The sequence below is a fragment of the Sphingomonas sp. CFBP 13714 genome (genome assembly GCF_014842205.1).
GTDB lineage: Bacteria > Pseudomonadota > Alphaproteobacteria > Sphingomonadales > Sphingomonadaceae > Sphingomonas > Sphingomonas aerolata.
Genome location: NZ_JACYVG010000003.1, coordinates 1 through 230686 on the forward strand (window position 1 = coordinate 1; position 230686 = coordinate 230686).

Sequence of the window (230686 nt, forward strand, 5' to 3'; positions counted from 1 at the left end):
CGTCGCGCTCGCGGCCACCGTCATCTTCTGGCTATGACCAATGAGTCCTGACCCTAGGATGCTGTTCCGGTACGCGCATCTTAGGCCTGCTGACTTAGCAAAGAAGCTTACCGGACGCTCTTGGGAAGCCGAGATCGGTTAGTGGCGGTGTGAGGATCGCGATTGTGAGGAGCAATTCCTCTCCCTTGATCCTTTCCGGCTAACCTAAAAAGAATAGTCCACCCGTAGATATCAGTCTTTCGACACAGACCATATTTATAGCGCAATTAACTAAACCTTTTTTGAAGAAGCAATAAACACATTTGTTACCTCATCTCTAAATATAGACTATAGAAAAATAAATATACCGCGCGATTTATTATTGACGTCGACAGCGATCCGCGCCATCTGGCGCTGCATCGCCAACGGGAAAGTTCGAAAGTACATATTCCCCTATATAGAGATACAGAGAATGTTTACTTTACGGATACCGATTTAGCCATTTCCAAATAGCTTCATCAGGTAAGTGAAAATGCATATCTTCAACGAAGAACATGGTACTTTTTACAATAAGGCTTATCGTCTAACTCTAGGAAGGTTGGAAATGTATGGGTCATTGCTATCCAACCCTATCCGGTTCTCAATTTCCTCTTTGATTCTTGCTTTGGATAGCGGATTGAGACGGACCCTTCCTTCTTCCTATTATCTTAGCTCTCTTCCTCCCGGCACTGGAAAAACAGAGGCTATCTCTTCCTTCATTACGGTATGGAGGAATGAAGGGTTTAAGCCTGATAGTAGTATTATTCTTTGTTTCCAGAGCAAGGAAGAGATACGGTCCATGATTGGTAGGTTGGACCTCGATGATTCAGACTACGCATGTTACACGACCGATGACGACCTCAACGTCATCGGTCGTGGTAAGGAGGATGCCCGCAGCGCTCGCATCCTATTCACCACTCAACAGATGATAATCAGCCGAACTAAGACGCATAAGTTTTGTTCGGTCCAAGACCTATTTTATATGGACGGCCCTCGCCCCCTTCGTATTTGGGATGAGAGCATGACCCTCGCCAAGTCTGTTACCGTGCGCTGGACCGGGATTGTAAGCCTATACGAAGGGGTTCAGTATTCGCATAAGGTACTTGGCGGTATTCTTAGCGGCCTGATCGAACAAGGGGAGGCAACGGACGAAAGTGTCGTTCGGGTTCCCAAGGGCATTAAGGACGCCGCTAAAGAGCTTGTGAATGCAGCCCGCCTTGACCCTCACCTTCTTACCCATGATCGGCGGCGGACACTTGAAGGGCTGATTGCGCTAGAAGGACGCTCGGCTTGGAGGGTTGCCGGTGATTATGGGGAGCGGGCGCTGGTTGGAGCTACCAAGCCGCTACCGGATGACTTTGCTCCCGCGATCATAACAGACGCCTCTGGCGCGGTACGTGGCACCTACGAAGCTATGGAGCGGGGCATTGGCGGGCTAGTTCGCCTGCCCTACTTCTCGAACGATTACAGCAAGGTTCGTATTCACCTATGGACACGGGCGGCTGGTAGGAAGGCGTTGGGAACCCCTGCAAGCCGTGATAGGATATTTAGAGCGATAGCCAAGCTGATCGCGACCAAGCCGGAAGAGGAGTGGCTTGTAATCGGCCCAAAGACTGTAGGGTCGCTAAGTACCGAAGCGGAGCTAGCTTCGTACTTTTCGAAAGGATCGTCCGTCTCTTTTCTGAATTGGGGCCGTCACCACGGAACTAACCGGTACCGCAACGTTAAGAACGTCATAGTCGTAGGCACATTTACCTACCCAAAGGAGGAATATACCGCGTTGGAAATCGCCGCTTCGGGCGTACCTCTCGAAGACATCGATGGCTTCCACTGGAATGAAATGCGAGAAACCGAGATAGCCCATAACATGCTGCAAGGAATGCTAAGAGGTAATGCCAGGAATAGCGACCATGGCGTAGCGCATGATTGTGACATCTACCTGATAGCGCCGGCGTCGCTTGACATGGAAAGGGTACTTTCGACTGTCTTTCCTAATGCCGCTTTCGATGAATGGGGCGAGGTCAGAAGGGACGGACTTACCGGGCAGGCGGGCAGACTACTCGATACCTTGAAAGCCCATTTCGCCGACCCTCTAGTGTCTAAGCTGCCAAAGCAGGCGGCACGGATCGATGCTGGAATCGGCAACACGAAACAGGGCCTCGCCAACGTGCTCGCGCGCAGTGAAGTGTAGCGCGCTTTGGAAGAGGCAGGCATAGTTGCCAAGACACGTCATTTCGAGCGTCGCTTGTGACGGCATCGCGAAGCAAGGGTGCGCAGCGAATAGCTCCTTAGGAGGGGCAGCCGGGCACCAACAGGCAGCGATAGGGGCGGGCGATAGGGCGAACTACCTTCCCCGCCCCTTGCCTCTGTACGGGGGTTAATCCGGGTGTGAGTTTACGGTTATTTTTTGTGCTCGGCTGATTAGCGAGAGGTAACAGCGATCTGTCGCCGCTCTAGGACTTCGCACTAGCGAATGCCTCCCTCCCGTCATGCCACCTCGAAGATAAGAAGGTCATGACGGTGCGACACTCCTCATTATCTCCACTCGCCTTAGCTAGCTTGTTTTCGCCGATTTAGCAGCAGATATGAGGATATCAGCACGATCCTCGTTCCAGCCGAACTCCCCTAATTCGTTAATCGATACAAAATCGACCGCTTCGCTTAGTAATGCGAAGAATATGAGGAAGTCTTTAGGAAGGTTCCAATTAGATTTCATTCTTTCGATGATCTTTTCAAATAATTTACTATGGTCTTTTGTGATTATAGCTTCAATTCCTGCAATATCACGCAACCCTAAGCGCCTTGATATTTCGTATATTTCAGGGAATGTATTATTTTCCTCCTCAATATTTTTAGAAGTAAGTCCGAATCTACTGGCAGACTCGATTAGCGGGCGCATTACTGATGCGTCGGATGTTAGCTCCTGTATAGATTCTAACGAGATGGGAATGTTTTTATTACCCTCTGCAAATGCTGCTGCCGCTGCATCGGATAATCTCCCCTTAGCATCCCTGATTCCTACAAACTCTTCGTCAGCAAGTTCAAATAAACCAGCAATCCTAAACAACCTACGCCGTAGCTTGGAGGGAATAGCTGTTTCCTGTTTATATTGAAGCGCGTGAGATACCGCAGACCAGGCGTGCTGTATTACAGTCCTGACCTGTATCTCTGCCTGAAATTTGCTGGCAAACTTCCATTCTGCGAGTTCCGACCGCCCGTTACTCAGCTTCACAACAAAATGTAATGATAAATAACCAAATCGGTCTGCCTCAAATGCTTCGGGCTGATGCGAAACCACCTCTTCAATAACGTTAAACTCGCTTGATATCATCTTAGCGACCTTTGGGACGTCGTCGGCGTAGTACACGATGATGCGAGCGCCGCAAAGATCGGGCAGGTTACTTATAGGATCATCATAAGACTTGCCGGCCCGTGTAATCTTCTCTCGGAAGCTAACGGCATCCTTCGCACGCGCTTCAACCACTTGATATTTCAGCTCATGAGCATCAAGCAAAGAAAGCAGCAAATTGCGCAATTTAGTGGAATATGATTCGTAAAGCGGCCTTTCGGCAATATACTTATCGACCTGATTATCAATAAAGTTAGAGTCTTTGATTATCTTCATTAACATTGCCTCTTCTACGTCGGCTTACGTTGGATATACTAGGACATGATGAGTTTAGGGCGGTTAGCATCGCTTACCATGTAAATGATTCTGGCGTTCATTGCTACTTGTCAGGACGCACCTGAAAGAACACGCAAATAGCCGGCGGATCGTTGTCGCGGTCTATTGCATATACAGACTGATCTAATCCTGTCGTAGGGCTTAGCGAGATTCGACCTCCAAGGCACGGTAGACGCTCGCACGACCGATCCCAAGGCGCTTGGCGATATCGCTAGGGCCGATCCCCTCACTACGTAGCGACTTAACCGCCATTACGTCCACAGAAGGCTTACGGCCTTTGTAGACTCCGTTGGCTTTGGCTTTCGCGATGCCCTCTAGCTGGCGCTCCTTACGGATCGCCGTTTCAAACTGTGCGAAGACGCCGAGCATTTGGAGGAAGGCCAGCCCGGCAGGTGTCGCGGTATCGATAGGCTGCTCGGTCGCACGGAGGAAAGCGCCCTTGGCCTTCAAAGTCGCGACGATCTTCTCCAAGTCTGCCACCGACCTTGCAAGGCGATCGATGCGAGTCACCATGAGGGTATCACCAGCACGGATGAAGGACAGCAGGGTGTCGAGTTCATGCCGCCCTTCGGTTGTCGTACCGCTCTTCTTCTCTGATCGGATCAACGTGCAACCGGCGGCGCGAAGGGCATCCTCCTGTACAGAGCAGTCCTGATCGTCGCTGCTAACGCGGGCGTATCCGATGATCGTCGTCACAGGTGATTGTCCCAATAGCTTCTAAGAGATTCTTTTTTAGATGTCTCACGGATTGAGAGTCAACCCTATTGGTACGAGTCCTTTGTACCGCGCGCTTGTCTCGCAGGAGTTTACCCTAGAGAGGCAGGGCGAAATCTGATCGCTAACGCTTAGCTCGATTCTGTAATTTATCTTCGAACCGCCTCTATGAGGTTGCCGCCACACCCATTTGACCGAGCGCGGTTGCCCCCGAACACAGAAAGTGCGAGTCTCCGACAGGCAAGAATTATTTGTCTGAAACGGGCGAATTTCAATGATCGATCTTTTTCTTCAAGACCACGACGATCCTAGCGATGAGAATTTGGAAGACTTGCATATCGGTGCACGGTCCCTCGCTTCTGCCGTCGTCTACAACACCGATTGGACTGTCGAGACGTTAACACGGCAGGTGGAAAAAGGCGCTATTGATCTTACCCCCAATTTTCAGCGACGCGACGCGTGGAACAAGACAAAAAAGAGCTTGTTGATCGAGAGTATATTACTGAACTTCCCCGTTCCGCCATTGACCCTTGCAGAGGTCGGAGACTCCAAAAGGTTTATTGTCGTCGATGGCAAGCAAAGATTAACGACATTATGTCAGTTTTTTGGTCTTATGCCTTCATCGCCGAATAATGAATTTCGGCTGTCCGGCCTTGCGGAACTCGATGAAATAAACGGACTAAATCGGCGCGATATTGAAGAAAATCGTCCAGCCATGTTTAGAGCACTTGAAAACTATACAGTCCGTACGAACGTTATTCGTGGGTGGAAAAAAGATGACGTTCTTTACAGTATATTTCTACGACTAAATTCTGGCAGTGTTAAGCTCTCCCCACAAGAGCTTCGCCAAGCTTTGAACCCCGGCCCATTTACGGAGTGGCTATCAATCTACACTGCGGATAGCGCCGCTCTTCGCTCGATATTCTCCAATACAGAGCCCGACTTTCGAATGCGGGACGTTGAATTGATGATACGATATTTGGCGATGCAGTTCTTTCTTCCGAATTATAGGGGCGACCTAAAGCAGTTTTTGGACGGGACTGCTCGCGTAATAAACGTGTCATGGAGCGCCTATGAGGATCGTATCAGTCACCAAGCAGCTTTGTTTGAAAAAGCTTACGATGCAGTCATTAGCGTATTTGGCTCTGATCATGCAATGCGCAAGTGGAACGGTCAGAAATGGGAGGGACGACTTAATCGAGCAGTGTTCGATATAATGATGTTCTATCTAGACTCTGACGACAAAATTGCGCGTTTCGTCGAATCTGGCGAAAAACTTGTTCAAGAATTTAAATCGCTTTGTGATGGACATAGCGGCTTCCGCGAGTCAATCGAAAGCACGACAAAATCCGTTGAAGCAGTTGGTAATCGATTAGGATTGTGGGGACATACCCTCGCAGAATTTGGTGTAGTATCTGAATATGTAACGTTGACCGATAACGGTTTGACTTTTCGGGATGCATAGCCAGAACTACTATCAGCTTTGCCGTCAGGTCGCACGAAGAAGGCGAGATCTTCTTCGTCACCAATATGGACGCAACCTTATTTATCCGGCATCAGGGCAGGCGTGGATTCCGACTAATCGGGACGCCGCTTTATGCGAGTCTTTCATCGTGCTATTCGTCGCCGAACTAGAAACCTATTTAGAGTATGTGGTGAACGCTGCACTAGACGCCTATCAAGACCGATTTATTGCGTCTGGTTTAGCCGAATGTGGCGCTGCAAAGGAATATTGTAGTAAGATTATTGAGCGTCGCAAGCAGTGGTCTAAAAACAACAACGCGAACTGGGCAAGAATAGAAGACTTTTTTATTTTTGTGGGCTTGCGCAAATCACTATTCCCCGATGGCCTGTGGGACGACATTGACGTAATTGTCACTCATAGGGGAGATATTGCTCATAATAGTGGTGGCGTTCGAATCATGACGGACCCAAGGATTACTATAGGCAAGATCGAAAAATGCTTCGCCAAGCTCAAACTTTTTGATAGGGATTACTTGGTCTGGATATGTGCTTGGGCAGCGGATATCGAGAGGCTCAAATGGCTTAACGTGGGTTTTAAGCCCGGCCTTGGTAGCATTTCAACGAAATAGGGCGGAAGTCGGCCTACTATAAATTAAAAAGTCAGCAGACATAGCCATTATGCCGCGCCCCTCCTTCACTTAGGAGGCCAGACGGCCGGTAGCTTAGCCGTCATCATTTCGTCTAGGCCGATAACAGGCCGTCCGACGGCATCTGCGTGTATGGCTAGATCAGCTAGCTATTCTCCGTATATGCCTACAGAACGCCTTTTAGGCGGTTTTCGCCCGCGTTTAGGTGCAGGTGCCGGGCGGCAGGTTAGAGAGCCACATAGGCTCGCCGCACTTCCCTCCAATGATCCAGCATTTCCGCATCTCTGCCCTGAATATGGGTGGCTATCGCGAGATCGATCTGGCGCAAAGTATCCTTGCCATGCTTAGCGCGCATTGATTTCGCGATGCTTGAGTAGTCGTCGGTCATTATGGTAACGTGGGGGTTTAGACCTTCAAATGGAAGGGGTCGTGATTGTCGTATTGAACCCAGTCGACCAATGGCTGCGACCAATTCGTCTAACCGGATTGTCGGTCGATTGAAAGGTCAGCGGCCCAACCCCTCTCTGCTCTACCGGGAAGGTCGCCGTCTCACGCGTACCGGTGTGTTGACCACCGTCGATGTACTATTGGGCCATGCCCGCGATGGCTTTGGAGGGGTAACGCGTGCCGTTCCATTCGAGCCAGTATCGCTGGGCAGGAGCAAAATTGTATTGAAACAGGAAGGCGTCCGCACCTAACGTTTCGTATGCTTCGAGAGCCGCTACGACCGCCCGCTTAGCAATGTCTGCTAATGCCATAAGCCGATACCGCCTGTCTTGGTCGCTATTTTAACGACAATAATCCAACACACCTAGCACCTTGCTAGACATACGGTGAGCGAGTACGCATGGTCACGGATCGAGTAAGAGGCTGATTAATCAGAAGAACTCTCTAGCGTATTGGGTTTGGCTGCAATCGCACTGCAGAGGTCAGGGGTTCGATTCCCCTCGGCTCCACCAGCGCGTAAGCTGTTGAAAAGACAGCAAACTGTTGAACAGCAAAGACTTTTTACAAGCGTCTAGTACAACCGTGCTACGAACAAAGCCGATGTGTTCCTACCTGCATCGTGCCACCAACGGGGGCTATCACTTCCGCATGGCGATCCCTGCTGACTTGCGCCCGTTCATGGCTGGCAAGCGGGAGATAAAGCATTCGCTCAAGCTAAAGGACCGGGCAGCCGCTAAGGCCCGCATCCCGGACATGACGCAGGCGGCTAACGCCCTGCTAGATCAGGCGAAGCTTGATAGAGATACAACGGGGAAACTCGCCCCCTCCCCTGCTAAGCCCAAGCCTGCTGCTCAGATAGAACGGGACCGGCGACGGTGGGAGGCTGAGCAAGCGCAAGCCGACTATGCAGCCGATACGAACTTTGCCGCTGATATGGAAATTAAGCGCCTAGAGCCGATTATGGACGCGCTTACTGAGGATATCGAGATTGATGGTTCCCCGGCTGACTTAGCTAGGGCTGGCCGTCTCTTGGTGCTCCATGAAAGGGAGGAGGCCGATAGCTTGGTCGCCGCTCTCCATGCCCGGTATGGCAATGGACAAAATGCCCGCGTCGGAAAGCCAAAATCAAGCCGTTGAATGCGAGCCTGTTACCGGGTCCGGCCTGTATCTCGACAAGGATATCCTAGATCGCTGGGCTACGGAACGCGGCGACGTATTGAAAGGCAAGGACATTCATAGCGCCGTCGCTGAGTGGTTCTATGCCCGCATTGGCCGCAAGCCGGTCGAGCTAGTGACACGGCAGGACGTGCTGGCCTTCAAAGACAAGCTGCTCCTAGAGGGTCAATCGGTCGCCAATACGAATACGAAGCTATCTCGCCTGCGGACCTTGCTAGGGTCAGGACTCGTTGATCACAGCCAGAAGATGACGGTGGCAGCGAGGGCAACCGCAGAGAAGAAGGCTGTTGGGCAACGGTCGTAGCGGGTTGCCACGCGGCGCCAATCCTTGAGGCGGCCGAACATGATCTCGATGCGGCTGCGGCGCCGATAGCGCCGCTTGTCGTATCTGACCGGCTCGTTGCGCGATCGTCGACCTGGGATGCAAGGTTGGATGCCCTTGGCCTGCAAGGCGTCTCCGAACCAGTCGGCGTCGTAGCCGCGGTCGCCAAGTAGCCACTGCGCCTTGGGCAAATCGTCCAGCAACGCTGCGGCACCAGTGTAATCGCTGACCTACCCTGCGGTCATGACGAAGCTCAAGGGGCGCCCGTTCGCGTCAGCAACGGCATGGAGCTTGGTGTTCATGCCGCCCTTGGTGCGACCGATCAGGCGACCGAGATCTCCTTTTTTACCCGCAGGCTGGACGCCGTGCGGTGCGCCTTCAGGTAGGTGGCGTCTATCATGACCGTTGTCGGGTCGGCGCCAATCGCAGCCAGCCCCTCCATCATCCGCGCGAACCCGCCTACTTCACCCCAGCGTTTCCATCGGTTGTAGAGCGTCTTGTGCGGGCCGTAGGCGCTCGGCGCGTCTCGCCAGCGCAGCCCGTTCCGGTTGACGAATACGATGCCGCTCAACACCCGTCGGTCATCGACGCGCGGCTTGCCGTGGCTTCTCGGAAAGAACGGTCGCAGCCGTTCTATCTGCTCTTCCGTCAACCAAAACAGGTCGCTCATGCCAGTCTCCTTACGGAACCTGAATCGGATCGCGGCCATCTCATCAATGGGTCCTGACCCTAAGCGGTGTACTCAGCGCGCGTTGCGAATGTCTTGGTGCAGGGCTAGCCTCCCTTCGGGGAGCATCGACACATGGAGTTCAAAATCCGGATCGGCCGGCGTTTCGTAACGAAGCGTTGTCGTCTGTCCGATACCAGTTCGCCGATGCACAAGCAGAGCCCCCAACATTGCCACGGCTTATGTTCGCGATCTTCCTGACGCCCGCTTACGCGCCGTTCGCGATCGCGTTCGTCATAATGGTCGGGATCGGGCTGATCGAGGCGATCGGCCTTGGGCTCGGCCATCTCGATCTCGACGCGGACGTTTATGCCGAAACCGATAGCGGCGTGCTTGATTGGCTCGGCCTCGGTCACGAACTGCCGATCATGATCTGGCTGACCTCATTACTCGGCTGCTTCACGCTCACCGGGATAGCCATTCAGCAGGGCGCGACCGCGTTGACCGGCGGCCCACTAAACTGGGGTCTCGCCTCGGGTGGTGCGCTGGTCGCTGGCAGCCTGCTCAACACTCTGGCCGCCAAAGGGCTTGCCCGGATCATGCCCGGCTTCGAAACCAGCGTGATCTCCACTGACGACTTTCTCCGCCGCCGCGGCACCATCCTCGAAGGCACCGCCCGCCGGGGATCGCCGGCCCGCGCAAAAATCGTCGATCAGCATGGTCAGGCGCATTTCATCATGGTCGAGCCGCACGACGACGCCGACGTGATCGCCACCGGCGAGACCGCCCTGATCGTCCGCCGCGACGGCAAACTCTTCTACGCGCTGCCCGACGCCAACGCGCTCCTGCAGTCGATCTGACCACAATCATAACCGGGGAGGGTTTCATGCCCGCACAGCTTCTGAACGTCCTTATCTACGCCGGTATCGTGCTGTTCGCGCTTGTCGTGATCGGCATCATTCTGACCCGGCTCTACCGGCGCGCAACCAAGGACGTTGCGCTGATCCGCACCGGTTTCGGCGGCGAAAAAGTCGTGCTCAACGGCGGCATCATGGTGATCCCGGTGCTTCATGAGTTAATGCAGGTCCGCCTGACGACGGTGAAGCTGGAGGTCTCGCGCCTCAACAAGGACGCGCTGATCACGCTCGACAAGCTGCGCGTCGATGTCGTCGGGCTGTTCCACATCAAGGTGAAGCCCGACGCGGAATCGATCGCCGCCGCGGCGCAGACGCTTGGCGATTCGGTCAACAGTCCCGACGCGGTGAAGTCGCTGCTCGACGGCAAGCTCGTGTCCGCGCTGCGCTCGGTCGCGGCGACGATGACGATGGAGCACCTCCACGCCAACCGCGCCGACTTCATCCAGAAGGTGCAGGAGGCGCTGATGACCGACCTGGACATGAACGGGTTCCAGCTCGAGTCCGTTAGCATCACGCACTTCGACCAGACCGCGTTCGAGCATTTCAACGAGAACAACGCGTTCGATGCCGAGGGGCTGACCGTGCTCACGCGGACGATCGAGGAGCGCAAGAAGATCCGCAACGACATCGTCGCGACCAACCGCGTCGAGATCGAGCAGCGGAACCTCGACGCGAACAACCAGTCGCTCGAGATCGCGCAGGCCGCCGAACAGGCGCGCCTGACACAGGAGCAAACGCTGTCCGCGCGCCGTGCGGAACAAGCCACCGCAATTGCCACCGCCGAGGCCGAGCAGACCCGCCTCGCCGAGATCGCCCGCATCACCGCGGGCCAGGCGCAGACCGTAGCGCAGACCGAAGCCGACAAGGTGATCCAGACCGCCACGATTGCCCGTGACGGCGCGATCCAGACCGCAACGATCGAGCGCGACAGGACGATCGAGATCGCACGTATCACAACTGCAGTGCAGACCGCACAGAAGTCCGAGGAGGAGTCGACCGCCACTGCCGCGGCCAACGAAGCCCGTGCGCTCGCCGTCCGAGCCGAGGAAAGCGTCGCTACTGCCAAGGCGACCGAGATCGCCAACCGGAACAAGAATGTAGCGGTGATCGCCGCCACCCAGCGCGCGCAGGAAGAGGCCGTTGGCATCACCGTCGCTGCGACCGCCGAGAAGGAAGCCGCGGAAGCTCGTGCGAGCGCCCTGCGTACTGAAGCAACCGCCGAAGCAGATGCAGAGAAGGCACGCGCGGAAGGCCGCGAGGCGGCCTTCAAGGTCGACGCGGCAGGTCAGGCTTCGCTGAACGAGGCGACCAACCTGCTGAGTGACTCGCAGACCGCACTGCTGATCCGCCGCGCGATGCTCGAAGCGTTGCCCGCGATCATCACTGCGGCGAGCAAGCCGATGGAGAACATCGACAAGATCAGCATCCTGGATGCCCGGGGCCTGCACGGTGAAACTGGCAACGATGGCGCGTCCGGGGGCGGCCAGGGCAATCTTGCCGATGCCGCGGTCGCGGCGGCGATGCGTTACCGCGTCGGCGGGCCGCTGATCGATGGCCTGATGGCGGAACTCGGCATGACTGGCAGTTCGTTGAACGGCATGCTCGCCGGGAGCAGCGCGGAAGCGGCGCCTGCCCGAGCCTCTTCCAACGATGCCCACAAGCATTCCGCTTCACTTAATGGTGGGACGAGCAACCCGCCGGCCTGATCGGAGGCACTCGAAGGCCCAGCCCTTGAAATTCGATCTGCGCTTCGAAGAAGACGGGGCGCAGATCTTCGCCAGAAACGCCCTGAGTGTAAGGACCGGGTCCGCCCCTGCCCTGCGCCCCATGCGCGCGATCGACGGCCCATTGGCAACATTGCCGCATCGGCCTCGGGCTCTACCGCGGGTGCCGTTCAAGACGTGCTGTTCGACCCCAGTCCGCGACGACAACGCTGAACCCAACCGTATCGGACGGATCGTGCGATTCGTCGCGTGAGATGCTGCGATCGGCGCAGGCATGCGGCGATGGTCTGGACCATTGGCGCAACCTGCGGCATCGCGGTCGTGCCAGGGGGCTGGAGCGTAAACGTGTTCAAGACAATGTGGAAAATGCCGGCAAAACTGCTCCGACGCGCGGTTACCGAAAGCCCTGTCGACGGCGAGGACGCGGTGCCGGTCGCAGATGAGCAGCTCGCAACGGGCTCGCTGGAAGACATGATAAAAGCCGCGGACGAACTGTCCGCCGAAGATGCCGACTCATTGATCATCGAATGCGTCGGTCGCGACCGGCCCATCACTTGGGCGGAAATTCAGGGACTGCGCCATGCGACGACCTTCCCGGTCGACGCATAGCTGTCAGACGACCCCTTTTAGCGACGAAACTTGCCGAGCAGTCGTTCGAGCAGGCTTGGCTGCATCGCGATCAGCTGCTGCTGGCGAAACCGGTCACGATCGGCCGCGGCACGCCGGTAAAGGGCGTCGAGCCTGTCCGCACCATAGCGGTCCGACAGGCGTGGCGGAGACTGATCGACGCGGTGAAACGAGGGCTGGTCGCGCTCGGGTCGGTGGGACATAACAGGCATTGATCGGGTTCCGGTGACAGGATGGCAGTCAAAATACACACGCTTTTTACCACCTTTTCAACACGCTTGGTCGTGAGCGGTTCCCGAAAGCGTGCTGAATCGAGGCGTTTTGGCGAAAACCGGCGGAACTTTCCAGCCTTCCACAAGACCCGTTTCCCGGGTCGAGACTCCGGCATTCGGGACCATCGGCAACGTCTGCTGTACAAGCACGACGCTGGTCGGGTAGGCGCCGACCATGGGTGAAATCGACAGACTCGTTCCTTCCGGCGTCATCGAACAATGGGTATTCCATCTGCGGCGGCAGCGGGCCCGTGCGGCGGATACCATCTGGTTGATCGATCAGGGTTTCACGCTTCACGATGGCAAGTGCGGCACACCGACGCACGACGCGACGGCACGCTGGCGCGCCGAGCAGGAAACCGTCATCGCGGAGGTCAGCGATCTTCTCAAACTCTATGACGAGATCAATTTGGGTCGCGACGTCCCGGCGGATGCCGATAGCGACCAAGGCCGTGCCGACAGGCGTTGAGCGCCGTCACGGACCTGACCGGCTAGGCAGTTACATAGGAGCGCAGCGATGCGGCAGTCCACGACCCAGATCACGATCGATACCCGCCGGCAGGGGCTGGTCGACATTACCGCCCCGATCCGGCGCTGGGTCGATGCGCAGGCGATGCAGTCCGGGTTATTGACGGTGTTTTGTCGCCATACCTCCGCATCGCTGCTCATCCAGGAAAACGCCGCGCCCGAGGTCCGAACGGATATCGAGGCTTATTTCGAGCGCATCGCACCGGAATCAAGTTCGTATCTGCACGACGACGAAGGGCCCGACGACATGCCGGCGCATCTGCGCGCCGCTCTCACACAGGTACAATTGTCGATCCCAGTGATCGACGCCACGCTCGCGCTCGGCACGTGGCAGGGAATCTACTTGTTCGAGCATCGCCGTCGTCCCCATGGTCGCTCGCTGGCGCTTCATCTGATCGGGGAATGATCCTACGTCGCGGACGACGGCATATGACGGCGCCGAGGTGGTTTATTCAATCACCGTCATAGACCCGTGGACCAATCCCGTTCATCAACCGTTCCACCACTGAAGGCTAATGTGAGGCGTTTCGCCGCATTCGCCGCGAACGGAGACGACAATCATGTTCATCATGCCTGGTCGCAAGGTCCTGCTGGCAGCTCTCGCCACGAGCACGTTGCTGGTCGCGGGTTGTGCGACCGAAACCACCTACCGCCCGGCCACTGGCCAGGGGTTCAACCGTACCGGCTATAGCGATCGCCGGATCGAGGATAACCGCTTCCTCGTCAGCTTTGCGGGAAACAGCGTCACGTCGCGCGACACCGTCGAACGCTACCTCTTCTTCCGCGCGGCGGAACTCACGCTCCAGCAGGGATATGATTATTTCCTGATGGCGGATCGCGATACCAATCTTCAGTCGCGCACCTATTCGACTCCCGGAATCGGCGGTGGGTTCGGTTATGGCGGCTTTGGTGGCTATTGGGGCCCGTCGTGGCGCTATCGCGGCCGCGGCTTCGGCTGGCGGAGCTGGGATCCCTATATCGGTGGTGGCTTTGGCGGCGGCGGTTTCGGCGGCCCATGGGGCAACGATTTCGACGTCCGCACGATCGACCGCTACGAAGCGACGGCCGAGATCGTGATGCGCAAGGGGCCGATCCCGCGCGACAACATCCGTGCGTTCAATGCCAAGCAGGTCGTCGACAATATCGGGCCGAGCGTCATCCTGCCAAAGTAAGCAGCGTCGCGGCCGCACTGCCGCAACCAAGCTTACAAGCAAAAGCCGGACCGTCCATGTGGGACGGCCCGGCTTTTTATTGCCTGCTATGCTGCCAACCGGGCGCGGCCGATAAACGGCCGGCCCGTGACAGCAGCGGTCAGACCGCGCCGTGGCACTGCTTGTATTTGCGCCCCGACCCGCACGGGCATGGCGCATTGCGGCTGACCACGCCTTCCCAATTCGCCGGATCCTCGCCGATATCCGCAGCCTGGGGCTGCGGGATCTGCATCGGCGGGAGCTGCGACGTGATGTGCCCCGACATGCCCCTCGCCTGGTCGAGGCTGTCATTCTCGCCGGTGAACGGGTCGAAATGCGTCGTGATGAAATCGGGTAGCTCGGGCAGGCCGACCGGCGCCTGGATCTGGAACTGCGCGTGCGCGATCGTCTTCGTCACGTCCTCGCGGATCGTCTCGAGCATCCGCTGGAATAGCGAGAATGCCTCCTGCTTATACTCGTTGATCGGCGTCTTCTGCGCATAGGCGCGCAGATGGACGACTTGGCGCAGCGCGTCGAGCGTCGCCAGATGCTCCTTCCAGTGATGGTCGAGATTCTGCAGCAGGATCGACTTCTCGACCGACGTCCACGTCTCAGTGTCAAGGTCTGCGGATTTCGTCGCGATCGCCTCGTCCGCCATTGCACGGACGCGTTCCTCGACGATCTCGGGATCGATCGCCTCTTCGAGCAGCCACGCCTCGATCTGCGGCTCGAGGTTGAGCACCTCGGTCAGCCGCGTCTTCATCCCCGCAATGTCCCACTGTTCCGGATAGGAATTGGGCGGGCACGCTTCACCGACGATGACGTTGACCGTCTCCGCACGCATGTCCGTCACCACGTCGCCGACGGTGTCGGCATCCATGATGTCCGCGCGCTGCTCGTAAATGACCTTGCGCTGCTCGTTCATCACGTCGTCATATTCGACGACCTGCTTGCGAATGTCGTAGTTGCGCGCCTCGACCTTCTTCTGCGCGGTCTCGATCGCCTTCGACAGCCACTTGCTCCCGATCGCCTCGCCGTCCTCGATATTGTTGCGCATCATCTTGGCGAACAGCGTGTCCGGCCCGAAGATCCGCAGCAGATCGTCGTCGAGGCTCAGATAGAAGCGCGACAGGCCGGGATCACCCTGACGACCAGAGCGCCCACGCAGCTGGTTGTCGATGCGCCGGCTCTCGTGGCGCTCGGTACCGAGCACGAACAGGCCGCCCGCGGCGAGCACTGCCTGCTTCTCGGCCTCGATCTCAGTCTCGATCCGCGCCGCCTCGGCGGCATATTCGGGCGTGCCCTCGACCAGATCGGGATGCTCATCGAGCATGCGGAATTCGAGGTTGCCGCCGAGTTTGATGTCGGTACCGCGGCCCGCCATGTTGGTCGCGATCGTCACGGCGGACTTGCGCCCGGCCTGCGCGACAATGTGCGCCTCCATCTCGTGGAAGCGCGCGTTCAGCACCTTGTGCTCGACCGCCTCGCCGACGAGGAACTCGCTGAGCAGCTCGGATTTTTCGATCGATACCGTGCCGACGAGCACCGGCTGGCCGAGATCGGCGTGATGCTTGATCTTCTTGGCGATCGCCGCGAACTTGTCCTTGGTGTCCTTGTAGAACTCATCTTCCTCGTCGACGCGCTTGACCGTGACGTTGGTCGGGATGCTGACGACGTTGATCTTGTAGATGTCGTAGAACTCGGCCGCTTCGGTCGCAGCCGTACCGGTCATGCCGCCGATCTTGGGGTACATGCGGAAATAGTTCTGGAACGTGATCGAGGCCATCGTCTGGTTCTCAGGCTCGATCTGGACGCCTTCCTTGGCCTCGACCGCCTGGTGCAGGCCGTCGGACCAGCGCCGGCCGTCCATCATGCGACCGGTGAACTCGTCGATGATGATGACCTTGCCGTCCTTGACGATGTAGTCGATGTCCGACTTGAACATCACGATCGCGCGCAGCGCCTGGTTGAGGTGGTGGACGACCTGCGTGTTCTCGAAATCGTATAGGTTGGCGCCTTCGAGCAGCCCCGCAGCCTCGAGCATCCGCTCGACCTTCTCGGTGCCGTCCTCGGTGAGGATGATCGTCTTCTGCTTTTCGTCCTTGTCATAGTCACCGGGGACGAGCTGCTTCACGACCGCATCGACTTGGATATACAGCTCGGACTTGTCGTCGGTCGGCCCCGAGATGATCAGCGGCGTACGCGCTTCGTCGATCAGGACCGAATCGACCTCGTCGACCACCGCGAAGTTGAAGCGGCGCTGCACCATCGAACTGCGCTCATACTTCATGTTGTCGCGCAGATAGTCGAAGCCGAACTCGTTGTTCGTTCCGTAGGTGATGTCGGCGGCATAGGCGGCGCGACGCTCCTCGTCCGACAGGTTCGGCACGATCACGCCGATCGTCATGCCGAGGAAAGTATAGACCTGCCCCATCCACTCCGCGTCGCGCGCGGCGAGATAGTCGTTGACCGTGACGACGTGGACGCCGTCACCCGGCAGCGCGTTCAAATAGGTCGCGAGCGTCGCGACGAGCGTCTTGCCCTCGCCGGTACGCATCTCGGCGATCTCGCCGCGGTGAAGGACGATGCCGCCGACCATCTGCACGTCGTAATGCCGCTGGCCAAGCACGCGCTTGGCCGCCTCGCGCACCGTGGCAAATGCCTCTGGAAGCAAGTCGTCGAGCTTCTCGCCGTTAGCGAGTCGGGCACGGAACTTCGCGGTCTGCCCGGACAATTCCTCGTCCGACATCGCGACGAGCGAAGGCTCGAACGAGGCGATCTTCGCGAGGATCGGGTTGAGCGACTTGACGTAGCGGTCGTTGGACGACCCGAACAGCGATTTGGCAAAGCCACCGAACATGGGCTGATTTCCTGATTATAGGGCGCGACGGCACGCGGAGGCACGCACGCGCAAAGAGGAGAAGTGGCCCGCAGGCCGAGAGATCAGGCGCGCGGCGCTATTCGCGCCGACGGTCTACCCAGATAGGGGCCGTGATGATCGCGACGACGGGCAGCGTCGCCGAGGTGGCAACGTCGTCGAGCGAGGCGAGCGCGGCGACCGGTCGTACCGCGACCTTTGCCACCGCCACCGCCGCGGTCTGCGCGCAAATGCTGCCCTGCGCCACTGCCTGTGCGGACTGCCCACGCACACCCGGCACCGCGCCGGTCAGCGCGGACAGGAGGGCAGAAAGGAGAAGCAGCAGGTTCATGCGAGACCGGCTGTATGCGAGCTTGCGCGTAAAATCTACCATTCGTCGGACGGAAGCACCCGGCGAACGCGCGGACGCTCGATCCGTAAGGGGACGGCGTCGTGCGTAGGAACGACGACCCTGACGGACGCTCGTCGACCGTCGACACGCGCAGATGTCATGCGATAGCCCCCAACCGCACGGGACACCGGTCGACGGGCGGCTGTCGGACGCAACCCGCGATCTTGCGGGCCGGACCGCAGCGACTATGAAGGCCGGATGCAGATCTCGCCGCTCGCCTTACCCTTCCCCGCCGCCCCTTTGATCGACGGGGTCGTGCCGCATGTCGCGCGTGCCGGCTACAAGCCCTGGGACCGGTGCGACCTGACGTTCGTGACGCTCGATCCGGGGACGGTCGTTGCGGGCGTCCTTACGCAAAGCAAATGTCCGTCGCCCGAGGTCGAGTGGTGTCGTGCGGCGCTGACGCTTGGGCAGGCGCGCGCGCTCGTCGTCAATGCGGGCAATTCGAACGCCTTCACTGGTGCGCGTGGCCGTGCAGCGGTCGAGGCGATCGCCGCACGCACGGCAGCGCATCTTGGCTGTCAGCCTTCGGACGTGTTCGTCGCCTCGACTGGCGTGATCGGTGTGCCGTTGCCGATCGACAAGGCCGAAGCAGGACTCGACGCCGCGTTCGCCGCCGCACCGTGCGGCTGGGAGGACGCCGCCGCGACGATCATGACCACCGATACATTTACCAAGGGCGCGGTGACGACCGCGGTGATCGGCGATCGGACCGTCACTTTGATCGGCATCATCAAGGGTTCGGGGATGATCGCGCCGGACATGGCGACGATGCTCGGCTTCATCTTCACGGATGCCGCGGTCGAGCCCGCGTTTCTCCAGGCCGCACTGTCCAAGGCCAATGCGCCGAGCTTCTCGTGCATCACCGTCGACAGCGACACCTCGACCAGCGACACGGTCCTCGCATTCGCGACGGGCAAGGCGGGCAACGCCCCGCTCGGCGACGACGACAGCATCGGCGCCGACGCGTTCCGCGCGGCGCTGGCCGATCTGTGCCATCAGCTCGCCCTGCTCGTTGTCCGCGACGGCGAAGGCGCGCAGAAGCTGATCGAGATCCAGGTGACCGGTGCGGACAGCGACCGCAGCGCCCACCGCATCGCAATGAGCATCGCCAACTCGCCTTTGGTCAAGACGGCGGTCGCCGGCGAGGACGCCAATTGGGGTCGTGTCGTGATGGCCGTCGGCAAGGCGGGAGAGCCTGCCGACCGCGACACATTGTCGATCCGGTTCGGCAATACGCAAGTGGCTGAGGGCGGGCTCGCGCTCAGCGGCTATGACGAGGTGCCCGTTGCGGATCATCTGAAGGGGCAGGACATCGAGATCGGCGTCGATCTAGCGCTGGGCGACGGTGCGGCCACGGTGTGGACCTGCGACCTGACGCACGGCTATATCTCGATCAACGCCGACTATCGAAGCTGAGCTCACCTCTAGCCGCCACCTCCAAAAAAGGCTGAGGTGGCGGTAGCGGCGCGTACCGTCTTAGGCGAGTTCGCCCTCGAGCCACGCCTTGAGCTGACCCTTGGGAGCCGCACCGACCTTTGTCGCTGCCGGGGCGCCGCCCTTGAACAGGATCATCGTCGGGATTCCGCGCACGCCATACTGACCCGGCGCATCGGGGTTCTCATCGATGTTGAGCTTGGCGATCGTCACCTTCTCGCCCAGTTCCTCGGACAGCTCCTCGAGGCTCGGCCCGATCATCTTGCACGGCCCGCACCATTCGGCCCAGAAATCGACGAGCACGGGGCCGTCGGCGTTCAGCACGTCGGCATTGAAGCTCGCATCGGTGATCTGCTTGGTCGCCACTGAAATATCTCCTTCGTTATACCGTAATCTAGGGTTCGGCTGCACGCGTCTCAACCGTCGACAGCCTAGCTTTGCTCCGTCATCGCATAGCGCGGCTTGTGCCTGTCGAGCATATCGGCCGATATCTCGATCAATCGGGGTGCCGCGGTGTACAGCAACGCCGCCTCGATCGTCCGCCCCGGAAAGATCACACGCAACGCCGCCGCATAAGCCGCCATCTGCTTGAGATGATAGTCCGGCACCTCGTCGAGCCCGCGCGGCGCACGCCGCCCGGTCTTGAAGTCGATCACCCGGATGGTCTCCGCGCCGATCAGCAGCCGGTCGACCGTTCCAGACACCACGATGCCGTCCGCCAGCGTGGCCGCGATCGGCGCTTCGGCAAGCGAGTCGATACCGAACAGGTCTGCGAAGCGCGGATCCTCGATCACGCCGATCGCGCTTGCTGCGATTTCCGCTCGCGCGGCGGGATCGAGAACGCCACCGGCCTGGCCGAGCCAGCGATCCGCCGCCGCCGCCCGCGAACCGCCGTCGACAGCGGGAAGGCGCTCGAGCAGCTTGTGGATCAACGCGCCGCGTTCGGCCGCAAGCCGCATCTCAGGAGTCGGCGGCGGGTCGGACACCGCATCCTCGCCGAGCGCGGACGGTGACAACGGGCGCGACGGTCGTGATTCCTTCGGTGCCGCGTGCCGGGCCCAGTTGGGTATCGTCTGGGACGGCACGGCCACGTCGTTAGCAGCGGGCTTGACCGGTACCGGAGACTCCGTCCCGTCGCCGACGAAGACCCGCTCGCCCTCCGCGTCCGGCACGCCCAACGCCGTCAGTGCACGATCCGCAGCGCCATACCAGCTCGTCACCGGCGCAACGCCCTGCGCCCGCGTACCGAGCGCGCCCGCGATGACCAGACGTTCCTCGGCGCGGGTCGCCGCGACATAGAACAGCCGCCAATGCTCCTCCAGTTCGCGCCGCTCGGCTGCCGTCACCACCGCATCGAGGGGGCCACCCCGCTCGCTGCTGCGCGGACGGAACACCGGCAACGGGGCGACCATCTTCTCGGGAGTCCATTTCAGGATCGATCGCGGTGCGGCGGCGGGATCGGCGGTCGCATCGGCGAGGATCACCAGCGGTGCCTGCAGGCCCTTGGCGCCGTGCGCGGTCATCACGCGCACTAAGTCGAGCGGTGCCGACGGATCGCGGACGATGTCGACATCGCCGCGATCGAACCAGTCGAGAAAGCGCTGCAGCGACGGTGTCGTATTGCTCTCGAACGTCAGTGCAGCATTGAGCAGTTCCTCGATCGGATCGCGCGCTTCGGTCCCCAGCCGCAGGATCAGCTTGCGCCGTCCGTCGAGCGGCCCGGACAGGAGCTCCTCCAGAAACTGATATGGCGTTGCGATGTCCGCACGAGCGAGCATCGCGAGCAGCGGCGCAAGGCGCTCGGCGGACTGCGTCCGCTGAAGATGTCGCCACAACGGGCCGGCCTCACGTGGCGCCGCCGCCATCAGCTCGTCCTGCGTCCAGCCGATCAGCGGCGAGACGAGCAGCGATGCCAGGCTCAGATCGTCTTCCGGCTGCAACACGAAGCGGATCGTCGCGAGAAGATCCTGGACGGCGAGCGGTGCGTTCAAGCGCAGCCGGTCGACACCCGCGACGGGCACGCCCTCGGCATAAAGCCGCGCGACGATCAGCGACGCGAGATCGCCGCGCCGCTTCACGAGGATCATCACATCCTCGGGGCGGAGCCGTCGCCCCTTGCTCTCGAGCATCAGCCCATCGGGCGCGAGCCAGCGTCGGACCGCCTTGGCGATATCGCCCGCGAGCTTGCGGACCGCATCGTCGACCCAGCCCTCCTCGTCGTCCTCGCTCCCCCCTGCGATGACCGTTGGCCACAGCGTCACGCTGCCCGGGCCCTTGACCTCGCTCGCATGGACCTCGAGCTCGCCGATCGCGCCAAGCCCCGGCTCGCCCGCCGCGGCGACCGCGGCATCGACGAACGTGAGGATCGGCCGGGTCGATCGGAAGGAGTGGGTCAGCGACAGCCGCTCGAGCGGCAGGCCCCGCTCCGCCTCCGGCCATTCGTCGTCGCCCGCAACCTCGAGCGCACGCCGCCCGAAATGCAGCTCTGCGGCGGCGAAGTTGAACGGGTCGGTCCCCTGAAAGCCGAAGATCGCCTGCTTCCAGTCGCCGACCGTGAACAGCGTGCGCGTCGACGGGGCATAGATACCGCGCCCGACGAAGAATTCGTCGGCCAGCGCCCGCACGATCCGCCACTGGTCGGCATTGGTGTCCTGCGCCTCGTCGATCAGGACATGCTCGGTCGCCTGATCGAGCTTGTAGCGAACCCATTCGCCAATGCCGGGCTGGTCGAGCAACGCCACGGTCGTCGCGATCAGATCGTCGAAATCGACCCCGCCGACGCGTCGTTTCGCGAGTGCATAGGCACGCGCATAATCGCGCCCGACCTCCAGCCCATCCGCGAGAAGATCGGCATAAGCCACGCGCTGGATCATCGATGCAATATCTGCACAGGCCGCGCCGACATCCTGTGCCAGGATCTCATAGTCAGGTTCGAGGTCGATCAGCTTCTTCTGCGCCTTGCGCGGCTCCCCCTTGGCCGTCAGCACGACGCCTGCGAGGTCGGGAAGCATAGCCGCACGGTCCGGCGACGCGAGCCACGCCTCAACCGTGGCCGCCTGCTTCAGGCCGGTCGCGGTTCCCCACGCCCGGTTGGCCGCGCCGATCCGCGTGATGGCATCGATATCCAGCGCCTCGCACCAGTCCGCGACCGCCTCGTCGATATCGCCGGCGGGCAGCTCGAGCGTCCGGCGCAACCAGGGCCGGATACCGGACGGCAACGCCTCGAGCGCGGGCAGCGCGCGGGCGCAGGCCATCAGGAACCCCTCGGCACCGCCCTCCCCCATCCGCAGGGACAAGCGGCCGACGATCTCGACGGGACGCTCCCGCCCCTCACGCTCGGCGTCCGCGAGCATCCCCGCCAGCGCCTCGCGTGCAAGCCCGGCTTCCTCGCGCGACTCCAGAGGGCGAAAACCCGGCGTCAGCCCGGCTTCGACCGGAAACGCCGCCAGCAGGCCCTGACAGAAACCGTGGATCGTCTGGATCCGCAACCCGCCCCCCGGCGCGTCGAGCACCTTGGCGAACAGCGTCCGCGCACGATCCTGCAACGCTTGGTCGGGCACCTCCCCCAGGGCGATCAGGTCGGCACCCAGCGCGGGGCCGGGCATCCGCACCCAGGCGGCGAGCCGCCCGTTGATCCGCTGCGCCATTTCGGCCGCACCCGCCTTAGTGAAGGTCAGGCACAAGATCGCACCCGGATCGACGCCGCGCAGCAACAGGCGAAAAACACGCGCCGCGAGAACCTGGGTCTTGCCGGTTCCCGCCGATGCGGACAGCCAGACATGGGCGCGGGGGTCACTAGCTGCGGCCTGTGCGCCCTTGAGCCGGGGTAAGGTGCGGAGCTCGCCGCTATTCACGGCCATACCATTCATCCCGGCGCATCAGCTGGTCATATTCGGCATAAGGCGCATATTCCGGTACCAGCTTGGCGGTGAAGGCGGCGCTGCCGGTCAGCCAGTTTCCCGCGACCTCGGTGAAGTTGTGCGCCGCCGTCGCGGTGAATTCCGCGGTCGGGATCTTGTCGCGCTTGCCCTCGGGATCAACCGGACTCTCGACATAGCCAAACGCATCGCGCTTCTTGCCAAGCGACCAATATTCGAACGCACCCGTCTTGCCCGCGACATCGGCAAAGCCGCCGCGCTCGGCGATCAGGCCGAGCAGCCCCAGCTGCAGACTATAGCCGGCGCGCACCGCGGTCGCCGAGGGCGGCTTGCCGGTCTTGTAGTCGATGATCGCCAGCTCGCCGCCGGGCAGCCGGTCGACACGGTCGTACCGTCCGCGCAGCGTCACCCCCGCAATCGCGATCTCGCCCTTGCCTTCCGCACTGGCGACGACCCGGCCATCGACGGCCTGCGCCGCGATCGTGCCCGCGATCCAGTCGATCGCCTCGAGCAGCCGCGGCTGCCAGAGCGCGCGCATCATCGGGTGCGTCCGCTCGTCGCGCAGCATCGCCTCGGCCCGCGGCCGCAATGCATCGATCGCGCAGGCGTCGTGCTTCCACCATTGCTCGAGAATGTCGTGAACCGCGGTGCCACGCCACGCCGCGCTCGGATCCGCATCGACCGGGTCGAGCGGCATCAGGCCGAGCACCCTGCGGGCATAGAAGGCGTAGGGGTCGGCCTTCAGCCGGTCGACCTCGGTCACCGAAATCAGCCTTGGCCGCAGCGCAGCGATCGGCGACGGTGCCGGACGGTCGGAGGGCCGGTGCGCCCGCGGATCGTCGAGATCGCGTGTCCACGCCTCGAGCGCCTCGGCGCGTTCGAACCTATCCCCCGCAAGCGCCTGCAGTCGCAGCCAGAGCCGCGACGCCAATGCTGGCGACTTGGCGTCGCGGCGCGCGCGCGTGACGATCGCCCGCGGCGCGCCAAGCGCCTGGGCGAAATCATGCGCTGACGTCCCCACCTGCCGCTCCAGGCCCGGCAGCCCGAGTTCGGCGCGGATCCGCGGCGCAAGCCACGGATCCGGCGCGGGACGCCCCGGCCACATGCCTTCGTTCAGTCCGCCCAGGACCATCAGGTCGGCGGTCTGCAATCGCGCCTCGAGCAGACCATAGATCGCCAGACGCGGATGCGCGCCCTGCAATGGCCGCACCGCAACCTCGTCGAGCAAGGTCCGCAAGAGCTGCGCAAGTTCGCTTGGGTCGACAAGCGGCGGGCCGGCATCAGCCTCGATTTCGAGATCGGCAAGGCATTGCGCCGCGGCCCGCCCCGCGGGGCCGGCCCAGAGTTCATCGCCGCACAGCGCCGCGGCCGTCTCGCGAACGGTCGCCAGCAACGGGCCGAGCGGCTGGGCGCCGCGTTCGAATACCGTGGCGATCGGCGTCAGCAGCGCTTGCGCCTCCGGCCACCAGCGCTTCGCCGTTCCGGCGCGCAGATGCACATCGACAGCATCGAGCCCCGCGGCGGGCCGCGGTCCGCGCAACGCGCGATCGAGCGCACGAACGCCGTCGAGCCACCCCAGCCGGGTATCGCCACTGCGGACCAGCGGGTGCTTCAGCAACGCAAGCAAGGCGAGCGGTGCGAAACGCTGTGCCGCAGCCTCGACCAGCGCGAGAATGAGGGTCCCGGGCGGGAGGATCGACAAGGGCCGGCCCGCGCTGTCGTCGATCAGGATCTGCCAGCGTCCAAGATGCGCCGCGACACGCCGCGCCAGTGCGCGATCGGGCGTGACGAGCGCCGCTGTCCGTCCCGGCTCCTCCAGTACGCCGCGCAGGGCCAGTGCGATCGCCTGCGCCTCCTCGGCGGGGGTTGCCAGTTCGGCGACCGTCACCCCCTTCAGGCGGCGGTCCTCCGCGCCCAGCCGGGTCCACTTTCCCGTGAAGTCGGCGGGGGCCAGTGCATTGGCGATAGCGCGGCTTCGGGTCGTGTCGGCGTCATGGCCACCGCCCTCGCGCCAGGTCGTGACCTCGGCGCGCCCGACGCCCATGCGTTCGAGCAGGAGCTTCAGATGAAATTGCGGATGCGTTTCGATCGACCGCCGCGTCAGCCCGGTATCCGGGTTCCGCGGGTGGGGTCCCAGCGCATCCCATTCCTCGTCGGGCAGGTGCAGATCGAGATCCGCGAACACCACCATGCCGCCGGGCAGGTCCGCGACGCAGCGCAGCGCGCGCGCGACCGACGGCGCGGAGTCGGTAACGCCTGCGGCGCATACCAGCCCGGCCGGCGGCGCCGCGCGCCATCGCGTCACCAATCTGTCAAGCAGCGCGGCGCGCCGGGTCGCCGCGTCGATCCGCCCCAGGCGGGCCAGCTCGCCCGGCCATCGCTGCAGCACGACGTCGAACGTCGACAATGCGCGCTGCCAGTGTTCGGTCAGTTCGGGACCGAGTTCGATCTCGTGCAGGCGCGTCGGCGCAACCTCCTCGACGAGCAGCTGGTCGAGCGTCTTGGCGAGTTCGCCGGCAAGTCGGACCGCCTCGGCCGCATCGATCGGATGCCCCCCACGCCGGCGTTCTTCCGACACCAGCCGCGCAAGGATCATCCGCCGCTGATAGGGCGGCACCGCTGGCAGCGGCGGATCGGCATCGTCCGCCGGATCGAGCGCGGCGCCGACCGCTTCGCCCAGCCCCGTGTCGCCCAGCGCGATCATCCGCGGCAGAACCAGCCCCCCGCCGCTCGCCCGCACGAACGCATCGGTCACGGCCCGGATCGCGCGGTTGTTGGGCAACAGGATCAGCGCGCGGGCGAGCGCCAGCGGATCCTGCCCTGCCCGCCGGAGCAACCCCGCGACCAGCGCATCGGCAAAGGCGCGATGGGCGGGGATGGTGTAGAGGGTCGGCCCCGTCCGTTCAGCCACCGGCCAGGATCGCCTCGGTCTTCGGAATCGCGCCAGGGGTGCCAACGTCAAACCACAGGCCCTGATGGACCTGGCCAAATGCCCGACCCGCAGCGATCGCACGGTCCCAGAACAGGTTCGTCGAAAACGGTCCCTCGGGCCAATCCGCGATGACGCGCGGGTGGAGAATCTGGATGCCCGTAAAGGCAAAGGGTGCGACCCGCCCCGGCTTGCGTCGTCCGGTGATCCGCCCGTCCGCCGCGAGATGGAAGTCGCCCGGACCGCCGTGATTGTGGGCGCGGGCGAGCGGCACCATCAGCAGCAGCGCATCCATCGTCGCATCGTCCCAGCGCGACGCGAGCAGGCGGATCGCGTCGACCGGTCCGTCGATCCAGAGATTGTCGCTGTTGACCACCAGAACCGGCGCATCGCCGAGCAGGGTACGTGCCTGAACCAGCCCGCCGCCCGTCTCCATCAACCGGCGACGCTCGTCCGAAATCACGACCTCGATATCGGGGTAACGATCGGTGACATGCGCCTGCAGCGTATCCGCCAGATAGTGGACATTGACCACCGCGCGGGCGATCCCGGCACGCTGCAGCCGATCGAAGACATGGTCGATCAGCGCCTTGCCGGCTACTTCGACCAGCGGCTTGGGGCGCGTCGCGGTCAACGGCCGCATCCGCTTGCCGAGCCCGGCCGCCATCACCATCGCCGTCTCGGGCACCGTCCCGCGCGGGATCGGACGGATCATGCGCTGGCCGCTCATGCCGCCAACGCCAGCGGGTCGCCGCGCAATGCGGCCGGCACATTGGCATCGAACCAGGCCGCGACCGGCGCCATCACCGGCTGGGCCAGGTCACGCTCGAGATAGGTCCAGACCCGGGGACACAAGGTCGGGTAGCGCGGCTTGCCGTCGCGCTTCCACAGCCGCGTGAAGATGCCGAGGATCTTGGCGTTCCGCTGCGCGCCGAGCACGTGATAGGCGTTTAGGAAATCGTCACCGACACCCGTCGCTTCGCGGTAGCGCGCGAGCATCGCTGCCTCGACCACCGGATCGACGTCGCGCCGTGCGTCCTGCAACAGCGACACGAGGTCATAGGCCGGGTGCCCGGCGAGCGCGTCCTGGAAATCGAGCAGGCCGAGCGCTCCGTCCGGTGCGAGCAGCATCAGGTTCTCGGCATGATAATCGCGCAGGACGGTGACGGGGTCGGTCGCGATACCGTGATCGAATACGGCGTCCCATGCCGCATGCCAGCCCGCCCGGTCCGGGACGATCCCGATTGCCGGGCAATACCAGTCGACGAACAGCGCGGCCTCGCGCGCTAGGACGCCACGGTCATAGGGTGCGAAGGGTCCGGCCGGGTGCGCGTGAAGACGTCCGAGCAGGTCGATCGCGGGCGCGTAGAGCGCCATGCCCTCGTCGGACGATGCGTCGATCGCCTCGCGCAACCGATCATCGCCAAAATCCTCGATCAGCACGAGTCCCTGCGTCAGGTCGCTCGCGAGGATCGCGGGTGCCCGGAACGTCCGCTCGACCAGCCACTGTGCGACCGCGATGAACGGGCGCGGGTCTTCATGTGGCGGCGGCGCGTCCATCAGGATCGCGTGGTGCGGCCCTGCGACAACGCGGAAATAGCGACGGAACGAGGCATCCCCCGCAACCGGCAGGAGCGTCGCCCCCGCCCAGCCATGAGCGTCGAGAAATGCGGCGGCGCCCGCCGGGGGTGTCATATCGGCCATCGCCGCGTCCAACCCTCCGGCACTCTGGCTGTCAAGCCGCGCGTGCCGTCCGGTTCGATCGTGAGGTCGAGCCGAAGCGCGTCCGGCCAATAGTCTGGCCCCGCCCGCTCCGGCCATTCGACGATCAGAACGGAATCATACCGCGCGTCGTCAAGCGCAAGCTCGACGATCTCGTCCGGATCGTCGATCCGGTACAGATCGACATGGAGCACGGGCAGACGCACCTCGGGGGGTGCATAGGGCTGGACGATCGCGAAACTCGGCGATGGCGCTTCGCCGACCAGACCGAGCGCCGCCAGCAGCCCGCGTGCCAGGCTCGTCTTACCCGCGCCGAGCGTCCCCGTCAGCGCAATCACGTCACCCGCCTTGACGTGCGCTGCCAGTTTCGCGCCGAACGCCTCGGTCGCGGCGGGATCCTCTAGCCGCAGCACCGTCATGCGATCGAACCCGGCCAGCGTGCGTGTCTCTTCAAGGCGATGATCATCTCCGCGGCAGTTCGACCGTGATCAGCGTGCCGTTTCCGGGTTCGGATACGAGATCGATCGTGCCGTTATGCGCCTCGACGAACTGCTTGGCGAGCGGCAGCCCGAGCCCGAGCGCACGATCCCCGATCGTCTTGGATTCGGCGAACCGGTCGAACGCATGCGCGACACCTTCCGCGCTCATCCCCGCGCCGTCATCCGACACGACGATCCGCGCATGCGTCGCATTGCCGTCGGCGTGCAGAAGGATTCGTCCCCCCTCGGGCGTACCGGCCACCGCGTGACGCAGCAGATGCTCGACGATCTCGCGCAATCGCTTGGGATCGCCGCAGATACGCCCGGTCGAGCGCCCGATCTCGATCGCAAAGTCGAGCTTGCGGCGCCGCGCGGTAGCCTGGATCGAGCCTGCCGCAGCTCGGGCGACCACCGCCAGCTCGACATCGGTTCGCACCATCTCGGTGCTCTCGCTCTCAGTCCGGGTTAGATCGAGCACGTCGTCGACGAGCAGCCCGAGCCGCTCGACCGATTCGAGAATAGCCTCGAGATACCCCCCGGCCTGTTCGCTCATCGGCCCGGCATAGCCACCGTGCAGCATCTCGGCGAAACCACTGATCGACGTCAGCGGCGTCTTAAGTTCATAGCTCATGTTCGCGACGAACGCCGTCTTCACCTTGTCCGCCGCCTCGAGCGCGTTCGCTCGTTCGCGCAGGGCCTGCTCCGCACGCCGGCTGTCGCTAATGTCGAGCATCGTGAACAATGCGTTGCCGTCGGGCAGCGGGACGCCCGCAAATTCGAAATGCCGGCCGTCGGCAAAGGCGACGCGGCCCCCGCGCTGCTGCCGTCCGGCGGTCGCCGATCGCACGAGATCGGGGATCAGCGCCGACCGGTTGGGCGTCATCAACTTGCCCGCCGCCGCATCCGCAAAGACGTCGACACGCGGATGGCCGGCAAGGAATTCCTCCTCGAGGCCCCAGAGCACCCTGAACCGGTTGTTCCACAATTGCAGCCGCCCATCTGCAGCGAACACGCCAAGTGCCTCGAACAGATTGTCGAAGGTGGCGGTACGGACGCGAAGCAGCGTGTCGCGCGCGCTGGCGAGCTGGACATGCTCGGTGCGATCCTCGAAGATCAGCAACAACCCGCCATCGGGCAAGGGCTGGGCGACGACGCGCAAATGCGTACCGCCGCGCAGGTGCCAGATCTCCTCGCTCGCGCCGCCGTTCGGCATGGTCCCGGTCTGCATGAACCATGCGCGACGCTCGGCCTTCCATGCCGGAAAGTCGCGGACCTCGGGGAGCCGGTCCGCTTCGCGCATCCGTTCGAGCACGCGGTCGAATTCGGGACGGTCGGCGAGCCACTCCGCCCGCATCGCGAACATCCGCCGGAACGGCTGGTTGCAGAAGACCAGGCCGCGGTCGCCACCGAACTGCGCGACTCCCGCCGACAGCCGGTCGAGCATCGCCCGCTGCGCCTCGGCAAAGCGCTTGGCACCAGAGCGCGCCTGCTCGAGATCCTCGATGTCGATTGCAAAGCCCGCCACCCCGCCGGTCGGCAGCGGCACGTCATAGATCTGAAGCGAACGGCGGGCACCATCGATCGTCGCGGGCAGGACCTGCTGGTGCGGCCGCCCCTGCTCGCGCGCAGCGGCGGCACCCGCCAGCGGCCCGCCGCGCCCCGATCCCTCGACAAGTTCGAGGCCGCGCGCGACCACGTCCTGCGCATCCTGGCCCTCGACCGCCGCGACATAGGCGGAATTGACCATCGACAGCCTGAGATCGCGCGCCCGGTACCACATCGGCAGCGGCGCGGCTTCGATCAGCCCGGTCAGCGCGTCATAGGCGGCACCAAGCCGCGCCGTCTCGGTGCCGAGGCGCTTGATCTCGGACTCGCTGTCCGTTGCATCGAACGCCCAGATCAGGATGCTGCCGGTTGCCCCCATCGCGCCGGGTGCGCGCGCGCCGCGTAACGTGATGGCCCGCGTCGAACCGACGGGGCGGACGGCACGGACGAAGGGCCGGCCCGAACGCTGTGCGGCGGTCACATCGGCGGTCAGCGCGGCAGCATCCTCGGGTGAGAGCCCGGATTCCTCACCCGCCAGATCCATCAGATAGCGTGGCGCCGGAATACCCAGCCAGTCCGCCATGCGCTGCGGCATCTCCACTCGTCCATCCGAGCGGACGACCGTCGCGACGGCCGGCGACCCATCGAGCAACGCGCGCATCGTCGCATTCTCGGCGAGGGTCGTCGCGACACCGGCGCGCGCGCGCAATCCCAGGAACAGCAGCAGGCCGCCGAGCCCGAGCAGCAGCAGCGTCGCAACGCCGGCCAGAACGGTCGCCCATGTTCCGGGGACCGTCATGTCCCGGAGACACTCTTTGCAACGAGATCGGGAAACACGGTAACCGCCATGGCTCCGTCTACGCCAACAGCGCCCTCCGGGGGAAGACGGCGATCGGGAAATTGCATGCGGCTGATCGGGCGCCTCGCCTGCGCGCTTGGCGGCTCCGGCACGTCAGCCCGAGGCGCTGGAATCCCAATCCCTCCAGACTGTTGCAAGGATGAAACACATTGTAAAAAAACGATCCTATTCGTCTCAATCGAGTGGATCGGGCCGCGCCGCGCGGCCTAACGGCGGCGCATCGACGAAGGTCAGCGGCTTTGCCCCTTCGTCGGAATGTTTCAGTCGAGAGTATTAAATGACCCCAGTCTATCGTCGCAGTCTGCTCGCCACGAGCCTCCTCGTTGCGGTTTCCACGCTCCCCGCTGCCGCACAAACCGCGCCGGCGACGCCTGCGGCCACGCCCGAGGCAGCCGCTCAGGCAGAGGCTTTGGAGCCGGCAACCCCGACCCAGACCGCGACGGATCAGAACCCGCAGGGTGCTACAGAAGCGCCGGCAGGCGAGATCGTCGTGACCGGCTCGCGCATCGCATCGCCGTCGGCCACCGCCGCCTCGCCGCTCCAGAGCGTCGGCATCGCGCAGATCCAGCAGGCCGGCGCGATCAACGTACAGGACGTCCTGCTCCAGAATCCGGCATTCGGTACGCCGGGCGTCAGCCGCACCAATTCGAGCTTTGCGACGCAGGGCGCGGGCGTAGCGACGGTCAATCTGCGCAACCTTGGCGAGGACCGCACGCTGGTCCTCGTCAACGGCCGCCGCTTCGTCTCGGGCCTTCCGGGCAGCAGCGCGGTCGATCTCAACGTGATTCCGACGCAGTTCCTCGAGCGCGTTGACGTCCTGACCGGCGGCGCGTCGGCCGTCTACGGGTCCGACGCGGTCGCGGGTGTCGTCAACATGATCTACAAGACGAAGTTCGACGGCATCCAGCTCGACGGCCAGGTCGGCATGTCGCAATATGGCGATGGCTTCGACCGCCAGGTCAACGCGCTGGTCGGCAAGAACTTTGCCGATGGCCGCGGCAACATCATGCTGTTCGGTGGTTATTCGAAGCAGGGCACCGTGCTGAAGCGCGACCGCTACACCGAAGCGGGCTCGAGCGCGGTCGATTCGACCAGCCGCGGCGCCTATGTGACGGATAACGACGCTGATCTGTTCACCCCAGAGCGGCCATATCTCTCGGGCTTCGCACCGCAGGGTCGTTACTATGCCGGCGACAGCACCTTCACCTATGGGCAGGACGGCGCGCTGCGCAATTGCGCGTCGGCCAATGGCACCGCTGGCTGCGTCAACGCCGATGGCACTGTCGCAGGCCCGGACGGTTTCAACCGGTCCGACTTCCGCTACCTCGCGGTACCGGTCGAGCGCTACGTTGCCGCCGGCCGCGCGAACTTCGAAGTATCGCCCGCACTCAACCTGTTCGTCGAGGGCAACTATGCCAAGACCAAGGTGAGCACGGTCATCGAGGCGTTCCCGCTTGACTCGACCTTCAGCAACCCGCGCAATTCGGGCCAGATCCCGATTGAGACAATTGTCGGGGGTGTCCTTTACCGTAATCCGTTTGTCCCCGACGCTATCTACAATAGCGCGATTGACACCCCGATTGGTAACACGGGTCAGGGTGACGGTTTGAAGGACATCTATTTCGACCGCCGCCTCGCCGATTTCGGCCCGCGCACGAGCCGTGTCAGCCGCGACCTGTTCCGCATCGCGGGCGGGGCCAATGGCAAGTTCCTCGACGACCGCTTCAACTATGAAGTATACGGCGTTTACGGCCAGACCAAGGAAGACCAGGTCGGGACCGGCCAGTTCAACACCGCGAACTTCTTCCAGGCGCTCAATTCCTATCGCGATCCGGCGACCGGCCAGATCGTCTGCGCCGACCCCGCTGCGCGCGCGGCCGGTTGCGTCCCCGCCAACATCTATGGCGCGGGCGCGCTCGCACCGGCGGCCGGCTATCTCGCCGTGCCGACCACGCTCAGCACGAAGGTCACGCAGACGGTTGCCGGCGGTAACGTATCGGGCAAGCTCTTCTCGCTGTTCGGCGCCGACCCAATCGGCTTCAGCGTCGGCACCGAATATCGTCGCGAGAGCAGCCGCAACGATTTCGATCTGCTCACCCAGCAGGGCCTGAACGGCAACAACGCCCTGCCATCGACGGCAGGACGCTTCCATCTCTGGGAAGGGTTCGGCGAAGTCGTCGCGCCGATCATCCAGGACAAGCCGTTCTTCCAGTCGCTGAGCGTCCGCGGCGCGATCCGCGTCTCCGACTATTCGACCGTCGGCACCACCTACAGCTACAATTTCGGCGGCGAATGGGCACCGGTCGAGGATATCCGCTTCCGCGTGATGCAGGCGCGGTCGGTGCGTGCGCCGAACATCAACGAGCTGTTCCAGGCTCCGCAGCAGAATTTCCCAAGCGTCAACGATCCCTGCATCGGCGTGACCGCGGCGACGGCCGGAACGCTCGGCACGACCTGCCGTGCCGCGTCCGGCGTGCTCGCCAACATCGCGGCGAACGGCGGCGCGTTCGCCGCGAACCAGGCCGATATCCAGGGCGTCACCAGCTTCGAGGCGGGCAATCGCAACCTCCAAGAAGAGAAGGGCGATTCCTTCACCGCGGGCGTGGTGATCAACCCGCGTTCGGTCCGAGCGCTGCGCAACCTCGTCGTCACGGTCGATTACTTCAACATCCGGATCAAGGATGCGATCGTCCAGACGCCGCTGCAATACATCGTCAACCAGTGCTACCAGCAGGGCAATTCGGATTATTGCAGCCAGATCACGCGCCGTGCGGCCGCGCTCGGGCCGAACAGCGCCGGGTCGCTCGACCAGCTGACGACCAGCTTCCTCAACAGCGGTGGCGTCAAGACCCAGGGCATCGATACGGTCATCACCTATCGCCAGGATCTGGCCGATATCGGTCTTGCGGGCATGCTGGGCCTGCGAGGCTCATACACGCATCTGATCTCGGGCTACACGGTGCCCCTGCCCGATGCGGATCGTGACTATTTCGCGGGTGAGATCGGTGCGTCGCGCGACCGGTTTACGACGAACCTGTCCTATGACATCGATGGTGTCGGCTTTACGACGACGGGCACCTGGATGAGCCAGGCAAGCCTTGACGACCAGTTGACCGGCGCCCGCCCGGGTACCAATCCGCTGTACCGCGTCCGTCCGCAATTCTACCTGGACTCGCAGATCCGCTTCCAGACGAACGACGGCTTCGAATTCTACATCGGCGGGTCGAACCTGCTCAATAACAAGCCGCCCTATCTCGCCGATATCGGCGCGTCGGCCGGCCAGGATACCGATGCGGGCACTTATGATCCGCTCGGCCGCCGCTATTATGCAGGTGTCCGGATCAACTTCTGATCCCCGGACACATCGTACCTCAGGAGGGGAGCCGGCAACGGCTCCCCTTTTTTGTCCGAGCGACATGGACAAAAAAGGGCGCGGGCAGCGGGAGGATATCCGGATGCCCGCGCCCTTCACGCCTTGAGGATGGCGATCACGCCGCCATGAACATTTCCGGCGGCAGCGCCATCAGCGACTCCGCGCCACCCTCGATCTTGCGACGCAGCGCGCCCGCATCGGGCAGGATCCGCTCGGCATAGAAGCGCGCGGTGATCAGCTTCGCGTCGAGGAACGCCGCCTCGCCCTCACCGGCCGCCTTCAGCTTGGTGGCGGCGACCGCCATCCGTAGCCACATAGCGCCGACCGCGACGATCCCCATCAGATGCATGTAACTGACCGCACCCGCGCCGACATTCTCGGGGTTCTTCATGCCGTTCGCCATGAACCACATCGTCGCCGCCTGAAGCTGGCCGTTCGCCTTTTCGAGCGCTTCGGCAAAGCCCGCGGTAGCTGCATCGCCCTTCGCGGCAGCGACGTCGTCCGCGACCAGCTTGAAGAACGCTTGGATCCCGCGGCCACCATTCTGCGCGAGCTTGCGGCCGACCAGATCCATCGCCTGCACGCCATTGGTGCCCTCGTAGATCATCGCGATCCGCGCATCGCGGACATATTGCTCCATGCCCCATTCGGCGATGTAGCCATGACCGCCATAGACCTGCTGCGCGTTGGTCGCGATCTCATAGCCCTTGTCGGTGCCATAGCCCTTGATGACCGGGGTCAGCAGGCTGATCACGTCGCCCGCCAGCTGACGCTCTTCCTCGGTCGTGGCGTTATGCTCGAGATCGCCCTGCAGCGCGGTCCACAGGATCAGCGCGCGCAACCCCTCGGTCATCGCCTTGCCTTCCATCAGCATGCGTCGAACGTCGGGATGGACGAACAGCGAGTCGGCCTTCTCCTGCGGCTCCTTCGGCCCGGTCAGCGCGCGGCCCTGGCGACGGTCCTGCGCATATTGCACCGCATTCTGGTACGCGACCTCGGCCACACCCAGCCCCTGAAGGCCGACGCCCAGACGCGCCGCGTTCATCATGATGAACATCGCGGCGAGGCCCTTCATCTCCTCGCCGACGAGCCAGCCGGTCGCCGAGTCATAGTTCATCACGCAGGTCGAGTTGGCGTGGATCCCCATCTTGTGCTCGATCGACCCGCAGGTGACGCCGTTGCGATCGCCGAGCGAACCGTCTTGGTTGACGAGGACCTTCGGCACCACGAACAGCGAGATACCCTTCGAGCTGTCCGGCGCGCCCGGCGTCTTGGCGAGGACAAGGTGGATGATATTCTCGGTCAGGTCATGCTCACCGCTCGAGATAAAGATCTTCGTGCCGGTGATCGCATAGGACCCGTCCGGCTGCGGCTCGGCCTTGGTGCGGATCAGGCCCAGATCGGTGCCGCACTGCGGCTCGGTCAGGTTCATCGTCCCGCCCCATTCGCCCGACACCATCTTCGGCACGTACATCGCCTTCTGCGCGTCCGATCCCTTGGCGACCAGCGCGGCGATCGCGCCATGCGTCAGACCGGGATACATCGCGAACGCCATGTTCGACGAGATCATGTATTCCTGGAAAGCGGTCGAGACGACGTGCGGCATCCCCTGCCCGCCATATTCGGGCTGGTTGCCAAGCGTCGCCCAGCCGCTCTCGACATATTGCTTGTACGCCTCCTTGAAGCCGTCGGGCGTCGTGACCGATCCGTCCTCGTGGCGGGTGCAGCCCTGCTGATCACCCGACAGGTTGAGCGGGAACAGCACTTCGGCGACGAACTTGCCGCCCTCTTCCAGCACCGCATCGACAACGTCGGGGGATGCCGCATCGAAGCCCGGCAGGTTGCTGTAGCGGTCGAGACCGACGACCTGTTCGAGGACGAAGCGCGTGTCGCGGACGGGGGGCGTGTATTGGGGCATGGTCTATCCTTGCTGGTCGTTGGCGCGGCCGACTTCGAGAAGGGCCACGAAATTGGTAAGCTCATCGATGGCGGCGTCGATATCCCGCTTCTGCGCGGTCAGGAGCGCGATCCGCGACTGGCTGCGCTCGATCACGACCTGACGCTGCGCACGACGCCCGTCGCCGACGTCGTAAAGGTCGATCATCTCGCGGATCTCACCGAGGCTGAAGCCGACACGCTTGCCGCGCAGGATCCATGCGAGCCGTGCGCGGTCACGGTGCGAGTAGATACGCTGCGTGCCGCGGCGCTCGGGCGCGATCAGCCCTTCGTCTTCGTAGAAGCGAAGCGCGCGCGCGGTCACGTCAAACTCGCTCGACAGATCCGATATCGTGAAATGGTCGCGATCATGCCGCGGTTCGATCACCGCATAGGATTCGGGAGATGCCCGTTCTGCCGGGGATGCTCTGGTCGCCATGCCGGAACATTTAGCTCTCGTTTACGTCAACGTCAATCTCGGCATAGAAATTTGCCCGCCTTCGAGCGCAGCGTGGCCGCCTCGGACCGCGACTCGCTCAACCGATCGACCGTCACCGCGGCAAGCGAGGCACGTCCCGCACACAGCGCTTCGCACGCTTCGGGCATGTCGGCGGGGAACGTGATGCGATCCCCGTCGAACCGCGCATCGAATGCGCATTTGCCGAACGTCATCTGCAGCCGCTCGCCGGAGCGCTCGACTGTCCCCGATGCGGCGCAGCTCTGAGCTTCGCCGTAATCGACGCTGACGCCGATCCGGCTGACCCGCTCGGTCCCGATGATGCAGATCCGGTCGGTATCGCGCGCCCAGGAGCCCTGAAGCGCGGCACCGGGATCACCAACGATACCCGCGCTCCGCGCCGCCGACTCGAGCCGCGAACCGGGCGTGCTTTCGGTATTGGTGATGCTGGTCGACGCACCGTCGCATCCCGCCAGCAGCGACAGCAGGAGCATGAGCCCGCCACGCCTGTGGCTCATTCGGCGGTCACCAGGCCATCACCCTCTATACGCCGGTAAAAACAGGTACGTTCGCCGGTGTGGCAGGTCGGACCCGCAGCATCGGCGATCACCCATATCGCGTCCTGGTCGCAGTCGATCCGGAGTTCGGCGACGCGCAGCACATTGCCCGACGTCTCCCCCTTGCGCCACAAGGCCTGCCGGCTCCGCGACCAGAAATGCGCTTCTCCGGTCGCCTGGGTCTGCGCCAGCGCGTCGGCATTCATGTGCGCCACCATCAAGACATCGCCCGACACGCGGTCGGTGACGACCGCCGTCAGCAGGCCGGAGGAATCGAATTTCGGATCGAGCGTCAGGCCCGTGTCGCGGCTGTGTGTCATGCCCGGGGACATACCAGAAAGCGGGCGCGAAGCGACGCGAGAGATCAAACCCATTGCGCAATGTTATTACAAGGAGGCGACAAACGTGTGAACCGCGACTATAGGGCATGCTCCGCACGACGTGAGACCCGGCATGCTGACCACAAACCCTTATGATGACGACAAACTCCGTGAAGAATGCGGGGTGTTTGGCGTCTCGGCCACCGACGGCGCGGCGGCGCTCGTCGCCCTGGGCCTCCATGCGCTGCAGCATCGCGGCCAGGAAGCCGCCGGCATAACGACGTTCGATGGGGCGCATTTCCATACACACCGCGCGATGGGGCATGTCGCCGGGAACTTCGATCGCGACGACGTGATTCGCGCACTGCCGGGCACGGTCGCCTGCGGTCATGTCCGCTATTCGACGACGGGCGAGACCGCGCTCCGCAACGTCCAGCCGCTGTACGCCGAGTTGTCGACGGGCGGTTTCGCGATCGCGCATAACGGCAATATCTCAAACGCGATGCGGCTGCGTCGCGAGCTCGTCCGTCGCGGCTCGATCTTCCAGTCGACCAGCGATACCGAGACGATCATCCATCTCGTCGCGACCTCGAACTATCGCACCCTTCTCGATCGCTTCATCGATGCGCTAAAGCAGGTCGAGGGTGCCTATTCGCTCATCGTGATGACGCCCGAGGGGATGATCGCCTGCCGCGATCCGCTTGGCATCCGGCCGCTGGTCATGGGCAAGCTTGGCGACGCGGTGATCTTTGCGTCCGAGACGGTCGCGCTCGACGTCGTTGGCGCAACCTTCGTCCGAGCGGTCGAGCCGGGCGAACTCGTGATCGTCCAAGGGTCCGAAATCCGCTCGATCCGCCCGTTCGCGCCGATGGCGGCGCGGCCGTGCATCTTCGAATGGGTCTATTTCTCGCGCCCCGATTCGATCGTTGATGATCATTCGGTCTATTCGGTGCGGAAAGCGATCGGGGCTCAGCTCGCGATCGAATCGCCGGTCGATGCCGATCTCGTCATCCCGGTCCCCGATTCGGGCACACCCGCGGCGATCGGCTATGCCCAGCAGTCGGGGATTCCGTTCGAGCTCGGGATCATCCGCTCGCATTATGTCGGTCGCACCTTCATCTCGCCGGGCGACAAGGTCCGCCATCTCGGTGTGAAGCTGAAGCACAATGCCAACCGTGCACTGATCAAGGGCAAGCGCGTCATCCTCGTCGACGATTCGATCGTCCGCGGCACGACCTCGCTCAAGATCGTCCAGATGATGCGCGAGGCGGGCGCGGCCGAAGTCCATATGCGCATCGCCAGCCCGCCGACCCGCCACTCCTGCTTCTACGGAGTCGACACGCCGGAACGCGCCAAGCTGCTCGCAGCCAAGCTCGATCTGGGCGGCATGACGGGCTTCATCCACGCCGACAGCCTCAACTTCATCTCGATCGACGGGCTGTACAAGGCGCTCGGTGAGGCGAAGCGCGCGGATATCCGACCGAAATATTGCGATGCCTGCTTCACCGGCGATTACCCGACCACGCTGACCGATCACGACGAAGGTGCCGAGGTTGATCAGTTCGCGATGCTCGCCGAACGCGTCATCTGAGAGGCCTGGAGCTAGAATGACCGACAAGCCTCTCGAAGGCCGGCTTGCGCTGGTCACCGGTGCAAGCCGCGGCATCGGCGCCGCCACCGCGATCGCGCTCGCTGCAAAGGGCGCGCATGTGGTTCTGACCGCGCGCACGCCGGGCGGCCTCGAAGAGGTCGAGACGGCGATCCACGACGCCGGCGGGTCCGCGACGATTGCGCCGCTTGACCTCGCCGAGAGCGAAGCGATCGGCCGGCTCGCAAGTGCGATCGGGGATCGCTGGGATGCGCTCGACATCCTCGTGCTGAATGCGGGCATGCTGGGATCGCTGTCGTCGGTCCCGGCGATCGATCCGAAGGAAATGGCGCAGGTCCTCACGCTCAACGTCAGCGCGCAGGCGGCGATGATCGCCGCGTTCGATCCGATGCTGAAGAGGGCGAAGTCGGCGCGCGTGATCGGCGTCACGTCGAGCGTCGGCCGCAAGCCGCGCGCTTATTGGGGGCTCTACGGTGCCTCGAAGGCGGCGTTCGAGACGCTGCTCGGCGCTTACGGGGACGAGATGGCCGAGATCAGCGGCATCCGCACCGCGATCGTCGATCCCGGCGCGACCCGCACGAAGATGCGCGCACGCGCCTATCCGGGCGAGGATCCGAACTCGGTCAAGGATCCGCAGGTCGTCGCCGACCGCATCGTCGCGCTGGCTGTCGACGGGTTCGCACCCGGGCATTTCGAGCGCGTCGCCTAAATCCCGCCCCTTGCGGGGCGGACTATCAGCGTCGCTTCACCAGCGTCACCTGTGCGACGTCGATACCGCCACCGCGGAACCCGCCCTCGCAATACATCAGGTAATAGCGCCATAGCGCGATGAACTTCGCGTCGAGCCGTGCCGGCAGGCGGCCCTGCGCGACGGCGGCGTCGAACGCGACCCGCCAACGCCGGCATGTCTCGGCATAGTGCAGCCCGAAGCTGCGTTGATCCTCCCACGTCAACCCGCGCGCCTCCGCCAGAGCGCGGAACCGCGGCTCGGACAGCAGCATGCCGCCGGGAAACACGTAGCGCTGGATGAAATCGACGCTCGTCGAATAGGCATCGAAGATCGCATCGTCGATCGTGATATATTGAAGCGCTGCACGGCCGCCGGGTTTCAGCGCTCTTGCGACCGCGTCGAGATAGGCCGGCCAATAGGCCTCACCCACCGCCTCGACCATTTCGATACTGGCCACCGCGTCATAGGTGCCGACGACGTCGCGGTAATCGGTCAGCGAGACGGTCACCCCGGTCAGCCCTGCCTCGGCCATCCGCGCGTCGACCTGTCGCTTCTGCTCGGTCGACAGAGTGAGGCCGTGCACGTCGACACCGGACTGCGCGGCGAGGGTCGCGAAGGACCCCCAGCCGCAGCCGATCTCGAGGATCCGGTCACCGGGCTGCGTACCCGTCCTGTCGAGGATGGCCTGGAGCTTCGTCGTCTGGGCGCGCTCGAGCGGTTCGGCCTCGCTGATCGGCTCGGCAAACAACGCGCTCGAATAGGTCAGGCTGGGATCGAGCCACGTCTCGTAGAAATCGTTGCCCAGATCATAGTGCGCGGCGATGTTGCGCCGGGATCCCGTGCGGTGGTTGCGCCGCATCCAGTGCCACGTGCGCGCCGAGAGTCGCGCAATCCCGCCCGATCGCGCCGTTCGGCCCAGGGAGATACGGTTGCGCATGAACAGATCGAACAGCGGAACCGGATCTGGGCTCGACCAGTCGCCCACAGTCCAGCCTTCATACCAGCCGACCGATCCGGCCGTCGCCAGCCGCACCAGTGCGCGCCAGCGATGGACGGTGACGACAGGCATCGGGCCGGGTGCACGTCCTCCCAGCAAACGGCGGGTGCCGTCGGGCAAGCTCGCCTCGATACCGCCGCTTTCGAGCCCCGCATCGATCCGGTCGAGCAGGCGGTGGAATATCGGCGCTGTCAGGCGTGCTGCACTGGTTGCGCGCCCTGTAGCGGCGTCGTCAAAGGCATGGGCGGCGGTCATCGCGGCGCTCCATGCAACAGCGCCGTCACCTAGGAAAGAGGCGCGTGCCAAAAGGCGTCAGCGCGCGTGCCGCCCGGCCTCCAGCGCGCGCTCGCGTGCCTCGCGGTGACCGATGATCTTGGCGGGATAGTCGCGCGGCCGGCACCCGGACTCGTCCGGGTCGTGGATCGCGTCGCCCGTAACCCCGGCGAGTTCCGGCACCCATTGGCGGATATAGTCGCCCGCATCGAACTTTTCCGACTGCGACAGCGGCGCCATGATCCGGCCGAACATGTTCGAATCGACCCCCGTGCCCGCGACCCATTGCCAGTTGACCGAATTGTTGCCGTAATCCGCATCGACCAGGCAGTCCCAGAACCAGCGTTCGCCCTCGCGCCAGTCGAGCAGCAGATGTTTGACGAGGAAGCTCGCGGTGATCATCCGAACGCGATTGTGCATCCAGCCCGTCGCCCAGAGCTGCCGCATCCCTGCATCGACGATCGGATAGCCTGTCCGACCGGTCTGCCAGGCCTTCAGATCGGACGCCGCCGCCTTGCCGGTGCGCCATGGCAACGCATCGAACGCCGGCCTTCCGTTGCGGCGGCCATAATCGGGGAGCGCCAGCACCACGCCTTGCGTGAAATCACGCCACGCCACTTCCTTGCGGAACGTCGTGACGCCGTCGCCGTGCCCCGAGACGGCATGCCAGACCTGGCGAGGACTGATCTCGCCAAAATGAAGATGCGGGGACAACCGGGACGTCCCCTCGGTCGAGGGTATGTTGCGGTCGTGGTCGTAATCGTCGGCGACGTCCGCGAACCGCGCCACCGCCTTCCGCGCGGCATCCTCGCCGGGGCGCCAGTCGGAAAAGCCACCCGACCAGTCCGGTTTGGTCGGCAACAACTTCCAGCTCTCCAGTGCGTCCGATTCGGGCCACGTCTCCGGCGCGTCGATCTTGCGCGGCATCGCCACCGGTTCCGGCGGCGGCATCATCTGCGACAGTGCTTTCCAGAACGACGAATAGACGCGGAACTGCCCGCCTGCTCCGGTCGTCACGCTCTCGACCCGGGCAAGCTGGTTGCCATCATGGAGGCAGATCGCGTCGCCGAGCGCATCCTCGGCCTTGCGCCACCATGGCTCGTACTGGCGTGTCGCGAACACCCGCTCCGCGCCCGTCTCCGTCATCAGCGATCGCAGCGTCGCAACCGCATCGCCGCGCCGCAGGATGAGGCGGGAGCCCTTTTTGTCGAGCGACTTGGCGAACGCCTCAAGGCTGTGATGGAGCCACCAGCGCTGGGCACCACCGATCGCCCAGTCGCCGGGCGCGTCGTCATCGAGGATATAGACGGGGATCACCGGCCCTTCCTGCGTAGCGGCGACGAGCGCCGGGTGATCATGCAGGCGAAGGTCCTGGCGAAGCCAGAGAAGTACGGGTGTTGTCATCGCCTGCTGCTACACTTTGGAGGCCGTTGCGGTTCCCTTGGCATCCTCGAATGCCGCACCAAGTGTCATGATCGCAGTGACATGGCGCTCGGCAATGGCGAGCGCATCGTCGCCATAGCCGCCGCCGACGGTGCTCGCCAGCGGGATGCCGCGCTCGATCGCCAGCCGCGCGATCAGGCGTTCGCGTCGTACCAGTCCGTCGAGCGTCAGCGACAGCCGGCCGAGCCGGTCTCCTGCAAAGGGATCCACCCCGGCCTGATACAGGATCAAGTCCGCGCCAAAGGAATCGAGCAACGGGACCAGCGTCTCTTCCAGCGTCGCCAGATACTGGTCATCGTCGACGCCGTCAGGCAGCGGTACGTCGAGCGTCGACTGCGCTTTTCGCACCGGAAAGTTCTTGTCCGCATGGATCGAATAGGTGGCGATTCCCGGCCGGCCCGCGAGCAGCGCGGCTGTGCCATCGCCCTGATGGACGTCGCAATCGACCACCAAGACCCGCTCGACACTGCCCTCCTCGATCAAGCGGACCGCAGCAACGGCGAGATCGTTGAACACGCAATAGCCCGCACCCGTATCGGCAAGCGCATGGTGACTGCCGCCCGCGGTGTTGGCGGCAAAGCCGTGGCGCAGCGCGAGCACCGCAGCGACCCAGGTGCCGTCGGGAACGATCGCGGCGCGGCGGGCAACGGCGGCGCTGACCGGAAAGCCGATCCTGCGTTCCTTCAAGGGCGGCACGCGGGCTTCGAGAACCTCGGCGACATAGTCCGGCTCATGGACCGCCTCAAGCCATTCACGCGGCGTCGCGCGCGGCTCGTGCCAGGCAACCGCGCTGCCATGCGCGCGCAGCAGATCGCGGATGAGCCCGTTCTTGTTCCAGCGATAGGTCGACCGGGCGGGCGCCGGGGTCACATAATCGGGATGGTGGACGACATGGATCATCGCGACCGACCGTACGATTGATCCGCGCCGATCGCCGACGGCGCGGACAAACCCCGCCACTTCACCAAGGTCCGCCTCATCCCCCTGCTCCTATCATACGCGACCACCATGTCCTTCGCTCAACGCGGAGTCCTTTCGGAGGATGCATGATCGCGTGGCGCGGCTCGACCGTCTTCGGGCTTGCAGACGGTCGGGAAACACTCGAATGGGCAGGGATGACCGATCCGACCACCCTGCCCTATCGTCCCTGCGCGGGCATCATGCTGATCAACGGGACAGGCCGGGTGTTCGTCGGCCGCCGCAGCGACTCGACGCTCGACGCGTGGCAGATGCCGCAGGGCGGGATCGACCCCGGCGAGGACCCTGAGACCGCGGCCCTGCGCGAACTGGGCGAGGAAACCGGGGTGTCACCCGACAAGGTCACGCTGATCACGCAGGCCCCGGGTGAGTTCGTCTACGATCTTCCCGCCGAACTTCTCGGCAAGGTCTGGAAGGGCCGTTGGCGCGGCCAGCGGCAGCGCTGGTTCCTCTACCGCTTCCACGGCGATGACGGGGATATCGCGATCGACACCGAGCATGCGGAATTCGATGCCTGGCGCTGGATCGACCCCGCCGAACTCCCGGCAGTGATCGTCCCGTTCAAGAAGCGCCTGTACGAGGAGGTACTGGCCGCCTTCGCGCCACATCTCGGCGCAAGCGGACCGCGCTGAACCGTTCCCAACGCGGCGTCGTGACGCTACGGAACCCTGTGTACCGATCCAGCCCCTCCTCCTGTCGCGATTTTGACCCGATTATGCGCTGTTTCCGTCTCCCGCTTCTCGCCGGCCTCCTGGTGACGGCATTGTCCCCCGCGGCCGCCATCGCCCAGACCGTGATGATTCCGGAAAATATCCGGGCTATGCTCGATGCCGCACTCGATGCGGGTAACGAGAGCGATGTCTCGACAATCGTCAAATATGCCCGCGCGGCCGACCCGCTCAGCGGCGACGCGGTTCTGGCAATCGCGGAAAAATGGAAGGCCGATCGCGCCGCCCAACGCACGCAGGTCATCCGTCAGGCCAGCTTCCTCGACCTCTGGAGCGGCCGCGCCGAAGTCGGCGGCTATCTCACGACCGGCAATTCCGACACGGCCGGCGGTACCGCGGTTGTCGACCTGACCCGCGAAGGCCTGCGGTGGCGGCAGAAGTTCCACGCCCAGGCGGATTACCAGGAAAACCAGAATGTCGCCGTGCGAGAGCATTATCTCGCGTCCTACGAACCCAACTACAAGATCGACGACCGCGCCTATATCTATGGCGCGGCGCAGTATGAAGGGGATCGGTTCCTCGGCTATAACAACCGCTATTCGGTCTCGGTCGGCGGCGGGTACAGCGTGCTGAAATCGGCGAGGACCAAGCTCGATCTCGAATTGGGGCCGGCATATCGGAACACCGACTTCACCGACAACACGAACCAGAGCGCGATTGCCGGGCGCGGGACGCTGAATTTCAGCTGGCGGATCACCAACGGCCTGTCGGTTACCCAGGTTGCGTCTGCCTATGTCCAGCGGTTCAACAGCACGCTCGGTGGAACCACCTCACTGACCGCGAAACTGATCGGTCCGCTATCGGCTTCGCTGTCCTATGCCGTTCAATATGAAAGCGAACCACCGGCGGGCTCGATGACGACCGACACGACGAGCCGTGCCGCGCTGGTTTACAGCTTCTGACGGTTCCCCCCCGCGCCGCGCGAGGCTAGGGTCGGGGGATGAGAGGACTTTCGCACGACGAAACAGGCGCGGTCGCCAGGCTTGATGCGGCCGCGATGCTGCAGCAGGTGAAAAGCTGGGCCGCGGTCAACAGCGGCACCCGCAACCTTGAGGGGCTGGCGACGATGGCGGGGCTGCTCGCCGACGCGTTTTCGTGTATTCCCGGCGATATCACACTCGTCGAGCCCGAACCGGCCGATAGCGTAGCGACCGATGGGACCATCAACCCACTGGACCACGGCCGGCATCTCCATCTTCGCGTTCGCCCGGATGCCGCGATGCGGATGCTGTTCACCGGTCACATGGACACGGTCTATCCCCGCGAGCACATGTTCCAGACATTGCGGAATCTGCCGGATGGCACGATCAACGGACCCGGCGTCGCCGATATGAAGGGCGGGCTTGCGGTGATGCTGGCCGCACTCAAGACGATCGAGGCCAGCCCGCTGGGTCGGCGGATGGGCTATGACGTGGTGATCAACTCGGACGAGGAAACCGGCTCCTTCTCGTCCGCCGCTCTTCTCGCACGCGCGGCGCAGGGAAAGATCGCGGCGCTGACCTACGAGCCGGCGCTCGCCGACGGCACGCTGGCCGGCGCACGCGGTGGCACGGGCAATTTCTCGATCACCGTCCGCGGCCGGAGCGCACACGCCGGCCGCAATCCCGAGGAGGGCCGCAACGCGCTGGTTGCGGCCGCCGATATCGCGGTCAGGCTGTCAAAGGTCCGCAGGCCGGGACTGTCGGTCAATCCCGCAAGGATCGATGGCGGCGGACCCAATAACGTCGTTCCCGACGTCGCCGTCCTTCGCATCAACTTCCGCCCGGCGACGCGCGAGGACATCACCCAGGCCCGCGCGCATATCGACGCCGTCGTCGCGGGGGTCGCGGCCGAGCATGACGTCCAGATTGCGGTCCATGGCGGGTTCAATCGTCCGCCCAAGCCGATCGATACGCGGGCTGGGCGATTGTTCGGGCTGGTCAAGGCGAGCGGTGCTGACCTGGGTCTGGACATCGCCTGGAAAGCGACCGGGGGCGTGTGCGACGGCAACAACATCGCGGCGGCCGGCGTCCCGGTCGTCGACACCATGGGGGTCCGCGGCGGCGCGATCCATTCGCCGGACGAATTCATGGTCCCCGAGAGTCTGACCGAGCGGGCGGCGCTGTCCGCGGTCACCATCCTGCGAATCTGCGAGAACGGCTTATGAGGACGCATCTGTGAGTTTCCGGATCCGCGCGGCGGTCGATAGCGACCTCCAGCCCTTGTACGAGATGGCGAAGCTGACCGGCGGGGGCTTTACCAACCTGCCCCCCGATCGCCGCGCGCTGCGCGCCAAGCTCGAACGCAGCCATGCCGCCTTCGCTCGGACAACGCCTGGCGAGGAGGGCGTGGTCAGCGACGAGCTGTTCGTCCTCGTTCTCGAAAATTGCTTGACGGGGGAGGTCCGCGGCACGTGCCAGCTGTTCACGCATGTCGGTCAAAGCTGGCCCTTCTACAGCTACCGGATCGGCACGTTGACGCAGCACAGCCGCGAACTCTCGCGAACCTTCCGCGCCGACATGCTGAGCCTCGCCACCGATCTTGAAGGCTCGAGCGAGGTCGGCGGGCTGTTCCTGCATCCGGGCGAGCGGGCCGGCGGGCTGGGCCTGCTGCTTGCGCGCAGCCGCTATCTCTTCATCAAGGCGCATCGCGCGCGGTTTGCCGACCGAATTCTCGCCGAGCTTCGCGGGATCATCGACGAGGCGGGTGGTTCGCCGTTCTGGGACGGTCTGGCGGGGCGGTTCTTCGGGATGAATTTCCAGGACGCCGATCAGTTCAATGCGATCAACGGGCATCAGTTCATCGCCGATCTGATGCCCAAGCATCCGATCTACACCGCGATGCTGTCCGAGACCGCGCGTGCCGCGATCGGCCTGCCCCACCCCTCCGGTCGGGCGGCGATGCGGATGCTCGAGAATGAGGGGTTCGCGTTTGAAAACTATGTCGACATCTTCGACGGCGGACCGACGATGACCGCGCGCACGGACAAGGTCCGGTCGATCGCGGATGCGCGCACGGCCCAGGTCGTGACGATCGCCGACACTCCGCCCGCGAGCGAAACCACAACCGAAGCACTGGTCGCGACGGGCACGCTGGCGGACTTCCGGTGTGCGTTCGGCGATATCCGCCCGGTGGCCGATGGCATCGCCCTCTCGCAAGGCTGCGCAGCGGCGCTGGACGTCAGCGAAGGCGCATCCGTCCTCCACGTGGCGCGCCTCTGATGCGCGGCGCCAACCTCGTCGAGATCAACTTCGACGGCCTGATCGGTCCCAGTCACAATTACGCAGGACTGAGCCCCGGCAACCTGGCCGCGACCCGCAATGCGGGTGCTGTCGCACGGCCCCGCGCCGCTGCGCTGCAGGGGATCGCTAAGATGCGCGCGAACCTCGACCTCGGGCTGGTGCAGGGCATTCTCGTTCCTCACCCCCGCCCCGACCATCGCTGGCTCGATTCGCTCGCGACCCGGTATGCGGACGCACCGAGGCATCTGCAGGCGCAGGCGATGTCGGCCTCCGCGATGTGGGCGGCCAATGCCGCGACCGTATCGCCCGGCCCTGATACCGCGGACGGGCGCTGCCACCTGAGCGTCGCGAACCTCGGCACGATGCCGCACCGCAGCCACGAATGGCCCGCGACGCTCGCACAGCTGCGTATCGCCTTCGCCAACCCGGCTTTCGCGGTGCACCCGCCCGTCCCGCTGCCGTTCGGCGACGAGGGCGCGGCCAACCATATGCGGCTGTGCGAAACCCACGGCGCATCGGGCACCGAAATCTTCGTCTATGGCGAAGCCGGCGGCCCGTTCCCCGCGCGCCAGCACCGCGAGGCCAGCGAGGCGATCGCGCGCCGGCACGGGCTCGACCCCGCGCGGACCCTGTTCGTGCGCCAGTCGGATGCGGCGATCGCGGCAGGCGCGTTCCACAACGACGTGGTCGCCGTCGCCAACGAGACCGTGCTGTTCGCGCATGAACAGGCCTTCGCCGACGCCGAACGCTTCTATGAGGATCTGCGACGGCTGATGCCGTCGGTCGAGATCGTCGAGGTGCCCAGCGCCCGCGTCAGCCTCGAAGATGCAGTCAGCTCCTATCTCTTCAACGCGCAGCTCGTCTCGCGCGCCGCGGGCATGACGCTGATCCTGCCCGAGGAAGCGCGGAGCAACGCACCGGTCTGGCGCTGGCTGGGCGAGCATGTCGCGGGCAACGGACCGATCCGCGCACTTGAGATTGTCGACGTCCGCGAATCGATGGCCAATGGCGGCGGCCCCGCCTGCCTGCGCCTGCGGGTCGTCGCCGATCCCCGGACGGTCGATCCCCGCTTCCTCGTCGATCACGCCAGCCTCGACCATATCGCCGGCCTCGTCACCGAGCATTGGCCCGAGACGATCGACGCGAATGCGATCGGCGACGCGGCGCTCGTCGCCCGGATCGAGGCCGCGCATCGTGCCTTGCTCGAGGCCCTCAATCTTGTCGGGTTAATTGACAAATAACCCGAGTTGGCGGAATTGCGCGAGTCGCGAGCAGAGTTTTCCACTGTTTGTAAGTTCACGGTTTGCTCTCCCACCGCGCAAGGGCGGCATCGGCGAGCGTCGACTGGTTGCGCTGTCGGGCGTAATGCTCGACCATCTGCAGCGATTGGCCGCTGACCGATGCAGTCTCGGCTGTTGAGCATCCGGCCTCGAGCAACGCGATCACGGCGTTCTTCCGCAGGCCGTGCGGCACGCTGGGCGCGCCGGCGGCGGCCGAGAAAGCCTTCAGCATCTTCCGGGCATTGTCGTCCCGAAGCGGCGCGCCGCGCGGCGTCCGGCATATCGCGCCCTCGACGCGCTCGTGCTTCGCAAGCTCCGCGCTTAGCGCGCTATGGAGTGGGATGCTCAAGCGCTTTTTCGTCTTGTCCTGGCGGACCTCAACGCGATCGGTGGCAACATCCGACCATGTCATCTTGAGCACGTCGCCGAGACGCTGCGCGGTGTAGTAGAGCAGATGCGCCAGCAGCCGTACGATGGGGTCCTGGGCCGCGAGTACCGCGCGCAGGACATGCGGCGGCCAAGGCTCGTGCTCCCCGCCATCCATCATCGTGATTCCGTCGCACGGGTTCTTCGCGATATGCTCGCGATCGACGGCCCAGGCGAATAGCGCGCCGCTCGTCCGCAGGAATGCGTTTGCCGCGCCCGGCGTCGCGGCCATCTTGTCCAGCACCGTCCGCATGTCGCCGCGGGTGACCCCGTTGACCGGGGCGGTCGGCAGCGCGCGCTCGAGGCGGCGAAGGTAGATGTCGTACAGCTTGCGCGACGACGGGGCCAAGGCGCCGTAAGCGGCCCCGCGCTGGTACATGTCGACGAGAACCGGGACCGTGACAAGCGTCGCCTTCGTCTTCCGGTTGCGGTGGCCCATCAGCGCCGCGTAACTGCCCCCGAACTCCATTGACCGCAGCGGCGGCAGGCGCGTCATCAGGCGCTTGCCGTCGACCACCTTGCCAGTGTCGAAATACAAGTACTCGCGGCCCTTCGACCGCACTCGCTTCACATATTTAGGCAGGTCATGCGGCAAGGCCCGGCTGATCCTTCCGCCAGTCGTTGGCCCCACTCGACATCTCGTCGAGGCTCGCGTCGAGTGCGGCGCGATCCCAACGCGGCCCGCCCGACATCGCGACCGACCCCGGCAGCCGGCCGGCGAACACCTCCGCGTCGAACTGCTGCGGCGTGAGCTCGCAGTATTTCGCGGCGTTCGCCCGCTTGAGCATGCGCGGCCAATACGGAGCTGCGCTCATCGGTTCTGTCCTTCTTGATCTGTAAAGTGAGCTTTCACGGCGAGACCAGCGGCTGCGGGACCCAGCGGTGAGGGTTTTTGGGTGGCATGAACAAGGCCCGCCCTCCGGGGCGATAAGCGCACCATGTCAACTGCACGCCACGAGGTGCAGCGTGTTACGGTGCTGAGTGTTCACCGGCGAAATATGCCGTCTCCGATCCTTTGTATGATCAATGGCATAGCGGCGCCGATGTGGTATGATGACCAAACGCGGGACGTTTTTAGGAATACAATAAATGGATTTCCCGTGGACCGAGGCCGCAACATTGGTGCGGATGCCAGCAGCGCAAAAAGACGACGAAGGAAACGAGCTTCTGTTCGAGGGGTCGTTGCTATTAATGGCCCAAAAGGTTCGGGCTATGAAGCCGCTTGAACGGCGCCATCTAAAAATCTCCCTTCCTGATAGAATTGTGCGACCGCACACCTTCAAAGACGGTTCGCTCGCCGCCCTGATTGACGACATTCCCGTGGTGGGGTGACAATGTGCGTTTTCGATTGGCGCAACGGCGATTTGATTAATCGCATTTGAAGTGCCTAGCGAGCCGTCACATGTGCCGAGCCTGTCCTGCCATCCAGCAGGAATCGTCTCGAGGTCGTCATGTTTTCTTTGATTGCACTTTATCTGGAATATCGCAGGACGAAGGCGCGAGGCGGTACAACTCGTGTCGTATCCGCGACTAAAACAGCTGTTGCTGCCAATGACCGCGGCGCGTCGCAAACGGCCGCCGACGCAGCGTAAATCTCGACGGACGCTGACGCGGCGGTTCCGCGGCGCTAAAGCCGCTCTTTGGACGACCACAGAGGCACTACCATGGCAGCGACGATCATCACTCCCAGCGGCACTGGTGCGATGGAGGCCGGACTCGTACTTGACGAGGAAGGCAGCCGGTTCGTCGTCCTGACGTTCAAGGAGCCACAGGGCGAACCGACGCTCGTCACGTTTACAGTTCCGGTTTTTCAGAACTACGTCGAGCATCTTGTTCGAACGGCCAAGGCCGCTAACGAGGATGCCAACTGGGGCATTCCGGGCTGAGTATCTCCACCACAGTATCGTGCCGCGATCTTTTCGAAACAGCGTGACGGTACGGCGGCCTGCAACGGCCTTCGCAGTACGTTTTTTGTCCTCCGGGCTCACGCTGCCAGTATTCGCTGCTCGATCGCCGCATTCTCGGCTCTCACCGGCGACGCTACTCGGGATCAGCGCGCGCGCGGTGCGGATGCTGCCCTCAAGCATGGCCTGGGCCACGTCGTTTATTCTTTCGGCATCATCAGCCACGGGAAACTCTCCGATCAATGCTGCGCAGCTGGGCGCGGATGGTGCTCAGGGCGGCGCTGCGCTCGGCGGATGGCGGCTGGTGCATGAGGCGGTCGCGGCGGCCGAGGACCTCGGCTTGGTCGAGCACACGCTGGCTCTCGCGGGGGCCGGCTGAGTTGCGGCCGATCTGGCTGTGCATCCTCATGCCGATCACATCGTCTTGATGAGTTCGAGGGCCTGCGCTTCGGCGAAGCCCTCAGCGACATAGGCTAGGAACATCGTGCGGCGGGCGTGCGCGATATGAGAGGCCGCAGCCGCGACGCCCTGCCAGATCTCAACCTGCGCACGGACGGCCTCGGGCCAGTCGGTGCGGGGTGAATCGGATCGAAGTGGTTCGGAGGCCATCAGTAGTCGCCGACCGACGTGCAGACGGCGTCCTCGTCGATGATGATCTGCGTACCGCAGGCGACATAGGCACGCAGCCGCTGTGAAAGGCCGTAGCTGCGGCCGATGTGGCCGGTGTCCTTCAGCGGGCGCTTGTCGAGCCAGCCACCCGAAATGATGCCGTCCTTGCCGATCAGCAGGCGGTGCGACGCTTCCGTATCAGCGCGGCGTTCGTGATGGGTTTCCTCATCCAGATAGATCCAAGTGCTGCCATACTCGTTGTGCTTCACCTCGACGGTGATGACGTTGCCGTACGAGTCCCCGCCCTCGTGCTCCTTGCGCATCTCGTCGGCGATCTCGCTTAGTTTGATCGACTTGGGCGCCAGGCTGAGCAGCTCCTGCATGTCTGCGGACAGGCGGCCGGCGACGAGCGGGGCGACCGTCGCCTCGATCTGGGTCTTCAGGATCTGCAGCACGGTCGAGCCGTAGGAGGGCAGATCCAGCTGGTCGACGCGCAACGCGTCTTCGACAGCCTTCTCGATCAGCTTGCCGGTATCACTGTACGACCGCAGCGCGCGGTCGACGCTCTCGACGATCAGCTTGTCGACGCGGGTCGCGACTTCCTTCTCGATGAATTCGGGGGTCATCTTCGCCGCAACGGCGTCGCTGATCAGGGTGCTGAGATCCATTTTAGGACGCCTTGCGGGTTAGCTGGGGATCGGCCTCGACGATCAGCAGCGAGGTGTGACGAGTCCGGAGGGGGCGGACCGAGGCAGTCGGGGACAGGGGCACGAAGCCGGGCCGATCGTTGCCGCGCAGCGCGGCCATGATCTGGGGCCAGCGGCGATAGACGTCCTCGAAGAAGATGACGCCTGCGATGATGGCGATGGCCAAGAGGCTCATCCAGCCGGCACCGTGCATGATGTTGGTCCAGTTCACGGGCGATCTCCGAGGGTGAGAATGGCGATCATCAGGTCGATCAGGGTCTCCGCGGAGACGACGCCCATCAGATCGGGGATTGGGGGAAGAGGTGCGCGCGTGGCCGCGCCAGCCGGGTCGAGGTAGCTCACGACGTGATCCTGCGGCGCGAGCGGCGCGGGCTGGTCCAGCCGTCGCCTTCGACGAGCTTCTCCGCACCGCTGGGGGCGATGACGCGGACCCGGCCATCGGCGCGGCGCGAAAGGACCGGGCACTCGAACTGGTAGACCCCGGGGAGGCCGGTGCCGTTGCAGATCTCGTGGTCGCCCGCGTTGCGCTGCACCGTCATGGCTTCCGCGGTCAGGATATCCATGCCGCGGCTGATCAGCGCCTCGTTCTGCTGCTCGGTGAACCGCGCGCCTCCGGTGATGCTGTGATCGCCGAACCCGTTCTTCACCGCGCCGCGGATCGCGCCGTACCAGGCGCTCGGCGTCTTCGACGGGGTGACGAGGATCCGCGCTGGCTGGCGGCCAAGGATCTCGCCCATGGGGCGCGGGCGTGCGGCATAGGTCATGCGGCGCTCAATTCGATGTAGCGGGTGACGGCCTCAGCGGCCGAGACGCGGACAGCGAGGGTCCGCATGCGGAATTCCGTCTCGACCTTGTCGGCCTCGGCTTCGACGCGTTCGCGCTCGGCGAGCTCGCCCATGTCGCGCACCATCGCCTTGATCATCGCCGCGGTCGGCTTGCGGCGGGTGCGGGCATGGAGGATCCACGCGACCTCGGTGACCAGCAGCAGCGCGCGGGCGCCGAGGTGGTGATCCTCGGGCACAAGCTGCAGCTTCTCAGCCTTGCCCCGCAGGTTCGCCCACAGCTCGGCCCGCTCGTGCTTGATCGCGGCAAAGTGCTTGTAGCGGTCGACTGCGGCGGTCAGCATCTGCTGGTCGAGCGTCCGCAGGCGCTGCGCGACATAGCGAAACTCGGCGATCGCGGAGTCGAGATCGGGATCGCAGGTCATGGTCGGGCCGGTCATGCTGCGACGCCCAGCGCACGCTCGGCCTGCGCGGTCAGAATCTCGCGGCGCAGCGGGCTCGCCTGAATAAACTCGGCGATAAGGCGCTCGTAATCGACGCCAGCCCAGAACGACCGCTCGCCCATGGTGTGCTGCGCGTCAGCGTGCGGCCCCCTGTGACAGGCAAAGCAGAGGCTTACGGTGCGCCAGTCATCCGGCTTCTGACCACCGCCAGCGCCCGACCCGATGCGGACGTGCGCTGCCTCGACGGACTTCATCGAGCCGCACTTGCAGCACGCATACGAGGCCACGAATGTCCGATGGCGCAGCGAGACCCAGCGACTGGCGCGCTTGGGCTTCTTCGGGATCTTGCGCGGCAGCGCCATTACGCGACCACCCGGCAAGCTACGATGTCAGACTTGGCCCCCTGATGGACCCAGCAGTCACTATAGACATGCGCCGGAACGCCGATGGCGGGGTTCGCAAGTTCCGCTGTGCGGCGGTCAAGATCAAACCGAAACTGCACATGGACGCGTGCAAGATCCGAGACAGGGCACCCCGTCCCATCGCACTCGATCCAGTCTGTGGAAGCCTGCTCGGCCACGATCGTCTCCCGACAAGCCGGGATGGCCTGCTGGGATCAATCTGTAGGATTTACCCTACTGCGTCAATCCAAAAGTAGGGAGCGCCCTATTTAATCATCCGGATATATCTCATCAGGCCAGAAACCATCGGCGCCTGCCGCAGGTTTCGAGGTAGTAAGCGGCGGCAGAACCGGCTCCTCGCCGTCAAATGCAACCCGGAGCCATCCGACTTTCGCCTCTAGCGCTTGAAAGATAGCGCGAGTCTGTTGCCCCTGCCGCCACAACGTTCCGATGAAGACAGCTCGCTCGGACGCCAGATAGCCCAGCTGGACACCGCGGCAGGAGAATACCGCAATCGCGTGTTCGTCGAATTGATTGTTCGGTTCGGGTCGTAGCTCGATTGGCTCGCCGGGGCGGCATATCTCAAGCTCGAAGCGGCGCCCCGGACCGCGCTTGTTCGGGTAATCGATCCCAACGATGGCAAGGCTCAGCGCTCTCAACTTGCAAGCCCCCCGGCTTCCTGCATAGGGTCGCTTGTGAGACAGCGCCGACCAACAGGAGCACGACGCTCGCGACGCGCTTGGTTGAGTGGCTTGGCGGTAACGCTCACGACGATCATCAGCTACATGGCCTTCTGGCGGTTGTCGCCTGGCGTGACTTTCATAGTAGGCTGCCTTGCGCTGGTAGGGCTGACAGTAGCGGGTTGGGTCCTCGGGGGGAGCAGTCCTCCTAGCCGACGCGTGGCGAAAGAACCTTGACGACGGATCGTCCACGGCGAGCTACTTTCCATTCGCCGTCTATAAGGCGCTGCTTGATCTCCAGTTGAATCGCCATAGGGATGTTGGATCGTAAGGTTTCCCTCACGCCCTCCCGGTCGAGAGCGGCCAGGAAGTCCTTGTCTTTCATCTGGGCGCGAAAGTTGCCTGGAATGCCCTCTTGGCGAAATTCCCATGATAGTTGGGCATTCTGAAGTCTCGGCGTCACGAGTACGACGTCAAGGTTTTGGTAGATAGTCCGCTCATGTGCATCCGGCACCTGAAGTTCAAACAGGCCATCCTCGATAACAAATTGGTCTGATCTAACGACGTGCTTGGGCTTCCAGTCTGGGCTGGAGGCGATCCCCGCCCCGAGGCCCGTGATATGCCGATCGCGCTGTGCTGTTTGATACACTCGCTGCCGTTGAACGCGTACGGTGGGCTCCGCCTGAACCTTTCGCATCACTTCGCCAATCTGCTTAATCTGCTCCTCACTGAACGACTCGCCGGCAAACCAATACTCGTACGTCGGTTTTGCCGTCGTCGGAACGACGATCGCGAGCGCTGCCACAGTCCGCAGTAGCAACGGCACGCTTTTCCACCCCCTTAAAACTCGTTCGGCGGCTTGGTTGAGAGCCGACGCTTCAATTGCCTGCCGTGTTCGTTCTAGGCGGGCGAACCACTTCGACGACCCTGGCTCTGCAACAACGAAGCTGACACGATACTCGTACCTAGGGTCCATCGCGGCCGCCGCAGCCTTCATGCCCCTCGCCCATTCGATAGCCGTAGCAGCGGCGACTTCGAGGTCTACCAGCTGGTCGGGTTCAAGGGCGAAGTAGAGCGCTACTAGGTCGCGCTTGTCATCTACTGCCAGCAATAAGTCGTCCAAGCCGCCCCCTATTTGCTTAAAGGTCTCTCGCGAACCGAATGACCCGACCCCAGATTTTCACCTCGTTCGCGTCCACCTCGTAGGAATCGATCGTCTTGTTATCGGAGATCACGAGCACCCGAGCCCCACCAGCGATCGGCCTGAGTCGCTTGATCGCGGCACCACCGTTTATCGAAGCAGCATAAATCCTGTCCGCATGAACCAGCTGGTTCTGCGTGGTGTCGATCCACACCAAATCGTTTGAGACCAGCGTCGGAAACATACTGTCTCCTACTCCCATCGCGATACGTAGGCGGTGCATCGGTGTCCGAGTGAACGACTGAATATATGCTAGGTCGAACCGAAGGGGCTCATGTTCGACGTAGTCTTCAACGGTAGCGCCAGGCCCCATCGGCAGCGAAAGGTCTAACCGAATGATATCCGCCGTCTCCCCGGCGTCGGCCGATCGCACGACAGGCTGATCTGCTATCTGTACGGGAGTTTGCCCCGGGCCTTTCGAAGGTTTAGCCTCGTCGCGCGGGTGCACCAAATCGACCAAATAATCAGTTTCGTATCGCAGCACCTTTTCAATAGCGCGTAGCGTCTTGGGGCCGGGCTTCTTCGTCTTGCCGCGTTCGATGTCCCACAGGGGCTTGCCCGAGGTTTGCAACGCTTTTTGCAGAAGGCCATCATAGTGATCGCGCGTGCTTCCGGAGCGCGCAATCGCGTCAGCAAGCTCGATCTGCAAAGGCGTACGGTCGGGCGTAGACATGTAGGGTTCCTCCCACATGGTCGCAATCTCGAAAAGGCTAGGTTTCTCCCTACCGCAATGGCTTGACTGTAGGGCGCGCCCTACTGTACGTTGCTGAATATGCAAAATGACGCCCCCTCGCTGCTCGACGCCATCGACGAGTTCGTCGTGTTGCATGGCATGTCGCCGATCACATTCGGCAGGCTTGCAATGAAGGACCCGCATTTCGTCCGTGACATACGCGGCGGACGCCGGGTTTGGCCGGAGACCGATGCGAAGATCCGCGCCTTCATGGCAAACCACGTCGCGACGGCCGAACAGAAGGAAGCAGCATAGGTGCTGCTCACCCTCCCCTTCGAGCTGGCCGCGCGCGTCGCTGCGACGCCGTCATTCATCATGCTCGACAATGGCAAGGCCGTCGCCGGCTTCCGGGTGGTCGAGCCCGAGTTTTCTGAAATTTCCGCGATCGTCGTCGCGACCGCCTCCCCTGATCGAAAGGCTGCCTGATGCGTAAGCTTGGACTGATCGTTGTTGTTGGGCTGCTGATCGCGCTGATCGCCGCGGCTGTGATGGGCCAATCCGTCCGCCAGATCGGCACCGGCTACATGCTGGGCGCCGCGTGGATGGTCCTCGTTTCCATCATCATGAACACGGCGAGCGGCCGCGTCGGTGACCCGGCTGAGTACGGCGACGAGCTGTCCTGGATGGGCGCTGGCAACATGGAGGGCTTCGAGCTTCATGCTCAGTCTTCTACGCGTGACGCGGGACAGCATCATGTCCGCTGAGTCGCGAATTGCTCAGGAAGTCGCGGAACGTCAGGTGATGATGTTCTCGATGTTCGTCGGGCCGGGCACGCCGATGACGCGCGCCGCGCTGTCGGTGCGTACCGGGATCCCCGAGAGCACTCTCAAGAGCTACGCCAACGGTGCGGCCATGCCCCTCCACGTCGCCCTCGTGCTCCGCAAGTTCCTGCCTCGTGAAGCGATGAACATGCTGACCGAGCCGGGCGACGCGCGCTTCACGCCGATCGAGCACTCGGAAGCCTGCTGGGACGGAATCGCTGCCGCTGCATCGGGCCTCGTCGCCGAGGTCTGCGTCGCACGGTCGGATGGCAAGATTGATCACGTCGAGGCAGCCAAGCTGAAGACGCGCGCCCGCGCTGTCATCGCCCAGCTGTCGGACGCGGTCGACGAATAACTGACGAATATTACACGGAAAACCCCGCAACGGAGATGACTATGGACGCGCTCAATAGCGCAGTGCCGGTTGAGCCCGGTTCTGCGAGCGAGTTTGCACGTGTGCCTGACACGTCGCCTTCGGTGGCGGGTGGCAAGGCATTCTCGCGTGCGCAGACCGATGACCCGGTGAACCGCGAGACGCATGACTTCTATCCGACGTGGCCCGCGGCGACGCGCGCGCTGCTTGAGGTCGAAAAATTCGACGGGGCGATCTGGGAGCCTGCATGCGGCGATGGCGCAATCTCCGATGCGCTGACTGCCGCCGGCTATACCGTCGTCAGCACCGACCTGATCGATCGCGGCTATGGCGAGGGCGAGCTCGACTTCCTGATGCAGTGGCAGGCGCGCGCGCCGAACATCTTCACGAACCCGCCGTTCCGCGATGCCCTCCAGTTCATCGACCGCGCGCTGATGCTCACCACGGGCAAGGTCGTGATGTTCCTTCGCCTCGCGTTCCTGGAAGGCGTCGAGCGGGGCAAGTGGTTCCCGAGCACACCGCTTGCCCGCGTCTACATCATGTCGCGGCGTGTGCCGATGGGCCGCGGCAAGCTTGCCGGCGAAGGCGAAGGCCATGGGGTCATCGCCTTCGCATGGTTCGTCTGGGAGCACGGTCATCAAGGTCCGCCCGCGCTGTTCTTCCTCGATTGGAAGACCTCGGCATAATGACGAAGCCCCGCCGCACCGCTGCGCAGTCCCGCGACGTCGTCTACGATGCGCTGCTGCGCGCCGCGCGCGCAGGTGCCCGCTGTCCGACGAACCTCGCCTTGGCGGCGCTGCTCGGGGTGCGATCCTCCTCGATCCCGCAGAAGGCTCTGGCTGACCTCATCGCGGCGGATAAGATCGTGGTGACCACCACGCCGTTCTCGCGTGCGATTCTCATTCCCGAGCTGGGCGCAACGATCCGCGCCAGCAAGGCTCCGGATGGCTCCAAGAGGGAGACGGACCGCGCTGAGGCAATCGCCCGGGCCGAGCGGCGCGAACCCCTGCCGCCGGTGCTCGATCGCACCCCCTGTTTCCGCTGCGGGATTCGCGCCGACCTCGGCTGCGATCATCAGCCCGCATCGGCCCCCTACATCATTGACCTGGAGTTCGCGGCATGACGCGCACCTGCATGGACTGCCCGACCGAGCTCGGGGCGAGGAATTTGACCGGGCGCTGCAAGTCCTGCGCGACCCGCCACAACAATGCCGACCCGGTCGCCGCCGAGAAGCGGCGCCAGGGCATCGCCCGGCGGTTCGCGGATCCAGAATATCGTGCCGCGCATGCCGCGCGCTGCGCCAACATGAATCGACACATCAGCCCTGAAGTGCGGGAACAGCGCCGCCAGCACGGGCACCGGATGACCGCGACGCTGCGCGCGGCGAACGACAAGATCACGAAAGATCAGCGGATCGCGGCGGGCGCGGCGCGATCGGCAACTGTGCTCGCCTGGTGCCCGCCTGAGTGGCGCGAGAAGTACCGTGACCTGAAGCGCCGCGGCCGCCGCGCCGCTGACGCCAAGCGGGTCGTGCTCGATCTGATCGCCGGGAAGCCGATGCCGACGCCGTATGCCAGGCAGCGCGCGGCGCTAAACTGGTGCCCGCCCGCCCGCCGAGCTGAGTACGCCAGCGCGCGGGCCGCCCTGGGTGCCGCCGAGGCCCGCCGCATCATCGAGGCAGACATGACGCCGTTCGAGCGCCAGATGGCCCGCATCGCTGCCGGCGCCCAGCTCGTAGCCGCTCCTGACACCCGCACCGGCGGCCCGGCTTATACGCTCGGCGGCATTTCGTCGGGGGTGCTCTGACATGCAGGCCGACACCCTAACGTGCACCGCTAAACCGGCTCACCTCTTCACCGTCGAAGATCTTGACGCGGTCATGCGCGTGCGCGGCGATCTCCGGCGTCAGCAGGAGGCGGCCGACGCGGCCAAGCGATTGGCATCTAAGCGAGCCGCCAAAGCGGCTCACACGTCGCACATGCTGTCGGTGCCGCGGATGGCCGGGCTGATGAAGGCTGGCGTGCTGCTGGGCAGCGCCGCGGCGCTCGCGGAGGCGATGAACATCGAACCCCGCAGCCTGCGCGCGAAGACCGGCGCCGAGCGCGGGATCTCGTGTGACGATCTCCGTGCGGCGGCTGACGCACTCGACGCGCGCGCCGCCCTGATTATCGAGCATGCCGCCAAGCTGCGCGCCGAGGCCGACGCATAATGGACGGCACCGACCCCCTCTTCGCCGTCTTCGCGGTGCTGTATGCGATCTGGCAGCTGATCCGGGTCGCCAACGGCGTGCATTCGATCGCCACTGAGCTTCGCGCCCTGCGCGCCATGGCCGAGCAGAACCGCCGATGAGCGTCCGGATCATGACCGCGGTGTGGAGCGTGACACTGCCAGACAGCGAGAAGATCGTCCTTCTCGCGTTGGCCGATTGCGCCAACGACGAAGGCCTCTGCTGGCCCTCGATGGCAACCTTGGCTGCGAAGTGCAGCAAGAGCGACCGCACCGTCCAGGCTGCCATCAAATCCCTCGTAGCTAGCGGCCACATGAGCCGGCAGGAAATCGCAGGGCGCGGATGTCGGTACATCGTGCACCCAACCCCCGAAGCAGTTTCGCCCCCGAAGCCGCTTCACCCCGAAGCCGCTTCACCCCCGAAGCGAACAGCGCTGACCCCCGAAGCCGCTTCGGACAAACCATCAAGAACCATAACCTCTCTGGAGGCTTCGCCTCCTTCGAGGCGCGGGCGGGTGCAGGCCGTGAAGATCAAACCGTTCCGCCTTCCAGAAGATTGGGCGCCGGTTCGGTTCGCAGACGACACCGTTGCTCGAGCAATCGTCGATCGACGGGGCAAGGATTGGAGTCTGCGCGCACTCGAAAGCTTCCGGAATTGGGCCGCGAACGCCGCCGACAAGGACGGGCTGGGCCGGAAAGCCGACTGGCAGAAGGCGTGGAGCAACTGGATAATCGAACAGGATAACCGAGATGGACAACGATCAGGCAACGGACGTGTGGGCGGAAACGGGCAGTCGCGGAGCGGTCACGGTCGCACGGTCGATGCGGCCGAGCGATTCAAGGCGCGCCGCGGACTATCGGGACCTGGAGCCGGCGTCTGATGACGCGTTCATCACGACTCTGCTCCCATGCCTCCAGCTCGTCGCGCCAGTGGGCATGGACGAGGACAGCCAAGACACCTGGTTCGAAGCTGCCCGGATCGCGCTCGACGGCATCCCGATTGGCCTGCTTCAGCGCGGTGCAGAAGCAGCGATGCAGAAGGCTGACCACCCGTCGAAGGTTGTTCCTGCCATCATGGCTGAGATCAGCGAGGCTTGGGCTCGTCGCCGGCGGCTGGCCACGCCGGCTGTCGGCGTTCAAACGCCCGCGCTGCCCGAGCCTGCCCGCTGCACGCCGGCAGAGGCGGCCGAGATAATCGAGCGCTTCAAGATAGGTCGCGGTGCGGGCCCGGTTCGCGACGCATCGCGGCCGGTATCAGTGCCAGGCGCCTCCGGCGCGCCCAGCCGCAAGCCGACCCGGGCTGATTACATCCGCCTCTTCGGCATCGATCCCGGCGAGTCCTGTGACGAGCAGATGGCAGCATGACACATACCTATAAGAGCGAGGGTTGAGACGATGGGGCGTGCAGCAAAGGCAAGCACGAAGATCAAGCGGCAGCCGAAGACGCTGGCGCAGCGTATGGCTGAGGCAGTGACGGCTAAGGGAGAGGCGATTGGCGCCCCGGCGATTCAGATCGCGCGCGGCATGCACGCTATCGTGGACGTGCCGCTGCGGGATGCGGGCCGCGTTGTGACCGAGCACACGCTGATTAACCGAGGCGGCACGCCGGTAGCGCGATGGAAGGCTGCCAAGCTGCTGTCCGATAGTCAGGTTGCCGCGATCGACCACTGCGAGACACTATGGTCCCGCCTGGGTGGGAAGGCGCTCGTCATGAATCTCGCGCGCATCCCCGGCGCTGGGCAGGGCAACGGATGGTCAGAACAGGAAGCCCTCGACGATCTGAAGCGGATCAAGGGCTATGTACCCGCCAAGTGGTGGGACGTGTTCGAGAACGTATGTCGATTCGATGAGACCGCTGGTTTTGCTGGTTCCGCCCTGACGGACTGCAGAAACGATCAAGTGGCTGCCGCACGCACCACGGTTCAGTTTGTCGCTGACATTATCGCGATGAAAGAGCGTCTGCTTTAGAGAGCGGATGAATATTTCCCCGGCGCGGTGCACGCGCCGGGGAAATACTGTTGTTAGTTCTTGATCGGCACGCCGGACTGAACTGGTACTGCAGCAACCGGAGCTACGACCATCGGCGCAGCCGCTGGAGCGATTGCCACTGAAACGTCTTCATCGACAAAAGCGGTCACTGGCGAGCCCAATGCAATTTCGGCGCTCGTGCCGGTCATGAAGAAACCTGCGACTGGCAGAAGCGCAACCGCTCCGACTACGCCTGCGGTCCCTGTCGTACCCTTATCGTCAAGGCTGCCCGTCATGCGGATCTGGCGTCCGTTCGCACGGACATAGAGCACCCGGGCACCAATACGGCCAGACTTGCCCCACATGCCCTTATTACGAACCTCGGTAATTTCGCCAACAGCAGGGCTGCCTGCTGGGATGACGACATTGCCGTCAACCAGCACTGGCTCGGCAGTCTCAAGCTGGAAGCGTTGCCCGACCTTAAGCTTTTTGCCCTTGGTCGTAAGTGCTTCAGCCATTTTGAGCGGGACTGATACGCCAGCACGCAGCGTGCTCATCGTGGTCGCTGTTGCCGCTACGGGCGCCGTTTGAGCAATCGCTGCAGGCGCAGCAAACGTGAGGGCACACACGAGCGCCCCGAGAATCGTCTTCATTATTGTAACCCCTCTGTTCGGCCTCCCCAGGCCGAGGCGCAAAGACTGTTGTAAATCCTGAGCGAGGTCAACTCGATAGAAGAACGACAATGAACAGTTCGTAAAAGCAGTTGACGGCATCACCCCCGCATCGTACGCAGATGACCAGGTGTTAGAGCCGCGCCCGCAAGGGTTGCGGCTCTTGCTGTATGTGAAGGTCTAGATGGGCGCACCGCAATTGCGGCTCACCGCAGCTGACCATGCCGAGGCGATCGTCTCGCGGCTATCTCGGTTTCCAGAAATGTGCGCAGCCCATCGCGTCATCTTGGTCGCAGCAATCCGCTTATCGAGGATGTCGAGCAACTGGCGCAGAATCTTCGAGAGCGCGTTGGCTAGCCACGCTCATCCCCTCACGCAGGGGCCATGCTCCGAGCGATTGTCCCACGGTGTGGTCAGATGCGACGTTACTTTGTGCGTTGATGTGGCCTAAGCTTGTAGGCCCACTACGCTCAGGAACTTTGTATGAAGAACGTCGTCAGTCTGGTTCTCGCATCCATCTTAGTTGCCGCTCCGGCGCACGCGCAGACGGTTAACGACGATGTCCGGTGCCTGGTTGTAACCAGTGCCGTCGGCGAGCAGGCCGAGAACGAGCCAACGCGGAAGGTCGCGAATTTGACGGCGGCGTTCTATATGGGGCGGCTGGATGGACGAGTTCCCGCAACTGTTGCTGCAGCCCTCAAGTCTCAGCCGGCTGTCGCTGGAACCGCCGCGCTGGGAATTTTTAAAGCCTGCGCCGCGAGGGCACAGGGCGCACAGGCGCGCTTGCGCGCAGAATCTCGGTGATTTGACGGCGCCAAGTAATTGAGCGTGAGATGAGGTGCGGAATGGGAGGAGCGGCGCGAGGCGCCTTCAGCTTCACCACCGCTGACCATGTAGAAGCTATCGGCATACCCGTGCTGCGGATCGCCGAGGAGATGTCGAGCGGGTCGCGCCATCAGGGGCGCAGTGAGCGCTTGATCGACCAAGCAGAGCAGGCAGCAATCGACCTGCGGGCCGCCGTACGTGGGCGCTAATTAGTTACGGAGCGAGAGTGCATATGTCGCTGCTTGTGATCCGCTGCCACCGCTCGTTCAACTTCCTCGCGAGGAATGGGCGATGCTGCCATTAAACGATGAGCAGATCGGCGTCGGAATCTTTAGCCGAGGCGGATCCTTGTATCTTCAGAAGTGGGCTATCCAGGACTTCCCAAATTCGCTCTTCGGTATCCCAAATCTCGAAGATGCCGGGTCCCTTGATGTTTACATGCGTGCCGTCAAGAAGCTGGTACACAGTGCTCTCTCGATGCGTAATGATGCCGCTGTCGAGGTCGTGAAACCTAGTCATGTTAATCCATCGTATGACGGTGTACCGTCCTCCGCTATCGCCCTGAGCCGCAAAGCGTTCCATTTCTTTCATCTTGTGCCCCCGAGTCGCAAACTGACTCAGTATATATTGCACGTTTTCCAAGCACGTAGTTACTGATGAGCAAGCTCAAAGCTTTACCCAGCCGCCTCACATCCCTGCGGCCCGGGCTTGGTTCTTTGCCGCCTATCGAGCGCACCCGCGACGAGGACCGCATGCTGCACGCGCCTTGGCGCAAGCTCTACAAGACGGCGCGCTGGCGGGCGTTGCGCATGGTCATTCTGACCCGCGACATGTTCACCTGCCAGTGGCCCGGGTGCGGCTTTATGACTGCTGACACGTCGCAGCTTGTCGTCGACCACAAGCGGCAGCATCACGGCGATGAGGTCCTCTTCTGGGACGAGCGCAACCTGCAGTGCCTGTGCGCTCCCTGCCACAACAGCCGCAAGCAGCGCGCTGAGCGCGCCCAACGACACTGACCACGCCGCCCCACCCCCGGGGGGGAGGGTCGAACCATCGGCAGGGCACGCCCTGCTGGACCCCATAGGCTCTCACGCGCATTTTACTTTTGTCTGTTTGATTATTTATTCAAAGGTGCCTGGTGCAAATTATCCGTGCCGAGCGCTCGATCACGGCAACCTGCCGCGTGTGCAGCCAAAGTTTCTCGTACGTCACATCGGGTTCTGGGAGCCGACGCAAATTTTGCTCGGATGATTGCAGGGCGACAGGCAAGCGGAATAGGATCACTCTCATCTGCTGCCTGACCTGCGGCGAGATGTACGCTCCCCGATACGGCCGGATAGCTGGCTATTGCTCAATTGCCTGTCGTCGGTTTCCTGAACGCAAAGTCTGGGAGACCCGAGCCGATAGCATTCGCCATTCACGGCATAAGCGGCGGGCTGAAATAAGAAGCCGGCCGCACGAGCGGTTTTCAAGCCGTGAGATATTCGAGCGCGACGGCTGGTTGTGCGGGATATGCCGGAAGCCGGTCAGCAAGCTGCTGAAGTTTCCTGATCATCATTCGGGCAGCCTCGACCATATTCAACCAATTGCCTTAGGCGGCGCCCACACGCGCGCGAATGTCCAGTGTGCGCATTGGATATGCAACGCCCGCAAGACGCATTTAGGCGTCGGCGACCAGCTAAGGCTCAGTCTTTGAGGGACGTTTCATGCCTAGAGGGGGAGCACGCCCGGGCGCTGGTCGCCCGCGCAAAGATCGAGGGGCTAAAGCTGATCCCGTTCTGAAGAAGCCTGGTTCGTCCGCTGCCAAGTCGAAGGACCAGACTCCTCTTGAATTCATGCTGTCGGTCATGAACGATGCAGCCGAAGATCTGAAATTCCGCGCCCAGATGGCACAGGCGGCAGCACCTTATGTGCATGGCAAGCCTGGTGACGAAAAGAAGGGCAAGAAGGAAGAGACCCAAGAGCGCGCGAACGCGATAGGCCGCCGATTTGGCGCCATGGGTCCGCCAACGCTGAAAGCTGTGAGCTAGGGTGCCGACCTGGTCGACGGCGCTGCCGGACTGGAAGGCCCGGATCCGAGCGCGCGGCACCCTGATCCCGTTCTCGCCGCTGTTCCCGGCTTCGACCGAAGCCAAGATGGAGGTCTTCTCCTCGCTGAGCATTGCCGACCTCGGCATCAACCCGGCGACGGGGCGCACATGGACGATCGGCGAGAGCGCGGACACATGGCTGCTGGACTTCGCCGCGGCGATCTTCGGCGCCTATAACCCCGATACGGGGCAGCAGATGGTCCGCGAGGGTCTGCTGCTGGTCTCGAAGAAGAACACCAAGTCGACGATCGCCGCGGGCATCATGCTCACCGAGCTGATCTGCGGCTGGCGCCCGTCCGACGAGAACCTGATCCTCGCGCCGACCATCGAGGTGGCCGGCAACAGCTTCAAGCCAGCCTGCGACATGATCCGCGCCGACGAGGAGCTCGGCGATCTCCTGCATATCCAGGAGCATATCAGGCTGATCACCAACCGCGTCACGAAGGCGACGCTCAAGGTGGTGGCGGCGGACAGCGCGACTGTGTCGGGTAAGAAGGCCAGCCGGGTGCTGGTCGACGAGCTCTGGCTCTTCGGCAAGAAGGCCACGGCGGATGCCATGTTTCGCGAGGCCTCGGGCGGCCAGGTGTCGCGGCCGGAGGGATACACTCTCTACCTGACGACGCAGTCCGACGAACCGCCCGCTGGCGTGTTCAAAGAGAAGTTGGCCTATGCCCGCGACGTCCGCGACGGCGTGGTCGACGACCCCGAGTTTCTGCCGGTGCTCTACGAGTTCCCGGAGGATATGATCGCCGCGGACGAGCACCTCGACCCGGCGAACTTCTACATCACCAACCCCAACATCGGGAGGTCGGTCAGCCAGCAATGGCTCGAAAGCCAGTTCCGCAAGGTCGCCAACGCTGAGGACGGCACCAAGCAGGTCTTCTACGCCAAGCATTTGAACGTGGAGATCGGTGTCGGCCTGCGCCACGATGCGTGGATCGGCGCTACCTATTGGGAGGGCGCGGCTGCACCGGCGGCGCTTTGGGACGGCACCTTCGAGCATTTGCTCGAGGTCTGCGAGGTGATCGTCGCCGGTGGCGACGGTGGCGGCCTCGACGATCTTCTCGGCCTTGCGCTGCTTGGCCGGCACAAGGTCACAAAGCAGTGGCTGCTTTGGTGCCGGGCCTGGGCGCAACAGGACGTTTTCGATCGGCGCAAGGATATTGCGAGCCGCCTGAACGACTTCATCGGGCATGGCACGCTCGTGAAATGCGTCACTCCGACGCAGGATCTCGTCGACGTCGCCGATCTGCTCGAGCGCGTGAAGGACGCGGGCCTGTTTCCCGAGGAAGCGGCCATCGGGCTCGATCCCCAAGGGGTAACGGCACTGGTCGACGAGCTATCCGGGCGCGGCTTCTCCGCTGAGCAGATGTTAGCCGTCAGTCAAGGCTTTCGCCTCTCCGGCGCCGTGTGGGGCACGGAACGCAAGCTGAAAGACGGCACGCTTGTCCATGGCAATCAGGAGCTGATGGCGTGGTGCGTCGGTAACGCGAAAGCGGAGCAGCGCGGCAACGCCGTCCTGATCACCAAGCAGATCGCCGGCAAGGCGAAGATCGATCCCCTCGTCGCCGCCTTCAACGCGGTGATGCTGATGACCCGCAACCCGGAAGCCGCAGGCGCCGGTCTGCAGGTCATGTTCCTCTGAAAGGCTCAATCATGCAGAACCGCGCATTCAGCGTGCTGACCATCAAGTCGGCTGACGACGACGCCCGCATTATCCGGGGCATCGCTACGTCGCCCAGCGTTGATCGCGTCGGCGACATCATCGAGCCGCTCGGCGTCAAGTTCGCCAATCCGATCTCCCTGCTGTGGCAGCATAAGCATGACCAGCCGATCGGCAGTGTGACCTTCGAGAAGCCGACCGCCAAGGGGATCGTGTTCGAGGCCACGGTCGCCAAGCTGGATGAGCCCGGCACGCTGAAGGACCGCCTCGACGAGGCGTGGCACTCGATCAAGCTCGGCCTGGTCCGTGCGGTCAGCATCGGCTTCCGGCCGATCGAGTACAGCTACATGGACAACGGTGGCATCCGATACACGGAGACCGAGGTTTACGAGCTGTCCGCGGTCACGATCCCCGCGAACAGCGATGCCATCATCAGCCAGATCAAGTCGATCGACGCCGCCCTGCGCAAGGAAGCCGGCGTTCCCGACCCCGAGATTCCCGCCAACCCAGAACCTGCCGCGGTCGGCAAATCGGTTCGCGTGGTGAAGCTGGATGACCCCGCCCGCGATCGGGCGAAGCCATTCGTCATCAACACCATTCGAAGGATCTGAAGTGACCAAATTCGCAGAGCAAATCACGGCGTACGAGGCCAAGCGCGCCTCGGTCGTCGGTGCCATGGACGCTATCATGACCAAGGCCGCCACCGATGGCGCCACCCTCGACGCTGCGCAGTCGGAGGAATATGACGGCCATTCCGCCGACGTCGTCGCGATCGACAAGCACCTCGATCGGCTGCGCACCGCCGAGCGTACCATCGCCAAGACGGCAAAGCCGATCGAGGACGTGCGCGACCCCTCGGCCGCAGCCGCGCAGCGCGGCGGCCTGACCCAGGTCAAGGCGCAGCCGAAGCTCGCTCCCGGCATCGCCTTCGCGCGCTATGCCAAGGCCCGCGCCGTCTCGCGGCTCGATAACGAGCCCGTGATGACCATCGCCGAGCGCATGTACGGTCCGGACAGCGACGTCGTCGGGACCATCAAGGCAACCGTCGCGGCCGGTTCGAACCAGCCTGGCAGCTGGGCAGCGGCCCTGCACAGCCCTGAAGGCGCGGCGTTCGTCGACTTCGCCGAGTTCCTCCGCCCGGCGACGATCCTCGGCAAGTTCGGCACCGGCATCACTCCGTCGCTGCGGAAGATCGGCTTCGATGAGCCCGTCATCCTTCAGACCGGCGGCGGCAAGGGCTATTGGGTCGGCGAAGGCAAGCCGAAGCCGCTGACGTCGTTCGACTTCACGCGCAGCGTGCTTGGCCGCCTGAAGGTCGCCAACATCGCCGTGCTGACCGAGGAGAACGTGCGCAGTTCGAACCCGAGTTCGGAGGCGATCGTTCGCGACGCGCTGAAGGCCGCGCTGGTCGAGACGCAGGATCTGGCGTTCATCGATCCGACCAACGCCGGTATCGATACCGTCCGCCCGGCATCGGTCACGCACGACGCAACCGCGGTGGCATCGTCGGGCCGTGATGCTGATGCAGTGCGCGCCGATGCGCGCGCAGCGATGGCGGCGTTCATCGCAGCAAACAACTCGCTAACGACCGGCGTCTGGATCATGTCGGCGACCAATGCCCTTGGCCTGTCGATGATGAACAATGCTCTTGGGCAGAAGGAATTCCCCGGCATGACCATGCTCGGCGGGACCTTCGAGGGCCTGCCGGTCATCGTGTCGGAATATGCCGGACAGACCGTAGCTCTTGTCAACGCGGCCGACATCTACGAGGCCGACGAGGGCGATATCGCGGTCGACATGAGCCGTGAAGCGTCGCTCGAGATGAAGGATAGCGCCCTCCAGCAGGACGGCCTCGCCGGGACCGGCACGCAGCTGGTCTCGCTGTGGCAGAACAACCTGGTCGGCCTGCGCGCCGAGCGCACCATCAACTGGCGTCGTCGCCGCGCGACCGCGGTCGCGTACCTGACGGCCGTCCGCTGGGGCGAGCCGGTGGCCGCAGGCGCGTAAGCCACCAGTGAGCAGACGGATCGGCGGGCAGCAACCCTGCCCGCCGATCAACTGAGGAGACACCTATGCCTGACCTTATCGCCACCCGCGACATGAGGTACGCGACCCGCGCGCTTCAGGCGGGCGACCCATTCCAAGCGAGCAACCAAGACGCTCGCATCCTTATTGCGATCAAGAAGGCGCGCGCAGCTGACGCGTCGGCAGATCCGTCCGCCGCGGCACCGACGCTCGACGAGCTGCGTGACAAGGCCGCCAAGCTCGGCATCACCGTCAGCACCCGCTGGGGCGACAAGCGCCTGCTCGAAGAGATCGCCAAGGTCGCGAGCGCCTGATGCGGATCCTCGGCCGGGAGTTCGGGCGCTCCCGGCAGATCACCGCCGGGCAGGCCGAACCCGAAACCGAAGGCGGCCTGCCCATCATTCGCGAGAAGGCGGCACGCATCGTCAGCACGCCGTCGGGCCCTTGGATGCCGATCGTTCGTGAAAGCTTCAGCGGCGCGTGGCAGCAGAACGTCGAGGTCAACCAGACCGCCGTGCTGGCCTTCCACGCCGTCTTCTCGTGCATGACGCTCATTGCGTCGGACATCTCGAAGCTGCGCGTCAAGCTGGTCAGCCAGGACACGCATGGCATCTGGGCCGAAACCACCCGCCCCGCCTATTCGCCAGTGCTGCGCAAGCCCAACAGCTTCCAGACCCGGATCCAGTTCTTCGAATCGTGGTTCCTGTCGAAGCTCAGCAGCGGCAACACCTATGTCCTCAAGCGCCGCGACGCGCGCAACGTTGTGATCGCGCTCTACGTGCTCGACCCTCACCGGGTGAAGCCGCTGGTCGCCGACGACGGCAGCATCTTCTACGAGTTGCAGCAGGACGATGTTTCGGAGATCGCTGGCCCGATGGTCGTGCCGGCCCGCGAGATCATCCACGACCGGTTCAACTGCCTGTTCCACCCGCTGGTCGGCGTATCGCCGATCTATGCGAACGGCCTCGCGGCGACGCAGGGCCTGCGCATCCAGGACAATTCAGCGGTCTTCTTCGGCAACCAGTCGCGCCCCGGCGGCCTGCTGTCGGCGCCGGGCAAGATTAGCAAGGAATCCTCGGAAGAGCTTAAGGCCAACTGGTACGACTATTACGGCGGCAAGAACTCCGGCCGCGTCGCCGTGCTCGGCGATGGCCTGAAATATGAGCACATGGCCGTCACCGCCAAGGATGCCGAGCTGATCGACCAGCTGAAGTGGACCGCCGAGGTGGTCTGCTCCACGTTCCATGTGCCGCCCTACAAGCTGGGTATCGGCAACCTGCCGACGAACAGCAACGTCGAGAGCCTCAACCTCGAATATTATACCCAGGCGCTGCAATCGCTGATCGAGGCCGCCGAGCTATGCCTCGATGAGGGACTCGGCATCGGCGAAGGCATGGGCATCGGCACCGAGTTCGACCTCGACGGCCTGCTGCGCATGGACACCAAGGCGCTGATCGAAGCCGAAGCGCTGGCCACCGGGGCTGGGATCAAGAAAATTGACGAAGCGCGTCGGCGGCTCGACCTCGGGCCGATCCCCGGCGGCGACACGCCGTACTTACAAGAGCAAAATTACAGCTTGGCGGCGCTAGCGAAACGCGACGCGCGAGAAGATCCGTGGGCGAAGGGTCAAGGCGATACGACGCCTGCGGCGGCGCCTCCGGCTGATCCCGCAGAAGTTGCTGAGCAATCGCGCGCGACCGCCGCCCTGTACAAAGAATATTGCCGGGAGTTGCTGAATGCTTGATGCCAAAGCGATGGCCGAGGCCACAGCAATCATTGTCCGTGAAGCTGTCGACAAGGCTACCACGCCGCTGCTCGCTCGCCTTGCAATTGTCGAGGCACGGGATGCGTCTCCGGATGAAGCAAGCATTCGGCGAATGATTGACGATGCGATCGCCGCCCTGCCCGCGCCGCGCGACGGCACCAGCGTCACGGTCGCCGACGTTGAGCCCCTTGTCGCCGCGGCCGTTGCGCGGGCTGTCGGCGATCTGCCCCCTGCCAAGGATGGCGTCAGCATCACGCTGGACGACATGAAGCCGCTAATTACTGTCGAGGCCGAGCGGGCCGTTGCCGCGCTACCGCCGGTCGACGTCATTCCGCCGGTTGAGGCGGCAGTCGCTGCTGCGATCGCCGCGCTGCCTGCGCCGGCCGATGGCAAGAGCGTCACGCTTGACGACGTGAAGCCGCTGATCGCTGCCGAGACGGAACGAGCTGTAGCGGCACTGCCGCTGCCCGACTTGGTCGCACCGGTCGAGACCGCTGTTGCTGCGGCAGTGGCGGCGCTGCCGCCCGCGATCGATGGCAAGAGCGTCACGCTCGACGATGTGCGCCCACTGATTGCTCAGGAAGCGGAGCGCGCTGTCGCCGCACTGCCCCCGGTCGACGTCATCGCGCCGGTCGAGGCGGCGGTCGCGGCCGCAGTCTCGGCGCTGCCGGTGCCGGTTGATGGTAAGAGCGTCACGGTCGCTGATGTCGAGCCGATCATCGCTGGGGCCGTAGCATCCGCAGTCGCGGCGCTGCCAACCCCTGCCGATGGCAAGAGCGTCACGATCGCCGACGTCGAGCCGATCATCGCATCGGCCGTCGAGCGCGCTGTTGCTGCGCTACCTGTTGCGAAGGACGGCGTCGGCCTTGCTGGCGCGATGATCGACCGCACGGGTGCGCTGGTCATGACACTGAGCGACGGCAAGATGTGCCCGCTTGGGCGCGTAGATGGGAAGGACGGCGACCCCGGCTTGGGCTTCGACGATATGTCGATCGAGCAGACCGGGGAGCGCCAGGCGACCCTGAAGTTCGTGCGCGGTGAGCAGGTGAAGACCTTCGACCTCAGTGTGCCAGCAGTGATCGACCGCGGCGTGTTCAAGGAAGGCCAAGCCTATACGCTGGGCGACGCTGTCACCTTCGGCGGTTCGCTCTGGATCGCGCAGAAGGATACCGGCGACAAGCCGGACGGCCCTGACACCGGCTGGCGGCTTGCGGTGAAGAAAGGGCGCGATGGGCGCGATCTCACTCGTGGCTGAGCTCGTCACCCTCGCGGATGTGAAAACGCACCTTCGTCTAGGCTCGTCTGATCGTGAGGACGCTTATCTCGGCATTCTCATCGCGGCAGCTGTTAGAGCGATTGAGGGCGCAACAGGGTGCGACTTCGCCACTGACGTGTCGCCGACGGCGTTGCGCGGTCGCGCCGTTGCCGCACAGGCAGTGCTGCTGCTCGTCGGACAATGGTACGCCAATCGCGAGGCGGCGGGGCAGAACCTGACGGAATTGCCGCTGGCGATCACCTTCCTAATCGCTCCCCTGCGCAAGTTCGTCGTATGACCCAGCTCACTGCCGGCGAATTGCCCGACTTCATCCGCATCGAGCGCCCCGTAGCCGATAACAGCCTCGACGGCGCCGGGTCAGGCAACTGGGTGCTGGTCGACGAGGTCTGGGCCGGCGTCGTCGACATGCTGCCGAGCCGTGGTGAAAAGCTCGCCGGAGGGATCAACGTGGCAGCGCGTCCAGCACGGGTGCGTATGCGGGCGCGCGACGATGTGACGCCTGACATGCGCTTCGTGATGGATGGGCGCATCATGCAGATCGTCGCCGGGCCAGCACTGATCCGCCAACGCTCGGGCATCGAGTTCATGGTCGAGGACTATACCTCGGCGGGCAACGCGGCCTGATGCCGAGCGTCAAAGGTCAGGCAGAGGTCGACCGTTTCATCGCCGGCCTGCCTGCGCAGATTGAAGCCAAGCTGCTGCGCGGCGCGGCGCGCGCCGGCGGCAGGGTGTTGCTTGACGAGACGAAGAGCCGCTCCCCGGCAGCCGAGGTGACCGAGGCGCTTACGCTGCGCACCAACAGCGAGCCGGGGCGGATTGTGGTCAAGGTCAGCGTCAAAGGTCACTGGCCTCGTTCGCTCGCGATCTGGGCAGAATACGGCACAGACCCGCATTTCATCACGGTCGATGACAGCCAGCGAGAGGGCAAGAGCGTCCGCCGCATCAATGAAACCGGCGGCGGGTCGTTGCGAATTGGCGGCAGCTTTGTCGGCAAGACGGTCCACCACCCTGGCGCCAAAGCCAACCCGTTCATGCGTCCCTCGCTCGATCTCAGCGCCGCAGCCGCCCGTGCCGCGATGCAGACTTACGTCAATGCCCGCGTCACCCGCGGCGGCATCATCGGCAGCGACGAACCGGAAGGGACCGACGAATGAGCGGTGTCGAGATCGTCGGTGACCTGCTGCGCGCTTACGAGCCGCTGACCGAGCTGATGGAGCCAACAAGCATCAAGGCCGGCAAGCTTCCCGATAACGTAGTGCTACCCGCCATTCTGATCCGCAGCGTGACCCTGGTCGATCGCCAACGCCTGAAGCGGGAGCCGCTCGTCCGTTCCGTCGAGCGCGTGTCCGTGGCGGTGCGGGCGGCGAACTATCGAGATCAGAAGGCCGCAATCAAGCTCATCCGGCAATGCTGCCGGGACGTGATCGGCGATCTTTCGGGCTGTTTTCGTGTCTCGATCTTCACCGCTGGGACCGGCCCTGATGTCGGCGGTCCGGCGAACAGCTTCGAGCAGACCCAAGACTTCCGCGTCAGCTTCGACGCGGCAGCGTGAGAGAAAAGGAACCTACCATGTCCGACACCAAGCCCAAGACGATCCGCGCCAAGGCGACCCGCGATTTCACCGACGCTGGCACCGAGCGGCGCTTCGACGCTGGCAAGGCGCACGATTTCACCGAGGGCGAGTTCGTCAACTTCGCAGCCGCTGGGCTGGTCGAGGCCGTCGACACTGCCGCTGACCCGAAGGCCAAGACCGCCGCCTAACCCGCGTGCCCGCCGCCCAGCGGGCGCCACCCCGCCGGCCCTGCCGGTATTAAGTCACGAGGATCATCACCATGGGTTCACAGACCGCCGCAGGCTCGTCGCTTGCGATCTCCGTTACGTCGCCGGCGACTGCCGACGCCACTGGCTACGCCGCCCTGACCTTCACCGACGTCGGTCAGGTCGAAAAGCTCGGCTCGATCGGCGCCAGCTTCGCCAAGGTCGAATTCCAGCCGCTCAAGGGTGCAAAGCAGAAGTTCAAGGGCTCGGCCGACTATGGCGCCCTGCAGCCGTCGATGGCGCTCGACAGCTCCGACGCCGGCCAGGCGATCATGCAGACGTCGGCCGACGACGAGAGTCAGAAGCTCTATTCCTTCCGCGTGACCTATCCGGACGGTGCCAAGCGCTACTTCGGTGGCCGCAACTTCGGCATGCCGGAGACCGCCGACGGTGCCGACAGCATGCTGACCGGCGCTCCGACGATCGAGATCTGCACCAAGATCGTCAAGGTCGCTGCGCCGACCACCTGACCCCTTCCCTACCCGGCGCCCGCGACGCCAGTCCTTATGCGCCAGCTCGGCCCGTCGTCGCGGGTCGCGAGCCGGGCTGGCGCACCATCCTCCCGCGAAGGACTATCTCATGACCACGCTGCTCAACATCGCCTCGCTCGCCGTCGCTGCCACCGCCGCCCTGCACGTCAAGGGCCCCACCGGCGAGCCGCTCTATGCCGACGAAGCGGGCAAGCACCCCGTCCGCATCCATCTTCACGGCCCCGGCAGCCGCGCTTATGGCGCCGTCGAATCCCGCCAGTCCGCGCGCGCGCTGAAGCGCATGCAGGACAATGATGGCAAGATCACCGCGGCGACCCAGGAAGAGCGCATCGCCGAGACGGCCGAAGACCTCGCCGCGATCACCGTGTCGTTCGAGAACTTCGACTATCAGCCCGAGGGGGCCAGCCTCGCCGGGCAGGACATGTTCCGTGCCGCATACGCCGATCAGGGCATCGGCTACATCACCCGCCAAGTGGCGAAGTTTGTCGCCGACTGGGGAAACTTCAAGGCCGCCTCGAAAGCGGCCTGACCCTCTATATCCGGATGATGGCGTGGCTTCAGGCCACGCCAAAGCCGGACCCTCGATCACGGCGAGCGAAGTTCGTAGAAGAGTCGCCGGCTCCTCTGCTCAGCCGCATCGAGAAGATGAAGCGCGACAAGATCGTGCCGCCTATGCCGCACAATCCCGCGCCGCATATCACGGACCGGCTGATCGAAATTGGCCTGACTCAAGCGGCCGGAATGGGCGCCGTCCCGCTGTCATGGCTCGAAATCAACGCCTGGTGCGAACGCACTGCCGTTGACCTTGAACCATGGGAGGGGCGGCTAATCCGCCGCCTCTCTGCTGCCTACCTCGCCGAAAGTCGCAAGGCTGAAGTTGAAACCTGCCCGCCCCCTTGGCGCGCAGAGGTGACCGCACGCGAGCGTGAAATCGAAGAAGCCAAGCTCCGCGCCGTGCTGGGCTGATCAAACGGGGAGGATGACGCATGTCCATACACGATTCCTCCCCGAGGCTTGAAGTCGGCTTTGTTATCGACACCGGCGACTCCTTCGGTGGTCTGACGCAGCTGCAAGCCGCAATGGACTCTACCGAGGCCAAGGTGCTTGCCGACGCCACCCGCATCGAGCGCGCAACCCGCGGTATGGTCGACGTCTCGGCCGCGACATCGAATGTCGTCATGTTCGGCAATGCCGCATCGCGTGAAATGCAGACGGCCCGGCAGGCGATGGCAAGTACCGAAAAGGCCGGCGAGGCCTTGTCCCGCCAACTTGATCGCCAAGCATCAACCTTCGGCAAGACCCGTGAGGAGATCCGGGCGATGAAGGTTGAGACGGCGGCGCTTGCCGCTGAGGAAAACAAGCTGGTCGAGCTGTCTGGTCGCCTTCGGGGGCAGCAACAGGCACTGGCAAACACCGAAGCTGATGCCGCTCGGACGGCTGCTGCCGCGATCGAAGCCGAAGCTCAGTCCGTCCGCTCCGCAGCCCTGGCGCATGGGCTGTTCGAGGCAGCCGCACGTCGCGGCGTCGCTGCGATGCGAGAGATGGAGGCCGCCCAAAATGCAGCCGCGGCGACTGCCGAGGCGACGCGAGTGCGCGAGGCGGCGCACGCATATGCCATGTTCGAAAGCGCCGCGCGGAAAGGCGCCGCGGCGCTGCGAGAGCTGGAGGTCGCCCAGGCGGCTAGCGCCAGCGATGCCGAAGCTCAGCGCCTTCGCTCGGCCGCGCTCGGTCATGCGCAGTTTGAAGCCGCTGTGCACCGCGGCGCGCAGGCGATGCGGGAACAGGAGGCCGCAGCAGCAACCGATGCCGCATCGCTGGCACGACTGCGGGCTATGCTTGACCCTGCGGCTGCCGCTCAGGCTCGATTGAACAGCGAGATCGCCGAGGCCCGTCGCGTTATGACCGCAGCGGGTGCGTCCGCGGAAGAACTGGCCCGCGCTGAAGGCATGTTGATCGATCGCGCGAACGTCGCGACGCAGACGCACGTCGCCATGGCCGGGGCTGCGGCTAAGAATGGGACTGCGCTGAAGAGCATTGCTGTCCAGCTTCCCGATATCACGCAGGGCCTGCTCGCCGGGCAGAAGCCCATGCAGGTCTTCATCCAGCAGGGCGCACAAATACTTCAGGTCGCCCAGATGGGACAGGGCGGATTGCGCGGCTTCGGCAAGGAGGTAGCGGTGCTGGCCTTGCGGTTCTCGCCGTTGCTTATCGGCCTTGCCGCAGCCGGCGCGGGCTTTGCGCTCTTCAACCGGTGGGTGAATGAAGGGGTCAAGTCCGACCAGCTGACGCGCGATCTCGGGCAAATCACCGGTGGTGCCAATGCGACTAAGGCCGAACTGTACAAGCTGAAAGAGGAGACGATCACCTGGGCGGATACGTCCAAGGCCCTCTTCAGCGTGGTCGGCAAGGACATCTCGGATTACTTCGTCGGCGACATGAAGGGCATGTCGAAGGGCGTGAAGGGCGTGCTCGATGACCTGACGTCCTACATGCGTTCGACCCTCGCCAGCATCTATGCGGGCGTCGCAGGGACGAAGGCCTATCTCGCCGAAGTCGAAAAGGGCGGCGCCCTCGGCATCGGCAAAATGCTAATCGGCCAGGGCGATCCCAAGCTGCTCGAGAAGACCTATGGCGCGGCCTACACCGCTGCCGACACCTATCTGACGAAGCTCGGCAAGCGCGTGAAGACCGCGGCGATCGACAACGCCCGCGAGCGCATCGCAAAGTCGATCGGTTACAACAACATCCCGAATCCGAAGACCGACAAGCATGCCGAGCAGCTGGCACGCGACGCCGCGGCGATCGAGGCGCAGATCCGCAACCTCTATCAGTTGGCCGATGCCTATGGCGTATCGGGCGCCGCGGCGCTGATCGCCGAGGCACGCGTGAAGGCCGAGAGCAAGGCAATCCGCCAGCGTGGTGACATTGAGGCGGCAGTCGCTCGGGAGGTCCGCCTGGCGGTCGCGCAGCACGTTTCCGATGCCGCCAAGAGCACCGCAACGATGCGTGAGCAGGCTGATATCCAGGATCAGGTCAACGCATCGGTCGCAGCAGGTATCACGCCGACCGAGAAGGCCGCGGAGCTGCTTCGTGATCGTATCACAGACCTCCCATTGCTGGCTGCGATCGAGGCGGCGCAGCTGACGGAGGATGTCGACGGCGCAGCGCGTGCGTCGAAGGCGCTCGACGATCAGCGTGCCGCGCGTGATCGCTTGACCGATTCCGAGATGAAGGCGGCTATTCAGCTCGCCATGCCGGCCGGCGATCGCCGACTTGCCGAGCTTGCGGAAGAAATCAAGCTTATCGACGCGACCGATGCCGCGCGCGTCCACTCGCTTGCCATCCTGCGCGCTACCCAGGAAGCGGAGTCGAAGGGCTGGACCGGCGCTGACTCAGCCGCGTGGATTGCGCAGCAGGTCAAGGTCGCTGACGAAGCGGAACGGCTCGGCGCGATGCAGCGCAGCTATAACGACTCGCTGACCTTCACCGCTGACAAGTGGGACATCATCGCCGGGAAGGTTCAGTCAGCCGGTCAGGGTATGGCGGACGCATTTGGCGAGGCCGGCCGCGCGATCGGTGACATGGCATCGATCTACGCCAGCTATCAGGCTGACCGGACGCGCGCCGAGGCCGAGCATCTAGCCGCGATCAAGGCGGCCGGTGCTGACCAAAGCCAGATCTTACGTGAAAACGCACGTTTTGCGCTGCGATCCTCCGGGGCCCAGGTCCAAGCATTCGGCGACGCAACGTCTGCTGCCAAGGGGTTCTTCAAGGAAGGGTCGAGCGGCTATCAGGCGCTCGCGACTGCCGAAAAGGCATTCCGCCTCGTACAGTTCGCCATGTCGGTCCGTGCGATCGCGCAGGATGCGATCGAGACGGGCAGCAAGATCGCCAATAGCGTGGCGCGTATCGCGGTCGGGGCGACCGAGGCGGTGGTCAACGCCATCAAGAGCCTGCCTTTCCCGCTTAACATTGCCGCGGGCGCCGCGACCGTCGCCGCGCTGGCGGGGATCGGCGTGTCGCTCGCCGGCTCGTTCGGATCATCGAAGAGTGATCTCGCGCCGACCAACACCGGCACCGGCACCGTGCTTGGCGATCCGTCGGCGAAGAGCGAGAGCATCCGGAACGCGATCGATGCCCTGAAGGACGTCGACACCGTGATGCTGTCCTATTCGCGCGACATGGCCGCGTCGCTGAAGTCGATCGACAGCCAGATCGGGGGCGTCGCGACCCTCGTCGTCCGTGCGGGCAACATCGATGCGAATGCCGGGGTCACCACTGGGTTCAAGAGCAACGCCACGGCAACGATGGCAGGCATCGGCATGGCGATCGGCGGCCCGATCGGTGCGGGCATCGGCGCGGTGCTGACCAAGATCCCGGTCATCGGCAGCCTCCTCAGTGGCCTGTTCGGCACGAAGACCTCGGTCATCGGCAACGGCCTGTCGGGCGGTCCGCAGTCGGTCGGCAGCATCCTGAACAGCGGCTTCGACGCGTCCTATTATTCGGACGTGAAGAAGAAGTCGTCGTTCCTCGGGATCTCGACCGGCACGAAATATTCGACGCAGTACGACGCGGCGGATGCCGGTCTGGAAAATCAGTTCACGCTGATCCTGCGGCAGTTCAACGATGCGATCGTAGCGTCGGCCGGGCCGTTGGGCGCCGCGACCGGCGACATCCAGAACCGCCTCAACAGCTTCGTCGTCAACATCGGCAAGATCGACCTGAAGGATCTGACCGGCGAGCAGATCCAGGAGAAGCTGACCGCGATCTTCGGCGCTGCGGCCGATGGCATGGCGGCCGCGGCCTTCCCGGCCGTCGCGCAGTTTCAGAAGGTCGGCGAAGGCACCTTCGAAACGCTTGTGCGCGTCGCCTCGACGGTCGAGGCGGTCGGCGCGTCGCTCGACCTGCTCGGTACCAGCGCGCAGACGATGGGCATTGCGGCAAAGCTCGGCCTCGCCGACCAGTTCGACAGCGTGTCCGCGCTGACGTCGGCAGCCGACGCCTATTTCGAGTCCTTCTACACCAAGGAAGAGCAGGCAGCCGCGAAGACCGCGCAGTTTGCCGGCGTCTTCAGCAGCCTTGGCATGGCGATGCCCGAAACGCTGGCGGGCTTCCGCCAGCTGGTCGAGGCGCAGGATCTGACGAGCGCAGCGGGTCAGGCCACCTATGCGACGCTGTTGCAGCTCGCCCCGGCCTTCGCCGACCTTCAGGCGTCGATGGAAGGCGCCAAGAGCGCGGCGGACATCGCGAGTGAGCGTCAGGATTTGCAGCGTCAGCTGCTCGAGCTGCGCGGCGACACCGCCGCTCTTCGTGCGCTCGACCTGGCAAAGCTGGATGCGAGCAACCGCGACCTGCAGCAGGAGATCTACGCCGTGCAGGACGCCCAGGCCGCAGCGTCGGCCGCCAAGACGCTGGCGGACGCATGGACGTCGGTCGGCGACAGTATCATGGACGAGGTAAATCGCATCCGCGGCGTCACCGACGCTGCCGGCGGCAACGGCTTTGCGGCGTTGCAGGGGCAGTTCAACGCGGCCAGCACCGCCGCGCGCGGCGGTGATCAGGATGCAGCGAAGACCCTGCCGGCGCTCAGCCAGGCACTGCTGACGGCCGCGGCTGAGCAGGCGACCAGCCGGCAGGAACTGGAACGCGTGGGCGCCATGACCGCCGCCAGCCTCGAGGCAACCTATGGCGTGATCAGCGCGCTCGGCAACGGCGCCACCGCGCCGACCGCCGAACAGACGACGAGCCGACAAGAGCTCGACCGGGTGCAGGCCATGAACAACGCCAGCCGCCAGGCCGCCTATGGCGTCGTCAGCGCGCTGGCTGGCGGCACCGCCGCGTCGGGCCGCGCCGCCACGCCGATCGATACGATGATCACGGCCGCGGACGCCGCGACCGGCAAGGCGCCCGCACCGGCCAACGACGATCTGATCGTCAGCGCCATCGAGGCCTTGCAAGAAGAGGTCGCCGGTCTGCGCCGTGAAAATGGTTCGGCGCAGACCGAGATCGCCCGCAACACCAAGGGGATCGATCGCAAGCTCGACGACGTCACGGCCGATCATAACGGCATGGCGTTCAGCGTCGGCAATGCGAGCGCCGCCTGATGAGAGTCGTCACCGACGCAGGCGCGATCGAGCTAGGAACCGTCGAGACGGCGCCGACGATCGGCGTCATCGACCGTAGCCGGCGGGTCACCGACGAGTTCGGGGTCACCACGGTTGTGCAGCGCGGTTTCGCGCGTCGCATGTCAGTGCGTCTCGCCGTGCCATTCGACGACGTCGACACGATCCAGCGCCAGCTCGCCGAGCTTCGTGCCACCTCGGCAACTTGGATCGCCGACGATCGCTTTGGCAGCCTCACGGTCCGCGGGTTCTACAAAGAGTTCGAGGTCGACCATGCGACCGCGCCGCTCAGCTATTGCACGCTGACGGTCGAGGGTTTGACCGGCGAGGAGGCGTTTACGGATGACGGCTCGGATCCGGCGCCGGTCGGGCAGGCGTCCAGCCTTCAGCTGCTCCAGCCGATCGCGATCACAGAAGCTGTTCTGACATCCAGCAGCGTCCCCGAAGATGATGCCATCGAGTGGACGGCGGCCGGCGGCTACGCCTTGGGGCAGCGCGTCATCCGGCGGCAGACGCACCGCGTCTGGGAAAGCCTGATTGATCGGAACGTCGGTCATGATCCGGCGACCACGACGGGGGCATGGCTCGACGTCGGTCCTACGAACCGCTGGGCCATGTTCGATCAGGCGCTTGGGTCCGTCACCACCGACGAGGCGCCAATTGTTGTCACGCTGCGGCCTAGTCTCGCTGCGTCCGGGCTTGCGATCCTTGATTGCAACGCCGCGACTGTTCGCGTTCAGGCCCCAGGATATGACCGCACCGTTGCGCCGTCGGGCGGCTCCGGTGGCGCGCTGTTCCTCGATCTGTCGCTAGCGGCCGGCGCCAGCATCACGGTGACGCTGGCACCGTTCGGCAAAGTCGCACAGCGTGTCGTCTGGGACGATGGTTTCGCATGGGACGATTCGGTCGCGTGGCAGGACACCGTCGCTGGCACCGCCACGGTGGAACCGCCAAGCTGGGCCGATGCCGAGGCCGTAAGCGACACCACAGAGTGGCAGGACAGCCGCGGCGGCGATGGTATCGTATTCGTCGGCACCATGCTGCTCGGCATATTGCGACCGCTCGGTATCACCGAAGGCTCGGCGACGTCGGGCATTACCGACTATAGTCGGCGCGAGACGGACGAATTTGGCGAGACGATGATCGTCCCGCGCGCCTGGGCGAAGCGGATGGCGGGCAAGGCGCTCATCCGAACTGATGCGGTCGATCAGGTCGTTGGGCGGATCGCAGCCGTCCGCGCAGTGCCGTCGCTGTGGCTCGGCGACGCCGGTCTCGACAGCCTTATCGTCTACGGCTTCTTCAAGGACTTCAGCGTCGAGGTTGGCGAGACGCTGAGCAAGCTGACGCTTTCGATCGAGGGCTTCAGCGAAGCGAAAACCCCGGCACCACTGACGATCCCTTGGGAGAATGTCAGCGGCACGAAGCCGACCGAGAACGCCGACAACACCGCTGAAAACACGTCGAAGGACACTGGCGCTGTTGCAGGGGTGCCGGCGAAGCAGGTCATTGCAGATGCGGTCTCGGTGAAGCAGCGATCAGATATTCTCGAGAACATCACGATCCCCGCCATCAACAGCGCGGTCGCGGCGGCCAATGCCCTGATTAGGACGGCCGAAGCGAAGGCAGATGCGGCGCTCGCCGACCTCAATGCCAAGCTCCTCGCGTCCGGTATCGTCCTCGACGCAGCCCTCGCCAATGCTGATAGCAAACTGGTCGAGGCGCGCGTCACGGCCGACCTGGCTGTCAGCCGGGCAAATAACCGCATCGACGCGGCAATGACCGACCTCAACGCTGAAGCGAACCGGGCGCAGGGCAAAGACGAGCTGCTCGATCGTCGCATCGACAGCCTGACCGTCGTCACCAACAAAAACGACGGTGAGGTCCGCGCGCTGATCGAGACGGAGCGGCTGGTCCGCACCGATGACGTCCGTGCGATCGCGCAGCGGATCGACACCGTCGTCACCGATTATACGAGCCGGGACAGCGTCACCAACACGCGGATCACGACCACGATCACCGCCCTGTCCGCTGCTGACAGGGCGCTTGGTGAGCGGATCGACTCCGTCACCACTGAGTTCAAGGCGGCAGACTCGGCGACCAGCACGCGGATCACGGATTCGGTCGCGGCCCTGTCGGCGGCCGACGAAGCGATCGGTAAGCGCGTCGACTCCATAGTGACAGACGTCACGACCAAGGACACCGCCACCCGGGCCGAGATCAGCCGGATCGAGTTGGCCTCGTCGACCCGCGACACCGCCCTTGGGCAGCGCATCGACACCGTCGTGACGGACTATACCGGCCGCGACACCGTCACCAATACGCGGATCACCCAATCGATCACTGCCCTGTCGGCCGCGGACAAGGCGCTCGGTGAACGGATCGACACCGTCACTACCGAGTTCAAGGCGGCGGACGCGGCGACCAGCACGCGGATCAGCGATGCGGTCACTGCCCTTTCCGACGCAGACACGGCGATCGGCAAACGCGTCGACTCCATCGTCACCGACGTCACCACCAAGGACACGGCTACTCGCGCCGAGATCGAACGGGTGGAGACTGCATCGTCCACCCGTGACACCGCGCTCGGGCAGCGGATTGATACCGTCACCGCGGATTATAAGTCTGCCAACACCGCCACCAATACCCGGATCACTGACACATCACGCGCGCTCGCCAACGCGACGACGGCCGTAGGCGAGCGCGCATCGGTGCTCGAATCGCAGGCCAGCCCTTCGGGGGGCAACCTGGTGCCGAACAGCAGTCTGAGCACGCTTGATGGATGGGTTCTAACATTCAATCCCGAGCTTACGTCGAGCATGAGCCTGAACCGAGCGGCTCAGCCTTTCATGATTGGCGGCATCGAGAACAACCTGACCCTGCACCGCCCTAGTCCGGGCGCTGGACTTTGCAGCGAAGCTCAGAGCGCTCCCTTTGCAGTCCGCCCAGAATCTAACATTCAGCTGTACGCTATGACCGCGTCTCACCGCTGCCGAGCATGGGTCACCGTCTTCTTCTTCAACGACAGCGGCTACGTCGGCTACGCCGGTGAAAACTCGGCATTGAGGATCAACGCCGGCGGGCAGGATCTGAATGCGTGGGATCAGACCGGCGTGAAGGAATTCGTCGTGCCAGCTGGTGCGGTTCGCGCGACGATTGCGCTCCGCTCGTACGATGTCGAAAACGACGGCTATGCATGGTTCTCTCGGCCATTCGTTACCGAAGTAAAGCCGGGCACCAAAACCTGGGTTCCGTACAGCGCTGGCAATGACCGGACTGTAACTGCGAGCACGCGAGCACTTGTCAGTTCGACGGCAACGACGTTGGCTGATGCCGACAGCGCGATCGGGCGGCGCATCGACACGATCACCACCGACTATGTCGGCCGCGACAGCGCTACAAACGCTCGCGTCGACCAAACGGCGAGCGCGTTGAGCGAGGGTGATCGCGCGCTAGGCATCCGGGTTGACGGTGTCGTTGCCAGCTTGGCGACCACGGACAGCGCCGTTCGCGCGGAGATTGGCCGGGTCGAGCGTACATCGGTTGATCGGGATACGGCGCTAGGGCAGCGTAGCGACACGATCACGGCATCGCTAAACGATGCCTGCGGTCGCCTGTCGACGGTCGAAATGGCCGTAACCGATGGGCGTTTCGCGGCTGCCCAACGCGTATCGAACCTCGAAGCGCAAGTCGGTGCCGACCTGTCCGCAAGAATCGATCAGCGGGCAACTGCGATCGTCGATCCCAAGATCGGCGTCGTGACGCAGAGCGTGACGGATCTGCGCAGCGCTTACAATGGCACAGTAGCTACCGTGCAGCAGCAGGCTGGCACGCTGGTCGACCTTGCCGGCAAGGCTACCGCCTATGTCAGGTTGCTCGCCGATGGCGGCAACGGTGTCGCACGGCTCAGCCTCTGGTCGGACCAGTTCGGCGGTGCTTGGGAGTTGATCGGGGACGGTAGGATCGGCGGAAATCTTGTCGTGGATGGCACGATCACCTCGACGAAGATGGGTGCCTCATCGGTCCAACAGGCCATGTTCCTCACGCTGCCTGGCAGCATGTCGATCCCCTATGGTTGAGGAAGCGGCATGGCGATTCCGTATCCGGTATACGAAGACGACCCAAGCACTGGCGGTGGCGGCACGGGCGGTGGTGGTGGCGGTAGCGGAGGCGGCTACGTGATCGGCACAACGATATTTCAGGCCACCTTCAACAAGGCCGAAGCAAACAGCGCGTTGCGCATTCTCGCCTATGCCAGTCTGCAAAGCCCCGACGATCTACAGTTCGCCGGCTACATCACGATCGACGGCGCCCTCTATCAAACCGGCACGGTGAATATCGTGCTCGATCTTCAGCGCTCGTCCGGCGCGATGCCGATAACTCTGCCTGCTTTCGTCACCGGCCTGGCGGCAGGCAATCACACCATCATCTTCTCGATCCGCAACCTTGAGCCAGACGGTGCCCTGACCGTGCTCGCGGGCTCGACGATGGAAATCACCGAACTGAAACGCGCAGCCGTCTGAAAGGACAGGTCATGGAATATTGGATCGTTTACGACCTCGCGACTGGCGCCGAGCGCTGGCGCGGGAGCGGTGTCACGAGCGCAGCAGCGGCGCAGGTATTGCCTGAGGGCCTTGGAATTGTGCTGGTTCCCTCGCAGGCCCTTGAAGGCGAAGCACTCGATCTGGACGTGCTGCGCAATACCGCGTCCGCCAGCATCGATGCCCAAGCTGAGGTGATCCGGCAGAGCATTCTGACGCCCGGCGCCGGGCAGGCGATGACGTATCAACGCAAGGAAGCCGAAGCGCGCGCATGGTCCCTCGACAACGACACCACCACGCCGTTCCTGTCTGCCGAGGCAGGCGCGCGCGAGATGACGATCGCGGACCTTGCGGCCGAGATCATCGAGCTTGCCGATGCGTGGGTGGCGATCGGCGCTGCGATCGAGGGGCTGCGCATGGGAGCCAAGGCCGCGGTGGGCCGCGCTGCGAACCTCGGCGCCATCGTTGCTGCCGGCAAGGTCGATTGGTCCGTCCTCAATGGCTAAGCGCTTCTGGCTCGGGCTGCGCCAGCTGCTCGTTGCGGTCGACCAGCTCGCCTACATCCTGATCGCCGTGCCGATCTATGTCGTTGCGGGCGGGCCAACACCATCGGCCGACGAGACGATCTCCAGCCGCGTTGGCCGCGCCGCGATCAAGGGGCATCGCTGGGGGGCTTTTCCTCGAAGCGATCATCGACCGCCTCTTCGTCCTCATCGGCGCGGCGCCAGAACACTGCCGGCGCAATGTCGAAACCGCCTTCCTGGGCTGCGCGCCCAAACCCTAAGGGATCATACCATGAAGAACGCAAGCAACGCGGCCGTCCCGGTCGCGGGAAGGGATGACGCATGAGCGTGACAGCCACGAGCAACTACATCGGCGAGGCGATGCGGTCGACGGCCGCGCTGGCGCCTCCCTCCCTTGCAAACAACCCAGGTCTGCTGGCGTGGAACCTGTTCGTCATGACTGCGGCCATGTGCCTCGGGTTGATGATGGCGGGCAAGCAGGCGCGTCGGATCTGGGCGGCACGCGCGTTTGACCATCCGACCGATCCGGTCTCGATCTATAGATTCGTCATTTTCCTTGCCGGGTGCGCGGTCGCCAGCCGGGGTGGCGCCGAGGCTATCAGCCTCTGGTCGTGGAGCTCAGGCGACGCCCATACCATTGAACGGGTGGCGGAACTCAAGCGATGGCTCGATCCCGTCTCAGTCGGCTGTGGCTTCCTGTGGATGGCCTTGCATATCCTCGCTGAGCCAATGCTCGAGTTCCAGCTGCGCAAGGCTCCCCTGCCCGTCGACATGTGGTCACGCTGGCCGCAGCTGCGCCGGCCGATCGCCATTCTCGTCGTGAGTCTTGCAATGGCGACCGCTGCCGTCGGGCTGCGGTAATGCGAGAGGGGGCTATCGCGGCGGTACCGGGCGTATCGGTACCGGTCATCTGGTCTTTTCTCGGCTACAGTTTTCCGGCCGGATCTATGATCGTCGGACTTCTCGCCTGCCTCATGATCCGCCTGTTCATCACGCTCGACACGCCGGGTCCGAAGCGCTGGCTGCTCGATGCGATCGTCACTGGCATCGCGATGCTGGTCACTGCGGTCTGGATCGCAGAACATCAGGTCGACCTCTTCGCCGCGCTCGGCACAGGCGGCGCGCTGGGCGCGATCGGAACCGGCATCATCACCTTCTTCAAGCGGCGCGGGCAGAACGCGATCGACGCGCTCGACGCCGCGCTCCTGGGCAAGCCCAAAGTCCCCGCGGACATGACCGCCACCCTGCGCGAACTCGACAAGTAGGGAATTACGGCCCGCCCCCAGGGTCAGCCAAGGACGGGCCGGCCAGGGCACGGTGGGTGTGGACCCTAGCGCATCGCCAACGAGCGGCCTGGCAGATCGCCTCACCTCAAAAGAAAGAAAGATGATGACGGCATCAGAGCTGGCGTGGCTCGCCGTGTCCGGGTGCTTCTACGAAATCGTACGAGGCTTCCAGTGTCAGGCAGTCACACCGTCGCGCCCTACTCCCTGCTCGCCGTAGCTGGGGCGGCATCGTGACGAGCAGGGAACCCTTCACGGGGAGGCAGAGCCTCATCTGCAAAATGACTAATTGTGGTTAATATTTTGTTAACGGCCCGCCTCAGCGACAAGGGGAAAAGCGCGAGGCGGGCCGGCCGGAGCTTTGAAGAACCCTCTGGCCCAATCTGAACAGCGCCAAGCTCGAAAACGCCTCACCATTGTTAGGAATTAAGCATGACGACGGCATTAGAGCCGGCGTGGCTTCGCCATGCCCGGTCGCTTCTTGGCACCCGCGAGGCGCCGGGGGCGGCGAACAGCCCGACCATCATGGAGTGGGCGAAGAAGCTCGGCACGAAGGTGCTGGGCATGGTCTACAATGCCGACAGCGTGCCGTGGTGCGGGCTGTTCGTAGCCAACTGCCTCGCCGCAGACGGCATTCCGGCCGCGCCCGTCGCGGTCCGCGCCAAGGCGTGGGCGACCTGGGGCGCCAATCTCGCGGCGGATCGAGTCGCGGCCGGCGCGGTGCTGGTGTTCGAGCGGCCGGGCGGCGGTCACGTCGGCTTCTACGTCGGCGAGGACAAGACGCACTATCACGTCCTTGGCGGCAATCAGGGCGACCGGGTCAGCATCATGCGAATGGAGAAGTCGCGCTGTATCGCGCGGCGCTGGCCGACCGGGCGCGCGGTCATCGGCGGACCCCGGTTGATGACCTCGACCGCGGGCGTCCCCTCATCTTCGAACGAAGCATGATCTGGGCGGCGGGCCTCGCCCTGCTGCGGCGCTTCTGGTGGGCGGTGCCGATGATCGGCCTGCTCGCCGGGCTTCTGGTCACCCGGGAGACGCTCGCCGACCGCACGGCCACGCTGAAGGTAGAGCGGGCGGCGTGGAGCGCTGAGATCGCGAAGGCCGAGCAGCTGCGCAGCGATGCCAAGAAGCTGTTCGCCGTCCAGCAGACCACAGCGCTGACGACCTTCGCCGACCGCCTCGCAAATCGCGAACCCATCATCCTTCGATCCACTGACACCGTGAGGACCTATGCGCAAACTGCTGCTAGCCGTGCTGCCTGCCTTCCTGCTGACCGCGTGCGCGGCATCGACGCGCTCGACGCTGAGCTATTCGCCGGTGATCCCCCCAGTGCCGGCCGAGGCGAAGAAGCCTTGCACGGCAACGCCGATGCGCCGGCAGCCGGACGGTAGCGCCAACAGCGCGGACGCCGAGGGCTCGCTGCGCGACGCGCGCGCCGACCTAGCACTCTGCGACGTCCGCCGCGGCCTCGCGGTCGATGCCTGGCCGCGCTGACGCGTCGCTTCCCTGATGAACGACCAACCCGCTTCCCTGAATAGGAGTGTCCACGCATGGCCGTGCTGACAAATATCCCAAACAACACGTCCGCGCGTGACTGGCGCGACACGGTGAACGCGTTGATCAAGCGTATCGCTGCGCTTGAGGCAGCTGGCGTCCCGGTAGAGATCCCTGCCCCTGCCTTCACGACGCAGCCAAGCATCAGCCCGACCAGCGGCACGGCAGGCTCAACGCTGTACGCAGCGACGCCGGGCACCGTCAGCAATGGCGCTGTCGTTTCCCGGGTCTGGCTGCTGAATGGCGTCGCCATCAGCAACGGCGTAACCGCCCTGCCGGCGTCGTCCGGTACGCTCGCCTATCAGGAAACGGCGTCAGGCCCGAGCGGTACGACCATGTCCACGGTTCAGGTGGCAGCGGTGACTGCGGCCACCGTCACCCCTGCCCCGGCACCGTCTTTCATTTCGCAGCCGAGCATCAGCCCGAACACCGGAACTGCCGGAGCAACGACATTCACCGCGACCGCGGGCAACATCAGCAATGGCTCGATCACCTCGCGGTCGTGGACGATCAACGGGACGGTAATCAGCACCGGCACGACGGCGTCTCCGGCATCGTCTGGCACCTTGACCTACCAAGAGACGGCGACCGGACCAGGTGGCACCACGCAGTCAACGGTACAGCAGGTGACCGTCGCAACGGCAGCAGCGGCAGCGCCGGCCTTCACTACGCAGCCGACGGTCACCCCTTCGACTGGCACGGCGGGGACGATCTACACCGCGACGCCCGGCGCAGTAAGCAACGGCACAGTCACGTCGCGTGCCTGGTCGCTGAACGGCTCGGTCATCACCACCGGCCTGACCGCCACCCCCGCTTCCGCTGGTACGCTGACGTATCAGGAGTTTGCGACAGGTTCGGGCGGCAGTGCTTCGTCGTCGATCTCGACGCGCACGGTATCGGCTGCGGCATCGACCCTCGCCCTTTCGCCAAATGCCCTCTCGATCACATCGAAAGCAGCCGCAGGCACACTTGTATCGAACATCTCGAACGTCCCGGCTGGTGTCACACCCACGATTACGCCGAACGACGGTCGTTTGATCATCGCAGGTGATGCCGCGTCAGGTTGGAAGGCTGTCGTTGGCATGTCCCCGCTGTCGGCGGGGACGATCAATTACGTGGTCGCCGCGGCGGGCGCGACGAGCGCGAGCGGTGCTGTGACCGTATCGGCCGCTTCGTCCGCATCCGGCGCCTTTTTCACCGATCCATTCTTCACCAACGGCATGTTCGCCCGCTCGTAAAAGGTAATTCGACATGACGATTTTACGCAAGTTTGACTCTTCGACCGCGGCCGCTGATGCGATCGACACGCTGAACCAGATCCTCCCGGGCCGCGGCTTGATTGGAGACACGCCCGTGGCGCAGCGAACCCCGATCAACCTCTCGCCGACGATCACAGACGCGACCATGACGGCATTCGCGCCGCTCGCCGGTCTGCCTGGCGCTACCATCTATGTCGACGGGACCGAGACCTATCAGCAGATGCACGGTGCGGGTGCGTCGCTCACGGAAAGCTCGTGCTATGTCCTCCAGACTTATTGCACCCCCGCTCAGCGCAAAGCCAATCTGACGACGGCATTCGGAACGGATGGCTTCTCGACTTGCCGCATCTGCATTGGCGCTTCGGACTTCACGCACCGCGGGCAGAATGGGTATTATACCTATTGCGACGACTGGGATGGCGCCGACGTCACGATGCCGACCTTCACGATTCAGAAGGATCGCGAATACATCATCCCGACGCTTCGTGAAGCGCTGGCGATCAATCCCAAGCTAAAGTTCATTGCGTCACCGTGGACGCCACCCGCATCCATGAAGTCGACAAACTCGCTGATCGGCAGGCCGAACGGCGTGACCAGTCTGTTCGTCGGCAATACGACGAACTACACGGCCTATGCGAATTACTTCGTCAAGTTCCTCAAGGCATACGCCGAGCTTGGCATTCCCATCTGGGCCGTCACGACGCAGAACGAAGCCGGCTATGGGCCACCCAGCTATCCCGGTTGCGTTTGGACCGGCGCGCAGATGGCGGCTTTCGTCAATATCCTGAAGCCCGCATTGAATGCCGCTGGCTTCGGACATGTGAAGGTGCTCGTCGGCGACCACAACTGGCACAACCTTTCGAACTACACCGGTGCCAACGGCGGCCATCTCGTCCGTGATGTTTTCGCCGAAGCATTGGCGGGCGACTGGGTCGATGGTGCCGCTGTTCATGGATACAGCACCACCGGCAAGAATGAGTTCGAACAGGTCCGGTCGTGGAGCCGGAACGCCAAGGAAACGCATTTTACCGAAATGTGCCTGGTCGGCAATCTCTCGAACAAGGTGTCTCTCCAGCAGCATCTGGCGAATGCCATCATCGGCGGGATTCGCGCGGGCCAGAACTCGGTCACGTTCTGGAACCTGTTTCTTCAGCCGCTGTCTGGTGGTCGTTATCAGCCGTTCGCGCCATCCTACGCACAGGTTGCGCCTTGCGCGACGATCTCGACGGACGGCAACGGCACGATGGTGAAGCGGCCGGAATACATGGCCTTGGTGCATCTGCTCAAGGTCATGAAGCCCGGCGCTCGGCGGTGCTACAGCACGACGATCGGCGTGGGCGAGGCAAGCCTCGAAGTTCAGAACGTGGCATTCGCAAACCGCGATGGGACGACCGGCGTCCTGCTTTACAATAACGCAGATACCGCCAAGTCCATTTCTCTGATCGATGGCCCCTCCGGCCTGGTGTCGTTCCTGACGCTCGCGTCCGGTGATATCGTCTCGATCAATTACACCGCGCCCAAGGGCGTCCCGGCGACCGGCACCGTGTCGGCGCCTGGTCCGGTTACGGGGCTGGGTGCTTCGTCGGCAAACAACGCCAACACACTGGCATGGACTGCGGGGACCGTCCCGGATGCGGGCGGGCTTGGCGGCTACCTCATCAAACGCGGCGCGACTGCGGGGGAGGTAAATCTTGTCGTCGGTGCTGCTGGTCCAGGGGAGACCAGCTTTGTAGATATCGACGTCGTGGCCGGTACCAACTATTTCTATCAGGTGTTCCCGCTCAGCGCGGGTGGCTTGGCCACATCGAGCCCCGTGACTTCCACTACAACTGTGGGTGCATCGTCTGCGGTTCCTGGCGCTCCTGCCATCTCCGTCACCCCCGGCAATGGGCAGAACGTGGTTGCTCTGGCGTCGGTACCGGCGGACAATGGCTCCGCGATCACCCGCTACAACCTGTATCGCTCAACGACGTCCGGTGGACAGGGTACGACGCCAACCGTGCCGGGGGTCACGCTCCCTTACACTGATACAGGCCTGACGAACGGCACGCCGTATTACTACACCCTGGCCGCTGTGAACGGCATCGGACAGGGTCCGCAAGGTGTCGAAAAGTCGGGCATTCCGTCTGTCGCCAGCGCGAACGTTAAGCCGGGGCCGGGTATCCTTCTTTCTGATGACACCGGTCAGGCTGTGCAAACTGCACGGGGTGGAAATCCACAGGGTTGGTCGAACACCAGCTTCACGTTCTCGCCAGCAACGTCGGTATCGAGCCAGCGCAATGCGGTTGTGGGGCCTGACGGCGTAACGAAAGACGCCAGCACGCAGACGTTCACAAACACTGGCGCAACCGGCGGCTATGGTAGTGTCGAATGCGGATCGACTGTCTTTGTGAGTGCGAGCCCCATTTCGGCGTCCATCTGGCTTCGCGGCAAGGTCGGAGGGGAGCTTGTCGTGTTGACGCTGATGACTGAGAAGCACGCTAACACGAGTACGGCGGCTGTTACACTTACGACTGAGTGGGCCAGGTATACTGTTAATCATCCAACCCCGACCTCCGGGACCGGTGCAATTCTTAGCGTCGCCTATCGACCAAACACATTCAACGGCTCCATGTCGTTCGACAGTGCTTGGCCGACCATGGCGCAGTAGAAGGAAAACGACTATGATCCGCTATCTATTCGCCTTTGCTGCGCTGCTCGCCTCCCCGGTGGCGACGCAGACCGAACACATCGTCACCGGAGCCAGTCCGCCCGCGCAGATCAAAATCTGCGCGGAGGACACGCTGGTTTTGAAAAAGGAGCTGGGCCGCGAGTGGGTACGAGCGGACGGCTCGCGTGCTCCTGGTTGGCCCGCATGGAATGACCGCGCTCGATCGAACGCGGCCGGTAATCTGTTCGAGACGGTCGGGGCCACCAAGCTTCGCTTTGTCGGGAACGTCCAGGGCAAGGGTTGGGTCTATGCCCCGGTGAACGCGCGACCTTGCGCCGCTCCGGTAGCGTCAGCGGCGGTTGTGGCACCCGCAGCGCCCGCAGCGCCCGCAGCACCGGCGCAACCCGCAATCCATACCGCGCGCGTCGGCCCTCTGTTTGGGGCGAACTTGTCGGGCGCCGAGGCCAGTGGCGGTGACGCGATCCGACCGTCGCTAGAAGATTGGAAGGGGTATATCGAGCGGTACGGTTTTAAGCTGATCCGCTACCCGTTCAAGGATGACCGGATGACGCCGGCGCGCATCGCCGAGCTCAAGGTCAACGTCGCTTATGCGCGCGGTAAGGGCGTGCCGGTGATCCTGGACAACCATACCTACCGCTGGGATGCGCCGGCCAAGGCGATCGCTTTCTGGACCGGCTTCGCACAGAATTTCCCCGATGACGGATCTGCGATCCTTGACCTCGTCAATGAGCCCCGTGGCTTTGATGATCCGGTGCTGACGAACGACTGGATGCAGTGGGTTCGCGATTCCAAGATCATTATTGCGGGCCTTCGCGCCAACGGGATCAAACATCCGATCGCCCTGGAATGGCCGCAGTGGTCGGCGACCTTCCGCTTCGACAAGAAAGAGGGAGCATGGAAGGCTTGCGAGAGCGCAGGTTGTGCGCTCGATCGTGATACCAACGGCCCCCTCGATCCGCTCAATCGCACCTACCTCAACGGCCATCGCTACTGGGATAAGGGATCCAGCGGCTCCAGCCAGTCGTGCGACATCACGTGGGGCGAGGGCAGCGGCCTCGACGACTTCGCCGCGCAGCTTCGTAGACGTGGCTTAAAGGGCATCATCACCGAGGCCGCATTCGGTGCGCACTTCGGCATTAAGGACAACTGTAAGACCATAGGCAAAAACGCCATTGCCGACATGAAGGCTAATGCTGACGTGCTTTACGGCATCACGTGGTGGGGCGGTGGTCGGGTTTGGCCGGAAAGCTATCTGTTCAAGATCGATGGCAAGAAGGCCACCCGCTACACGATGCCCCTTAATCCGTATCTGATGCAGCTGACGGGTCGCTGATCTAAAATAATTCAGCATGAAAGGAGGTGATGCCCATGACCGGGTACACCGAGTTTCGCCAGTCCGGCCCCTGCCTGATAGCATGGCAAGGGCCGACACCCGTCGCGCAGATCGCGTGGGATGCCGCTGACAGCGGCTGGTACATCAACTTCTTATCCGTCGAGCAACCCCAGCTGCTTGCGCCGCTTCTGTCGAGATTCCGGAAGCTATGGCGCCACAGCGGCAAGCCGACTCTCTCGTTTCATGCATCCCCCGATAACCAGGTCATCGGGAGGCTTATAGGGATCCTCGGAGCCAAGTGCTCTGCGGGCCTCTATACCATTGTCGACCTGGATCACTCTACCGAAGGAAATCACCATGGGTGACAAGGAAAACCGCGCATACAAGAAGCTCTCGGCCAAGGGTAAGACCGAGTACGGCCGCGATCGTGCGAAGGACGCTGATGCCCATGGTGGCACGTTCGACGCCACCCTGGCGAAGCTGCACGCGGGCTTTTACGACAAGATGTGACTAATGCGCCCGGTTCGAAAGAGCCGGGCGCATCCGCAACAGGTCGGCCTAATCGACTTCGTGCTTTCGCCCGGAAAACCACCGGCCCGGTGATTTCGAGTAATTCTTCGGTCGCTGGCGCCGGGGTATCGACTACGTAAAATCGAGGTATGCCGGCGCCCAGAGAAGTGGAAAACCGTGCCGGCGGCGGAGGGCACCTCCGCCGCATATTTCCCGCCAGCCATACCCTTGACGGCTATTAAATGGCACCGGTGCCTGAAGGACTCAAAGTTGTGCCGACGCCTTCTGGAGTTATAGAGGTCGTTGCAAAGCCGTTGATGATAGCTTTGTCCTCGGTAGACATTCTCCTGATCTCATTGATAACAATCTGTCGGCGTTCGTCGATGATCCCCTCCACCGCCCGCAGGCCGTGATCAATCACTTGTTGCAAATCGATTAGGTTCTTTTCCCGGTAGTTTGCCCGATAATGTTCATGGGTTAAAAACGGACCGTCCCCGTGATCACAGACGAGTACGCGATCTTGCGCAAGTGCTCCTCCGGGATGGTCAACTGTGTGACCAAAATGGCCGACGCCTTTATGTCTCAGTTGAACGATCCGAGCGTGCGCTTCTTTGATATGTTGAGGTGCGCCTTCGTCTACAGATACACGACCACGATCATCATTATTCGTGACTACCCTCACGTATAAAATCAGTGCGTAACTGAACGCAGCGCCAGCCAGCTGCGCCATACTTTCATCTTGAACTAAGGATGTCGCGAGCGGTTGCGTGCCTCTGACCAGGTTCGAACCGGACATAAGCAGACCGAGTGCTATTTTAAGGTCACATTTGGCTGACTCCGCGTCGTTCAAGCGGCTGACCTTCTTGATGAAATTTCGCTGTTCGCTTCGTTTCCCAAAGTCCTTCGCTGCCGCTGTCAAATCAATTGCGGGTCGACGGTTTGTCGAGGGGGCACTGCCATTCATGCCATCCATAATGCCACGATCGCATGCGGCAATCGACTCATTCGATGGCGCTTGCCCGATGGTAAACTTTACGAGGAAAATCGATGCTGACGAATGCCGCGGTTAGAGCCACGCGGCCGCGCGCGACCGCCTACAAACTGTTCAGCTAGGGCGGCCGGCGACGGCCCATCCTGTCGAGTCCGCAGTCAAGGTCGTGAGCAAGCCTTAGCGGAGCAGCAGCGCCTCGTCCCCGGGCAGGTAGCGCTCTTCGGTCAGGTTCATTGATCGGATCGTCGTCGCCGCCCCGGCCGGGCCACGGTGCAGCCGCCCAGGCCGCGCGGTCTTCGGGCGCTTGCCGCACTCCCCGCACCGGAAGAACCGGGTCATCGACGGCACAGCCTCAGTGCCTGGGTAGGCGTCGACGTTGACCTCCTTATGCCGTCCACAGCCACAGATCAGATCTATGGTCCGGATACCGAGGGACCGCATGGTTCGATTTTAAGTTGTTAAACGTCGACGGAGCGACAGGGCGGCAAATCCAATAAAAGCCGCCTTTATCGAGTCACATTTAACGTCGGCAACGTGTTTCATCACGCGATCGAGGAACCCCCCTCCGTCACAAAGGTCGTTTTCGTCTCGATATTCCGTTGACCACCAATTAAATTGGCGATGATCCGTCTCGATCGGTTTGAAGTAGCTAATATTGTCATGACGTGAATCGTTGGCAATCCGGTCCATTACGAGCTGCACAGCGGCAGTGTCTCCCTCCAACGCCTGTATAAAGCGGGTGCCGTCAAATAGTAGAAGACCGGTGATATTTAGAGAACGGTTTCTGGCGGCAGCAAGGTCGCGAAGGTCGGCCAAGTCTGGCGCCGTGAATCTGTGTTTGGCTCTGCTAATGTAAATAACAATTCGCATTAGGTCCCTCGAACCGAATTGCAGGAGAAACATGTCGATCGACGGGACTCCGGCCGAGAGCAAATTTTCACATTGTTTTGGTTAAAAAGTATTTAACGGCCCCTGATTGAGCTTCGGCAGGGATGACTTACGTCGGTCAGATTGCGTGATCGTGCTCCGATCGTTCCGGTAGCGTGAGTGCCTGTCGGGCAGCGACAGCCATCTCACGAAACGCCGTTTGCCAGGTAGCGCCAGCCTGTTCCCACGGTGTCCGGTCCTCGACCCGCTCCATGCGGCTCTCCCACATGTACGCCGCGACATACTCTATAACCGCATCTTCATCGTTGCTAGTGCAGAGCCGGCACCGTCCCGTCATATCAAATCCTTGCAACTTTGTTCCCTATACGTTCCATAGGCGGATGCATCGCCAAACGCGAATCACAGTTGATCTGGCGGTCCAGGTTCTGAGGGGCACCCTCAGCGATACCGCTAATGGCCGCGTCGACACGCCAGCGGTGCGCTTAGCCCTGCGATGCCTCTGGCATCACTGCCCGGAGCGCTGGCCACTCGTCATGTTCTGGGAAGGTGCGCAGCAAGGTAACGAGATCGGCCGCAGCCAGAGCGTGACGGCCTCATTCAACGGGATAGTGCGCCAGTTGCGCCGATCCGGCGCATATTCCGAGATCAGCAATTCGCAGTAGGTCCGTAAGTGCCTTTGATAACGTCGACTGCAGCGGCGATACGGTGCCAATCCTTTACGGCGACAGGGTCGCCGATAGCAGCGACCATCTGATCGACGATATAATCTGGGGTATGTTCGCCGTGTTCGGCAAGGATCACGCCAGCCTGTATCCAGATCTCTCGATCTTCCATCGGCCAAGCGCGCGCCATCAGCCAATCATGACCACGCTCAGTGGCTCCGTCGTGCCGTCCTTGAAGTGGACCACCACCCGGTCGGGAAGCACGTCGGCTCGCATCTCCAGTACGCGGCCATGCTCGCTGCGGACCTGAACGATCACGTCAGGTCCAAGGTCATGCTCGAACACGGCGACGTCCTTCGTCTTATCCGCGGCGATCGTATGGACGATCTTGCGTACGCTCACTTGTCGAGGTTACGTCGCTCGATCTCGGCGAGCAGTGCTTCAGCATCCAGGCTGTCTCGTTCGCCATCGGTTTCTCTATAGGCCTTGATCAGGTCCTCATCCGTTGCCCCGACGACTAGTTCACCAATCTGCTGCTGCATATCGACGATCGCGACTGCCGACATTGGGTCCGCCCACATCGATCCGACCGACGTGTCGATCCCCGGGGTCGGCATGAGCGCGATCACATCCTGCGCAGCCAGAAGCCGCTGCAGTTCGGCTAGGAGGGGTGAAGCAATCAGGGGCTCGGACATATCTCCAACCTAGGCGTGGCCAATCGATTCGGGCAAACTATCTTCGTGAACGGACTGACCGCCTCCATCGTTGGCATCGACGTCCCGAATGAGGACAAGAGCAAGAGCAACCGGCACGCCTGCACGCCTGCACGCCTGCACGCCGCCCCGGCTGATTCCGCTAGGGTGACAGCAATAGATCAAAAACTTCCGCCAACGCGGTGATGCCGGACGTTTTTCTTGGCGGCGGTGCCGGAACGAAGCTATTGGGACGCGTGGCCCTCGGTCAGTCCAGTGATCCCAATGTTTGTCAGCACCGAAGGGCTTGATCCCATCTCGTATCTGTCCGGCCTAACCATGAATGTCCCCACCGCGTTTGCGCAACCGCCTATCTGGCGACCGCGCGGCCTGCCCCGATGGTCGCCGCACTTGAATTCTTGCGAGCCTGCGACCATCGATTACGCGTAGAGCCGCCGGCAGAGCGCCGATCAATCACTACCGATATAGCCGAGCTTCAAGCCTGATGGGCTTTCAGGGCGTCGGCACCCCCCAAACCATGAATACCGGGCCCTATTCGCTGCCGGATAGGGCTTGCTTAAGGGCCTTGAATTATGGACGTCGCATCTGATCACAAGGGGCAGGCGCCCGGCTCCATTCGCCGTTCATTCCTGTGGGCGGCAATCGGTCAGACGGGGATGCTCGTCATACAGTTTGGCAGCTCGGTCGTGCTGGCGCGGATCCTGACCCCGTACGAGCTTGGCGTGTTCGCGATTGCGCTTGCAACGGTCGGCATGATCACCGCGTTTCAGTCGCTTGGCCTTGGCAACTATCTGATCCGTGCCGACGTCGTGGACCGCGATGTCCTGTCGTCGGTCTTTAGTGTCAACATTCTGCTGTCTATCGCTATCAGCGCGATCATTGTCGCATTCGGCCTGCTAGGCCAGGCGCTGTTCAAAGATCCCGGGGTTCAGGCGGTGCTGTTCTGGATCGCCTGGACGCCGCTGATCAATGCTCTGTCGCTGGTCCCAACCGGACTGCTCCAGCGAGAGGGAAACTTTAAATCGATCTCAACGATCCGCCTGATAAGTTCTCTGACGGGGACGATCTGCACAGTCCTATTCGCGATCGCGGGCTTTAGTTACATGAGCCTCGCCTATGGCAGCGTCATAACGGCCGTCATGGGTTCAGTTGCGACCTGCCTCGTCGCCCCGCGCCACGTCCAGTTCCGCCTGGGCACCCGTCACTGGCGCGACATCTACAAGTTCGGCTCACGGATGCTGATGATCAATGGCGTCGTACAGATGCAAAACCAAGTATCGAATTTTGCGCTGGGCAATCTTAGCGGGCTGTCGGCCCTCGGTCTCTATTCCCGCGCGAACAACCTTTTCAGCATCCTGTCGGATAACGTGCATACCGTTCTCGCGCGGGTTCTAATCGCCGACTTTGCCCAGATCGCACGCGACGGCGCACCGTTGCGGTTACGCTACCTTCGGGTGCTCGAATTCATGACCGCGATTCTATGGCCGGCCTTCGCCGGCATGGCCGTTCTGGCGGGACCAATGGTTTACATCCTCTACGGCGCGAAGTGGACCGCGCTTGCGCTTCCGCTGGCGGTGCTGTGCTTCAACGGAATCCTGTGGGTTTCGGTTACGATGGCGTGGGAGCTCTTTGTGGTCGCGAAGGAGACCTCGAAACAGGCACGGTTCGAAATTATCCGGGCGACTGTTGGGGTTGCGCTGTTCGTGACCGGCGCACTGTTCAGCCTCACCGGCGCCATGGTGGGCCGCGTCGCCGAAGGCATGTTCGCCGTATTCCTCTATCTGCCGCACATCAAGAGAATGACAGGAAGCCACGACGGAGACTTTCTCCCTATTTATAGACGCAGCGCGGTGGTCACCATCGCAGCGATCTGCCCGCCGCTCCTGCTGATGATGTGGCACGGATGGGATGCCCGGACCCCGTTCGTGCAAGTCGCGATGTCGGTCGTGGCCGGTGGTCTGCTCTGGGCGCTCGCGCTTCTCTACTACCGTCACCCGATCATCACCGAGCTGCGCGGCCTAGCGGCTCGACGCCGGTCCGCCTAGCCAGCCTATCGTCCCGGGTCACCGCCCGACGAGCGTCTTAACCCGGGTCCGCAGCGTGCTCGGGAGCGCGACGCGGAACAGGATTCGTGCCATCACGGTCGGCAGGCGCTTCGCCGGCGCCAGCACCAGCGCCTCTGCAATCAGCCCCTTGATGGCGAGGCGCACGGCGGTTCCAATTATCAATTCCTGCAGCGCTATGCGGTTGTCCGGCGTCATGATGTCGCCATGCGCGTTCAGTGCATCACGGATAAAGCGGCAATCCTCGACCGATGGCTCGAACGGTCTGTAAAAGCACAGCTCGACGAGTTTTGCGGACAGTGCAACTGCAAGCCAGTCCTGCTCCGCCGCGGATAGCTGCGCGCATCCCACCGTGTAGAGGTCCGTCATCGTCGTCGCCTGCTTGATTGCGTCGTACAGCGCGAGATCGAACACCAGATCCGGCACGGTTCGCGTGCGACGCTGCGCCGAGATTGCGACGAGCTGCGCGCACAAGGCCCCCCGACGCCCGGCAACGACCGACTGGCTCGTAATGCTGCCGTCATGCATTCGGTAACTGCCCAGCGGTTCGGTAAGATTGTGCAGCCGACCGAAGCCCTGAAGCCGCCAATACAGATCAGAATCCTCCGCGATCAGTAGAGGGCGATAGCCACCGGCCGCGTGAAAGCTTTCGGCACGCACCATCAACATCGGCTGAAGCAGGTAGGGCTCGGTTGCAGGGATGCTGAACGGATCAGCGCGCGCGAGATCGCGAAGCCGCGTCAGCGTGCCGAGCCAGCGCCCGTCCGCGTCGATTTGCCGTGCCGCGCCCGCGACCGCAACACAGTCGGGGTTTGCCTCGAGATAGCGGATCTGCCGCTCTAACCGGTCTGGGTTCGACAGGTCGTCGGCATCATGCCGGGCGATAAAAGGGGCGGTGCAGGCCGCAAGCCCCGCATTGAGTGCCGCGACGATCCCACCATTGGCCTGCGTGATGACGTGGATGCGCGGATCCTGTCGCGCGGCTTGTGCGAGCAGTTCCGGTGAATTGTCAGTCGAGCCGTCATCGACGATGATGATCCGGATGTCCCGGATCGTCTGTGCTTGAATGCTAGCCAGGGTCTCGGGCAGGAACCGGCCGGCATTATAGGTTGACATGAGCACGTCGATTTGGGCGGTCAAGGGGGCGTCCTTCAGGCGAGTTGCTGGCGGTCGTTGCTCTCGCGGCACGGTCCGGGTCAATGCATAACGGCAAATTATCTTGTTAAGAACTCAGACGGCGAAATCGACCGTCGCTGGCGCGTCAGCCTGAACAAATCCCGTCTTAGTCTCGAGCTATGTAGAACGGCTGTCGGGGCGCTAATAGTCTAGCAGCGCCTCGTCCCCGGGCAGGTAGCGCTCTTCGGTCAGGTTCATTGATCCGACTGTTGACGCGCCGGTCGGGCCACTGTGCAGCCGCCCAGGCCGCGCCGTCTCCGGGCGCTTGCCGCACTCCCGCACCGAACGTGGCCGGCATCTGCCGCAGCGCAAACGCACGAACAATGCTTTTGTAAACAACTCACCCTGCCTCTTGAGGACACCGGATCGTCGTAAGGTCGTCAATACACTGCGAGCAATTAGTATTAATGAAATATTAACCTTTTAACGTCGGTTACGCCGAGATGGTCGGCGTTTTCTATCAGCCCAGAAGGGGACCGAAAATGCGTTATTGGATCGTCGACAAGCCGATTAAGTGATCAGGGCGCCCGGTTCGAAAGAGCCGGGCGTTTCACCGAAACCGCAGCGACCTGTCTGCGGGCAGGTAGAGCGCTTCGGTCGGTTCAACGACTGGATGATTAAGGCGCCGGTTGCGAACTAGTGCAGCTGTGCTGCCTGCAGGCTTCCGACACTAACCCGCGCACGACGTTACGATGTAGTCGGCACTGGTTTGGTTTCGCGACCCCCTCGCCCCCTAGAATGAATTTGTAACTAGTCGCGATCAGTATTTCTGCCATCATTCTCGCATGATGATTCTGTATGGCGTACTCGCGATCGTTTGGGGCCTCCCAATCGCTATTATCCTGGCGACCTCGGTTGGCTATGGTGTCTCTACTCGGTTCGCCCGGTTTATGCGGATACACCTTGGGCTCTGACGCCACCGATTAGAGGCGGTCGCATTCATCGCTGTGGCGACGCCCGTTCGATCATCAGGTAAAGCCTGGGGCTGGACCTTCGCCTGCCTGTACGGCCATCGCGATGATGTGTTTGATAACTGGCTCCGGAATGGCGTTGGCCACGTCAAGCCCGAATTGATCGCGATAAGACCAAGCTACCCAGCCCGAGTACGTAGCGAGCCCGGGTATATCGATTGAGAGAAACCGTCCGACAGTGACCCCGTATTCTGAGCGAATCTTGAAGCCCAGGGTAGACACGTTTTGAATGATTGCCGAATGCTTATCTCCGAGAGACGTTATGAGTACGGCCGGATGACTCATGGCCGTTCGGTTTGAGCACCGCCGATCAAGCGGATTGTTGCCGGCATTAGCCATCGAGCGGCGATAGGTGTTCATGTGGCTATCGTCCGTCAGGGTCGCTAAGATCTCGTTATGTCTGGATTTAACCCCGTCCCGTGGCGCATTGCAAAGGCCCACCGCCCCTTGCAAGTTCTCGTTATGACACACTTGTCACAGCAGCGTTTTATGAACGATCGCTCCACGGGTCGGGTTAATGCATCCGCCCGTTCTTGATCGTGTCGACAGCGGCAGCAACACGCGCCCAATCGCCGATGTCGGCTTCGGGGCCCACGATGTGCAGCAAGGTATCGACCATCGGCTCTGATACAAATAGTCTGCGTGCCTCGACGATCGTCATCGCCTTAAGCCAAACTTCTCGAGTGCTCATCATAGCCCGAGCTTACGCCGCCTAATCTCGATCGTCAGCGCGTCCGCTATCGGATCGCCGTCATTCTTATCGGTTAGCTCGTATGCCTGTAGCGATCTACGGTCATCGCGGAACTTGATGACATCTGGATGCACTGACGGTGTAGTCATATCCTAGGACTATGCGCGGTTGCCCACGCCAGGCAAGGCATCACGCCCCGCGAGCCAAGGCACGTTCTGCATAGCGTCCAGCACAGCAGCGGAGCGCCCAGTCGTCGTGACGATGTTAAGCAGCGTCTCCATGACAGGGCCTCAGAATGACGCTTCGAGGCCTGCGTCGCGGCCTGAAATTACCTATAGGATATGGTGTCGTTATGAGGCACATTTACTGCGTTCATAGACCGTTAGTACGTGCTAGGTACAACGAGACGCGAAATTAAGACGTCGAATTTAGGTGCGCGTCGTCTTGCACGCATTCTGTTGGGACAGTTTTTTGCAGACCTTTAGTGGCCCACTTTCGCCGATGCTTGAGAAGTTTGCTTTAAACTCAGCCTTAGCGGACGATGATCGTGCGGCCATAGTTGCGCTCCCGTTTTCGTTATATTCATATAATCCCGGTAGGCATATAATAAAGAACGACGCAACGTGTACGGAATTCCAAGTTATTGTCTCAGGTTTTGCTATTGCATATAAAGTTACGAGTGATGGATTTCGCCAGATTGTCGGTTTTCGACTGCCGGGCGACATAATCAACATTCAGCATATGCAATTCGCGTATAATGATTGCAGCGTGCAGGCGACAGCGCACTGTATGGTAGCCGCGGTAGACGAGACGTTAATCCGCAACTTGACCTGCGAGCGCCCGATCATTTCGAATGCGATAATGGCAAGCGCTCTGATCGAGGCCTCAATTTCTCGCGAGTGGATTGTGAATATCGGACGCCGTAATGCCCGAGCGCGGATAGCGCATCTGTTCTGCGAGCTTGCGAGTAGGCTCAATCCATGCCGGCTAGCAGAAGATCAGCCATTTAGGTTGCCTTTGACGCAGCAACAGATTGGCGATGCTGTCGGATTGACAGCGGTTCACGTCAATAGAACGATCAAGGGTCTGATAAAGGACGGCCTTCTCGAGCAAGACCGCCACCTGATTTCGTCTCCTGCCTGGGACCAGCTCAAAAGCGTAGCAGGCTTTAACCGTCGCTACCTCCAACTCGATCAGAAGGCCGCTGCACTCGGACATTCCCAATGACGGATCGAGCGACCGGCGCTGAACGGAAAATACCCGCTGACATGGACGCGCGCATAGCTTGGAGGAAAGCAGCTAGATTTGATAGTTTTCCATTGAAGGCTCGCCGTAGCGCGGAAACAACGCTGCTGGAAAGCGTAATGCGAAAGTCTGCACGCTTAAGCCCTATGTCCGCTCTCGCATGGATAGCGCCGATTTGGGTTGGGCTTTTTGTCCTCGACGCTGTGACGGGCCCGCTCTACTCGTTTAATTCAGTGTACCTTGTACCTCTATGTTTAACGACTTGGTGCTTTGGACGGATCGCTGGCCTCATAGCCGGCACCTCGGCAATTTTCACAACGCTACATTTAAATGGCTTCGCTGATCAACTGTCAGCTAGGGCAACTTCTATTACTGCCGCAGCGGCTGTTTGGAATGCCTCGATGCTTGTCCTCGGAGTGATCTTTATAATCCTCCTCGTGAGTGCCTTCCGTCGAGCGTTCGACCACGAGAGCAGGAACGCGTTGATGGACCCACTCACGGGGCTGGGCAACCGAAGGTCCTTTCAACGAGAGGGCAAGCGACAGGAGTCTTCGGCTGCTCGAGATCGCAGGATCCTATTGTGTGGCGTAATAGACTTGGATGGATTTAAGGCGGTCAACGACCAGTATGGACATGCCGCAGGCGATGAGGTGCTGCGTATCGTCGCCCATGCACTCAGCGCCTCCGTTCGGCCTTACGATATCACTGCACGCCTTGGAGGTGATGAATTTGCGTTTTGCTTAACAGTTCGAGACGAGGCCGCGGGTGAGCGAAAGTCTAGCAGCATCCATCAGGCGTTGATAGCTGCGCTTGAAACCTCACAGTGGCGTGCAACGTGTAGCTTGGGCGCTGCCACAGGAAGCGACTTTGAGCAGGCCATTCGAATTGCCGATAAGATCATGTACGAAGCAAAGTCGATCAAAAAGTCTACGGCATCTTAGTGACAATCAACACGAATATGATGAACTAATAACAAGCGTTGTCGTCGAAGCGAAATTGAAAGCGGGACTTTACAAAAGTCTGCTTCAGAGGCTCAACGCCTATTGTGGTTGACCCGTTCTAGTATCTCGCAACGCACACCTTCGCACCATATACAACCAGTGCGACAGCTGAAGCGCGAGCCTAAAACAATCAATTCATACGGTGTACTTTTCAAGTGTGATTACAATCAGTCAGGCTTAAGTCGCAGCCCAGCTTCCTTCATCGCCACCTGCCCTAGGGCCACAGCGCTCGCGTCTATAAGCGAATCCGCGAGTTTGATGGCCGCTGCGGGGGAAAGGGTCAGCGTGACTCCTGCTCCTTCAAGCCGAACGCAGCTTTTCCAGGGCGTCGCGGTAAAGCACTCAGTATCCAGTACGACGACCATCCATCTCCTATCGTCAAGCCGCAGGTGCCTGAATGGTCTAACGTATCATATTATAGATTGATTATGCGATTTATCTTAAGGGCATAGCGACGTTGTCTGGATCTCGGCAGCATCCGATGCACAGGCCTGGTGGTCCAAGCCTCCGAGCCACGCTCGGTGAGACAGCTAACGGTCGCGTAGACACACCAGCGGCCCGCTCCGCCCTGCGCTGTCTCGGGCATCACTGCCCCAAGCGCTGGTCCGTAGTGATGTTTGGGAGGGCACGCAGCAGGATAACCAAATCGGTCGGAGGCAGAGTGTGACGGCCTCATTCAACGGCATTGTGCGGCAGCGGCGTCGATCGGGCGCATATACCGAAGTCAGCAACGCGCGGGCAGCATCGGCAGCAAAGATTTGCAGTTAATTAACTTTAACCGCATTAAGTCGCGATTACTCAACAGTTCTAATGCATAAATCCCCTTGTCGAAAGACGAGCACTTTTAACTTAGGGGGGTTCAAATGCGCTACTGGCCAATCGGCAAGCCCATCCGCGGGTAACATTGTCATCAGCCTGGTAATAACTATTGTTATCATTGACACATCCCGCTGGGTGTAAACAAGTCCGTGACTAAGACAATGGTGAACCTTACAACGGCTGAAGTTAAAAATGCCCGGCTTTCCGAGCCGGGCATTTTTTCCGTTCGCGACCGCGTCATATGTCTAACTGGCATCTCATCGCTGCAGGCCCGAGGAGCAAGACCAAGGGGTCTCACTGCTTTTCACAAAGCAGTGTGCGCAGTTTTAAACAGCCCGCCTACCTTATAACTAATCCTAGGCGTTCGTTACGCCACACTACTGCAGCGGCCCTTCATTGATCGCATCGACAGCTGCAGCGACGCGCGCCCAATCGGAGTGGTGGGGATCATCGCCCATTATATCAAGCAAAGTGGCGACGACAGGTGCCGACTCCAGTACGCCATGCGTCCGGACAACGTCCCACGCCTTCAGCCACACTTCTCGGTCGCTCATCATCGAGCAAGGCCATGTGTCAGCGGCCGATCCGGGTAAACTATCTGCACAGCGCAATGAGCTGCCTTAAGGGTCCAGTCTTCCGACGAGTGCTCCAACGGCAATCACGGCCGCAATGAGTGCCCAACCCTCCCACGTTCGCGGCGTCCATCCTATTCCGACAACCTTTGGCTGAAACCATGTTTTTAGATCGTTCATCTTAATTCCATCGATGTCGAGTCGCCGTTGCACAGAGTAATTTAGACCGTCCGATACGAGGGGCAAAACCTTACATCCCCACAATGGACGAACTGACCACCTCCATTGTCGGCATCGACATCCCGGGCGAGGACAAGAGCAAGAGCACCGGCATATGTAGTACGCGCGGTGTTCGCCTGGACCAGCGGTCGCGTTGCGCCTCAAGCCGACCAACCCGTACGACGAGCACACCGTTGCCATCTTCAACGAGCGCGGCATTCAGATGGGCTATGCAAGCGCTGACGGTGCGCCGCTGATCGGCAAGCAGATGAAATCGCCGTCTTCCAGGCGATACACAAAAGCGGCACCGACATCCGGATCCGGTTCGGAGGCGGGGTGCTTACTCTGCCCGACCGGGTCCCCGCTGTTCTAAAACGCCCGCCTCCCCGCAAGGCGCGGCCGGCCCAGCGACTGGTCGACGACCCCATGCATTCTACCCCGACCAACTGGGCCCGAGTTCAGCGCTTAACATTGGTCTTCGAGTGCGGTTTGACGTATGTTTGCAATATGAAGCCCAGCAAGTTCGTCCCGTACTATGAGCGACTGTTAGGGCGAGCGCTTGGGGCTGACGAACGCGACGCGATCACTGAGGCCCGCGGCAAAAGTGTTGGGAAACGGGACGCCGTAAAAGCAATGCGTGCGGCACTGCTCAAGATGGTGCCTGAAGCGCACGCTAAAACCCGGATTTTTGATTTAACTCAACGCTCGGGAGACAACGCACCCGCGTTCCAACCTAGTGAATTTGCACCAGTGGCGGCGCAAGATCCATAGGCACCATCTTCGGCATGGTGAAGTGCATCGGCCAAAAAAGAAGCCACTAGCGGATTGTTAGATGCGTCGGCGACATGAAGCGCCCATGCGATCGCGGAACGCAAAATTTCTGCGTCGTGTCCAAAGGGCGTATTCATAGGTGGTTTTGTTACAAAGTAGATCGGCAGAGGCCAAGCCATCCTTCGACAATCAGGGTTAAAATCAATGTATGTTCCTTTTTGTCAGCGCGTACGTTTGTCGGGAATGCGCGTATTCCCAACTACCCTAGGCATAACTTGGCCGACTAACTGTTCCCACGCACAGCAGCCTGCCGTTTGGCATGAGCGGACGCGGCCAACAGATCCTTCGCTGAGGCCAAAGCTGCTTCGCGTGTCATCGCCATAGCGTATCCACCAGCCTCCACTAAAACCGCGCCCTCGACGGCAATCGCAGTGAACGGGTTAATGCGCAGCGTGTCAGCCATTTGTAGACTCCTAACTTATCAATAGGAGAATACATTATCATCGGTCGGCCATCCTCGATTAGATACCGCGTTCACAACATACGTTAATTCATGTAGCTATCTGTGCGGACGGGACTGATTTTGACAGTTCCGCCTCGTCATCGTGATGCGGCCGTTAACGGACCATGGCGCAGCCGACGAGATGTTGATTGGACAGCGGAAACGCCGCTTCGACTTTGAGCGTGGCAGCAGGTCAATCACATGGATCAGCACCATTCGCCAACACGCTCAAACCAAGGAACCGTATGCTCTCGAGTTCATGGGGTTCGGATCGGTCATTGCGGGGTGGCCTCGGCGATCTCGTCGACGGCAGCGGCAACCTGGAGCCATTCGCTCCACCTGGGCTCCTCGTCGAGACTGTTCACGATGGCGCGGATTGCCGAGCCCGCCTCTCGCGTCCCATAGGTCTCGACGATCGCCATCGCCTTGAGCCAGACTTCTCGGTCAGTGATCATACGCGAAACCTATGCGGGGCGGACCGATTAAGGCAAACCATCCTTATGGACGAATTAACCACATCCATTGTCGGCATCGACTTTCCAAACGAGGACAAGAGCAAGAGCAACCGGCGCATGGAGTGCATGCTTTGCGCGCCGGGCGACGCGGTCGAGCTGCGCCTCGAGCCGGCCAACCCGTTCGACAATAATGCCGTTGCCATCTTCAGCGATCGCGGCACCCAGCTAGGCTATGTCAGCGCCGAGCGCGCGCCGCTCATTGGCAAGCGGATGAAGGAAGGCGAGATGATCGCCGTCTTCCAGGCGATGCACGGAAGCGGCGCTTACATCCGAATACGGTTCGGAGGCGGTGTCCCTACCCTGCCCGACCCGATCCCCGATGTGCCGAAGCGCCCGCCTCCTCGCCAGGCGCGGCCAGCGCAGCGACCGGTCTACGATCCCCACGCGTTCTATCCTGACGAGGAAGGACCCGAGTGGGGAGCGTGATCAGCCAAACATATCCCGCTGGACCTCGTAGTCGGAGATGCGGAATCGCCGGCTGATGAACTCAATAAGCTGTTGACCTGCTTCGGTCGGAGCCAATTTGTAACCTTTGCAGACTTCACAATGAAAGCTCGCCCTCATTTGACCAGGTTGGGCTGGCGATGAATTTCCCGTTCCTCCGCACGCTCTGCAGGGTTCCTCAAGGTCCGGTAGACGATCGTTCTGGATGCTCATGTCGGAGGTCCTATCTAGCGCCATTGGATCCTCGAAAGTGAGGAACTGCCGCACAACGACAGCATCGACTGATCCGCTCTCCGGTTCAAGGACAGGGCTTTTTGGCAATGCTATCATGCCGGCTATTTGGCCGGGTTGCGCCCAGAGCCTACGCAGCTTCGATTAAACAAAATTGGTTTGGCATATCGGGACAGTTGCTCTACCCCATTCCTTGCCTGCTGACGGAATTCTGTCGGCATCGGCATCACCCCTTACCTTGGGCGGCTCAGGCTGCCCTTTTTTTGTGCGCTAGCTATGTGAGCGCCCGTTCTAGCCGAACGAGCATGGGTCGGAGTGGGGTGCCTGACCGATCGCTGCCCGCTGTTGCTGCCGAGCCAAGGTGCATCCGGCAAGCAGCTGATCGGACAGCGCTGACGCCGCTTCAATGTCGAGTGTGACAGCGAGGCCAGGGCCGTCGATCAGCACCAGCCCCTCATTGGCCGAGACGCATAAAACTTCAGCTCGCAAGGTGATCAGCATGCCGATTCTCCCACCGGCAATCAGCGGCCAGTGGCTGCGGATCGTTCCAAGCATTGATCCACGGCAGCACGAAATTAAATGAACTTGTCGAGTGCGGCTCTCTCGAGAAGGAGGGCCCCGAATGATCGAAAGTAAAATTGCCAACGTAATCGAGGTTCCAGCGCGAGAGCCGTTAGCATGCCGTGGGGAAGAGGTCGTCAAAAGCACACTGCTTCTAGAAGGCTTTGCATGCAGATATAAAAACGACCAGACCGGTGCGCGCCAAGCGGTCGGAATACATGTACCTGGCGACTTTGTTGATCTCCACGCGTTGCCGTTAAAGCAACTTGATCATGACATCGTAACTATTGGTGAGGTTAAGGTTGCCACATTTGACCGTCAAGACTTGACGGATATAACACAAAAATCGCCCCGCCTCGCAAATGCTTTTTGGTTTAGCACTTTGTTAGACGCCGCAATACATCGGAAATGGATATTTTCGCATGGACGACATCGTGCAGAAGCACGGATTGCAAACTTTTTATGCGAGATATACGTGCGCCTCGACATGGTCGGCCTGGTCACGGATAACGCGTTTCACTTTCCATTGACCCAGCCTGACATTGGCGAGGTGACAGGGCTTACAGGCGTTCACGTTAATCGTGTACTGCGATGGCTCCGTAATCGAGGCCTCTTTGTAGTAGACAAACGCCGTATCCAAATCCTTGACTATGACGGACTTGCTAGGCTTGGGGAATTTGACCCGGACTACCTGTTTCATTCGTTTGCCAGACCAGAGCATGCTCCTTAAACGGAGGAAAGGTTGAGCGGACGCGATGCCGTCTTTTAGGCGATGCACGGAAGCGGCGCATACATCCGAATACGGTTCGGAGGTGGTGTCCCTACCCTGCCCGACCCGGTCCCCGATGTTCCGAAGCGCCCGCCTCCCCGTCACGCGCGGCCGGCGCAGCGACCGGTTTACGATCCCCACGCGTTCTATCCGGACGAAGAAGGCCCCGAGTGGGGAGCCTAAACCGGGCCGCTACTTGCCTACCGCTTGCGCCCGCTTGGCAGAAACAGAGACCACGTCAATCTGAAGTAAACCACTAGTTCGATGGTCGCTATCACCCAAAAAGTTCTCTTCGTCGCTATCACGCATGCCGCATGTTTCGGGCCTTCTAGACAGTCGCCCATCGTGAAGAGGGATAGCACGATAAGGCCGCCAAATACGAACCCGACGCTCCAAATGATTAAAACGACGATCTTCAACGGGTTCACTGGACACTCCATCCCCGGCTACCCAGCTCGCGCACCTATGCGCCGTTCAACACGCAAAGTCTCGCGGATGCTATCCTGATGAGGAAGGCCCCGAGTGGGGCACTTAGGGCTCATACCCTTCTAAAAACGGGCTGCCCCGACCTGCGACAGGACTAAATCCTGTGAGGTAAGTTCGCGTCCAGTTTAGCAGTTCCAAGCCGTTCAGGTCGTCAGAATCGTTTCTTATCTCGGCATAGGCAAGTCCGAGCCGTTCACGAAAGTCCGCTTCAATGCCTGGCATGTGCTTTTCCAGCACCTGAACGAGCACCGTAACCATCACCGCCGTCGCGTTCTTTGTCGTCTTCAGACTCTCGTCGGTCACCATTGTCATTCTCCTTGTTCGGAGAGACTATGTGCCGCGACCGGATCGGTCCAGAGGCGCACCGAGCGGTTTGAATCTCCCCTGTGCCGACCATCTGGTCGAGGTAGGTCCAGCGCTTCCGGCCGCTCATCGTGACGAGGACTGCGGCCGATCTCCGCGGGGACTTGATATCGCATGCCGTGGAGCAATCTGCTGGCTGGGCACCTTGGCCGGCCAATGCACGATGCCATCACCATGAGGCTTGCATCCGAGGGCTTGGAATAGGTCAGCACCGTCTGTGCGGCGGGGTGCTACGGACAGCATATCCTGCTGGATGACTGCGCAACGGGCAATATTTGCCTGTATATCCTTATCAGCGGCGGCGCCTTCATATATTACTAGCCCGCCAACGGCGATGGTCAGTATAGTCGCGATTGCCGTTGCAAGTTTGCCCTTGCCGTCGTCCGCTAAAGCGACAGAATGCCCGGCAATTATTGCGAGCCCGGCACCAAGGCCTATCGTTGCAAGGTGGACAGGGTTTGCAAGCGCCATTTCCCCCTGGGCAAAGAAGCCGACGACAACGGCCGCGAGTCCAAAGCCCCAAAAGTGCAAGATCCAACGATCATGTTTATCTTTTAGGTTCATGCGGATAAGTTATCCCGTACCGATCCGAGTGTCCATGCACTGCCCGCCCTCGGATCAGCCACAGGCGTTCTCTAGACTGCCCTGTGCGCGGGCAAAGTCGAGCAATGCTTGGCCTTCGGCGGTAGGAACCCAGACCATGTCACCGTCGCTGGCCTCGATGCCGAAGTCGTTGGCTGGGTCGTACAGCCGCTCTTTTGTCAGGCCGATCTTTTTGCACGTAGCCTGCAAGTCGCAGCCGTCCCAGTCGTAGCCCTCCTGCATGTGTTCGATTGCGGCGGCAAAGAGCCGGGCGGCCGCGATCATAGTTTCATCGGTCATGCACTCGCGCTCCTGTATCGGGGATTGAGGGTGTCGATGATCATGCGCGCTCCCGCGCGGCGGCTTCGCGGCGCTTGCGCTCTTGGTCGACGATGTAATCGGCGGCATGTTCGTCATCGGGGTGAATGAAGCACCCGTCGTAATCGGGCGCTCGCCGGTGGCGGACGCCCGTGCCTTTGAAGGTGAACGCAGAGTCCGATCGCCACTGCCAGCGTGCGCCGCCGATCGTCCGATACAGGGCGGCGCCTTGCTTAAGCTTCGTCATGCGGCGGCCTTCCGGATGAATCGCTGATGCACCGCCATCGCACTGACGATCGCGACCGATCCGGCGAGGGCATAGACGAGGGACTCGGCAGCGCCGGCGTCCGGGCCGGTGATCCGCCGCCAGACCGCCGCCTGCGAGATCCCAATGAAGAACGACGTCCCGGCGGCCCATCCATAATTGCCGTGGTTGACGTTCTTGCTCTGGAACCCGAGGGCGAAGACCTGGACGAAGCTGACCAGCGCGAGGATGACGAGGGTCATGCGGCGAGCTCCCGAATGTATTGCAGACGCCGCTTCACGCCTTGCGCGGTACGCCCGATCCGCTTTCCGATGACGGAATAGGCCAGACCGCTCGCCCGCAATGAGATCGCGGCGTTTGTCTCCTCGGCTGTCCAGTCTGGCTTCATGCCGCCATCCTTTCGAGTTTATCGGCATATGCCCGCACACCCGACCACTCGTCAGGCGTGCCGGCGAACAGACGAAGTCGGTAGCGGTGATGGTTCTGAGCGAGACTGGTGCTGTCACAGCTCACGAACGGGTAGTCTCCACCGACCGCGACACCGCGGAGCATGTGGAGGGGGTGCCAGTAATTCCCCAGAAGCGCCGCGACCTCGTCCATGCGCCGACGATACGCATCACATCCGACAGGCTCACGCTTCGGGTCACCTATCCAACCAAGGCAGACCCGATCGTACCGCTCGCATAGGCGCGCCAAGCGGTCGAGCGGGCCATCCATGTGCCAGACTGGCGCGCCTCGCGACCGACCGTATGGCCAGTCGTTCAATAAGCCGTCGTTGATCTGGGACGGTGCGGCAGGACGGTCAGGGATCACCGCCCAGCGCCCGGCTTCATAGAGCCTGCCCGCAAGCCAATTATAGTACGGGGTCCAGTCGGAGCGGCCTGCCTCAATTGGGTCAATGCCAGCCCGCACGGCCTGCATCCAGAAGCTGAACGCTCCGTTGTCATACATGATATGCGGCGCCATCGCCTCGACCGCCTCGACACTATCGGGCCGATAGTAGCTGACGCAGAACGATCGGCCGGAAACGGCGTCTAGCGCGGGAGCGGGCGTCACCGGCGTGCCGTGATAAACGGTTGCCATCAGCGTTCCCACCGCGCGTAGATACGCTCGAGCGGGCGAGACACGTCCACCTGCACACACATGCTATCGTTGACCCGCTCGGCTATCCGCTGAGCGATGTCTTCACCCCACGAAAGCTCAACGCCAAGCTCGGTGTGATCGAGACGGCGTAGGATCGCGGCAAGCTGCTCTTGCCGATGCGCCGCGTTCGGCCGCCCGGTGAACCAAGCCGTCACTTCCCAGCTATGACCGTGGAGCGCACCTGACTTGAGGTCGCGGTGGGCGGCGCAGAATATGCCGCCGACGCCGGTCAACGTCCTCACGACGGACACCGCGAATTAACTGCATTGAGGCTCTGACGGTTTTCCATTTCACACCCTTCGTCTCGGTGGAAACAGCGGAGGTTTTCCGGTATTCTCGCGTCAGAAGCGCAGAGTTCTGCCGTGTCGGGTTAATTGACAATTAACCAACCCCGACCCTGCGCAAACGGCGCAATTCCGCGCTTGGCACGACCGTTGCTAGGTTGCGGCAATGTGGAAACGCTTTTGCCGCCTGTTCGTGATCAAGACCAAGTTCGAGGCGTATCTCGTCATCTACGGGCTCGGTCTCGGGGCGGTCGAACGTGGCAGCCATTATCTGGAGCAGTATCCCGGCTATGGCGGCTGGCTGCTCGCGGCGGCCTGTTCGACCGCGGTATTCATGGCGGGCGGGCGGCTGATCGACTCGGTCGACCAGCCGCGCGACTGATCGCGCTTTCGCGGCCAACAGTATAAGTTCGTCGCACACCGCGTCGGCGGGCCTATCTGGGAACGCAATGACCGGGCTCACACATCTGCAACGCCTCGAAGCCGAGAGCATCCACATCCTGCGCGAAGTCGTCGCCGAGGCCGAGCGCCCGGTGATGCTCTATTCGGTCGGCAAGGATTCCGCCGTGATGCTGCATCTGGCGAAGAAGGCGTTCTTCCCCGCGCGTCCGCCCTTCCCGCTGCTGCATGTCGACACGACGTGGAAATTCCGCGCGATGTACGATCTGCGCGATCGCGCCGCGGCGGAAGCCGGGGTGGAACTGATCGTCCACACCAATCCCGAGGCGAAAGCGCTCGGGATCAATCCGTTCGACCATGGCAGCCGCCACACGGACATGTGGAAGACCGACGGGCTGAAGCAGGCGCTGACTGCGGGCGGCTATGATGCGGCGTTTGGCGGCGCGCGGCGCGACGAGGAGAAGAGCCGCGCCAAGGAGCGCATCTTTAGCTTCCGCTCGGCAAGCCATGGATGGGATCCGAAAGCACAGCGCCCCGAACTCTGGCGTCTGTACAATACGCGGATCGCGAAGGGCGAGAGCATCCGCGTCTTCCCGCTGTCCAACTGGACCGAACTCGACATCTGGCAATATATCCTGGCCGAAGGGATCGAGATCGTCCCGCTCTACTTCGCCGCGCCGCGCCCTACCGTCGAGCGCGACGGGATGCTGCTGATGGTCGATGACGAACGGTTCCGTTTTCGCGAAGGCGAAGTCGCGGTCGATCGGTCGATCCGCTTCCGGACGCTCGGCTGCTACCCGCTGACCGGCGCGGTCGAAAGCGAGGCGGCGACGCTGCCCGACGTCATCCAGGAAATGCTGCTGACGACGACCAGCGAGCGTCAGGGCCGCGCGATCGATCATGATCAGGCGGCGAGCATGGAGAAGAAGAAGCGCGAGGGGTATTTCTGATGTCCGCCTATACGCCCGAGGCGCTGATCGCGTCGGATATCGACGCCTATCTCGATACGCATGCGAACAAGTCGATGCTGCGTTTCATCACCTGCGGCTCGGTCGATGACGGCAAGTCGACGCTGATCGGCCGGCTGCTCTATGATTCCAAGACGATCTTCGAGGACCAGCTCGCAGCGCTCGAGGCGGACAGCCGCCGGGTCGGCACGCAGGGGCAAAATATCGACTTCGCGCTGCTGGTCGACGGTCTTGCCGCAGAGCGGGAACAAGGCATCACGATCGACGTCGCCTATCGCTTTTTCTCGACCGAAAAGCGCAAGTTCATCGTCGCGGACACGCCGGGGCACGAGCAATATACGCGCAACATGGTCACCGGCGCGTCGACCGCGGACCTTGCCGTCATCCTGATCGATGCGCGCAAGGGCGTGCTGACCCAGACCCGCCGTCACGGCTATCTGGCGCACCTTGTCGGCATTCGCGAGATCGTGCTCGCGGTGAACAAGATGGATCTGGTCGGCCATGACGAGGCGCGGTTCGACGCGATCGTCGCGGACTATCGCGCCTTTGCCGCGTCGATCGGTATCGACCGCTTCACCGCGATCCCGCTGTCGGGGCTGACCGGCGAGAATGTCGCGACCCAAGCGGCGACGATGCCCTGGTACACCGGATTGCCGCTGCTCGCGCATCTCGAGACCGTGCCGATCGACGTCGACGCGCGCCAGGCGCAGCCGTTCAGGCTGCCCGTGCAATGGGTGAATCGCCCCGATCTCGACTTCCGCGGCTTTGCCGGCATGATCGCCAGCGGCACCGTGCGCCCCGGCGACAGCGTCCGCGTCGTCCCGTCGGGAAAGACGACGACCGTCGCGCGGATCGTCGCGCTCGGCGGTGACCTGACCGAGGCGGTCGCCGGCCAGTCCGTGACGATCGTGCTCGCCGACGAGGTCGATTGCTCGCGCGGCGACGTGATCGCCGCGGCCGATGCGCCGCCCGAGGCCGCCGACCAGTTCCTGGCCACGATCGTCTGGATGTCCGACACGCCGCTCGTACCCGGCCGCGGCTATCAGCTGAAGCTCGGCACCCAGGTCGTCGGGGCGACGGTCCAGCCGCCGCGTCACGTCGTCGACGTGAACACGCAGGCCGAATTGTCCGCCTCGACGCTCGCACTCAACGATATCGGGGTCGCGGAGGTCTATGCCGACCGGGCGATCGTGTTCGAGCCTTATGCCGACGGTGCCGATCTCGGCGGCTTCATCCTGATCGACCGCGCGACCAACGCGACCGTCGCGGCGGGAATGATCGGATCGGCGCTGCGCCGTGCGCAGAACGTCCACTGGCAATCGATCGACGTCACGCGCGAGGCGCATGCCGCGCAAAAGGGTCAGTCGCCCAGGATACTCTGGTTCACCGGCCTGTCGGGCTCGGGCAAGTCGACGATCGCGAACCTGGTCGAGAAGAAGCTGTTCGCGCTCGGCCGGCACAGCTTCCTGCTCGACGGCGACAATATCCGTCACGGGCTCAACCGCGACCTCGATTTCACCGAAGCCGGGCGGATCGAGAATATCCGCCGGATCGGCGAGGTCGCACGGCTGATGGCGGATGCCGGGCTGATCGTGCTGACCGCGTTCATCTCGCCGTTCCGCGCGGAGCGGGACATGGTGCGTTCGATGGTCGCGCCGGGCGAGTTCGTCGAAATCTTCGTCGACACTCCGCTCGCCTCGGCCGAGGCACGCGACGTCAAGGGGCTCTACGCCAAGGCACGCGCGGGCGAGATCGCAGACTTCACCGGTATATCGAGCCCGTACGAGGCGCCGCAGTCTCCCGACATCCGCATTGATACGACCCGCGAGAGCCCGGAGGCCGCAGCTGAGCGCATCGTCGAACATGTCATCGGCGTCTGGAGCTACGACCTGTGACGACCGACCTGACTGATGCCGGACTCGCGCGCTCGGTGGCGCTAGAGGCAGGCGCGCTCCTGCAGGAAATCCGGGCGCGAGGGACGATCGCGGGGGCGGCGATGGGGGCGGCGGGCGACCGCGAGGCCAATATGCTGATCATCGACCGGCTGCGCGCCGAACGACCGGACGATTTCATCCTGTCCGAAGAATCGCTCGACGATCGCAGCCGCTGTGCAGCGCAGCGTGTCTGGATCGTCGACCCGCTCGACGGCACACGCGAATATGCCGAGGGCCTCGACGACTGGGCGGTGCATATCGGCCTCGCGATCGATGGCGTCCCGCGCGTCGGTGCGGTTGCGGTGCCTGCGCGCGACGCGGTCTTCGCGACCGACGATCCGGCACGGCCCTGGGCGCCCCCAGGCGAACCGCTGCGGATCGTCGTCAGCCGCTCGCGTGCGCCGGACATCGCCCGTCGCGTCGGTGTCGCGATGGGGGCGACGATGGTCCCGATGGGATCGGCGGGTGCCAAGGCGATGGCCGTCGTCGATGGCCGTGCCGACGCCTATCTTCATGACGGCGGCCAGTATGAATGGGATAATTGCGCCCCGGCTGCGGTTGCGATCGCCGCGGGACTGCATGCGTCGCGGATCGACGGCAGCCCGCTTGTCTACAACTGCGTCGATCCGCTGCTCCCCGATCTCCTGATCTGCCGTCCCGAACTCGCCGCGTCGATCCTCGCGGCCCTGGCCGCAGCGCGCGACTAGTCGGCCTTGGGCCTCACGTGGAGATAGCGGCTCGAAAAGTCCGCGACCTCGCGCAACGCGGTCCAGCTGGGAATGCTGATCCATCGTCTGGTACGGACGATCAGCCCTTCGCTTTCGAGCAGCTTCATCGTCCGGTTGACATGGACCGCGGTCAGCCCGAGCGCATCACCGATCTGTTCCTGTGACATCGGCAGCTCATAGCCCCTGACCCCGTCGAGACCCTGCGCCTCGAGCCGCGCCGCGAACTCGCACAGGAAATGCGCCAGCCGGGTTCGCGCATCGCGCCGCCCGACGTTCAGCGCCCATTCGCGAAAGATCGATCCCTCCACCAGCGTGTTGACGAACAGCGCGTGACCGATTGCCGGATGCGACGAGGCCAGGCTCTGCAGCGCCGCGCGCGGAATGATCGCCACCTCGGCACGCGTCAGCGTCTGGACGTTGTGGTCCGCGAGATCGAGAAACAGATGCTGGAGATCGAGCGGCTCGCCGGGAATGTGCAGCGACACGATCTGCCGCAACCCGTCGCCGGTGACCTTCTGGCGAAACGCATAGCCCGAAACCAGCACCGAGCAATGCTGGAGACTGTCGCCCTCGCGGACGAGATAGGCGGATGCATCGAACGTGCGGACATGGTGCGGCAGGGCCTGGATCGCCTCGCGATCACGTCGGTCAAGCGTCGCATGGGTCTCGAGCTTCCGGATCATCAGCGCGAGGGGCGATGTTGCAGTCTTTGCGGGGGTCGGGGACGATGGAGCGATGGCCAACGCAGTTCTCCAGTCGGTGTGACGGGAGCGCGCGCATCTCTCTGTCGTCGGCGGTCAGGAACGGACCAACGATGGTAGCGCTATAGCAGGCTGGCGCGCCACGACCAGCACTGTCAATCGAGGATTGGTGAGAGGGCCTAGTGGTCAGCGCGGATGCAGGCGGGCCAGCGCAATCCCGGCAAGGTTGTGGGACCGGCCGACATGCCGGATCTTCACCGTCTCGAACGTCGCGGCGAGCGCTTGAAAGGCGTCGCGGTGCGCGCGAAGCTCCGCCGATCGACAGCGCGCGTTGCCGCGCGCCTGCCCCACCACTAGCGCGGAGTCGCCGCGTAGATCGACCGAGACCGCGCCAAGTTCGCGGGCGACCCGCAGCGCATGGATCGCCGCCAGCCATTCCGCATCGCTATTGGTGCCGTGGCCGCAGTCGTCCAAGATATGGGTCACGCCGCGAACGACGACTCCGATTTCGATGCGCCCCGGATTCGGACGACAGCCGCCGTCGAAGAACAGCTTAAGCGGAACGCTGGGCATCGTCGTCACCCTCCGGGGACGTCCGGCCCGCCCAGGCGAGCGCGCCGCCGACGACCAGCAGGATCATGCCTGCCTTGCCGGAACCTCGACGCAGCGCACCCAGCCCGCCGACCGCGAGGAGAACCGACGGCATCGGCGCGCGCGCGGCCCGCGATGCGGCCGCGGTCTGCGCGGTTCGCACGCCACGGCGCGGTTCTGCCACATCGGGCGTGTGTGATGGCGGGGGCGTCGTCACGGTCGCATCGGCAACGGCAGCGCCACGCGCACCGGCCGGGCGCTCGGGCCCTGTGGTCGTATCGCGGGTGGTGCGATGCTCGAGCTCCGCGTTGAGCTCGGCACCGAGCAGGAAAACATAGGCGGACAGCCACAGCCAGGTCAGCAGCACGACCACCGCGCTCAGCGAGCCGTAGGTCGCGCCGTAATTCCCGAAATTGGCGACGTAGAAACCGAAGCCGACCGTCGCGGCGAGCCAGATCAGCGTCGCTGCAAGCGACCCCGGGGTCAGCCACGCCCATTTGGCATGCGCGCGGTTCGGCCCGTACCGGTACAGGCACGCCGCTGCTGTGACGGCGAGCATTGCCAGCACCGCATAGCTGGTAAGCCGCAGCAGCGTCAGGACGAAATCGGGAGCCCCCGGTATCATGCTGTCGAGCAATGCGAAGGCCGCGGTCGACAGCGCGGCGGTCAGTGCCAGAACCACCGCGCCCGCGGTGATGGAGAATGCGAGGATGTACAGCGCGAAGAACCCGCGGGTCTCGCGTTCCTCATAGGCGATGTTGAGCGCCGTGACGATCGACGATGCCCCCTTCGACGCACCATAGAGCGCAAGCGCGAGTGCTAAGATCAGCCCGAACCCCTTCTTGCCCTCGGACGTCCCGACCACGGTGGCGAGCTGGTCGCCGATGACCTTGGCGGCGTCCGCCGGCAGCACCTGGAACAGGCCGCGAATATTGGCGACGACGGTCGCCGTGTCCGCGACCAGGCCGTAGATCAGCACGATCGAGGCGAGCAGCGGCACGATCGCCGCGAATGCGTAAAAGGCGGTGCCCGCGGCGATCAGGCCGATATTATCGTCGCTCGCTTCGGCCCAGCTGCGTTTCAGCACCGACCACCAGGTGGCCATCGACATCGACCACGGGCTCGTCGCGTCGACGGGCGCGTCGCCGTTTGCCACTGCATTGCTCACTCAAAAATCCCCTTGGCCGCCCATCGCGCCGTCCCGATCCCTTGCAAACGCCGCGACCGCGATTTCGTGCCGCGACCGCAACAGGTCAGAGGTCGCGCAACGCCCGGGCTGGCCTGGCGCTGAGGATCGGCCAGGCCCCGATCAGCCCGATCGCCATCGTCAGCCCCGCACCTACGATCAGCGTCGCAAACACCGCCGGATAGCTCGGCAGCCATGTGAACGCGAAGACCTGCGTGACGACATACCACGCCCCCCCCAGCCCCAGCAGCAGCGCCACCGCGGACAGGATCACCGTCAGAAACGCATATTCGAGCGCCTGGACGCCGAGCACCTGGAGACGCGTCGCGCCGAGCGTGCGGAGGATCACGCCGTCATAGGTCCGCGCTTCGCGCGCCGCGGCGATCGCCCCGATCAGCACAGCGATACCGGCAAGGATCGCAACCGACGCCGCCGCGGTGATCGCGGTCGCCATCTGCCCCACGATCGTCCGCAACTGCCCCAGAACGTCGCGGACCTCGATCACCGAAACAGACGGAAACCGCGGCAGCAGGGCACGCATCACCGCCCCCTCCTCGCCACGGTCGAGATCGATCGTCGCCGCCAGATTATGCGGCGCGTCGGCGATCGCGTTGGGGGAAAAGACCATGACGAAGTTGAAGCCGAGCGTGTCCCAGCTGATCCGCCGGAACGAGGCGATCCGCGCACTCCGCTCGACACCCAGCAGGCTGTACTGGATCGGATCGCCGATCTTCAGACTGAGCGCCTTGGCCAGCCGCTCGTCGATCGACACCAGCGGCGGCCCGGCATAGCCGCGCGGCCACCAGCGCCCGGCGGTGATCGTGCTGCCGTCCGGCAGCGTCTCGGCATAGGTCAGGCCGCGTTCGCCACGCAGCGCCCAAGCGCCTTCGGGCAAGGTCTTGAGATCGGCGACACGCGTCGTCGCATAGCCCGTGATCGTCCCGCGCATCGCGGGCACGGTGGTCACCACCGGCTTGCGCGCGGCCTCAGCGACCGTGCGGCGGAATTCGGCCTCGCGCTGCGGCGGGACGTCGAGCGCGAACAAGGCGGGCGCGCGCTGCGGAACGGTCCGCGCGATATTCGCGTCGATGCTCGTCCGGATTGCGGCCAACAGGACGAATAGCGTCAGCCCCAGGCCGAGGGCGACCACCAGCGTGCCGGTGCGAGCGCCGGGACGGTGCAGTGCTGCAACCGCAAGCCTAAGCAAAGGCTGGCGCGCCCGCGGCAATCGCGCAGCCGCGATCCGGATGAGCCACCCGAACCCGGCGAGGAGGAGCAACACTGCCGCGACCGCCGCAAGGAACCCCGCGCTGAGCCCGGGCTGTTCCGCCGTCAGCAGCGCGAGCGCGACGAGCGCAAGCCCGCCACCGGCGACCCAGGGCAGCGTCCGGCGCAACGGTACGCGCCGCTGGCCGGCATTGCCACGCAACAGCACGACCGCCGGCACGCTTCCGGCTTCGACCAGTGCTGGCGCGGTAAACGCCAGCGCGATCACCATGCCATAGACAGCGGCGAGCAGCAGCGGCACGGGCTGCACCGCGAAGCTCGGCGCGACCGGCAGCACGTCGCCCGCGAGCGCGACGATCAACGGCACCGCCGCGGCGCCGGCAATCAATCCGGCGAGAATGCCAATCCCGGCGACGACGACGATCTGGATCAGATAGACCCTGGCGATCATCCCGGACGTCGCACCAAGTACCTTGAGCGCGGCGATGCTCTGGCGCCGCGCGGCAAGATAGGACGAAACCCCATTCCCGACGCCGATACCGGCGATGACGAGCGCGGAGAGGCCGACGAGCAACAGGAACTGGCCCATCCGTTGGACGAAGCGCTCGGCACCGGGCGCTGCACGGTCGCGGGTCTTGCTTTCCCAGCCCGCGGAAGGGAATGCCGCTTTGATCCGGTCGACGGCGCGCGTTGGCGCGAGTCCCGACGTGAGGCGGACGCGATATTTTGTCTCGTAAAGGCTGCCGGGCTGGATCAGGCCGGTCCGCGCAATCCCGGGCAGCGAAACGATCGCGACAGGCCCCAGCGTAAAGCCTTCGCCCAGCCGGTCAGGCTCCTCGGCAAGGACATGGTCGACCACGAACTCGGCCGTACCCAGCCGGACCCGGGCGCCGCGGCCGACGCCCAGCCGGTCGGCGAGCGCGGGCGCGATCCAGATCCCCGAGTCGCGCGGCGGTTCCGCTGCGCGCCCATCGGCAAACCGGACCGTGCCGTACAACGGATAGGACCGATCGACGCCCTTCAGTTCGATCGGCACGCTGGCTGTTTCGCGCACCGCCGTCGCCTGCATGCGCACCGTCTCCGATACGGTGCCGAGCGCGGCCATCGCGCGGCGCTCCTCGGGTGTCGCAGCGCGTTGCGACGTGGCGAATTCGACGTCGCCACCCAGGATCGTGCTGCCACGACTTGCCAGTTCGCCGTCGATCGCGCGGGTCAGGCTGCCGATCGCCGCCAGCGCGCCGACCCCCAGGAACAGACAGGCAAGCAGCAGTCGCAGGCCGCGGAACCGGAGATTTAGCTCGCGCCTAGCCAGACGCCAGGCGAGCCGCCAGTCGGTCATGCCCCCGCGCCCGTCACGGACCGCAACTGGTCGCGGACGATACGCCCGTCACCAAGCTCGACGACCCGATCGCACCGCGCCGCAAGAACCGGATCATGCGTGATGATGATCAGCGTCGCGCCGGTCGCCGCGCGTCGATCGAACAGCAGATCCATCACCGCCGCACCCGTCGCGGCATCAAGGTTGCCCGTCGGCTCGTCCGCAAAGACGAGGTCCGGCCGCGGTCCCAGCGCGCGGGCGATCGCGACACGCTGCTGCTCCCCGCCCGACAGCTGGGTCGGATAATGCCCGGTCCGGTGGCCAAGCCCGACCGCCTCCAGCTCGACGGCGGCGCGTGCGAACGCATCGGCCATGCCGGCAAGCTCCATCGGGACGGCGACGTTTTCGAGCGCGGTCATCGTCGGCAACAGATGAAATGCCTGGAGCACGATGCCAATACGACCACGCCGCGCGCGCGCCAGCGCATCCTCGTCGAGCGCGCCGAAATCGAGTCCCGCCACCTCGACCTCTCCGCCGCTCGCCTGTTCGAGCCCGGACAGCACCGCCATCAGCGACGATTTGCCCGACCCTGAGGGCCCGAGCAGCGCCACGCTGCTGCCCCGCGCAATGTCGAGATCGATCCCCTTGAGGATCGCGGTCGCGGCACTGGCACTGCCGAGCGTCAGCGTGACATTGCGGGCCGATATCACCATATCGTCGGAGGTTGATCGGGACATGGAGCACTTTACGTTGGAGCGATGCAGGCCTTCATATGTGGCAGTCGCCGCGGTTCTCCAAGCGCTGGTCCTCGCGGGGTGCGATCGGGCGGCGGATAGCTCGGCCCCTGTGGCGGCCACCCGCGGCGCGGGCAACGACACGGCCGTCGATGGTACGGCGGTCGCGATGCCTCCCGCGCCGGCCGGTCGCGAGCGCCTGATCCTGGCCTTTGGCGACAGTCTGTACGCGGGGTACGGCGTCGCGCGCGGTCACAGCCTGCCCGATGTGTTGCAGGCGACTCTCCGCCGCAAGGACGTCAACGCGACGATCGTCAATGCCGGCGTCTCGGGCGACACCAGCGCGGCCGGGCGCCAGCGGTTCGCCTTCGCGCTCGACAGCCTGCCCCGCAAACCCGATCTCATCCTGCTCGGACTGGGCGGCAACGACGTGCTGCGTCAGATCCCGCCCGCCGAGACCCGCGCCAACCTGACCGCGATGATGGACGAGGCGCGCCGCCGCAAGATCCCGGTCGTGCTGACGGGCATGCGGGCGCCTCCCAATCTCGGCCCCGAATATCAGGCGGCGTTCGACACGATCTGGCCCGATCTTGCCAAGACCTATGGTGCGGGACTCTATCCGTTCATTCTCGATGGCGTGATCGGCGACACCGCGCTGATGCAGCGTGATCATGTCCATCCGAACACACGCGGCATCGATCGGATCGCCGACCGATTTACGCCGATCATTCTGGGACAGCTTGATAAAGGCTGATACGGACCAATCGACCTGTTGACGACCGGACGAACCGCATGGTTGAGCATGGGGTTACGGGCGGCCGCAACGGGCAGCCGAGATGGGCAGCCGACAGGGGCCGCCGACAAGGGCGAATGCAGGGGCGGAACGATGCATCGAAGTGGGTTGATCGCGCGGCTCGAACGCCATCTTGCGCTGACGGAAGAGGAACGCGCTGCGATCTCGCGCGCCGAGCAACGCGAGATCCGGCTCAAGCCCGGCGAGATCCTGATGGCCGAGGGCGGGACGAGCCATGCGCTGTTCGTCGTCCATTATGGCTGGCTGCATTCGGCGGCGCGGCTCGCAGCGGGCGGCCGCCAGATCCTGCGCTTCCACTATGCCGGCGACCTGATCGGCACGTCGAGCATCGCCTGGTCGCAGGCCTCGGCGACGCTGACCGCGGTGTCGGACTGCACCGTCACCGAACTGCCCAAGGCCGATCTAGGGCAGATCTTCCGCCAGCAGCCGCGGCTCGCCGGGCTGCTCTACGCCATCGCCGCGGCGGAGAATGTCGCGATGAGCGACCGGCTCACCTCGATCGGCCGCAAAGGTGCTGCGGAGCGGCTGACCACGCTCCTGCTCGATATCCTGGCGCGTCTTCGGGTCACTGCCGGTGGCGTGATCGACTCCTTCGACCTGCCCCTGACGCAGAGCGATATCGGCGATGCGCTCGGCTTGACCAAGGTGCACGTCAACCGGACGATCCGTGCGCTCGAGCGTGACGGCGTGATCGAGCGCAACGGTCGTCGAGTCCGGATCCTCGACCCGGAGCTTCAAATGCGGCGGACGGGCTTTGTCGACCGCTATGGCGAGATCGAGACGGCTTGGCTGCCACCAGCGCCGTAACCACGGCGCCAGTCCGTTTGGCGGTCAGTTCGGCTCGACGACGAAGAGCGTCACGCCCTCATATTTGATGTCGTGCGGGTTGAAGACGGCGTCGGGCCGGAACCCCTCGTCGATCACGACGATATCCTTCAGCCCGGCGAGCTTGAACGTGCCGAGCTTGATCTCCTTGGGCGGCTGTCCGTCGCGCTGCAGCGTGACCGCGTCGACGAACACGTCATCATGGCGCGTGAACAGGATATGCGGCGCGAGTTTGACATGCATCCGGTTGTAGACCGCGGTCACGCACTGGCGCAGCGCGATCGCTTGCAGCAGCAGCGCGTTGGCGTTGCTCGGGACGGAACCGGGTGTCGAAGAAACAGGCATATGGTGCATCGCAGCATTGTTTAATGGTGTCGCGGCGTTCGCACGAACGCCGGCGGGGTGACAAGCGTAAACCGACGCTGCGGCGGGCTCAAGCCGCCGCGTCGACGCTGTCGGTATGGACGTCGAAGCCCACGAGCCGCGCTGGCCCGAACGTCGTCGTGAGCGCGGCATCGGTCGCATCGCGGCCGCGCGCCATCAGGATCCGGCCGATCCGCGGCTGGTTGTGCCGTGCGTCGAACGTATGCCAGCGCCCGCCGAGATAGACGTCGAACCACGCCGAAAAATCCATCGGTGCATCGACCGGGGGAATGCCGATATCGCCGAGATAGCCGGTGCAATAGCGCGCCGGAATGTTCATGCAGCGGCACAGCGTGATCGCGAGATGCGCGAAATCGCGGCACACGCCCTGCTGTTCCTGATGCGCATCCCAGGCGGTCTTGGTCGCCCGCGCATGATGATAGCCGAACTCGATATGGTCGTGCGTGAACTGCACGATCGCCTGCACGCGCGCCCAGCCTGAGGGCACATGCCCGAACAGCGACCAGGCAGTTTCGGACAGCCGGTCGGTCTCGCAATAGCGGCTGCCAAGCAGGAAGACGAGGATCTCGTCCGGCAGGTCCTCGACGGCATGCTGGATGGCATCCGGATCGGCCGGGTCGGGCTGCCCGTCATCCTCGATCGTGAAGTCGCACGACAGCGTCAGGCCGCCGGCGGGGACGGTCATGCGCGTGCAGACATTCCCGAACGCGTCGAGATAATCGTAGATCGGGACGTCGGGGCTCGCGACGATCCGGTGCGGGGTGACCAGATCGCGGTTGCGCGACGGGTGAAGGCTCAGCATCGCCATCAGCGGCGTCGGAACATCGGCCTCAAAGCGAATATCATAGCCGGCGCGGATCAGCATGCGGTCGTCTTTCTCATGCCCGGACCGGCTGCGGCGCGAGCGGGGTTGTGGCTGTAGGGGCGGCGCTCGGCTCGTCGACCGCGATGTCGACCGAAACGGTCATGTCGAGGAAACTGCCGGGGAACCCCGCCCAGCTTCCCGAGATCGGCACGGCCTGATAGATGTCGCGGGCGATCGCGACGCGGATCAGCCCGCGACTGCCGATGATGCCGTTGGTCGGATCGAACTCGACCCAACCCGATCCCGGCAGATAGATGCGGACCCAGGCATGTGTATTGCCGCCCCCGGTCCGCTGCTCGCGGCTTGAGGGGTTGTAGACATAGCCCGACACGAACCGCGCCGCGAAGCCGAGCGCGCGCGCCGCCTCGATCATCAGCATCGCGTAATCGCGGCAGGTACCCTTGCGCCGGGCAAGCGTCTCGATCGGCGACTGCGTCCCCTTCTCGGGGCGCGGCACATAGGTGAAGTCGCGCCGGATCGCCGCGGTCATGTCGGACAGCATCACCAGCGTATCCGTCCGCCCCGAGGGATCGAGGAACCGCCGCGCCCAGCGATCGATCTCGCGGTGCGGATCGTGATGCTGGCGCTCGATCGACCGCAACAGGTCGGGCATGTCCTCGGACGAATAGGTGAACGGATAGGAACGTGCGTATTGCTCGATATCGACCGTCGCGAGTTCGGCGGGGCTGTGATCAAGCCGCACCCGGCTGTCGAACACGAGTTCACGCGCACGGCGATCGAAGGTCGCGATCGCCACCGAATTGCCGAACACGTCGTGCAGCCAGCGCACCTCCGACGGTTCGGGGGTTATGGTCAGTTCGGCCGAAATCAGCTGCTGGTCATGGCTTTCGCGCGGACGGACCATGATACGGTGCTCGCCAAATGCTACCGGTTGCCGGTAAGTGTATCTCGTCACGTGAGAAAGTGTGAGAAATGGCATTCAGGATCCGTATCGCATGACCAACCGGACCGAGGGACCGCTGATCGCGGCAGGAGACAGGCCTCCGACCGTCATCGTCAACCCGAAAGGCGCATCATCGTTCCTCCTGATCGGCGATCATGCTGGAAATTCAGTGCCCGTGTCGCTCGGGTCGCTCGGTCTCGACGATGCCGAACTGGGCCGACACATCGGCTGGGACATCGGCGTCGGCGAGGTCGGACGGTTGCTGGCGAACCGGCTCGACGCGGTCTTCATCCACCAGACCTATTCTCGGCTGGTCGTCGACTGCAACCGGAGCGAGACGCAACCCGATGCGATCGCCGAGACCAGCGACGGCACGCCGATCCCCGGCAATCGCGACCTGAGCGAGGCGGATCGAGCCGCGCGATATGCGGTGATCCATGCGCCCTATCATGCGGCGATCGCGGCCGAGATCGCACGCCGGGATGCCGCCGGACAACCGACCATTCTGGTTGCGCTGCACAGCTTCACCCCGGCGATGCGCGGCGCGGACGGAGCGGCAATTCGGCCCTGGCATATCGGCATCCTGCACGATGGCGGCGACACGCGCTTCGCCCTCGCGATGCTCGAGGTACTGGCGGATGAGCCCGACCTCGTGGTGGGCGACAACGAGCCCTATCGGATGGACCTGATCGACTATACGATCCCGCGGCATGCCTATCCTGCCCGGCGTTTCTATGCCGAAATCGAAATCCGCCAGGACCTGATCGGCGCACCCGACGGCTGCGCCGCCTGGGCCGAACGCGTCGCGTCCGCCCTGACATCCGCCAGCGCGCGCGTCCGTTCCGCATGACACCAAACTTCCCGGGGATCGACCACCGCCTGTCTCGCGTTTGACGACCCGGGTCCAGTGACGCCGGCTGCATGGCTGGTCGTATGCCGGACCAGAGTTGGTGTTCCTGCGAGTAGAAAATTCGATGCCCTCGAGTCCGAACAATGTCCCCGGGAACGACCGTCAGCACGTATCGGCACGTCCCGGCGAAGGCGACTATCGCGAAGTGTTCACCGCGATCGATATCGGCTTCGGGCTGGTCGATCTGATCTTTGACGGCGATCGCGTGATCGATTGTCGGTTCCTCGAGGCGAACGCGCAATTTCTCCGGCAGACGGGCTTGCGCGACCCGGTCGGACAGACCTGGCACGCGCTGCAGCCCGCACTGGATGGCGACTGGATGGGGACGTTCGGCGAGATCGCCCGGACCGGGCACGCAACCCGGTTCGAGACGCGCGTGGCGCAGGGCGATCGGCGCTATGATGCACAGGTCGCGCGGATTGGCGAGCCGGGCTCGGTCAAGATCGCTGTGCTGCTCAGCGACGTGACCGAGCGGCACAGGACAGAGACGCTCGCCCGCGAGGCCGAGGAACGGTTGCAGCTGGCGCTTTCGGCCGGGGGCGGGATCGGTACCTGGGACTGGGACATCGCCCGGGATCGCGTCACCGCCGATGCCCGGTTCGCTCTGCTGTACGGGGTGGATCCGGCGGCGGCATTGGCCGGCGCACCGATAACGACGTTCTTTCAAGGCATTCATCCGGACGACCGCGCGCGCACCGAGCAGGCAATCGAGATGGCCGTCCAATCGGGCGGCCCCTTCGAAGCCGAATATCGCCTGCTGGAGCGCGACGGGACGATCCGCTGGGTGATCGCGCAGGGCCGTTGCGAGCGCGCGGCCGACGGGACTGCGCTACGTTTTCCTGGGATCAGCTTTGAAATCACCGCCCGCAAGCTCGCCGACGTGCGGCAAACCGCGTTGCTGGCGCTCGGCGATGCGATTCGCGATCTGACCGACCCTGCGGCAATCGCCTATGCAGCGGCCGAAATCCTCGGCCACGCCCTGCAGGTCAGCCGGGTCGGCTACGGTGTGATCGACACCCTTGCCGAGACGATCACCGTCGAGCGGGACTGGAATGCGCCGGGAACACGTACCCTGGCGGGCATGCTGCAGTTCCGCGACTATGGGTCCTATATCGAGGATCTGAAGGCAGGGCGCACGGTCGTGATCGCCGATGTCGAGCGCGACCCGCGCACCGCTGCGGGTGCTGCCGGCCTGAAGGCGATCAGCGCATGGTCGTTCGTCAACATGCCGTTGCTCGAACAGGATGCCTTCGTCGCGCTGCTCTATGCCAATCACGATCAGCCGCGAGTCTGGGCGGACGAGGAACTCCAGCTTATGCGCGAGGTCGCGGACCGGGTTCGTGCGGCGACCGAGCGGCTGCGTGCGGAAGCAGCACTCCGCGAGAGTGAAGAACAGTTCCGCGTCTTCGCGCAAGCGGTGCCCAGCCTGATCTGGGCGGCGCGTCCCGATGGCGAGATCTACTGGGTCAACCAGCAGGTCTATGATTATGCCGGTATTTCGCCCGGCGCTCTAACTGGATCCGGCACCTGGCTGTCACTGGTTCACGCCGACGATCGCGAGGCCACGGCGACGACGTGGCAGGCCGCACGCGATACGGGCACTACCTATGCCGCCGAGTTCCGGTTGCGTAGTGCTGATGGCGGCTACCGATGGTTTCTTGCTCGCGCGGAGCCGGTACGGACCATCGGCGGCCAGATCACGCGCTGGGTCGGCACCAATACGGACATCGACGATGGCCGCCGGCATGCCGCCGAACTGCTCGCCTGGACCGAAACGCTCGAGGATCAGGTCGCCGCGCGCACCCGCGAGTTGATGGATGTCGAGGCCGCACTGCGCCAGAGCCAGAAGATGGAAGCCGTGGGCCAGCTGACCGGCGGGCTGGCGCACGACTTCAACAATCTGCTGACCGGAATCATGGGCAGCCTCGAGCTGCTCGGCATCCGCATCGCACAGGGACGGCTGGGCGATGTCGAACGCTACTCGCTTGCCGCACAGGGTGCCGCCAAACGTGCCGCGGCGCTGACCCACCGCCTGCTGGCCTTTTCGCGGCGGCAGACGCTCGACCCCCGGCCGACCGACGTCAACCGGTTGATCGGCGGGCTGGAGGAGCTCGTGCGCCGGACAGTCGGGCCCGACGTCGCCGTCGAGGTGGTCGCCTCCGCCGGGCTGTGGTCGACGCTCGTCGATCCCAACCAGCTCGAAAACGCGATCCTCAACCTGTGCATCAACGCGCGCGATGCGATGCCCACCGGCGGACGGCTGACGATCGAGACGGCCAATCGCTGGATCGACGCGCGGATGGGTCGCGACCGCGATCTCGATCCCGGTCAATATGTCTCGCTCTGCGTGTCCGACAACGGCACCGGCATGCCGCCCGAGGTCGTCGCTAAGGCCTTTGATCCGTTCTTCACGACCAAGCCCCTGGGTCTGGGCACCGGACTTGGTCTGTCGATGATCTACGGCTTTGCGCGCCAGTCGGGCGGACAGGTCCGGATCTATTCGGAGGTCGGCGAAGGCAGCAATATCTGCATCTATCTGCCGCGGCATTTTGGTCCGTCGGACGAGGACGAACCGCAGCCCGACTTTGCCGAGGCCCCGCGCGCGGTCCGTGGCGAGACGGTGCTGATCGTCGACGACGAGCCCACCGTTCGCATGCTGGTCGTAGAGGTGCTCGAGGAACTGGGCTATGCCGCGATCGAGGCTGCGGACGGGCCTGCCGGCCTGAAGATCCTCCAGTCCGACACGCGCATCGACTTGCTGGTCACGGATGTCGGATTGCCGGGCGGGATGAACGGGCGGCAGATGGCGGATGCCGCGCGCGTGGGCCGTCCGGACCTCAAGATCCTCTTCATCACCGGCTATGCCGAGAATGCCGTGGTCGGCAATGGCCATCTCGATCCGGGCATGCACGTGATGACGAAACCCTTTGCGATCGACGCGCTGGCCGGTCGTATCCGCGATCTCATCCGCCAGCCCTAGTCCACATGCCAGCCACCCCTGCCCGGGTTGTGCCAGTCCATGACGGAAAGTTCATTTAAGGGGTTTAACGCCGTTTCGGCCACAGCTAGAGGATCTGCTCAAAGGGGAAGCTAAGGCGATGATGCGGAAGGCAAGTTTACTTTCCGTCTGGGCGTTCCTGCCGGCGCTTGGCGCCTGCAACCGGCACCAGTCGACGCTGGCTCCGTTCGGCGAACAGGCCGATCAGGTGCTGTCGATCACTATCGTGCTGGTCGTCGGCGCGGTCGTCCTGGCGCTTGGCCTTGCGCTGCTGATGCGGCACGCGATCCGCGCGCCCGAGGGGCGGTTGACGCACAAGGGCGGGATGAAGATGGTCCTGTGGCTCGGCGGGATCGGCCCGTCGATCCTGTTGCTCGCGCTGCTGCTCTACGCGTTGCCCGCGATGCGCCCCCGACCGGTCGCCGATGCCGACCTGCGGATCGGCGTCGATGGCGAGCAGTTCTGGTGGCGCGTACGATACGCCCCGCCCGGTGGCGCGGTCGTCGAGGCGGCGAACGAACTCCGCCTCCCCGTCGGCCGCACCGTCGAGCTGTCGCTGCGCAGCCCCGACGTCATCCACAGCTTCTGGGTGCCGGGGCTTGCGGGCAAGATGGACATGATCCCCGGCCGCACCAATCGCCTCGTCGTTCGTGCAACCAAGGCGGGAACATATCGCGGCGTCTGCGCCGAATTCTGCGGGCTGGGGCATGCGCTGATGGCATTCGACGTCGTCGCGATGGAGCCCGCTGCATTCGAACGCTGGCTGGCCGCGCAGGCGCGACCCGCGACGGTCACCGCATCGCCCGGTGCGAGGCTGTTCGCCAGCTATGGCTGCAGCGGCTGCCACAGCGTTCGCGGGGTGGGCCCGGCGGCAAAGATCGGCCCCGACCTGACGCATTTCGGATCACGTCCGACCCTGGCCGCAGGGATCCTGCCGATGACCCACGGCAATATCGCGCGGTTCGTGCGTGAGCCCGGCAAGACCAAGCCCGGCGTCCGCATGCCCGCCTTCCCGCAGATGTCGGCCGCCGAAGCCGACCAGATCGCCAGCTATCTTCAGGGGCTGAAATGACGACCGACAGTCCAGCCTATGTCGCCCCCGACCAGAATGATCCCGCGGTCCGCAAGGGCCAGGAGGATCGCCTGCGCGAGGTGTGGAAGCCGCCCTCGGGCTGGTTCTTCCGCTGGACCGACGTCAACAACAACCGGATCGGCGTCTGGTACACGCTGACCGCGTTCGGCTTCATGCTGTTCGCAGGCGTGCTTGCGCTGATCATGCGCACGCAGCTGGCGGTGCCGAACAACGATCTCGTCACCGCGAACACGTTCAACCAGCTGTTCACGCTGCACGGCTCGATGATGATGTTCCTGTTCGCGGTGCCGATGTTCGAGGCGGTCTCGATCATCCTGCTGCCACAGCTGCTTGGCGCGCGCGACCTGCCGTTTCCGCGACTGTCGGGCTTTGGCTATTGGAGCTTCCTGATCGGCGGCGTGTTCGTCTCCGGATCGATCTTCTTCGACGCCGCCCCCGATGGCGGCTGGTTCATGTATCCGCCGCTGACGACGCGGACCGATCTCAGCGGGCTCGGTGCGGACATCTGGATGCTCGGCCTCAGCTTTATCGAGGTGTCGTCGGTCGCAGCCGCCGTCGAACTGATCGTCGGCGTGCTCAAATGCCGCCCGCCCGGCATGCGGCTCAACCTCATGCCGCTCTACGCCTGGTACATCCTCGTCGTCGCGGTGATGATCCTGTTCGCCTTCCCGCCGCTGATCGCAGGCGACGTGCTGTTCGAGATGGAGCGGCTGCTCAACTGGCCGTTCTTCAACGCGGAAAAGGGCGGCGACCCGCTGCTGTGGCAGCACCTGTTCTGGATCTTCGGCCACCCCGAAGTCTATATCGTCTTCCTGCCGTCGATCGCGTTGTTCGCGATGCTGATCCCGACCTTCGCGCAGCGGCATCTGCTCGGCTATCCGTGGATCGTGCTGGCGGCGGTCGGCACCGCGTTCCTGAGCTTCGGGTTGTGGGTCCACCACATGTTCACGACCGGGCTGCCAAAGATCAGCCTCGCCTTCTTCGCGGCAGCGTCCGAGGCGGTTGCGATCCCGACCGGTGTCCAGATCTTCGTGTTCATCGCGACGCTCTGGGCGGGCAACGTCAAGAAGTCGACGCCCTTGCTTTACGCGAGTGGCAGCCTCGCGGTGTTCGTGATCGGCGGTCTGACCGGCGTAATGGTCGCGGTCGCACCGTTCGACTGGCAGGCGCACGACACCTATTTCATCGTCGCGCATCTCCATTACGTGCTGATCGGCGGGACGCTGCTGCCGCTGTTCGCCGGGCTCTATTATTACTGGCCGCTGGTGACCGGCAAGAAGCTGTCGGATCGGCTCGGGCGGACCGCGTTCTGGATCATGTTCGTCGGCATGAACCTGACGTTCTTCCCGATGCATCTGTCGGGCCTGCTCGGCATGCCGCGCCGTGTGTTCACCTACCCCGAGGAGCTCGGCATCGGCGGGCTCAACCTCGCCTCGACCGCGGGCTCCTACATGTTCGCACTCGGCGTGCTGATCGTGTGTATCGACCTCGCGCTGTCGCCGCGTCGCCCGAAGGCGCCGCGCAATCCGTGGAATGCGGGCACGCTCGAATGGCTGGCGCTGCCCGATGACGAGGACTGGGGCATCCGCTCGGTCCCGCTGATCGAGAGCCGCTATCCGATCTGGGACCAGAAGAACTTCGTCCAGAAGGTCGACGAGGGCCGCTTCTTCCTGCCCGACGCGGAGGAGATGCGGCGCGAGTCGATCATCACCACCGTGCTCGACGCACGGCCGTTGCAGGTCATCCGCCTCGGCACGCCCAGCGTGAAGCCGATGATGACCGCGGTCGCACTGGCGGGCGTCTTCATCCTGACGACCTATCACCTCTATCTCCTGTCCGCGCTCAGCGGCGTGGCGACGCTCGCCTGCGTGCTGTGGTGGCTGTGGACCGGCACCGCCGAGATCCCCGAAAAGCCGACCAAGCACATCGGCCACGGGATCGAGGTGCCGCTCTATACGTCGGGGCCATCGGCGCCGGGCTGGTGGGCGATGTTCATCACGATGATGGCGGATGCGACCGCGTTTTCGGGGCTCGTCTTCGGCTATTTCTTCTTCTGGACGATCCATAGCAATTTCCCGCCCACGGGCGCGGGGCTGGACGGGCCCGGCGTATTCTGGCCGATGGTCGCGCTGGCGCTGACTTTGACCGGCTGGGCGGCGACTGTCGGCGCGCGCGAGGTGCACCGTCGCGGCAACGTGGCCATGGGCCGCCTGTTGCTGGTCCTCGGCATCGTCGCAACGCTGTCGAGCCTGTTCGCCGGGCTCGCCGGGCCGTGGTATTCGGGGATGGATCCGGAGCTGCACGTCTATCCGGCAATCGTCTGGACGCTCGCGATCTGGACGGCGGTGCACGCCGCGATCGGCGTGATCATGCAGGCCTATACGCTCGCGCGTAGCCTCGCGGGCAAGATGACGCCGGTCTATGACGCCGATCTGCGCAACATCACCGTCTACCACCATTTCCTCGCACTGACGGGCATCGTGACGTTCTGCACGATCGGCCTGTTCCCGGGGGTCGCATGACAACACCCAAGGACAATCGGAAACACTGGGCACGCGACCTGAAGGTCACGTTGTGGACGCTGATCGTCCCGCCGACGATCTGGGCCGTGCATTTCCTGTTCTGCTATCTGTGGGTTGCGGTGACGTGCGCCAAGTCGCCGACTCCGGCGACCGCGCTGACGGGCTTTCCGCTGGCGACCCTGATCGCGACGATCGTTGCACTGCTCGGTATCCTTGCCGCGGGCTATATCGCACGCGTCCAGTCGCAGACGCCCGGCGACGCCCCGCCGCATGACGAAGGGACCGCGATCGACCGGCTGCGTTTCCTTGCGCTGTCGACCCGGCTGCTCGCAGGCCTGAGCTTCGTCGCGGTGATCTTCACCGCGCTGCCCGTGATCGTCTTCGGCGATTGCCGATGAGGCGCGCGAGCCTCGCGCTGGGCGTCGCGCTGGTGCCGATCGGCTGGGCGTTCGCCGCCGCGCCGCTCGGCATGGTCGGCCACATGACCGGTCACATGATCGCGGTCGCAGTCGCTGCGCCGTTCCTCGCCTATGGAATCGCGGGCAGCCGGTTTGATCCCGCCGAGCGCTGGCCGACAATCGTCACCCCGCTTGCCATGTCGCTGGTCGAACTGGTGGTCGTGTGGCTCTGGCACCTTCCTGCGCTCCGGCTGCGCGTCGACATGCAGCCGGTTGCGCTGCTGCTCGAACAGGCGAGCTTCCTCGCCGCCGGTCTGCTGTTGTGGAGTGCGGTGCTCGGCACGCGCACCGGCGGCGCGACCGACCGGCGCGTATCGGGCGTCGCCGCGATGCTGCTGACGTCGATGCACATGACCCTCCTCGGCGCGCTCGTCGGCCTCGCCCCGCGGCCGCTTTACGCGATGATGGCGATGCACCCGGCCGCGCACGGCCTCGACGCGCTCGAGGATCAGCAGCTCGGCGGCGTCGTCATGCTGATGGTCGGCGCGGCAAGCTATTTCCTCGGCGGGCTCGCGATGCTCGGCGGGGTATTGAAGACACGGAGCGCGACGGCATGACGATCCGCATTACCTGGGCGCGCGCGATCGCCGCGATCGTCGCGCTGGCGCTTGCCGGGCTGTTGTTCGCCTGGTCGGGCGTGTTCAACATCGCCGCCTCGTCGGGTCATTGGAAGATCACCGACTGGTTCCTTCACTGGACGATGCGCAATTCAGTGCGCACGCACGCCGCCTTTACCGCGCCCGACGATCCCAAGGCGAATGGAGGCCTCGTCAGCGCGGCGGGCCTGTTCAGGGCAATCTGCGCCTCGTGCCACGGCGCGCCCGGCGTGCGTCCGTTGCCGGTGATGCAGGCGGCGACGCCCCCTGCCCCCGACCTCGCGGTCAACGCGCGCGAATGGACTGACAAGCAGATCTTCTGGATCCTCAAGCACGGCGTCAAATACACCGGCATGCCCGCCTGGGCGGCCAAGGATCGCGACGACGAGGTTCGTCGCATGGTCGCCTTCGTCCGCCTGTTGCCGGAGATGTCGCCTGCGACCTACCGCGCACTGACCGAAGTCCCCGGCAGCGGCACCGCCGGTCCTGACGCAGCACGCATCGCCGTCTGCGCCGGCTGTCATGGCACGGACGGCCGCGGCCGTGGCCAGCCCGATATGCCCGTGCTCGGCGACCAGAGCCCCGTCTATCTGCGTGCCGCACTCCAGGCCTATGCGACTGGCAAGCGCCAGAGCGCGGTCATGGCCAACGCCGCCGCGACGCTGACGCCCGGAGAGATGACGCGGCTTGCGCGGCATTTCGCCGCAATGCCGGGTCTCGGCACCACCACAGCCTCAGGCAATGTGAATGCTGCGCGGATCGTCCGCTTGGGCCTGCCTGCCAAGCAGCTTCCCGCCTGCGCCAGCTGCCACGCGCCGGGCAAGCCCTATCCGGTGCTCGCCGGGCAGAGCGCCAGATACATCGCACAGCGTCTGCGCAACTGGCGGGGCGACGAGACGGTGGTCGACGCGCGCAAGTCGCAGGCGACGATGCCGGTCATCGCGCGTCGCATCCCCGAGGACATGATCGACCCGATCGCGGCGTATCTCGCCGGCAAATAAGCTACGTCCCGCCCTGTGCGGGACGCACTCCGGGTCAATCGCTCACCGCGACGAAGACCGGTCCGTCCACGAAAAGGTCGGCTGCGCGCTCGCCGGTGGCGAGCCGGGTTTCACCCCACCATGCCGCAGGAACCGCCGCCCCCGACTGATCGAGCAATTCCGCCGCGCAGCGTAACGCGACCGCGACCCGCAACGTCTGCCCATTCGCGCGGCGTTCGAAGGCAAGGACATGCGCGGCGCGCGGTCCGGTCACGTCGAGAGGGGCGTAGTCACCCTTGGCGAAGATTTCAGGTGCGTCCGCCCGGGTCGCGAGCAGGCGGGCAATCAGCGCGAGCTTTGCAGGCGCATCGTGCTCGAGCAGATGCGCGCGGCAGGCATAATCCACCGGCCGGCGGTTGTCCGGATCGACCAAACTGAGATCCGCCAGCTCGGTGCCCTGATACAGATCGGGGACCCCCGGCACGGTGTAGCGCAGCGCCGTCTGAACAAGCGCATTCGCCTGCGCCGCCGCTGCCGTCGCTTCGACCAGATCATGCAGATCGCGCAGAAACCGCGCGGAACGGTCCGGGTCGAGCAAGGCGCGGGCGAGTACGTGACAGCGGTCCTCATAGGCCTCGTCGGGCGCCTCCCAGGACGACCGCAGCTTGGCCTCGCGCAGCGATTTTTCCTGCCACCCGACGATGCGCTCGGCAAAAGCGGCAAGCCCTGCGCGATCGTCGATCTGGAGCCCCTCGGGCCACGCCCCGAACAGCGTCTGCAGCAGCATATAGGCATCGCCTGCATCCACCGCGTCGTCGATAGCGGCCGCCGCGGCGACCCAGCCCGTCACGGTCTCACGCCAGCGGCCCGGGATCTCGCTTAATACGGCAAGCCGGGCACGCACGTCCTCGCCACGCTTGTGATCATGTGTCGCCGAGGCCAGCATCGCACGCGGCCAACGGGCGGCACGCTCCGACATCGCGGCATGAAACGCCTCGATGGGCAGCGCAAATGCGGCGGGGTCGAACCCGACGTCGTTGCGCGACAGCAACCGGCCATAACGGTAGAAGGCGGTGTCCTCGACCGCCTTCGCCACGATCGGTGCCGAGAGTTGCTGGAACCGCCTTACCGCGGCCGCTGCGAGATCCGGATCGCCCGGACCTTCGCCAGCCAGCCAGTCGAGGATCAGGTCGACGACCGGTCCTTCGCCGGGTGCCAGATGCGTCGCAACCCGCTCGCGCACGATCGCCCGGATCGCGGCATCGGCGGCGGGTGCCGCGATGCCGGTGCCATAGGTGCGATACACCGGGAAGACCCACAGCATGCGCTCGACCGCCCGCCGTATCATCCCCGCCGTCAGCCGGTCACCTTGCGGAGTCGACCGTGCCAGCGCGACGAACGCCGCAACGCATCGGCCAAGCTGCCCCTCGAACTGCCAGGACAGCATGTCCTGACGCGCGCGCAGATCCTCGGGCTCGAACGCGGCCGACCGCCCGCTGATATCTGCCCAGAGCTCGGCGAGCGGTGCGGCGCCGTCTTCGTCATGCAACAGCGCGGTGACCTGCGCCATGAAGTCATAACCACTGGTGCCATCGATCCCCCAGTCGGTGGCGAGCGGTTCGCCCTCCGCGAGGATCTTCTCGACGACGATATAGGCCGGATCCGCGCCAGCTGACGTGATCGCGTCGAAGTGCGCGCGCAGCGTTCGGCAATAGCCGGCGGGGTCGGTCAGTCCGTCGACATGATCGACCCGGACTCCGTCGATCAGACCCTCGGCATAGAGGTCGAGATACAGGCGGTGGCTCGCCTCGAACACCGCGGGATCTTCCGCGCGCAGTCCGGCGAGATCGTTGATCGTGAAGAACCGCCGCCAGTTGAGATCGTCGTTCGCGGTGCGCCACGATGCCAGCCGGTAATGCTGCCGATCAAGCAACGTGGCCAGGTCGTCGCTCGTGGCGGTCGCGTGATCCTCGGGACGCAGCGGCAGACGGTGCTCGCCATAGGCGACGAGCATCGGCACATCATCGACCAGTTCAACGCCGAGCGCGCCCTGCGCGATCGCCACCGACACCGGATCGCCCAGGATCGGGAGCAGGACGGGTTCGCGCCAGTCGATATCGAAGAACTGCGCATAATGGCTCGACGCGCCGTTCGCGAGGACGTCATTCCACCAGCCATTCTCGCCGCCCGCCACACCCATGTGATTGGGAACGATGTCGACGATCATGCCCATGCCGTGCGCCTTCAACCGGTCGGCGAGCCGGCGAAACCCTGCCTCGCCACCCAATTCGGGATTGATCCGGGTCGGATCGACGACGTCATAGCCGTGCGTCGATCCGGACCGTGCCGTCGCGATCGGTGATGCGTAGAGATGACTGATCCCGAGCTCGGCCAGATAGGGCACCTGCGCCTCGGCTTCGGCGAAGGTGAAGCCCTTGTGGAACTGCATCCGATAGGTTGCGCGCGGCGTCATGACGCGCGCGCCGTTTCGATCAGGGCGATGCGTGCGGCAGTGTCGGGGCGCGCGAGCAGCGCGTCGGTGGTGTCTGGCATGCGTCTCCGCCAATTGGGGTGTTCATCGGTCGTGCCGGGAAGATTAGGCTGCTCGACGAGACCGACGAGATCCTCGAGCGGGAAGATCGCCAGCCCGCATGGCGTCCGTGCGACATGCGCCAGCGCCGCGTCGACGACCGGCGCGGTGTCGCTCGGATCGGGCTGTGGCTCCGGCGCACCGAGCGCGGTCCACAGACGGGACCGATCTTCGGCGCGGGCGGCATGGTCGGCCGCCTCGTCCGCCGCCTCGCTGGTCCGGCCAAGGGCCCAGTTCCAGGCGATATCACGCCCCTGCCACCAGCCCGCGATCGTCGCCAGATCATGCGTCCCGCTCATGGCGACCGCATCGACCGACCAGGATTCGGGGGGAATGAAATCACCGTCGCCGTCGCGCTCGAACCAGAGCACGCGCATCCCCAGCATCGCCCGTGCGTCCATCGCCTCGCGAAACCCGTCGGGCACGGTCCCCAGATCCTCGCCAATGATAATCGCGCGCGCGCGGTGCGATTCGAGCGCGATGATCCGCATCATGTCGGCAAACGGCATGTCGAGATATGCCCCGTCCGCCGCCGACGCGCCGTCGGGCACGACCCATAGCCGCCGCAGGCCAAAGGCGTGATCGATGCGAAGCCCGCCGGCATGCGCCAGACCCGCACGGATCGTCGCGATGAACGGCGCGAAGCCGTGTGCCGCGAGCGCGCGCGGATCAAATCCGGTGATACCCCAGGCCTGCCCGTCGGGGCCGAGCGGGTCGGGTGGCGCACCGATCGACAGGGCGTTCAGCAGATCATTCCGCCGCCGCCAGGCATGGCTGCCGCCCGGATCCATGCCGACCGCAAGATCCGCGACCAGACCGACCGCCATGCCGCCATCGCGCGCCGTGCGCTGCGCCCGTTCGAGCCCCGCATCGGCCAGCCACTGAAGGAAGACGTAGAAGTCGCACGTATCGCGCTGCTCGGTCATGAACGCGGCGACCGCGGGGCCATCGGGATCCTGATAGACGGCGGGCCAGTCCTGCCATCCCCGGGCGCCCGACTGCGCAAGAAAATGTGCATGAAGCGCATCGAACGCGGCGTGGAAACGCAGGTCACTGCCGCCCCTTGCCGCGAACGCGTCGACCTCGGCCCGTACGGTGTCCGGCAACGTGTCGAATTGTCGACGCAACTGGACGAGGCGATCCGGGATCGCGCCGGCCCAGTCGATCAACGCGGGCGGCGCCCCTGCGTCCACCGGAGTCTCGCCCGCCATCATGGACGGATCGGCGAGCATGACGTTAAGGAACTGGCGGCTCGACGGGGCATAGGGGCTGAAGCGGGTCGCATCCGCCGGGAACAGCGCATGTGTCGGGCTGATCGCCACAGCATCGGCGCCGCACGTCGCGAACGCGCGCACCGTGTCCGCAAGCGTGCCGAAGTCGCCGAACTCGGTGCTCCGGCCGTCGCGCAGGGCGGGGATCTGTACCGCCGGGCCCCAGAGACGGCCACCTGCCTCGACGTCCGCGATCGTAACGCAGCGCGGTGGCGCGATCGCGAGCCGGATGTCCCGGCCGCCGAGCTTGAGCAGGTGGTATCCCGGCTCCGTGACGCCCGGCAGCTGCCCGTCGACGATCGTCACGGCGCGCGACGACCCGTCCTCCAACGTCAGGATGGCAGGTCCGCCGCCTGCTCCAACCGACACCCGCGCACCGATATCTGCCGAGACGAACGACGGAGGTTCGGCACGCGCCGCGCGTGCGGTAGCCAGGCTCGCGCGTATCGCTGCGTCGCTGTCGGCTGGAAGCCCGAGCGCGCTCAGGATCGCTCGCAACGCCTCGTCGGCCACGGTCTGCGCACGCCCGCCGGCATCCTGCCACCGGGGCTGCAGACCAGCGGCGGCGGCGAGGTCGTGGAGCAGGCTCATGCCGCCAGCCACGCGGCGACGCTAGCGCGCTGCCCCGCATCGCCCTGCGCGAACAGAATCTCGCCGGAGGCCTCCGGAAACGCGACCGGATCCTCGCCGAGATTGAGCGCGATCGTGAGCACCGCGCCGTCGCCCAGCGTCCAGCGCGCGACGACTGCCGCCGGCCCGATCGCCTCGGCGCCGATCGCGCGCGTGCCGGACAGGCGCGGTATGATCGCGCGCTGCCGGACGGCGATCAGTGTGCGATAAAGATCGCGCCACGCATCGGCCTCGGGACCGGGTGCAGCAACCGACGCTTCGAAGGTCGCGCGGGCATTCGGATCGGGGATCGCCGCGCGGGCGGACTCGTCGGCGAACGCGGCAAACTTCGCGAATTCCCGGCGCCGCCCATCGCGCACCGCATCGGCGAGTTCGTCATGGAAGTCGGTGAAGAACAGGAACGGCGTCTCGCTCCCCGTCTCGTCCCCCATGAACAGCAGCGGGATCTGCGGGCAGAGCAGCAGCAAGGCGGTCGCAGCACGCAGCCGAGCGTGATCGGTGAGCAACGTCAGCCGCTCGCCAAGCGCCCGGTTGCCGATCTGGTCATGGTTCTGGAGAAACGACACGAACGCGGTTGGAGAGAGGTGCGCGCTTGGCGTCCCGCGCGTCCGGCCGTCATGATTGGCCGACCCCTCCCCCTGATAGATGAACCCTTCGCCCAGGCACCGCGCGAGACGCTCCGCCGGCCGGTCGGCGAAGTCGGCATAATAGGCGCTGGTTTCGCCCGTCAGCAGCACGTGAAGGACATTGTGGAAGTCGTCGTTCCACTGCGCGTCATAGCCGCCGGGTCGCAGCCGATCGGCGTCGTTGCGCTCGTTCTCGAGGACGAGGTGGATCGGCCGGTCGGTGACCGTCGCGCGGATCTCAGCCGCCATCGCATCGAGGAACCGGTCATTGTCGATCGCATGGACGGCATCGAACCGAAGACCGTCGATCCGGTAGTCGGTGAGCCACATCAGGGCGTTGTCGATGAAGTAGCGCGCAACGGGCTCGACATCGACCGCCACCGCCCCGCCCCAAGGCGTATCGACGTCCTTGTGAAAGAACGATCCGGCATAAGCGCCCAGATAATTCCCGTCGGGCCCGAAGTGATTATAAACGACATCGAGCAGCACCGCGATGCCCAGCGCGTGGGCGGCATCGACCATCGCCCTCAGTTCGTCGGGCGTGCCGTAGCTCTCGGCGACCGCATAGGGCAGGACGCCGTCATAGCCCCAGTTGCGCGTGCCGCCGAACGCCGCGACCGGCATCAGCTCGATCGCGGTCACGCCGAGCGCGGCGATCTCGGACAGCCGTGCGGTGACCCCGGCGAAACCACCCATGGTGCCGGGATGGACCTCCATGATCACCAGCTCCTCCCAGCGCCGCCCGCGCCAGTCGGTCGATTGCCAGCGATACGCAGCGGGATCGACGGTGACGCTCCAGCCATGCACACCCCCCGATTGCTGGCGCGAGGCCGGATCGGGCACGACCAGCTCCTCGCCGATCCGGAAGCGATAGCGCACCCCTGCTCCGACATCCGCGGTCGCGGTGAACCATCCGTCGGCCTGCCCGTCCATCGATATCGCCGCGGCCCCGTCGATCTCGAGCGTCGCCCGGTCGGCATCGGGCGCCCAAAGCCGGAACGCCGTGCCGCCGCTCGCCGGCGTCGCGCCCCACGCGCTCATGCCGGATCCATCGTCCAGGACAGCAGCGCCGCACCCTGCGGTGCGAGGTCATAGCTGTCAGTGATCGGCATTGGTGGCTGATCGGGCTTGGCGCTGTCGATCAGGACCATACGCTCAACCTTGGAGGGCGGTGGCATGGTGAAAGTCAGCGGCCCTTCCGACGCGTTCAGCAGCAGTGACACGACCTGGATCCTGCCATCCTCGCACAGCGCCGCACGACGCATCGTCAGCGCACGGCCATTGGTGTTTTCCCAGTCCTCGGGCGACAGCTGGACGCCGCGCTCGTCCCACCATTCGATGTCCTTCAGACCCTCCGCCGGAGTGTCGTCACCGTAGAGGAAATTGCCCGCGCGCAGCATCGGATAGTCGCGTCGCAGCGCGGCCAGCCGCGCGGTAAAGTCGATCAGCGCTTTGCCCTCGGGGGTCTTCGCCTGCGTCCAGTCGAGCCAGCTAATCTCGTTATCCTGGCAATAGGCGTTGTTGTTGCCGCCCTGCGTCCGCCCGAACTCGTCGCCCGCGACCAGCATCGGCGTGCCGAGCGAGGCGAACAGCGTCGTCAGCATCGAGCGCGCGACCCGCTTGCGCGTTTCCGCGATCGCGGGATCGTCGGTCGGCCCCTCGACACCCCAGTTGCGTGAGCAGTTGTTCGAATGGCCGTCGCGATTGTCCTCGCCATTCGCCTCGTTGTGCCGTTCTTCATAGGCCGTCGTGTCGGCCAGCGTGTAGCCGTCATGCGCGCCGAGCAGATTGACGCTGGCCCAGGGGCGCCGGGCACGGCGATCGAACAGATCCGCCGACCCGGTCAGCCGCGCCGCCAGATCCGCGCGCTGCGCATGGTCACCGCGCCAGAACTTGCGGACGGTATCGCGGTACTTGTCGTTCCATTCGGCAAAGCCCGGGGGGAAATTGCCGAGCTGATACCCGCCCGGGCCGATATCCCAGGGCTCGGTGATCAGCTTCAGCCGGCCGAGCACCGGATCCTGCCGCAGCACGTCGAAGAAGCCGGCGCCCGGATCGAAGCCGGTGTCCGTCCGGCCCAGCGTCAGTCCGAGGTCGAAACGGAACCCGTCGATCCCGAAGCTCGTCGCCCAGTAGCGCAGCGAATCCGCCACCATCTGGATCACCCGCGCCTTGGTCAGGTTCAGCGTGTTCCCGGTCCCCGTGTCGTTGATCGAGAAGCGCGGCTGATCCTTGACCAGCCGGTAATAACTCGCATTGTCGAGCCCGCGCCACGATAGCGTCGGCCCCTGCTCGGACCCCTCGCACGTGTGATTGTAGACGACGTCGAGAATGACCTCGATCCCCGCCGCATGAAGACGGCGGATCGACCGGCGCAGTTCGTTGTGGCTTTCGGTCGCGAAGAAGGAGCGTTCGGGCGTAAAGAAATTGAGGGTGTTGTACCCCCAGTAATTCCGCAGCCCCTTTTCCTGCAAGAACCGGTCCTGCGTATAGCTCTGGATCGGCAACAGCTCGAGCGCGGTCACGCCGAGCCGCTTGAGATGATCGATCACCTTGGGATTGCCGAGCGCGGCAAAGGTCCCGCGTTCGGAGGGCTGTACCTCGTCGAACAATTTGGTCAGGCCTTTGACGTGCGCCTCGTAGATGACCGTCTCGGACCAGGGCGTGTTCGGGCGGACGTCGCGCGACCAATCGAAATGGCTGTCGGTCACGACACCCTTGGGCATGGTCAGCGCATTGTCGCGTCGATCGAAGCTCAGATCCTCGCGCGCTGACTTGACCTGATAGCCGTACATCGCGTCGGTCCAGCGCAACTCGCCCGTCATCGCCTTGGCATAGGGATCGAGCAGCAGCTTGTTAGGATTGAACCGGTGGCCCTCTTCGGGTGCATACCGGCCATAGGCGCGATAGCCATAGGACAGCCCCGGCTGCGCATCGGGGAGATAGCCGTGCCACACCTCGTCGGTCCATTCGGGCAGGACGTAGCGCTTCAGTTCACGGCGGCCGCTGTCGTCATAGACGCACAGCTCGATCTTCTCGGCATTGGCCGAATAGACCGCGAAATTGACCCCGAGCCCGTCGAACGTGGCGCCGAGCGGATAGGCCGAACCGGCCTCGAGCGTATCAGGCAGAAGATGCAAAGCGAGCCCCCAGATTGACGCCAACCTCCACCATTCTAGCAGCGCGGCGGCGTGTCAGGGCGAAAACCCGCCTGCTCTCGGCAATGTTCCCGGTTCGGTTTCTTTTCCCTGTCGACGAGAAATTACCGGCGGTCTCGTGCAAAGCGGGTGACGCCGATCGGCGTCACCCGGTGCGTCGCCGCCGTTATCCAAGCTGCTCGAGTTTCGCTTCCGGGGCTGCGGCCGAGGCGCGGAACCGCGCGACGCTCGCCTCCTCGAACGACTTGGCAACAACCGTCGATACCGTCTTGAAGTCTGCGATGGCATGATCCGGCGTCAGCGTCAGGACGATGAACCCCTTGCGATCCTGATCGCAGAAGCGGACCTCGTCATTGGCGTCGGCGATCAGCGTCCCGATCCCCGGGATCAGCGAGCCATAGGACGGGCTGGTGATCGCGGTGGCGCCGAATTCGACCGCGACGAGCTTCCCCGATGCATCATGCAGATCATTCGCCCAGCCGGCATGGCTATCGCCCGACAGCACGACCGGTCGCGACCCCGACCGCTTGAACGCGGCATAAAGCCGTTCGCGTGCTGCGGGATAGCCGTCCCAGCTGTCGAAGTTGAACGGCAGGCCCGCGCGATAGGATGCCATGCTCGCCATCAGCGCGGTGCGCCATTTCTCCGGGAGCCGCGCCATCATCGCGGCGAAGCGATCGGGGCCAAGCTGCTTCTCGAGATCCGGGCCGGCGACGCGCGCCATCACCACCTGGTTGCCGAGCACCTGCCACGGCTTGCCCGCCGTGACCGACGCCGCCATCGTCCGCTCGATCCAGGCAAGCTGCGGTGCGCCCAGCATTTCGCGACCCGGCTGCGCGCGCTCCGCCATCATCGGGGCATATTCGGCAGGCGCAATCGCCTCGCCCTTCGCCGCGACCTGCCTGCTCCGCGCGAGCAGCCGCGTCTCGACCATCACCAGCGTCGCGAGATCGCCGAATTCGAAACTGCGATTGATGGCTTCCCACGGCTCGCCGGGCTTCGGGTCGCGGATAGGCATCCATTCGAAATAGGCCTGCATCGACGCGGCCTTGCGCGCCTTCCAGTCGCCCTCGGTCGCCGGGTCATGGTTCTCGGCGCCGCCGATCCAGTCATCATTGGCGACCTCGTGATCGTCCCACACGCAGATGAACGCCGCGCGGGCATGCGCCGCCTGCATGTCGGCGTCGCGCTTCACCTGCGCGTGACGCATCCGGTAATCGGCGAGCGTCACGATCTCATGCGTCGGCTCGACCAGCCGGCCGATCTTCTTGCCGATGTCGCCGCCATAACCGTCGATGTCATATTCATAGATGTAGTCGCCGAGATGCAGCACCGCGTCGAGCCGGTCGAGCTTCGCGATCGAAGCATAGGCGTTGAAGAACCCGCCGGGGTAGAGCTGGCACGACACCACGCCCATGACGACATCCGCAACCGCGCCGCGGGGCAGCGTGCGGACCCGTCCGACGGGCGAGCGCGTGCCCGCCGTGGTTTCGAACCAGTAGCGATACTCGGTCCCGGGCTTCAGCCCCGTCACCGCGACCTTGGCGGTGAAGTCGCGCGCCGCCCGCGCCGCGATCCGGCCCGAACGGAGGGGCGTATCGCCCTCGCGCAATGCGACATGCCAGGTCAGCGCGATATCGCCCGCCTGCTGCGGATTCTGCGGGGTCGCACGCGTCCACAGGATCGCGCCGTCCGCCGAGGGATCGCCGCTCGCCACGCCGTGGTCGAAGCGCGCTGCCCGGGCGCTTCCGTTCGTGCGCGCCGCGGTGGCGAGGCCGGGAAGCGCGAGCGCGGAGCCGGAGCCGAAGAGCGTGAGGGCGTCGCGGCGATTGATCGTCATAACAGTGCCTTTTGCGGTGATGTCGCCTGCTAGGGGCGCTCGGCGTCAGTCACGTTGCGGCAGCGTTACGCCGCGATGACAGGCCGTCACGCGTGGGTCATGTATCCGACGCGGAACCGTAACGACCCCGCCCTAGGTGCTCGCTCACTGACAATCGGGGGACTTCATGACGACCATTTATACGCGCCTGGCTCTGGCCGCGCTTGCTGCATCCTGTTCGACGGGTGCGCTTGCCCAGGCGATCGTCGCGCCCGATCCGGCGACCGGCACGGCCGCCCGCGCCGACGTGACGGGCGGCGACGACATCGTCGTCACCGCCCAGAAGCGCGAACAGCGGATCAAGGACGTGCCGCTGACCGTCACCGCGCTCACCGGCGCGAAGATGGCGGATATCGGCGTCAACTCGCTGTCCGAAGTCGCCGCCTATATTCCCGGCCTGCAAATCCAGGAGCAGAGCGCGAACAACCCCGGCTTCGTGATCCGCGGCATCACCTCGGACAATGGCTCGTCGCAGCAGGGTGCGCGCGTGACGCTCTACTATAACGGCGTCGACATCAGCCGCTCGCGCGGCGCCTATCAGGACCTCTATGATCTCGAGCGGATCGAAGTCGTGAAGGGCCCGCAGGCGACGCTGTTCGGCACCGCCGCCGCGGTAGGTGCGATCAACCTCATCTCCGCCAAGCCCCAGCCCGGGACCTCGGGTGCGATCACCGGCTCCTATGGCAATTACAACCGCACGCAGGTGTCGGGCTTTATCAACGCCGGCAACGACGTGCTGTCGGGACGCCTGGCCTTCGCCTATAAATATCGCGACGGCTATGTCCGCAACATCGCCGGTGATGCGAACATCCCCAACCAGAACCAGGGCAAGGTCGATCAGGACGATCTGAACGGTCAGGACCAGCGCGGCATCCGCGGCTCGCTGCGCTTCCGTCCGAACGATGCGGTCACCGCAGACCTCGTCCTGACCTATGACGGTCAGCGCAATCCCGGCACCGCGTTCAAGAGCCGCGCGCATGCCCCGACCGGCGGCCAGACCGGCGATTACGGCAATGCCGAACTCTCGGGCTCGCCGTTCAGCGCCGAGGCGCTCGGCGCGCGCAAGCTCGGGCTCGACCGCAACGTCTACGACGCCAACCTGACGGTGTCGGTCGATCTGTCGCCCGGCATCACCTTCACCACCGTCAACGGCTATCGCCGCTTCGACGCGCTCGAAATCTTCGACGCGGATGGCGGCCCGGCCTGGTATCTCGAATTCGCCGAGGATGCGAAGGGCGACCAGTGGAGCCATGAGAGCCGCTTCGCGTTCGACGGCCCGAAATATCGCGCGTCGTTCGGGTGGAACGCCTTCTTCGAAAACGGGTCGCAGCGCGTCCCCTTCTCGACCGAGGAGGGCACCTATATCGCTTGCTCGATCGCCACGGCCTATCAGCCGTTCCGCACCGCGCTGAACGGTGCCGGCATCCCGACCGGCCCGGGCTGTGTCGCCGCCAACGGCACGATCCCGGCAGCGACCCGCGCCACCGCGATCCTCACCGGCGGCCGTTCGACGCAGATCCCCTATTCGTCCGAGTTCACCAATTACGGCAACAACGACACCTATTCGGTGTTCGCCGATGCGACCTATATCCCGATCCCGGCGCTCGAGCTGACCGCCGGCGCACGCATCCTGATCGAGGATCGTCAGTCGGGCTATTCGTCGATCCAGCCCAATTCGCAGATTCTCGCCGCGCTGGGCGTCCGCACCAGCCTGCTCGGGACCGCGAACACCAATGGCGTCAAGTTCGAGGCGGACCAGAGCTTCGCCGCGATCCTTCCGCGGTTCAACGCGCTGTTGAAGCTCGACGAGGATGTCAGCCTCTATGGCACGATCAGCAAGGGCCGGCGCTCGCCGGTCGTCCAGCTGGCGGCACTCAACGCCGTCAACGGCGTACGCCCCAATCTTCAGATCGTGCCTGAGGAAAATGTCTGGAACTACGAAGGCGGGATCAAGGGGCGCGTCGGTCCGTTCACCGGCGCGGCATCGGTCTTCTATCAGACCTATGACGGGTTCCAGGTCTCGGTGAACGAGGTCAATCCCGCCAATGGTGCGGTCGTCGCGGTCACGCGCAGCGCGGGCTCGGCGAAGAATGTCGGCGTCGAGCTCGAGGGCAATCTGGCGCTTGGCCAGTATCTCTCGGTGTTCGGGACCTTCGCCTATCTCGACGGCGGGATCGCGGACCAGCCTGCAGGCACCTTTGCCGGCAACCGCTTCCGCCTCCAGCCGAGCACCACGGCCTCGGGCGGCGCGACGCTCCGGCTGCCTGTCGGCGGCGCGGTCTTCTATGCGACGCCCAGCGCCAACTACCGGTCGAAGGTGTTCTTCGAACTGCCCAACAGCGCCGCGATCAGCCAGCGCGGCTACACGCTGGTCAACCTGCGTGCGGGTATCGAGCTCGCGGACGGGCGCTACCGCGTCGGCGGCTTTGCGCGCAACCTGACGAACAAGCGGTACCTGATCGACGCGGGCAACACGGGCGGTGGGTTCGGCATCCCCACCTATATCGCCGGCGAACCGCGCTTCTACGGCGTCGAGCTCGGCGCCAAGTTCTAAGGAGCCCCGTCCCACCCTGTCGTTCCGGCACGCGCCGGGACGGCGGGGACCTTCCGTGGAGGCCAGTCGGGCGGCTGCGCGATGGCGTGCCCGGCACTCGTCCGCCGGCTCCTATCCCGGCCCCGCGCGTTGAGGCGCATTCCCCATCGCATGAGGTTCTCACGATGCGCGCCACTTCTATCGTTCCGGCGGCCGCCGCATGAGCGGTCCGCAGCTCTTCACGCCGTTCAAGGTCGGCAAGCTCGATCTCGCCAACCGGATCGTCATCGCGCCGATGTGCCAATATTCGGCGGTCGACGGCTGCATGACCGACTGGCACCTGATCCATCTCGGGCATCTCGCGCTGTCGGGCGCGGCCCTGATGATGCTCGAGGCCGCCGCCGTGACGCCCGAGGGGCGGATCACGTACGGCGATGTCGGGCTGTATGACGATGCGAGCGAGGCGGCGATCGCGCGGACGCTCGAGAGCGTGCGCCGCTGGTCGGACATGCCGATCGGCATCCAGCTGTCGCATGCCGGACGCAAGGCGTCGTGCGAGGTGCCCTGGAAGGGCGGCGGGCAGATCGCGCCGGGCGCCGACAAGGGTTGGCAGACCGAAGCCCCCTCCCCGGCCGGTTTTCTGCCCGTCGATACGCCGCCGACGGCGCTCGATCGCGAGGGGCTGGCGCGACTGCGCGATGCGTTTGCCGCCGCGGCGACGCGCGCGGCACGGCTCGGGATCGATGCGATCCAGCTGCACGCCGCGCACGGCTATCTGCTCCACCAGTTCCTCTCGCCCTTGGCCAACCATCGCGACGACGATTATGGCGGCAGCCTCGAGAACCGGATGCGCTTCCCGCTCGAAGTGTACGACGCGGTCCGCGCCGCCTTCCCGGCGGATCGCCCGGTGACGATGCGCGTATCGGGCACCGACTGGGTCGAGGGTGGCTGGGACGGCGAACAGACCGTCGCCTTCGCAAAGGCGCTCGAGGCTCGCGGGTGCGATGCGATCCACGTCTCGAGCGGGGGCCTCAGCCCGGACCAGCAGATCCCGGTTGGGCCAAGCTATCAGGTCCCGCTGGCGCGTCAGGTCAAGCAGGCGGTCGGGATCCCCGTCGTCGCGGTCGGGCTGATCACCGACTATGAACAGGCCGAGGCGATCATCGGTACCGGTGACGCCGATCTCGTCGCGCTCGCACGGACGCTCCTCTACGATCCGCGCTGGCCCTGGCATGCCGCCGCACATCTCGGCGGGCATGTGAAGGCGCCCGACCAGTATCTCCGTTCACAGCCGCGCCAGTACAAGGACCTGTTCCAGGCCTGACACGAGCCGCGACCCTCGCGGGTCGCGGCAATGTCTCCAGCGCGGTCAGCCGTTGTCGCGGAAACCGGGATACAGACTCATCCCGCCGTCGACGGTCAGCGTCGATCCGATGATATAGTCCGCGGCGTCGGACACCAGGAACAGCGCCGCACGCGCGACATCGTCGGGCTCGCCGATCCGTCCATAGGGGATGAGCTCAAGCAGCGCGTCGGCGGCATCGCCCTTGGTCGCATCGGCGTTGATGTCGGTCGCGATCGCGCCGGGCGCCAGCGCATTGACCCGGATCCGCTCCTGCGCGACCTCCTGCGCCAGCGTGCGCATCAGCATCCCGCTGCCGCCCTTCGACGCCGCATAGTTCGCATGCCCCGCCCAGGGGATCGTCTCGTGCACCGAACTCATGAACAGGATCTTGCCGATCGCCCGGCCAAAGCCGCGATCACCCTGCGCGCGGAAGCGGCGTACCGCCTCGCGCGAAACGAGGAACTGGCCCGTCAGGTTGACGTCGATGACGCGACTCCAGTCGGCCAGAGTCATGTCCGCATAGCCCGCATCCTTCTGCATGCCGGCATTGGCGAACACGACATCGACGCCGCCGAACCGCGACACGGTCTCATCGAACAGCCGAAGGACCGCATCCTCGTCCGCGGTATCGGCCTGACAGGCGAACGCCTCGCCGCCGCCTGCAACGATCCGCGCGACCACGTCGTCCGCCGCCTCGCGATTGCTGTTGTAATTGACCGCGACGCGCGCGCCGGCCTGCGCGAACAGCAGCGCGGCAGCGCGTCCGAGGCCGGAGCTTGCGCCGGTGACGATGGCGGCCTGTCCGGAGAGATCGATGTGCATGGGGCTCGCTTTCGCTAGACTGTCGGGAGTTGCGTCCCCAACGCCCGCCCTGCCAAAGCTATCCGTCTGCCCCCACGGGGCGACTAGTCGTCCCGCGTGTCCGCAGTCCGCAGCGCGCGCACATAGGCCTGCGCCGCCTGTTGCTCGGCCGCGGTCTTGAACGCGTCACGCGGCTCGGGCGCATCGCCGAGAGTCGCCAGCACGGCCCACAGCGCAAACCGCCGGCCGGTCTCGCGCTCGGTCCCGAACGCGATCCGGACGCGCTCGAGACCGTCATCGATCGCGATCGTACTCAGCGTATCGAGATCGGTCGTGCCGAAATAATGGGTGAGCATCGCATCGAGATCCATGGCGCAGCGCTGCCCGAGCCGGGCGATCGTGGCAAGCCATGTCGAACGGCCGCCCCCCTCCGTGCGAAAGAGTTGCGCAACGCTCCACCCCGACCTAGATGCCGGTCGCACACGCCCCTCCGCCATTGCGGCGGCGCGGATGCGGTGCGGAAGAGTGTCCGAGTGGTTTAAGGAACTGGTCTTGAAAACCAGCGTAGGGGTAACTCTACCGTGGGTTCGAATCCCACCTCTTCCGCCAAAGCATCGTCTCAGCTTGCCTCACACGGGCACCTAACGACGCCCAAGTCCCGTTTCCGGCGTGTTCGCATCCCCGGAGACCCCAATCGGTTCATAAACAGCCCAATCAAATCGGAGCCACTTTCGGGGCACCGCGTGATCCCGAGGGTCCAGAATGGGGTGAGAAGCAGACATTTTTACAGACGGTGCCTGAAGATCGTCTGTACCGGTACCCTGGTCTCGGAATGACTTGATTTCGGGTTCGGTCAGGAGCTTCATGTACATCCGAATGCTTTGAGGTAATGCGGGGCTTCAGACAAATGAAGCGGTGGTTGCTCTTCATCCTGGGTGTGGCCGTCAGCGTCCCGGTGCAGGCGCAGCTTGCGGCACCGGTGAAGAATGGCGACTCGACCATCATCGTCACGGGCAACCGAAGCCGCGAATCCAAGGTGGAGTTGAGCGAGTGGCGAATGGCGGAAACGCCGCACGTCGTCGTTTTCAGTCAGGGCGACGAAACGGCATTGCGACGCACCGCGCACAATCTCGAAAAGCTGCACTTCCTGCTCTCGGTCCTTCATGGCCGGGTGGATCAGCCTGACGAGACGATCAAGATCGCCGTGACGATGATCGGCGATGTCGCGGCGTTCGAACAGCTTCGACTGACTGATTTGCGCTGGCAATATGGTCCCTTCCCGCAGGCGTTCGAAAAGACGATCTACTATGATCCGCGTGATGAAGGGTCGGTGCTCGCAACGACCGAGGAGGGCGTAAACCTGGTTCTTCAGCCCTCCGTCGGCCGCAAGACGAGCCGCAATTGTACGCGCGAGCAGGACCGAAACCCTCCAATCGTCGATTACTACATAAGCCCCAGGGTGACGGCGACCGGACAGCCGACGTACGACGTGAACCAGATTCTCGGACAGCTCGCGGTGAACGAGATTGCCTTTTGCCAATGGGCCGAATCCCGCGTCTATGCCGCCTTCGCCCAGAACTACCTGATGACCTATTTTCCGGCAGCGTATCCGCGCTGGTATCTTCAGGGGTTCGGAGAATTGTTCGCGACGATGGAAGCCGGCGACGACTACGTCGAATATGGCCACCTTCCACCGGGCTACGCGAAGGTCATGCATCATTACGGTCTGTATCCGGTCACGCACATCCTCGATGGGCGCTATCTCTCGGGCAAGGGTCGGGCCTGGACGCCCTATCACGCATGGCGGCTGGTCCACCTCCTGTATTTCTCCGAGGAGTGGAAGCCGCGGCTTCACGGCTATCTGAACGCCCTGGCACGGGGTGACGACTTGCAGACCGCCGCGAGCGCCCTTGGCGATCCGAGCCAGTTCCAAAGCGCCGTGACCGCCTACCGAGGCCGCAAATTACAGGCTGAGAAGATGGCCTTCCCGGCCGATCGCGCGCCGGAACCCAGCATCCGACGTCTGACCCGGGCGGAGGCCGGGCTGATCCGTGGCCGGCTTGAACTCGGCGCGCGGATCGAGGTGCCCGACGCCGGCACCGACCGTGAGAAGGCGCTCGCGCGACGCTCCGCGTGGCCCAACCGGCTTCGCGACAACGCGACCCGCTTCCCCGCCCTGACCGAAAACCACCTGCTCCTGGCCGAGGCCGAATGCCGCACCGGCAATCCCGAAGCCTGTCTCGACGCCGCCGAACGGGCGATTGCACTGTCGCCGACCGAAACACGCGCGCTGGTATGGAAAGGCACGGCGCGGACGCAACTGGCTATACGCGCTCCGGCGGCCGAACGTCGGCAGCGGCTTGCGGACGCGAGACGTTTCATCGTCAGGGCCAACCGCCTGGACCCGGAGAGCAGCCTTGCGCTGATCGCGTATCACGACAGCTTTGCGACCGCGGGCGAGCAGGCCCCGGATGTCGCGGTAGAGGGGCTGTACAAGATCGTTCAGTCTGCGCCCGCCGCGCCCGGTCCGAGACTGAAGCTCGGTGAGGAGCTGATCGCCCGCGACCTTCGGGGTGAAGCGCGCAAAATGCTGCTGCCGGTCGCCAAAGGGGCGTTCTCAACGCCGGAACAGCCCGTCGCCGCTGCTTTGCTGTCGCCAGCGGGGGCGACGGAGCCAGGACGTTAGAGGCTGCTAAAATCCGGCGTTCGCAGACCGTAGCAAGTTGAAACATCGCCAGGGTCCTGATCCGGACCCCGGCGATCACATCAGTCGGTCGCGTTACAGCCGCAGCGAGACCCCTGCGACGAGCTGCCGGCCGAGCAGGTCATACCCCATCACGGTATTGCCGCGCAGCAGACCGATCCGCGAACGGCTGTCCGGGATGAGCGGCGGATCGCGGTCGAAGATGTTGTTGGCAGCCAGCCGGAACGTCATCTGCTTGTTGATGTCGAAGCTGAGCGCCACGTCGATCCAGTTGTACGAACCGACACCCGGGTATTGATCGCGCCGGGCGCTCGCGTCCTGGGCGGGGATACCGGTGTCCTCGGGCGCGTAGATATCGAGCGGCATCGCGCCGCGGTGGCGCCAGTTGACCGACAGGCTGGTCGTGCTGTCGGGCGCGGTCCAGGTGGTGCGGAGCTGGTGCTTCCAGCGCGGCATGCTCTCGCCGCAGAGATTGCCGAAATATCCCACGCAGTTGCGCGGTTCGATCGTGGGCGACGATTGCGAGCCAACGCGGGTCATCAGCGTCCCGTTGAAGCTCATGTCGAGCCGGCCGACGCCGCCCAGACCGACATTATACTGCCCCTGGAAATCCCAGCCATGCGACTGCGACTTGTAGCCATTGGCCGAGCCGCGAGCCACCCAGCCCGTCGACGGACTGGTCGCAGGCGAGCTCGAGAGCGTGCCGGTGCCGGGATTGCGGACGATGCCGCGGCAGAAATATTCGTTCCCGGTCGCAAGGCACTCGCCGATGATGTTCTGCGGCTGGAGGAAGTCGAGCTGGTCCTTCAGATCGATCAGCCAGCGGTCGATCGACACCGTCAGGCCGGGTAGGAAGCGTGGGCGCAGCACGACGCCGAACGTCTTGGTGAAGGCACTTTCGGGCGTCAGGTTGAACCCGCCCTCGCGCACGGTGCAACGATCGTCAGGACAGATCAGCGAGGCACTGCCATAGAGATTGTCGGCAAGGCCGGTGTTACGGCATTGCTGCAACGTCGCGGACGGCGCCAGTCGCGCGCCATTGGGGTTCGACGGGTCGATCCGCGGCGCACAGGGATCGGCATAGAAGCCCTGGTTCCAGAAGATGTTGGCGGCACCCTGCGCGGTGCTGACACCCGGTGCGGCCTGGGACTTGTTGTACGAGGCGCGCAGCGTGATGTCCGCCACGGGCGACCAGAGCCCCTCGACCTTCCAGGTATCGAACTTGCCGGCGAGCCGGTTGTACTGCGACACGCGGTAGCCGGCGTTGACCTGCAGCAGCTCGGCGAAGCGGCGATGTTCGATCAGCGGTGCCTGCACCTCGGCATTGGCTTCGAGGATGCTTTGCGTGAAGCGCTGGTTCTCGCCGCCATTGTTCTGCTGGAAGATCTCGTTGACGATGGTGCGTTCCATTTCCTCGCGATATTCCGCGCCCAGCGCGATCGCGATGCCCTGGTCCGCGAGTGGCGAGGTAATGCCGTATCGGCCCAGATCGCCGCTGACGGTGCCGACGAACTGCAACAGGCGCGGAATGCGCGTGCTGATCCCGCCGGTCGCGCCACCGTAGAGATACTGGTTGAGCGCCGCATCCTGGTTGAACGGCGCGAACGCGTTGAAGGGCACGCAGGACGGATCGGTCCCGTTGACGACCGCACGACAGGTCGGCGTGCCGTTGACCCGGACGACGTCGAGCGAACGATTGATGTTCTCGAAGCGCGCGAACGGCACGTCGATGGTGTCGAGGCGCGCGCGCGAGATCATGCCCGCGACATCGTACGACCACACGTCGTCAAAGCCGCGCCCGCGCAGCCCCGCGACGATACGATAGCCCTCGTTGGTGAAGCGCTGCCGCACCAGTGGCAGCCCATCGAATCGATAGCGGACGTCGATCGGCGCATATTGTCCGGCGACACCGGCGTTGTCGCCGCACAGATCCTGTGCCTGCGAGGACGACAGGAACGCGTTGTCGCAATTCACGCGGAACGGGTCCGAGCCGTACGCACCGAAGTTGAACGTCCGATTGAGCTGGGTGTTGTAGGACTTGTCGCGGTAGAACAGCCCGTTGCCGTACAGCTCGATGTCATCGCTGATCTTGGCGGTCAGGAAACCGCCAAGGTTGACGCGGTTGAACGCGCGCTGGACCGCCCAATTGTCATAGGGGTTGGCCGACGAGCCCTGCGGCCCGCTGTTGATCGGAATGAAGGTCCCGTTGCCGTTGGGATTGTTGACCAGGATCTGCCCGGCGCGCGGCCCCGACTGCGGAATGATCGTACCGGCGGGCGTGAAGCTTGCACGCGAACAACCGAGCGGCGAGGTGTTGGTCGGCTGGACCGCCTCGCAAACCGAATAGGAGCGATCGACCAGCTCGATTGGATTGGACTGGCGGTAGTTGATGAACCCGGTGAGGTTCACCCGGTCGTTGAACAAATTGGTACCCGCCGCCAGGCTGACATCCGAACGACCACCGTCATTGGTCAATCCGCGTTTGGCGGCGAAACCCGCGCGACCTGCCGCCTCGGTGACCGCGTTGCTGCCATTGTCGTGATTGTAGAAGCTGTAGTTCGCGTCGAGCCGGATGCCTTCGAAGTTCTTCTTCAGCACGAAGTTGACGACGCCCGACACCGCGTCGGATCCATAGACGGACGAGGCACCGCCGGTGAGCACGTCGATCCGCTCGACCAGTGCGTTCGGGATGATGCCGACATCGACCGTGTTGGCGAGGCCCATGCGGAGGCCGTCGATCAGCGTCAGCGTGCGCTCATAGCCCAGGCTGCGCAGCTTGATGCGCTGGCGACCTTCGGAATCGCTGAAATTCTGTTCCGAGTTCACCTGAACCTGCGGCAGGCGGTTCAGCACCTCCTCGATCGTCGTCGCGCCCTGTGCCGCGATTTCTGCGGCAGTCGTCGTCACGATCGGCGCGGCGGACCGGTTGTTCGGCCGCGCGATGCGCGTGCCGGTCACGACGATATCCGACGCTTCCCGCCGATCGCCGGTGCGTTCGGCATCTGCGGCGAGCTTGGCGGAGGCGACGGGATCGCCGATCGCCGTCTGGCTTTCCTGCGCACCATCGCCCGCGCCTGTATCCGACGCCTGGGCCTGCGCCTGAGCCGGCATCGCAAACAACGCCGCGACGCAACATGTCGTAGTCAGAAACCCTTTGAACAGCACCATTCCATTACCCCCCATGTTGCCGATCGGGTCACATGGATGGTGATGCATCGTATCGATTGCTGCCGACCCTGTTCGGAAGCGTTCGATGAACAACAGGAAGCGCTTTCATCGGGATCTGTCGCCCCGTGACCTTGCTGACCTTGTTCGGCATTACCATCCGGACCCTCGGACAGGCACATGCTGTCACGTCCCAAATATCAAAACAATACCAATAATTTCAGAAATGACACGCGGTATGGATTTTGTGTCGTAACGGTCTCAATCGGTATCAATGACAGGACTTTGCGTTCCTCAGGCCGCACCATTCCGCTTCCGTTGCGAGTCCGTCCGCCATGGAATAGTATCCGCTGGGGTCATTGCTATCGGTCGTCGGTCAACGCGTCCAAAGCGCAAGCAAGGTGGAGAAACTTGCTTGTGACGCGACGCTCTAGACTCGGCGTGACGTGCTCTCGCCTTCCATCCACTTGCGACCGGCGAAGATCACGTCCGAGGCCGGTACAAAGCGGAGCGGCGACGACAGGACGAGAAGCGACCCGCTAAAAGAAATTTGCGAGTGACGATCGCGATCAATCGGTTAGACCCTGCCGCACAAGGGGGGATCTCTACACCATGAAGCACCGCGCACTGACCGCCATCGCACTCTGCCTCGTCGCCACCGAACTGTCCGCACAGACCACGCCGCCACCCGCCGCCAAGCCCGTCGAACGAACCCAGGCGCCCGAGAATCAGGCGACGGCGCCCACCCCCGCGACGACCCGCGCCGACGCCAACCCGTCGCCCCAGCCCGTCGCCGCAGCCCCGGTCCCTATCGCCGTGCCCGCCAATGCCTCGGCTGCCACATCGAAATCGTCCGCCAAGCCGCCGGTCTGGGACGTCATGCAGCCGCGCGGACTGAAGACGCGCGAAATCGGCCTGCATGTCGACGAGGGCAGCTGGATGAACGTCGACGTCTCGCCCGACGGCCGGCTGATCGCCTTCGACCTGCTCGGTGACCTCTACACCATGCCGATCACTGGCGGCACGCCGCGACGTATCGCCGAGGGGCTGGCGTTCGAGCATCAGCCGCGCTTCTCGCCCGACGGCCGCCGCATCGCCTTCACGTCGGACCGCGGCGGCGGCGACAACATCTGGGTGATGAACGTCGACGGCAGCGACAAACGCCAGGTGACGAACGAGGATTTCCGCCTGCTCAACCAGCCGAGCTGGAGCCCGGACGGCCGGTTCATCGCCGCCAAGAAGCATTTCACGACCGGCCGCTCGCTCGGCACGGGCGAGATCTGGCTCTATCACGTCTCGGGCGGCGGCGGCGTCCAGCTCGTCAAGCGTGCGAGCGAGGTGCTGCAGAAGGAACTGGGCGAGCCAATCTACGCGCCCGACGGCAAGAGCATCTTCTACACGCGCAACATCTCGCCCGGTCCGATCTTTGAATATGCGCAGAATTCGCGCACCGACCTGTTCGATATTGAACGCTATGACGTCGACAGCGGCGAGGTCAGCACCGCAGTATCGGGGGTCGGCGGCTCGGTCCGGCCGACACCGTCGCGCGACGGCAAGCGGATTGCCTTTGTCCGGCGCGAGAACAACGTCACCAAATTATGGGTGAAGGACTTCGCGACCGGGGTCGAACGCATGATCTATGGCCCGCTCGACCGCGACGTGCAGGAAACCTGGGCCGTTACCGGGGTCTATCCCGACATGGCCTGGACGCCGGGCGACACGGCGATCGTCTTCTGGGCGGGGGGCAAGCTGCGCCGGGTGGCGCCCGACGGCTCGGGCGCGGCAGTGATCCCGTTCCGCATCGACGATACGCGCGTCATCGTCGATGCAGTCCATCCGCAGGTCGCGGTCGCACCCGACCGGTTCGCGACGAAGATGCCGCGCTGGGCAAGCGTCTCGCCCGATGGCCGCACCGTCGTGTTCGAGACGCTCGGCAAGCTGTGGACCAAGCCCGTTGCGGGTGGCACCGCGACGCGGCTGACGCGCGGCGCGGACGAATTCGAACTGTTCCCGAGCTGGTCGCGCGACGGCCGCCAGATCGTGTTCGTCGGCTGGACGGACACGGGCCTCGGCCAGATCCGGACGATCGCGGCAGGCGGCGGCTCGCCCCGCACCGTCACGACCGTCGCCGGCCATTATCGCCGCCCGCGCTTTTCACCCGACGCGCGCACGATCGTGTTCGAACAGGGCCCCGGCGGCGGGCTGACCGCGGCGCGGGGCAATCCCGACGCCGGGGCCTACCGCGTCGCCGCCAGCGGCGGTGCGCCGGTGCGGATCGCCAAGGAGGCGAGCGGCCCGCAATTCGGGGCGGCGAACGACCGCGTCTTCCTGATGGCGACCGAGAAGGACAAGCGCCAGCTGATCAGCACCGACCTCAACGGACAGGACCGCCGCGTCCATGCCTCGGGCGAGCTGGTCAATGACTATCAGATCTCACCACAGGGCGATTACGTCGCCTTCCGTCAGAATTACGAGGCGTTCGTGATGCCGCTGATGCCGGGACGCCAGGCGGTCGAGACCGATGCCAAGGGCGGCCCCCTGCCCGTCACCCGCGTCAGTGGCGACGGTGCGGACTTCATCAACTGGTCGAACGACGGCCGGCAGATCCACTGGAGCGCGGGCCCGACGCTCTACACGGCCGAGACCGCGGCGCTGTTCCGCGCGGTGCCGACGCCGAAGGGTGAGGACGCGCCGAAGTTCGTCGCGCCGCGCACCGGCACCTCGCTGTCGATGGACATCGCCGCCGCCAAGCCTGACGCGACGGTGGCGCTGACCGGCGCACGCGTCGTGACGATGGCGAAGGCCGATGGCGGGATCATCGACGACGCCACGATCCTGATCCGCGGCGACCGCATCGTCGCGGTCGGGCCACGTGGTACGATCGCCATTCCCGCAGGCGCGAAGACCGTCGACCTGGCGGGCAAGACGGTTATCCCCGGGTTGGTCGACGCGCATGCGCATGGTCCGCAGGGCGAGGACGAGATCGTACCGCAGCAGAACTGGTCGGCGATGGCGAACCTCGCGCTCGGCACCACGACGATCCACGATCCGTCGTCGCGCTCCGCCGAAATCTTCCCGGCGGCCGAGATGCAGCAGGCGGGCATGCTGCTCGCGCCGCGCACCTTCTCGACCGGCGAGATCGTCTATGGCGCGAAGGCGCCCGACGTCTATGCGCAGATCGACACCTATGAGGACGCGCTCGCCGTCGTCCGTCGCCTCAAGGCGCAGGGTGCGCGCAGCGTGAAGAACTACAACCAGCCGCGCCGCGAGCAGCGCCAGATGGTCGTCGCGGCAGCGCAGGCGGAAGGCATGGAAGTCGTGCCCGAGGGCGGCTCGCTCTTCACGCTCGACATGAGCCTGGTGCAGGACGGCAATTCCACGGTCGAGCACAACGTTCCGCTCGAGCACTTCTACGCCGATGTGGTCGACCTCTGGTCGCAGTCGACGGTCGGCTACACGCCGACGCTCGTAGTCGCCTATGGCGGGCCGGCGGGCGATCCCTATTGGCGCGCGCATAGCGACGTGTGGCGGCATCCGCTGCTCGCCCGCCATGCGCCGCCGGCACTGCTCGCGGCGCAAAATGCGCGGCGCGAGATCGCGCCTGAGGAGGATTATGTCGATGGCGCGACCGCACGCGAGGCGCGCAAGCTCGCGGTCAAGGGCGTGCCCGTGGCGATCGGCGCGCACGGCCAGCAGCCGGGGCTCGGCGCACATTGGGAACTATGGAGCTTCGTCCGGGGCGGATTCACCCCAATCGAGGCGCTGCGCGCAGGTACGATCGAATCGGCACGATCGCTGGGATACGCCAAGGACGTCGGATCGCTCGAACCCGGCAAGCTCGCCGATCTGGTCGTGCTGACCGCCGACCCGACCAGCGACATCCGCAACAGCGACAAGGTCGCGCAGGTCATGCTCGGCGGCCGCCTCTACGACGCCGCGACGCTGAACGAGACGATCACCGGCACGCGCAAGCGCCAGGCTTATTGGTGGGAGGGCGGCAGCGCGGGCGCCGATACGGGCGCACGCATCACCGTCGGCCACGGACACGGGGATGTCGACTGACATCGCCGGTCGCGACCGGCGCTGGGGGTCGACTGACATCCCCGGTCGGAACCGGCGCTGAGGTCGACGGCGGTCAGTAGATGTCGCGGCGGTACAGCCCGGCCTCGCTCATCGCCTCGACCCGGTCGTCGCCGAGGATGATCCGGAGTTCGGCATCCACCGCGCCGGCCATCCCGACGAGACTGCCGCAGACATAGATCGCCGCCCCCCGGTTCGCCCAGTCGCGCATTCGGTCGGCCTGTTCCGCGACCAGCGCCTGGACATAGCGCCCGCAGCCGGCATCGCGCGAGAAGGCACGGTCGATCCGCTCGAGCGTACCCGCGGCATGCAGCGCATCGAGTTCGGCGGCGAGCGGGCGATCGTACGCGCTGCTGCGTTCGCCATAGAACAGCCAGGCGGGCGCGCCGCCGGTCCGCGCCCGCTCGCGAAGATGCGCCATCAACCCGGCGAGGCCGGTGCCGTTGCCGATCAGCACGAGCGGGGTCGCCGGATCCATCGGTGTCGCAAACCCCGGATTGGCGCGAAGCCGTATGGCGATAGGATCACCGATCGACGCCACTTCCGTCAGCCACCCCGAACCGATGCCGAGCCCGCCATCGGCTGCGGGACATTGCCGCACGAGCAGCTCGACACGGCCCGACTCTGGTAGCGACGCGACCGAATATTCTCGGTGCGAAAGCGGCGGCAGCGCCAACGGATCCCGCCCCCCTGCCTCGAAGGTCGCCGGATCGGGCAGCGTCGCCTTGGTGAGGGCGACCGCGACCCGGCCGTCATCGACGATCCCGCAATCGGCCAGGAACCGCGCGACGCGGGCCGGATCGTGACGCGGCTCGATCTCGGCGATCGCGCCCGGTGCCCAGCGCGTGCCCGCGGGAATGCCGAGTTCGACCCGGTACATCGGCGCGCCCGGGCTGTCGGGATTGAGCCATGTTCGTGCGACCAGCGGCCAGGCGGCATAGTCCGCCGGCTGCCAGTCGGGCTGCGCCGGATCCGCGCCGATCGCGTGAAGCTGTTGCTGCCACTGGCGTTCGCCGTCCGCATCGGCCGCATCGAGCTCAATCCGGTCGAACAGGCGCTGCGCCCCACTCGCATGCAGCCACGCGTCGACGCGCTGACCAAAGGCGCAATAGTCGGGATATTCGTGGTCGCCCAGCGCCAGCACCGCGTAGCGGACCCCGTCGAGATCGGCCGGCGCGGCCATCACGCGACGCTCGAACGCCCGGGCGGTGTCGGGCGCATCGCCCTCGCCATAGGTCGCCACCACGAACAGGACGGTGCCGGCATCGCGCAGATCGGCCGGCGACACCGTCGCCAGCGGCCGGATCGCAGCACCCGGGAACGCCGCAGCGCTGAGGCGTGCGAGACGCTCGGCGGTGCCGGTCTGCGAGGCGTGGACGACCAGCACGCCGGGTCGGTCCGCCCCCCCGTTGTCGGCCGAGGCAGGAACCACGACCGCCGCCAGCGCCCGCTTGGTCCGCCGGCGGCCGAGATACAGCAGCAGGCCGGTGACCGTGAACAGCGGCATCGTCAGGCTCGTCAGGAACAGCGCGATCCGCCCGGGCAGACCGAAGAATGCCCCCGTGTGAAGCGGGTAGATGCTGGTCGCGATCGTCTCGCCGACGCCGCGCTCGGCATAGCGCTCCGCCTTGGTCAGCGCACCGCTCCGCGCGTCAAAGCGGAGTTCGTCGGTCATCCGGTCGGACCGCGCGCCGATCGGTACCATCCGCATCGTCACTGGCGCCGCGCCCTGCGGGACCGTGATCGTCACCCGGTCGAAACGCGAACCCTCGCTACGCTGGAACCCCGCCCAGGCCGGGGCGATCGGTCGCGACTCTTCCGTCACATCACCCCGGTCGCCGCGACGGCCACCCGGCGCGCGCCCTTCACGCCCGCCGCGTTCCGGACGCTCGGTCGTGCCGGTCAGCATGTACCGCGCACCCCGCTGATACCAGTCATAGGACCACCAGAGGCCGGTCGCTGCACTCAGCAGGTAGAAGACGAGCACCCAGCCGCCGATCACCGCATGAAGCGCCCGGTACAGGTTGCGCCCGGTCTTGCGCAGATCGAGCACGAACCAGGCGCGCCAGTCGAGCGGGTGGCGCGGCCAGCGCAGATACAGCCCCGACACCGCGAAGAAGACGAGTGCCAGCGCGGACAGGCCGGTCAGCTGGCTGCCGATGCCGTTGCGTCCACCCGGCAGCGCGAGCCAGCGATGCAGATTCTCGATCGTGCGAAACACCCCCGCGCCGGTGGCGGTGCCGAGCAACCGGCCGGTTCGCGGGTCAATATAGCTGCGCTCGCCACCGCGCTGGCCCTTCTTCGCCGCGAAGCGAACCTGCGCCGCAAGCTTGGGATCGCGCACGATCGTCAGATCCTGCACCCGCTTGCCCCCGCGCTGTGCGGATGCGGCCCGGACCAGAGCATCGGGCGACAGCCTTGCCGCATCGCCCGCTCCATTCGGCAGCGGTGCGAGGGTCACCACGCCCGGGCTGAGCGCCGCCATGATCTCGTCCTCGAACGCCATCGCGGCGCCGGTCACGCCCATCAGTGCGAGCACGAACCCCGCGGTAATCCCCAGAAACCAGTGCATCTGGAACAGCACGCGGCGCAGCGTCATTGCGCGCAGTCTCGAACGATCATCATCTGCCTTCAGCCCCCCAGATCACGGATGCCGCACTATCACGTATTGCTATTGGTTCTCAAGTGCAGCTTTGAGCAGGTGTTGGCGGACGGTCTTCGTCACGCATCGACGCTTGCCCGGAGGTCGCGGATCGGCAAGCATGCACAAAAGGGGAGAGACACATGAAAACCGCGATACTGGTCGCGCTGGCCGCTGCGACCGCGATTCCGGCCGACGCGCAAACGGCGCCACCGGTTGTGACCTATATCCAGGCCGGCACGCTGCTCGATCGGCCAGGCCAGGCGCCGCGCGGCGCGACCACGATCATCGTCCGCGACGGCAAGATCGTCGCGCTGCGTGACGGGTTCGTGGCGCCGGAGGCGGGCGCGACACTCGTCGACCTGCGCACCGCGTTCGTGATGCCGGGCATGGTCGACATGCATGTCCATCTCTGGGGCATCGGCGGCGACCCGATGCGCGCGCGGCTCGAGGCAATGACCCGCGACCGGTTCGATGACGAGATGACCGCGGTCGCCAATGCGCGGCAGACGCTCGCCGCAGGGTTCACCTCGGTCCGCGACCTTGGCGGCGATCCGCGCGGTATCCGTGCCTTGCGTGACGCGATCGACGCGGGCGCGATCGAAGGGCCGAGCATCACCAATGCCGGCGAGATGATCTCGGTCACCGGCGGGCACGGCGATGGCGGCAACGGCCTCGCCGAGGAATTCGCCGATATGGTCCATGGTCGCGAGGTCAATGTCTGCAACGGGCCCGACGACTGCCGCCGCGCGGTTCGGGCGCAGGTTGCGCTCGGTGCGCGTGTCATCAAGTTTGCGGCGACCGGCGGCGTGCTGTCGAACGTCAGCGGCGGCCTTGGCCGGGCGATGACCCCGGACGAGATGCGCGCGATCATCGACACCGCGCACATGCTCGGCCGCAAGGTCGCCGCGCACAGCCACGCGACCGAGGGAACCCGCGCCGCGCTCGAGGCGGGGGTCGATTCGATCGAACACGGCACGTTTCTCGACGACGAGACCATCCGCCTCTTCAAGGCTAAGGGCGCCTATCTGGTGCCGACCGAGATCGCGCCGGTCGCAGCACTCGCCCAGGCACGTGGCGGCGCCCTGCCCCCGGCCACCATCGTCAAGGCGGAGTCCGCCGCCGCAGCAATGGCCGCCAGCCATCGCCGTGCCTATGCGGCCGGCGTCAAGGTCGCCTTCGGGACGGATACCGGCGTGTCGAAGCACGGCGACAATGCGACCGAATTCGCGCTGCTCGTGCAGAACGGCCTTACCCCCGCACAAGCCATCGCCGCAGCGACGAGCGGCGCGGCGGATCTGCTTGGGCGGGACGATATCGGCACGCTCGCGCCCGGCAAGACCGCAGACATCATCGGGGTGCGGGGGTCCCCGCTCGACGACGTCAACCGGCTCACGCACGTCCATTTCGTCATGCACCGCGGTGTCGTGGCGAAGGCGGTCGCGGCGAAGTGATCGTCACGCGGCGGCGGCCCCTGCGCGTCGAGCGCGCCGCCGCAGCGGGTCAGGCGGTCAGTTGACGCCGCCGGATCTCGCCGAGCAGCGCTTCGGCGGCGGGGTCGCCGATCTCGCCCTCCGTCGCGCGATAGGCGGCGATCACATCGGCATCCGACGCCGCGGCCAGCAGATCACGGACCTCCGCGTCGAACGCATCGACCTCACCCGCGGCGGCATCAGCGGCGTCGTCGCTGCTGATCGCCGGTGCGTCGGCGGGCGACGGTTCATGCGCCATGATCGCGTCCTGCTTGAACACGTCAAAAGCGTCTGCGGCCTCGTCACGCTCGACAAAGGCGATCTTGAGCGAGGTGAGCAGATCGAGCGGCGATGCGATATTTTCCATATGCTCACGGTAGGCACGGGCCCGCGAATGGCAAGCGCGATCGCGTCTCAACGGGACAAGTCCGTAGCTCGCTGGCCACGGCGCGCCGCTCGTCCCGAAGCGGGGCAGCCTATTGTACGATCAATCTCGTCCGCGTCTCTTGACGATCGGGCAATGGCCTATACGATAGCGGTAACATGAGTGGAGAGGGAAATTGATGTCGCATATCGCCGCGCCGGTCCTGTCGGCGCTGCCTGCCGACTGGCGCAACGCGCTGCTGCTTGGCCGGGTTGATCTCGGCGACGGCCCCACGCCGATATTGGTCAGCCGCGGTGAAGTCTTCGACATGTCCCGCGTCGCGCCGACCGTGTCGGCGCTCGTCGCGGGCGGCACGTTCGACGCCGCCGCCGGCCAGTCGCTGGGCACGCTCGAATCGCTCGACCTGTCCGCGGCGATCGATGCGCCTGCGCGCCTGCTGAGCCCGATCGACCTTCAATGCGTCAAGGCCGCCGGCGTGACGTTCGCGGTGTCCGCGATCGAGCGCGTCATCGAGGAGCGTGCCCGGGGCGATGCCTCCAAGGCCGTCGAAGTGCGTGGCCGGCTGGAGGCCCGGATCGGCGGCAGCGTCCGTTCGGTCGTGCCGGGTTCCGCCGAGGCGGCGGCGCTCAAGGCGGCGCTGATCGAGGACGGGATGTGGTCGCAGTATCTCGAGGTCGCGATCGGCCCCGATGCGGAGATCTTCACCAAGAGCCCGACGCTCTCGACCGTCGGCTGGGGAGGCCCGATCGGTATCCGGTCCGATTCGACGTGGAACAACCCCGAACCCGAAGTCGTGCTGCTGGTCGATGCAGACGGCGCGATCGTCGGCGCGACGCTCGGCAACGACGTCAATTTGCGCGATTTCGAGGGCCGCTCCGCGCTGCTGCTGAGCAAGGCCAAGGACAATAACGCCTCCTGCTCGATCGGGCCGTTCATCCGGCTGTTCGACGACGGCTTCTCGCTCGACGACGTCCGCGCGAGCGACGTGACGCTCAAGATCGAGGGCGAGGACGGCTATGTGCTCGACGGGCATAGCTCGATGCGCGAGATCAGCCGCGACCCGACCGATCTCGTCACGCAGGCGATGAGCGAACATCATTACCCGGACGGCTTCGTCCTGTTCCTCGGCACACTCTTCGCCCCCACCAAGGACCGCGACGAACCCGGCCGCGGCTTCACGCACAAGATGGGCGACGTCGTCACCATCTCAAACCCGAAGCTCGGCGCGCTGGTCAACCGTGTCACCACCTCGCGCGATGCGCCCGCATGGACGCTGGGCATTGGCGGCCTGATGGCCAATCTCGCGCGTCGCAAACTTCTTGACGCATGACCTACGATCAGACGGAGACTCCCGTGTTGCAGCAGACCAGCGCCGGTGAAGGCCGCGCCATCTATCCCAGTCTCGCCGGCAAGCGGGTCCTCGTGACCGGTGGAGGCTCGGGCATCGGCGCGGGTCTGGTCGAGGCGTTCGTCGCCCAGGGTGCGCGCGTCGCGTTCGTCGACGTCGCCGACGAACCCAGCCAGGCGCTGCTCGAACGCCTCGCGGTCGATGCGGCCCATGTGCCGATCTATCATCGCTGCGACCTGACCGACATCGATCAGCTTAAGGACGTTTTCGGCACGCTTGAGCAGGCGCTCGGCGGGATCGACATCCTGATCAACAATGCGGGCAATGACGACCGGCACGGGGTCGACGAGGTCACGCCCGCTTATTGGGACGAGCGGCTGAACGTCAATCTGCGGCACCAGTTCTTCGCAGCCCAGGCCGTCGTCCCTGCGATGAAGCGCGCCGGCGGCGGTACGATCCTCAACTTCGGGTCGATCAGCTGGCATCTCGCGCTGCCCGATCTGGTCCTGTACCAGACGTGCAAGGCAGCGATCGAGGGCCTTACGCGCGGCCTCGCACGCGACCTCGGCCGCGACGGCATCCGCGTCAACACGATCGTCCCGGGCAATGTCCAGACGCCGCGTCAGGAGAAATGGTACACGCCCGAGGGGGAGGCGGAGATCGTCGCCGCCCAGTGCCTCGATGGCCGGATCCAGCCGATCGACGTCGCAGCACTCGTGCTGTTCCTCGCGTCGGACGATGCGCGGATGTGCACCGGGCACGATTATTTCATTGATGCGGGCTGGCGCTGAGCCATGGATAGCGAAGCCCGTCTGCTCGCCTCGGTCGGCGCCGAGCTCGGTGAAGGACCGGTCTGGTCGGCGCGCGACAAGGCGCTGTGGTTCGTCGATATCAAGGCGCCCTGCGTCTATCGATATGATCCCGCGTCGCATGCGCTCGATCGCTTCGACGCACCATCTCATGTCGGCTGGATCCTGCCTGCGCAGGACGGCCTGTGGGTCGCCGGGCTTGCCAAGGGCCTCCACCGCTTCGATCCGCGCGACGGCAGCTTCACGCTGATGAACGGCATCGAGCCGGACCTGCCCGACAATCGCCTCAACGACGCAGCGGTCGATCCCGCCGGCAGGATCTGGTTCGGGTCGATGGACAACAGGGAAGTCCACCCGACCGGCCATATCTACCAGTGGCACCGCGGCGCCGTCAGCAGGACCGCCGTACCGCCCGTCGTCATCACCAACGGCCCCGCCATCTCGCCCGACGGGCGCACCGCCTATCTGGTCGATACGCTGGGCCTGTCGATCGCCGCGCACTCGATCGGTCTCGACGGCACGATCGGCGCGGGTCGCCCCTTCCTTAAGTTCGACGCGAGCAAGGGCTATCCCGACGGCGCGATCTGCGATGCCGGCGGTGGCGTGTGGGTCGGCTTTTACGGTGGCTGGGCGGCACGACGGTTCGCGCCCGATGGCACGATGACCGACGAAGTGCGCTTTCCCGTCTCGAACGTCACCAAGATCGCGCTGGGCGGGGACGATGGTCGCACCGCCTTTGCGACGACCGCGCGACAGGGACTGTCAGCCGAGCGCCTCGCCTCGCAACCGCTCGCGGGCGACATCTTCACGTTCCGGACCGACATTGGCGGCATTCCCGTCATGCCGGTCAGCTTGGACCTTTAATCTCTAGACCTTGAACACGCCAACAGAGCGTGCATCATCAGGAAGGACGTCACTAATGAACGGCACGGCTACAGCCAGGGCCACGGGCTCACCCACCGATACGGGGGGCGTCAACAGCGCGCTGATCGCCCTCATCGTCGCGGTGGCGACGATCGGGGGCTTCATGTTCGGATATGATTCGGGCGTGATCAACGGCACGCAAAAGGGGATCGAGGCGGCGTTCGACCTCGGTAGACTGGGCATCGGCATCAATGTCGGCGCGATCCTGGTCGGATCGTCGGTCGGCGCATTCGCGGCGGGCCGGCTGTCCGACGTGATCGGCCGTCGCAACACGATGATGCTGGCCGCAATCCTGTTCATCATCAGCGCGCTCGCAGCGGGGGCGGCGAATTCGTCGCTGCTGTTCATCATCGCGCGGATCATCGGCGGGTTCGGCGTCGGCGCCGCCAGCGTCACCTCGCCGGTCTATATCTCGGAAGTCGCACCGGCCAATATCCGCGGACGGCTCACCAGCATCCAGCAGGTGATGATCATCTCGGGCCTGACCGGCGCGTTCGTCGCGAATTTCGCGCTCGCCCGCTTCGCAGGCGGCTCGACCGCCGAGTTCTGGCTCGGGTATCAGGCCTGGCGCTGGATGTTCTGGCTTCAGGTGATCCCCGCGACGATCTATTTCGTCGCGCTGTTCTTCATCCCGGAAAGCCCGCGCTATCTCGTCGTGAAGGGTCATGACGCCCGCGCCGAGGTGGTGCTGACCCGTCTGTTCGGTGCGGCCGAGGCCCGCCGCAAGGTGGCCGAGATCCGCTCTTCGCTCGCGGTCGATCATCACAAGCCGCGCCTGTCCGATCTGGTCGACAAGACCACCGGCAAGATCCGTCCGATCCTCTGGGCGGGTATCGGTCTGGCGGTGTTCCAGCAGCTCGTCGGCATCAACGTCGTGTTCTATTACGGCGCGACGCTTTGGGAAGCGGTCGGCTTTACCGAGGACAATGCGCTTCAGATCAACATCCTGTCGGGCGTCCTGTCGATCGGTGCCTGCCTCCTGACGATCGCGTTGATCGACCGGATCGGGCGCAAGCCGCTGCTGCTGGTCGGGTCGGCCGGCATGACCGTCACGCTCGGCATCGTCGCCTGGGCCTTCTCGAATGCCGTGCCCGCCGCCTCGGGCGTCGGCGTCACGCTGCCCGGCAATACCGGGCTGATCGCCCTGGTCGCCGCCAATCTCTACGTGATCTTCTTCAACGTCAGTTGGGGGCCGGTGATGTGGGTGATGCTGGGCGAGATGTTCCCGACGCAGATCCGCGGTTCGGCGCTCGCCGTCGCGGGGTTCGCGCAGTGGATCGCCAACGCGCTGATCTCGGTCAGCTTCCCGTCGCTCGTCCTCTCGCCGGGGCTGGCCTTCACCTATCTCGGCTATGCGATCGCCGCGCTCGTCTCGTTCTTCTTCGTCCGCGCCGCGGTCACCGAGACCCGGGGTCGCGAACTCGAAGACATGACCGGCTGAGCCGGACCATGAAAAAGGGCGGGCGGGAGGTGTTCCTCCCGCCCGCCCCATTTCGGCCTGTCGGTGGCGCGCTCGGCGCCTAGTGATTGTGCCGCGGCGTCTTCGCGGCAATTCCGCGATACTTCACCGCAAAGTCCAGCACCCCGCCCTGCGCCAGCTGCCCCGTCTTTTCTCGGTACAGTTCCTCCCAGGGCGAGTTGCTCGGCGGGATCGGCGGCGCGGGCTCGGTCTTGCGACGGGCGATCTCGTCCGCATCGACCAGCGCGTCGCAGGTTCCGGCGACCAGATCGATCCGGATCATATCCCCGTCACGCAGCCAGGCGAGCCCGCCACCGACCGCGCTTTCGGGTGACACGTTGAGGATCGACGGACTGTCCGACGTGCCCGACTGGCGTCCGTCGCCCAACGTCGGCAAAGTCAGGATCCCCTGCTGGATCAGGGCGTCTGGCGGCTGCATGTTGACCACCTCGGCAGATCCGGGCCAGCCGATCGGACCGGATCCGCGGATCACGAGGATGCACCGCTCGTCGATCCCCAGCGCGGGGTCGTTGATGCGGTGGTGATAATCGTCCGATCCGTCGAAGACGACCGCGCGGGCCTCGAACCGGTTCTCGGCTCCGGGCGTCGACAGATAGCGCGCGCGGAAGGAGTCGGAGATCACCGATGTCTTCATGATCGCATGATCGAACAGATTGCCCTTGAGCACCAGGAACCCGGCATGCTCCATCAGCGGTGCGTCGAGCGTGCGGATCATCTCGCGGTCCCGCGTCACCCGACCCGTCAGATTGTCGCCCAGGCTCTGCCCCGTGATCGTCAGGCAGGTCGTGTCGAGCAGTCCCGACTCGGCCAGCTCGTGCATCACCGCAGGCACGCCGCCCGCGCGGTGGAAGCGCTCGCCGAGATACTTGCCCGCCGGCTGCATGTTGACGATCAGCGGCACGTCATAGCCGTGCGTCGACCAGTCGCTCATGTCGAGCGCGACCCCCGCATGTTGCGCCATCGCCATGATGTGCGGCTGCGCGTTGCTCGATCCACCGATCGCGCTGACGACGCGGATCGCGTTCAGAAAGGCTTCGCGCGTCAGGATCTTCGACGGGCGCAGATCCTCATAGGCCATGTCGACGATCCGGCGTCCGGTCTCGAACGCCATCTGGCCGCGTTCGCGGTACGGCGCGGGGATCGCGGCGCACCCGGTCAGCGACATGCCGAGCGCCTCGGCGACGGCATTCATCGTCGACGCCGTCCCCATCGTGTTGCAATGTCCGGCCGATGGCGCGCTGTCGGTGGCGCGGGCCAAGAACTCCTCCTCGTCGATCTCACCTGCGGCCAGCTTGCGCCGGCTGCGCCAGATCACCGTGCCCGAACCGACGAGTTCGCCGTCATGCCATCCGTCGAGCATCGGCCCGCCCGACAGGACGATCGCGGGAATGTCGACGGTCGACACGGCCATGATTCCCGCGGGAGTCGTCTTGTCGCATCCCGTGGTCAGCACGACCGCGTCGATCGGATAGCCGTAGAGCGTCTCGACCAGCGTCATATAGGCGAGGTTGCGGTCGAGCGCCGCGGTCGGGCGACGGCAATTCTCGAAGATCGGGATCGTCGGGAATTCCATCGGGATCCCGCCCGCCGCGATGATCCCGTCGCGCGTCCGCTTGGCGAGCTCGACATGGATGCGGTTGCAGGGCGACAGGTCGCTGCCGGTCTGCGCAATCCCGATGATCGGCTTGCCACAGCGCAGTTCGGCGGGGGTGAGCCCGTAATTCATGAAGCGTTCGAGATAGAGCGCCGTCATGTCCGAGCGGGCGGGGTCGGCGAACCAGTCGCGCGAACGAAACGGCCGTGCCGGTACGCGATCCAAAGCTTCTCTCCTCCAAGTCAATCCGATAGCGCTACCTTGGCCTGCCGAACAGTCAAGCTCGGCGCGCCCCCTTGTGGCGAAACTCCCGCCGCAACGGGATCGCCATACGACGATTTGAGGTTCGCGCCGATTGTAACACGCGTGCAACATGGCGGATTGACGCTTGATCGTGAAGCTGTTGAAACCGGTACATAATCGTGCGGGTCGGGAGAGCCGGAATGCGACAGGTCACAGGCATGTATGCCATATCGCCACGATCGCCGTCGGGCGAGCCGAGTACCGGACGCTCCATCCCCGGGCCACCCCGGCCGACCGGCATCCTGGTGAACCTCGTCCGGTGACGCCGCGGCAGATCGATCTCGTCCGCGACAGCTTCGTCCATATCCTGTTCGCGGCGGACGAGGCCTCGACGATCTTCTACGACCGGCTCTTCGCGCTCGCCCCGGAATCCCGCGCGCTGTTCACGAACGACCGCATTGTCCAGGGCCGGCTCTTCATGCAGACGCTCGCCAAGATCGTCACCGGGCTGACCGCGTTCGAGGCGATGCGTCCTGAACTGAGGGCGCTGGGCCGACGCCATGTCGCGTATGGCGCCAAGGATCATCACTACGCCATCATCGGCGACTCGCTGCGCCATGTCGTAGCGCGTTTCGCCGGTGCGGACTTCGATCCTGATACCGACCGAGCCTGGCAAGACGCCTATGATCTGGTCGCGCGGGTGATGATCGAAGCAAGCCACGAGCACCACGTCTAGCCGCTCCGGACGGGCCGCGAAGCTCGCGCCGCCGGCATCACCCCAGGCGGTCCGGGGGCACCGGCGCATAGCGCGGCACGACGAGGTGGATGACGGCGAGCGCGACGAGATAGGCGCAGGCCGCAACGATGAAGATCGGTTGATAGCTGCCGACAGTCTCGAGGATACGACCCGCGAACTTCGCCATCAGCATGCCTCCGATTGCGCCCGAAAGGCCCCCCAGCCCCACCACCGACCCCGTCGCCCAGCGCGGCAGCAGATCGCCCGGCAGCGCATAGAGATTGGCCGAGAACCCCTGGTGCCCGGCACAGGCCACGCCGATCATCAGCACCGCCCACCACATGCTCGGCACCTGGGTCGCGAACGCGATCGGCACCGCACACAGGGCGCAGGCGAACATCGCGGTCTTGCGTGCGCGATTGACGCTGTAGCCGCGTCCGATCAGCCGCGACGAGAACCAGCCGCCCGCCACCGACCCGACATCGGCGAGCAGATACAGCGCGATCAACGGCGGGCCGAAGGCGAGCATCGTCACGCCATATTGCCGGTTGAAGAAGTCCGGCAGCCAGAACAGGAACGTCCACCACACCGGGTCGATGAGGAACCGCCCGAGGATATAGGCCCAGGTCTGGCGTTGCCGCAGCAGCGTCCGCCACGCGACGGGCCGACCAGGTTCGACCGGCTCGCTCTCGATATAGGCGAGCTCCTCGGCCGTGACCCGGGGATGCTCGCGGGGGCGGCGGTAGAAGCCGAGCCAGACGATCAGCCAGACGAGCGTGAGCAGCCCGGTCAGGATGAATGCCCAGCGCCAGCCCATCGTCACCGCGATGATCGGGACCAGCAACGGCGTGAGGATCGCGCCGACGTTCGACCCGGCGTTGAAGATGCCGATCGCAAGCGCCCGCTCGCGCCGCGGAAACCATTCGTTGGTCGCGGCGATCGCGGCGGGGAAGGTCCCGGCCTCGCCGAGCGCGAGCGGAATCCGCGCAAGGATCATCCCGCTGGTCGAGGTGAAGAAGACGTGGCCGACATGGCCGAGCGTCCACAGCGCCACCGCGAGCGCGTACCCGATCCGCGCGCCGAGCCGGTCGATCAGCCGGCCGAAGACGAGATAGCTCAGCCCGTACGCCGCCTGGAACCAGATGGCGAGATCGGCATAGCCCGTCTCGCTCCAGCCATAGCGTTGCTGCAGATCGGGCTTCAGCGTCGGCAGGACGAGCCGGTCGACATAGCTCAGCACCACCGCCGCGAACAGCAGCGCACAGACGATCCACCGGACCCGGCCCCGCGGTTTCTCGACCTCGGCGGGGCTCGTTCCGTCGGCGCTCACCAGTTGCACAGCGTGCCGTCTTCCAGCCGCGCGACCGGAAGATAGGCGCGCCGATAGTCATGGGTTTCGGCCAGCGCCTCGTCGATATCGACGCCGAGGCCCGGCGCCTCCCCCGGATGCATCATGCCCGCATCGAAGCGATAGGCATGGGGAAAGACCGCGTCGGTCTCGTCCGTGTGCGGCATATGCTCCTGGATCCCGAAATTGGGGACGGAGAGCCCGAAGTGCAGCGCGGCGGCCATCGCCACGGGAGAAAGGTCGGTCGCGCCGTGGCACCCGGTCCGGATATGATAGAGGTCGGCGAGCGCGGCGATCCGGCGCAGATGCGTGATACCGCCCGCATGCACGACGGTGGCGCGGATATAGTCGATCAGCTGGTGCTCGATCAGGTCCTTGGCATCCCAGATCGAATTGAACACCTCCCCCACCGCGATCGGCGTCGTCGTGTGGTGACGGATCAACTTGAACGCCTCCTGGTTCTCGGCAGGCGTCGGGTCCTCCATCCAGAACAGGTTATAGGGTTCAAGTGCCTTGCCGAGACGCGCCGCCTCGATCGGGGTGAGCCGGTGATGGATATCGTGGAGCAGATGGACGTCCCAGCCCATCGCCTCGCGCGCCGCCTTGAACAGCTCGGGGACGACGCGGAGGTATTTCTCGGTCGACCACACGCTCTCGCTTGGCAGATCCGCATCGGCGGGTTCGTAGCGTGCGCCGTGCTTCGCGACGCCATAGGTCGAGGCGAGCCCGGGCACGCCGCATTGCAGCCGGATCGCCTTATAGCCCTTGGCCTGCTCGGCTTTCGCGACCGCGATCGTGTCGTCGATCGTCGTGCCATTGGCGTGGGCATAGACCATGCACGCGTCGCGCGCGGCGCCGCCGAGCAGCTGATAGACGGGCATCCCCGCCAGCTTGCCCTTGATGTCCCACAGGGCCGTGTCGACCGCGGCGATCGCCGCCATCGTCACCGGGCCACGCCGCCAATAGGCACCCTTGTACAGAAACTGCCAGACGTCCTCGATCCGGTGCGCGTCGCGACCGATCAGGCATGGCACGACATGATCGCTCAGATAGCTCGCGACGCTGAGTTCGCGACCGTTGAGCGTCGCGTCGCCGAGCCCGGTGGTGCCGTCGTCGCACTCGATCTTGAGGGTCACGAAGTTGCGCCCGGGGCATGTCACGATGACGCGGGCATTGACGATCCTGGGCATGACGATCCTTCAGGCGATTTCGAGAATAGCGGTCTTGAGGCGCGTCGAGTCGGCACCAACGGAAATGTCGAACAGACCCGGCTCGACCACCTCGCGCATCGTGATGTCGAAGAACCGGAACGCGTCCGGGCCGAGCGTGAACTGGACCGTCCGGCGCTCGCCGGGGGCCAGCGTCACGCGTTCGAAGCCCTTGAGCTCGAGGATCGGTCGCGCGACGGACGACACCTGATCGCGCACATAGAGCTGGACGACCTCGTCGCCCGCGCGCGCACCGACATTGGCGATGTCGACCGACACGGTGACCGTGCCCGCGATCCCGATCTTCGCCGACGACAGGCGCGGCGCACCGATCTCGAACTTGGTGTAGCTGAGCCCGAACCCGAACGGGAACAGCGGCGCGGTCGTGTCGAACAGATAGCCGCGACGCGCGGAGGGCTTCGCGTCGTAGAAGACCGGCAGCTGCCCCGTCGACCGCGCGACCGTCACCGGAAGCTTCGCACCGGGGTTGATGTCCCCGAACAGCGCCTCCGCGATCGCGGTGCCCCCCTCCTGCCCGACATACCAGCATTCGAGCACCGCATTGGCCTGCGCCGTCACGCTCGGCCAGGATGGCGGGCGCCCGTTGATCGCGACCACGATGACGGGCTTCCCCGTCGCCTTCATCGCCGCGAACAGCGCATTCTGCTCGCCGAGCAGGTCGAGGCTGGTGCGATCGCCGAGATGCGTCTTGGCATAGCCCTCCCGGCTCGTCTGCTCGGTGTCGCCGACCGCAAGCAAAATGACGTCCGCGGTGCTGGCGACGGTCACCGCCTCGGCGATCAGGTCCCGGTTGCGCGCCGGATCGGCCAGCAGCACTTCGTTGGCGGAGCGGTCCTCGCTCTGCGTGATGAAGACGCCCTGCGCATGAACGACTTCGGCCTTGCCCTTCAACCGCGCACGAACCCCCTCGAGCAACGACACGGTTGCCTTGGGGATCGACGAATAGCCACCGAGCCGCGCGACGGCTGCGTTCGGGCCGATCACGGCGACGCGCTTGTGCGCGCCCGGGGTGAGCGGCAGGACACCGTCGTTCACGAGCAGCGCGATCGATCGCCGCGCCGCCTCGAGCGCCAGCGCGCGCGCCTCCGCATTGCCGGTCATCCGCGCCGCCGCTTGCGGATCGACGATCACCTGTTCGAACATCCCCGACCGCATCTTCAGCGTCAGCATCCGCCGGCACGCGGCATCGACCGCCTCGATCGCCACCCGACCGCCGCGGACCTGATCGGCGAGCGAGCGATAGGCCTCGCCGTCCGGCAGGTCCGAATCGACGCCCGCCGCCAATGCGAGGCGCGCCGCTTCAGCCTTGTCCGCGGCGATGTGATGCAACGATGCGAGTTCGCCGATCGCCGCATAATCACTGACGATCGCCCCGTCGAAGCCCCATTCGCCGCGCAGCACGTCGTTCAGCAGCCAGCGATTGGCGTGGCTCGGGACACCGTCGATCTCGTTATACGACGGCATCACCGCGCCGATCCCGGTCCGCGCGACGACCGCGCGAAACGGCGGGAAGAAATTCTCGCGCAGTTCGCGTTCGGCGATTGGCGCGGGGGCGACATTCTCGCCGCTTTCGGGCTGGCCGTGCCCGGTCATGTGCTTGAGCGTCGCGAACACCTTGCCGGGTGCCAGCGTCTTGCCCTCGCCCTGCAGGCCGATCACCGCCGCGACGCCCATTTCCCCGCACAGATAGGGGTCCTCGCCGAACGTCTCCTCGATCCGGCCCCAGCGCGGGTCACGGGCGATGTCGACGACCGGCGACAGCGCCAGCACCGTGCCGTGCGCCCGCACCTCGCGCGCGATCACCGCGTTGACCCGGCGAACGAGGTCGCGGTCGAACGATCCCGCCAGCGCGATCGCCTGCGGGAAGCTGGTCGCCTCCGGCGCCATGAAGCCGTGCAGCGCCTCCTCGTGGAACAGGATCGGAATGCCCAGCCGCGTGCGGGTCGTCGCCCAGCGCTGCGCCGCGTTGACGAACGCGATCGTATCCGCCGGCGCACGCCAGCGGCCGGTAACGGCAGCGGCCGTGTTCGCGGCGGTGGCGGCCCCGCCCCGGTCGGAAGGCCGCGCGATCTGGCCGATGCCATTGGGATAGGCCGTATCGGCGCGCGCCGGGTCGAAACGCAGCGCATCATCCATCACCTGCCGCTTCGTCGTCGACAGCGTGATCAGCTGCGCCACTTTCTCGTCGAGTGTCATCCGCCCCATGAGATCGCGGACCCGCAGGTCGACGGGCGCGCGGGGATCCTTGTAGACGGGCGACTCCTTCGCGGCGGCTGCCAGTCCGGGGGCCAGACCGGACGTCAAAGTTGCGAGCGACGCCGAACCCAGCCAGCGGAGCATGCCGCGGCGACTGGTCGCGATTGTCCTGAAACTCGTGCCGGTCACCCATCGTCTCCTGTCTTCAAACGCGGCATTGCTGTCGATGCCGTCATCGTGATAGCGATAACATGTTCGACAAGCAGACCCGTTGTCAATGCGGGAGGCTGTGCCGGGAGAGGAAAGAATGATGCGAGTGCGTTGGCTTTGCGTGGCGGTCGCGGTTGCGATGGCAAGTACGACCGGGGCGCAGGCAGAGGACGGCTACGACCTCTGGATGCGCTACCGTCCCCTGGCGAAAGAGGCGGCGACGGCGCTCGGTCGGGATGCCGAATCGGTCGAAGTGCGCGGCCAATCGGCGACGTTGCGCGCCGCCGCGGACGAGCTTCGCCGCGGTCTCGCGGGGCTGACCGGGCACGCTTTTGCCATGGGTCCGAGCCCGCATCCGATCCTGCTGGCGACCTCGGCAGACGCTGACGTCGGCCGGCTCGGCCTGCCGCTGAAAGACCTTGGCGACGAAGGCTATATCGTGCGGCAGGTGCGTCTCGGCGGCCGCGACGTCACGCTGGTGACCGCGCGTACCGACCGCGGCGTGCTCTACGGCAGCTTCGCGCTGCTGCGCCACATCCAGACCGGCGGGCAGATCGACCGGATCGCGCTCGCTTCGACGCCGCGGGTAAAGCTGCGCGTGCTGAACCACTGGGACAATCTCGATGGCGTGGTCGAGCGCGGCTATGCCGGCCAGTCGCTCTGGGACTGGTGGACGCTGCCCGACTTCAAGGATCCCCGCTACACCGACTATGCGCGCGCCAATGCGTCGATCGGCATCAACGGCACCGTCCTCAACAACGTCAACGCCAAGCCCGACAGCCTGTCCGCCAGCTATATCGCCAAGGCGGCCGCACTCGCCGATGTCTTCCGCCCCTATGGCATCAAGGTCTATCTGTCGGCCCGGTTCTCCGCGCCGATCGAGCTTGGCAAGCTGAAGACGGCGGACCCGCTCGACCCGCAGGTTGCGGCCTGGTGGAAGGCGAAGAGCGACGAGATCTACCGCGCGATTCCCGATTTCGGGGGCTTCCTCGTCAAGGCCAATAGCGAGGGGCAGCCGGGACCACGCGATTATCACCGCAGCCACGCGGACGGCGCGAACATGCTCGCAGCGGCAGTCGCACCGCATGGCGGCATCGTGATGTGGCGGGCGTTCGTCTATGCCGACACCGACCCTGACGACCGCGCGAAACAGGCCTATACCGAGTTCAAGCCGCTCGACGGCAAGTTCGCCGCAAACGTCATCGTCCAGGTCAAAAACGGCGCGATCGACTTCCAGCCGCGCGAGCCGTTCCATCCGCTGTTCGGGGCAATGCCCAGGACACCGCTGATGCTGGAGTTCCAGATCACGAAGGAATATCTCGGCTTTGCGACGCACCTCGCCTATCTTGGGCCGCTCTTCGCCGAGACGCTGGGCAGCGAGACCTTCGCCGGCGGCAAGCGTGCGACGGTCGCCCAGATCGTCGAGGGCGGCGTCAATCGCCACGCGCTGACCGGCATGGCGGGAGTCGCCAATATCGGCCGCGACCGCGACTGGGCCGGATCGACGTTCAATCAGGCGAACTGGTTCGCGTTCGGGCGGATGGCCTGGGATCCGACGATCGGTGCACAGCCGGTTGCGCGCGAATGGGCGGCGATGACCTTCGGGCCGAACCCCGCGATCGTCGTACCGGTGACGGACATGATGATGGGCTCGCGCGAGGCGGTGGTCGACTATATGACGCCGCTCGGGCTCGCGCACGTCATGGCGACGGGCCATCATTATGGCCCCGGCCCGTGGGTCGCCGACCTGAAGCGTCCGGAATGGAATCCGGTCTATTATCACCGCGCGGACAAGGCCGGAATCGGCTTCGACCGGACGCGCACCGGCAGCAACGCCGTCGCGCAATATGCGCCGGAACTCGCCCGCCGTCTCGCCGATCCCGCGACGACGCCGGAGCGTGACCTGCTGTGGTTCCATCACGTGTCATGGGACCGGCCGATGGCGTCGGGGCGCAGCCTCTGGGCCGAGATGGTCCATGATTATGACCGCGGCGTCGGCTATGTCGCGGACATGCGCCAGCGCTGGGACGGACTGCGCGGCCAGGTCGATGCAGAACGCTGGGCCAAGACCGCGACCTATCTGGACATCCAGGAGCGCGAGGCGCGGTGGTGGCGCGACGCCAGCCTCGCCTATTGGATGTCGGTGAACGGCCGGTCGCTGCCGGCCGGCGCCGCTGCCCCCGCGCACGACCTCGACTGGTACAAGGCGCAGCGCCCCGCCTTTGCCCCGGGCAATCCGCAATGAGCGGCCTTCGCAACCGAATGGAGAGCGCGATGACGGTAGGATCTTCGGTCGCCAGGCCGACGGCGTGGCTGTTGGCAGCATTGCTCGCGACCGGCGCGGATGCCCAGCGCGCCGCGCCGGCTCAGCGGTGGACCGGGAGCTGGGGCTCTGCGCAGATGGTCGCGACCGGCGACAATGCGCTGCCGGCCGATCGGGCCGGCGCGCTCACGCTCCGACAGGTCGTCCGTCTGTCGGCTGGAGGCACACAGGTCCGCGTGCGGCTGTCCAACGCGTTCGGCACGCAGCCGCTCCGGATCGGCGCGGCGCATATTGCCCGGCCGACCGCTCTCGGCACCGCGCGTATCGCGGGCGGCACGACACTGCGCTTTGCCGGACAGGTGACCGCGGTCATCCCGGCGGGTGGGGAGATTTATTCGGATCCAATCGCGCTCGCGCTCGCACCCGGGGCCGACCTCGCCGTCAGCCTCTATCTGCCCGATCCCGCCACGCCCCAGACCGGGCATCCCGGTGCGCGGGCCACCAGCTTCACGGTCGCGGGCAATCACGTCGCCGACCCGCTTCTCGCAGGCGCGACCGCGACGCCACACTGGTATGCGCTCGCCGATGTCGAGGTCGCGGGGCCCCGCGTCGCCCAGGTCACCGGCGCGGCACGCCCGACGACGATCGTCACGATCGGCGATTCGATCACCGATGGCTATGGCGTCGCCCCGGAACGCAACACCCGCTGGCCCGACATTCTCGCCGAGCGGCTGCGCGCGGCGCCGGCGACACGCACGCTCGGCGTCGTCAATGCCGGCATCGGCGGCAACCGGATATTGCTCGACGGGCTCGGTCCCAACCTTGTTGCCCGGTTCGATCGCGATGTGATCGCGCGCAGCGGCGTCGGCTGGGTGATCCTGCTCGAAGGGGTGAACGATCTCGGCGTCTTGACGCGCGACGCCCCGGCATCGCCCCAAGACCATGCGGCGCTCGTCGCGCAACTGACCGCCGGCTTCCGCCAGCTGGCCGACCGCGCGCATGCACATGGGATCAAGATCATCGGCGGCACGGTGATGCCGTTCGGCGGCAATGACTATTACCACCCGGACGCCGCGCTCGAGGCCGATCGCCAGGCGGTCAACAGCTTCATCCGCAACTCGGGCGTGTTTGATGCGGTGATCGACTTTGACCGGGTGATGCGCGATCCGCGCCGTCCCGACCGTCTCGCGCCGGCATTCGACTCCGGCGATCATCTTCACCCGTCCGAAGCGGGCTATCGGGCGATGGGTGCCGCGGTGCCGCTGGCGCTGTTCACCACGCCGCAGCGCTGAGCCCCCGCCCGGCATGACGGTCGCGCCGGTCCCCCGCCCGTGCCGCCGGACCGGGCGACCAGTTCGCCCGTTCCTTTGGCTGGTCTGAACCTGTCAGAACAGGCCCCGCCCCGCTTTTCTATGACGGGGCGGGACTCTCTCCGTCTCAAGTATTAAATAATCATATTTAAGTTATTTTATCGGCTATGGCTTTACTGCCACTGTGTCTAAAATACGCGACACAGAATACAGATTACCGTTGACAGTATTCGTGCCCATGGTAGCCCTATCACACACCGCCAATAAGAGCGGTTTCGAAAGGGCTGCGGTCATGCCGCAAAGGGGGAGAGAATGATGAGGGGTTCGTCCATACTCAATGCACTCGTGCGTTCGAGTTCGATTGCCACAGTTGCCGTTTGCCTGCTGAATCCGGCACATACCTTCGCGCAAATGGCGCCAGGCACCGAGACAGGGTCGCCTGCGACTGCCGCGCAGCCAGCGCTTCCGGCGACATCCACCGCGCAAGACGCAGGGCAGACCGCGAGCCAGGATCCGCAATCGGCCCCCGGGGACGAGATCGTCATCACCGGCATCCGCGCCAGCCTTGGTCGCGCTATCGACATCAAGCGCAATTCGGCAGGCGTCGTCGACGCCATCTCGGCCGAGGACATCGGCAAGTTCCCCGACACCAACCTCGCGGAATCGCTGCAGCGCGTCACCGGCGTCTCCATCAGCCGCGCCAACGGCGAAGGCTCGCAGGTCGCCGTCCGCGGCTTCAGCGGCGGCTTCAATCTCGTCACCCTGAACGGCCGCCAGCTTCCGGCGACCAGCATCGACACGAGCACCGGCAACGCGTTTGCGACCGGCACGGGTCGTTCGTTCGATTTCCAGAACCTAGCATCCGAGGGTGTCGCCACGCTCGAGGTCTACAAGACCGGCCGCGCCAACATCCCGTCGGGGGGCATCGGTGCGGCGATCAACGTCGTCACCCGCCGACCGCTGTCGTCGAACGAGAGCGGCCTTTCGGGGTCGATCGGTGCCAAGGGGCTGTATGACAGCTCGGTCGAGAAGGCTGAGGGCGATCTGAGCAAGATCACGCCAGAGCTGTCCGGCCTCATCAACTACAAGAACCCGAACGAAACCTTCGGCGTCAATGTGTTCGGCAGCTATCAGCTGCGCGAATCCGCTTCGGTTCAGTCCAACCCCAATTACTGGAACATCGTGCCGCTGGCCGATTTCCTCAACACGGCGGGCGCCTATATCCGGCCGACGACGGTGATCACCAATCGCCCGACGACCGAATATGTCCAGATACCGAACGACAGCCGGTACCAGTTCTCCGAGAACCGCCGCGAGCGTCTGAACGGCCAGGCCAACATCCAGTTCAAGCCGTCCGACCGCTTCGAAATCTCGATCGACGGCATGTATGCCCGCAACAAGCTGAGCGAAGAGCGTAGCGAGCAGACCAACTGGTTCCAGCGCCCGTTCACCGAAGTCACCTTCGACGACAACAAGCAGATGCAGAGCGCGGTCATCCTCGCCGAGTCGATCCAGGCGGACAAGGGTTACGAGCAGCAGCGTTTCGCGACCAAGACCGAGCTCTATTCGGTCGGTGGCAATGTGAAGTGGGACTTCACAGACAACCTGCGACTGACGCTCGACGCCAACCATGCCAAGTCGAAGACCAATCCGGATAACGCGAACGGAACCTCGGCGACGACGATCTCGATCGGTGCGCCGGTACGCTCCTCGCACAAGGTTGATTTCACCACCGGCTTCCCGCAGCAGTCCGAGACGATCAACGACTGCACCGCAACCAACGGTGGTCGCGGCGGCAACTGCAACAACACGCTCGACATCGCGGATCTGGGTAGCCAGGTCGCACGGAAGATCACGTCGACCCAGGAAGCCCGGATCAACCAGTTCGGCGGCGACGTCGCCTGGGACCTGGGCGGGGGCAGCAAGTTCAACGTCGGCGGCAATTATATCGATGCGAACATGCGCTCGACCACGGTCAACACGATCCAGACCCTCGGCGACTGGGGCATCACGGATACCGGTCGCGTCGCAGAACTAGCCGGCGATCTCGTCGACACCTTCTGCCTGACCTGCAAGTTCGACAAATATGATCCGAAGTCGACAGGCTCGTCACTGGTCGCCTTCCGCGCCAACGCGGTCGATCTGCTCGACGTCTTCGAGCCTTTCTACGCCGCCCGCGGCAACGCGGTCTCGCCGAGCCCGTCCTCGGACGATACCGTCGGTGAGAAGACCTGGGCGGCCTATGGCCAGATCACCTGGGCCGGTGAACTCGGCGGACGCCGCGCCAATGCGCTGATCGGCGCCCGCTATGAAAAGACGCGGGTCAAGTCGATCGGCATCCAGTCGGTGCCGAGCGGCATTCGCTGGTCGCAGGACAATGACTTCGCGGTCGATGGCGGGCCGCCCAGCGGCGCCGTCACGGTCAAGGCGAGCTACGACAATCTGTTGCCATCGCTCGATTTCAACATCGAACCGATCGACAACGTCATGGCGCGCGCCTCGTTCAGCCGCACGCTCGCCCGTCCCGACTATGGCAACCTCTTTGCCTCCGTCAGCGCCGGGGCGCCGAACCGCCCGACCGCGCTCGGTGCGGCCCCTGCGGGCGCAACGCGTCAGGATCCGGCGCTGTTGCCGCTGGTCTCGGACAATTTCGACGTGTCGCTCGAATGGTATTACAAGCCGACGAGCTTCGTGTCGGTCGGCTTCTTCAACAAGGACGTCCGCAACTTCATCGGCAACCAGGTCACCAGCGGCAATCTGTTCGGGCTGCGTGACCCGGGTTCGGGCGCGGCCGGTTCGCGCTCGGGTACCGCGCTGGCCTATCTCCAGGCCAACGGCCTGCCGCTCAGCGATATCAACCTGTTCTCCTACACCGCGTTGCTGACGCAGAATAACGGCAACCAGGCGGCCGCATCCGCCGCGTTCCAGAACAACATCGATCCCGCGACGGGTGGCCTGAGGACGCAGTTCGTCGTCGATCTGGCCAATGCGGTCGATATCGTCGCCGATCCCAACGATCCCCTGTTCGAGTTCGCGATCAGCGGGCCGGTCAACAACCGCGAGGGCAACATCCACGGGTTCGAAGTCGCCTGGACCAACTTCTTCGGCCAGACCGGCTTCGGCTTTGCGGTGTCGTACACCAAGGTCAATGGCGACGTGAACGTCGATCCCTATGCCGATCCCAACGTCAACATCTTCGCACTGACCGGCCTCGGCGACAGCGCGAACCTGACCGGCATCTATGATAAGAACGGGCTTTCGGCGCGTGTCTCGTACAACTGGCGCGACAAATATCTGTCGGGCACCAACCAGGGCGGCAACCGCAACCCGCTCTTCACCGCAGCCTTCGGGACGCTCGACGCGAGCATCAGCTACGACATCGCGCAGAGCTTCTCGATCTCGCTCGAGGCGGTCAATCTGACGAGCGAGCCGTTCCGCCAATATGCCCGCACCGAGACCAATCTGGTCTATGTGCAGGAACTGAAGCCGCGCTTCTATCTGGGCGCGCGCTACCGCTTCTGAGCACAGGCCGGCGTGCGCCTCGGCGCGCGCCGGCCACCGCATCGGACAATGGAAGGGCCGCAGCACCGTGCCGCGGCCTTTTCCTGTTGTCCGACGCCGCCTGGCTGATAGACCCGGACAAAAAGGGACCGGAGCGGATGAACCCCGTACAGATCAACAATATCGATCATGCCGACCTGCGCGTCAGCCCGCGCGCCGGCGCCGCATTCAATGACGCGGCCAATCAGGCGCTGGTCTTCCCCGCCGAATTCGAGGAACTGCAACGCGAATTCGCAATCGTGTTCCGCCGCCGCGACGAAGGTCTTCAGGCCTATGCGCTGCTGGGGCTCGACCGCGACGAGAATCTGTTTCTCGCCGACGAGCATTGGACGAGCCGCTACGTTCCCGCCAGCCACCGGCGCGGTCCCTTCTCGATCGGCATGACCCGGTCCGCACCGGACGATGTCGGCGAGGCCATGCTGCAGGTCGATCTCGACGATCCGCGCGTCGGTGACCCGGCGGGTCTGCCGCTGTTCCTCGAGCATGGCGGCAACACGCCCTATCTCGATCATGTCACCGGTGTATTACGGCTGCTGTACGAGGGGATGGACTCCGCACCCGCCGCCTATGCCGCGCTCGACGAGGCCGGCCTGCTCGCGCCGGTCACGCTCACGATCGATGTCAGCGACGAGCGCCGCTACACCGTACCCGACGTGCTCGTCGTCGACCTCGAGCAGCTTGCGGCGCTGAACGGCCCGCCGCTCGAACAATTGCACCGCTCGGGTATCCTGCGGCTCGCGATCCTTGCCGCGTCATCGCTCGGCAATATCCAGCAGCTGATTGCACACAAGCAACAGCGGCTCGCGGCAGTCGGTTGACCCCGGTGCCCGCCATCACCCGCCGGACCCGCGTGATCGAAGGGGCGGACGCGCGGCCCCTGCCCGTCGCCGATCTGATCGCGGAGGGCCGCCCGACGATACTGCGCGGTCTTGCCCGCGACGTCCCGCTCGTCGCCGCGGCCCGTCAGGGTCCCGCGGCCGCGGTCGCCTGGCTCAAGCAGTTCGATGGCGGCCAGCCGGTGACGGCCTATATCGGTGACCCCGCCATCGGCGGCCGCTTCGGATACACGGCCGACTGCACCGCGCTCAACTTCACCCGCGAGCGCGGATCGCTGTCCGCCTATCTCGACCAGCTTCTCGCCAGCATCGACGATGCCGCCGCGCCGAGCATCTATATCGGCTCGACCGACATCGATCAGTACCTCCCCGGCCTCCGCGACCAGGCAGTACTCCCCTTCGGCGACCCCGAACTCATCGCGCATCCGCCGCTGGTCAGCATCTGGATCGGCAACCGGACGACCGCGTCGGCGCATCACGACATGTCGAACAACATTGCGGTCACGTTGGTCGGGCGGCGGCGCTTCACGCTCTTCCCGCCCGATCAGGTCGCCAACCTCTATCCGGGGCCGCTCGAACCGACGCCCGCGGGCCAAGTCGTTTCGATGGTCGATTTCGACGCCCCCGATCTCATTCGCCATCCCGGCTTTGCCGATGCGCTGGCGGTGGCCGAAGTGGCTGAGATGGAGCCCGGCGACGCGCTCATCTACCCGGCCTTGTGGTGGCATCAGGTCGAGGCGCTCGATCCGTTCAACGCGATGATCAACTATTGGTGGAACCCGACGCCGCGCTTCATGGACACGCCGCAGAACACGTTGCTGCACGGCCTGCTCAGCCTGCGCGACCGGCCCGAGCATGAGAAGCGCGGGTGGCAGGCGTTGTTCGACTATTATGTCTTCGGCGATGCGGCGCGCGCCGGCGCGCATCTGCCGGCAGACGCGCGCGGCGCACTCGCACCGCTGGATGCGATGGCCGCGCGAAGGCTGCGCGCCACGCTGTTGCAACGGCTCAATCGATGAAGGGATATGCGATGGATACCCCGCCAAAGACCCGCGTGATCATCGCCGGTGGCGGCACCGCCGGCTGGCTCGCCGCAGCGCTGCTGACACGACAGCTCGGCGCGCTGGTCGACGTCACGCTGATCGAATCGGACGAGATCGGCACCGTCGGCGTCGGCGAAGCGACCATCCCCACGGTCCAGGCCTTTCACGCGCTGCTCGGCTTCGACGAGCGCGCGTTCATGGCCGCCACCGGCGCGACGTTCAAACTCGGCATCGCGTTCGAGGGCTGGGCACGCCCCGACGATCGCTATGTCCATTCGTTCGGCGATGTCGGGCGGTCCACCTGGATGGGCGACTTCCAGCATTTCTGGCTCGAAGCCCGCGCCAACGGTCTCGCCGGCGACTTTGGCGACTATTGCCTCGAGCTCCAGGCCGCGGAGGCGCGCCGCTTCACCATCGGCCAGCAGGGTCCGCAGCTCAACTATGCCTATCATTTCGACGCGGGCCGCTATGCCCGCTTCCTGCGCGAGCGCTGCGAGACCGCGGGGCTGACCCGGATCGAGGGACGGATCGCCGGGGTCGATCGCTCGGCGGAGACCGGCCATATCGATGCGGTCATCCTTGCCAACGGATCGCGTGTCGCAGGCGATCTGTTTCTCGACTGCAGCGGGTTTCGCGGGCTGCTGATCGGCGATGCGCTCGGCGTCGGCTATGAAGACTGGAGCCACTGGCTGCCCGCCAACCGTGCGCTCGCAGTGCAGACGTCATCGGTCGAGCCCGCCCGGCCCTATACGCGCGCGATCGCGCATGATGCCGGCTGGCAATGGCGGATCCCGCTGCAGCACCGCGTCGGCAACGGCATCGTCTATTCGAGCGAGTACCTCTCCGATGATGCGGCCCAGGATCGTCTGCTGGCATCGGTCCAGGGTCGCCCGCTGACCGACCCGCGCCTGCTGCGCTTCACGACCGGCCGCCGCCTGCGCGCATGGGAGGGCAATTGCATCGCGCTGAGCCTCGCCGGCGGGTTCGTCGAACCGCTCGAATCGACCAGCATCCATCTCGTCATGACCGCGCTGACCCGGCTGCTCCGCGCCTTCCCCTTCGACGGGATCAGCCCCGCGGTCGTCGCGCAGTTCAACGCGCAGACGCGGCGCGAGATCGAAGGGGTGCGCGATTTCGTCATCCTGCACTATCATTTGAATCAGCGCAGCGAACCGTTCTGGAAGGCCTGCGCCGCAATGCCGATCCCCGACACGCTGGCGGAGCGCATCGCGCTGTTTTCCGACGCAGCGCAGGCCTATCAATCGCCCGACGACCTGTTCCGCGTCAGTTCCTGGACGCAGGTCATGCTGGGCCAGCGGCTCGAGCCGCGCGACTGGCATCGCCTCGCGCGGATGATGCCGACCGAACGGCTCGGATCGTCGCTCGCGGAGCTGAAGGCGGGGATCGCACAACAGGTCGACCGGCTGCCCGCGCATCAGGCGTTCGTCGATCGCTACTGCGCCCAGGACGCGCCCGGAGTGGCGGCATGAGCCTGAGCAAATCCTGACCCGACGCGTCGCCTCAGGTTAGAGATTGGCCTGTTCGTCGGTCGGCAGCTCCGCGTCGGGGCCGTAATAGAGCACGGCGCATTCGGCCTTCAGACACCCGCCCTCGATGACGATATCGTCGCGATAGGCGTCGTGGATGAAGGTGAGCGTGTCGACGTGCTTCGCCTCGAAATACATCGGATGCACGTCGTCGCGGCCCGCGCCATAGACGACGCGCCCGACCTTCGACCAGATCGACGCCATCGTGCACATCCCGCAGGGTTGCAGTGTCGAGTAGAGCGTCGCCCCGCGCAGTTCGAGTTCGCCCGTATCCTCGCAGGCGCGCCGGATCGCCATCATTTCGGCATGCGCGGTCGCGTCTGGCAGCTCGTGCGTCTGGTTGCGTTCGCCCGCGATCATCTTGCCGTCGAGCACGATCACGCAGCCCAGTGGTGAGGTCGACGGATCCGATCCCTTCGACCGGGCGATCGCGATCGCCTCGCGCATCCAGCGTTCATCATCCTGCATCATGGCGTCACCTCCCGGAATCACCGTGTAACGCACGGAAGCAGGTCTTGTTCGCCTGGTTCGGCAGAGGGAGCTCTAAATCGGCGATCGACCTTTGCCGCCGGGTCAAATTCTTCGAAACGGCTGGGCGAAATCCGGCGATGCGCGTTGTCATCACGCGTTGCAGGACGGCCGATAGCCCGTCTTGCAGGACCTTTCGCATCCCGAGGAGCCATTGATGCCGACCACTCTCAAAGCCAAGTTCGACACGCGCCGCGAAGCCGAGATGACGGTGGAACGTCTCGTCCAGGAGATGAATGTCGAGCGGACCGACATCTTCATCACGACCGACGGCGCGGACAACAGCGCTGGCGACGAGCGAGCCGGCGCCGACACTGCAGGCGATGATCCCACGCCCGCCTCGCGCGCCGATGCCGCACTCGAAGGCAAGATCATCGTTTCGGTCGATATCGCGGACGCCGGGCGCGCGAGCGACATCAAGGCTGCATTCGCCGAGTTCGACGCCTCCGAGGTGGCGGAGCGCTAAACGCCTTGAGGGCGGGGCGGACGATACGGTGTCCGCCCCGCCCCTGCGACCGTCTTTACTCCCTCCCCGACACCATGGAATCCGACATGACCGACACCACCGCCATCATGGCCCGCCAGCGCGAGATCGCGTCGGAACATCTGCTGTTCAAACTGATGGAATATGTCGAGGCGCAGCACCCGGGGCTGCTCGACTTCATGGAAGCCAGCCTCGACCATCTCGGCGACCCGGCGACCGACGAGACCAAGGATGATGCCGGGGTCCGGCAAATCGCCGCGCGCATGATCACCGGCGCGCGCAAACAGGGCGTCGATGCGGGCTGAAACGCCGGGCCGACAGGCTGATGGCGGAGGCGGCGAAACGTATCGCCGCCTCTGCCGCTAGCAGGCGTCCTGTCCGCCGAGCACGTCGAGCGCCATGACGTGCGCAAGGTGCGACAGTCCCTGCGGCAGGTTGCCGAGAAACATGCCCGTCTTCGGATCGGCCATCTCCGTCATGATCCCGACGCCGCGATCAAGCGCCTCGGAAATGCCCGCAAGCGCCGCCTCTGCCCGATCACGCTGGCCAAGCAGCGCACGGGCCTCGATCATCCAGAAGGTGCACGCCAGGAAACACCCCTCTTCCGCCCACACGTCGGTGTAGCGATAGTGATAGGGCCCCGCCCCCAGTTCGCGGTCGATCGCGTCGAGCGTCTTTTCCAGCCGCTCGCGCCCGTCGAAGCCGAACCGCACCGCCAGCGCGAGCGACGCGTCGAGCTTGTCGCTGCCGGGGTAGAAGACGAACGCCTGCTTGGTCTCGGACCAGCATTCATCCTCGATCCACTGCGCGATCCGGTCGCGTTCGCGCGACCAGCGATCGCGGCACGTGGTCGGCAACTGCCCCTGGTCCGCCAGTTCGACCGCACGCGCCAGCGCCTGCCAGCAACTGATCTTCGACATGGTGTAATGCTGCGACTCCTCGAGCTCCCAGATGCCGGCATCCTTCTGGCGCCACGCGTCCGCACACCGGTCCGCGAGATGCGACAGCAGTTCGGCGCTCGACGCATCGAGGATGTTGCCACAACTGACGAAGCGGGCCGCGGTCTCGAATATGTCGCCATAGACGCCGTGCTGGTTCTGGTCGGTCGCGGTGTTGCCGACCTGCACGGGTTTCGACCGCCGATATCCCGGCACGTCGATTTCGCTCAGATCGGGGACCAGCGCGCCGTCGAGCGTATAGCAGACGCGCGGCCCGTGTTCGGCCAGCCGCTTCAACAGCCAGGTGAATGCCGCCTTGGCCTCCATCTGCGCCCCCGCGGCGAGAAACGCCTTGATCGTATAGCCGGCGTCGCGGATCCAGGCGTAGCGATAGTCGTAATTCTTCTTGCCGCCGATCCCTTCGGGAACCGAGGTGGTCGCGGCGGCTGCGATCGCACCGGTCGGTGAATAGAGCAGCAGCTTCAGCGCGAGGACGCTGCGGATGAACGCGGGGCGCCGTTCGCCGTCATAGTCGATCCGGTGCGACCATTGCCGCCATTCCGCGTCCGAGATATCGATCCGCTCGTCGATATCGGCGATCGTCGGCACGACCAGCGGCTCGTCCTCACCCGCAACGATCGCGACGACCTCTCGCTGGCCCTGCGCGACCGTCAGCACGCCCGTCACCGCCTCGTCGGTGCGTTCCACGACGACGCCGTCGCTGTGCAGGAACAGCCCCAGCACGCGGTCGACATGGAAGACCGGATATTCGCCGATCTTCGATTGATAGGGGCTCGCCCCGCTGGCCCTGCGTCCCGGGCGCATCTCGATTCTGAACCGGACCGCACCGTCGAGCCCGTCGATCCGCCGTGCGAGTTCGGTCCAGGGCAACCGGCCCGCGGTACCGCTGTTCATCGACTCGGTCAGTCGCGCGCGGCCGCCGTCCGTGATGAAGAGCGTCTCGAGCACGTTGCTGCCGGGCAGATAGCGCCGTTCGACGGTGAACGGCTCGGTCGGGGTGATGCTGAACCGTCCCCCCTCCTCCGGATCGAGCAGCCGGTCGAACAGCGGCTGCGAATCGAGATTGGGGACGCACCACCAGTCGATCGACCCGTCCGCACCCGACAGCGCGACCGACCGCCCGTCGCCGAGCGCGCCATAATCCTCCAGCCGCAGATAGCCGTCCTCGCGCACCCCCTCTCGTACGTCGTCGCGCGCGGGTCGGGTGGTGGCGCGCAGCACGTCGCTGGCCAATGCGGCAAGGGTCTTGGCCATGGAAGTGTCTGTCCGATCGCGTCTTTGCCCCCCACCAGGCCGGGTATTCGACGCTGGGGAAGCCGTGGTCGGACATGAACGTCGCGGCGTGCACCAATATCCCACCCCAACGCTATTTTCCTGGCCGCAGCCCGCAACGCGCCGACTGGGTCCGCCCGCCGCTCAGAGCGGAGACACGTCCGGCATGAAGATATAGCCGTTGCCACGTACCGTCCGGATCAGTTCGGTGCGGTCGTGCCGCTGCACCTTGCGCCGCAGCCGGCTGATATTGACGTCGATCGTGCGGCCCTTCGCCGGGCCGTCGCTGCGCCCCAGCGTCGCGATCATGTCGTCGCGCGAATGGATCGTCTGCGGTTGCGCCACGAACAGATGCAGCATCTGGAACTCGCCATCGGTCAGCCGGACATTGGTGCCGTCGGGGGCGGTCAGCGTCCGCATCCGGCAGTTCAGCGCCCAGCCCGCAAAGCCGACCAGATCGTGGCTCTGGACGGGACTTGCGGCGCCAATGGGTCGCTCGGTCGCCGCGGGGTCGGCAGGATCGGATGACGCGCCGACGCCCAGTTGCGCGCGTTGCCGCCGCAGGACCGACCGGATCCGCGCGAGGATCTCCCGCGGGCTCGACGGCTTGGTGACATAATCGTCCGCGCCCAGCTCGAGCGCGACGACCCGGTCGATCTCGCTCGACAGCGCGGAGAACATGATCACGCGCGGCGGATCCTGGGTCTGGGTCAGCGCGCGCAGCACCGACAACCCGTCCTCGCCGGGCATCATCATGTCGAGCACGACGAGATCGCAGGGACGGTGCGCGAGCCGGGTCCGCAACGCGGCGCCGCTCGCCACGGCTTCGGCACGCAGGCCGTGATCGACCAGAAACCCCGTCAGCAACTCTCGCAGCCCGGGATCGTCGTCGACGATGACGATCCGCGCGCTGTCATCCGCCCCTCGCGTGCCGGCATGGAGATCAGGGCCGGGCACGGCGACGGAAACGCTGTTGGTCAAAATCATGCGCCTCGCCTGCAGGTCAGTTCTTTCCGGCATATGTCTGGATGTTGCGCAATCCGTCGCGCCGGCAACGACCGGCGGTGGCGTGGCATGATGCGAAATCGCTGAAACATCGCGAACACATACGTGGCATAGTGGCCGGCGATGCACTGCGCCGCTCCCGAACCCGCCGATACGATGCTGCTCGTGGTCGATGACGACCATGCGATCCGGACGCTGCTCGCGCAGAGTCTGGGGATGCACGGGTACCGCGTCGAAACCGCGACCAATGCGCAGGAAATGGACGTCGCGCTCGCGCGGCATCCGATCGCGCTGATCCTGCTCGACGTGATGATGCCCGGCGAGGACGGCCTTGCGGCCTGTCGCCGCCTGACCCGCAAGGGCGCCCCCCCCGTCGTCATGCTCAGCGCGCTGGGCGACGAACCCGACCGAATTCTCGGGCTCGAGATCGGCGCGAGCCATTATCTCACCAAGCCGTGCAGCCCGCGCGAGATCCTCGCCACGGTCCGCGCGGCACTGCGTGAACGCAATGGCGCGGCTGCCGAGACCGGACGCAGCTATGGCTTTCTCGGCTGGCGGGTCGATTTCGCCGCGCACGAACTGCTCGACGGCGACGGCATGCTCGTCGACCTGACCGATGGCGAATTTGCGGTGCTGCGCGCCTTTGTCGAACGCCCGCGCCGCGTCCTCGCGCGCGACGCGTTGCTGGAGGCGGCGCGGGGCCCGGATACCGACGCGTTCGACCGGGCGATCGACGTCCAGGTCAGCCGGCTGCGACGCAAGCTGCGTTCGCGCGGGGACGAGATCATCCGGACGATCCGCAACGAAGGCTATTTCTTCGTTCCCCGCGTGATCCGGCTGTGACCACGCCGCCACGCACGGCCGGCGCGAATCCGGTCGGCACCAGGGTCGGGCATCCGCGACGCTGGCCGCTGTTCCTGCGGATCTTCGCGTTCATCCTGTTCACCGTGCTGCTCGTCCAGCTGCTCAATTTTGCCGCCGTGCTGCTGGTCCCGCCGCCGACGCCGGTGGTCTATTCGACCAGCCGGATCGCCTCGGTCGTGCGCGCCGGACGCGACCCGAGCGGGCTGCTGACGATCGCGGTCGCGACCGCCCCGCCGACCGAGCAGGGCGATGCGCGTGATCGTCATCTCGGCCGGGTGATCGCTGCCGATCTGGGCGTGCCGGCACGTGCGGTGATCGTCGAGGCGCGGCGCTATGGTCCCCCCTTGATGGCGGGCGCGTTTCGGCCGCCCATGCCGATGGGCATGCCCAAGATGCCGCCCCAGTCCGTCGTCGACAACACGCTGTTCGGCGCGTTCGTCGTCTGGGTCCATGCCCCCGACGGCCAGTGGCGGACGATCCGCCCGGCGCGTCCGGCGTTCGGCTTGTGGCAGGCGCGGCTGATCCTGTGGTTCCTCGTCGCGATGGCGGTCGCCGCACCGGTCGCGCTGGTACTGGCACGACGCATTGCCAGGCCGGTCGCGCTGTTCGCCGCCGCCGCCGACCGGCTCGGTCGCGACCCCCGCGCCGATCCGATCCCGCTGACCGGACCGCCCGAGATCATGGAGGCCGCGACCGCCTTCAACGTCATGCAGGAGCGGCTCAATCGCTATGTCGAGGATCGCACGACGCTGATCGCCGCGGTCGCGCACGATCTGCGCACGCCGCTGATGCGTCTCGCGCTCCGGCTCGAAAAGGCGCCGGACGAGATCCGCGAGGCGAGCGAGGAGGATATCCAAGAGATGAGCCAGCGGATCGGCGCGGCGATGGCGTTCGTCCGCGACATGACCCGGCATGTCCGCCGCCAGCGGCTCGACCTGCGCTCGCTCGCGGAAAGCATCACCGACGATTATGCCGACCGCGGCGAGCAGGTGGTGCTGTCGCCCGGTCCGTCGCTCGCGATCGACGGCGATGCCCCCGCGCTCAAGGCGTTGCTAGTCAATCTGGTCGACAACGCGGTCAAATATGCCGGGCATGCCGAGGTCCAACTCTACCGCGACCGCGACACGGTGGTGATCGAGGTCGGCGATCGCGGTCCGGGCCTGTCCGCCGCCGATGCGTCGCATGCCTTCGAGCCGTTCTTCCGGGCGGAGCGGTCGCGCAACCGCGACACGGGTGGCACCGGCCTTGGGCTCGCCAGCGTCCGCGCGGTGGCGCATGCGCATGGCGGCGCCGCGACGCTGGAAAATCGCCCCGAAGGCGGTCTCATCGTGCGCGTCATTCTGCCGGCATGATCCGGCACCGAAACAGGAGAAGACCGATGTCGATGCGCGCATGGACGGTGATCGCCGGCGGGATGCTGGCCGCGCTGACCCCTGCCCCGGATGTCGCGGCGGCGGCGCAGTCGAGCCCCGAGCCGGCGCGACCTGCCCGGCAGCGCCCGCAACAGGGCCGCGGCCAGCTGTTCATCAGCCCGATGGGCGAGCCGTTCCGGTCGACGCAGAAGGCCGGCGCCGCGCAGACATTATGGTTCCAGGGTGCCGACCGCGACGGCGATGGCCGGATCACCCGCGCCGAGTTTCAGGCCGATGCAACCCGCGTCTTCGCGCATTTCGACCGCGGCCGCGACGGCGAGATCGACCCTGAAGATATCGCCTGGTACGAAAATATCCTCGTCCCCGAAATCCGCGTCCGCGGTGGAGGACGCGGCGGATCGGCGGGACGTCCCGACACCGGGCCGGGCAAGCGTGGCAACGCCGCCAGCCGCCGAACCAGCACCGCCGACGCGACCTTGCGGATCGGCGCCGGCCGCTTCGGTCTGTTCGACCTGCCCGAGCCGGTGACGTCGGCGGATCTGGATTTCAACCGCGGCGTCGACCGGGCGGAGTTCGCCAAGGCCGCCGCCGACCGGTTCGCCGCGCTCGACCGCAATGGCGACGGCGCGATCCGCCGTCGCGAAGTGCCGCGCGCAGGCGGCGACACCTGGCGCAACGGCGACGACCAACTCGGGACGGCACCGCTGACGCCCGCGCGCTGACAGGCCGCATCAGCCGGGTGGCGGCCCGGCCCCCAACGGACCGCCCGGCCCACCCGGACCCGGGGGCGCATGGCGAAGCCGCATCAGCGCCTCGAACCCCGCGCGCTGGGGCGTGTCGAGACTGTCGTAGAAGCTGCGTGCTGCGATCAAGCGCGACCGGTCATGCGCTGCGTGCGCAGTCGCCTGCGCTTCGAACCGTTCGAGATGGCGGGCGAAATCCTCGCCACCCGGCATCGACGGGCCCGGGCGCATGTTCGGCCCCTCCCCGCCATCGCGCGGCGGCGGAGGCGGCCCCCAGGCGGACAGAAACGCAACGAGCGCGCCACGCTGATCGGGCCGCAGGTGCAGCAGCAGCGCGATATCGTCAGCCTCCCGGGCCTGCATCGCGTCGACATTTGCGGACCCACGCTCGGGCCCGCGTGGGCGCTCCGCGCTCGCCGTGCAGGTCACACCGAGCAGCAGCATCGCGGCCAGCCAGCGTGCCGAACGCGGTTTCGTCATCATCATCTTCATCGTACTTTCCCCGTTCCGGCGCCGGTGTCAGCCGAGCATCCCGGATATGATCCAGCGCCGGCTCAGCGCGGATTTGGTGATCGTCGCCCCGCATCCACGGCAGGCGGCGCGCTGGATCGACACGCCGGCTACATCGCGGTGCCGCGACCGGGGAAGATGACGCCCGACGCTGCAATCGGTGGTGCGCGGTGATGGCATCGGCATGGCTGGCTCCCCGGTTCATTCCGTCGTGCCGGATATCGCAGCGCGGTTTGTCCCGAATATTTCCACGACCTGCCGGCTTCGACGTCCAGACACGAAAAGCCCCGCCATCACGATCGATGGCGGGGTGTTTCGCAGTTGTACCGGTCGTTTCTCCTAAAACTTCACGTTCGTGCTGACGAAGAAGGCACGTCCATAGGGGTCGTAGGTCGACGGATAGGTGTTCGCCTGTTGCTGGTTGTCGCCCAGGATCGGCGGCTGTTTGTCGAACAGGTTGTTGACCCCGACCGACCAGGTGAAGCCGTCCTTGATCCGGAACGCCGCGGTCAGGTCGAAATAGTCATAGGCCTTGATCCGCTCGACCGCATAGGTCGTCGCGCTGTCGTCGTCCTTCACCGCCGACAGATGGCGATACAGCACCGATACCGTCATCGGTCCGGTCGAATAGGTCGCCCGCGTCGACAGCCGCCATTTCGCATAGGGATTGCCGCAGGTCTGGCCAAACTTGCCCGCACAGTCGATCGTCAGGTCGGGGATCGCCGCCAGCGGGTTATAGTCGAACGCGATCAGCCGCGTACCGCTGAAGCGCAGGTCGAGCCGGCTGGTGTCGCTGCCGAACGCCCCGAAGCCGAGCGGCAGGCCGTAGCGCGCCTCGAAATCGACCCCGCGCGTTGTCACGCCCCCCGTATTGGCCAGCGTGTTGGCCGCATCGGTGATCGCAAAGCTGTTCGCGTCGCGCGGCAACGACCCGCAATAGCTCGTGTCATAGGGCGTGTAGCCATTGTCCGCATCGCCGTAACAGGCGCGGATCAGGTTGGTCGTGCCGACCGTCGAGATATAGTTCGCGATCTTGATCTTGTAGTAATCCGCGGTGAACGAGAAGCCGGGCAGGAAGCGCGGCTGGAGCACGATGCCCGCGGTGTAGGTGTCCGACGTCTCCTCGCGCAGCGCGGGGTTGCCGCCGTTCACCGTCTGGATCTGCGTGCTGCCGCCGTCATAGGCGGTGCCGATCACCGACGCCGCGACGCCGTTCGACAGGCAGCTCGCATTCAGATTGGTGTTCGTCAGCGCCACCGCGGTCGTGCACGGATCGGTCGCGGCGGGAAAGTCCTGCGACGCGCCGCTGAACAGGTCCGACACGGTCGGCGCACGCACCGCCCTCGAATATTGGCCACGCAGTGCGATGTCGTCGATCAGCGACCAGACCGCACCACCCGAATAGGTGTTCACCGATTTCGCCGCGGTCGAATAATAGGAATAGCGATAGGCGCCGTTGACCTCGAGCTTCTTCACGAAGGGCAGATCCGCGAGCAGCGGCACCGCGACCTCGGTATAGACTTCCTTGACGTTGTACCCGCCGCCCAGGCCTTCGCCCGCGTTGAAGCCGACCACGTCGCCCGACGACAGCGAGAAATCGGGATTGTAGCTGCCCTGTTCGCGGCGATATTCGGTCCCGAACACGATCCCGACCGGGCCCGCCCCCAGATCGAACAGCTCGCGGTTCGAGATCGACGCGCTGGCGACCTGCTCGCTGATCGTGCTCGAATTCTGCACCGGAATGGTGATGAACGCGGCGGCCGCGTCGCTGATGTTGCCCGCCCCGAAGATGTTCAGCGGGACGCAGCCATTGCTCGTATCCGAACACACCAGATTGCCGCCGGTGTCATAGGTCGTCCGCAGCGCCTGGAGCACGCGGCTGCGCGAGACGTTGCCGGTCTGGCTCTCGATCGATTTGGTCCGCGAATAGCTGTAATAGGCGTCGTAGTTCCAGCCGCCGCCGATATCGCCCTTCGCGCCCAGCACCGTGCGATAGGCGGTGTTGTCGAGGCTCGACACGCGATTGCCGACCTCGCTCAGCCGCCGGTAGATGGTCGAGGTGACAAAGCCGTCGCCATCCGTATCGAGCCCCTGGAGCAGCGCGCGCGAGCCTGCGGAGAGGAACGAGGAATCGGCGTCGAGCGACACCGACCCGGTGAACGGCGTCGGCGCGAGCTGGTTCTTCACGCGGTTGTTAATGAACTGGCCCTCGGCATAGACGGTCAGTGCATCGCTGACGTCGTAATGCGTCTGCGCGCTCATCAGGAACCGCTCCTGCGGGACCTGCAGATAGTTGGACGGCGCATAATTATAGGCATCGGTCGCAGCGCTATAGGCGGAAAAGCCCCCGTCGCGCTCGAACTTGCGGTTCACCCCGCCGATCGCGAACCGCGTGCCCTCGATCGAGCCCGACCCGCCCGCGATCAGGCCACCCTCGCCATCGTCGACCTGCGCCTGTCGCGAATAGTCGCGCGCCGACTGCAGGATTCCGTTGCGCTTGGTATAATCGAAATAGACCGTCGCATTGCCGCGCCCGTCCTCGAAATTGCCCCCGAGCAGCAAATTGCCGTTGAACGTGCCGCCATCACCCGCTTCGTTGATGCGGTAATTCGCATTAATTTCCGCGCCGCTGAAATCCTTCTTCATGACGAAGTTGATCACGCCCGAGATCGCGTCGGAGCCATAGACCGCGGACCGGCCACCGCTGACGATGTCGACGCGTTCGATCAGCCCGGCGGGGATGGTGTTCAGATCGACGACCTGGTTCGAGTCATAGGCGACGTAGCGACGATTATCGACGAGGACGAGCGTTCGCGTCGAACCCAGCCCGCGCAGATCCGCGGTCGCCACCCCGCCCCCGGGATTGTTCGACGCACCCGTCGTGCTCGGCACCAGCTGCGGCAGGTCCTTCAGGACATTCTCGACATTGGGCTGGCCCGACAATGCGAAGTCCTGCGCACTGACCACGGCGATCGGTGACGCCTGCTGCAACTGGAGCCCGCCCAGCCGCGATCCGGTGACGACGATCGTCTCGCCATCGGCCGGCGCGGCGTCGTCGGGCACCGCCTGCGTTGCCGGGTCGACGGTCTGCGCGACGGCCGGTGCACTCAAGCCAAGCAGAAGCGTGGACGCCAGAAGGCGTTTGCGAAAGTCCAGACGCATGGTGATACTCCCTGAGCCGCAACACTTTGGGTTGCGAGGCATTTTTTGCGATGACGGATATGGTCCGTCCGGCAAAGCTGCAGGGATTTGACGGGGTCGACAACGGCTAAGTCGTCATCGAACCGTCATGCGTTCCACCTGTTGTTACGCAGCCACGGTTTGTGACAAACCATGTCGCAAGCAAGACTGTATCGTGTCTTTGATCGCAGCGCGGACATCAGGCATGCATCACGCCGCCGGTCGGCGGAACACGACGGTCACGCTCCGCACGCGCTGATCCACGGCTCGGCTCTGTACTCGAACGCCAAACCGCAGCGCTTCGATCGCCACAGTAAAGCCGGTGGCCGACGACCCGCGGATACCGGCTGGGGGCGGCACGGTCGCACGGCTCATTGGAACGTCGACCCGGCGGCCATCGCCTTGCTCGGGCTCAGCCCCTGCTGCTCGAGGAACTGGTTCAGCGCCGCGACCAAATCCTGCGCGGCGCCGTTGGTCAGCGCGACCCGCCCGACGACGACCCGCTCGACCGATGGCGCGTCGCGCGTGTGATCGCACCGCGCGCTCTCCAGCGTCAGCACGATCACCCCCGACAGATTGGCGAGGCCGGCGAGCCCCGTGGCGAAGACTTCGGGCGCGAACGGATTGTCGACGAGCGGCGGCAACGCCGGCGCGCTGATCGGCGCGGATGACGGGACGGATTTGATGGCGACACGCATGGCGATGGTCCTCGCAGGATGAACGGGCGAGCCGATTGGCCCGCACGGCGCTCTAGCCAGCGGCCATGTCCCGAACATTTCCCGCCACTTGCTCTATGTGTCAGCCGGGCCCGGCGACTGCGCGGTCGCGGTCGTTGGTAACCCAGTGTTGCAATCCGGCCGGCGCGCGCCATCCGCCGGAAACATCGCCCGCCCAGGCGCCCGGTCTCACCCGGAGACCTCCCCATGATGTTCGAATTTGGCGCCAGTACGATGGCCCTGGCCTTGGCCGGCACGCTCGGCGGCACGGCGGTCACAGCGCCCGTCCAGCATGCGAGGCCCCCCGCCCCGACGTCACCGGCCGATCCCGCCGTCCGGACGATCCGCACCTTGCGCGTCGAGGGCGCGCAGCGGATCGAGCCCGAGACGGTGCTGAGCTATACTAAATTGCGCGCCGGCATCCCCTATACGGCGGAGACGCTCGATCAGGCGCTCAAGGACCTACAGGCCAGCGACCAGTTCGCCGATTATTCGATCGCCGGGGTCAAGGACGGCAATATCGTGGTCCGCATCCGCGAGAACCCGATCATCAACCGCATCGTCGTCGAGGGCAACAAGGCGCTCAAGAGCGACAAGATCACCAAGGAAATCAGGCTCGCACCGCGGCAGATCTTCACGCGCAGCGCGGTGCGGCAGGATGTCGCGCGGATCGTCGAGCTCTATCGCCGGCAGGGCCGCTTCGCGGCGATGGTCGATCCGAAGATGGTCAGCCTCGACCAGAACCGCGTCGACATCGTCTTCGAAATCAGCGAGGGCCCGAAATCGAAGGTCCGCCAGATCAACATCCTCGGCAACAGCGTGTTTTCGGACGCGCAGCTTCGCGGGCAGATGGCGACCAAACAGGCACGGCTCAGCCGCATGCTGTCGTCCGCAACCAGCTACGACCAGGATCGGCTGAGCTACGACCAGCAGAAGCTGCGGCAATTCTACCTGACGCAGGGCTATGCCGATTTCCGCGTGACGTCCGCGGTGGCCGAACTCACCCCGGACAAGAAGGACTTCATCATCACCTATGTGGTCGAGGAGGGCAAACGCTACACATTCGGTGACGTCACCGTCGACAGCCAGATCCGCGACTTCGACAGCAGCAAGCTCGCCGCGACGCTGCCGCTCAAGAAAGGCGCCTGGTACAACGCCAAGCAGGTGGAGGACGCGGTCGACAGCCTGAGCCAGACCGCCGGCCTGTTCGGCTACGCCTTCACCGAGGTCAATCCGGAGTTCCAGAAGGACGCCGACACGCTGACGATGGGGATCAACCTCAACATCGCCGAAGCCAAGCGCACCTATGTCGAGCGGGTCGAGATCAACGGCAACACACAGACCAAGGACAAGGTCGTGCGGCGCGAGATCCGCCTGGCGGAGGGCGACGCGTTCAACAGCTTCCAGGTCAAACGCTCGGAGGACCGGATCAATTCGCTCGGCTATTTTCAGGACAAGACGGAGATCAAGCAGAAGCCCGGCTCCGCGCCCGATCGCGTCATCCTCGAGACCAACCTCGAGGAAAAATCGAGCGGCGAGCTTCAGCTCTCCGCCGGCTATTCCAGTCTGGAGAATTTCATCGCGTCCGCCACGATCACCCAGCGCAACTTCCGCGGCATGGGACAGGAGCTACGGGCTGGGGTCAGCTATTCGAGCTATTCGAAATCGGTCAATCTCGGCTTCACCGAACCCTATCTGTTCGACACCAACATCGCGCTGGGCGGCGACATATTCCGGCGGGATTACAGCTCGTACAGCACCACCGGCGACACCGACAGCACGACCTATGAACAGATCTCGACCGGATTCCAGATCCGCGCGGCGGTGCCGTTGACCGAATATTGGTCGGCCACCGCACGCTACGGCCTGTCCTATGATCAGGTCACGCTCGATGCAGACACCTATTACACCAACGGCGCGTGCGATCCCGCGGTTGCCGGCCAGTATCTGTGCGACGCGGTCGGCAATCGCTGGACCTCGTCGATCGGCTATTCGCTGGTGTTCGACAGCACGAACAGCCGCACCCGCCCGTCCAAGGGCAGCAAGTTCAGCGTCAGCCAGGATTTCGCCGGCCTCGGCGGCGACACACGCTATCTCCGCAGCACCGCCAACTATTCGAAATATGTCGATCTCGGCTCGCGCTTTATCCTCACCGCGCATGCCGAGGGCGGCTATATCAGGGGGCTCGGGCAACAGGTGCGACTGACCGACCGCTTCTATCTGGGCGACCCGCAGATGCGCGGCTTCGATATCCGCGGCGTTGGGCCGCGCGTGACGCGGACCTATTACGACACCAGCACGATCCCCGCGACGATCTCGACCGACAGCAGTTCGAACACGCAGACCGCGCTGGGCGGCACCGCCTATTACCAGGCCCGCCTCGAGGTCGAGCTCCCGCTGGGCTCGCGCGCGCGCGAACTCGGCCTGCGCCCCTCAGTCTACATGGACGTCGGCGCGGTGTTCGGCGGCAGGACGCCGGCGCTGACCGACAGTTGCGCCGAAGCGAACGCGACCTCGATCGCGTGCGTCGCCGCAACCCGTCAATATACCGACAGCGCCGGCAACCTTCTCTACCTCGATTCCGCCGGCGCAAGCACCACGACCAACACCGGCACGCCCTACAGCTATTCGCTCGGCGCCTATCGCGAGACCTATACGGGCAATAGCGCCAGCCCGCGGCTGTCGGTCGGCATAGGCGTCAACTGGGCCTCCCCGTTCGGCCCGCTGCGGATCGATCTCGCCAAGGCACTGCTCAAGGCCGATGGCGACGACAGCAAGCTGATCACCTTCAATATCGGCGGCCAGTTCTGATGCGCACGGCGTCCCGCTGCGAAACGCCCTGCGCGTGGCGAAACCGCCCGGTTGAGCTTGCTGCGGGGCTGCCCTAGACCCGTCACGCCACCGGCTCGCGTCCGCACATCGCGGCGACGATCCGGGGCGTAATGGAGAGCGTCGCGCATGTGTCCTGACCCCGCCCCGAAGCGCAAAGCTGCGAAGCCCCCGACGGCGGTGACGCGATGATCCTGCTGCTGCTGGCCGCGCAGGCCGCGACGCTCGGCGCGACCAATTACGGGCTCGACGCACCGATGCCGACGCCCAGGACGACGCCCGCCTTTGCCGACGAATTCAACGGGCGGACGATCGATCGCCGCAAATGGCGGTTCGACACCTCGCGCAATGCCGAGGGCTGGGCCAATCACGAGCGTCAATATTATGCCCGCGACCGGCCCCGGAATGCACGGATCGAAAAGGGCTCGCTGATCATCGAGGCGCGTCGCGAGACGCTGTCCAAGGCGCGCTTCCCCGACTGGGGCGGCCAGAGCTACACCTCGGCGAAGCTCGTTTCGAGGGAGCCACGCGGCTATGGCTTCTACGAAGTCCGCGCGATGCTGCCCTGCGGTCGCGGCAGCTGGCCCGCGGTCTGGCTGCTGCCAAGCGGCGGCCGCTGGCCCGACGAGGGCGAGATCGACATCGTCGAGCTGGTCGGATGGGACCCGAACGTCGTCCATGCGACGGTGCACAGCGGCGCGTTCAACCACACCAAGGGCACGCAGCGCGGCGCGCAGAAGCGCGTGCCGACCGCCTGCACCCGCTATCATCGCTATCAGCTCGACTGGCGCGCCGATGTCATCACGATCGGCGTCGACGGCCGCGCGGTCATGCGCGTCGCCAATGACCAGCCCGGCGGCAAGGCGGCCTGGCCGTTCACCCGGCCCTATGACCTGATCCTCAACCTCGCGGTCGGCGGCGACTGGGGCGGGCAGAAGGGGATCGACGACACCGCCTTCCCGCAGCGCATGGCGGTCGACTATGTCCGCTACTGGCGCCGTGCCCCGAACCGGTCGCGCCGCTGATCGCCATCAGCCTCAGCGCCGCCCCCGCGCGGCGAGCAGGATCATCCCCCCGCCCAGCGTCAGCACCGCGAGCACGACCAGTACCGAATCGAAATCGCGCGGCGTCGCCAGCGCCCAGGTGATCACCGGCCCGAGCAGCCCGGGCAGGGTGTTGGCGAGGTTGAGCAGCCCGAGGTCGCGCCCGCGGTGCCGCGCGCTCGGCAACAGCTGCATCGCAAAGCCCGCGTGCAGCGCCAGGAAGACGGAGGTCCCGCCCGTATAGACGCAGAACGCCGCCGCGCCGCTGGTGAAGTCGCGCGCCGCCATCATCGCGATCAGCCCCGCCGCCGCGACCAGCGCCGCTGCGAACAGGAACGGCTTGGTCCGCCCGGTCCGGTCGGCAAGCCGGCCGACGAGCACCGCGATTGGCAGCGGCACGCTATAGGCGACGATCATCACCGTCCCCATACGCGCGGCGAGAACCGACTCCGGCACCGACGGCGCGACGGTTTCGAAATAATAGAGAAGATAGACGAACAGCGCGCTGCCCGCGATCTGCACGAGCAGCCGCGCGGTCCAGGCGAGCAGCAGATCGCGCCGCAGCATCGACCGCAACACCGGCGGCGGCGCCCCCGCCTGCCGAGTCCCGCGTATGATCACGAGCGGGAGCGTGCACACAGCGACGGTGACCGCGATCACCGCGAACCGCGCCGGCTCGCCGAACCGGCTCGCCCCGACCAGCGCGGCGGACAGCGTCGCCGCGACCGGATTGGCCATCGCCAGCAGCCCGCCTGCAACCCCCTTGCGGCCATCGGGCACCTCTTCGGCGATGATCGCCATCAGCGGCGCGATCACCGCGTTCAGCGCGACCTGGAACAGGATGATCCCCGCCACCAGCAACGCAAGCGTGGTCGCGGCGGCGAGCCCCGCATAGGACGCCATCGTCGCGACGACGCCCCCCGCCATGATCCCGCGGCGGCCTCCGCCCCGGCTCACCAACCGGTCGCCCAGCCAGCCAAAGCCGATATTCGCGAGGCTCGCCGCGATCGCCCCCGCGATCACCGTCACCGTCAGCAGATCGAGCCGACCGTCGCCCGCCACCTGCTCGACCTTGATCGGCAGCAGCAGCGTCAGCAGCGGCAGATAGCCGACGACCGCCCCCGCATAAGCGAGCGCGCAGACGAGGAGGAAAGCTGCCGGTCGCGGCGTGGGCGACGGTAACCGACGATGCGGGGGAGAGAAAACGGAACGCGGCACGATGGCGCCCTTGTGACCCGCTCGCCGCCGTCGAGCAACTCCCGAACCACCCCCGCCGCCGCCGCGGCTGGTCTACGCCCCCGTCAGGGTTTCATCGTCATCGGCTCGAGCGTCGTCGTCAGCAGCTGCGACCGGTCCGCGGCATCATGCGCCAGCGCGACGCGGTAGCGGCCCCCGGCAATCCGCCACCCCGGCAGCGCGGTGTCATATTGCGCGACGACCCGCGGCTCCGCGGTCAGCGTCACACGCCGCGACTCGCCCGGTTTGAGCGTCAGCCGCGTGAACCCCGCAAGCCGCATCGGCGTCGCCGTCCCCGCCCCGTCCGCTGCCGCCTGCGCGACATAGATCTGCGGGACGTCCGCGCCCGCACGGCGCCCGGTATTGACGACGTCGAACGTCACGCTGAGCCGCCGGCCGCCGGTCACCACCGGGTTGCGATAGGCGAAGCTGGTGAAGCTCAGCCCGTGACCGAAGGCGAACAGCGGCCGCTGGCGCTGCTTCTCGTACCAGCGATAGCCGACGTCCGCGCCCTCGACATAGTCGACCGGAAAGCTTTCGAGCTGGATCGCGGCGGCGTTCGCCGGATTGGCGGCCGCCTGCGCCTCGACCGACGTCAGCCGGTCGAGACCGACCGGTGCCGGGCGTGGCGCCTGGGACGCGGCGGCGGGGAAGGTGATCGGCAGCCGGCCCGACGGCGACACCCGGCCGGTCAGGATATTGGCGATCGCCTCGCCGCCGCGCTGTCCCGGATACCAGGCCTGAAGCACCGCCGGCACCGCATCAATCCAGGGCATCAGCACCGGCCCGCCGGTTTCGAGCACCGCCACCGTCCGCGGCTGCGCCTTCGCCACCGCCGCGATCAGCGCGTCCTGATTGTCGGGCAGCGACAGCGTCGGCACGTCCTGCGCCTCGGTCGTCCACTGCGTCGCAAAGACGATCGCCATGTCCGCATCGCGGGCGGCGCGCGCCGCCGCATCCGTGTCCTTGCCGTCGACAAAGGTCACCACCGCGCCCGGCATCGCCGCGGTGATCGCCCTGAGCGGCGACGAGGCATGATAGGTATAGCGCGCGAACGACATCGCCGCGCCCGAGGTCAGCGGGATCTCGATCGGCGCGCCCCCGACCGAGCGGACCTGGCTCGATCCCCCGCCCGACAGCACGCCGACGTCCGCTCGCCCGCCGATCAGCACGATGCGTTTGGCGGTACGCGCGATCGGCAGCATCTCGCGGTCGTTCTTGAGCAGCACGATCCCCGCTTCCGCCGCCTCCTGCGCCACGGTGGCATGGCGGGCATAGGGGATCGGCGCCTCTGCGGCGGGCATCGGCGTGTCATAGGCGCCGGTTTCGATCAGGCCGGTCAGATAGCGCACGATCATGTCGTCGAGCCTCGCCTGCGATACGCTGCCGTCGGCCACCGCGGCCTTGAGCGGCGCGCCAAAGTAGATCGCCTTGTCGAGTTCCTGTCCAGACTGCTGGTCGAGCCCCGCATTGGCCGCTTTCGCGGTCGAATGCACCGCCCCCCAGTCGCTCATCACCCAGCCGCGATAGCCCCAGTCGCGCTTGAGCACGTCGGTCATCAGATGCTTGTTCTCGCACGCCCAGTCGCCATTGACCTTGTTGTACGCGCACATGACCGAGCCCGGCTTCCCGCGCTCGATCGCGATCTGGAACGCGAGCAGGTCGCTCATCCGCAGATCGGCCTCGCCGATCCGCGCGTCGACGACCATGCGACCGGTCTCCTGCGCGTTGAGCGCGAGGTGCTTGACGGTCGAAACGATTTGGTTCGACTGGACGCCGGCAATATGCGCGCCCGCCATCGAGCCAGCCAGCAGCGGATCCTCGCCGAGATATTCGAAGTTGCGCCCGTTCCACGGATCACGCGTCAGGTTGACGCCCCCTGCCAGCAGCACGTTGAACCGCTTCGCCCGCGCCTCCGCGCCGATCATCGCGCCGCCTGCGCGTGCGATTTCGGGGTCGAAGCTCGCCGCGGTGGCAAGTCCGGACGGCAGCGCGGTCGCCACGTCACCCTTGCGCTGTTCGACCTGGTTGGCGACGCCGAGCGACGCGTCGCTCTCGCGGACCAGCGGCACGCCCAGCCGCGCGATGCCGTCGATATGACCCGCCGACGGGATCAGCGTGTCCGTCGTCTTGCCTGCCGCCATCGGCGGGAACAGGCCGTGTGCCAGCTTGATCTTCTCGTCGATCGTCATCCGCGCGACGATCGCCTCGGCACGCCGTCGCGTATCGGGTCCGGCGTCCTGCGCCACCGCCGCTGGCGCCTCGGGCGGAGCCACCTTCGCAGGCGTCTCGCGCGCCTCGACCATGGCGGCGATCCCCATCAGCGACACGCCCAGCATCAGCGCCCGATACCCCGTCGACATCCTCATTCCCTTCCGGTTTTCCGCCTCCCCCTGCGGACTGCGACACGCGTCCGGCCGAGCTGTGGCACCATTGTCACTATTCACAGCATATTTAGTGAACGTTCACAACCAGCAGCCCAAATCCTTGACAAGAATCGCAAAAAGGGAAAGTGAACGTTCACACGGAAGGCGCACTCATAGCGTCGGCTACAGGGAGGATTACCATGCGTGGCTTCACGGCTCGCTCGCTTTCGCGTCTTGTCATCGGCACATCGGCACTGGCGCTCGCCGCCATCCCCGGCGTCGCTCTGGCGCAGGATGCCGCAGCCACGGTCGGCAATCCCGGCCCGTCCGACATCGATCCGCAGGCCGCACCCGCCACGCCCGCCGATCCGAACGCGGTCACCGACGACATCGTCGTGACCGGCATCCGCGCGTCGTTGCGCGAGGCGATCGACATCAAGCGCAACGGCCAGGGCGTGGTCGACGCGATCTCGTCCGAGGATATCGGCAAGTTCCCCGACACCAACCTCGCGGAATCGCTCCAGCGCATCACCGGCGTGTCGATCGACCGCTCGAACGGCGAAGGCTCGACCGTCACGGTCCGCGGCTTCGGTCCTGAGTACAACCTCGTCACGCTCAACGGTCGCCAGATGCCGACCTCGACGCTCGGCGACGGGGCCAGCGCGCCCGCCTCGCGCTCGTTCGACTTCGCCAACCTCGCCTCCGAAGGCGTCGCCGCGGTCGAGGTCTACAAGACCGGTCGCGCCGCGGTCCCCTCGGGTGGTATCGGCTCGTCGATCAACATCCGCACCCCGCGTCCGATCGACAAGCCCGGCACGCGCGGCAGCGTCGCCGTCAAGGGCGTGCTCGACAGCTCGCGCAACGGCAAGGATCCGATCACCCCCGAAGTGTCGGGCATCCTGTCCACCACCTTTGCCGACGACCGCATCGGCGTCCTGCTCAGCGGCGCGTATCAGCGGCGCAAGGCGAGCAACAATTCGGCGGGCGTCGGCTTCCGCGACGGCTTTCTCGGCGCGGAGAACAACTGGGGCACGCTCGCCCAGCCCGGCACGCCCGGCGGTGCTAACATCACCAACCGTCCCGGCCCGACCGACGTCTATGAAATCCCGCAAAGCGCCAATTACGATGTCGTCGACATCGATCGCGAGCGCATCAACGGCCAGCTCGTGCTGCAGGCCAAGCCGACCGACACGCTGACCGCCACGCTCGACTTCACCTATTCGAGCAACAAGGTCGAAGTCCGCAACAGCAGCGTCGGCATCTGGTTCAACTTCGGCGACACGCGCAGCGCCTGGACCGATGGCCCCGCGGCCGGACCCGTCTTCTATTCGGAGAATTTCGCGCCCGGCAAGGATCTGTCGTACAGCAGCTCGCTGACCGCGAACAAGTCCGAGAACAAGTCGCTCGGCGGCAACCTGACCTGGGAAGCGCCCGGCAACGTCACGATGTCGCTCGACGCGCATCATTCGACTGCGGTGTCGAAGCCGACCAACGATTACGGCAGCAGCACGTCGATCGGTGGCGCGATCTTCGGCGTCCAGTCGCAGACGATCAATTTCGAGAAGGACCTGCCGGTCATCTCGTACCAGATGTATCCCGGGATCGACCCGCTGAACGCGTCGCTGATCACGCCCACCGGCAACGCGTTCCGCAACGCCTATTTCAAGAACGAGATCAACCAGCTCCAGCTGAAGGGTCATTACGACCATGACGGCGATTTCCTGAGCAGCATCGACTGGGGCTTTTCCTATGTCGATAACAAGGTGCGCTCGGCTTACGGCTTCATCCAGAACGAGACCTGGGGCGGTGTCGACCCGCGCGGTGCGTCGTTCGGCGCGGCGGCCGTGCCCGACGATTTCTTCAACCTCACCAGCCTGCCCGACAAGTTCAAGGGTGTCGCCGGGTCGAACGATCCCGCGCTGCCGCCGTCGATCTACACGTTCAATTTCGAGCAGATGGCCGAACTGCTGCGCTCGCAATATGCGATCTGCAGCGCACCGCAGACGGGCGTCGCGGCGGAAGGCACCTGCCTTGCCAATTACACCAACGATCGCCGCATCCGCGAACGCACGATCTCGCCCTATATTCAGTTCAACGGCAAGTTCGACATGTTCTCGATGCCGGCGCACCTCATCGGCGGCGTCCGCTATGACGAGACGCAGGTGAACTCGTCGGCGCTGGTGCCGATCCCGAACGGCACCCGCTGGACGGGCGCGAACGAATTCGCGCTCACCTACGGCGCCAATTCGTTCACCTCGCTGAAGGGCCGCTATCACAACTGGTTGCCCGCGGTCGATTTCGACATCGAACCCCTCCGCAACGTCAAGCTGCGCGCGTCGTACAGCCACACGATCACGCGCGCCGATTACGGCAGCCTGCAGGGTGGCCTGAACATCGATTCCAACCCGCGCATCGGCGGCGGCACCGGCAGCCAGGGCAATCCGAACCTCGTCCCCTTCAAGTCGAAGAACATCGATCTGTCGGCGGAATGGTATTACGGTGCCGAAAGCTACATCTCGGTCGGCTATTTCAACAAGGACGTGAAGAACTTCATCGGCACGACGCAGGTCAACACGTCCGCGTTCAACCTGCGCAACCCGGGCTCGGGGCCCCGCTATCGTCAGGCGGTCGCAGCACTTGGAACGACGGACAATCTCCAGGTTCGCGACTACATCCTGCGCAACTTCCCCGCCTCGTCGCAGGTCACGGGCACCAGCGATTCCGGTCTGCTGAACGGCAACATCTTCGGTCTGCCCGAGGACGACCTGTTCAATTTTCAGCTGAGCCAGCCGTTCAACAGCGACCAGACCGCCAATATCGACGGGTGGGAATTCGCGCTGCAGCACAGGCTCTGGAACACCGGGCTGGGCGTCATCCTGAACTACACGATCGTCAACGGCGACGCGAAATATGACAACACGCTCGATCCGAACATCGGCCAGTTCGCGCTGACCGGGCTCAGCGACAGCGCCAACGCGGTCGCCTATTACGACAAGAACGGCATCCAGGCGCGTGTCGCCTATAATTGGCGCGGCGAATTCTATGCCGGCGGCGCCTTCGACCCGCTCTATGTCGAATCCTATGGGCAGGTCGATGCCAGCGCGAGCTATCAGGTCACCACGGGGCTGGCCGTGTTCGGCGAGGTCATCAACCTCACCGGCCAGGGCCGTCGCGGTCACCGTCGCTCGGACAATTTCGCCACCTTCGCGCAACCGGGCTATGCCCGCTACGCAGCCGGCCTGCGGTTCAACTTCTGATCCGCGGCGCCGCCGGCATATGGAACGACCACTCCCCCGCGGGGGGTGGTCTTTTCGGCGCCGGGGCGGCACAGAATGACAGTGTCGGACATGCAAACTGACGGGCTGGACATGGATCGCGCGATCACCTCGGTCGTGATCGTCGGCGGTGGCACCGCCGGATGGCTCGCTGCGTGCCTGATCGCCGCCCGCGCGGACCGTGATGCCGAGCGCCCGCTTCAAGTCACCCTGATCGAATCGCCCGACGTCGCGACGATCGGCGTGGGCGAAGGCACATGGCCGACGATGCGCCGTACGCTCGAACGGATCGGCATCTCCGAAACCGAATTCCTCCTCGCCTGCGATGCCGCGTTCAAACAGGGATCGCGCTTCGACGGCTGGCGCACCGGCGCGCCCGACGACCGCTATCTCCACCCCTTCACGGCTCCCGCCGATGCAGCCCCCCGCGATCTCGCCTCGGCCTGGTCCGACAGCGGTCTGGCCTTTGCCGAAGCGCTCTGTGCGCAACATGCCGTCTGCAGCGAGGACCTTGCCCCGCGTCAGCGCGCGATGCCCGATTATGCGGGCACGCTGAACTATGCCTATCATCTCGATGCCGGCAAGTTCGCCGCCCTGCTCGCCCGCCACGCGACCGAACGGCTCGGGGTGCGCCACCTGCGCGACCATGTCGTCGGCGTCGATGGCGCTACCGATGGCGACATCGCCGCGGTCCGCACGCGCGTATCGGGCCGGATCGAAGGCGACCTGTTCCTCGATTGCACGGGTCATGCCGCACTGCTGATCGGCGAGCATTACGGCGTCGGCACGATCGACCGCGGACGCGAACTCTTTAACGACCGCGCGCTCGCGGTCCAGTTGCCGGTCACACCCGACAGCGTGATCGCGTCGCAGACCAATGCCACCGCGCACGCCGCGGGCTGGATCTGGGATATCGGCCTGCCCGCGCGACGCGGCATCGGCTGCGTCTATTCCTCCGCGCATCTCGACGACGACGCGGCGGCGGACACGCTTACCCGCTATCTGCGCGCGACGGCCCCCGACGCACCGGTCCCCGACTTTCGCCCCCTGCGGTTCCAGTCGCGTCACCGCGACCGCTTCTGGCATCGCAACTGCCTTGCGATCGGTCTGTCCGCCGGCTTCCTCGAACCGCTTGAGGCATCTGCGATCGTGCTGGTCGAGCTGTCGGTCGACGCGCTGCTCGACAATTTCCCGGCAACCCGCCGCACGATGGATCTCCACGCCGCGCGCTTCAACACACTGTTCCGCTATCGCTGGGACCGGATCGTCGAGTTCCTCAAGCTGCACTATGTCCTCAGCCAGCGCGACGAGCCCTATTGGCGTGATCACCGCGATCCCGGGTCGATCCCGCCGCGTCTCGCCGAGCTGCTCCAGCTATGGGCCGACCAGCCCCCGTCGCACGCCGACTTCCCGATGGTCGACGAGATCTTTCCCGCGGCGAGCTATCAATTCGTGCTCTACGGCATGGGCTTTCCCGCGCCGCGCCGCACGCCTGTCCGGACCGGGACCCGCGGTGCGGCCGACCTGCTCGTGCAGCAGGTCGACCGGCACGGTCGCATGCTCGCCGCCGCCCTGCCGACCAATCGCGCCTATCTCGATGCCCTGCGGCATGCGATGACAGGCGCTACCATGGAAACGAGAGCCTGATGCCCGACCACGCGATCCTGACGCCCGAAGATCACCGCGACCTGCGGATCCGCACCGACCGGTCGGATGCGCTGGGCGACGCCGTCATGGCGTGCATCACCGTCCCCAGCGAATTCCGCCGCGTCCAGACCCATTATCCGATCCTGTTCCAGCGCGACCAGCCCCGCGACGGCTTCACCGCGCTCGCGATGTTCGGGTTCGAAGCGGGCGAAAACCTGTTTCTCGACGGCGGGCGCTGGGATGCCCGCTATCGCCCGCTCGCGATCGACAGCCAGCCCTTCCTCGTCGGTCGGGGGCCGGAGGGCTCGTCGCTGCGCCAGGTGCATATCGACATGGCGAGCCCGCGGATCGGCGCCGGCGAAGGCATGCGCGTGTTCGACGATACCGGTCGCCCGACGCCGTTTCTCGAACGCATCGCCGATCAATTGCGCGCGCTCGACGAGGATTATGTCGCTGCGACCGCCTTCTTCGCGGCGCTCCAGCGTCACGATCTGCTCGAACCGCTGACGCTCGACGTCACGCTCGAGGACGGATCGAAGAACCGCTTGGTCGGCTATCACGTCATCGACGAGGACCGCCTGGAAGCGCTCGACCCAGCATCCGTCGCCGAGCTCCACGCCGAAGGCCATTTGCTGCCGATCTTCATGGCGCTCGCCTCGCTCGGCCAGATCGGGGATCTCGTCGCGCGCAAGAACCGACGGCTCGGGCATGGCTGACGCCGGCACCGCGGGGATCTTCGCCACCCTGCCGCGGATCCGCGAAGTCGACATCAGCGGGCCGGCGGCGCTCGACACGCTGCTGCGCGAGGCGACGACGCCGTTCATCGTCCGCGGACTCGTTGCCGACTGGCCGATGGTCGAGGCCGGTCGCCAGTCGGGACGCGCGGCGCGTGATTATATCGAGCGCCATGCCCGGCCCACGCCCTTTGCCGTCTCGGTCGGCGCGTCGCAGAGCGGCGGCCGGCTGTTCTACGGCGACATGCAGGGCATGAACTTCCAGATGATGCGCGCGCCGCTGCCCGAGATCTTCGCGCGGATGACCGAGAATGAGGGGGTCGACGGCGCACCGTCCATCTATCTCGCCTCGATCGACATGCAGAATTTCTTCACCGGACTGCATGAGGCCAATCACGTCGACCTCGGCGACCGCACGCCGCTCGCGAGCATCTGGATGGGAACGCCGACGCGCATCGCGGCGCATAACGACGCGCCCGACAATCTGGCCTGCGTCGCGGTCGGTCGTCGCCGCTTCACGCTGTTTCCGCGCGACCAGTTCCGCAATCTCTATCTCGGCCCGGTCGACAATACCCCCGCGGGCCGCGCGGTGAGCATGGTCGACTTCCACGACCCCGACTTCGCCGCCTATCCCGGCTTCCGCGATGCGCTGGCGCAGGCGCAGGTCGCCGAGCTCGACGCCGGCGACGCGCTCTACATCCCGGCGCTGTGGTGGCACCATGTCGAGGGGCTTTCGGACTTCAACGTGCTGGTCAATTACTGGTGGCGCGACACGCCGCGCTGGCTCGGCCAGCCGCAGGATGCGCTCAACCACGCACTGCTCGCAATCCGCGACCTGCCCGAGGACGAGAAACGTCACTGGCGCGCGATGTTCGATCATTATGTGTTTTCCGACGACCCCGCGGTCGCGGCGCATATTCCCGAAGCCGAGCGCGGCGTCCTCGCCCCGCTCACCCCCGACAGCGCAGGCAAGCTGCGCGCCTTCCTCCTGAGAGCACTCAGCCGATGACCACGCCCCTGATCCACCGCGTCGTCATCGCCGGCGGCGGCACCGCCGGCTGGATGGCCGCCGCCGCGATCGCGCGGACGATGGGCCGCACGGTCGCGGTGACGCTGGTCGAATCCGAGGCGATCGGCACCGTCGGCGTCGGCGAATCGACGATCCCGCCGATCGTGACGTTCAACCGCCTGCTCGGGATCAACGAAGCCGAATTCATGCGAGAGACGCAGGCGACGTTCAAGCTCGGCATCCTGTTCGACAATTGGAAGGATCGCGGCGACACCTATTTCCATTCGTTCGGCACGACCGGCAAGGATCACTGGTCCGCGGGCTTCCAGCATTTCTGGCTGCACGGGCTGACGCGCGGCCATCACCAGCCGTTCGACGATTACTGCCTCGAACTGCGCGCCGCATTGCAGGGCAAGTTCGCGCATCTCCCCGATGGCCGGATGAACTATGCCTATCAGCTCGATTCAGGCCTTTACGCCCGCTTCCTGCGCAAGATGGCGGAGGCCGACGGCACGACCCGGATCGAGGGCAGGATCGCGCAGGTCGAGCTGAACGGCGAAAGCGGCGACATCGCCGCGCTGACGCTCGACTCCGGCGCACGGATCGAGGGCGACTTGTTCCTCGACTGTACCGGCTTTCGCGCGCTGCTGATCGAACAGGCGCTTCATGCCGGGTTCGACGAATGGACGCATTTCCTGCCGTGCGATTCCGCGATCGCGGTCCAGACCGAGAGCGTCCGGCCTGCCCTGCCCTATACCCGCGCGATCGCGCACGATGCCGGGTGGCAATGGCGCATTCCGCTGCAGCACCGCACCGGCAACGGTATCGTCTATTGCGGCCGCTATCTCGATCACGATGCCGCGCTCGAGCGCCTGCTCGGCACCGTCGAGGGACCGACCCTGACCGAGCCGAACAGGATCCGCTTCGTCACCGGCGCGCGACGCCAGCAATGGCATCGCAACTGTGTCGCGATCGGCCTGTCCGGCGGGTTCATGGAGCCGCTCGAATCGACGAGCATCCACCTGATCCAGCGCGCCATCCTCCGTCTCCTGCGGATGTTCCCATCGGCTGGGATCAGCCCGCGCGACGTCGCCGAATTCAACGAACAGCAGCATACCGACATGCTGCAGATCCGCGATTTCCTGATCCTCCACTACAAGGCGACCAACCGCCGCGACAGCGCCTTCTGGCGGCAATGCGCGTCGATGCCGGTGCCCGACTCGCTCGCGCACAAGATCGCACTGTTTCGAGAAACCGGCCGCGTCTTCCGCAAGAATGACGAGCTGTTCGCCGAGAACAGCTGGGTCCAGGTGATGCTCGGCCAGGGCATCGTGCCGGAGAGCTATCACCCGATCGCGACCAAGATGCGCGACGACGAACTCGTGCGACTGCTCGGCGGGCTGCGCGACACGACCAACGCGACCGTCGACGCGCTGCCTGACCATGCCGCCTATGTCGCGCATTATTGCAGCACAGCGCCGTCTGCCTCGGCGGGATCCCCGCATCTTGGCTAGGCGCCGTCAGGCCGTGACGATCAAGCATGTTGCAGCGGACGCCGGCGTCTCGCTGCAGACGGTCAGTCGCGTCGTCAACAAGGAGACCGGCGTCCGCCCGCAAATGGCCGAGCGCGTACAGGCGTCGATCGACCGGCTCGGCTATGTCCCCTCGATCGCCGCCCAGCGGATGGGCGGTTCGCGCTCCTATCTGATCCTCGCGCTCAACGACCGCGAACGCACGATCGCCGACTGGCGCGCGCGGCAAGGGACCGACTGGGTCGACCAGATGCTGCTCGGCGGAATGCTGACCTGCGCCGAACATGGCTATCGCCTGATCGTCGAGCTGGTCGATACGCATAGCGACCATATCGAACGCGAGCTGCTGGGCGCGATCGCCGCGTTGCAGCCCGACGGGGTGATCCTCACCCCGCCGCATTCGGGCAATCCGCTGATCATCGACCTGCTCGCGGCGCAGGACATCCGGTTCGTCCGGATCGGCTCGATCAGCGAAGGGCCCGGCGTCCGCCTGATGATGGACGACGCGCGCGCGGCGCGGATCGCGACCGAGCATCTCGTCGGGCTCGGCCACCGGCGGATCGGCTTCATCGCCGGGCCCGCGGACTATGAACTCAGCGGCTGGCGCGTCGATGGCTGGCGCGCGGCGATGGCGGATGCGGGGCTCGACAGCACCGATCTGCTCGCATCGGGGGATTTCAGCCATGCTTCGGGCCGGGCCGCGGCCCGGACGCTGCTCGCGTTGCCCGAGCCGCCGACCGCGATCATCGGCAGCAACGACCAGATGACGCTCGCGACGCTCGAACTGGCGCGCGAAACAGGGCGGCGCGTGCCCGAGGATCTGTCGCTGATCAGCTTCGACGACACGCCGATCATCCGCCTCGCCCACCCGCCGCTGACCGCGATCGTCCAGCCGATCGCCGAGGCGTCGGCGCGCGCGGTGAGCCTCATCATCGCCGGGCTGGCGGGAGATCCCCCGCCGGACGCACCGATCACCGTCGCGGCGGAACTGACGGTCCGCCGTTCGACCGCGCGCCCACCCGCCACCGCCTGACCGGTCTGCTCGCGCCGGCGGATCCGGCGGGCCTTGCGACGCACGGCCAACTCCCCCACAGGCGGCGCGGGGACGAACGGAGACCGTCATTTTCAATCTCATTTTCGCGACGCCCTGCCTGGTCGTCCTTGCCCGCTGGCTCTGGCCGCTGTCGATGTCGCTCTGGCTCAAGGCCGGCGTGGCGCTGCTGCTGCTGGTCGCCTCGCAGTTCCATTTCTGGAACCGGCTGTCCTCGGGATCGATCTTCGCGCCCGAATTTCCGCGCAGCGTCGTCATCCTGTTCAACTGGGCGTTCGCGGCGATCGTGCTGCTCGCGATGCTCCAGCTGCTGCTCGACATCGGCACGCTCGCGACCGCGATCCTGCGTCGCAGCACGACCGCCGTGCCAGACGGCCTGCGTTATGCTATCGCGGGGCTCGCGGCACTGATCTCCGCGATCGGAGTCTCGAACGCGCTGCGCGTGCCGCCGGTCAAGGACGTCGCGATCACGATCGCCGGACTGCCGCCGCGGTTCGAGGGGTATCGCATCCTCCAGCTGACCGATCTGCACATCAGCCGGCTGTTCCAGGCGCGCTGGGCCGAAGCGGTGGTCACCCGCGCCAATGCGGCGGGCACCGACCTGATCGTCGTCACCGGCGACTTCATCGACGGATCGGTCGCGATGCGCCGCGCCGACGTCGCCCCGCTACGCGCACTCCGCGCCCCCGACGGCGTCTATGCGATCCCGGGCAATCACGAATATTTCTTCGATTACGCCGCCTGGATGCGGCATCTCGACGGGCTCGGCTTCCGCATGCTCCCCAACAGCCACGCCGTGCTGTCACGCGGCGACGCGCAGCTCGTGCTTGCAGGACTCACCGATCTCTCCGCCCCCTCGGTCGGCCAGCCCGGTCCCGATCTCGACAGCGCGTTGCGCGGCGCGCCCGCGGGGGCGCCGGTAGTGCTGCTCGATCACCAGCCCCGCAATGCGCACAACGCCGCAGCGCAAGGCGTCGCGCTCCAGCTGTCGGGGCATACGCATGGCGGCGTCGCGCCCGGCTTCGACCGTCTGTTCGCGCGCGCCAATGGCGGGTTCGTGTCCGGCCGCTACGACGTCGCGGGGATGACGCTCTATGTCGGCAACGGCACCGGGCTGTGGCCGGGCTTCGCGGTCCGGCTCGGCCGCCCGTCGGAGATGACGCGCTTCACGCTGCGCGCCGCCGGGTCGGACCTCAATCCGCGGGCACCAGCGTCTTCAGATCGACCGTGATATCGGCCAGCAGCGCCGGCTCGACCCGCGCCGACGCGACCACCAGCGCGCGCCCCTGCACATAATCCCGCGTCTTGTTGACGCAGTCGAGCGCGACCACCCGCCCCGCCTTCAGATACACCACCGAGAAGCTGCGCGTTGCCGGATCGCCGCGCAGCAGCGCGAGATCATGCCCCGTCGACAGCCCGACGCTCTGCAGCTTCAGGTCATACTGGTTCGACCAGAACCACGGCACCGCGCCATAGGCCTCCTCGACGCCGGTCAGCGCCTTGGCGACGATCGCCGCCTGGTCGTTCGCATTCTGCACCGATTCCACGCGGACCACGCCCCCGCCGGCAAAGCGACTGGCATGCGCCGCACAATCCCCGACCGCAAAGACATCGGCTAGGTTCGTGCGACACTGCGCGTCGACCATCACCCCGTTACCGCCCGCCGAACCGGCGCCTGCGGCGATCAGCGGCGCGACCGCGGGCACGATGCCGATCCCGACGATGACCATTTCGCACGGCAGCACCGTACCGTCCGCCAGCCGCACGCCCGACACGAACCCGTCGGCGCCCTCGATCGCCGCCACCGTCACGCCGGTCCGCAGGTCGACGCCGTGCGCGCGGTGCTCGGCCTCGTAGAACCGCGACAGCGCCGCCCCCGCCACCCGCGCGAGCACCCGGTCCTGCGCCTCGAGCACCGTCACCTGCTTGCCGAGCTTGGTCAGCACCGCCGCCGCCTCGAGCCCGATATAGCCGCCGCCGACGACCACGACCCGCGTGACGCCCGGCAGTTCGGCGATCATCCGGTCGACATCGTCGCGCGTGCGCACCCCGTGGACCCCGGCGAGATCATGCCCGTCGCACCCCAGCCGCCGCGGCGATCCCCCCGCGGCCCAGACGAGCGTGCCATAGTGCAGACTCGCCTCGTCAATGCTCTCGGTCGCCTGCGCGTCAACATGGCTGACGCAGTGCGCGGCCGCATCGACCCGGGTTACGCGACGCCCGGGGATCAGCGTGATCCCGCGCTCCCCCCAGAAGCTGGCAGGGCGCAACAGGATGCGATCGAACGCCTTTTCGCCGGCCAGATAGTCCTTCGACAGTGGCGGCCGTTCATAGGGGGGCGACGTCTCGTCGCCGATCAGCCCGATCGTCCCCGCATAGCCGCGTTGCCGCAGCGTGATCGCGACCTGCGCACCGGCATGGCCGGCCCCGACGATCAGGACGTCATGATGATTGCGTGCGGACATGCGTCGATCCCTTTGACTGGACGGTCTCGTTGCCCGTCCCGACGCCGGTCGACAAGGGCGCGACGATGGTCGTAATGGCCAATTGTCGCGATCGACCGGATAGAGGCCTGGAACCAGGCGCCGCCGGACGCGCTCAACCCGCGAGTCAGGAACTGTGCAAACCACCCCCTCCCCCCAGGCCCGCTCCGGCGACGGCATGCCCCACGCGGTCCCGCGCGGTTGCGCGATCATCGTCATGGGCGTCAGCGGCAGTGGCAAGTCGACGCTCGGCCAGCGTCTCGCCGATCAGACCGGCCACCGCTTTCTCGAGGGCGATGGCTTCCACAGCGCGGAGGCGGTCGCCAAGATGCGTGCCGGCCATCCGCTCGACGACGCCGACCGCTGGCCCTGGCTCGACCGCGTCGGTCACGCGATCGGCGATGCGGTCGCGGCGGACGGCTTTGCGGTCGCCGCCTGCTCTGCGCTGAAGCGGGTCTATCGCGAGCGGCTTGTCGCTGCCGCGGGCGTCCCGCTGCTGTTCGTGCTGCTCGACACGGATCCGGCGGAACTCGCGCGACGGCTCTGCGCGCGCGCGGGGCATTACATGCCGGCCAGCCTGCTCGACAGCCAGCGCGCGACGCTCGAGCGCCCGGGGCCCGACGAAGCCGCGATCACGCTCGATGCGCAGGCCACGCCCGACACGCTGGTACGCGACGTCTGGGCCTGGATCGATGACCGCGCCAGCGCGGATGGCGCTAACGGCACGGATCGGCGATAAGATCGACCAAGGTCGTAATGGCCACGCGGCAACTGGTGGCTGAACAGGGTGGCCGACAGCGCTTGCAGGATGGGGGATCTGATCGTGACGATAGGACGACGCGAATTTGTCATCGGCGCAACCGCGCTGGCCGCAGTGCCCGCAATCACGCAGGCGGCCACCCCGACGCGCAAGCTCGGCTATGCGATCGTCGGGCTTGGCTATTACGGGCTCGACGTCATCATCCCCGAATTCGCCAAATGCGCGCACAGCCGGCTCGCCGCGGTGGTCAGCGGTGACCCCGCCAAGGCGCGCCGCGTCGCGGCCGCGCATGGCCTGCCCGACCGGTCGGTCTACAGCTATGCGACCTTCGACCGGATCCGCGACAATCCCGATATCGATATCGTCTATATCTGCCTGCCCAACGCGATGCATGCCGAGTACACGATCCGCGCCGCGCGCGCCGGCAAGCATGTTCTGTGCGAAAAGCCGATGGCGGTCTCGGTCGCCGAATGCGAGGCGATGATCGCGGCCTGCAAGGCGGCGGATCGCAAGCTGATGATCGGCTATCGCTGCCATTTCGAGCCCTGCAATGTCGAGGCGATGCGGCTCGCGCGCGCCGGGACGATGGGCAGGACGCGCTATGTCCGGTCCGAACATGGCTTCGTCCAGCGCGATCCGTCGAAGTGGCGGCTGAACAAGGCGCTGGCGGGCGGGGGCTCGCTGATGGACATGGGCATCTACAGCGTCCAGGCCGCACGCTACATGACCGGCGAGGAGCCCGTCGCGGTGACCGCGCGCGAGTCCACCGATCGCACCGATCCGCGGTTTCGCGAGGTCGAGGACATGATCGACTGGACGCTCGAATTTCCGTCCGGCGCGATCGCCAGCTGCCAGTCAATGTACAGCGCGAACCAGAACCACATCCTGCTGATGGGCGAACGCGGCCGGATAGAGCTCGAACCCGCGACCCGCTATGCCGACAACCGGATGTGGACGGGCGCCGACGGGCGCGAGCGCGATGTCACGCCCGCGGCGTCGGGCCGGACCCAGTTCGCCGGCCAGCTCGATCATCTCGTCACCTGCATCCGCACCGGCCGAGAACCGATCGTGTCGGGTGCGGAGGGCCTGCGCGACCTGCGTATCGTCGAGGCGATCTACCGTTCGGCGCGCGAGGGGCGGACGATCCGGCTGGTATCGGACACCAAGGCGTGATGCGCGTCCTGCTCGCGCTGGCGACGCTCGCGATCGCCACAGTCGCCTCGGCACAGGACGCGGCACGCGATTTCGCCGCGGCGACCGATATCCCCCGCGCGGTCGCGGCGCTCGAAGCGACGATGAAACCGGGTCAGGGCTTTGCGATGCAGACGCTCGTCAGCGGCGGCGGCAGCGTCGTCGCGCTCGAATATTGGAAAGCCGAAGGCCGTCCTGCGGTGCATCCCGACGAGAATGAATATGCGACCGTCGTCGCGGGATCGGGGACTTTGCTTTCGGGTGGACGCTTGGTCGATCCGCATGTCGTCAATCCCGGCCTCACCGACGGTGCGCGGATCGAGGGCGGCACGACCCGCGCGCTCCGCCCCGGCGACGTCCTGCTCATCCCCGCCGGCGTTCCGCACGGCTTCGGTGTCGGCGCGAACGGGCTGGTCCTGCTCGGTACCAAGATCACGCCGCGCCGACCGGCTGCCCCTGCGCGATAAGATGCATCTGCCAATCGCGACGTCCCGATCGGGCGTCTCGATCCGCACCCTGATCTGCCGGATCTGATGACTGCGCCGGATGTCGGACCCGCTGCGAAAGCACGCATGCTACGACCGCGAATGCGCGTATTTGTGAGGATCTATAGGGCTGGTCTGGCGCGCGTATAACATCAGCAAACCGCAAGATCAGCGCTCGGATTCGACGTCGCGAACAGAATTCCCGGTCAATTGAGCGCTTTAATAATATTTGCGGGTGTCATTTTCTGCCAATAGCGCGTAGTCGCGCGAATGGAGGGGGAAAATTTTTCAACAATCAAGGATCCCGTGTGACCGAAACCATCAATACCGTCGAACTGGCGGCAGAACTGACGGCAGCCTGGCTGGCGAACCCCAACACCCGCACCGCTGCCGAAGACGTTCCTGCGTTTCTCCTGTCGATGCACACCGCCGTGACCAAGCTCACGACCGGCGCAGAGATGACGGGCGATACCGCCGAGGCGACGACCTATGAGCCCGCCGTGACGGCGCGCAAGTCGCTTGCATCGCCTGACCACATCGTCTCGATGATCGACGGCAAGAAGTACAAGACACTGCGTCGCCACCTGACGACGCATGGCATGACGCCGGAGCAGTATCGCGAACGCTTCAACCTGAAGGCCGACTATCCGATGGTCGCTGCGACCTATTCGGAAGCACGCCGTGCGATGGCGAAGTCGATCGGCCTCGGCCGCAAGGCTGGTTCGAAGGTCGAAGCCGCTGCGGAAGACGCCGGCAAGACTTCGCGCAAGACCGGCAAGGCCGCGCTCGATGCCGCCAAGCGTACGCTCGGCAGCGACGATTGATGCGCCACGGGGAGGGCTGATCGCCCTCCCCGACCGTTTAAGGCATTCTGAGCGCTCTGCCGGTCGCGCTCTGAATCACGCTATAATGCCGTCTGGCCCGATCCGGGTTTCGCGCGTTACACAGACCGATGACCGAGCCGATCTCCCCCGCCATTCCGGCCGCCACGGTGGTGATCTTTCGCGATCGCCCTTCGCTCGCCCCCGAACTGCTGATGGTCGAGCGCGCGGGATCGATGGCGTTTGCCGGCGGTGCACTTGTCTTCCCCGGTGGCCGGGTCGACCCGGCCGACCGCACGCTCGCACAGCACCTCATCCAGCAGCCCGCCGATCAAACCGTACTCGAAGAGGTCGCCGCGCGCATCGCCGCAATCCGCGAGACGATCGAGGAGGTCGGGCTCGCCATCGGTCTTCATCCCGCACCGTCCGCCGATACGCTCGCGACACTTCGTGCGGCGCTGCATGCCGGACGGGAACTGGGACCCATGCTCGACGCGCTAGGGCTCCGCTGTGATCCGCACATGCTCACCTATTTCGCGCGGTGGCGACCCGCGCATCATCTGACCCGCATCTTCGACACGCGCTTCTATCTCGCGCGCCTGCCTGCCGACGCCGCCCCCGCCCGCGTCGACGAGACGGAGAATGTCCGCCTGCTCTGGGCGACCGCTGCCGAGATCCTCGCGCATGCGGATGCCGGGCGCGCGCAGGTGATCTTCCCCACCCGCCGCAACCTCGAACGCCTCGCGCTGTTCGCCGGCTTCGACGACGCGGTCGACGACACACGACGCAGACCGGTCCGCACCGTGACGCCGTGGATCGAGCCGCGCGACGGGATCGACCATTTCTGCATCCCCGACGATCTCGGCTATCCAGTGACCAGCGAGCCCATCACGCGTGTGGCGCACGGCTGATGCGTGCGGTGCGACGAACGCTGGGCTGGATCGTCGCACTGGCGGTGATCACGGGCCTCGGCCTTATACTCTGGTCGACGCTGCGCGGTCGGCCGCAGGATCTGCCCTGGACCCCGCTCGACCTCGGCCAGCCGATCGGCCTGATGACCGGGCGGAAGCTCAACGCGCTGACTCAGTCCTATCCCGCCTGTCAGGCTGCGCTCGAGCGTGCCGGTGTCCGCTACACCGCGCTGCCGCCTCGCAGCGGTGAAGGCCAGTGCGGCTATAGCGACGGCGTCCGGTTCACATCCGGCGGCGCCCGGCGGATCGACTTTGCGCCCGCGGGTCTGGGCGTCGCCTGCCCGGTCGCCGCGGCGCTCGCGATATGGGAATGGAATATCGTCCAGCCCGCGGCCGAACGGCATTTTGGCACCAAGGTCACGAGCATCGACCATTTCGGCAGCTATAGCTGTCGCCGCATCTATGGCCGCGACGCCGGGACGTGGAGCGAGCATTCGACCGCCGACGCGGTCGACATTGCCGGCTTCAGGTTGGGCAATGGCACGCGGATCACCGTGGCTCGCGACTGGCAAGGCGATACCGCCAAGGCAGCCTTCCTCCGGGAGGTCCGCGACGGCGCCTGCCAACTGTTCGCGACGACGCTCTCGCCCGATTACAACGCCGCGCATGCCGACCACTTCCATCTCGATCAGGCGGATCGCGGCGCGATGGGCTGGCGCGCCTGCCGCTGAGCGCTCAGGTCGCGAGCGACGTCCCGCTGTCGACCTTCTCCACCCAATAGGGGAAGAAGACCGGCTCCCGGCTCGACCAGCCAGACGCGGTCGCCGCGGCCTCGCTGATCGACTGGAGCAGCTTGCGGCGCAGCTCGGGATGAAGATGCGGCAACGCCGCCGCCGCGCAGAAGGCGGACGGCAGCCAGGGTCGGACATCCGCGCCAGCAAGCCGCTCGTACAGGAACCGGAACGCGGAAAAGCTCGTCAGCCGCCCCTGCCCCAGATCGAACGCGGCCAGCGTCACCAGTTTCCCCAGGAATCGGTCCGCCCCACCAAGTCCTGCATCCTCGGGCAGAAGCTCACGGACATCGTCGAGACCTTGGTAGAGCCGCGCCTGTGCGCGGATGCTGGCTTCCTCGACCACGTCGCGCGACCAGCGCGTCATCGCATCCTCGCGGTCGAGGCCGACATCGAGCGAGCGCCGGATGTAGCGCTGCGTCGCGCTGGAAAAGCCTGCGAATTCCTTCATTTCGGCGAGCGTCGTGATGCCCTTTGCCGGTTTCATCCGTGAAGCCATATCGTCACCCCGCCTTGCTGCAAGTAACAGGCGTTCCCATGCATTTGGGGCAGAGGAGGATCCCTAACGCATCGTCACGTCACGGTTATAAGCGACCATGAAATCTGCTGCGCTGCAACACGCAATGCGACCAGTCGAGGCCAGGCATCAAACTTTTCGCCAAGGGCGGTATTTACGCAACATTCGAACCTGGAATGTCGGAGTGCCGCTCGCGCCCGACATCGGCCGGGCGCGAGCAGGCTCCAGGATAGATCAGCCGTTCTTTTCAGCCAACTTGCGTTCTGCTTCGGCATCATAGCCCGACGACGGCGCCGGCCCCTGATTGTGCACCGGCTGGGTCGAGGCGGGCGGGTCGCTCGCATCCATCGACTCGTCGAGTGCATTGTCGAGACGCGCATCGTTGCTCGACGGGTTCTTCTGCAGCCGCTTGCCGATCGACTTGTCCTGACCGGCCTCCTGGCGCGGGTCGCGGCCGTCGGTCCGGCCGTTGGCAGCATCGCCATCCTGCCCATCCGGTGCCACCGACAGGCTGTCGAGCGCGCGTTTGTCGATATCGGTCATGTCGAGACTCCTGTGAAAATCGTTACGGACGCAAACGGTTCAGCACGCCGGGTGTTCCTGTCCCTGCGACGAGCGACTCGCGTTGCGGACCGATCACGCGGTTTCGTCGTCGAGCGCGCGGACCCGGACCGTCTGTGTCCACAGCGTCGCCTGCCCGAACACGGTCATGAACGCGATGTCGGTGGCGTCGCGCCCGATGCAGACACGCGCGATATCACCGCACGATGCCATCCCCGTCGGATCGACCAGCCGCCACGCGCCGTCAAGCCAGAGCTCGGCGACCGCGTGGAAGTCGGGCGGATCGACCCCCGGTGCATAGGCCGAGACGCAACGCGCCGGGATTCCCCCCGCGCGGGCGAGCGCAACCAGCAGATGCGCATAGTCGCGGCACACGCCCGACCGCGACGCGAAGGTGTCGAGCGCGGTCGTCTCGCCCGAACTCGATCCCATCCGGTAATCGAGCGCGTTTCCGACCCATGCACTCAGCGCCGCCGCCAGCGCCCCGCCGTCGAGCCCGGGAAACTCGCGTGCAACGAACCCCTCAAACCGGTCCGACTGGCAATAGCGGCTTGGCATCAGATAGGCGGTGACGTCGCCGGGCAGCATTCGGGGCGGCGTGGTGCCATAGGCGCCGAGCGCGACGACCGGGCGTTCGACCTTCACCACTGCGCGGTACGCCGCGGTCAGCCGGCCATGTCCCCGCGCCCAGCAACGCTGGCCGATGCCGTCCTCGCCCGGGACCGCGCGGATCGGGCTGTCCGACCAGATCGTCAGCGATTGTTCCTCGATGCGCTGGTCGGGCATCGCCGCCGCCTCGATCTGCAGCAACACGTCGGCGTCGCCGGCAATTCCATAATCCAGATGAACGTCGATCGAGAGACGCATTGTGGTCTAAAATCCTGGCCAGGATGCAAAAACGGCCCGGCAGTTTCCCGCCGGACCGTCACTAAGAAAAGGTGCGAAGCGCTTAGTTGCGGCTGCTGCCGAACAGGCGAAGCACGAACATGAACATGTTGATGAAGTCGAGATACAGGCTCAGTGCCGACATGATCACGACCTTGCCGACCATGTCCGTACCCGCGACCTGCATGTACAGGCTCTTGGTACGCTGCGTGTCATAGGCCGTCAGACCTGCGAACAGCAACACGCCGACGCCGCTGATGACCAGCTGCATGACACCCGACTGAAGGAAGATGTTGATGATGCTTGCCACCAGCAGACCGACCACGCCGATGATCAGGAACGTCCCGAACGCCGACAGATCGCGCTTCGTGGTGTAGCCGTACAGGCTCAGCCCGGCGAACCCGGCGGCGGTCGCGAAGAACGCGCTGGCGATCGACGTGCCGCTATAGACCAGGAAGATCGTCGACAGCGACAGACCCATCAGGATCGCAAAGCCCCAGAACAGCATCTGCAACGTCGCGGTGCTCATCCGGTTCTGGCCGAAGCTCATGCCGAACACGATCGCGAGCGGCGCGAACATGATGACGTACTTCAGCGGACCGCCGCCCATGAACACCTGTGCGGCAGGTGACGATGCACCGCCCCAGGCGAACAGAAGCGCGACGATGCCGGTCAGCAGCACGCCCGAGCCCATATAGTTATAGACCGACAGCATGTACGAGCGGAGACCCGCGTCATACGCTGCCGAACCGGTGGTAGTGGCCGTCGCTCCGAACGGCGCGGCACGAGGCCGGGGATCAGACCAATTAGCCATTGAAATTACAACTCCTCTATCCGGCCACATGCCGGTTGCGTGCAACATCGGTGCTGGAAGGACGATTTTCAAGCGGAGACGTTCCCAATTCGGGGTGATCGGCGCTATGATTCCTGCCGATGTTACGCCTGTTTCTCGCGCTCCGCCCGCCCCTCCACATCCGCGAGATGCTGTTCGACCTGATGGACGGGATCGGCGGTGCGCGCTGGCAGGATGATGAGCAGCTCCACGTTACGACGCGCTTCCTCGGTGAGGTCGATCCGCGTCTGGCCGACGACATCGTGACCGAGATCGACCGGCTCCGCCTGTCGCTGACGCCGGCGGCCCCAACGGTTGCGCTGCATGCGGTCGGCCAGTTTGCGAGCCGCGGGCGTACCGACACGCTCTGGGCGGGCGTCACCCCGCACGCCGCGCTCACCGCGCTGCACCGCAAGGTCGATCAGGCGGTGGTCCGCGCCGGGCTTCCCCCCGACCGCCGCGCCTATCTGCCGCACGTCACGCTCGCCCGGCTGCCGCGATCGCTCGGCACGTCCCCGGATATCGACGGCTGGATCGCCCGCCATGCCGGGCTCGCCAGCGCGCCGTTTGCGATGACCCATCTCACGCTGTACCAGAGCCACCTCGGCCGCGACGGTGCCTGGTACGAACCGCTGCTGCGCTGGCCGCTCGAACCCGACGCCGGAACCGCCGGCGACTTTGGCGGGTTCGCGTCGGATCAATAGGGAGAGACGGACATGCGGATTGCAACATTTGCGCTGGTCGGTGCGGCGGCGATCGGGCTCGCGGCCTGCGATCAGAAGGGGCTCGAGACCGGCACGCCGGTCGCAGGCGGGCAGAGCGCGCGCGCGATGCTGATGAACGCCGCCGGAGTCGATGTAGGCCGCGCGACCGCGACCGACGTCGCAGGCGGACTGCGCTTCACCGTCGATGCCAAGGCGCTGCCGCCGGGCACGCACGGCGTCCATATCCACACGACCGGCCGCTGCGACGCTCCCGACTTCACGACCGCGGGGGGCCACTGGAACCCGACATCGATGAAGCACGGTTCGATGAACCCGCAGGGGCCGCATGAGGGCGATCTGCCCAACCTGATCACCGGCGCCGACGGCCGCGGCACGGTCGGCGTCACGATCCCGGGCGCGACGATGGCCGGGCTGCTCGATGCCGATGGTTCGGCGTTCGTGGTCCATGCCGGTCCCGACGATTTGATGACCGATCCGTCCGGCAACAGCGGCGGCCGCATCGCCTGCGGCGTGTTCCAGCCGAGCTGAACCACCCCGCCGTGCCATGGCATCCTCGGCGAGGGGCCATGGCTAGGCGACCTCCCCCGCCGCCCGGGCCCGCGCCTCGCGCGAAGCCTCCGCGGCGGGGACCAGCCGGTACGCCGCCACCGCCGTGGCCAGCGTGATCGGCACGCTGACCAGCAGCGACAGCATCCCGACCGACAGGCTCCCACTGAGCGTCGACACGCGACCCGCCAGATACGGCCCGAGCGCCAGCCCGATCAGCGTCGTGCCGATGAAGAAGGTCGCGGTCGCCGTCCCCCGCATCCGCGGCAGCACTAGGTCCTGCGTCGTAGCCGCGGCCGCGCCGAGCGCACAGCTCGCGGTGATCTGCGCGAGGAAGATCCCGGCATAGAAGGGCAGCGGCGCCGATGCGGTGAAGGCGAGGCACAGGAACGGAACCGGCACGACCGCGCCGAAGATCACGACCAAAAGCCGCCCGGCAGGGTTGGTCCGCCGCAACCGGTCCGAGACCACTCCGCCCATCGTCAGCCCGAGAAACCCGGCAAGCGCGCCCAGCCCGCCGAGCAGGAACCCCGCGCTCGACGGCGTCGCGCCGAGCACGCGCAGGGCATAGGGCGCCGCCCAGAAGCTCGCCGCATAGCTCAGAAACGCGTTCAGGCCATAGGCGACGACCGTGCACAGGAACGCCGGCGTGCCGATGATCAGCGCGAAGGTCGGCAAATCGCGACGGCGCAGCGCGCAAGCCCAGGAGAACACGGCATAGACGCCGGTCCCGATCGCCACCCATTGCGGCCAGGGTTCGCCCGCTCCGACCAGCCCGACCACCGCCAGCGTGACGATCGCCAGCCCGGCGAGGTTGACGACGAACGCCCCGACCCCGCCCATTGCCGCGCCGATCAGCGTCAGCGGCGGCACGATCGTCAGCAGTTCGCCGGCAAAGGCGCGGAACGGTGCGGGGTGCGGCGCCGGTTCGGGAAGCCCCTCGACATGCCCGCGGATCGGTTCCCTCAGCGTCGCGATCCAGATCGCGAGCAACAGCCCCGGCACGCCGACCGCCATGAACGCCGCCTGCCACCCGACCAGCCCGAACGGCCCGCCCCCCGGATAGGCCCGGTTCCAGCCCTGCACGATCGCCCCGCCGATGAACAGCGAGCAGCCGCCACCGACGTAAAGCCCGGCCGAATAGATCGACAGCGCGGTCGCGCGCAGCCTTTTGGGGAAATAATCGGAGATCAGCGAATAGGCCGAGGGGCTGGCGGTCGCCTCGCCAATGCCGACGCCGATCCGCGCCGCCGCGAGATGCCCACCGGTCCGCGACAGGCCGGACACCGCCGTCATCACCGACCAGAGCGTCAGGCCGATCGTCATCAGCCGCCCCCGGTGCCAATTGTCCGCAAGCCGCCCGAGCGGGATCCCGAACAGCGCATAGAAGACCCCGAAGGCAGTCCCGTAGAGAAACCCGAGATCCTGGTCCTTCAGCCCCAGATCGCGCTTTATGTCCTCGGCAAGGATCGAGATGATCTGCCGGTCGACGAAGTTGAGCACATAGACCAGGAACAGGATCGACAGCACATACCAGCCATAGCGGGTCGCCCCCGCCTGCCCGTCCGGCTCCGCAGGCGGCGCCGCTTCTTCGAACTTCGATTGATCCGCGACCTGCGCCATGACCCCTCCGACCGTCGTTTTCGAGCAATCGGTATCAGAGGTTTCTTCGTATCAACAGCGGTTTCACGCGGTCGCGGTATGTCAGCCCGATGTCGCCTGACGCCGCCGGGTCGCGCCCTGCTCCAGCCGCCGCAACAGCGACTCGATGGAAGGCGGTGACGCCGATGCAGCCGGAGTTGGTGCATCGACCAGACGCGGCTCATGCCGAGCCGCACCATTGACGGCACCGGCTGACGGTGAAGCCGATGATGGCGCTGACCAGGCCACCGAGACCCGCGGCGCAACCGGCTCGCTGACCGTGATCGGGATCGTCGCAGCCTCCACCGGCTCGTCGATCGCGATGGATGCGTCGGCTAATCCTTCGACGCGCTCCTCGTCTTCCACCGGAACGGCTGACGCGACCGGCGCCGCCTCGGCCTGCACCAGCGGCGTGACCGGCCGGATCGGCGCCATCGGCACCGGCAGGATCGCATGCGGGTCGAACGCCGCGAGCGGCTGGTCGAGGTCCGCCGGGATCGACCGCTCGAGCGTGACCGGGTTCGCCGCGGTCACCTCCATCATCGGCGTGCCGAGATCGGCGGCGGTCATCGGCCGGCGTGGCGGCGCGTCCGGATGCGCATCGGCCCGACGGACGACCGGCACGCCGTCGTCGCGGCGACGCGGCGGACGCACCAGCAGCCCCCCCGGCCCCACCAGCAGGAACAGCGCCGACCAGGTCACCGCCGCGCCGATGACCGCGGTGGCCAGCGCGAGAACGACACGCGCCGTCGTCCCCAGCGGCGGCTGCGCGGCGGGGATGAGCGCGGCGAC

Annotated in this window: 216 protein-coding genes, 2 tRNA genes and 2 pseudogenes (1 of these 220 cut by a window edge); 127 read left to right on the forward strand and 93 right to left on the reverse strand. The window is 64.9% G+C overall.

What is annotated here, in order from left to right; translation table 11 throughout:
• Positions 1–511: 511 nt before the first annotated feature.
• Positions 512–2209: a hypothetical protein gene (locus tag IFT54_RS07820; protein ID WP_192070182.1), complete on the forward strand. Its 1698-nt coding sequence runs from the start codon at positions 512–514 to the stop codon at positions 2207–2209.
• Between the two features lie 363 nt (positions 2210–2572).
• Here the strand turns inward: IFT54_RS07820 and IFT54_RS07825 are convergent, their stop codons facing one another.
• The gene (locus tag IFT54_RS07825) at positions 2573–3643 is read right to left on the reverse strand and encodes a GTP pyrophosphokinase (protein ID WP_192070183.1); all 1071 of its coding nucleotides are present in this window, start codon (positions 3641–3643) and stop codon (positions 2573–2575) included.
• A 201-nt stretch (positions 3644–3844) separates the two neighbouring features.
• Positions 3845–4399 (reverse strand): recombinase family protein, encoded by a 555-nt coding sequence (locus IFT54_RS07830; RefSeq protein WP_192070184.1) that lies wholly within the window; start codon positions 4397–4399, stop codon positions 3845–3847.
• 292 nt (positions 4400–4691) lie between these two features.
• Here IFT54_RS07830 and IFT54_RS07835 point away from each other — a divergent pair, with 292 nt between their 5' ends.
• Together IFT54_RS07835 and IFT54_RS07840 are read left to right on the forward strand one after the other, a co-directional pair.
• Complete coding sequence (locus IFT54_RS07835) at positions 4692–5882, forward strand: DUF262 domain-containing protein (protein ID WP_192070185.1); 1191 nt, start codon at positions 4692–4694, stop codon at positions 5880–5882.
• Complete coding sequence (locus IFT54_RS07840) at positions 5875–6510, forward strand: HEPN domain-containing protein (protein WP_192070186.1); 636 nt, start codon at positions 5875–5877, stop codon at positions 6508–6510. Before IFT54_RS07835 ends, IFT54_RS07840 begins: the two co-directional genes overlap by 8 nt.
• 244 nt (positions 6511–6754) lie before the next feature.
• Here IFT54_RS07840 and IFT54_RS07845 read toward each other — a convergent pair whose 3' ends face one another.
• Positions 6755–6916, reverse strand: coding sequence for a hypothetical protein (locus IFT54_RS07845; RefSeq protein ID WP_192070187.1), 162 nt, complete (start codon positions 6914–6916; stop codon positions 6755–6757).
• A 508-nt stretch (positions 6917–7424) separates the two neighbouring features.
• On the opposite strand from IFT54_RS07845, the gene IFT54_RS07850 reads away from it, so the two are divergent.
• Together IFT54_RS07850 and IFT54_RS07855 are read left to right on the forward strand one after the other, a co-directional pair.
• Positions 7425–7487 (forward strand) — tRNA-OTHER (locus tag IFT54_RS07850).
• A gap of 31 nt (positions 7488–7518) precedes the next feature.
• Positions 7519–8112: a DUF6538 domain-containing protein gene (locus tag IFT54_RS07855; protein WP_192070188.1), complete on the forward strand. Its 594-nt coding sequence runs from the start codon at positions 7519–7521 to the stop codon at positions 8110–8112.
• A gap of 273 nt (positions 8113–8385) precedes the next feature.
• Here IFT54_RS07855 and IFT54_RS07860 read toward each other — a convergent pair.
• Positions 8386–9143, reverse strand: a pseudogene (locus tag IFT54_RS07860) (IS5 family transposase).
• 239 nt (positions 9144–9382) lie between these two features.
• Here IFT54_RS07860 and IFT54_RS07865 point away from each other — a divergent pair.
• The 3 genes from IFT54_RS07865 to IFT54_RS07875 all read left to right on the forward strand — a co-directional run bounded on the left by IFT54_RS07865 (position 9383) and on the right by IFT54_RS07875 (position 12390).
• A complete protein-coding gene (locus tag IFT54_RS07865) occupies positions 9383–10000 on the forward strand; it encodes an OB-fold-containig protein (protein WP_192070189.1) in 618 nt (205 codons plus the stop codon).
• A 26-nt stretch (positions 10001–10026) separates the two neighbouring features.
• Positions 10027–11763 carry a flotillin family protein gene (locus IFT54_RS07870; protein ID WP_234387713.1) on the forward strand — a complete coding sequence of 579 codons (1737 nt, stop codon included), beginning with the start codon at positions 10027–10029 and terminating at the stop codon, positions 11761–11763.
• Between the two features lie 300 nt (positions 11764–12063).
• The gene (locus tag IFT54_RS07875) at positions 12064–12390 is read left to right on the forward strand and encodes a hypothetical protein (protein WP_192070190.1); all 327 of its coding nucleotides are present in this window, start codon (positions 12064–12066) and stop codon (positions 12388–12390) included.
• A 17-nt stretch (positions 12391–12407) separates the two neighbouring features.
• Here the strand turns inward: IFT54_RS07875 and IFT54_RS07880 are convergent, their stop codons facing one another.
• The gene (locus tag IFT54_RS07880; protein WP_031439040.1) at positions 12408–12611 is read right to left on the reverse strand and encodes a hypothetical protein; all 204 of its coding nucleotides are present in this window, start codon (positions 12609–12611) and stop codon (positions 12408–12410) included.
• A 244-nt stretch (positions 12612–12855) separates the two neighbouring features.
• Here IFT54_RS07880 and IFT54_RS07885 point away from each other — a divergent pair, with 244 nt between their 5' ends.
• From IFT54_RS07885 to IFT54_RS07895, 3 genes are all read left to right on the forward strand, one after another.
• Entirely contained in the window at positions 12856–13149 is a 294-nt protein-coding gene (locus tag IFT54_RS07885) for a hypothetical protein (RefSeq protein WP_042466279.1), read from the forward strand.
• A 48-nt stretch (positions 13150–13197) separates the two neighbouring features.
• Positions 13198–13614: a secondary thiamine-phosphate synthase enzyme YjbQ gene (locus IFT54_RS07890; protein WP_031439041.1), complete on the forward strand. Its 417-nt coding sequence runs from the start codon at positions 13198–13200 to the stop codon at positions 13612–13614.
• A 154-nt stretch (positions 13615–13768) separates the two neighbouring features.
• Positions 13769–14380 carry a CC0125/CC1285 family lipoprotein gene (locus tag IFT54_RS07895; protein WP_192070191.1) on the forward strand — a complete coding sequence of 204 codons (612 nt, stop codon included), beginning with the start codon at positions 13769–13771 and terminating at the stop codon, positions 14378–14380.
• Between the two features lie 139 nt (positions 14381–14519).
• Here IFT54_RS07895 and secA read toward each other — a convergent pair whose 3' ends face one another.
• Both secA and IFT54_RS07905 read right to left on the reverse strand, forming a co-directional pair.
• Positions 14520–17258 carry a preprotein translocase subunit SecA gene (secA, locus tag IFT54_RS07900; protein ID WP_192070192.1) on the reverse strand — a complete coding sequence of 913 codons (2739 nt, stop codon included), beginning with the start codon at positions 17256–17258 and terminating at the stop codon, positions 14520–14522.
• A 97-nt stretch (positions 17259–17355) separates the two neighbouring features.
• Positions 17356–17607 (reverse strand): hypothetical protein, encoded by a 252-nt coding sequence (locus tag IFT54_RS07905; protein WP_037528446.1) that lies wholly within the window; start codon positions 17605–17607, stop codon positions 17356–17358.
• A gap of 258 nt (positions 17608–17865) precedes the next feature.
• Here IFT54_RS07905 and argJ point away from each other — a divergent pair, with 258 nt between their 5' ends.
• Positions 17866–19086, forward strand: coding sequence for a bifunctional glutamate N-acetyltransferase/amino-acid acetyltransferase ArgJ (gene argJ, locus IFT54_RS07910; protein ID WP_192070193.1), 1221 nt, complete (start codon positions 17866–17868; stop codon positions 19084–19086).
• A gap of 60 nt (positions 19087–19146) precedes the next feature.
• Here argJ and trxA read toward each other — a convergent pair whose 3' ends face one another.
• The 7 genes from trxA to IFT54_RS07945 form a co-directional block, all read right to left on the reverse strand.
• Positions 19147–19470: a thioredoxin TrxA gene (gene trxA / locus IFT54_RS07915; protein WP_031393340.1), complete on the reverse strand. Its 324-nt coding sequence runs from the start codon at positions 19468–19470 to the stop codon at positions 19147–19149.
• Between the two features lie 65 nt (positions 19471–19535).
• Positions 19536–22964, reverse strand: coding sequence for a double-strand break repair helicase AddA (gene addA / locus IFT54_RS07920; protein WP_192070194.1), 3429 nt, complete (start codon positions 22962–22964; stop codon positions 19536–19538).
• On the reverse strand, positions 22951–25893 hold the full coding sequence (locus IFT54_RS07925; protein WP_192070195.1) for a PD-(D/E)XK nuclease family protein: 2943 nt from the start codon (positions 25891–25893) through the stop codon (positions 22951–22953). The genes addA and IFT54_RS07925 overlap by 14 nt, the downstream gene beginning before the upstream one ends.
• A complete protein-coding gene (locus IFT54_RS07930; RefSeq protein WP_031439047.1) occupies positions 25886–26641 on the reverse strand; it encodes a nucleotidyltransferase family protein in 756 nt (251 codons plus the stop codon). The genes IFT54_RS07925 and IFT54_RS07930 overlap by 8 nt, the downstream gene beginning before the upstream one ends.
• Complete coding sequence (locus IFT54_RS07935; protein WP_192070528.1) at positions 26638–27606, reverse strand: aminoglycoside phosphotransferase family protein; 969 nt, start codon at positions 27604–27606, stop codon at positions 26638–26640. Before IFT54_RS07935 ends, IFT54_RS07930 begins: the two co-directional genes overlap by 4 nt.
• On the reverse strand, positions 27603–28052 hold the full coding sequence (gene tsaE, locus IFT54_RS07940) for a tRNA (adenosine(37)-N6)-threonylcarbamoyltransferase complex ATPase subunit type 1 TsaE (RefSeq protein WP_192070196.1): 450 nt from the start codon (positions 28050–28052) through the stop codon (positions 27603–27605). Before tsaE ends, IFT54_RS07935 begins: the two co-directional genes overlap by 4 nt.
• 43 nt (positions 28053–28095) lie before the next feature.
• Positions 28096–30456 carry a PAS domain-containing sensor histidine kinase gene (locus IFT54_RS07945; protein ID WP_192070197.1) on the reverse strand — a complete coding sequence of 787 codons (2361 nt, stop codon included), beginning with the start codon at positions 30454–30456 and terminating at the stop codon, positions 28096–28098.
• A 337-nt stretch (positions 30457–30793) separates the two neighbouring features.
• On the opposite strand from IFT54_RS07945, the gene IFT54_RS07950 reads away from it, so the two are divergent.
• Positions 30794–33868 carry a TonB-dependent receptor plug domain-containing protein gene (locus IFT54_RS07950; RefSeq protein ID WP_192070198.1) on the forward strand — a complete coding sequence of 1025 codons (3075 nt, stop codon included), beginning with the start codon at positions 30794–30796 and terminating at the stop codon, positions 33866–33868.
• A 136-nt stretch (positions 33869–34004) separates the two neighbouring features.
• On the opposite strand, the gene IFT54_RS07955 is transcribed toward IFT54_RS07950, so the two are convergent.
• Genes IFT54_RS07955 through hisI form a run of 4 tightly spaced genes read right to left on the reverse strand, consistent with a single transcriptional unit; the run spans position 34005 to position 37158 of the window.
• The gene (locus tag IFT54_RS07955; protein WP_192070199.1) at positions 34005–35807 is read right to left on the reverse strand and encodes an acyl-CoA dehydrogenase C-terminal domain-containing protein; all 1803 of its coding nucleotides are present in this window, start codon (positions 35805–35807) and stop codon (positions 34005–34007) included.
• A gap of 3 nt (positions 35808–35810) precedes the next feature.
• On the reverse strand, positions 35811–36263 hold the full coding sequence (locus IFT54_RS07960) for a MerR family transcriptional regulator (protein ID WP_031396539.1): 453 nt from the start codon (positions 36261–36263) through the stop codon (positions 35811–35813).
• Between the two features lie 32 nt (positions 36264–36295).
• Positions 36296–36799, reverse strand: coding sequence for a hypothetical protein (locus IFT54_RS07965; RefSeq protein ID WP_244648724.1), 504 nt, complete (start codon positions 36797–36799; stop codon positions 36296–36298).
• Entirely contained in the window at positions 36796–37158 is a 363-nt protein-coding gene (hisI, locus tag IFT54_RS07970; protein ID WP_192070200.1) for a phosphoribosyl-AMP cyclohydrolase, read from the reverse strand. The genes IFT54_RS07965 and hisI overlap by 4 nt, the downstream gene beginning before the upstream one ends.
• Before the next feature lie 133 nt (positions 37159–37291).
• Here hisI and purF point away from each other — a divergent pair, with 133 nt between their 5' ends.
• On the forward strand, positions 37292–38749 hold the full coding sequence (gene purF / locus IFT54_RS07975) for an amidophosphoribosyltransferase (RefSeq protein WP_037527979.1): 1458 nt from the start codon (positions 37292–37294) through the stop codon (positions 38747–38749).
• A 16-nt stretch (positions 38750–38765) separates the two neighbouring features.
• Positions 38766–39476, forward strand: a complete 711-nt coding sequence (locus IFT54_RS07980) for an SDR family NAD(P)-dependent oxidoreductase (RefSeq protein ID WP_192070201.1) — start codon at positions 38766–38768, stop codon at positions 39474–39476.
• Between the two features lie 25 nt (positions 39477–39501).
• Here IFT54_RS07980 and IFT54_RS07985 read toward each other — a convergent pair whose 3' ends face one another.
• From IFT54_RS07985 to IFT54_RS07995, 3 genes are read right to left on the reverse strand one after another with little or no spacing between them, the layout of a single operon-like run.
• The gene (locus IFT54_RS07985) at positions 39502–40749 is read right to left on the reverse strand and encodes an SAM-dependent methyltransferase (protein ID WP_192070202.1); all 1248 of its coding nucleotides are present in this window, start codon (positions 40747–40749) and stop codon (positions 39502–39504) included.
• A gap of 57 nt (positions 40750–40806) precedes the next feature.
• Positions 40807–42171, reverse strand: a complete 1365-nt coding sequence (locus IFT54_RS07990) for a cryptochrome/photolyase family protein (protein WP_192070203.1) — start codon at positions 42169–42171, stop codon at positions 40807–40809.
• A 9-nt stretch (positions 42172–42180) separates the two neighbouring features.
• The gene (locus tag IFT54_RS07995) at positions 42181–43110 is read right to left on the reverse strand and encodes a histone deacetylase family protein (RefSeq protein WP_192070204.1); all 930 of its coding nucleotides are present in this window, start codon (positions 43108–43110) and stop codon (positions 42181–42183) included.
• A gap of 215 nt (positions 43111–43325) precedes the next feature.
• Between IFT54_RS07995 and IFT54_RS08000 the strand changes: the two genes are divergently transcribed.
• The 5 genes from IFT54_RS08000 to IFT54_RS08020 all read left to right on the forward strand — a co-directional run bounded on the left by IFT54_RS08000 (position 43326) and on the right by IFT54_RS08020 (position 48378).
• Positions 43326–43820: an RNA pyrophosphohydrolase gene (locus tag IFT54_RS08000; protein ID WP_192070529.1), complete on the forward strand. Its 495-nt coding sequence runs from the start codon at positions 43326–43328 to the stop codon at positions 43818–43820.
• Between the two features lie 188 nt (positions 43821–44008).
• On the forward strand, positions 44009–44818 hold the full coding sequence (locus tag IFT54_RS08005; RefSeq protein ID WP_244648726.1) for a DUF481 domain-containing protein: 810 nt from the start codon (positions 44009–44011) through the stop codon (positions 44816–44818).
• 38 nt (positions 44819–44856) lie between these two features.
• A complete protein-coding gene (locus IFT54_RS08010; protein WP_192070205.1) occupies positions 44857–46062 on the forward strand; it encodes a hydrolase in 1206 nt (401 codons plus the stop codon).
• Positions 46063–46072: 10 nt separating this feature from the next.
• Positions 46073–47116, forward strand: coding sequence for an arginine N-succinyltransferase (locus IFT54_RS08015; RefSeq protein WP_192070206.1), 1044 nt, complete (start codon positions 46073–46075; stop codon positions 47114–47116).
• A complete protein-coding gene (locus IFT54_RS08020; protein WP_192070207.1) occupies positions 47116–48378 on the forward strand; it encodes an N-succinylarginine dihydrolase in 1263 nt (420 codons plus the stop codon). The genes IFT54_RS08015 and IFT54_RS08020 overlap by 1 nt, the downstream gene beginning before the upstream one ends.
• 55 nt (positions 48379–48433) lie before the next feature.
• Here IFT54_RS08020 and IFT54_RS08025 read toward each other — a convergent pair whose 3' ends face one another.
• Both IFT54_RS08025 and IFT54_RS08030 read right to left on the reverse strand, forming a co-directional pair.
• On the reverse strand, positions 48434–49381 hold the full coding sequence (locus IFT54_RS08025; protein WP_192070208.1) for a site-specific integrase: 948 nt from the start codon (positions 49379–49381) through the stop codon (positions 48434–48436).
• Positions 49382–49427: 46 nt separating this feature from the next.
• Positions 49428–49658, reverse strand: coding sequence for a hypothetical protein (locus IFT54_RS08030; protein ID WP_037527986.1), 231 nt, complete (start codon positions 49656–49658; stop codon positions 49428–49430).
• 274 nt (positions 49659–49932) lie between these two features.
• On the opposite strand from IFT54_RS08030, the gene IFT54_RS08035 reads away from it, so the two are divergent.
• From IFT54_RS08035 to IFT54_RS08045, 3 genes are all read left to right on the forward strand, one after another.
• Positions 49933–50175: a hypothetical protein gene (locus IFT54_RS08035; RefSeq protein ID WP_183937573.1), complete on the forward strand. Its 243-nt coding sequence runs from the start codon at positions 49933–49935 to the stop codon at positions 50173–50175.
• Between the two features lie 332 nt (positions 50176–50507).
• A complete protein-coding gene (locus IFT54_RS08040; RefSeq protein ID WP_146163707.1) occupies positions 50508–50729 on the forward strand; it encodes a hypothetical protein in 222 nt (73 codons plus the stop codon).
• A 178-nt stretch (positions 50730–50907) separates the two neighbouring features.
• A complete protein-coding gene (locus IFT54_RS08045; protein WP_192070209.1) occupies positions 50908–51126 on the forward strand; it encodes a hypothetical protein in 219 nt (72 codons plus the stop codon).
• A 35-nt stretch (positions 51127–51161) separates the two neighbouring features.
• Here IFT54_RS08045 and IFT54_RS08050 read toward each other — a convergent pair whose 3' ends face one another.
• The 10 genes from IFT54_RS08050 to IFT54_RS08090 form a co-directional block, all read right to left on the reverse strand.
• A complete protein-coding gene (locus IFT54_RS08050) occupies positions 51162–51356 on the reverse strand; it encodes a hypothetical protein (protein WP_192070210.1) in 195 nt (64 codons plus the stop codon).
• Positions 51356–52024 (reverse strand): hypothetical protein, encoded by a 669-nt coding sequence (locus IFT54_RS08055; protein ID WP_192070211.1) that lies wholly within the window; start codon positions 52022–52024, stop codon positions 51356–51358. Before IFT54_RS08055 ends, IFT54_RS08050 begins: the two co-directional genes overlap by 1 nt.
• Position 52025: 1 nt before the next feature.
• Positions 52026–52274, reverse strand: coding sequence for a hypothetical protein (locus IFT54_RS08060; protein ID WP_031441195.1), 249 nt, complete (start codon positions 52272–52274; stop codon positions 52026–52028).
• Complete coding sequence (locus IFT54_RS20710; RefSeq protein WP_274604140.1) at positions 52271–52405, reverse strand: hypothetical protein; 135 nt, start codon at positions 52403–52405, stop codon at positions 52271–52273. Before IFT54_RS20710 ends, IFT54_RS08060 begins: the two co-directional genes overlap by 4 nt.
• Positions 52402–52827, reverse strand: a complete 426-nt coding sequence (locus IFT54_RS08065; RefSeq protein WP_192070212.1) for a hypothetical protein — start codon at positions 52825–52827, stop codon at positions 52402–52404. The genes IFT54_RS20710 and IFT54_RS08065 overlap by 4 nt, the downstream gene beginning before the upstream one ends.
• Positions 52824–53285: a hypothetical protein gene (locus IFT54_RS08070; protein WP_192070213.1), complete on the reverse strand. Its 462-nt coding sequence runs from the start codon at positions 53283–53285 to the stop codon at positions 52824–52826. The genes IFT54_RS08065 and IFT54_RS08070 overlap by 4 nt, the downstream gene beginning before the upstream one ends.
• Positions 53282–53650 (reverse strand): DUF968 domain-containing protein, encoded by a 369-nt coding sequence (locus IFT54_RS08075; protein ID WP_244648728.1) that lies wholly within the window; start codon positions 53648–53650, stop codon positions 53282–53284. Before IFT54_RS08075 ends, IFT54_RS08070 begins: the two co-directional genes overlap by 4 nt.
• 308 nt (positions 53651–53958) lie before the next feature.
• The gene (locus IFT54_RS08080; RefSeq protein WP_192070214.1) at positions 53959–54348 is read right to left on the reverse strand and encodes an HIRAN domain-containing protein; all 390 of its coding nucleotides are present in this window, start codon (positions 54346–54348) and stop codon (positions 53959–53961) included.
• A gap of 229 nt (positions 54349–54577) precedes the next feature.
• Entirely contained in the window at positions 54578–55492 is a 915-nt protein-coding gene (locus tag IFT54_RS08085) for a hypothetical protein (protein ID WP_192070215.1), read from the reverse strand.
• A 16-nt stretch (positions 55493–55508) separates the two neighbouring features.
• Positions 55509–56243: a S24 family peptidase gene (locus IFT54_RS08090; RefSeq protein ID WP_192070216.1), complete on the reverse strand. Its 735-nt coding sequence runs from the start codon at positions 56241–56243 to the stop codon at positions 55509–55511.
• Between the two features lie 99 nt (positions 56244–56342).
• Between IFT54_RS08090 and IFT54_RS08095 the strand changes: the two genes are divergently transcribed.
• Genes IFT54_RS08095 through IFT54_RS08150 form a run of 12 tightly spaced genes read left to right on the forward strand, consistent with a single transcriptional unit; the run spans position 56343 to position 61631 of the window.
• On the forward strand, positions 56343–56558 hold the full coding sequence (locus IFT54_RS08095) for a hypothetical protein (RefSeq protein WP_192070569.1): 216 nt from the start codon (positions 56343–56345) through the stop codon (positions 56556–56558).
• Positions 56559–56729 carry a hypothetical protein gene (locus IFT54_RS08100; protein ID WP_192070217.1) on the forward strand — a complete coding sequence of 57 codons (171 nt, stop codon included), beginning with the start codon at positions 56559–56561 and terminating at the stop codon, positions 56727–56729.
• Positions 56729–57007 carry a hypothetical protein gene (locus tag IFT54_RS08105; RefSeq protein WP_192070218.1) on the forward strand — a complete coding sequence of 93 codons (279 nt, stop codon included), beginning with the start codon at positions 56729–56731 and terminating at the stop codon, positions 57005–57007. The genes IFT54_RS08100 and IFT54_RS08105 overlap by 1 nt, the downstream gene beginning before the upstream one ends.
• On the forward strand, positions 56997–57419 hold the full coding sequence (locus tag IFT54_RS08110; protein ID WP_192070219.1) for a hypothetical protein: 423 nt from the start codon (positions 56997–56999) through the stop codon (positions 57417–57419). The genes IFT54_RS08105 and IFT54_RS08110 overlap by 11 nt, the downstream gene beginning before the upstream one ends.
• Positions 57420–57460: 41 nt before the next feature.
• Complete coding sequence (locus tag IFT54_RS08115; protein WP_192070220.1) at positions 57461–58123, forward strand: hypothetical protein; 663 nt, start codon at positions 57461–57463, stop codon at positions 58121–58123.
• Positions 58123–58560, forward strand: coding sequence for a hypothetical protein (locus IFT54_RS08120; RefSeq protein ID WP_192070221.1), 438 nt, complete (start codon positions 58123–58125; stop codon positions 58558–58560). The genes IFT54_RS08115 and IFT54_RS08120 overlap by 1 nt, the downstream gene beginning before the upstream one ends.
• Positions 58557–59243: a hypothetical protein gene (locus tag IFT54_RS08125; RefSeq protein WP_192070222.1), complete on the forward strand. Its 687-nt coding sequence runs from the start codon at positions 58557–58559 to the stop codon at positions 59241–59243. The genes IFT54_RS08120 and IFT54_RS08125 overlap by 4 nt, the downstream gene beginning before the upstream one ends.
• Position 59244: 1 nt before the next feature.
• Positions 59245–59646 (forward strand): hypothetical protein, encoded by a 402-nt coding sequence (locus IFT54_RS08130; RefSeq protein ID WP_192070223.1) that lies wholly within the window; start codon positions 59245–59247, stop codon positions 59644–59646.
• On the forward strand, positions 59646–59786 hold the full coding sequence (locus IFT54_RS08135) for a hypothetical protein (protein ID WP_192070224.1): 141 nt from the start codon (positions 59646–59648) through the stop codon (positions 59784–59786). The genes IFT54_RS08130 and IFT54_RS08135 overlap by 1 nt, the downstream gene beginning before the upstream one ends.
• A complete protein-coding gene (locus IFT54_RS08140) occupies positions 59783–60544 on the forward strand; it encodes a helix-turn-helix domain-containing protein (RefSeq protein WP_192070225.1) in 762 nt (253 codons plus the stop codon). Before IFT54_RS08135 ends, IFT54_RS08140 begins: the two co-directional genes overlap by 4 nt.
• 55 nt (positions 60545–60599) lie before the next feature.
• Complete coding sequence (locus IFT54_RS08145; RefSeq protein WP_192070226.1) at positions 60600–61028, forward strand: hypothetical protein; 429 nt, start codon at positions 60600–60602, stop codon at positions 61026–61028.
• Positions 61029–61058: 30 nt separating this feature from the next.
• Positions 61059–61631, forward strand: a complete 573-nt coding sequence (locus IFT54_RS08150; RefSeq protein ID WP_192070227.1) for a hypothetical protein — start codon at positions 61059–61061, stop codon at positions 61629–61631.
• Between the two features lie 53 nt (positions 61632–61684).
• On the opposite strand, the gene IFT54_RS08155 is transcribed toward IFT54_RS08150, so the two are convergent.
• On the reverse strand, positions 61685–62284 hold the full coding sequence (locus IFT54_RS08155) for a hypothetical protein (protein WP_197975985.1): 600 nt from the start codon (positions 62282–62284) through the stop codon (positions 61685–61687).
• 501 nt (positions 62285–62785) lie between these two features.
• Here IFT54_RS08155 and IFT54_RS08160 point away from each other — a divergent pair.
• Positions 62786–63106 (forward strand): hypothetical protein, encoded by a 321-nt coding sequence (locus IFT54_RS08160; RefSeq protein ID WP_128082055.1) that lies wholly within the window; start codon positions 62786–62788, stop codon positions 63104–63106.
• A 321-nt stretch (positions 63107–63427) separates the two neighbouring features.
• Here IFT54_RS08160 and IFT54_RS08165 read toward each other — a convergent pair whose 3' ends face one another.
• Positions 63428–63718: a hypothetical protein gene (locus IFT54_RS08165; RefSeq protein ID WP_192070228.1), complete on the reverse strand. Its 291-nt coding sequence runs from the start codon at positions 63716–63718 to the stop codon at positions 63428–63430.
• A 65-nt stretch (positions 63719–63783) separates the two neighbouring features.
• Here IFT54_RS08165 and IFT54_RS08170 point away from each other — a divergent pair, with 65 nt between their 5' ends.
• The 32 genes from IFT54_RS08170 to IFT54_RS08320 all read left to right on the forward strand — a co-directional run bounded on the left by IFT54_RS08170 (position 63784) and on the right by IFT54_RS08320 (position 94052).
• Positions 63784–64143, forward strand: coding sequence for an HNH endonuclease (locus IFT54_RS08170; protein ID WP_192070229.1), 360 nt, complete (start codon positions 63784–63786; stop codon positions 64141–64143).
• Positions 64144–64439: 296 nt separating this feature from the next.
• On the forward strand, positions 64440–64823 hold the full coding sequence (locus tag IFT54_RS20995) for an HNH endonuclease (RefSeq protein ID WP_446740667.1): 384 nt from the start codon (positions 64440–64442) through the stop codon (positions 64821–64823).
• Positions 64824–64962: 139 nt separating this feature from the next.
• Complete coding sequence (locus tag IFT54_RS08180; protein ID WP_192070231.1) at positions 64963–65157, forward strand: hypothetical protein; 195 nt, start codon at positions 64963–64965, stop codon at positions 65155–65157.
• Position 65158: 1 nt separating this feature from the next.
• Positions 65159–66862 carry a terminase TerL endonuclease subunit gene (locus IFT54_RS08185; protein ID WP_192070232.1) on the forward strand — a complete coding sequence of 568 codons (1704 nt, stop codon included), beginning with the start codon at positions 65159–65161 and terminating at the stop codon, positions 66860–66862.
• A gap of 11 nt (positions 66863–66873) precedes the next feature.
• Complete coding sequence (locus IFT54_RS08190) at positions 66874–67491, forward strand: HK97 family phage prohead protease (RefSeq protein WP_192070233.1); 618 nt, start codon at positions 66874–66876, stop codon at positions 67489–67491.
• Position 67492: 1 nt separating this feature from the next.
• Positions 67493–68887 carry a phage major capsid protein gene (locus IFT54_RS08195; RefSeq protein WP_192070234.1) on the forward strand — a complete coding sequence of 465 codons (1395 nt, stop codon included), beginning with the start codon at positions 67493–67495 and terminating at the stop codon, positions 68885–68887.
• Positions 68888–68952: 65 nt separating this feature from the next.
• Entirely contained in the window at positions 68953–69219 is a 267-nt protein-coding gene (locus IFT54_RS08200) for a hypothetical protein (protein WP_192070235.1), read from the forward strand.
• A complete protein-coding gene (locus IFT54_RS08205) occupies positions 69219–70649 on the forward strand; it encodes a phage portal protein (RefSeq protein ID WP_192070236.1) in 1431 nt (476 codons plus the stop codon). The genes IFT54_RS08200 and IFT54_RS08205 overlap by 1 nt, the downstream gene beginning before the upstream one ends.
• Entirely contained in the window at positions 70642–71925 is a 1284-nt protein-coding gene (locus tag IFT54_RS08210; RefSeq protein ID WP_192070237.1) for a hypothetical protein, read from the forward strand. Before IFT54_RS08205 ends, IFT54_RS08210 begins: the two co-directional genes overlap by 8 nt.
• Positions 71900–72223 (forward strand): head-tail connector protein, encoded by a 324-nt coding sequence (locus IFT54_RS08215; RefSeq protein WP_192070238.1) that lies wholly within the window; start codon positions 71900–71902, stop codon positions 72221–72223. Before IFT54_RS08210 ends, IFT54_RS08215 begins: the two co-directional genes overlap by 26 nt.
• Entirely contained in the window at positions 72220–72570 is a 351-nt protein-coding gene (locus IFT54_RS08220; RefSeq protein ID WP_192070239.1) for a head-tail adaptor protein, read from the forward strand. The genes IFT54_RS08215 and IFT54_RS08220 overlap by 4 nt, the downstream gene beginning before the upstream one ends.
• Positions 72570–73100 (forward strand): hypothetical protein, encoded by a 531-nt coding sequence (locus IFT54_RS08225; RefSeq protein ID WP_037528042.1) that lies wholly within the window; start codon positions 72570–72572, stop codon positions 73098–73100. Before IFT54_RS08220 ends, IFT54_RS08225 begins: the two co-directional genes overlap by 1 nt.
• Positions 73097–73498 (forward strand): hypothetical protein, encoded by a 402-nt coding sequence (locus IFT54_RS08230; RefSeq protein ID WP_037528044.1) that lies wholly within the window; start codon positions 73097–73099, stop codon positions 73496–73498. Before IFT54_RS08225 ends, IFT54_RS08230 begins: the two co-directional genes overlap by 4 nt.
• 17 nt (positions 73499–73515) lie before the next feature.
• Entirely contained in the window at positions 73516–73707 is a 192-nt protein-coding gene (locus tag IFT54_RS08235) for a hypothetical protein (protein ID WP_192070240.1), read from the forward strand.
• 71 nt (positions 73708–73778) lie between these two features.
• Positions 73779–74234 carry a hypothetical protein gene (locus tag IFT54_RS08240; protein WP_037528050.1) on the forward strand — a complete coding sequence of 152 codons (456 nt, stop codon included), beginning with the start codon at positions 73779–73781 and terminating at the stop codon, positions 74232–74234.
• A gap of 109 nt (positions 74235–74343) precedes the next feature.
• On the forward strand, positions 74344–74784 hold the full coding sequence (locus IFT54_RS08245) for a hypothetical protein (protein WP_192070241.1): 441 nt from the start codon (positions 74344–74346) through the stop codon (positions 74782–74784).
• Between the two features lie 14 nt (positions 74785–74798).
• Complete coding sequence (locus tag IFT54_RS08250) at positions 74799–75221, forward strand: phage tail assembly chaperone (RefSeq protein WP_244648730.1); 423 nt, start codon at positions 74799–74801, stop codon at positions 75219–75221.
• A 20-nt stretch (positions 75222–75241) separates the two neighbouring features.
• The gene (locus tag IFT54_RS08255; protein WP_192070242.1) at positions 75242–80359 is read left to right on the forward strand and encodes a hypothetical protein; all 5118 of its coding nucleotides are present in this window, start codon (positions 75242–75244) and stop codon (positions 80357–80359) included.
• Positions 80359–84453 (forward strand): hypothetical protein, encoded by a 4095-nt coding sequence (locus tag IFT54_RS08260; protein ID WP_192070243.1) that lies wholly within the window; start codon positions 80359–80361, stop codon positions 84451–84453. The genes IFT54_RS08255 and IFT54_RS08260 overlap by 1 nt, the downstream gene beginning before the upstream one ends.
• 9 nt (positions 84454–84462) lie before the next feature.
• A complete protein-coding gene (locus IFT54_RS08265; protein WP_192070244.1) occupies positions 84463–84897 on the forward strand; it encodes a hypothetical protein in 435 nt (144 codons plus the stop codon).
• Positions 84898–84908: 11 nt separating this feature from the next.
• Positions 84909–85421, forward strand: coding sequence for a hypothetical protein (locus tag IFT54_RS08270; protein ID WP_192070245.1), 513 nt, complete (start codon positions 84909–84911; stop codon positions 85419–85421).
• Complete coding sequence (locus tag IFT54_RS08275) at positions 85414–85764, forward strand: hypothetical protein (protein WP_244648732.1); 351 nt, start codon at positions 85414–85416, stop codon at positions 85762–85764. The genes IFT54_RS08270 and IFT54_RS08275 overlap by 8 nt, the downstream gene beginning before the upstream one ends.
• Positions 85761–86300, forward strand: a complete 540-nt coding sequence (locus tag IFT54_RS08280; RefSeq protein ID WP_031441155.1) for a hypothetical protein — start codon at positions 85761–85763, stop codon at positions 86298–86300. Before IFT54_RS08275 ends, IFT54_RS08280 begins: the two co-directional genes overlap by 4 nt.
• An 86-nt stretch (positions 86301–86386) precedes the next feature.
• Positions 86387–86704 (forward strand): hypothetical protein, encoded by a 318-nt coding sequence (locus IFT54_RS08285; RefSeq protein WP_192070246.1) that lies wholly within the window; start codon positions 86387–86389, stop codon positions 86702–86704.
• A 450-nt stretch (positions 86705–87154) separates the two neighbouring features.
• On the forward strand, positions 87155–87670 hold the full coding sequence (locus IFT54_RS08290; RefSeq protein WP_192070247.1) for a TIGR02594 family protein: 516 nt from the start codon (positions 87155–87157) through the stop codon (positions 87668–87670).
• Positions 87667–88116 (forward strand): hypothetical protein, encoded by a 450-nt coding sequence (locus tag IFT54_RS08295; RefSeq protein ID WP_192070248.1) that lies wholly within the window; start codon positions 87667–87669, stop codon positions 88114–88116. Before IFT54_RS08290 ends, IFT54_RS08295 begins: the two co-directional genes overlap by 4 nt.
• Positions 88094–88219, forward strand: coding sequence for a hypothetical protein (locus IFT54_RS20715; RefSeq protein WP_274602294.1), 126 nt, complete (start codon positions 88094–88096; stop codon positions 88217–88219). The genes IFT54_RS08295 and IFT54_RS20715 overlap by 23 nt, the downstream gene beginning before the upstream one ends.
• Before the next feature lie 56 nt (positions 88220–88275).
• Positions 88276–89517: a hypothetical protein gene (locus IFT54_RS08300; RefSeq protein ID WP_192070249.1), complete on the forward strand. Its 1242-nt coding sequence runs from the start codon at positions 88276–88278 to the stop codon at positions 89515–89517.
• A 13-nt stretch (positions 89518–89530) separates the two neighbouring features.
• A complete protein-coding gene (locus IFT54_RS08305; protein ID WP_192070250.1) occupies positions 89531–92188 on the forward strand; it encodes a glycoside hydrolase family 30 beta sandwich domain-containing protein in 2658 nt (885 codons plus the stop codon).
• A gap of 13 nt (positions 92189–92201) precedes the next feature.
• Complete coding sequence (locus IFT54_RS08310) at positions 92202–93542, forward strand: cellulase family glycosylhydrolase (protein WP_192070251.1); 1341 nt, start codon at positions 92202–92204, stop codon at positions 93540–93542.
• A 35-nt stretch (positions 93543–93577) separates the two neighbouring features.
• Positions 93578–93907 carry a hypothetical protein gene (locus tag IFT54_RS08315; protein WP_192070252.1) on the forward strand — a complete coding sequence of 110 codons (330 nt, stop codon included), beginning with the start codon at positions 93578–93580 and terminating at the stop codon, positions 93905–93907.
• A complete protein-coding gene (locus tag IFT54_RS08320) occupies positions 93900–94052 on the forward strand; it encodes a hypothetical protein (RefSeq protein WP_192070253.1) in 153 nt (50 codons plus the stop codon). Before IFT54_RS08315 ends, IFT54_RS08320 begins: the two co-directional genes overlap by 8 nt.
• A 238-nt stretch (positions 94053–94290) precedes the next feature.
• Here the strand turns inward: IFT54_RS08320 and IFT54_RS08325 are convergent, their stop codons facing one another.
• The 6 genes from IFT54_RS08325 to IFT54_RS08350 form a co-directional block, all read right to left on the reverse strand.
• Positions 94291–95025: a hypothetical protein gene (locus IFT54_RS08325; protein WP_192070254.1), complete on the reverse strand. Its 735-nt coding sequence runs from the start codon at positions 95023–95025 to the stop codon at positions 94291–94293.
• A 195-nt stretch (positions 95026–95220) separates the two neighbouring features.
• On the reverse strand, positions 95221–95382 hold the full coding sequence (locus IFT54_RS08330) for a hypothetical protein (RefSeq protein WP_192070255.1): 162 nt from the start codon (positions 95380–95382) through the stop codon (positions 95221–95223).
• Between the two features lie 111 nt (positions 95383–95493).
• Positions 95494–95946: a BLUF domain-containing protein gene (locus IFT54_RS08335; protein ID WP_342212569.1), complete on the reverse strand. Its 453-nt coding sequence runs from the start codon at positions 95944–95946 to the stop codon at positions 95494–95496.
• A gap of 630 nt (positions 95947–96576) precedes the next feature.
• Positions 96577–96783: a hypothetical protein gene (locus IFT54_RS08340; RefSeq protein WP_192008872.1), complete on the reverse strand. Its 207-nt coding sequence runs from the start codon at positions 96781–96783 to the stop codon at positions 96577–96579.
• Positions 96783–96995 (reverse strand): hypothetical protein, encoded by a 213-nt coding sequence (locus tag IFT54_RS08345; RefSeq protein ID WP_192070257.1) that lies wholly within the window; start codon positions 96993–96995, stop codon positions 96783–96785. Before IFT54_RS08345 ends, IFT54_RS08340 begins: the two co-directional genes overlap by 1 nt.
• Positions 96992–97288, reverse strand: a complete 297-nt coding sequence (locus IFT54_RS08350; RefSeq protein ID WP_192070258.1) for a hypothetical protein — start codon at positions 97286–97288, stop codon at positions 96992–96994. Before IFT54_RS08350 ends, IFT54_RS08345 begins: the two co-directional genes overlap by 4 nt.
• Before the next feature lie 590 nt (positions 97289–97878).
• Between IFT54_RS08350 and IFT54_RS08355 the strand changes: the two genes are divergently transcribed.
• The gene (locus IFT54_RS08355) at positions 97879–99351 is read left to right on the forward strand and encodes a lipopolysaccharide biosynthesis protein (protein ID WP_192070259.1); all 1473 of its coding nucleotides are present in this window, start codon (positions 97879–97881) and stop codon (positions 99349–99351) included.
• A gap of 18 nt (positions 99352–99369) precedes the next feature.
• Here the strand turns inward: IFT54_RS08355 and IFT54_RS08360 are convergent, their stop codons facing one another.
• The 3 genes from IFT54_RS08360 to IFT54_RS08370 form a co-directional block, all read right to left on the reverse strand.
• Positions 99370–100509 carry a glycosyltransferase family 2 protein gene (locus IFT54_RS08360; RefSeq protein WP_197975279.1) on the reverse strand — a complete coding sequence of 380 codons (1140 nt, stop codon included), beginning with the start codon at positions 100507–100509 and terminating at the stop codon, positions 99370–99372.
• A 1004-nt stretch (positions 100510–101513) separates the two neighbouring features.
• The gene (locus tag IFT54_RS08365) at positions 101514–101876 is read right to left on the reverse strand and encodes a hypothetical protein (RefSeq protein ID WP_192070260.1); all 363 of its coding nucleotides are present in this window, start codon (positions 101874–101876) and stop codon (positions 101514–101516) included.
• Positions 101877–102030: 154 nt separating this feature from the next.
• Complete coding sequence (locus IFT54_RS08370; protein WP_159510867.1) at positions 102031–102177, reverse strand: hypothetical protein; 147 nt, start codon at positions 102175–102177, stop codon at positions 102031–102033.
• A gap of 501 nt (positions 102178–102678) precedes the next feature.
• Here IFT54_RS08370 and IFT54_RS08375 point away from each other — a divergent pair.
• The 3 genes and pseudogenes from IFT54_RS08375 to IFT54_RS21000 form a co-directional block, all read left to right on the forward strand.
• Positions 102679–103434, forward strand: a complete 756-nt coding sequence (locus tag IFT54_RS08375; RefSeq protein WP_192070261.1) for a Crp/Fnr family transcriptional regulator — start codon at positions 102679–102681, stop codon at positions 103432–103434.
• Positions 103435–103937: 503 nt separating this feature from the next.
• On the forward strand, positions 103938–104393 hold the full coding sequence (locus IFT54_RS08380) for a GGDEF domain-containing protein (protein WP_192070262.1): 456 nt from the start codon (positions 103938–103940) through the stop codon (positions 104391–104393).
• Between the two features lie 1812 nt (positions 104394–106205).
• Positions 106206–106436, forward strand: a pseudogene (locus IFT54_RS21000) (hypothetical protein); the annotation flags it as partial.
• A gap of 681 nt (positions 106437–107117) precedes the next feature.
• On the opposite strand, the gene IFT54_RS08385 reads toward IFT54_RS21000, so the two are convergent.
• Together IFT54_RS08385 and IFT54_RS08390 are read right to left on the reverse strand one after the other, a co-directional pair.
• Complete coding sequence (locus tag IFT54_RS08385) at positions 107118–107297, reverse strand: hypothetical protein (protein WP_192070263.1); 180 nt, start codon at positions 107295–107297, stop codon at positions 107118–107120.
• A 314-nt stretch (positions 107298–107611) separates the two neighbouring features.
• Positions 107612–107791, reverse strand: coding sequence for a hypothetical protein (locus IFT54_RS08390; protein WP_159510873.1), 180 nt, complete (start codon positions 107789–107791; stop codon positions 107612–107614).
• A 45-nt stretch (positions 107792–107836) separates the two neighbouring features.
• Between IFT54_RS08390 and IFT54_RS08395 the strand changes: the two genes are divergently transcribed.
• Positions 107837–108277, forward strand: coding sequence for an HIRAN domain-containing protein (locus IFT54_RS08395; protein ID WP_192070264.1), 441 nt, complete (start codon positions 107837–107839; stop codon positions 108275–108277).
• Here IFT54_RS08395 and IFT54_RS08400 read toward each other — a convergent pair whose 3' ends face one another.
• Positions 108278–108625 (reverse strand): hypothetical protein, encoded by a 348-nt coding sequence (locus tag IFT54_RS08400; protein WP_342212570.1) that lies wholly within the window; start codon positions 108623–108625, stop codon positions 108278–108280.
• A 192-nt stretch (positions 108626–108817) separates the two neighbouring features.
• The gene (locus tag IFT54_RS08405; RefSeq protein ID WP_192070266.1) at positions 108818–109081 is read right to left on the reverse strand and encodes a hypothetical protein; all 264 of its coding nucleotides are present in this window, start codon (positions 109079–109081) and stop codon (positions 108818–108820) included.
• 67 nt (positions 109082–109148) lie between these two features.
• On the opposite strand from IFT54_RS08405, the gene IFT54_RS08410 reads away from it, so the two are divergent.
• Positions 109149–109817, forward strand: coding sequence for a Crp/Fnr family transcriptional regulator (locus tag IFT54_RS08410; RefSeq protein WP_192070267.1), 669 nt, complete (start codon positions 109149–109151; stop codon positions 109815–109817).
• Positions 109818–110387: 570 nt separating this feature from the next.
• Here IFT54_RS08410 and IFT54_RS08415 read toward each other — a convergent pair.
• On the reverse strand, positions 110388–110648 hold the full coding sequence (locus IFT54_RS08415; protein WP_192070268.1) for a hypothetical protein: 261 nt from the start codon (positions 110646–110648) through the stop codon (positions 110388–110390).
• Between the two features lie 456 nt (positions 110649–111104).
• Here IFT54_RS08415 and IFT54_RS08420 point away from each other — a divergent pair, with 456 nt between their 5' ends.
• Positions 111105–111263: a hypothetical protein gene (locus tag IFT54_RS08420; RefSeq protein ID WP_156360414.1), complete on the forward strand. Its 159-nt coding sequence runs from the start codon at positions 111105–111107 to the stop codon at positions 111261–111263.
• A gap of 60 nt (positions 111264–111323) precedes the next feature.
• Here IFT54_RS08420 and IFT54_RS08425 read toward each other — a convergent pair whose 3' ends face one another.
• Genes IFT54_RS08425 through IFT54_RS08450 form a run of 6 tightly spaced genes read right to left on the reverse strand, consistent with a single transcriptional unit; the run spans position 111324 to position 113246 of the window.
• Positions 111324–111587 (reverse strand): hypothetical protein, encoded by a 264-nt coding sequence (locus IFT54_RS08425; protein WP_192070269.1) that lies wholly within the window; start codon positions 111585–111587, stop codon positions 111324–111326.
• A gap of 40 nt (positions 111588–111627) precedes the next feature.
• A complete protein-coding gene (locus IFT54_RS08430) occupies positions 111628–111852 on the reverse strand; it encodes a hypothetical protein (protein ID WP_056408078.1) in 225 nt (74 codons plus the stop codon).
• Positions 111849–112112 carry a hypothetical protein gene (locus IFT54_RS08435; RefSeq protein WP_192070270.1) on the reverse strand — a complete coding sequence of 88 codons (264 nt, stop codon included), beginning with the start codon at positions 112110–112112 and terminating at the stop codon, positions 111849–111851. Before IFT54_RS08435 ends, IFT54_RS08430 begins: the two co-directional genes overlap by 4 nt.
• Positions 112109–112258, reverse strand: a complete 150-nt coding sequence (locus IFT54_RS08440; protein WP_183935495.1) for a hypothetical protein — start codon at positions 112256–112258, stop codon at positions 112109–112111. Before IFT54_RS08440 ends, IFT54_RS08435 begins: the two co-directional genes overlap by 4 nt.
• Positions 112255–112953, reverse strand: a complete 699-nt coding sequence (locus IFT54_RS08445) for a hypothetical protein (RefSeq protein ID WP_192070271.1) — start codon at positions 112951–112953, stop codon at positions 112255–112257. Before IFT54_RS08445 ends, IFT54_RS08440 begins: the two co-directional genes overlap by 4 nt.
• Positions 112953–113246 carry a hypothetical protein gene (locus IFT54_RS08450; RefSeq protein WP_192070272.1) on the reverse strand — a complete coding sequence of 98 codons (294 nt, stop codon included), beginning with the start codon at positions 113244–113246 and terminating at the stop codon, positions 112953–112955. Before IFT54_RS08450 ends, IFT54_RS08445 begins: the two co-directional genes overlap by 1 nt.
• 217 nt (positions 113247–113463) lie before the next feature.
• On the opposite strand from IFT54_RS08450, the gene IFT54_RS08455 reads away from it, so the two are divergent.
• Genes IFT54_RS08455 through IFT54_RS08470 form a run of 4 tightly spaced genes read left to right on the forward strand, consistent with a single transcriptional unit; the run spans position 113464 to position 117305 of the window.
• Complete coding sequence (locus IFT54_RS08455) at positions 113464–113679, forward strand: hypothetical protein (RefSeq protein WP_192070278.1); 216 nt, start codon at positions 113464–113466, stop codon at positions 113677–113679.
• Between the two features lie 22 nt (positions 113680–113701).
• A complete protein-coding gene (gene cysD, locus IFT54_RS08460) occupies positions 113702–114646 on the forward strand; it encodes a sulfate adenylyltransferase subunit CysD (protein WP_416365587.1) in 945 nt (314 codons plus the stop codon).
• On the forward strand, positions 114646–116559 hold the full coding sequence (gene cysN, locus IFT54_RS08465) for a sulfate adenylyltransferase subunit CysN (RefSeq protein WP_192070282.1): 1914 nt from the start codon (positions 114646–114648) through the stop codon (positions 116557–116559). The genes cysD and cysN overlap by 1 nt, the downstream gene beginning before the upstream one ends.
• Positions 116556–117305 carry a 3'(2'),5'-bisphosphate nucleotidase CysQ gene (locus IFT54_RS08470; RefSeq protein ID WP_342354789.1) on the forward strand — a complete coding sequence of 250 codons (750 nt, stop codon included), beginning with the start codon at positions 116556–116558 and terminating at the stop codon, positions 117303–117305. Before cysN ends, IFT54_RS08470 begins: the two co-directional genes overlap by 4 nt.
• On the opposite strand, the gene IFT54_RS08475 is transcribed toward IFT54_RS08470, so the two are convergent.
• The 5 genes from IFT54_RS08475 to IFT54_RS08495 all read right to left on the reverse strand — a co-directional run bounded on the left by IFT54_RS08475 (position 117302) and on the right by IFT54_RS08495 (position 123086).
• A complete protein-coding gene (locus tag IFT54_RS08475; RefSeq protein ID WP_192070283.1) occupies positions 117302–118009 on the reverse strand; it encodes a Crp/Fnr family transcriptional regulator in 708 nt (235 codons plus the stop codon). The genes IFT54_RS08470 and IFT54_RS08475 overlap by 4 nt on opposite strands.
• Positions 118010–118213: 204 nt before the next feature.
• Positions 118214–118600, reverse strand: coding sequence for a ribonuclease HI family protein (locus IFT54_RS08480; protein ID WP_192070285.1), 387 nt, complete (start codon positions 118598–118600; stop codon positions 118214–118216).
• On the reverse strand, positions 118581–119786 hold the full coding sequence (locus IFT54_RS08485) for a YihY/virulence factor BrkB family protein (RefSeq protein ID WP_342354790.1): 1206 nt from the start codon (positions 119784–119786) through the stop codon (positions 118581–118583). Before IFT54_RS08485 ends, IFT54_RS08480 begins: the two co-directional genes overlap by 20 nt.
• 85 nt (positions 119787–119871) lie before the next feature.
• Entirely contained in the window at positions 119872–122370 is a 2499-nt protein-coding gene (locus IFT54_RS08490) for an ABC transporter permease (RefSeq protein WP_192070286.1), read from the reverse strand.
• Complete coding sequence (locus IFT54_RS08495; RefSeq protein ID WP_192070292.1) at positions 122367–123086, reverse strand: ABC transporter ATP-binding protein; 720 nt, start codon at positions 123084–123086, stop codon at positions 122367–122369. The genes IFT54_RS08490 and IFT54_RS08495 overlap by 4 nt, the downstream gene beginning before the upstream one ends.
• 37 nt (positions 123087–123123) lie before the next feature.
• Here IFT54_RS08495 and IFT54_RS08500 point away from each other — a divergent pair, with 37 nt between their 5' ends.
• Complete coding sequence (locus tag IFT54_RS08500; protein ID WP_342354791.1) at positions 123124–123837, forward strand: arylesterase; 714 nt, start codon at positions 123124–123126, stop codon at positions 123835–123837.
• Positions 123838–123969: 132 nt separating this feature from the next.
• The gene (locus IFT54_RS08505) at positions 123970–124704 is read left to right on the forward strand and encodes a Crp/Fnr family transcriptional regulator (RefSeq protein ID WP_031395205.1); all 735 of its coding nucleotides are present in this window, start codon (positions 123970–123972) and stop codon (positions 124702–124704) included.
• Between the two features lie 24 nt (positions 124705–124728).
• Here IFT54_RS08505 and IFT54_RS08510 read toward each other — a convergent pair whose 3' ends face one another.
• From IFT54_RS08510 to IFT54_RS08520, 3 genes are all read right to left on the reverse strand, one after another.
• Positions 124729–125067 (reverse strand): hypothetical protein, encoded by a 339-nt coding sequence (locus IFT54_RS08510; RefSeq protein WP_192070294.1) that lies wholly within the window; start codon positions 125065–125067, stop codon positions 124729–124731.
• Positions 125068–125155: 88 nt separating this feature from the next.
• Positions 125156–125971: a transglutaminase-like domain-containing protein gene (locus tag IFT54_RS08515; RefSeq protein WP_192070295.1), complete on the reverse strand. Its 816-nt coding sequence runs from the start codon at positions 125969–125971 to the stop codon at positions 125156–125158.
• A gap of 13 nt (positions 125972–125984) precedes the next feature.
• Positions 125985–126911, reverse strand: a complete 927-nt coding sequence (locus IFT54_RS08520) for a transglutaminase family protein (protein WP_192070297.1) — start codon at positions 126909–126911, stop codon at positions 125985–125987.
• 16 nt (positions 126912–126927) lie between these two features.
• On the opposite strand from IFT54_RS08520, the gene IFT54_RS08525 reads away from it, so the two are divergent.
• The 7 genes from IFT54_RS08525 to IFT54_RS08555 all read left to right on the forward strand — a co-directional run bounded on the left by IFT54_RS08525 (position 126928) and on the right by IFT54_RS08555 (position 136453).
• Positions 126928–127725 (forward strand): N-formylglutamate amidohydrolase, encoded by a 798-nt coding sequence (locus tag IFT54_RS08525; RefSeq protein ID WP_192070299.1) that lies wholly within the window; start codon positions 126928–126930, stop codon positions 127723–127725.
• A 124-nt stretch (positions 127726–127849) separates the two neighbouring features.
• The gene (locus tag IFT54_RS08530; protein ID WP_192070303.1) at positions 127850–130765 is read left to right on the forward strand and encodes a PAS domain-containing protein; all 2916 of its coding nucleotides are present in this window, start codon (positions 127850–127852) and stop codon (positions 130763–130765) included.
• A gap of 121 nt (positions 130766–130886) precedes the next feature.
• Entirely contained in the window at positions 130887–131855 is a 969-nt protein-coding gene (locus IFT54_RS08535) for a c-type cytochrome (RefSeq protein WP_192070537.1), read from the forward strand.
• On the forward strand, positions 131852–134398 hold the full coding sequence (gene ctaD / locus IFT54_RS08540) for a cytochrome c oxidase subunit I (RefSeq protein ID WP_192070304.1): 2547 nt from the start codon (positions 131852–131854) through the stop codon (positions 134396–134398). The genes IFT54_RS08535 and ctaD overlap by 4 nt, the downstream gene beginning before the upstream one ends.
• Complete coding sequence (locus IFT54_RS08545; protein ID WP_107933457.1) at positions 134395–134796, forward strand: hypothetical protein; 402 nt, start codon at positions 134395–134397, stop codon at positions 134794–134796. Before ctaD ends, IFT54_RS08545 begins: the two co-directional genes overlap by 4 nt.
• Positions 134793–135413, forward strand: coding sequence for a cytochrome c oxidase assembly protein (locus IFT54_RS08550; RefSeq protein ID WP_056675688.1), 621 nt, complete (start codon positions 134793–134795; stop codon positions 135411–135413). Before IFT54_RS08545 ends, IFT54_RS08550 begins: the two co-directional genes overlap by 4 nt.
• Positions 135410–136453 (forward strand): c-type cytochrome, encoded by a 1044-nt coding sequence (locus tag IFT54_RS08555; RefSeq protein ID WP_192070305.1) that lies wholly within the window; start codon positions 135410–135412, stop codon positions 136451–136453. The genes IFT54_RS08550 and IFT54_RS08555 overlap by 4 nt, the downstream gene beginning before the upstream one ends.
• Before the next feature lie 34 nt (positions 136454–136487).
• On the opposite strand, the gene treY is transcribed toward IFT54_RS08555, so the two are convergent.
• The 5 genes from treY to IFT54_RS08580 form a co-directional block, all read right to left on the reverse strand.
• A complete protein-coding gene (gene treY / locus IFT54_RS08560; protein WP_192070307.1) occupies positions 136488–138905 on the reverse strand; it encodes a malto-oligosyltrehalose synthase in 2418 nt (805 codons plus the stop codon).
• A complete protein-coding gene (malQ, locus tag IFT54_RS08565) occupies positions 138902–140884 on the reverse strand; it encodes a 4-alpha-glucanotransferase (RefSeq protein WP_192070308.1) in 1983 nt (660 codons plus the stop codon). Before malQ ends, treY begins: the two co-directional genes overlap by 4 nt.
• Positions 140881–142590, reverse strand: coding sequence for a malto-oligosyltrehalose trehalohydrolase (gene treZ / locus IFT54_RS08570; protein ID WP_192070309.1), 1710 nt, complete (start codon positions 142588–142590; stop codon positions 140881–140883). Before treZ ends, malQ begins: the two co-directional genes overlap by 4 nt.
• Complete coding sequence (gene glgX, locus IFT54_RS08575; RefSeq protein WP_192070311.1) at positions 142587–144689, reverse strand: glycogen debranching protein GlgX; 2103 nt, start codon at positions 144687–144689, stop codon at positions 142587–142589. The genes treZ and glgX overlap by 4 nt, the downstream gene beginning before the upstream one ends.
• A gap of 184 nt (positions 144690–144873) precedes the next feature.
• On the reverse strand, positions 144874–146547 hold the full coding sequence (locus IFT54_RS08580; protein ID WP_192070312.1) for an alkaline phosphatase D family protein: 1674 nt from the start codon (positions 146545–146547) through the stop codon (positions 144874–144876).
• Positions 146548–146713: 166 nt separating this feature from the next.
• On the opposite strand from IFT54_RS08580, the gene IFT54_RS08585 reads away from it, so the two are divergent.
• Positions 146714–149140: a TonB-dependent receptor gene (locus IFT54_RS08585; protein WP_192070313.1), complete on the forward strand. Its 2427-nt coding sequence runs from the start codon at positions 146714–146716 to the stop codon at positions 149138–149140.
• A 199-nt stretch (positions 149141–149339) separates the two neighbouring features.
• Positions 149340–150443 carry an NADH:flavin oxidoreductase/NADH oxidase gene (locus IFT54_RS08590; protein ID WP_192070314.1) on the forward strand — a complete coding sequence of 368 codons (1104 nt, stop codon included), beginning with the start codon at positions 149340–149342 and terminating at the stop codon, positions 150441–150443.
• Positions 150444–150488: 45 nt separating this feature from the next.
• Here the strand turns inward: IFT54_RS08590 and IFT54_RS08595 are convergent, their stop codons facing one another.
• The gene (locus tag IFT54_RS08595) at positions 150489–151286 is read right to left on the reverse strand and encodes a glucose 1-dehydrogenase (protein WP_056408014.1); all 798 of its coding nucleotides are present in this window, start codon (positions 151284–151286) and stop codon (positions 150489–150491) included.
• Positions 151287–151369: 83 nt separating this feature from the next.
• Positions 151370–151636, reverse strand: coding sequence for a hypothetical protein (locus tag IFT54_RS08600; protein ID WP_192070316.1), 267 nt, complete (start codon positions 151634–151636; stop codon positions 151370–151372).
• 148 nt (positions 151637–151784) lie between these two features.
• On the opposite strand from IFT54_RS08600, the gene IFT54_RS08605 reads away from it, so the two are divergent.
• A tRNA-Ser gene (locus IFT54_RS08605) sits at positions 151785–151874 on the forward strand.
• Positions 151875–152172: 298 nt separating this feature from the next.
• Entirely contained in the window at positions 152173–153951 is a 1779-nt protein-coding gene (locus IFT54_RS08610; protein WP_192070317.1) for a tetratricopeptide repeat protein, read from the forward strand.
• 93 nt (positions 153952–154044) lie between these two features.
• Here IFT54_RS08610 and IFT54_RS08615 read toward each other — a convergent pair whose 3' ends face one another.
• Positions 154045–157137, reverse strand: coding sequence for a TonB-dependent receptor plug domain-containing protein (locus tag IFT54_RS08615; RefSeq protein ID WP_244648736.1), 3093 nt, complete (start codon positions 157135–157137; stop codon positions 154045–154047).
• 609 nt (positions 157138–157746) lie between these two features.
• On the opposite strand from IFT54_RS08615, the gene IFT54_RS08620 reads away from it, so the two are divergent.
• Positions 157747–161196, forward strand: a complete 3450-nt coding sequence (locus IFT54_RS08620; RefSeq protein ID WP_192070318.1) for an amidohydrolase family protein — start codon at positions 157747–157749, stop codon at positions 161194–161196.
• Positions 161197–161269: 73 nt separating this feature from the next.
• On the opposite strand, the gene IFT54_RS08625 is transcribed toward IFT54_RS08620, so the two are convergent.
• Positions 161270–163813 carry a PepSY domain-containing protein gene (locus IFT54_RS08625; protein ID WP_192070319.1) on the reverse strand — a complete coding sequence of 848 codons (2544 nt, stop codon included), beginning with the start codon at positions 163811–163813 and terminating at the stop codon, positions 161270–161272.
• A 185-nt stretch (positions 163814–163998) separates the two neighbouring features.
• Here IFT54_RS08625 and IFT54_RS08630 point away from each other — a divergent pair, with 185 nt between their 5' ends.
• A complete protein-coding gene (locus tag IFT54_RS08630; protein WP_192070320.1) occupies positions 163999–165309 on the forward strand; it encodes a metal-dependent hydrolase family protein in 1311 nt (436 codons plus the stop codon).
• Between the two features lie 49 nt (positions 165310–165358).
• Here IFT54_RS08630 and IFT54_RS08635 read toward each other — a convergent pair whose 3' ends face one another.
• Positions 165359–165694, reverse strand: a complete 336-nt coding sequence (locus IFT54_RS08635; protein WP_192070321.1) for a hypothetical protein — start codon at positions 165692–165694, stop codon at positions 165359–165361.
• A 196-nt stretch (positions 165695–165890) separates the two neighbouring features.
• Here IFT54_RS08635 and IFT54_RS08640 point away from each other — a divergent pair, with 196 nt between their 5' ends.
• The 4 genes from IFT54_RS08640 to IFT54_RS08655 are packed head-to-tail and all read left to right on the forward strand — an operon-like array spanning position 165891 to position 170234.
• The gene (locus tag IFT54_RS08640; protein WP_192070322.1) at positions 165891–167042 is read left to right on the forward strand and encodes a fumarylacetoacetate hydrolase family protein; all 1152 of its coding nucleotides are present in this window, start codon (positions 165891–165893) and stop codon (positions 167040–167042) included.
• On the forward strand, positions 167039–167851 hold the full coding sequence (locus tag IFT54_RS08645; protein WP_192070323.1) for an SDR family NAD(P)-dependent oxidoreductase: 813 nt from the start codon (positions 167039–167041) through the stop codon (positions 167849–167851). Before IFT54_RS08640 ends, IFT54_RS08645 begins: the two co-directional genes overlap by 4 nt.
• Before the next feature lie 3 nt (positions 167852–167854).
• A complete protein-coding gene (locus IFT54_RS08650) occupies positions 167855–168733 on the forward strand; it encodes an SMP-30/gluconolactonase/LRE family protein (protein WP_192070324.1) in 879 nt (292 codons plus the stop codon).
• 55 nt (positions 168734–168788) lie between these two features.
• Positions 168789–170234, forward strand: a complete 1446-nt coding sequence (locus IFT54_RS08655) for a sugar porter family MFS transporter (RefSeq protein ID WP_192070325.1) — start codon at positions 168789–168791, stop codon at positions 170232–170234.
• A gap of 79 nt (positions 170235–170313) precedes the next feature.
• Here the strand turns inward: IFT54_RS08655 and IFT54_RS08660 are convergent, their stop codons facing one another.
• Positions 170314–172092, reverse strand: a complete 1779-nt coding sequence (locus IFT54_RS08660) for an IlvD/Edd family dehydratase (RefSeq protein WP_192070326.1) — start codon at positions 172090–172092, stop codon at positions 170314–170316.
• A 169-nt stretch (positions 172093–172261) separates the two neighbouring features.
• Between IFT54_RS08660 and IFT54_RS08665 the strand changes: the two genes are divergently transcribed.
• Entirely contained in the window at positions 172262–172846 is a 585-nt protein-coding gene (locus tag IFT54_RS08665; protein WP_342354801.1) for a globin domain-containing protein, read from the forward strand.
• Positions 172847–172883: 37 nt separating this feature from the next.
• On the opposite strand, the gene IFT54_RS08670 is transcribed toward IFT54_RS08665, so the two are convergent.
• Genes IFT54_RS08670 through IFT54_RS08680 form a run of 3 tightly spaced genes read right to left on the reverse strand, consistent with a single transcriptional unit; the run spans position 172884 to position 177763 of the window.
• Positions 172884–174176, reverse strand: coding sequence for an MFS transporter (locus IFT54_RS08670; protein ID WP_192070328.1), 1293 nt, complete (start codon positions 174174–174176; stop codon positions 172884–172886).
• On the reverse strand, positions 174173–175384 hold the full coding sequence (gene manD, locus IFT54_RS08675; RefSeq protein ID WP_031394598.1) for a D-mannonate dehydratase ManD: 1212 nt from the start codon (positions 175382–175384) through the stop codon (positions 174173–174175). Before manD ends, IFT54_RS08670 begins: the two co-directional genes overlap by 4 nt.
• A gap of 9 nt (positions 175385–175393) precedes the next feature.
• On the reverse strand, positions 175394–177763 hold the full coding sequence (locus IFT54_RS08680) for a glycoside hydrolase family 3 N-terminal domain-containing protein (RefSeq protein ID WP_192070539.1): 2370 nt from the start codon (positions 177761–177763) through the stop codon (positions 175394–175396).
• A 166-nt stretch (positions 177764–177929) separates the two neighbouring features.
• Between IFT54_RS08680 and IFT54_RS08685 the strand changes: the two genes are divergently transcribed.
• From IFT54_RS08685 to IFT54_RS08710, 6 genes are all read left to right on the forward strand, one after another.
• Positions 177930–180074, forward strand: coding sequence for an alpha-glucuronidase family glycosyl hydrolase (locus IFT54_RS08685; protein WP_446740668.1), 2145 nt, complete (start codon positions 177930–177932; stop codon positions 180072–180074).
• A gap of 29 nt (positions 180075–180103) precedes the next feature.
• Positions 180104–181384, forward strand: coding sequence for an SGNH/GDSL hydrolase family protein (locus IFT54_RS08690; RefSeq protein ID WP_192070330.1), 1281 nt, complete (start codon positions 180104–180106; stop codon positions 181382–181384).
• Between the two features lie 429 nt (positions 181385–181813).
• Positions 181814–184924: a TonB-dependent receptor gene (locus tag IFT54_RS08695; protein WP_244648738.1), complete on the forward strand. Its 3111-nt coding sequence runs from the start codon at positions 181814–181816 to the stop codon at positions 184922–184924.
• Positions 184925–185061: 137 nt separating this feature from the next.
• Positions 185062–185781: a SapC family protein gene (locus tag IFT54_RS08700; protein WP_192070331.1), complete on the forward strand. Its 720-nt coding sequence runs from the start codon at positions 185062–185064 to the stop codon at positions 185779–185781.
• 32 nt (positions 185782–185813) lie between these two features.
• On the forward strand, positions 185814–186818 hold the full coding sequence (locus IFT54_RS08705; RefSeq protein WP_342354793.1) for a cupin-like domain-containing protein: 1005 nt from the start codon (positions 185814–185816) through the stop codon (positions 186816–186818).
• 11 nt (positions 186819–186829) lie between these two features.
• Positions 186830–188332, forward strand: a complete 1503-nt coding sequence (locus IFT54_RS08710) for a tryptophan halogenase family protein (RefSeq protein WP_192070333.1) — start codon at positions 186830–186832, stop codon at positions 188330–188332.
• A gap of 36 nt (positions 188333–188368) precedes the next feature.
• Here IFT54_RS08710 and IFT54_RS08715 read toward each other — a convergent pair whose 3' ends face one another.
• The gene (locus tag IFT54_RS08715) at positions 188369–188860 is read right to left on the reverse strand and encodes a nucleoside deaminase (protein WP_192070334.1); all 492 of its coding nucleotides are present in this window, start codon (positions 188858–188860) and stop codon (positions 188369–188371) included.
• Between the two features lie 214 nt (positions 188861–189074).
• On the opposite strand from IFT54_RS08715, the gene IFT54_RS08720 reads away from it, so the two are divergent.
• Positions 189075–189383 carry a hypothetical protein gene (locus tag IFT54_RS08720; protein ID WP_192070335.1) on the forward strand — a complete coding sequence of 103 codons (309 nt, stop codon included), beginning with the start codon at positions 189075–189077 and terminating at the stop codon, positions 189381–189383.
• 86 nt (positions 189384–189469) lie between these two features.
• Complete coding sequence (locus tag IFT54_RS08725) at positions 189470–189706, forward strand: hypothetical protein (protein ID WP_037528414.1); 237 nt, start codon at positions 189470–189472, stop codon at positions 189704–189706.
• Positions 189707–189763: 57 nt separating this feature from the next.
• Here IFT54_RS08725 and IFT54_RS08730 read toward each other — a convergent pair whose 3' ends face one another.
• Both IFT54_RS08730 and IFT54_RS08735 read right to left on the reverse strand, forming a co-directional pair.
• On the reverse strand, positions 189764–191614 hold the full coding sequence (locus tag IFT54_RS08730) for a glycoside hydrolase family 15 protein (protein ID WP_192070336.1): 1851 nt from the start codon (positions 191612–191614) through the stop codon (positions 189764–189766).
• Positions 191615–191776: 162 nt separating this feature from the next.
• A complete protein-coding gene (locus IFT54_RS08735) occupies positions 191777–192619 on the reverse strand; it encodes a response regulator (protein WP_192070337.1) in 843 nt (280 codons plus the stop codon).
• Positions 192620–192760: 141 nt separating this feature from the next.
• Between IFT54_RS08735 and IFT54_RS08740 the strand changes: the two genes are divergently transcribed.
• Genes IFT54_RS08740 through IFT54_RS08750 form a run of 3 tightly spaced genes read left to right on the forward strand, consistent with a single transcriptional unit; the run spans position 192761 to position 195596 of the window.
• A complete protein-coding gene (locus tag IFT54_RS08740; protein ID WP_031441087.1) occupies positions 192761–193480 on the forward strand; it encodes a response regulator in 720 nt (239 codons plus the stop codon).
• A complete protein-coding gene (locus IFT54_RS08745) occupies positions 193477–194853 on the forward strand; it encodes an ATP-binding protein (RefSeq protein ID WP_192070338.1) in 1377 nt (458 codons plus the stop codon). The genes IFT54_RS08740 and IFT54_RS08745 overlap by 4 nt, the downstream gene beginning before the upstream one ends.
• A 26-nt stretch (positions 194854–194879) precedes the next feature.
• Complete coding sequence (locus IFT54_RS08750; RefSeq protein WP_192070339.1) at positions 194880–195596, forward strand: hypothetical protein; 717 nt, start codon at positions 194880–194882, stop codon at positions 195594–195596.
• Positions 195597–195605: 9 nt separating this feature from the next.
• Here IFT54_RS08750 and IFT54_RS08755 read toward each other — a convergent pair whose 3' ends face one another.
• The 4 genes from IFT54_RS08755 to IFT54_RS08770 all read right to left on the reverse strand — a co-directional run bounded on the left by IFT54_RS08755 (position 195606) and on the right by IFT54_RS08770 (position 200005).
• The gene (locus tag IFT54_RS08755) at positions 195606–196109 is read right to left on the reverse strand and encodes a Spy/CpxP family protein refolding chaperone (RefSeq protein WP_192070340.1); all 504 of its coding nucleotides are present in this window, start codon (positions 196107–196109) and stop codon (positions 195606–195608) included.
• A 27-nt stretch (positions 196110–196136) separates the two neighbouring features.
• The gene (locus tag IFT54_RS08760) at positions 196137–196313 is read right to left on the reverse strand and encodes a hypothetical protein (RefSeq protein ID WP_192070341.1); all 177 of its coding nucleotides are present in this window, start codon (positions 196311–196313) and stop codon (positions 196137–196139) included.
• 153 nt (positions 196314–196466) lie between these two features.
• The gene (locus IFT54_RS08765; protein ID WP_244648740.1) at positions 196467–199238 is read right to left on the reverse strand and encodes a TonB-dependent receptor; all 2772 of its coding nucleotides are present in this window, start codon (positions 199236–199238) and stop codon (positions 196467–196469) included.
• Between the two features lie 440 nt (positions 199239–199678).
• Positions 199679–200005, reverse strand: coding sequence for a hypothetical protein (locus IFT54_RS08770; protein WP_244648742.1), 327 nt, complete (start codon positions 200003–200005; stop codon positions 199679–199681).
• Between the two features lie 225 nt (positions 200006–200230).
• Between IFT54_RS08770 and bamA the strand changes: the two genes are divergently transcribed.
• Both bamA and IFT54_RS08780 read left to right on the forward strand, forming a co-directional pair.
• A complete protein-coding gene (gene bamA, locus IFT54_RS08775) occupies positions 200231–202834 on the forward strand; it encodes an outer membrane protein assembly factor BamA (RefSeq protein WP_192070343.1) in 2604 nt (867 codons plus the stop codon).
• 206 nt (positions 202835–203040) lie between these two features.
• Entirely contained in the window at positions 203041–203877 is an 837-nt protein-coding gene (locus IFT54_RS08780; RefSeq protein WP_192070344.1) for a glycoside hydrolase family 16 protein, read from the forward strand.
• A 12-nt stretch (positions 203878–203889) separates the two neighbouring features.
• Here the strand turns inward: IFT54_RS08780 and IFT54_RS20890 are convergent, their stop codons facing one another.
• A complete protein-coding gene (locus IFT54_RS20890; protein WP_192070345.1) occupies positions 203890–205113 on the reverse strand; it encodes an MFS transporter in 1224 nt (407 codons plus the stop codon).
• Positions 205114–205196: 83 nt separating this feature from the next.
• Positions 205197–207494, reverse strand: a complete 2298-nt coding sequence (locus IFT54_RS08790; protein ID WP_244648744.1) for a beta-glucosidase family protein — start codon at positions 207492–207494, stop codon at positions 205197–205199.
• 203 nt (positions 207495–207697) lie between these two features.
• On the opposite strand from IFT54_RS08790, the gene IFT54_RS08795 reads away from it, so the two are divergent.
• The 7 genes from IFT54_RS08795 (at position 207698) to IFT54_RS08825 (ending at position 217976) form a co-directional block, all read left to right on the forward strand.
• Positions 207698–210754 (forward strand): TonB-dependent receptor, encoded by a 3057-nt coding sequence (locus tag IFT54_RS08795; RefSeq protein ID WP_037530953.1) that lies wholly within the window; start codon positions 207698–207700, stop codon positions 210752–210754.
• A gap of 111 nt (positions 210755–210865) precedes the next feature.
• A complete protein-coding gene (locus IFT54_RS08800; protein ID WP_192070346.1) occupies positions 210866–212419 on the forward strand; it encodes a tryptophan halogenase family protein in 1554 nt (517 codons plus the stop codon).
• Positions 212419–213135: a SapC family protein gene (locus IFT54_RS08805; RefSeq protein ID WP_192070347.1), complete on the forward strand. Its 717-nt coding sequence runs from the start codon at positions 212419–212421 to the stop codon at positions 213133–213135. Before IFT54_RS08800 ends, IFT54_RS08805 begins: the two co-directional genes overlap by 1 nt.
• Positions 213128–214162, forward strand: a complete 1035-nt coding sequence (locus tag IFT54_RS08810; RefSeq protein WP_192070348.1) for a cupin-like domain-containing protein — start codon at positions 213128–213130, stop codon at positions 214160–214162. The genes IFT54_RS08805 and IFT54_RS08810 overlap by 8 nt, the downstream gene beginning before the upstream one ends.
• A complete protein-coding gene (locus IFT54_RS08815) occupies positions 214159–215676 on the forward strand; it encodes a tryptophan halogenase family protein (protein ID WP_192070349.1) in 1518 nt (505 codons plus the stop codon). Before IFT54_RS08810 ends, IFT54_RS08815 begins: the two co-directional genes overlap by 4 nt.
• On the forward strand, positions 215669–216727 hold the full coding sequence (locus IFT54_RS08820; protein WP_244648746.1) for a LacI family DNA-binding transcriptional regulator: 1059 nt from the start codon (positions 215669–215671) through the stop codon (positions 216725–216727). Before IFT54_RS08815 ends, IFT54_RS08820 begins: the two co-directional genes overlap by 8 nt.
• A gap of 154 nt (positions 216728–216881) precedes the next feature.
• Positions 216882–217976 (forward strand): metallophosphoesterase, encoded by a 1095-nt coding sequence (locus IFT54_RS08825; RefSeq protein WP_197984624.1) that lies wholly within the window; start codon positions 216882–216884, stop codon positions 217974–217976.
• Here the strand turns inward: IFT54_RS08825 and IFT54_RS08830 are convergent.
• Positions 217939–219210 carry an NAD(P)/FAD-dependent oxidoreductase gene (locus IFT54_RS08830; protein WP_192070351.1) on the reverse strand — a complete coding sequence of 424 codons (1272 nt, stop codon included), beginning with the start codon at positions 219208–219210 and terminating at the stop codon, positions 217939–217941. The two genes, IFT54_RS08825 and IFT54_RS08830, sit on opposite strands and share 38 nt — an antisense overlap.
• Positions 219211–219406: 196 nt before the next feature.
• On the opposite strand from IFT54_RS08830, the gene IFT54_RS08835 reads away from it, so the two are divergent.
• From IFT54_RS08835 to IFT54_RS08860, 6 genes are all read left to right on the forward strand, one after another.
• Positions 219407–219967, forward strand: coding sequence for a gluconokinase (locus IFT54_RS08835; protein WP_234387723.1), 561 nt, complete (start codon positions 219407–219409; stop codon positions 219965–219967).
• Between the two features lie 84 nt (positions 219968–220051).
• Positions 220052–221161: a Gfo/Idh/MocA family protein gene (locus IFT54_RS08840; protein ID WP_342354794.1), complete on the forward strand. Its 1110-nt coding sequence runs from the start codon at positions 220052–220054 to the stop codon at positions 221159–221161.
• A complete protein-coding gene (locus IFT54_RS08845; RefSeq protein WP_192070544.1) occupies positions 221161–221646 on the forward strand; it encodes a cupin domain-containing protein in 486 nt (161 codons plus the stop codon). Before IFT54_RS08840 ends, IFT54_RS08845 begins: the two co-directional genes overlap by 1 nt.
• 326 nt (positions 221647–221972) lie before the next feature.
• Entirely contained in the window at positions 221973–222488 is a 516-nt protein-coding gene (locus tag IFT54_RS08850) for a MucR family transcriptional regulator (protein WP_031393951.1), read from the forward strand.
• Between the two features lie 128 nt (positions 222489–222616).
• The gene (locus tag IFT54_RS08855; protein ID WP_192070353.1) at positions 222617–223396 is read left to right on the forward strand and encodes an NUDIX hydrolase; all 780 of its coding nucleotides are present in this window, start codon (positions 222617–222619) and stop codon (positions 223394–223396) included.
• On the forward strand, positions 223396–224127 hold the full coding sequence (locus IFT54_RS08860) for an extensin-like domain-containing protein (RefSeq protein WP_192070354.1): 732 nt from the start codon (positions 223396–223398) through the stop codon (positions 224125–224127). Before IFT54_RS08855 ends, IFT54_RS08860 begins: the two co-directional genes overlap by 1 nt.
• A gap of 4 nt (positions 224128–224131) precedes the next feature.
• Here IFT54_RS08860 and IFT54_RS08865 read toward each other — a convergent pair whose 3' ends face one another.
• The 4 genes from IFT54_RS08865 to IFT54_RS08880 form a co-directional block, all read right to left on the reverse strand.
• Positions 224132–224674: a hypothetical protein gene (locus tag IFT54_RS08865; protein ID WP_446740664.1), complete on the reverse strand. Its 543-nt coding sequence runs from the start codon at positions 224672–224674 to the stop codon at positions 224132–224134.
• Between the two features lie 264 nt (positions 224675–224938).
• Entirely contained in the window at positions 224939–225247 is a 309-nt protein-coding gene (locus tag IFT54_RS08870; RefSeq protein ID WP_031393947.1) for a hypothetical protein, read from the reverse strand.
• Between the two features lie 93 nt (positions 225248–225340).
• A complete protein-coding gene (locus IFT54_RS08875) occupies positions 225341–226132 on the reverse strand; it encodes a transglutaminase-like domain-containing protein (RefSeq protein WP_183935562.1) in 792 nt (263 codons plus the stop codon).
• An 82-nt stretch (positions 226133–226214) separates the two neighbouring features.
• Complete coding sequence (locus IFT54_RS08880; RefSeq protein WP_031440668.1) at positions 226215–226964, reverse strand: Bax inhibitor-1/YccA family protein; 750 nt, start codon at positions 226962–226964, stop codon at positions 226215–226217.
• A gap of 119 nt (positions 226965–227083) precedes the next feature.
• Here IFT54_RS08880 and thpR point away from each other — a divergent pair, with 119 nt between their 5' ends.
• Together thpR and IFT54_RS08890 are read left to right on the forward strand one after the other, a co-directional pair.
• The gene (thpR, locus tag IFT54_RS08885) at positions 227084–227686 is read left to right on the forward strand and encodes an RNA 2',3'-cyclic phosphodiesterase (protein WP_192070356.1); all 603 of its coding nucleotides are present in this window, start codon (positions 227084–227086) and stop codon (positions 227684–227686) included.
• A 12-nt stretch (positions 227687–227698) separates the two neighbouring features.
• The gene (locus IFT54_RS08890) at positions 227699–228235 is read left to right on the forward strand and encodes a superoxide dismutase family protein (protein ID WP_192070357.1); all 537 of its coding nucleotides are present in this window, start codon (positions 227699–227701) and stop codon (positions 228233–228235) included.
• A 42-nt stretch (positions 228236–228277) separates the two neighbouring features.
• On the opposite strand, the gene IFT54_RS08895 is transcribed toward IFT54_RS08890, so the two are convergent.
• Together IFT54_RS08895 and IFT54_RS08900 are read right to left on the reverse strand one after the other, a co-directional pair.
• Entirely contained in the window at positions 228278–229876 is a 1599-nt protein-coding gene (locus IFT54_RS08895) for a spinster family MFS transporter (RefSeq protein ID WP_192070358.1), read from the reverse strand.
• An 81-nt stretch (positions 229877–229957) separates the two neighbouring features.
• Positions 229958–230686 carry the 3' portion of a hypothetical protein gene (locus tag IFT54_RS08900; protein ID WP_192070359.1) on the reverse strand. 135 nt of this gene lie beyond the right edge of the window, so only the last 729 of its 864 coding nucleotides appear in the window; the start codon falls outside the window, past its right edge; its stop codon occupies positions 229958–229960.

Bases quoted from the DNA above. Each gene is read 5' to 3' on its own strand.
- IFT54_RS07820 (WP_192070182.1), top strand. From the start codon at position 512: ATGCATATCTTCAACGAAGAACATGGTACTTTTTACAATAAGGCTTAT.
- IFT54_RS07825 (WP_192070183.1), bottom strand. From the start codon at position 3,643: ATGAAGATAATCAAAGACTCTAACTTTATTGATAATCAGGTCGATAAG.
- IFT54_RS07835 (WP_192070185.1), top strand. From the start codon at position 4,692: ATGATCGATCTTTTTCTTCAAGACCACGACGATCCTAGCGATGAGAAT.
- IFT54_RS07840 (WP_192070186.1), top strand. From the start codon at position 5,875: ATGCATAGCCAGAACTACTATCAGCTTTGCCGTCAGGTCGCACGAAGA.
- IFT54_RS07845 (WP_192070187.1), bottom strand. From the start codon at position 6,916: ATGACCGACGACTACTCAAGCATCGCGAAATCAATGCGCGCTAAGCAT.
- IFT54_RS07865 (WP_192070189.1), top strand. From the start codon at position 9,383: ATGTTCGCGATCTTCCTGACGCCCGCTTACGCGCCGTTCGCGATCGCG.
- IFT54_RS07870 (WP_234387713.1), top strand. From the start codon at position 10,027: ATGCCCGCACAGCTTCTGAACGTCCTTATCTACGCCGGTATCGTGCTG.
- IFT54_RS07875 (WP_192070190.1), top strand. From the start codon at position 12,064: ATGGTCTGGACCATTGGCGCAACCTGCGGCATCGCGGTCGTGCCAGGG.
- IFT54_RS07880 (WP_031439040.1), bottom strand. From the start codon at position 12,611: ATGTCCCACCGACCCGAGCGCGACCAGCCCTCGTTTCACCGCGTCGAT.
- IFT54_RS07885 (WP_042466279.1), top strand. From the start codon at position 12,856: ATGGGTGAAATCGACAGACTCGTTCCTTCCGGCGTCATCGAACAATGG.
- IFT54_RS07890 (WP_031439041.1), top strand. From the start codon at position 13,198: ATGCGGCAGTCCACGACCCAGATCACGATCGATACCCGCCGGCAGGGG.
- IFT54_RS07895 (WP_192070191.1), top strand. From the start codon at position 13,769: ATGTTCATCATGCCTGGTCGCAAGGTCCTGCTGGCAGCTCTCGCCACG.
- secA (WP_192070192.1), bottom strand. From the start codon at position 17,258: ATGTTCGGTGGCTTTGCCAAATCGCTGTTCGGGTCGTCCAACGACCGC.
- IFT54_RS07905 (WP_037528446.1), bottom strand. From the start codon at position 17,607: ATGAACCTGCTGCTTCTCCTTTCTGCCCTCCTGTCCGCGCTGACCGGC.
- argJ (WP_192070193.1), top strand. From the start codon at position 17,866: ATGCAGATCTCGCCGCTCGCCTTACCCTTCCCCGCCGCCCCTTTGATC.
- addA (WP_192070194.1), bottom strand. From the start codon at position 22,964: ATGGCCGTGAATAGCGGCGAGCTCCGCACCTTACCCCGGCTCAAGGGC.
- IFT54_RS07930 (WP_031439047.1), bottom strand. From the start codon at position 26,641: ATGAGCGGCCAGCGCATGATCCGTCCGATCCCGCGCGGGACGGTGCCC.
- IFT54_RS07935 (WP_192070528.1), bottom strand. From the start codon at position 27,606: ATGACACCCCCGGCGGGCGCCGCCGCATTTCTCGACGCTCATGGCTGG.
- tsaE (WP_192070196.1), bottom strand. From the start codon at position 28,052: ATGACGGTGCTGCGGCTAGAGGATCCCGCCGCGACCGAGGCGTTCGGC.
- IFT54_RS07945 (WP_192070197.1), bottom strand. From the start codon at position 30,456: ATGACGGTCCCCGGAACATGGGCGACCGTTCTGGCCGGCGTTGCGACG.
- IFT54_RS07950 (WP_192070198.1), top strand. From the start codon at position 30,794: ATGACCCCAGTCTATCGTCGCAGTCTGCTCGCCACGAGCCTCCTCGTT.
- IFT54_RS07955 (WP_192070199.1), bottom strand. From the start codon at position 35,807: ATGCCCCAATACACGCCCCCCGTCCGCGACACGCGCTTCGTCCTCGAA.
- IFT54_RS07960 (WP_031396539.1), bottom strand. From the start codon at position 36,263: ATGGCGACCAGAGCATCCCCGGCAGAACGGGCATCTCCCGAATCCTAT.
- IFT54_RS07965 (WP_244648724.1), bottom strand. From the start codon at position 36,799: ATGAGCCACAGGCGTGGCGGGCTCATGCTCCTGCTGTCGCTGCTGGCG.
- hisI (WP_192070200.1), bottom strand. From the start codon at position 37,158: ATGACACACAGCCGCGACACGGGCCTGACGCTCGATCCGAAATTCGAT.
- purF (WP_037527979.1), top strand. From the start codon at position 37,292: ATGCTGACCACAAACCCTTATGATGACGACAAACTCCGTGAAGAATGC.
- IFT54_RS07980 (WP_192070201.1), top strand. From the start codon at position 38,766: ATGACCGACAAGCCTCTCGAAGGCCGGCTTGCGCTGGTCACCGGTGCA.
- IFT54_RS07985 (WP_192070202.1), bottom strand. From the start codon at position 40,749: ATGACCGCCGCCCATGCCTTTGACGACGCCGCTACAGGGCGCGCAACC.
- IFT54_RS07990 (WP_192070203.1), bottom strand. From the start codon at position 42,171: ATGACAACACCCGTACTTCTCTGGCTTCGCCAGGACCTTCGCCTGCAT.
- IFT54_RS07995 (WP_192070204.1), bottom strand. From the start codon at position 43,110: ATGATCCATGTCGTCCACCATCCCGATTATGTGACCCCGGCGCCCGCC.
- IFT54_RS08000 (WP_192070529.1), top strand. From the start codon at position 43,326: ATGACCGATCCGACCACCCTGCCCTATCGTCCCTGCGCGGGCATCATG.
- IFT54_RS08005 (WP_244648726.1), top strand. From the start codon at position 44,009: ATGCTCGATGCCGCACTCGATGCGGGTAACGAGAGCGATGTCTCGACA.
- IFT54_RS08010 (WP_192070205.1), top strand. From the start codon at position 44,857: ATGAGAGGACTTTCGCACGACGAAACAGGCGCGGTCGCCAGGCTTGAT.
- IFT54_RS08020 (WP_192070207.1), top strand. From the start codon at position 47,116: ATGCGCGGCGCCAACCTCGTCGAGATCAACTTCGACGGCCTGATCGGT.
- IFT54_RS08030 (WP_037527986.1), bottom strand. From the start codon at position 49,658: ATGAGCGCAGCTCCGTATTGGCCGCGCATGCTCAAGCGGGCGAACGCC.
- IFT54_RS08035 (WP_183937573.1), top strand. From the start codon at position 49,933: ATGGATTTCCCGTGGACCGAGGCCGCAACATTGGTGCGGATGCCAGCA.
- IFT54_RS08040 (WP_146163707.1), top strand. From the start codon at position 50,508: ATGGCAGCGACGATCATCACTCCCAGCGGCACTGGTGCGATGGAGGCC.
- IFT54_RS08050 (WP_192070210.1), bottom strand. From the start codon at position 51,356: ATGGCCTCCGAACCACTTCGATCCGATTCACCCCGCACCGACTGGCCC.
- IFT54_RS08055 (WP_192070211.1), bottom strand. From the start codon at position 52,024: ATGGATCTCAGCACCCTGATCAGCGACGCCGTTGCGGCGAAGATGACC.
- IFT54_RS08065 (WP_192070212.1), bottom strand. From the start codon at position 52,827: ATGACCTATGCCGCACGCCCGCGCCCCATGGGCGAGATCCTTGGCCGC.
- IFT54_RS08070 (WP_192070213.1), bottom strand. From the start codon at position 53,285: ATGACCGGCCCGACCATGACCTGCGATCCCGATCTCGACTCCGCGATC.
- IFT54_RS08075 (WP_244648728.1), bottom strand. From the start codon at position 53,650: ATGGCGCTGCCGCGCAAGATCCCGAAGAAGCCCAAGCGCGCCAGTCGC.
- IFT54_RS08090 (WP_192070216.1), bottom strand. From the start codon at position 56,243: ATGTCTACGCCCGACCGTACGCCTTTGCAGATCGAGCTTGCTGACGCG.
- IFT54_RS08095 (WP_192070569.1), top strand. From the start codon at position 56,343: ATGCAAAATGACGCCCCCTCGCTGCTCGACGCCATCGACGAGTTCGTC.
- IFT54_RS08105 (WP_192070218.1), top strand. From the start codon at position 56,729: ATGCGTAAGCTTGGACTGATCGTTGTTGTTGGGCTGCTGATCGCGCTG.
- IFT54_RS08110 (WP_192070219.1), top strand. From the start codon at position 56,997: ATGTCCGCTGAGTCGCGAATTGCTCAGGAAGTCGCGGAACGTCAGGTG.
- IFT54_RS08115 (WP_192070220.1), top strand. From the start codon at position 57,461: ATGGACGCGCTCAATAGCGCAGTGCCGGTTGAGCCCGGTTCTGCGAGC.
- IFT54_RS08120 (WP_192070221.1), top strand. From the start codon at position 58,123: ATGACGAAGCCCCGCCGCACCGCTGCGCAGTCCCGCGACGTCGTCTAC.
- IFT54_RS08125 (WP_192070222.1), top strand. From the start codon at position 58,557: ATGACGCGCACCTGCATGGACTGCCCGACCGAGCTCGGGGCGAGGAAT.
- IFT54_RS08130 (WP_192070223.1), top strand. From the start codon at position 59,245: ATGCAGGCCGACACCCTAACGTGCACCGCTAAACCGGCTCACCTCTTC.
- IFT54_RS08135 (WP_192070224.1), top strand. From the start codon at position 59,646: ATGGACGGCACCGACCCCCTCTTCGCCGTCTTCGCGGTGCTGTATGCG.
- IFT54_RS08140 (WP_192070225.1), top strand. From the start codon at position 59,783: ATGAGCGTCCGGATCATGACCGCGGTGTGGAGCGTGACACTGCCAGAC.
- IFT54_RS08145 (WP_192070226.1), top strand. From the start codon at position 60,600: ATGGACGAGGACAGCCAAGACACCTGGTTCGAAGCTGCCCGGATCGCG.
- IFT54_RS08150 (WP_192070227.1), top strand. From the start codon at position 61,059: ATGGGGCGTGCAGCAAAGGCAAGCACGAAGATCAAGCGGCAGCCGAAG.
- IFT54_RS08155 (WP_197975985.1), bottom strand. From the start codon at position 62,284: ATGAAGACGATTCTCGGGGCGCTCGTGTGTGCCCTCACGTTTGCTGCG.
- IFT54_RS08160 (WP_128082055.1), top strand. From the start codon at position 62,786: ATGAAGAACGTCGTCAGTCTGGTTCTCGCATCCATCTTAGTTGCCGCT.
- IFT54_RS08165 (WP_192070228.1), bottom strand. From the start codon at position 63,718: ATGAAAGAAATGGAACGCTTTGCGGCTCAGGGCGATAGCGGAGGACGG.
- IFT54_RS08170 (WP_192070229.1), top strand. From the start codon at position 63,784: ATGAGCAAGCTCAAAGCTTTACCCAGCCGCCTCACATCCCTGCGGCCC.
- IFT54_RS20995 (WP_446740667.1), top strand. From the start codon at position 64,440: ATGTACGCTCCCCGATACGGCCGGATAGCTGGCTATTGCTCAATTGCC.
- IFT54_RS08180 (WP_192070231.1), top strand. From the start codon at position 64,963: ATGCTGTCGGTCATGAACGATGCAGCCGAAGATCTGAAATTCCGCGCC.
- IFT54_RS08190 (WP_192070233.1), top strand. From the start codon at position 66,874: ATGCAGAACCGCGCATTCAGCGTGCTGACCATCAAGTCGGCTGACGAC.
- IFT54_RS08200 (WP_192070235.1), top strand. From the start codon at position 68,953: ATGCCTGACCTTATCGCCACCCGCGACATGAGGTACGCGACCCGCGCG.
- IFT54_RS08205 (WP_192070236.1), top strand. From the start codon at position 69,219: ATGCGGATCCTCGGCCGGGAGTTCGGGCGCTCCCGGCAGATCACCGCC.
- IFT54_RS08210 (WP_192070237.1), top strand. From the start codon at position 70,642: ATGCTTGATGCCAAAGCGATGGCCGAGGCCACAGCAATCATTGTCCGT.
- IFT54_RS08215 (WP_192070238.1), top strand. From the start codon at position 71,900: ATGGGCGCGATCTCACTCGTGGCTGAGCTCGTCACCCTCGCGGATGTG.
- IFT54_RS08220 (WP_192070239.1), top strand. From the start codon at position 72,220: ATGACCCAGCTCACTGCCGGCGAATTGCCCGACTTCATCCGCATCGAG.
- IFT54_RS08225 (WP_037528042.1), top strand. From the start codon at position 72,570: ATGCCGAGCGTCAAAGGTCAGGCAGAGGTCGACCGTTTCATCGCCGGC.
- IFT54_RS08230 (WP_037528044.1), top strand. From the start codon at position 73,097: ATGAGCGGTGTCGAGATCGTCGGTGACCTGCTGCGCGCTTACGAGCCG.
- IFT54_RS08235 (WP_192070240.1), top strand. From the start codon at position 73,516: ATGTCCGACACCAAGCCCAAGACGATCCGCGCCAAGGCGACCCGCGAT.
- IFT54_RS08240 (WP_037528050.1), top strand. From the start codon at position 73,779: ATGGGTTCACAGACCGCCGCAGGCTCGTCGCTTGCGATCTCCGTTACG.
- IFT54_RS08245 (WP_192070241.1), top strand. From the start codon at position 74,344: ATGACCACGCTGCTCAACATCGCCTCGCTCGCCGTCGCTGCCACCGCC.
- IFT54_RS08250 (WP_244648730.1), top strand. From the start codon at position 74,799: ATGATGGCGTGGCTTCAGGCCACGCCAAAGCCGGACCCTCGATCACGG.
- IFT54_RS08255 (WP_192070242.1), top strand. From the start codon at position 75,242: ATGTCCATACACGATTCCTCCCCGAGGCTTGAAGTCGGCTTTGTTATC.
- IFT54_RS08260 (WP_192070243.1), top strand. From the start codon at position 80,359: ATGAGAGTCGTCACCGACGCAGGCGCGATCGAGCTAGGAACCGTCGAG.
- IFT54_RS08265 (WP_192070244.1), top strand. From the start codon at position 84,463: ATGGCGATTCCGTATCCGGTATACGAAGACGACCCAAGCACTGGCGGT.
- IFT54_RS08270 (WP_192070245.1), top strand. From the start codon at position 84,909: ATGGAATATTGGATCGTTTACGACCTCGCGACTGGCGCCGAGCGCTGG.
- IFT54_RS08275 (WP_244648732.1), top strand. From the start codon at position 85,414: ATGGCTAAGCGCTTCTGGCTCGGGCTGCGCCAGCTGCTCGTTGCGGTC.
- IFT54_RS08280 (WP_031441155.1), top strand. From the start codon at position 85,761: ATGAGCGTGACAGCCACGAGCAACTACATCGGCGAGGCGATGCGGTCG.
- IFT54_RS08285 (WP_192070246.1), top strand. From the start codon at position 86,387: ATGATCGTCGGACTTCTCGCCTGCCTCATGATCCGCCTGTTCATCACG.
- IFT54_RS08290 (WP_192070247.1), top strand. From the start codon at position 87,155: ATGACGACGGCATTAGAGCCGGCGTGGCTTCGCCATGCCCGGTCGCTT.
- IFT54_RS08295 (WP_192070248.1), top strand. From the start codon at position 87,667: ATGATCTGGGCGGCGGGCCTCGCCCTGCTGCGGCGCTTCTGGTGGGCG.
- IFT54_RS20715 (WP_274602294.1), top strand. From the start codon at position 88,094: ATGCGCCGGCAGCCGGACGGTAGCGCCAACAGCGCGGACGCCGAGGGC.
- IFT54_RS08300 (WP_192070249.1), top strand. From the start codon at position 88,276: ATGGCCGTGCTGACAAATATCCCAAACAACACGTCCGCGCGTGACTGG.
- IFT54_RS08305 (WP_192070250.1), top strand. From the start codon at position 89,531: ATGACGATTTTACGCAAGTTTGACTCTTCGACCGCGGCCGCTGATGCG.
- IFT54_RS08310 (WP_192070251.1), top strand. From the start codon at position 92,202: ATGATCCGCTATCTATTCGCCTTTGCTGCGCTGCTCGCCTCCCCGGTG.
- IFT54_RS08315 (WP_192070252.1), top strand. From the start codon at position 93,578: ATGACCGGGTACACCGAGTTTCGCCAGTCCGGCCCCTGCCTGATAGCA.
- IFT54_RS08320 (WP_192070253.1), top strand. From the start codon at position 93,900: ATGGGTGACAAGGAAAACCGCGCATACAAGAAGCTCTCGGCCAAGGGT.
- IFT54_RS08325 (WP_192070254.1), bottom strand. From the start codon at position 95,025: ATGGATGGCATGAATGGCAGTGCCCCCTCGACAAACCGTCGACCCGCA.
- IFT54_RS08330 (WP_192070255.1), bottom strand. From the start codon at position 95,382: ATGACCCGGTTCTTCCGGTGCGGGGAGTGCGGCAAGCGCCCGAAGACC.
- IFT54_RS08335 (WP_342212569.1), bottom strand. From the start codon at position 95,946: ATGTTTCTCCTGCAATTCGGTTCGAGGGACCTAATGCGAATTGTTATT.
- IFT54_RS08340 (WP_192008872.1), bottom strand. From the start codon at position 96,783: ATGGCGCGCGCTTGGCCGATGGAAGATCGAGAGATCTGGATACAGGCT.
- IFT54_RS08350 (WP_192070258.1), bottom strand. From the start codon at position 97,288: ATGTCCGAGCCCCTGATTGCTTCACCCCTCCTAGCCGAACTGCAGCGG.
- IFT54_RS08355 (WP_192070259.1), top strand. From the start codon at position 97,879: ATGGACGTCGCATCTGATCACAAGGGGCAGGCGCCCGGCTCCATTCGC.
- IFT54_RS08365 (WP_192070260.1), bottom strand. From the start codon at position 101,876: ATGAACACCTATCGCCGCTCGATGGCTAATGCCGGCAACAATCCGCTT.
- IFT54_RS08370 (WP_159510867.1), bottom strand. From the start codon at position 102,177: ATGACGATCGTCGAGGCACGCAGACTATTTGTATCAGAGCCGATGGTC.
- IFT54_RS08380 (WP_192070262.1), top strand. From the start codon at position 103,938: ATGGACCCACTCACGGGGCTGGGCAACCGAAGGTCCTTTCAACGAGAG.
- IFT54_RS08385 (WP_192070263.1), bottom strand. From the start codon at position 107,297: ATGGCTGACACGCTGCGCATTAACCCGTTCACTGCGATTGCCGTCGAG.
- IFT54_RS08390 (WP_159510873.1), bottom strand. From the start codon at position 107,791: ATGATCACTGACCGAGAAGTCTGGCTCAAGGCGATGGCGATCGTCGAG.
- IFT54_RS08395 (WP_192070264.1), top strand. From the start codon at position 107,837: ATGGACGAATTAACCACATCCATTGTCGGCATCGACTTTCCAAACGAG.
- IFT54_RS08400 (WP_342212570.1), bottom strand. From the start codon at position 108,625: ATGATAGCATTGCCAAAAAGCCCTGTCCTTGAACCGGAGAGCGGATCA.
- IFT54_RS08405 (WP_192070266.1), bottom strand. From the start codon at position 109,081: ATGCTTGGAACGATCCGCAGCCACTGGCCGCTGATTGCCGGTGGGAGA.
- IFT54_RS08410 (WP_192070267.1), top strand. From the start codon at position 109,149: ATGATCGAAAGTAAAATTGCCAACGTAATCGAGGTTCCAGCGCGAGAG.
- IFT54_RS08415 (WP_192070268.1), bottom strand. From the start codon at position 110,648: ATGGTGACCGACGAGAGTCTGAAGACGACAAAGAACGCGACGGCGGTG.
- IFT54_RS08420 (WP_156360414.1), top strand. From the start codon at position 111,105: ATGCCCGGCAATTATTGCGAGCCCGGCACCAAGGCCTATCGTTGCAAG.
- IFT54_RS08425 (WP_192070269.1), bottom strand. From the start codon at position 111,587: ATGACCGATGAAACTATGATCGCGGCCGCCCGGCTCTTTGCCGCCGCA.
- IFT54_RS08430 (WP_056408078.1), bottom strand. From the start codon at position 111,852: ATGACGAAGCTTAAGCAAGGCGCCGCCCTGTATCGGACGATCGGCGGC.
- IFT54_RS08435 (WP_192070270.1), bottom strand. From the start codon at position 112,112: ATGACCCTCGTCATCCTCGCGCTGGTCAGCTTCGTCCAGGTCTTCGCC.
- IFT54_RS08440 (WP_183935495.1), bottom strand. From the start codon at position 112,258: ATGAAGCCAGACTGGACAGCCGAGGAGACAAACGCCGCGATCTCATTG.
- IFT54_RS08445 (WP_192070271.1), bottom strand. From the start codon at position 112,953: ATGGCAACCGTTTATCACGGCACGCCGGTGACGCCCGCTCCCGCGCTA.
- IFT54_RS08455 (WP_192070278.1), top strand. From the start codon at position 113,464: ATGTGGAAACGCTTTTGCCGCCTGTTCGTGATCAAGACCAAGTTCGAG.
- cysN (WP_192070282.1), top strand. From the start codon at position 114,646: ATGTCCGCCTATACGCCCGAGGCGCTGATCGCGTCGGATATCGACGCC.
- IFT54_RS08475 (WP_192070283.1), bottom strand. From the start codon at position 118,009: ATGATCCGGAAGCTCGAGACCCATGCGACGCTTGACCGACGTGATCGC.
- IFT54_RS08480 (WP_192070285.1), bottom strand. From the start codon at position 118,600: ATGCCCAGCGTTCCGCTTAAGCTGTTCTTCGACGGCGGCTGTCGTCCG.
- IFT54_RS08490 (WP_192070286.1), bottom strand. From the start codon at position 122,370: ATGACCGACTGGCGGCTCGCCTGGCGTCTGGCTAGGCGCGAGCTAAAT.
- IFT54_RS08495 (WP_192070292.1), bottom strand. From the start codon at position 123,086: ATGTCCCGATCAACCTCCGACGATATGGTGATATCGGCCCGCAATGTC.
- IFT54_RS08505 (WP_031395205.1), top strand. From the start codon at position 123,970: ATGCATCGAAGTGGGTTGATCGCGCGGCTCGAACGCCATCTTGCGCTG.
- IFT54_RS08510 (WP_192070294.1), bottom strand. From the start codon at position 125,067: ATGCCTGTTTCTTCGACACCCGGTTCCGTCCCGAGCAACGCCAACGCG.
- IFT54_RS08515 (WP_192070295.1), bottom strand. From the start codon at position 125,971: ATGCTGATCCGCGCCGGCTATGATATTCGCTTTGAGGCCGATGTTCCG.
- IFT54_RS08520 (WP_192070297.1), bottom strand. From the start codon at position 126,911: ATGCCATTTCTCACACTTTCTCACGTGACGAGATACACTTACCGGCAA.
- IFT54_RS08525 (WP_192070299.1), top strand. From the start codon at position 126,928: ATGACCAACCGGACCGAGGGACCGCTGATCGCGGCAGGAGACAGGCCT.
- IFT54_RS08530 (WP_192070303.1), top strand. From the start codon at position 127,850: ATGCCCTCGAGTCCGAACAATGTCCCCGGGAACGACCGTCAGCACGTA.
- IFT54_RS08535 (WP_192070537.1), top strand. From the start codon at position 130,887: ATGCGGAAGGCAAGTTTACTTTCCGTCTGGGCGTTCCTGCCGGCGCTT.
- ctaD (WP_192070304.1), top strand. From the start codon at position 131,852: ATGACGACCGACAGTCCAGCCTATGTCGCCCCCGACCAGAATGATCCC.
- IFT54_RS08545 (WP_107933457.1), top strand. From the start codon at position 134,395: ATGACAACACCCAAGGACAATCGGAAACACTGGGCACGCGACCTGAAG.
- IFT54_RS08550 (WP_056675688.1), top strand. From the start codon at position 134,793: ATGAGGCGCGCGAGCCTCGCGCTGGGCGTCGCGCTGGTGCCGATCGGC.
- IFT54_RS08555 (WP_192070305.1), top strand. From the start codon at position 135,410: ATGACGATCCGCATTACCTGGGCGCGCGCGATCGCCGCGATCGTCGCG.
- treY (WP_192070307.1), bottom strand. From the start codon at position 138,905: ATGACGCCGCGCGCAACCTATCGGATGCAGTTCCACAAGGGCTTCACC.
- malQ (WP_192070308.1), bottom strand. From the start codon at position 140,884: ATGAGCCTGCTCCACGACCTCGCCGCCGCCGCTGGTCTGCAGCCCCGG.
- treZ (WP_192070309.1), bottom strand. From the start codon at position 142,590: ATGAGCGCGTGGGGCGCGACGCCGGCGAGCGGCGGCACGGCGTTCCGG.
- IFT54_RS08580 (WP_192070312.1), bottom strand. From the start codon at position 146,547: ATGACGATCAATCGCCGCGACGCCCTCACGCTCTTCGGCTCCGGCTCC.
- IFT54_RS08585 (WP_192070313.1), top strand. From the start codon at position 146,714: ATGACGACCATTTATACGCGCCTGGCTCTGGCCGCGCTTGCTGCATCC.
- IFT54_RS08590 (WP_192070314.1), top strand. From the start codon at position 149,340: ATGAGCGGTCCGCAGCTCTTCACGCCGTTCAAGGTCGGCAAGCTCGAT.
- IFT54_RS08595 (WP_056408014.1), bottom strand. From the start codon at position 151,286: ATGCACATCGATCTCTCCGGACAGGCCGCCATCGTCACCGGCGCAAGC.
- IFT54_RS08600 (WP_192070316.1), bottom strand. From the start codon at position 151,636: ATGGATCTCGATGCGATGCTCACCCATTATTTCGGCACGACCGATCTC.
- IFT54_RS08610 (WP_192070317.1), top strand. From the start codon at position 152,173: ATGAAGCGGTGGTTGCTCTTCATCCTGGGTGTGGCCGTCAGCGTCCCG.
- IFT54_RS08615 (WP_244648736.1), bottom strand. From the start codon at position 157,137: ATGGTGCTGTTCAAAGGGTTTCTGACTACGACATGTTGCGTCGCGGCG.
- IFT54_RS08620 (WP_192070318.1), top strand. From the start codon at position 157,747: ATGAAGCACCGCGCACTGACCGCCATCGCACTCTGCCTCGTCGCCACC.
- IFT54_RS08625 (WP_192070319.1), bottom strand. From the start codon at position 163,813: ATGACGCTGCGCCGCGTGCTGTTCCAGATGCACTGGTTTCTGGGGATT.
- IFT54_RS08630 (WP_192070320.1), top strand. From the start codon at position 163,999: ATGAAAACCGCGATACTGGTCGCGCTGGCCGCTGCGACCGCGATTCCG.
- IFT54_RS08635 (WP_192070321.1), bottom strand. From the start codon at position 165,694: ATGGAAAATATCGCATCGCCGCTCGATCTGCTCACCTCGCTCAAGATC.
- IFT54_RS08640 (WP_192070322.1), top strand. From the start codon at position 165,891: ATGTCGCATATCGCCGCGCCGGTCCTGTCGGCGCTGCCTGCCGACTGG.
- IFT54_RS08645 (WP_192070323.1), top strand. From the start codon at position 167,039: ATGACCTACGATCAGACGGAGACTCCCGTGTTGCAGCAGACCAGCGCC.
- IFT54_RS08650 (WP_192070324.1), top strand. From the start codon at position 167,855: ATGGATAGCGAAGCCCGTCTGCTCGCCTCGGTCGGCGCCGAGCTCGGT.
- IFT54_RS08655 (WP_192070325.1), top strand. From the start codon at position 168,789: ATGAACGGCACGGCTACAGCCAGGGCCACGGGCTCACCCACCGATACG.
- manD (WP_031394598.1), bottom strand. From the start codon at position 175,384: ATGCCCAGGATCGTCAATGCCCGCGTCATCGTGACATGCCCCGGGCGC.
- IFT54_RS08680 (WP_192070539.1), bottom strand. From the start codon at position 177,763: ATGCTCCGCTGGCTGGGTTCGGCGTCGCTCGCAACTTTGACGTCCGGT.
- IFT54_RS08685 (WP_446740668.1), top strand. From the start codon at position 177,930: ATGCGAGTGCGTTGGCTTTGCGTGGCGGTCGCGGTTGCGATGGCAAGT.
- IFT54_RS08690 (WP_192070330.1), top strand. From the start codon at position 180,104: ATGACGGTAGGATCTTCGGTCGCCAGGCCGACGGCGTGGCTGTTGGCA.
- IFT54_RS08695 (WP_244648738.1), top strand. From the start codon at position 181,814: ATGGCGCCAGGCACCGAGACAGGGTCGCCTGCGACTGCCGCGCAGCCA.
- IFT54_RS08700 (WP_192070331.1), top strand. From the start codon at position 185,062: ATGAACCCCGTACAGATCAACAATATCGATCATGCCGACCTGCGCGTC.
- IFT54_RS08710 (WP_192070333.1), top strand. From the start codon at position 186,830: ATGGATACCCCGCCAAAGACCCGCGTGATCATCGCCGGTGGCGGCACC.
- IFT54_RS08715 (WP_192070334.1), bottom strand. From the start codon at position 188,860: ATGATGCAGGATGATGAACGCTGGATGCGCGAGGCGATCGCGATCGCC.
- IFT54_RS08720 (WP_192070335.1), top strand. From the start codon at position 189,075: ATGCCGACCACTCTCAAAGCCAAGTTCGACACGCGCCGCGAAGCCGAG.
- IFT54_RS08725 (WP_037528414.1), top strand. From the start codon at position 189,470: ATGACCGACACCACCGCCATCATGGCCCGCCAGCGCGAGATCGCGTCG.
- IFT54_RS08730 (WP_192070336.1), bottom strand. From the start codon at position 191,614: ATGGCCAAGACCCTTGCCGCATTGGCCAGCGACGTGCTGCGCGCCACC.
- IFT54_RS08735 (WP_192070337.1), bottom strand. From the start codon at position 192,619: ATGATTTTGACCAACAGCGTTTCCGTCGCCGTGCCCGGCCCTGATCTC.
- IFT54_RS08740 (WP_031441087.1), top strand. From the start codon at position 192,761: ATGCACTGCGCCGCTCCCGAACCCGCCGATACGATGCTGCTCGTGGTC.
- IFT54_RS08750 (WP_192070339.1), top strand. From the start codon at position 194,880: ATGTCGATGCGCGCATGGACGGTGATCGCCGGCGGGATGCTGGCCGCG.
- IFT54_RS08755 (WP_192070340.1), bottom strand. From the start codon at position 196,109: ATGAAGATGATGATGACGAAACCGCGTTCGGCACGCTGGCTGGCCGCG.
- IFT54_RS08760 (WP_192070341.1), bottom strand. From the start codon at position 196,313: ATGCCGATGCCATCACCGCGCACCACCGATTGCAGCGTCGGGCGTCAT.
- IFT54_RS08770 (WP_244648742.1), bottom strand. From the start codon at position 200,005: ATGCGTGTCGCCATCAAATCCGTCCCGTCATCCGCGCCGATCAGCGCG.
- bamA (WP_192070343.1), top strand. From the start codon at position 200,231: ATGATGTTCGAATTTGGCGCCAGTACGATGGCCCTGGCCTTGGCCGGC.
- IFT54_RS08780 (WP_192070344.1), top strand. From the start codon at position 203,041: ATGATCCTGCTGCTGCTGGCCGCGCAGGCCGCGACGCTCGGCGCGACC.
- IFT54_RS08790 (WP_244648744.1), bottom strand. From the start codon at position 207,494: ATGTCGACGGGGTATCGGGCGCTGATGCTGGGCGTGTCGCTGATGGGG.
- IFT54_RS08795 (WP_037530953.1), top strand. From the start codon at position 207,698: ATGCGTGGCTTCACGGCTCGCTCGCTTTCGCGTCTTGTCATCGGCACA.
- IFT54_RS08800 (WP_192070346.1), top strand. From the start codon at position 210,866: ATGGATCGCGCGATCACCTCGGTCGTGATCGTCGGCGGTGGCACCGCC.
- IFT54_RS08805 (WP_192070347.1), top strand. From the start codon at position 212,419: ATGCCCGACCACGCGATCCTGACGCCCGAAGATCACCGCGACCTGCGG.
- IFT54_RS08810 (WP_192070348.1), top strand. From the start codon at position 213,128: ATGGCTGACGCCGGCACCGCGGGGATCTTCGCCACCCTGCCGCGGATC.
- IFT54_RS08815 (WP_192070349.1), top strand. From the start codon at position 214,159: ATGACCACGCCCCTGATCCACCGCGTCGTCATCGCCGGCGGCGGCACC.
- IFT54_RS08825 (WP_197984624.1), top strand. From the start codon at position 216,882: ATGTCGCTCTGGCTCAAGGCCGGCGTGGCGCTGCTGCTGCTGGTCGCC.
- IFT54_RS08830 (WP_192070351.1), bottom strand. From the start codon at position 219,210: ATGTCCGCACGCAATCATCATGACGTCCTGATCGTCGGGGCCGGCCAT.
- IFT54_RS08835 (WP_234387723.1), top strand. From the start codon at position 219,407: ATGCCCCACGCGGTCCCGCGCGGTTGCGCGATCATCGTCATGGGCGTC.
- IFT54_RS08845 (WP_192070544.1), top strand. From the start codon at position 221,161: ATGCGCGTCCTGCTCGCGCTGGCGACGCTCGCGATCGCCACAGTCGCC.
- IFT54_RS08855 (WP_192070353.1), top strand. From the start codon at position 222,617: ATGACCGAGCCGATCTCCCCCGCCATTCCGGCCGCCACGGTGGTGATC.
- IFT54_RS08860 (WP_192070354.1), top strand. From the start codon at position 223,396: ATGCGTGCGGTGCGACGAACGCTGGGCTGGATCGTCGCACTGGCGGTG.
- IFT54_RS08865 (WP_446740664.1), bottom strand. From the start codon at position 224,674: ATGAAACCGGCAAAGGGCATCACGACGCTCGCCGAAATGAAGGAATTC.
- IFT54_RS08870 (WP_031393947.1), bottom strand. From the start codon at position 225,247: ATGACCGATATCGACAAACGCGCGCTCGACAGCCTGTCGGTGGCACCG.
- IFT54_RS08875 (WP_183935562.1), bottom strand. From the start codon at position 226,132: ATGCGTCTCTCGATCGACGTTCATCTGGATTATGGAATTGCCGGCGAC.
- IFT54_RS08880 (WP_031440668.1), bottom strand. From the start codon at position 226,964: ATGGCTAATTGGTCTGATCCCCGGCCTCGTGCCGCGCCGTTCGGAGCG.
- thpR (WP_192070356.1), top strand. From the start codon at position 227,084: ATGTTACGCCTGTTTCTCGCGCTCCGCCCGCCCCTCCACATCCGCGAG.
- IFT54_RS08890 (WP_192070357.1), top strand. From the start codon at position 227,699: ATGCGGATTGCAACATTTGCGCTGGTCGGTGCGGCGGCGATCGGGCTC.
- IFT54_RS08895 (WP_192070358.1), bottom strand. From the start codon at position 229,876: ATGGCGCAGGTCGCGGATCAATCGAAGTTCGAAGAAGCGGCGCCGCCT.